This window comes from Antarctobacter sp. (genome assembly GCF_965277915.1).
In the GTDB taxonomy this organism is placed as follows: domain Bacteria; phylum Pseudomonadota; class Alphaproteobacteria; order Rhodobacterales; family Rhodobacteraceae; genus Antarctobacter.
This window is the reverse complement of record NZ_OZ255849.1, coordinates 3705923-3926279: the sequence shown is the minus strand read 5'-3', so window position 1 is coordinate 3926279 and position 220357 is coordinate 3705923. Positions and strand designations below refer to the sequence as shown.

Genomic DNA, 220357 nt, shown 5'->3' with positions numbered 1-220357 from the left:
GACAATGCCCAGCGTGACGATGCGGCTGCCCGAGCGGCGGCTTTCGCTAGCGGTAATAGTGTTGCTTTGCAAATTCGAGTTCCGATGCGGTGGGGGGCGAATTGGTGACCTTGACGATGCCCAGAACGACCCATCCGCCAGATGAAATGCGTGACCGGACGGCGCGCTCCGGCGACGACGGGCAAGAGCCCGAGCTGCGCACGATGCCGTAGTGCAGGCCATATTGGGGCGTGTCGCGCTTGGCCTTGTAATGGATGTAGCAATCCGCCGCCGCGGCGCCGGGCAAGGCCAGAGCGACAACGACGAGAGCAGCGGAAATCAGGCGGGCAAGGGTCGGGGACATGAGGATACGCCGGGTTCGGGACATGTCCCCAAGTTGCGCTTGCCCGTCGAGAAATTCAATAACGCGAAGGGTCTGGCCGGGCTGTTATCCGATATCAAACGCCGGATATTGAGCCGCCGGACGGTGGGGAGGACGCTGGGGTCGGGAGTCGCTGACTTGACGTGGCTCCGCCCCTTACCCGTGAGAGGAGAACACCTCATGTCTGCACGTCTCGTCACATCCATCGTCGCTGCCGGTGCGCTGGCCTTGTCCCTGGCCGCTGCCTCGCCGGCACAGGCGCGCAACAACGACGACCTCAAGAAATTTCTCGGCGCTGCCATAGGTCTCTACATTCTTGGCCAGGCGATCGACAACCACCATCGTGGCCGGGTCGTGATCCAGCGTCAGCACAACGGGCACTGGAAGCACCGCAATCACCACGGCGGCAAATGGAAGAAACGGCACCACAATGGCGGCAACTGGAAACGCAAGGGGGGCCATCACAACGGTTGCCGCAACGGTTGGACCCGCCACGGCCAACGCTGCTGGTAACGCCTGCGGCCCCCAAGGATCGAGCAGTCCCCTGAACGGGGGAGGGAGGGGTCTCTGCGGAGGCCCCTCTTTCATGGGGTGATCAGGGCAGGACGATTTCGACCGGCGGGTCCAGCCTGACCTCTTCGAGATTGGCAGTCTCCCCGATCCGGTCGACCACGGCAAAGAGGCCGGGTGCGGACAGGGGCGTCAGCACACCGTGCCATGTGCCGCGATGCAAGTTCACCCCCTGCCCGGGGCCGGCGAGGAATGCGTGGATCGCGCCGGGGCTGTCGCCCGGTTCGGCCACGATGACCAGCCAGGGGTTGCGGTGCATCGGCAGAAAGGCCTGGCTGCCCTCCGGGTGGCGTTCAACAAGGTCCAGCAGGTAGGGCAGGGCGCGCGGTTCGGCATCGAACAGGCTGATGCCGGCGCGCCCGCCGGGGCCGAAATCCAGTTGCGCGAGGTCATGGTGGCGCCCGCACTTGCCGGCATTGATCAGTTTGTCCGGTGGTCCCATGACCTCCAGCACTTCGCCGAAGGGGGCGAAGGCGCTTTGGGTCAGCGGTTTGGCGACGATCTGCGGCATGTCTTTGCCTTTCGGTGGAGGGGGCGCCGCCCCCGCCCTGCGGGCCCCCCGGGAGTATTTTCAGAAAGAAGAAGCAGGGGCGTCAGAGCAGGGCGTCGAGGCGCAGGCGCGCGATCCGTTCGACCTGCCGGCAGGCCTCGGCGAGCTCGGTCTTGCCGTCATTGCCAAGACGCCGTTCGAAGGCGTCGAGGATGCCCTGCTTGTCGTGGTCGCGCACGGCAATGATGAAGGGAAACCCGTGTTTTTCGGTGTAGGCGGCGTTGAGTTCGGCAAAGCGGGCGCGTTCTTCGTCTGTCAGGGCGTCAAGGCCCGCGCTGGCCTGTTCGGCGGTGCTCTCGGTCGTCAGGCGGCGCGCGGCGGCGAGTTTCCCCGCCAGGTCGGGGTGGGCGCGCAGCACCTCCAGCCGTTCCGTTTCGGTGGCGCGGCGAAAGGCACGGGCCAGGGCATTGGCCAGCCCGGCGGGGCGGTCGTGGGCGGGGCCCAGTTCCAGCTCCCAGGCGCGTTCCGCCACCCAGGGGCTGTGTTCGTAGATGCCGCCGAAACGGGTCACGAAGGTGTCTTTGTCCATCTGCGAGGGGCGCTCGGCCGTGATCGGCGGGTGCGTTGCGGCCCAGTGTTCGGCGATCTGCAGGCGGGTCGGGGTCCAGACGCCCTCATGTGCGGCGATATGGTCGAGAAAGCGTTTCAGCCCGGCGATCTTGCCCGGGCGCCCGATGAGGCGGCAGTGCAGGCCGACGCTCATCATCGCGGGTTTCCCGGCCTTTCCCTCGGCGTAAAGCGTGTCGAAGGCATCGCAGAGATATTGGCCGAAATCCTGCCCCGTCACCCAACCCGGCGCGCCGGCAAAGCGCATGTCATTTGCTTCGAGCGTGTAGGGGATGACCAGTTGCGCGCGCCCGTCGATGTCTTTCCAATAGGGCAGATCGTCGTCGTATGTGTCCGAGATATAGGCGAATTGCCCGGTCTCGGCAGTCAGCGCGACCGTGTTCATGGAACAGCGCCCGGTGTACCAGCCGCGCGGTGGTTCGCCGACGACCTCGGTGTGCAGGGCGATGGCCTCGGCGATCTGGGCGCGCTCCTCGTCTTCGGGCATGTCGCGGTGCTCGATCCACTTCAGCCCGTGGCTGGCGATCTCCCAGCCCGCCTCCTTCATCGCCTCGACCTGTTCGGGCGAGCGGGCCAGCGCCGTGGCGACGCCGTAGATCGTCAACGGGATGCCTGCACTGGTGAAAAGGTCGTGCAGGCGCCAGAACCCGGCGCGGGCGCCGTATTCATAGATCGATTCCATGTTCCAGTGGCGCATCCCCGGCCAGGGCGCCGCGCCCGGGATGTCCGACAGGAACCCTTCGGAGCCGGTGTCGCCGTGCAGCAGGCAGTTTTCACCGCCTTCCTCGTAGTTCAGGACGAATTGTACCGCGATCCGCGCGCCGCCGGGCCATTGTGGGTCGGGGCGGTGGGGGCCGTGGCCGATCATGTCGCGGGGGTAGCGGTTCATCTCTGCCTCTTGGTCTGCATCTGTCGTTCAGGCACTGCGGGCGGCGTCGATTGTCAAGTCCGGGAGCCGCCACGGGTGGTGGACAGGCCCCGCGCCAGTGACTATCTAGGCGCATCATGGCCAAGAAACCCGACAGCAACCCGAACTACAAGGTGATCGCCGAAAACCGGCGCGCCCGTTTTGACTACGCGATCGAGGATGACCTCGAATGCGGCATCGTGCTGAGCGGGTCAGAGGTCAAGTCCCTGCGCGAGAACACTTCCAACATCGCCGAAAGCTATGCGGCGGTGGAGGATGGCGAGCTTTGGCTGGTGAACAGCTACATCGCCCCCTACGAGCGTGCCATGTTCGGGCACGAGGAGCGGCGGCGGCGCAAGTTGCTGTGCTCCAAGCGCGAGCTGGCCCGGCTGTGGAACGAGACCCAGCGCAAGGGCATGACGCTGGTCCCCTTGGTGCTGTATTTCAACCACAAGGGTATCGCCAAGATCAAGATCGGCGTCGCCAAGGGCAAGAAGAACGTCGACAAGCGCGAAACCGAGGCCAAGCGCGACTGGAACCGCCAGAAACAGCGCCTGTTGAAGGAACGCGGCTGAACCTGCGTCTCGGGGCGGCAATTCAGTCCCGGATGGCAGATCGCGGCGCGACGCGCTTGCAAGCCGTGGCCCTCTTGCCTAAGCACACGGTAATGACCGCTGTGGGGGACCCATGTTCGCCGACGATCCCAAAACGCTCGTTTCGACCGAGTGGCTGGCTAAACACCTGAACGATCCCGACCTGCGGATCCTGGATGCCAGCTGGTACTTGCCCGACATGGGCCGCGATGCCCGTGCCGAATACGAGGCCGGGCACATTCCCGGTGCACGCTTTTTCGATATCGACGAGATTTCGGACGCGCGCTCGGACCTGCCGCACATGGCGCCGCCGCCGGAAAAGTTCATGTCGCGGATGCGCGCAATGGGTGTGGGCGACGGCCACCAGGTCGTGGTCTACGATGGCGCCGGGATCTTTTCGGCCGCCCGGGTCTGGTGGCTGTTCAAGCTGATGGGCAAGGATGACATTGCCGTGCTGGACGGTGGTTTTGCCAAGTGGCAGGCCGAGGGCCGCGAGGTCGAGGACATGGACCCGATCGTGCGTGACCGGCACATGACCGTGCGCCGCCAGAACCACCTGGTGCGCGACGTGACCCAGGTGTCCGCCGCTGCCAAGTTGAAGAATACCGAGGTGATCGACGCCCGGTCGCCGTCGCGCTTTGCGGGCGAAGAGCCCGAACCGCGCGAGGGGCTGCGCGCGGGCCATATCCCGGGCTCGAAGAACGTTCCTTACCGCAGCCTCCTGACCGAAGACGGCACGATGAAGGACGGCGATGCCCTGCGCGAGGTATTCGAAGCGGCGGGTGTGGACCTGTCCAAGCCGGCGATCACCACCTGCGGGTCGGGCGTGACCGCCGCGATCCTGAGCCTTGCGATGGAACGCATCGGCAAGAGTGACCATTCGCTATACGACGGGTCCTGGGCGGAATGGGGCGCCTTCCCGACGCTGCCCGTCGCCACGGGCCCCGCGGAATAACCGGAGACAGAGATGTTCGAGACGATCAAGGAACAACCCGCCGACAAGATCCTGATGCTGATGCAGGCCTTCCGCGAGGACCCGCGCGAGGACAAGATCGACCTTGGCGTCGGCGTCTACAAGGACGCCGCCGGCACCACGCCGATCATGCGCGCGATCAAGGCGGCGGAAAAGCAGCTTTGGGAAGACGAACAGACCAAGGCCTATACTGGCCTTGCGGGAGATCCGGGGTTTGCCGACGTCATGGTGGCGCTGGTATTGGGCAACGCGGTGGCGCGCGAGAACGTGGCCGCGGCGGCGACGCCCGGCGGCACGGGCGCTGTGCGCCAGGCCTTTGACATGGCGCGCATGGCCAATCCGAACGTCCGCGTCTTTGTCAGCGATCCGACCTGGCCCAACCACCTGTCGATCCTCAAGCACATGGGAATCGAGACGATTTCCTACCGCTATTTCGACAATGAGACCGGCGGCGTGAATTTCGACGGCATGATGGCCGACCTGGCGCAGGCGGGCAAAGGCGACATCGTGCTGGTGCACGGCTGCTGCCACAATCCCACCGGTGCCAACCTGAACCCGACCCAGTGGCAGGCGCTGATCGACCTACTGAACAAGACCGGCGCCACGCCGATGGTCGACCTGGCCTACCAGGGCTTTGGTGACGGGCTGGACGCCGATGCGCAAGCGGTGCGCATGGTGGCCTCGTCGGTGCCGGAATGCCTGATCGCGGCCTCGTGCTCCAAGAACTTCGGTATCTACCGCGAGCGGACCGGCCTGTTGATGGCCGTGGCGCAGGACGGCGGGGCGAAGAAGCTGAACCAGGGTACGCTGAACTATCTCAACCGGCAGAACTTTTCCTTTCCGCCGGATCATGGCGCGCGGCTGGTGACCTATGTGCTGAGCGACGATGCGCTGAAGGCCGAGTGGCAGGCGGAACTGGAAGAGATGCGCACCGGCATGCTTTCCTTGCGCGAACAGCTGGCGGGCGAATTGCAGCGCCTGTCGGGATCCGACCGCTTCGGCTTTCTGGCCCAGCACCGCGGCATGTTCTCACGCCTGGGCGCGACGCCCGAGCAGGTCGAGACCCTGCGCCGCGATCACGGCGTCTACATGGTGGGCGATTCGCGCATGAACATCGCCGGTCTGAACGCGAAGACCGTGCCGCTGTTGGCCGAGGCCATCGTGAAATCCGGCGTCTGATCCAAAGGGGCGGGCCCTGCGGGGCCCGCGCTTCATGTCTCGTCGTCCGCCTCCGGCGCCCTCCTCGGGGTGCCTCCGGCGGGAGTATTTTTGCAGAGAAGAAACTTTGCAGAGAAGAAACAATGGGTCCGGGCATTGCCTTGCGGACTCGAAATGAGAACAAAGGGGGAATATATTGCCCCGCATGTTCGCCGAGCTCTGCATCACCTCGAATTTCTCCTTTCTCACCGGGGCCTCGCACCCGGAGGAGTACATGGAGCGTGCGGCGCTTGCGGGCGTTTCCGCCATTGCCGTGGCGGATGTGAATTCGGTTGCGGGGATCGTGCGGGCGCATAGCGCGGGACGCGAGATCGCGCGGCAAGTGGCGGAACTGGAGCGGCTGGAGGCAGAGGGCGGGATGATCGGGCCGCCGGCGCCGCCCGGTCTGCCTGTGCCGCCGCGCGCGCCGGTGCGCAACGTGCCCCGGTTGATCCCGGCGGCGCGGCTGGTCTTTGCCGAAGGCGTGGAAATGGTGGCGCTGGCGGGGTCCCGCGCGGGCTGGGGGCTATTGTGCCGAATGTTGAGCGCCGGGCGGCTGCGGGCGGAGAAAGGCGCCTGTCACCTGCATCTGCCGGATCTGCCGGAGGTGTCCGACGGGTTGGAGTTCATCCTGTTTGCGCCGGATCGGGCGGATGTGGACTGGCGCCGCCATGTGGCGGCGCTGGTGCGGGGGCATGGCGCGCGGATGCACCTGGCGCTGGCGCCGCGCTACGATGGCGAGGATGCGCGGCGGTTCGACCGGCTGTCGGCGCTGGCAGAGGAGTTGGGGCTGCCCACCGTGGCGACGGCGGCCCCCGTCATGCACCACGGGCGACGGCGGCGCTTGGCCGACGTGCTGACGGCGATCCGCTGCGGGGTCCGCGTGGACCAGCTGGGCCGGGCCGCGCTGGCCAACGGCGAACAGCGGCTGCGCTCGGAAGACGAGATGCGCCGCCTGCTGGGCCGGCACGCGCAGGCGGTGGACCGCACCGCCGCGCTGGCCGCGCGCTGTACTTTCGACATCGCGTCCCTGCGCTACGAGTACCCCTCGGAGATCGCGCAGGGCGAGACCGCGCAGGCGAGGCTGTCGCGGCTGGCACATGAGGGGCTGGCCTGGCGCTATCCGCAGGGGGCGCCGAAGAAGGTGCAGAAGATGCTGGCGCATGAGCTGGACCTGATCTCGCGGCTGGGGTACGAGCCCTATTTCCTGACCGTCCGCGATATCGTGGCCTTTGCCCGGTCGCGCGGGATCCTCTGCCAGGGGCGCGGCTCGGCGGCCAATTCCATCACCTGCTATTGCCTGGGCGTGACCTCTGTCAGTCCCGAGGTCGGCACGATGGTCTTTGAGCGCTTCGTCAGCGAGGCGCGGGATGAACCACCGGATATCGATGTCGATTTCGAACACGAACGCCGCGAGGAGGTGATCCAGCACATCTACGAGACCTACGGACGCCACCGCGCGGGTCTTTGTGCGACGGTGATCCATTACCGGGGCAAGCGTGCGATCCGCGAGGTGGGCGCCGCGATGGGGCTGAGCCAGGACACCATCGGCGCGCTCAGCTCGCAGCTGTGGGGGTTCTTTTCCGCCAACGGGCTGGAGCGTCAACGCATGGCGGAGATCGGGCTGGACCCGGACGACCGCCGCCTGATGCTGACGATGGAGCTGATCCACGAGATCATCGGGTTTCCCCGCCACCTGAGCCAGCATGTCGGCGGGTTTGTCATCACCGAGGGGCGGTTGGACGAACTGGTGCCGGTGGAAAACGCCGCGATGGAGGGGCGGACGGTCATCTGCTGGGACAAGGATGACATCGATGCCCTGGGGATCCTCAAGGTCGATGTGCTCAGCCTCGGGATGCTGACCTGCATCCGCAAGGCCTTTGACCTGGTGGCGCGCCATCACGGGGCCCGTCACACGCTGGCCACCCTGCCGCCCGAGGATGGCGCGGTCTATGACATGCTGTGCAGGGCCGACAGCGTGGGTGTCTTCCAGGTGGAATCCCGGGCACAGATGAACTTTCTGCCGCGTATGAGGCCGCGTACCTTTTATGACCTGGTGATCGAGGTGGCGATCATCCGCCCCGGTCCGATCCAGGGGGACATGGTGCATCCCTACATCCGTCGCCGCAACGGCGAGGAAAAGGTGCAATTCCCCTCGGACGAACTGGGCGAGGTGCTGGGCAAGACCCTGGGTGTGCCGCTGTTCCAGGAACAGGCGATGCAGATCGCCATCACCGGGGCGGGGTTTACCCCCGAACAGGCAGACCGTCTGCGCCGTTCGTTGGCGACCTTCAAAAAGCACGGCAATGTCAGCGAATTTCGGAGCCTGTTCCTGCGCGGCATGGCGGCCAAGGGCTATGACCGCGAGTTTGCCGAACGCTGCTTTTCCCAGATCGAGGGGTTCGGCTCTTACGGGTTTCCCGAAAGCCACGCCGCCAGCTTTGCGCTGCTGGTCTATGCCTCGGCCTGGCTGAAATGCCATCACCCGGGGATCTTTGCCTGTGCGCTGCTGAACTCCCAGCCGATGGGGTTCTATGCCCCCGCCCAGATCGTGCGCGACGCGCGGGAACACGGGGTCGTCGTGCGGACGGTCTGCGTCAATGCCAGCTACTGGGACAACGTGATGGAGCCGGATGGCAAGGGCGGACTGGCGCTGCGGCTGGGCTTTCGCCAGATCAAGGGGTTGGCGGAGGAAGAGGCCACCTGGCTGACCCATGCGCGGGGCAACGGCTACATGCAGGTGGCGGATGTCTGGCGCCGGGCCGGGCTGGCGCCGGCGGTGCTGGAGCGGCTGGCCGAGGCGGATGCCTTTGCCGCGCTTGGCCTTTCCCGGCGCGAGGCGCTGTGGCAGGCCAAGGCGCTGAAGACGGGCGGGGAACTGCCGCTCTTCTCGCGGGATCTGGACGGCGAGGCCATCGCCGAGGCGGCGGCCAGCCTGCCGCAGATGACGGAGGGCGAGCAGGTGGTCGAGGATTACGTCGCCATGCGCCTGTCGTTGCGGGCGCATCCGGTGGGGCTGTTGCGGCATATCCTGACCCCCGGGGCGGGGCAGGGGGTGACGCCCGCGGCAGAGCGCGGACCGGCAGAGTTGCGGGCGGACCTGGCGCGCGCCGGGCCGCGCCACCCAAGGGACCTGCCCAGCCCGGTGAAGCGGGGATGAGGGCCCCCCAGGCTCAGCCGCCGACGCCCTGGATCACCAGGAACAGGCCCGCAGACAGCGCCGCGGCGGCGGGCACGGTGATGACCCAGGCCGCGACAATGGTCATGAAATGCGACCGGCGTACCAGCTTGCGGCGGCGACGTTCCTCTGGCGCGAGGGCCGGCAGGCCGGTGATCGCGCGCTTGGATTTCCGCATCCGCCGTTCGGTGTCCCATTCGCGGAAGAACCCGACGCCAAAGACCCCGCCCACGGCGATATGGGTCGAGCTGACCGGCAGGCCCAGCCAGCTGGCCACGATCACCGTGATCGCCGCCGACAGCGCCACGCAATAGGCCCGCATCGGGTTCAGCTTGGTGATCTGGTTGCCCACCATGCGGATCAGTTTCGGGCCGAACAGGAACAGGCCAAAGGAAATCCCCAGCGCGCCGATCACCATGACCCACAGCGGGATTTCCACCGCGTGGGTGTAATCCCCGGTCGATGAGGCCTGCACGATGGCCGCCAGCGGACCGACCGCGTTGGCCACGTCATTCGCCCCATGCGCAAAGCTGAGCAGCGCCGCCGACACGATCAGCGGAATGCCGAACAGCACCTTGAGCGACTTGTTCCGGTTTTCAAGGTTGGCCGATTGCCTGCGGATCACAGGGATCATGATCAACCAGACGATCACGGCCACCCCGACGCCGATCATCAGGGCGCTGCCCAGCTCGATCCTGACGATCTTCTTGAGTCCCTTCACCGCGAGGTAAGAGGCAAAGGCCCCGGCCATAATGCCGACGAGAACCGGCACCCATTTGCGGGCGGCGGCGATCTTGTCGTCGCGGTAGATGATGTTGGCCTTGATGAACCACAGGAACCCGGCGGCAATCAGCCCGCCCAGCAAGGGCGAAATCACCCAGCTTGCGGCAATGGCGCTCATCTGGCCCCAGCTGACGGCGGCAAAGCCCGCCGCAGCGATCCCGGCCCCCATGACGCCGCCCACCACCGAATGCGTGGTCGAGACCGGCGCACCGATCCATGTCGCAAGGTTCACCCAGAGCGCCGAGGCCAGCAGCGCCGCCATCATGGCCGAGATGAAGGCCCCGGAGGTGCCCAGGCTTTCCGGCGCGATGATGCCCTTGGCGATGGTCGACACCACGTCGCCCCCGGCCAGAAGGGCGCCGGCGCTTTCAAAGATCGCGGCGATCACGATGGCCGCGCCCATCGACATGGCATTGGCGCCCACGGCGGGGCCCATGTTGTTGGCCACGTCGTTGGCGCCAATGTTCAGGGCCATGTAGGCGCCAAAGGCGGCGGCCACGACGACGATGAACGTGTTGTTGGTCTGTCCGAAGACAAGCGCCGCAACCAGCCCGGCGAACACCACGAAGAGCAGCGCGATCCCGAAGCCCATCATCGGGCGGCTGACATAGGCGGTTGCCTGTTCCAGCGTCGAAAGCCGGCCCAGGTCGCGGTCAAGCGTCTCCAGATGGCTTGGATCCAGGTGTTCGTCGGACATGCATTCCCCCCGTTTGGCCGGGGGGCCTATGGCAAACAGTGCCCGAGGACAAGAACAACACGTTTACAGGGTCATTCGCGCCCGAATTCGAGGAGAATTTGCCGCAGTCCCGGCTCGTCGACCATCTCTGCGGCCTCGGCCGGCGTGACCCAGCGCCGTTCCCTTTCGTGAGCTTCCGGGAATCGGTCCTCAAGCGACCGGACCTCCACCGGAAAGACAAGCATCTCTACGGCGACCGGCAGGCCCGAATTCTTGATCTTGTCGTAGACATAAGTGCCGATCGGACGCTGTGCCGTCCGACCCGGGCGCACCCCGGCCTCTTCCCAGGCTTCCACGACAGCAGCCTCGCAGGCATTCTTGCCGCGCATCAGCCAGCCCTTGGGGATGACCCAGCGTCCGGTGCCGCGGCTGGTGATCAGAAGGACGTGTTTGCGGCCGTCCTCGACGCGATAGCAAAGGGCGGCGGTTTGCAACTGCCGGGGCCGTTGCAGCATGGGCCGCGCGAATTCCGCGCCCGTTTTCCTGATCAAGGAAAAGAGCTTCCCTATGATCCCGCCTCGAATGGTCGACCCTGGTGTCACCTGGTCTTGCCTCGTCCCGTTGACTTGTTGTGTGAAGATTGCGCACAATAGGCAACGGTTGGCCCTTGCGCAAATACTCCTGATGTTCGGGAACACTTCTGTATTCCCGGAGCAACAGACTATCTGGGGCCCCAGCGGGACAAGTCAAACCCCATTCGGAATTGGGAACCAGGGTTCAGATCGCGCGCGCCACGACCAGCCAGTTGGGCAGCTTCTTCGGATAGCCGCCGCTTTCCACCACCTCGAAGCCCGCCGCGCGCAGTTCGTCCTCGATCTGGCCGGGCCGCAGCGAATGCACGGGTCCGGGGGCCTTGCCCACCTTCTGGAGCGTCCAGATCAGGGGCCGGAACCAGGGTTTGCCGCCCAGGCAGGGCGTCTTGGAAATGAACAGCCCGCCCGCGGGCAACAGGCCGCGTACATGGGCCAGAACCGCCGCCCGATCCGCAACCAGGTGCAAAAGGTTGAAAGCAAGGACCGCGTCGAAATGGCGCCCGGCCCCGGCGCGTTCGGCAGGGGCGATGTCAAAGGTCACATTGGCCACCTGCGCGGCCTTTTCCTTCGCAATGCGCACCATCTCTCCGGACATGTCGGTGCCCAGGATCTCTCCCGCATTTCCGGCCAGCTTCAGCGCCGTCGTGCCGGTGCCACAGCCGATCTCCATGACCGTCATGTCGGGGCGCAACCAGTGTCGCACACGGTCCAGCGTGGCCTCGTAAGCCTCGGTGTTGCCAATGGGCTGCTTGGCGTATTTCTCTGCAATCCCGTCCCAGAATGCCACCGGTGTCATATCCGTTCTCCAATCTCCTGACCTTCGTCGGATATAGAAGGCGGCCCGGAGAAAAGGGATTGCCCAATGCGGCAAGGAAGCCATGCGCATTCGCATGGCTTCCCCGGTATCATTCCGCGGCGTCGCGCTTGGGCAGAACCCAGTCGGCGCGCGGGAAATGGCAGGTATAGCCGCCCGGGTAGCGCTGCAGGTAATCCTGGTGCTCGGGCTCCGCCTCCCAGAAATCGCCCACCGGTTCGACCTCGGTCACGACCTTGCCGGGCCAGAGGCCGCTGGCCTCGACATCGGCGATGGTGTCCAGCGCGCACTGCCGCTGATCCTCGTCGACATAGTAGATGGCCGAACGATAGCTCATGCCGATGTCGTTGCCCTGCCGGTTCAGCGTGGTCGGGTCGTGGATCTGGAAAAAGAACTCCAGCAGCTGACGATAAGAGATTTTCGCCGGGTCAAAGAGGATCTCGATCCCTTCGGCATGGGTGCCGTGGTTGCGGTAGGTGGCGTTGGGAACGTCACCGCCGGTATAGCCCACGCGGGTCCTCTCGACCCCGGGCAGCTTGCGGATCAGCTCTTCCATGCCCCAGAAGCAGCCTCCGGCCAGAACAGCACGGTCAGTCATTCGATCTCCTCCACCTGGTCGATGTAGTCAGCATACCCCTCGGCCGCCATGTCGTCACGGTGGATGAACCGCAGCGAGGCCGAGTTGATGCAATAGCGCAGGCCGCCCCGGTCCATCGGCCCGTCCGGAAAGACATGGCCAAGATGACTGTCCCCGTGGCGCGAGCGCACCTCGGTCCGGATCATGCCATGCGTCGTGTCGCGCAGCTCGACGATATTGTCCGGTTCGATGGGTTTGACAAAGCTCGGCCAGCCGCAGCCCGATTCGTATTTCGCCGCGCTGGCGAACAGCGGCTCGCCCGAAACCACGTCCACGTAGATGCCGGGCTCCTTCGTGTGCAAGTATTCGCCGGTCCCCGGACGCTCCGTCCCGCTCTCTTGGGTAACGTGGTACTGCTCGGGCGTCAGGCTGTGGATAACCTCCGGTCTTCGCTCATATTTTGCCAATTTGTCCTCCTTTCGGATCGCGCCATGTCCTGTCCCTGCATAACATGGGTGTCATCAGCGCAAATCAAAGCCCGCTGTCACGGACCTCACGTTGCCTTGCGCGCCTCTTGCGCGAACGGGGTGTGGCTGCCATGTAACGCCTGAGTGACAAGCTCTTTCTCCCAAGGAAGCGAGGTGTCGCTCCGGGCGCTGGGATGGCAGCTCAGCGCCCGTCCCCCTGTTCTTTGACCAGGCGCAGCACGGCCCAGCGGGCCGCGTCTTGCACAGCCGGGTCCGCATCCTCGCAAAGCGATTGCACAACTGGCAGCAGGGCGGGCTGGCCGGAGTTGCCAATGGCATAACAGACATTCCGCACCAGGCGGTCGCGCCCGATCCGCTTGATCGGTGAACCGGAGAACCGCGCCCGGAACGCCGCGTCGTCCAGCCCGGCCAGGTCCGACAGGGGCGGGGCCAGCAGGTCGTCGCGGGCGTGGTACTTCGCCTCTTCGGCACGACGGGCGAATTTGTTCCAGGGACAGACCGCCAGGCAATCGTCGCAGCCGTAGATCCGGTTTCCCAGCGCGGGCCGCAGCGCCGCGTCCACCGGTCCCCTGTGTTCGATCGTCAGGTAGGAAATGCAGCGCCGCGCGTCCAGCTGGTAAGGCGCGGGAAAGGCATCGGTCGGGCAGACGTCCAGGCAGGCCCGGCACGAGCCGCAATGGTCGCGCTCTGCCGCGTCCACCTCCAGTTCCAGCGTGGTAAAGACACAGCCCAGGAACAGCCAGGACCCCAGTTCACGGCTGACCAGGTTGGTGTGCTTGCCCTGCCAGCCCAGCCCCGCCGCCTGCGCCAGCGGCTTTTCCGGCACCGGCGCGGTATCGACAAAGACCTTCACCTCGCCGCCCGCCTCGGCGATCAGCCAGCGCGCCAGCCGTTTCAGCCGCTTCTTGACCACGTCGTGATAGTCGCGGTGCTGGGCATAGACGCTGATGGCGGCGCGCTCGCGCCGCTCCAGCACCTCCAGCGGGTCGTGATCGGGGCCATAATTCTCGGCCAGCATGATGACAGACCGCGCCTCGGGCCAAAGCACGTCCGGCGCCCCGCGCCAGTGCACCCGGTCGGCCAGCCACCCCATCTGCCCGTGATAGCCCCGGTCCAGAAAGGTGCGCAGGCGCTCCATCACCTCGGGCACGTCGCCGGGCCGACAAATGCGCGCGCGGGCAAAGCCGATTTCGCGCGCTTCGTCCTTGAGGCGTTTGGCCAGTCCCCTCACGACGCCCCCCGCTTCTTCTCTCTCGAAATACTCCGGGGGCGTCCCGCAGGGACGGGGGCAGCGCCCCCATCGATCTTTCGCAGAAAGATCACTTCCGGTTCAGAAATCCAGGTCAGCATAATGGGCCGGCGGCGGGAACCCCGGCACCTGGTCGGCCAGGATGGCGCGGAAGGCCGGGCGCGACTTGATCTTGGCATACCAGTCCTTGACCACGCTCGACCGGTTCCAGTCCACGTCCGAGATATAGTCCAGCGCCGACAGATGCGCGGCGGCGGCGAAATCGGCCAGGGTCATGTTGTCCCCGGCCAGCCAGCGGCGATGGTCCAGCAGCCAGGCCATGTAATCGAGGTGATACTTGATCGCCTTGGCGCCGGCCTTGACGTTGCCGCTGTCGGGGAAACCGGCCTTCATCACCTTCTTGTTCACCCGCTCGTACAGCAGTTTCGAGGTGACCTCGTTGTGGAACTTGTCGTCGAACCAGCCGACCAGCCGGCGCACCTCATAGCGGGCGTCCGAGGATCGCGGCATCAGCGCCGGCTCGGGGTATTTCTCCTCGATCCATTCGCAAATCGCCGTCGACTCGGCCATGATCTTGCCGTCGATGCGCAGCACCGGCACCTTGGCCGCCGGGTTGCGACGCATGAAATCCGGGTCTTTCTCCCAGTATCGCTCCTCGATCAGCTCGCATTCGATCTTCTTCTCGGCGAGGCTGAGACGGACCTTGCGGCAAAAGGGCGAGAGGGGGACGTGGTAGAGCTTGGCCATGACCTTCCGATGCCTGAGGGGAACCCCCTCTACTTGCCGTGAAAGCGGGCCGGGTTCAACGGGGTTGATCCCGACCGGGGCGGATGCACTCGGGAATCCGCCCATTCATGGCGCCGGACCCTTGTCCCGGCCGTTGCGGGGCGGCCTAATTGGCGGCGGAGCGGCGGATACGGTACCGGGTTTCGGGCGCGAAATCGCCTTCGATCACCGTTTCTCCGCCATCGGCCCAGCGGACCGCGATGCGCGTGGCCTTGTCCGCGTCGCCCAGGCCGAAATGTGCCACCGGCGCATCGAAGGACATGAAGCCGCCGCCCAGCTGGATCTCCTGCATCCGGGTCACGCCGAGCGAATCCGTCACCGTGACCTCTGCGCCGATGCCATCGCGGTTGCCCTGCAGGTCGTCGAAGCTGACCGTCAGTGCCTTGTTGTCCTGCGCGTTGTTGCGGAAGACCGCCAGCGGGCCGTTCACCGTGTAGGTCACGATGTCCAGGTCGCCGTCGCCATCGATGTCGAACCGTGTCGCGGCGGCGGTCATCAGGTAATCCTCCAGTCCGAAGGGGCCGGAGGCCTCGACGAACCCCCTGCCGGTATTGCGGAAGAACAGGTTCGAGGGGCTGACCTCGTTCGGGACCCAGGTGCCGTTGACGATGTAGACGTCCTTCCAGCCGTCCTCGTCGAAATCGGCGATCTTGGTGTCCCAGCTCCAGCCGCCGATGTGCAGGCCCCAATCCTTTGCCACATCCGTGTAGCCACCCGAACCATCGGGCGTCAGCAGCACGTTGTAGTTCTTGATCTGCGGCAGGGCGGCGTCGGCCTCCTGCGGCTCGATCGGGCGGGGTGGCTTGAAATGCACCACGCAGTAGGAATGCGCCTTGACCTGGTCCTTGGGGATCATGTCGCAGATCGCCGCGTCCTTGCGCTGGATCGCCAGGTCCTTGATCAGCATGGCCTTGCATTCCACCTGGTCGCGACCGGTCAGGTCCTGACACCGGCTGGCGTAGGTCGGGTCGAAACTGTTGCCCGACTTGTACCAGGTCTTGATCGCCATGTTCTTTTCACAGGTCGCCCGCAGGTCGTTTCGCTTTATGGTCTCGCAGTAGTGTTCCAGCGGCTGCATCTTGAGGATGTTGGACACGCCCGAGGACCGCCCGGCGATCTGCGCCAGGTAAAGTTCCGGCGCGCCGTCGTTCATCAGGTCCGCCGTCTTGATCGCCATGGTCGTGGTGGTCGTGTGCGGCATCGTCCCGTCCTGGTAGGTGATGGCGCGGAACCCGCCCTTGCCGTCACCCATGTAGAAATAGTCCGGAATTTCGAAGTCATTGCCCAACAGCAGGTCGGCGTTGCCGTCGCGGTCGAGGTCGGTGAACAGCATCGACAGCGTCTCTCCCGGGATGCCGGGCAAGACGGTGTAGGAGTCCCCCGTCAGGGAGCCGTCCTCGTTCCAGACCACGCGGTTGCGCGATTCTTCGCCCGGGATCCGACGATACCAGCCCGCCGACCAGTTCCCCAGGCCCAGGTCCAGGTCGCCATCGCGGTCGGGGTCGCCGAAACTCAGCGCCATCGAGAGGAAAGTGCCTTCGGTGTTTTTCACCTTCTGCGGCGCGCCGAACCCGTCGGGACCGTTCATGATGACGAAGTTGCCGCCCCGATAGGTGGCCAGGAACAGGTCACGGAACCCGTCGTTGTCGATGTCGACAATGGCCGCGTTAAACACCGGCGCATTGGCCAGTTCGCCAAGGTCGATCTCCATCGGGGTGAATTGCCCGCTGCCGTCATTGGCGAACAGCCGCAGGCCGACCTCGGTCGAGGCCACCGCCAGATCGATGTCACCGTCGTTGTCGATGTCGCCCGAGGCGAGGCTGCGGCCCTCCCAGAAGGGCGGCCACATGTCTGCCATCGTGAACTCGATCGGCTGGTCCAGCCCGATTTCCCAGCCTTCCAGCCGGGTAAAGCCCCGGTCAGCGGCGGGCGAGGGATCCGCAAAGGGGCGCGGTTCGACGATGATGCGGGGCGCGTCCTCGGTGGTCACGACCCATGGGTCGCCCTCTGCGGCCTCGGCGGCCCAAAGCAGACGTGGCGGTTCCTGCACCTCGCTTGTCAGCAGGCGCAACGCGCGTTCGGTCTGCCAGTCGTGGTAGTAATGCGCCCCGGCGCCCGCGAGAATCCCCAGCACGGCAACGCTGGCCCCCAGCAGCACGGCGGCGCGCATACCCACGGATTGCGCGACTATGAAGAAGGAATAGATGCTGAAACTGCCCAGCGTGAACAACAATGCCATGACATAGCCGTGGCTGAGCCCGACCCCCAGCAGCGCCCCCGTCACCACCACGTCAAAGGCGATGGGCACCGGCAGGAAAACCCCGACAAGGCCGATCAGCACCAGGGCAACAAGGCTGAACGCCAGTCCGGTGATCAGGTCCTGTGGCAGAAGCGTGGCGACCACAGCGCCCATCATCCCCGCCAGCAGCATCAGCGGCACGGTCATCTTGACGATGTACCAGAGGTTCTTCATGTAGCTGATCACCACGTCCTTGAGCGCGTGATGCACGCCCGGCAGCGGCGCCGGCGGGACGGTGGCGATTCGTTGTGCCGGGGGAAGCTCGGTCTGTGGCAGGTTCCGGCAGATCAGCGGCACGACCACAAGGATGACCAGCAGGCTGAGCGCGATCTTGGTCACCGCCATGTAGACCGGCAACAGGCTGAACAGCATTGTCAGCACGACCACGTTCAGCGTTGGCGAGGCGATCATGGCCGAAAGGGTCGTTTCCGCCCGCAGGCCGCCGGAATACATGCCGCGCGCGATCGGCGCGGCACAGTTCACGCAAACCCCCAGCGGTGTGCCGATGGCCAGGCCCAGGGCGCTGTTGGCAAAACCGCCCCTGAAACTCTTGCGTCGCACATAGGGGGCGGCGGTCAGGAAGGCGGCGGCGAAGAGCACGCCGAAGGTCATGCCCTTCTTGTTGGTATTGATCCAGTTCAGGGTCGACCAGAACATCCGCTCCAGCACGGTCATGTCCTCGGTCAGGGCGAATTTCGCCTCGAAGCCAAGCGGGTCCTCCAACTGGATGGCGCCCGACATGATGGCCTTTTCCCCAAGTGCAGGATAGCGAGATCCGGTCCAGAAGAGATAGGCAAGCACGACGACGATGGCCAAGGAAAACCCCAGGCGCAGCCAGTCGGTGCGGGGAGGGCGGGAGTCAGAGATCATGTGTCCCTCTCGAGTCCTGCCGGCCGTCTGGCCGGTCTTTCACCTGTTGGTGCCATGCCCCGGCCAAGGGGCGGCGGGGCAGGCGGCGTGAAAACGCCCCGCCTGCGGGCGCAGACGGGGCGCATGTCACACCCGTATCATGGCGGAGGCACGGCCCCCGGTTCAATCGGCCTGGGTGGCCAGCGCCTCTTCCAGCACTTCGATCCGCTGGTTCAGCTGAGAAATGTAGATATGCGCATGCTCCAGCTCGTTCAGCATGCCCAGGACCTTCTTGGTCAGGTCGTACTGGCCGGCCTCGGCGGTGGGGCCGACATTGGGCAGGTAGCCCAGATCGTACATCATCGCGGCCCGGTCCGAGATCGGAAGGATGTCGTAATCGGGGCCAAAGACCGCGTCACAGCCGACCGAGCAGCTGCCCGATGTGATCAGCGTGCCGGCGATCGTCAGGTCCCCATTTGCAGCCAGCGTGAACTCGGATGGCCCGCCGTTGCCATTGACGATAAAGTTGCCACCCGCGGTGGCCAATGCCCACTTGTCCGAGGTCGCGGTGTTCTGCATCCGCAGGCCGACCTCGCCGTTGTTGTCCAGTTTGATCAGGTTGCGCAGCGCCGCCGTCGCATTGACCTCCTGGACATAAAGCGTTGCGGTGCCGTCCGTCCGACGGACGTGCAGCGACTCAGTCGGTGCATCGGTGCCGATCCCGATCTCGCCGGTGGAATCGATGTAGAGGCTGTCCTCGGGCGCGCCCGGTTTGGCCCGGAAGAAAAGGCGTGAGCCGTTGGTGACGTCCCGGATGAAGAAGTTGGCCTCGTTGGCGGCGATATCATAGACCTGCGGGGCAAAGCCGTCCGACCCGTCCTGTTCCAGGCGCAGGGTGGGGGTGTTGCCCTCGACCACATGGATGTCGACCGCCGGCTGAGAGGTCTTGATCCCAAGGTCGCCGTCGCTCTCGACATAGAGCGAATTGGCCGGGGCGCTGGCCTCTACCCGGAAGGGAATGCGGCCGGTGCTGTCGTCCTGGAACGCCAGATAGTTGAGACCGCCGTTGGAACTGTCGTTGGCGACGATCTGCCAATCGACGGTCGGAAAGCTGGCAGAGGACGACGTGTCCAGGAACTTGATCCGCAGGTTGTTTTCCTTCAGGCGAATGGTGTCGAAGCCGAAGCTTTCGCCGTTCACGCAGTCGACACCAACGCAGAGGCTGCCCTGGATGATAACGTCATCGACAAAGACCTGGTCCGCCGCAGCCTCCTGGCCGATCATCATGCAGGCGCCGAGGCCCGCGGCTGCAAGACCGCGGATCGGGTAGCTGGCTTTACTCATGTTCTTGATTCCTCGTACGCCTTTGATGTCTTTGAATTCAGTTGCCGTCTTCGGTCATTTCTTCCGGGGTCGTGATGACGCCCCGCGAGACGACGAATTGGCCTGTCAGGTAGAAGGATTCCGCCGCCGTGTCGGACGCCAGATCACCGCGGCCGTTGTTCATCGGGTTCACGACCTTCACCTGCTTGTCTGTCGCCGCCGTCAATTCGTAGCGATAGACCCCGTCCATCGCCTTTGCCCGGTCCAGCTCGAAGACGGGCGTGCCGGAGGCGGCAAAGACCGTTGTCATCTCACCCTGCGGCGAAACCACGTCCAGCGTGGCGTTGGTCAGCCCCAACCAGTTGACGAACCAGAAAGCCGTGGAGTTGTGCTGGGCCACTGGGTCGGCGGCCTGTGCCATGCCGGCCAGGCTGGTTGTCAGCGCGGTCGCGATGATGGGTATGTATCGGAAAATCCGCATATCTATCCGTCTGCAAAGGTCACAAGGCTACGGCAAAGCCGCGTCCCGAATTCGGGCAAACTATGCATTGCCATGTTACGCCCGGTCAAGAAGATCACGCGCATGGCGTGTATTTCTAATTTCCCGCATCGCGCCATTCAGACCATTTGGCCTCGGCCCTTTTTTGTGCCTCGTTGACCTGGTCGGCGGTCATGCGGGCGCTCCATTGCGCACTCAGCCCCGTGGCCCCGTCAAAGCCGCTGGACCCCGCCAGGACAAGCCACATCTGACCCATCACATAGTCCTGCGGCACGCCGGAGCCCCGGAAATACAGCATGGCAAGGTTGGCCATCGAGGGCGCGTGCCCGGCTTCTGCGGCCCGGCGCAGCAGCCCGGCGGCCCGGACCGCGCCGCGCGGAGAGGTGGTGCCTTGTTGCAACATCAAGAAAGCCAACTGGAATTCCGCCACCGGATCGCCGCTGCGTGCGGCCCGTTCCAGCGCCTTCAGCCCTGCCTCGTCCGTGGGCGGCGGGGCAAGCCGGGGGTCGTAGATCACCCGGGGCGATTGCGCCCCCTTGGTGCCGCCGCCCTCGCCGCCGCGCCGATAGTACTGCATGGCCAACGCGTCGCTCTGCGGCACGCCAAAGCCGTTCTCGTAGAGAACGCCGAGATTGGTCAGCGCCTGCGGCAGCCCCTGGTCCGCCGCAGCCCGGAACAACGCGGCGGCCCGTTCATAGTCCTGCGCGACACCATTGCCGCGAACGTAAAGCAGCCCAAGGTTGTTGAGCGCGCGCAGGTGTCCCTGGTCCGCGGCCTGTCGATAGAGTCGCGCGGCCTTTTCGAAATCCTGCGGGACACCGCTGCCGTTCTGCAGCATCACCGCCAGGCTGACCGCGGCCTCGACGTGGCCCGTCTCGGCGGCCCGGCGGTACAGGTCGGCAGCACGCGCCAGGCTGGCGTCATCGGTCTGCGTGGCCTCAAGGACCAGGCCCAAGTCATGCAGGTGCTCGGCCGCGCCGCCCTTGGCCGCGCGTTCCAGCAATTCGATGGCCCTGGGGATGTCGCGCGGCACGCCAAGGCCTGCGTGGTGCAGGCGGCCCAGCCGATTGGCGGCCTGCAGGTTGCCCGCCTCGGCCGCCTGACCGTACCAACGGGCGGCGCGGGCAAAGTTCTGCACCACGCCGTCGCCACTCTCGAACCGCTCGGCCAGCGCCAGCTGTGCGGCCATGTCGCCGGCCTCTGCCGCCGCTCGCATCGCGGCCAGCGGATCAGTCTGCGCCTGCGCCGAAAGCGTGGTCAGCGCCAGCGCGATCGCCAGGACGGAAGCAGCGGCGCGCACGCTCAGTTCCCCCCGAGCACCGGTCCGCGCTCGGCGTCTGCCTCGAACCAGGCGCGGGCGGCGGCCTGGGCCTGGGCCAGCTGTTCGGGCGTCATCAGGTTGCCCAGGATCTCGCGCTGCTCGGGCGCCTCCGAATGGCCGAAGGTGGCGGCGATGTTGTACCACTTGTGCGCCTCGACATAGTCCGGCGTGCCGCCGTGATCGCCACGCGCCAGCAGGCCTGCCAGCGCGAACTGCGCCGGTCCGTTGCCCATGTCGGCGGCCGCTGTCAGCAGCGAAACGGCCTCGTCCCGGCGCGTCTCGTCCGCGGTCAGCAGGTGGCGTGCCAATGCGGATTGCGCACCGGGGTCTCCCGCCTCGGCCCGGGTTTCCAGCCAGGTCAGCGCATCGTCGTTCCCGGCCGTCAGCGCGGCCAGCACCCAGGGCACGGCGCGCTGTGGCGCGACGCGCCCGTCCAGCTGTCCGGCAGCGGCCATCCGTCCCAGCTCGACCCGCGCCAGCCCATCGTCATCGGTGTCCAGCGCGCGGGTGTACAGTGCCAGTGCCTTGTCCAGATCCGCTGTCACTCCCGTGCCGGTCTCGTACATGCGGGCCAGGGCCACCATGGCCCGGCCCAGCCCGTGTTCCGCGGCCATTCCATACCAGCGGGCCGCCTGTGCCAGGTCCTGCGGCAGGGTCTGCCCGGAGGCAAAGGCGTAGCCCAGGTTGGTCATCGCGCCCGCATCCCCGGCCTGCGCCGCCATGTGCAACCAGCGCAGAGCCTCTTGCGGGTCGGCGGCGACGCCGTCGCCCGTCAGGTAGCGCGTGCCCAGCATCCGCTGGGCCAGCACTTGCCCCGACTCGGCGGCGCGGCGGTACCAGTCCAGCGCCTCGGCCCGGTTGGTCACGGCCGTGTCGGGCGTATCCAGCAGCGAGGCCAGCTGGATCTGCGCATCGGCGATCCCCTGTCCGGCAGCGGCGCGCAGCCAGCGCATCCCCTCGTCGGCATCGCCGTCGGCGCTGTTGAGATGGATCGCGGCCAGGGCAAACTGTGCCTGGGCATGGCGTTGCTCGGCGGCGGCCAGCAGCCAGTTGTATGTCGCATCCGTGTCGCGTTCGACCCCGTCGCCGTTCTGGTACAGCAGGGCCAGCAGGTATTGCGCGGAGGCGTCGCCACGCGTCGCGGCCCGGGTCAGCAGCTCTGCCGCACGTTTCGCGTCCCGCTCTGGCCCGCCGGGGACGTTGCTGAGGTACAGCCGCGCCAACAGGGTCGCCGCCTCGGCGTGGTTCTGGTCCACCGCCCGTTCCAGCCACAGCGCTGCGTTCTTCGGATCGCGCGGGCCGCCTCGCCCCTCGATCAGGATGCGGCCATAGCGATACTGCGCCAGTGCGGTGCCGGTCTCTTCGGCCAGCACCTTCAGCCCCTGTCGCACGGTCACGAAATCGCCCGCGTTCCAGGCCTGTTCGATCCTGGCCATCTCGGGCAGGTCCTGCGCTTCGGCGGGCAGATCTGCGACATCCTGCGCTGCCAGCGGCAGCGGCGACAGCGTCAGCGCACAGGCCAGGGCGGCAGAGAGGAAGGGGCGGCAAGCGGTGGTCATGGCGGCTCCGTTTCACGGGCAGGTCGTGGCGCCCGACCCTAACGATCCTGACGCGATGTGCGAGGGGTTTATGCGTCTACAGGATGGTTTCGCGCAACAGCCACAGCACCGCGGCCGAGGCGCACAGCGCCGTGCCGAAGGGCAAAGGCAGGTCGCCTTTCGGCGCGCGGTGCCGCAGCAGGGCCGCCGCCAGTGCCATCAGTGCCGCCACCAGAACCAGCAGGGGCAGTTGGGCGGGACCGGTCAGGGCACCAAGGCCCGCCATCAGCTTGACGTCACCAAGGCCCAGCCCCTCGCGCCCGCGCAGGGTGGCATAGGCGATGCGCAGCAGCATGAAGCTGCCGGCCCCGATCAACCCGCCCGCCAGCGCCCAGACGAACAGCCCTTTCGCCAGCGCCACGCCAAGGCAAAGCGCGGCCAGCACGGCGGTCAGGGCGTCGGGCAGGCGGAAGCTGCGCAGATCGCTGACTGCCAGCGACAGCAACAGCCACAGCAGGAGGGCCGAGCACCAGACCTCCCAGAGCGTTCCGCCGCGCACCAGGGCCAACCCGGCCAGCCCCAGCGCCGCCAGTTCCATCAGCCAGAGCCACCCCGGCACCGGCGCGCCGCAATGACGACAGCGCCCGAGCAGCAGGGGATAGGACAGAAGCGGCACAAGATCTCGCAGGCCCAGCCGCGTCTTGCAGGCGCGGCAGCGCGACGGCGCCGTGACCACGTCTTCGTTGCGCGGCAGGCGATCCGCCAGAACCGCCGCAAAGGATCCGGCAGCGGGGGCGATCAGCAACAGAAAAAGGATCGAAAGGACGTCCATTCCGGCCCTCCCCGCCGTGTATCCCGCCTGCGTGGCGGCGATTGTCTGCCCCGGGGTTCTTGGCTAGGATCGCCGCAAAACGTCAAGAGGCGCTTCGGGCGCAGGGGAGCATATGAGCGATACAACACAGGCCGTGCCGCGCCGTCCAGCCGACGCGGGCTTTTCCCTGCTTGAACTCATGGTGGTCGTTGTCATCCTGTCGATCCTTGCACTGGTCATCGTGCCGCGCGTGATCGACCGTCCCGACCAGGCTCGCGCCGCCCGCGCGCAATCCGACATCGCGGCGATCCAGGCGGCGGTGAACCTCTACCGGTTGGACAACTTCCGCTATCCGACGACCGACCAGGGGCTGGCGGCGCTGGTCAGCCGCCCCTCGGCCGAACCGGTGCCGGCCAACTGGGCCTCGGGCGGCTACATGGACCGGGTGCCACAGGACCCCTGGGGCCGGCCCTACCAGTACCTGCAACCGGGTGTGCATGGCGATTTCGACGTCTTCACCTATGGCGCCGACGGCGTGCCGGGGGGGACGGGTGCGGATGCGGATATCGGCTCATGGACGGGGGGCTGAGATCCGGCGACGCAGGGTTCAGCCTGCTGGAACTCATGGTTTCGGTCGCCGTGCTCGCTGTGCTGGCGGTGGGGGTCGGCCTGTCGACGGGCGCGGTGGTGCCCGGTGCCGAACGTGATGCGCAGCGCTTCCAGCGGACATTCGAGCAAATCTGGGCTCTGGCCATCTTGGCCCGTCAGGAACAGGGGCTGGAGATCACGCCGCGCGGCCTCAGCCTGTCGCGCCGGACCGCCGAAGGCTGGGAAGAGGCGCGCAGGCTTTATGACTGGCGCGGGCAGACGCGGCTGGTTTCGTCCAGTCCGGTGCCGGTTGGCACGCCGCGCATCAGGCTGCGATCCGACGGCGGGACCAGCGCCTTTACGGTGAGCTTTTCGGGCGGGGGGGAGACCTTTCGCTGTGCCAGCGACGGATGGAGCGGGCTGACATGCGCCCCCGAGTAGGCCGCGGCACAAGGGGCCTGACCCTACTGGAACTGGTGATAGCCATTGCCATCCTGTCGCTGGGCACGATGGCAACGCTGCAGGCCACCGGGCAGGCGCGTCATATCCTGGGCGGGGCTGCGCCGCGCGTTCTGGCGCAACTGGCGGCGGAAAACCGGGCCGAGGCACTGCGCCTGCCCGGCGCGGTGGACCTGCCGGAGAGCGTGACCCTTGGGCCCTACCAGTTTCGCGTCGATAGCCGCCGTCGCGCCACCGCCGCCGGTCTGATCCGCGCCGAGATCACCGTCACCTCGTCCGAGGGACCGGGGGCGAGGCTTGTCACTTTCCTGCCGGCACGAGCGCCGAGATGAGGGGCTCACGCGGGTTGACCCTGATCGAATTGGTCGTCGCGATGGCCCTGTTCTCGCTGGTGGCGGTGATGGGGATGCAGACCCTGAACGGCACCATCCGCACGCGCGACGCGCTGGGCGGGCGGGATGACCGCGACCGGGCGCTGGCGGTGACCTTGGCCCTGCTGCGCAGCGATCTGGACCGTGCCGCGCCGCTGATCTTCGATGCGCCGGTCGGTCCGCCGCAATCGGCGCTCACCTACGACGGCCGGGGCCCTGTGCTGGGCCTGACGGTTTCGGCGATCGACGCGACGAACGCGCCTTTCCAGCGGGTCGAATGGCGTTTCGACCGGGCATCGGGCGCACTGTCGCGCGCGTCCTGGCCGGTGACGGCCCCCGCCAGCGTGGCGCAGCGCAGCCCGGACCGGGTGCTGTTGACGGGGGTCGATGGCGTTCACCTGCGCAGCTACTGGGAGGGGCAAGGCTGGGTTGACGGGGCGGCTGGCCTGCTGGCCGGTCCAGTGCCGGTGGGGCCGGATGCCCTGGACGAGGACCGGGCTTTTGCCCGTGTCGCCAACCTGTATTCCGCGGCGCTGCCGCGCGCCGTCGAACTGATCTTCACCCTCGACGGATTGGGAGAGATCCGGCTGCTGGAGGCCCTGCCATGAGCGCCACGCGCGGATCGGTCCTGGTCAATGCGCTGGTGCTGGTCGGGGCGCTGGCGGCGGCGGCGACCGTGCTGCTGGTGCGCGCCGGGCACAGCGTGGAACGCCAGCGCGCCTGGCAGGGCGCCGCACAGATGGAGGCCTACCTCGACGGGTTTGACGCGCTGGCGGTTGCGCTGCTCGAAGGGGACCATAGCCCGGCCGATCACGCGGGCGAAACCTGGGCCCGGCCGATCCGGGATGCCGAACTGGACCGGGGCCGTGTCAGCGGCGGGATCGAGGATCTGCAGGGGCGGTTCAACGTCAACTGGCTGTCTGTGCCAGAGGACCTCCAGGCGCGTGAGGGCTTTGCTCGGCTGCTGGCCGGCGCCGGTCTGCCGCAGGAGACGGCCAGCGCGATCCGGGACTTCCTGTCGCCGGGCGGCCCGAGCAATGCGGCGGCCTACACGGGGGTGCGGCCAAGGGGCGGGCCGGTAAAGGACATTGCCCAGTTGCGCGCCGTTCCCGGCCTGACCGATCGCCAGTACGCCCGCCTTTCGCCGCTGATCGCGGCGTTGCCCAGCGACACGCGGCTGAACGTGAACACCGCCCCGCCCGAAGTGCTGGCCGCCTGGCTGCCTCAGTTGAACGGCGCCCAAGCGCGGGCGCTGGCGGCGTCGCGTCAGCGCGCGCCCTTTGCCTCGGTCGCGGACCTGTTGCTGGCCCTGCCGACCGCAGCGGCGGCCGAGGTCGACGACACGCGGTTGACGGTGGGCAGCGACTGGTTCCTGGCCCGCGCCACGGTCGAGCTTGACGGGCGGCGCCTGTCGCGGCGCACGGTCTTGTACCGACAGCCGCTTCCCGTCGGGGTGCGGGTGGACTATCGTCTGCCCGATGGCTGATTTGGCAGAGTTTTCCCCCGTCCCGACCGACCCGGGCCTGGTCACCGCGCCGGTCGGTGGTCCCGTGCCGCGCGGGCGTTACGTGGCGCTTGTGCCGGGTGAGGCGGTGCCGCTGGTGGCGCTGGACCTGCCGGGCCGGTTGCGCGGCGTCGCGCGCGAACAGGTGGCACAGCGGCAACTGTCCGATCTGCTGGGCCCGGAGGCCGGGGCGCTGCAGATGCGCCCCTTTGCGCTGGACGGCAACGCCGAGGGCTGGACCCGTGTTCTGGTGGTCGAGCGCGCGGCCTTGGCGCGCTGGCGTGAACAGGTTGGCAAAGGCTGTGTCGCTGTCCTGCCCGACTACCTGGCCTTGCCCGTCGACGAGAGCAGCTGGACCGTGGCGGGAACGCCCGAACGTGCGCGCGCCCGGTTCGGACCTGCGGACGGCGTGACCAGCACCGAAACCGCGTTGTGCCTGCAGGCAGAGGCGATCATGGCACGCGACGGCGCGCCGGACCGTGTCTGGCGCTATGGTCCACCGCTGCCGGAGTTCGAAGCCTGGCTGTCGGCGCGGGACATTCCCCTGGTCGAGGGGATGCCGGACAAGGGGGCGGACCTGCGGGCCTTTTCGCGTGGGGAAACCGGGCTGGACCTGCGCGCCGATCCGCAGGCCGCGCGCAGGCGGCTGCGCCACCAGCTGTCGGCCTGGCGCTGGCCGGTGCTCACCGGGGCCGTGGCGGCGGGTCTCTGGGCCGCGGCGCAGATCGCCGTGATCCGTGCCACGGAGGCGGAAACCGCCGCGCTGACCGCCCGTGCCACAGAGCTCACGCGGGCAGAGTTCATTCCGTCGGGCCCGATCCTCGATATACGGGTGCAGATCGCCCGCGCACTGGCCGAGCAACGCAGCGCGCTGCGCGGCCGCAGCGGCAGGGTTTCCCCGCTGGACCTGTTCGCCGGGGCGGCGCCGGTCCTGTCCGGGGCAGGGGCGCGGCTGGAGACCGTGGCCTGGACGCCGGAGGACGGGCTGCAACTGGTACTAGATATGGGGGATTTCGCGGCGGTCGATGCGCTGGTCGACAGCCTCGCGGCCGAGGGTCTGCGGATCACCGTGCGCGACGCGCGACTGGGCGAAGAGGGCAACGTCACTGCCGACCTGACGATCCGGGAACCGGAGCAGGGTGGATGACCGGGCGCGCGGTGGAACATCTCTTGCGCCTGACCGGGCGCGAACGGCTCTTGCTGGGGGTCATGGCGCTGGTGCTGTTGCTGGGCGCGGGGGTTGGTCTGCTCTGGCCGCTGGCCGAGCGGCGCGCGGCCTCTGTTGCTGCGCTGGAGGAGGCGCGCGCGTTGACCGCCTGGGTCGATGCGCGGGCCGAGGATGCCCGCGTCCTGCGGTCCGCCGCCGGGCCGGGACCGGCAGAGCCGATCGGGCTGGCGGCGGTGCAGCGCAGCCTGGAGAGCGCAGGACTGTCCGGCAACGTGGCCACGCTCTCCGCGCGGCAGGGCGGTGGGATCGAGATGCGGTTCGAGGCGGTCAGTTTCGACGCGCTGATCGGCTGGCTGACCCAGGTCGAGCCGGTCTGGGGCTATCGTTTCGCAGGTTTCCGGCTGGATCGGGGCGCGGAGCCCGGGCTGGTCGACGCGCGGATCGAGGTCCTGCCCTGAGCCACTATTTCTGGCCGATCTTTGGCTCTGTCCCGCTGCGCAGCCGGGCGATATTGGCCGAATGCCGCCACCAGACCAGTGCCGCCAGCAGAACCCCGCTGACCAGCAGATCCGTCCGTCCCGCGATCAGCATCCAGATCGGCGCGCCCGCCGAGGCGGCCAGCGCCCCCACCGAGGACACGCGGGACAGGTAGGCTGCCGCCGCCCATGTGGCACAGCACAACAGGCCGATGGGCCAGGCAAGCGCCAGCATCAGGCCAAGGAAGGTCGCCACGCCCTTGCCGCCCTTGAAGCCAAGCCAGACCGGGAAACAATGGCCGAAAAAGGCCGCGACGCCCGCCGCCTGCACGGCGATCCCGTCCGCCTCGAAGGCGCGGGCGATCAGTACTGCCGCCGCGCCCTTGCCGCCGTCCAGCAGAAGGGTCGCCAGTGCCGCGCCCTTGTTGCCGGTGCGCAGAACGTTGGTGGCGCCGATGTTGCCGGAACCGATCTGGCGCAGGTCGCCCAGGTTCATCGTCCGGGTGATCAGCACGCCGAAGGGGACGGAGCCCAGCAGGTAGCCAAGCGTGGCCCAGAGGATCACCATGCCGCTCATGCCTCGAACACCCGCGCGCCGCCAACCCATGTGCCCAGCACCCGGCCCTGCAGGCGGGCGCCGTCAAAGGGCGTGTTCTTGGATTTCGAGCGCAGCTTGAACCGGTCCAGCACGATGGGCTTGTCGGCGTCGAAGAGTACCAGGTCGGCGGGCGCCCCCTTGGCGATCCGCCCGCAATCCAGTCCCAGCCGTTTCGCGGGGTTCAGCGACAGGGCGCGGAACAGCGTCGGCAGGTCCAGCTCGCCGCCGTGGTAGAGCCGCAGGAGAACCGGCAACATGGTTTCGAGGCCGACGGCACCGCTGGCGGCCTCCTCGAAGGGCAGGCGCTTGCTCTCTTCGTCCTGCGGGCTGTGATAGCTGCCGATGATGTCGATCAGCCCGGTGCGCACCGCTTCGACCACCGCCTGCCTGTCCTCTTCGGAGCGCAGCGGCGGCGTCACCTTGAAGAAGGTGCGATAGTCCGCCACGTCCATCTCGTTCAGGGTCAGGTGATGGATGGACACCCCTGCGGTGACGTCGAACCCGTTGGCCTTGGCGCGTTCCAGCGCGGGCAGGGCGCGCGCCGTGGTGATCTTGTCCGCGTGGTAGCGCACGCCCGTCATCTCGACCAGGGCGATGTCGCGGTCCAGCCCCATGCGTTCCGCCATCGGAGAGACCGAGGGCAAGCCGCGCAGAGAGGCGAATTTCCCCGAGGTCGCGGCGGCGCCCTGCGACAGGCCCGGATCCTGCGGGTGGCCGACGACCACCGCGTTCAGCGAGCGCGCGTAGGTCATCGCCCGGCTGAGCACCTTGGTGTCGCGGACCACGTTGTTGCAATCGCTGAAGGCCACGGCCCCGGCGTCCAGCAGGAACCCGAACTCCGTCATCTCGCGGCCCTGCCGGCCCTTCGTCAGCGCCGCCATCGGCAGCACGTTGACCGGCGTTTCCTCGATCGCGCGCCGGCGGATGAATTCCAGCGCCTCGGGCGTGTCGATGCAGGGGCTGGTGTCGGGGCGCGTGACCATCGTGGTCACCCCGCCCGCCGCCGCCGCCTGTCCGGCGCTGCCATAGCTTTCCTTGTGCCGCTCACCGGGTTCGCAGACCTTTACCCCGATGTCGACGATGCCCGGCGCGAGAAAGGCATTGCCCGCGTCGATCCGGTCTGGCCGGATGTTTCGCGCGCGAAACATTTCTTCGAAATCAGTATCTTGCGTTAAGATTTGGGTAATCTTCCCGCTCTCGATCAGGAGCGCGCCGTGGGTGATCTGCCCGGCCTCGGGGTCGATCAGGCGGGCGTTGTGGATCAGGGTCTGGGTCATTCTTGGCCTCTCGGGCGGGCGGCCTCGATCCGGGCGATGGTTGCCCGCGGATCGGCCTGGAACTTGATCAGATGCTTGTCGCCGGATTTCGTGACGATCTGGACGGCGGCGCCGATGGCGCGGATCTTCTCGACCTGGTCAAGCGGCACGCGGCGGTCGCCGCGACCTGCCAGCACGCCGTCCTCCAGCCGCCAGGCATGGCCCAGCTCCTCGTCCATGAGATACCAGCCGCGCAGGGCGACGGCGGCCAGCCCGCCGATGGCGCCGGTCCAGACATGCGGGTTGCCGAGCGCCCAGAGGATCGCCATGCCAAGCGCCATCGCCACGGCGGCCATGACCCAGTGGGTGCGGATATAGGTCGTGCGGTCCGGAGAAAAGACCGCCCGGGGGTCAGCCGCCATCGTCATACCAGCGCCAGCCAGAGCACCAGCGCGAGGATCAGCGCGACCGCAGCGAGGATGAGTTTCAAAACGGGCGAGTTGCCGCTGCCCCGGCGCGCCGGGGGGCGTCCGCCAGCCTGACCCCGGGCCGACCTGGACATCGGGTTGGCGCCGCGCGCGGTGGGGCGGGCCTCGCCGTAGCGGCCGACCAGTGCCAGGGGCGGGTTGATGGTCAGTTCCTGCGAGGTGCCGTCGAAGGCCTGCGGCGGCAGCACCACGGCATGTCCCTTGAGCGCGTCGATACGGTTCCGGTCCTGGGCAAGGGTACGGGCGGGCACGTCGTAGGCGGCCGAGAGGTACTGCGAGAGCGTCATCTCGCCCAGGTCGCGGATCGCGACCACGTCGACAAAGCTTTCACGCAGGCGGGTTGCGCCAAGCGCGTATTTCAGTGGCCACTCTCCGGTGCCGGCCATCTGGGTGAAACGTTCGACGGCCTCCGGCGGCAGGTCGAGATGGGTCAGGTAGAGCGTGGTCCGGTCCGAGCCGTTGACCTGAACCTTTGTCATGCCACCACCTCTGTCGGTCGGGCGCGGAGGTTTCGCGCCAGCAGGTCCATCGCCGCCATGCGCACGGCGACACCCATTTCGACCTGGTCCTGGATCACGCTGCGGTTGATGTCGTCGGCCAGGGTGCCGTCGATCTCGACCCCGCGGTTCATCGGGCCGGGATGCATAACGATGGCGTCGTCCTTGGCATGGCCGAGTTTCTCGGCGTCCAGCCCGTAGCGGTGGTAGTACTCGCGCTCGGAGGGGATGAAGCCGCCGTCCATGCGTTCCTTTTGAAGGCGCAGCATCATGACCACGTCGACGTCCTGCAGCCCCTCGCGCATGTCGTCAAAGACTTCGACGCCGAAGGCGTCGATGCCCGAGGGCATCAGCGTCGGGGGGCCGATCAGGCGGATGCGGTTTTCCATCTTGTGCAGCAGCAGCAGGTTGGACCGGGCCACGCGGGAATGGGCGATGTCGCCGCAGATGGCGATGGACAGCCGGTGCAGCCGTCCCTTGGCGCGTCGGATCGTCAGCGCGTCGAGCAGCGCCTGGGTGGGGTGTTCGTGCCGCCCGTCACCGGCGTTGAGCACCGCGCAGTTGACCTTTTGTGCCAGCAGGTCCACCGCGCCGGAATGCGGGTGGCGCACCACCAAGAGGTCGGGGTGCATGGCATTCAGCGTCATGGCGGTGTCGATCAGGGTTTCGCCTTTCTTGATCGACGAAGCCTGCATCGCCATGTTCATCACGTCCGCGCCCAGCCGTTTTCCCGCGAGTTCGAAACTGGCCTGCGTGCGGGTTGAATTCTCGAAGAACATGTTGATCTGGGTCAGCCCGGCCAGCGCATTGGCGTGCTTATCGCGGCGGCGGTTGAAATCGACATATTGATCGGAAAGGTCGAGGATCGTGGTGATCTCGTCCGGGCGCAGGGGTTCGATCCCCAGCAGATGGCGGTGGTCGAAGCGCATTCGGTGTCCTCGGTGGCGTTCTGGACCTTTTAGGTAGGGTGCCGTTGCGGGGCAAGGCCCCCGGCACGCCCGAGGTCGCGCCGCGTGGCGATGTCGCGGGAGAGTATTTTTGGAGAGAAGAAACGGGGGCGATTTTCTTTGTCCCGGCGGAGGGCTAGGGTGGCGGACATGGAGAACATGGACTGGTACGCCGCGAAGGCGCTTCTGGAATGGCAACTGGAGATGGGGGTGGACGAGGCGATGCTCGACGCGCCCATCGACCGTTTTGCCGCCCATGAGGCCGAGCAGGAGGCGCTGAAGGCGCAGCATGCGGCGCGGGCCGCAGGTGGGCGCGGGGCGGCGCCGGTCAAGGCGCCCGAGGTCGATCCCGTGGCCGAGGCGCGCACGCTGGCCGCCGGCGCGGGCGACCTGGAGGCGCTGCAGGCGGCATTGTCGGGCTTTGATCACTGCCCCTTGAAACGCGGCGCGCGCAACCTTGTGTTTGCGGATGGCGTGGCGGGGGCGCGGGTCATGCTGGTGGGCGAGGCCCCGGGGCGGGACGAGGACTTGCAGGGCAAGCCCTTTGTCGGCCGGGCCGGGCAGTTGCTGGATCGGATGCTGGCGGCGGTGGGGCTGAGCCGCGCCGAGTCGGTCTATATCACCAACGTGCTGCCCTGGCGGCCGCCGCAGAACCGCGATCCGAAGCCGGACGAGATCGCCATGCTGCTGCCGTTCCTGCACCGGCATATCGCCCTGGCGGATCCCGACCTGCTGGTGATCATGGGCAATACCTCGTGCCAGGCGCTGCTGGGCAAGCGGGGGATCACGCGGCTGCGCGGTAACTGGACCGAGGCGGCGGAGCGGCCGGCGCTGCCGATGCTGCATCCCGCCTACCTGCTGCGCAATCCGCAGGCAAAGCGCGAGGCCTGGACGGACTTGTTGTCTCTGAAAGCGAAGCTGAGGGCGCTGGGATGATTGTCGATCCGATTCTGATGCTGGCCTTCATCCCTGCCGGGTTGGCGCTGAACGTCACTCCGGGGCCGGACATGATGTTCTGCCTGGCGCAGGGGTTGCGCGGGGGCGCGCGCTGCGGCTGGGCGGCCTCCAGTGGCGTGGCGCTGGGCGGAATGCTGCATGTGCTGCTGGCGGGGCTGGGTCTGGGGGCGCTGGTGGCCGCCTTGCCCGGGGCCTTTGACGTGATCCGCTGGGCGGGTGCGGCCTACCTTGCCTGGATCGCCTGGAAGACGCTGCGCACCCCCATCGCGGGCAGCGATGCGCCGCCGCTGGCGCCCGGGCAGGCCTTTCGGCAGGGGTTCGTCGTCAATATCACCAATCCCAAGTATATCCTTTTTGTGCTGGCCTTCGTGCCGCAGTTCATCGATCCGGCAATGGCGGTCCTGCCGCAGTTCCTCGTCTATGGCCTGCTGATGTCGATTGGCGGTGTCACGGTGAACGGGCTGGTCGGCCAGTTCGCGGGACGCCTGCGGCGGCGACTGGAAGGCGGCACGCGCACTGAACGCGCCCTGCGCTACACCTGTGCCACGCTCTTTGGCGGGCTGGCCGTGCGGCTGGCGGTCTGAGGGGCCATGTGGATCCTTGCCTTTTCCGACCTGCACCTGTCGCGGCGCCATGCGCGTGCGCTGGTCGAGGCCAGCGGCGAGGCTGACCTGGTGATCGGCGCCGGTGACTTCTGCCATGTGCGCGAGGGGCTGGAGCACGCTATGGCGCTGCTGGAAGGGCTGCGCGCGCCGATGGTGGCGGTGCCGGGCAATTGCGAAACGGCAGAGGAGTTGCGCGCCGCCGCCCTGCCGGGCACGACCGTGCTGCACGGCGAGGGGGGCGAGGTGGAGGGCCTGCGGCTCTTCGGTCTTGGCGGGGGTATTCCCGTGACGCCCTTTGGCGACTGGTCCTTCGACCTGACGGAGGTAGAAGCCGCGGTGCTGCTGGACCGCTGTTCCGAGGCGGACTTGCTGATCACCCATTCGCCGCCCAAGGGGATTGCGGATGTCACCTCGCGCGGGGTGTCCGTGGGGTCCACCGCGATCCGCGACGCCATCGACCGGCTGCAACCTGCGCTTGCGGTTTGTGGCCACGTGCATGATTGCTGGGGCCAGGAAGGCCGGATCGGGAACAGCCGCGTCGTGAACCTCGGGCCTTCGCCAGTCTGGTTCAACCTGTGAGGACACCATGAGCCGTATCGACGAATCCAAGGACTTCATCCCGGTCCGAATCGCCATCCTGACCGTGTCGGACACGCGCGGGCCGCAGGATGACCGGTCCGGGGACACGCTGGTACAGCGGCTGACGGATGCGGGCCATACCCTTGCCGATCGCGCGATCGTGAAGGACGAGCGGACGCTGATCGCGGACAAGCTGCGCGGCTGGATCGCCGATCCGGAGGTCGACGTGGTGATCTCGACCGGGGGGACCGGGCTGACGGGGCGTGACGTGACGGTCGAGGCGCACAGGGATGTCTACGAAAAGGAAATCGATGCGTTCGGAACGGTCTTCACGATGGTTTCCTTCAAGAAAATAGGGACTTCCGCGGTGCAGAGCCGTGCGACGGGCGGGGTTGCCGGGGGCACTTATCTGTTTGCGCTTCCGGGCAGCACGGGCGCCTGCAAGGACGCCTGGGACGAGATCCTGAGCCTGCAACTGGATTATCGCCACCGTCCCTGCAACTTTGTCGAGATTTTTCCGCGACTGGACGAACATCAGCGACGGAAGTGATCGCGACCTGCGTATAACTCCCCGGGGTTTGAATGCATCCCCGCGCTTCTATTTTCAGAAGGGTGCACCGCGGAGTTTGAAAGATGCGCTTTTTGCGAAAGAGCCTGACGGGGCTGTTCCTGTTGTCGCTGACCCTGGGGCTGTTGGGGTTTGCCGGGATCATGGTGCGCGATGCCGTACAGGCGCGCATGGCCGAAGAGGCCCGTGTGCCACAGGCGCGCGAGCGGGTCTTTGCGGTCAACGTGGTGCCTGTGGACTTTGAAACGGTGACGCCGGTGTTGACCTCATTTGGCGAGGTGCAAAGCCGCCGGACGCTGGAACTGCGGGCTGCGGCCTCTGGCGCGGTGGTGGAACTGGACCCGGAATTCGTCGAGGGCGGGCAGGTCGAGGCCGGGCAGTTGTTGGCGCGGATCGACCCGGCGGATGCCGAGGCTGCGCTGGACCGGGCCGAGAACGACCTGCTGGACGCGCAGGCCGAGGTGCGCGAGGCCGAACAGGCCCTGGTCATCGCAAAGGATGAACTGGTCGCCGCCGAGGAACAGGTCGTGCTGCGCGAAACCGCGTTGCGACGCCAGCGGGATCTGCTGGATCGCAACGTCGGCACGGCGGCGGCGGTGGAAACGGCGGAACTGGCGCTGGCCAGCGAGCGGCAGTCGGTGCTGACCCGGCGCCAGGCGGTCGCGACCGCAGAGGCCCGCATCGACCAGGCCGCAACGCAGTTGCGCCGGGCGGAAATCGCGCGGGACGAGGCCCAGCGACGTCTGGACGACACCCAGATCCGGGCCGAGTTCGCGGGCACGCTGTCAGAGGTCACGGTGGTGTCCGGGCGGCTGGTCTCTGCCAATGAACAGCTGGCCCAGCTGGTGGACCTGCAGGCGCTGGAGGTTTCGTTCCGTGTCTCGACCCAGCAATATGCGCGGCTGCTGGACGGGGACGGGCGGCTGCGGCAGGCACCGGTGAGCGTGGCGCTGGATGTCTTCGGCACCAATATCACCGCCGCGGGCCGGATCACCCGGGACAGCGCTGCCGTGGGCGAAGGCCAGACCGGGCGGCGGCTGTTTGCGGTGCTGGACGCGCCGCGCGGTTTCAAACCCGGCGATTTCGTCACCGTCCGGATCGAGGAACCGCCGCTGGAACGGGTGGCCCGCCTGCCCGCCACGGCGCTGAACGCCGCTGGCGAGGTGCTGGTTGTCGGGGCCGAAGAGCGGCTTGAGACGGTGGTGGTCGAGGTCACGCGGCGGCAGGGCGATGATGTCCTGATCCGTGCGCGCGGACTTCAGGGGCGCGAGGTCGTGGCCGAACGCACGCCGCTCTTGGGGGACGGTATCAAGGTCAAGCCGCTGCGCACCAACGCCGAGCCGGAACCGGAGGCCATGCTGGAACTCAGCGAGGAACGGCGCGCGAAACTGGTCGCCTTCATCGAGGCCAACAAGGCGATGCCCGAGGCAGCGAGGAGCCGCATCCTGGCGCAACTGGCGCAGAAGGAAGTGCCGGCCGAAATGGTCGAGCGCATCGAATCGCGGATGGGGGGCTGAGACATGGCACGCGCGCTTCCCTCTGCTGCTGGCGGGATCTTCGGATATTTCGTGCGCCATCCCACGGTGGCCAACCTGTTGCTGGTGATCATGCTGGTGGCGGGGATGATGGCCGTGCCCAACATGCGGGCGCAGTTCTTTCCGGATATCATCATCGACGAGATCGACGTCTCGGTCAGCTGGGACGGTGCCGGCGCCGAGGACGTGGACGCGGCCATCGTGCAGGTGCTGGAGCCCGCGCTGCTGGCCGTCGACGGGGTGATCGCCTCCAGCGCCGTGTCCCGAGAAGGACGGGCCGCCATCGAGCTGGAGTTCGAGCCGGGCTGGGACATCGCGCGGGCCGCCGATGACGTGCAGCAGGCGGTGGACGGGATCACGACGCTGCCCGAGGACGCGGACGAGCCCAGCGTGCGGCGTGGCGGCTGGCGCGACCGGGTGACGGACCTGGTGATCACGGGGCCGGTCGGCGTCGACCAGTTGGCACGCTTTGCCGACGAACTGGTTGTCAGGCTCTTTGCAGAGGGCGTAACCCAGACCACCATCCGGGGCCTTGCGGCACCGCAAACGGTGATCGAGGTGCCTGTGCAGAACCTGATCGCCCATGACATTACCATGCGCGAGATCGCGGATGCGATCGCCGCAGAGGTGCAGGCCGATCCGGCAGGCGACGTGGCCGGCGCAGGGGCGCGGGTGCGCACCGGGATCGAGAAACGTTCTGCCGATGCGATCTCGGATATCGTGCTGCGGTCGAACCCGGACGGCTCCAGCCTTACGGTGGGCGACGTGGCGCTGATCCGGGTCGAGGGGATCGACCGCGAGCGGAGCTATTTCGTGGGCGAGAACCGGGCGATCTCGATCCGGGTGGACCGATCCGCCGAGGGCGACGCCATCGGTATCCAGGCCACGGTCGAGGAGGTCGCCGCCGAGCTGACCGCCGAGCTGCCCGAGGGCGTCAAGATCGACCTGATCCGCACCCGCTCGGAATATATCACCGGGCGACTGAACATCCTGATCGACAACGCGGTGACGGGGCTGGCGCTGGTGGTCATGCTGCTGTTCCTGTTCCTGAACACGCGCACGGCCTTCTGGGTTGCGGCGGGCATTCCCACCGCTCTGCTGTCGGCCATCGCGCTGATGTATGTCGCCGGGCTGACGATCAACATGATCTCGCTGTTCGCGCTGATCATCACGCTGGGGATCGTGGTGGATGACGCCATCGTCGTGGGCGAACATGCCGATCACCTGGCGCGCCGGGGGCAGGGGCCCTTCGATGCCGCCGAAGGCGCGGCGCGGCGCATGGCGCTGCCGGTGTTTTCGGCCACCATCACCACCGTCATCGCCTTCTTCGGCCTGACCGCCATCGGCGGGCGGTTCGGCGACATGATTTCCGACATTCCCTTCACCGTGATCGTGGTGCTGATCGCCTCGCTGGTCGAGTGTTTCCTGATCCTGCCCAACCACATGGCCCATGCGCTGAAACCGCGCCCGCAGAACGGCACGCGGTGGTGGCGGGTCGCGCTGGGGATCGTCGGCGTGACCCTGGTGGCTGTCCTGGCGGTGGCATTGCTGACGCTGGCGGTGCTCGCCCTGCCGACTGTCCTTGCGGGTGTTCTTGGCTTGTTCGCCGAGGTGCCGGGGGGGATCACGGAGGCACAAACTGCGGCGGCGGAGCTGCGTGGCACGCTCTGGGGCCAGTTGCCCTATCTGGCCGGGGGGCTGGCCCTCCTGGTGGCGGCGGCCATCGCGCTGCGCCTTTTGGTGATGCCCGGGGATCAACGTGCACCCGTTTTGCGGACCTTCTCGGACGGCGGGATCGACATGGCGTCGATCCTGGTCAACCGGGGGTTCCGCTGGATCCGCGAGAGCCTGTTCCGTCCTTTCATGCGCGGGATCGTGGCGGGGCGCTATGTCGTCTTTGCGCTGCTGGTGGTGGCGCTGGCGACGCAGGTGACCTCCTTTATCCGGGGCGATGTGACCTGGCGGTTCTTCAATTCGCCCGAGCAGGGGTCCGTCACCGGCAACTTTGCCATGTCCCCCACCGCCACGCGGGCGGATACGGTCGAACAGATGCGCCTGTTCCAGAAGGCCGCCGATGAACTGGGCCGCGAATACGAGGAACGCTATGGCCGCAACCCGCTGGACTATGTCCTGGCCGAGATCGGCGGCAACGCGGGCCGGTCGTTGCCCGGTGCCGACACCAAGGACCCGGACCAGCTGGGCGCCATTTCCATCGAGCTGATCGAGGCCGACCTGCGGCCTTATTCCTCATTTGCCTTCGTAGGTGAGCTGCAGGAGCGCGTCGAACGCCACCCGCTGGCCGAGACGATTTCCTTTCGCGGCTGGCGCGGCGGACCGGGGGGCGACTCCCTGGACGTGCAATTCTATGGCGCCAGTTCCGAGGTGCTGAAATCCGCAGCCGAGGACCTCAAGGAGGCGGTGCTGCGGTTCCCCGAGGTGTCCGCGGTGGAGGACAACCTGTCCTACGACAAGGACGAGCTGATCCTTGAACTGACGCCGCAGGGGCTGGCGCTGGGCTTTGACATCGACGGGCTGGGGCGCGTGTTGCGCAACCGGCTGGGCGGGATCGAGGCGGCGACCTATCCCGACGGGCCGCGTTCTGCCGAGATCCGCGTGGAACTGCCCGAAGGTGAGCTGACCGCCGATTTCATGGAGCGGATGCAGTTGCGTACGCCCGGCGGTGCCTATGTTCCGCTGGCCGACATCGTGCGGGTCGAACGGCGCACCGGCTTTTCCACCATCCGGCGCGAGAACGGGCTGCGCGTCGTCTCTGTCACCGGCGACATTTCCGAGGATGACGCGGCGCGGGCCGAGGAAGTCGTCAAGGTGCTGCGCGAGGAGATCCTGCCGCAGATCGCCGAGACGCGGCAGGTGGATTATCGCCTGGCCGGGCTGGCCGAGCAGGAAAGCGATTTCCTGACCGATGCGCGCAACGGGCTGATCATGGTTCTGCTGGGTATCTACCTGGTCCTGGCCTGGGTCTTTGCCAGCTGGACGCGGCCCTTCGTGGTCATGGCGATCGTGCCTTTCGGCCTCGTGGGGGCGATCTATGGCCACGCCTTGTGGGACGTTCCGCTAAGCATGTTCACGGTGGTCGGGCTGTTGGGGATGACGGGGATCATCATCAACGATTCCATCGTGCTGGTGACGCAGATCGACGAATATGCCCGCGACCGGGGATTGATCCCCTCGATCATCGACGGTGCCTCGGACCGATTGCGCGCGGTTTTCCTGACCACGGCGACCACGGTGCTGGGCCTTGCGCCGCTGCTCTACGAAACGTCTTCGCAGGCGCAGTTCCTCAAGCCGACGGTGATCACGCTGGTCTACGGGCTGGGGTTCGGAGTGATTCTGGTGCTGCTGATCGTGCCCGCGCTGGTGGCGATCCAGCACGACCTGGGGCAGCAGTTCGCGGCGCTGAAGAAAGGGTTGCGGTTCCGGGGTGCGGGGCTGCGCGCTGTGCTGCTGACGGCGCTGACCGGGATGCTGGGATGGCTGGCGGCGACGCTGGGCTATACCGGCGTGACGGGCGAACTGATGCCGGGGCTGCCCGCGCCGGGCGGCCTGTCGCCGGAGGTGTCGGCGCTGGGCCTGTTCCTTCTGGGGGCCGCAGTAGTGCCGATGGCCATCTATGTCGGTGGCGGGATCGTGATGCTCTGGCGGCGCGGGACGCGCACAAAGGCGGGCGCCTGACCGCGGGGCTGGCCCAGTGGCTCAGCCGCTGCAGCCAGTCAGTTCCACCGGGATGTTGCCACCCAGGATGGTGATCCGCAGGCCCGAGCGGTCGAGCGCGAAGACGCCGCCGGACATATGCGTGACGCGGGTCTGCGCCACCAGCCGCCCGTCTTGCCACGAGGTGCGGGGGTCGGCGACCCAGAGATTCGGGTCCGAGGTCTCGATCACCGTTTCTTCGCGTCCCGTGCCGCGTGGCATGGCAATCGATACGGTCAGTCCCAGCCCCTTGGCCTGCGGTGTGATGCGGCAGGAGACGCCGGTCACGCCCGCGTCCTCTGCCCCGAAGGGCACATCGGCCATCGCGGCCGCGATGCGTGCGTCAGGCTTGGTCTGCGCGGCGGGCAGGGTGGCGGACACGCGCAAGCGGTGCGGCAGGCATACGTCCTTGCAGATGCCGATGTCGACCACGCCGCCCAGCCGCGCATCCTTGCCGGGCTGGTTGGGGCGGATCTTGAGCGGCAGGATCACCTCGCCCTTATAACCGACGGACCGCATGTTCTCTTGCCAGAAGACATGCGGCGCGGGCCAGTAGATGCCGATCGCCGACATGTTGCGGGCGCCGCTCCAGTCGAATTGCGGCGGGATGCCCGCGTCGCCCGGCGAGCGCCAATAGGTTTTCCACCCCGGGGCCAGCTTGAGGTGGAGCGCGGCCATGTGGTCACCATTGGACAACCGCCATCCGGGCAGGATCCTCGCCTCGACCACGTCGTCGTAGGATTGCGCGGCGGCAAGGCCGGGCAGCAGCATCAGCAGGAAGGTCAAGAGCATCTTTTTCATGTCATTGGACTTGGCCCTTCCGGACTGAAATGAAAAGTCACGTTCCGGCGAACCCCCGTATCAGTTGACGAAGATGTGACGGTCTTGCCAGTCCTGCCACGGGCGGTCATGGTAAACCCGTCCAATGCGAAAGGGAGCCATATGGCAGCCGAGACCGGAACCCCACAGACCAATCTAACCGGGCATTTGCTGATCGCCATGCCGGGCATGGGGGATCCGCGATTCGAGCACAGCGTCGTCTTCATCTGCGATCATTCCGACGAGGGCGCGATGGGGCTGATCGTGAACAAGCCCAGCGATGACGTCGACATGCCGACCCTACTGTCGCAGCTCAACATCGACCAGGTGTCGGACCTGTCGGAGCGGTCGGTGCATTTTGGCGGTCCGGTCGAGATGGGGCGCGGGTTCGTGTTGCACACGCCGGATTACCATTCGGTCGTGACCACGCTGGAAGTACGCGACGACATCCACATGACCGCAACCCTGGACATCCTCGAGGACCTCGCCCGGGGCGAGGGCCCCCAGAAATGGATGATGATGCTGGGCTATGCGGGTTGGGCCGCCGGTCAGTTGGAGGGCGAGATTGCCGAGAACGGCTGGCTGGTCTGCGATGCCGCGCCCGAGCTGATCTTCGAGATGGCCGACATGGACAAGTGGGAAGCAGCCCTGAAGACACTGGGCGTGGCTGCCCTGGCGCTGAGTTCCGCAGGCGGCCGAGCCTGAGCTTTCGGGAGGGGGCCGGGACGGGACTCGGGCTGCGCCCATCGCCCGCCCGCCACCCCTCGGCAAGCCCTTGCCGGAACGTGATGCAGGGTGACGGGCCGGGCCTGCTTCAAGGGCCCACCATCAAACAGGCCCGTTTCCCGAGCCCACCCCTCGCTGAAAGATGCCTGAGGCACTGATCCGCGCCCCGCAAGGGCAAGCCGCGCTGCGCGCGGAGCTGCGCCCCCTTGCAGGCCCCGGCCCCGTGCCTCTGACCGGCATCAGCGAGAGGCGGCTCCGGGAAACAGGCGGTCAGCGTTCGGCGGCGGCGCGGCTGAGACGATCGTTGATGGCGATGCCCAGGCCCAGGTGCGGGATCGGCGTGACGGCGATCGTTGACGCGCCAGTGGCGTCGAGCCGGTGCAGGAACTCAAACAGATTGGCCGCGGCCTCTGTCAGGTCCTCGCCGGGGGAAAGGTTGAGGTCGCAGGCCACGGCGCCAAAGCCGAGCCGGGCCTCTCCGGGTTCGAATTCCACCGCGTTGAGGCGAACCCTGGCGCGGGGCGCGTAATGCGAGCGGGTCTGGCCGGGGGCGGTGATGCCGTCGGTTTCGCGGCGCAGCGCTATGCGGGTGTCGAGGACCTTGCTCAGCGCCTCTTCGGTGATGCCGCCGGGGCGCAGCAGGGTGGGCGGCGTGCCGGTCAGGCCGAGGATCGTCGATTCCAGCCCCACGGCGCAGGGGCCGCCATCGACCACCGCCTCGATCCGGTCACCAAGCCCCTCGATCACGTGGGCCGCGCGGGTCGGGCTGATCTGGCCGGAGCGATTCGCCGAAGGCGCGGCGACCGGCCCGCCGAAGGCGCGCAGCAGGTTCTGGGCCACCGGGGCGGCGGGCATCCGAACCGCCAGGCTGTCAAGACCGGCGGTCACCAGCCGCGACACATGCGCGCCCTCGCGCAGCGGCAGCACCAGCGTCAGGGGGCCGGGCCAGAAGGCATCGGCCAGGGCCTGGGCCGCCTCCGACCAGATCACCAGCTCTTTCGCGGCGTCGAGATCGGCCACATGCACGATCAGCGGATTGAACTCGGGGCGCTCCTTGGCCTTGTAGATACGGGCCACGGCGTGATCCTGCCGCGCGTCGGCGCCCAGTCCGTAGACCGTTTCGGTGGGAAAGGCGACGAGACCGCCCTCTGCCAGGGTGCCCGCGGCGCGGGTCAGGTCCTGGGTGCTGGCGCTCAGACGTAGGGCAGGCATCGCGGCGATCCCTTATGACGCGGCGTTCCGGTTGAAGCGCGGGCGGCGGGAGGTACCCTCACACCCGCGTTGCGCGCGTGCTACAAGAGCGGCGCGTCCTTGCCAAGCCGGAGGAGACACCCATGCCATATCGTGCGCCGATCGATGCCTACATGCGGCTTTTGCGCGACGTTGTCGGCTATGACGCCGTCGCCGAGACCGACCGTTTTGCCGAAGCGAACCATGAAACCGTGGCTGCCGTCCTGGGCGAGGCGGGCAAGCTGTGTGAAGAGGTGCTGGCGCCGTTGCAGCGCAATGCGATCTTGTGTGAAGAGGTGCTGGCGCCGTTGCAGCGCAATGGCGAGATCCCGCGCGGCTGGAAAACGGCGTGGTGCGGACCTCGAAAGGGTTTGCCGACGGTTATACGGCGCTGGCCGAAGGTGGCTGGATTGCCACCTCGGCCCCCGAAGAGTTCGGCGGGATGGGGCTGCCGCTGACCGTGACCACATGCGTCAACGACATGATGGGGGCGGCCTGTCTTGCGCTGCAGCTGAACCCGTTGATGAGCCAGGGGCAGATCGACGCACTGGAAAACCATGCCAGCGACGAGCTCAAGGCACTGTACCTGCCGAAACTGATTTCGGGTGAATGGGCCGGGACCATGAACCTGACCGAACCGCAAGCCGGGTCGGACGTGGGGGCTTTGTCGTCCAAGGCCGTGCCGAACGGCGACGGGACCTACGCGATCACCGGTCAGAAGATCTACATCTCGTGGGGGGACAACGATTTCACCGAGAACGTCTGTCACCTGGTGCTGGCGCGTCTGCCGGACGGCGTTCCGGGGACCAAGGGCATCAGCCTGTTCCTGGTGCCCAAGCGGATCCCGGACGAGAATGGCAACCCGGGCGTGGCCAATGACTTGAACGTGGTCAGCCTGGAACACAAGATGGGCCTGCATGGCTCGCCAACCTGCGTGATGCAATACGATGGCGCCAAGGGGTGGCTGGTGGGCGAGCCGCACGATGGCATGCGCGCCATGTTCACCATGATGAACAACGCACGGCTGGGCGTGGGCGTGCAAGGCGTCAGCGTGGCCGAAGGCGCGTTGCAACATGCGCTGACCTACGCGCAGGAGCGCAAGCAGGGCCGCAGCCCCGAGGGTACGATCATCGGTCACGCCGATGTGCGCCGGATGCTGGCCACCATGAAGGCCGAGACCTTTGCCGCGCGGGCCATCGCCCTGTCGCTTGCGGTGGCGATCGACATGGGCAATGCGACCGGCGATGACGACTGGACGGCGCGCGCCGCGCTGCTGACGCCGATCACCAAGGCTTTTGGCACGGAAACCGGTATCAAGGTGGCCAACCTTGGCGTCCAGGTGCATGGCGGCATGGGCTATGTCGAGGAAACGGGTGCCGCGCAGTACCTGCGCGACGTACGGGTGACGGCGATCTACGAGGGCACCAACGGCATCCAGGCGATGGACCTTGTCGGGCGCAAGATGATGGACGGCGGCGAGGCGATCTTTGCCCTGCTGGACGAGATCGAGAGCGGCGCCGAGGCGGCGCGCGGCAAGATGCCCGAACTGGCCGAGCCCGTCTGGCAGGCCGCGGAATCGCTGCGCGAGACCACCGAGGCGCTCGTGGCGCGCGACATGGGCGACCGTTTCGGCGGCGCCGTGCCCTACCTGATGGGCTTTGCCCGCGTGCTGGGGGCGCATTATCACCTGCGCGCGGCCCTGGCCGCGCCGGACAGCGCCGATGCCCGGCTGGCGGGCTTTTACATCCAGCGACTGCTGCCTGAACATGCCGGGTTGTTGGCCGAGGCCCGGGCCGAGGTCGGCGCGCTGGCGAACCTGACGACAGAGGACCTGGTGGCGTGATGGACGGAACGGTGCGCGCAATCCGCTATCCCTGGGAAACGCCGCCCGCCCCGGGTGAGTCCATCGAACTGGCCGAGGGCGTGCTGTGGATGCGCCTGCCGCTGCCGATGAAGCTGGACCACGTCAACGTCTACGCGCTGGACGACGGGGACGGCTGGACCGTGGTCGATACCGGATTTGCCTCGAAAAAGTCGCGCCGGATCTGGGAAGACCTTATGGCTGGCCCGCTGGGCGGCAAGCCGGTGCGGCGCGTGGTGGTGACCCATCATCACCCGGATCACGTTGGGCTTGCGGGCTGGTTCCAGTCGGCGCATGGCGCCGAACTGGTGACGACGCGCACCGCCTGGCTGTTTGCGCGGATGCTGCAACTGGACGCGCAGGACCGCCCCACGGAAGAGACGCTGGACTATTGGCGCAGCGCCGGGATGGAGCCGCGCATCCTGGAACAGCGCATGGCCGAACGGCCGTTCAACTTTGCCGACGTGGTGGCGCCGATGCCCTTGGGCTTTACCCGGATCAAGCAGGGCGATGTCCTGCGCATCGGTGGCCGGGACTGGGACGTGCATATCGGCAACGGCCATGCGCCCGAACATGCGACACTGTGGTCGCGGGACGATCATCTGGTTCTGGCCGGTGACCAGATCCTGCCCTCGATCAGTTCCAATCTCGGCGTCTATGCGACCGAGCCGGAGGCCGACCCGGTGGCCGACTGGCTGGAGGCCTGCGAGCGGCTGGCGACGCTGGCGCGCCCGGAGCACCTGGTCATGGGCGGGCACAAGCTGCCCTTTACCGGACTGGAGCTGCGCATGGCGCAACTGATCGAGAATCACCACAGTGCCCTGGAACGGCTGCATGCACACCTGGCCACGCCGCAGACGGCGGGCGACTGTTTTCCGCCCCTGTTCAAGCGCCGGATCGGGGATGCGGAATACGGGTTGGCCCTGGTCGAGGCGATGGCCCATTGCCTGCACCTTTGGCACGAGGGACGCGCAGAGCGGACCCGCCGCGACGATGGCGCCTGGTTGTTTCAAGCCGTCTGAACGGGCACCAGGCTCACATCTGCGTGGGCCGGGGCAGGCGCGACATCCTGGCCCCCGGGCGGCGCGTGACAGGCGCGCGGATTTGCGCTAACCCATCACGGAACGCAACCACGGAACAGGCCGCAGGAAAATCGACATGGCTGAGCACAAGCACGGAAGCATGGACATCACCGTTCAGGAAAAGACCTTTGAAGGGTTCATCAAATTCACGATCCGCACGGTCATCGTGATCCTGTGCATCGTCATCTTCATGGCGATCTTCAATTCCTGATCGGACAGACCGCCCCATGGGGCGGGGTGGGGTAACATGATAAACAGACGTGCGGCGATGACGGGGCTGGGCGCCTCGCTCTTCGTGGCCGGTTGCGCTGGCAGCGTCTCTGGTCCCGACGCGACACCGGAACAGGCGGCAGCCGCCGCCTACCGCCACCCGGGCGAGCCCGAGATCATCCTGTACACGATGATCAACAACCGGACCGGATCCGGGGCGCATTCCTCGATGCTGATCAATGCCCCGTCACAGCGCGTGATCTACGATCCCGCCGGGTCTGTCCGCTTTACCGGCGTACCGGAAATCGGTGACGTTCTGTACGGGATCACGCCGCAGGCAAAGGAATTCTTTGAAAGCTCTCATGCCCGCAGCACCTACCGGATGTTGGCACTGAGCCGCCCGGTGGATCCGGCCGTGGCGGAACTGGCGCTGAAGCTGGTGCAGGAGAAAGGCCCCGCCGGCCCTGCGCTTTGCTCGAATGCGGTGTCGGATGTTCTGGGCGCGCTGCCCGGGTTCGAATCCCTGCGCGGTATCTGGACCCCGAAGAAGCTGGCCACGAATTTTGCCAAATTGCCCAATGTCACCCGGCGCGTCCGGCGCGAGAACGACTCGGATGACAAGGACGCGGCGATCGCAGCGCTTGAGGCCGGCAAGAAGACCCGGACCGGCCAGCCCTGATCCGGGCGTTCAGAACGGTAGCCAGGCGCCCGAGATCATGACCGCGGCGCCTGCACCGACAGCGCCGTAAAGGCTTTTCCAGACATAGCCGACCACAAGCGCCGCCGCCGCTGCGATCAGCCGCAGCGGATCGGTCTCGCCATTTGTGGCGGCTGGCCAGACCACCAGCGGCGCGACCAGCGCGGGCATGACCGCCACGGCGGTATAGCGCAGGTGCCGCAAAAGCCAATCCGGCATGGCCCTGTCGCCGACCAGCCCCAGAAAGACAAAGCGCAGCCCGAAAGAGCCCAGCCCCAGAACGATGATCACGATCCACAGGTCCGTCATGCGCCCGGCCTCCGGTCTGCGGGCAGGCCGGCACGGCGTTCCACCTCTGCCCCGGTCATCATGCCCGACAGTGCGCCGACGATCAGGCCGAGGTTATAGGGCAGCCAGGCAAAGCTGAGCGCCATGATGGCAGCAACCAGTGCCGCGGCCCGGTGCGCGCCAGTCCGCAGCGCGGGTGCAAACAGCGCGATAAAGGCGATCGGCAGCGCGAAATCCAGCCCCAGTTCCGGCGGCACCGCCTCACCGACCAGCGCGCCGACAATCGTGAACAGATACCAGAACGGGCAGATCGGCGTCATGACCCCCATGAAATAGGAGAATTTCTGGGGAACGGTCATCTCTGGCCGCTTTTCATATTCCACGATGGAGGCAGCAAAGGTCTGGTCCACAAGGAAATAGGCCACCAGAACCCGCTTCCACATCGGCAGGTGCCCGAGGTGCGGCGTGATCGAGGCCGAATACATCGCCATCCGCAGGTTCACCGCCAGCGCCGAGACGATGACAACCAGCGTCGGCGCGCCGTCCTGCATCAGTTGCACGGCTGTGAACTGCGCGGCCCCGGCGATCACGACTACCGAAAAGCTGATGATTTCGAACAGGTTGAGGCCCGCATCCGCTGCGACCACGCCGAACAGCATGGCAAAGGGCGCCACCACAAAGAGAAAGGGCAGGGCGGTCCGCATTCCCCGCCAATAGCTTGACATCGCGTCTGTGTGGTCCATCACTACACCTTCCATTCGCCCCACGCCGTAGCCAAGCGAGCCGCCCGATGCAATCGCCCCCGGACACTCCGCCCCGTGAATTCGCGTCCGACTACCTGATCGCGCCGGACCCCGCGTCAGCCCGCCTGACGCGCGCCGTCACCGGGACCGACCATACCGGCGCCGAGGTCGAGGTATCCGTGGTCGAGGAGCGTCCGCTGACAATCTTCCTGAACCGTCAGGAAATCGTCACCGCCATGACCATCGGGGATTACCCCGAGTACCTGGCGATCGGTTTCCTGCGCAATCAGGGGATGCTGGCCGACGGCGAGCAGATCACCGGCGTCGATTACGACGAAGAATTGGAAACCGTCGTGGTCCGAACCGCCTCGCAGACCACCTACGAGGAAAAGATGCAGAAGAAGACGCGCACCTCCGGCTGTGCCGTGGGGACCGTCTTTGGCGACATGATGGAAGGGCTCGAACAGGTTCGCCTGCCCGCAACAGAGGTGCGCACCTCGTGGCTTTACACGCTGGCGCACAAGATCAACACGACGCCGTCGCTGTACCTCGAGGCCGGGGCGATCCACGGCACGGTGCTGTGCCAAGGCGACCGTCCGCTTGTCTACATGGAGGACGTGGGCCGCCACAACGCCGTGGACAAGATTGCCGGCTGGATGTTCCGCGAAGGGGTCAGCGCGGAGGACAAGATCCTTTATACCACCGGGCGGCTGACCTCGGAAATGGTCATCAAGACGGCACTTATGGGAATCCCGGTGCTGGCGTCGCGTTCGGGTTTTACCGCCTGGGGCGTAGAGATCGCCCGCCAGGTCGGGCTGACCTGCATCGGCCGGATGCGCGGCAAACGCTTTACCTGCCTGTCCGGTGCCGAGCGGTTGGTCCGCGACATGGACCCGGACGCCGTGCCCGAGGAGAGCGCCAAGCATCGCCGCAAGAGCGCGGGGCAGACATGAAACAGCCCGTTGGCGTGATCCTCGCGGGGGGGCTGGCCTCTCGCATGGGCGGCGGGGACAAGGCCCTGTTGACGCTGGGTGGCCAGACGTTGCTGTCCCGCGTGATCGAAAGGCTTTCGCCACAGGTCGCGGCGCTGGCGCTGAATGCCAATGGCGACCCGGTGCGCTTTGCCGAGACTGGCCTGCCGGTGGTGGCCGACACCATCGCCGATTTCCCCGGCCCGCTTGCCGGGGTGCTCGCGGGTCTCGACTGGGCGGCCGAACAGGGCGCGGACACGCTGGTCAGTGTTGCCGCCGACACGCCGTTCTTTCCCTGTGATCTGGTGCCGCGCCTCTTGCTGGCCAGCGAGGGGCAGGAGCATCCGCTCGTTCTGGCCGCGACCAAGGGCGACGCCCAGACCCGCAGCAAGTCCCGTTCGGGCCTGATCCGGCATCCGACCTTCGGCCTCTGGCCCGTGGCATTGCGCGACGATCTGCGCGCAGCGCTGGAGGGCGGGCTGAAAAAGGTCGTGCTCTGGACCGACAAACACGGCGGGCGCGAGGCGCTCTTTCCCTCCGTGCCTTTCGATCCATTCTTCAACGTGAACACGCCGGAGGATCTGGCACAGGCGGAGGCGCTGCTATGAGGCTCTACGGGGTGACGGGGTGGAAGAACGCCGGAAAGACCGGCCTGATGGAACGGCTGGTGACGGAAATCACGTCGCGCGGTCTGACCGTCAGCACGGTCAAGCACGCACATCACACCTTTGACGTCGATCACCCCGGCAAGGACAGCTATCGCCACCGCCACGCGGGCGCGTCAGAGGTGATCCTCTCCTCGCGCAACCGGGTGGCCCATATGATCGAGCTGCGCGGCGCCGGTGAACCCACGTTGGACGAGCTGCTGGCGCGGTTGGCGCCGGTCGATCTGGTGCTGGTCGAGGGCTACAAGCGCGACCGCCATCCAAAGATCGAGGCCTTCAGGGCCGAAACCGGCAACCAGCTGATCGCCCATGAGGACCCGACGGTGCGTGCCGTTGCCGCGGACACGGCGCTGACGCTGGACCGGCCTGTCTTCGACCTGAACGATACCGTGGCCGTGGCCGATTTCATCCTCGCGGAGGTCGGCCTGGCAAGGGCGGCGGAATGACGGGGTTCGACCGCTTTCTGATGGTGGACTGGTCGGGCGGCAATGATGCTGGCCCGCGGCCCCGCAAAGATGCGATCTGGATCGGCGAGACCGGCCCGGAGGGAGAGGCGGAACCGCTGTACCAGCGCAACAGGCGCGTGGCCGAAGAGACACTTGCCAACGGGATCGAGGCCGCGCTGGTGTCGGGAGAGCGTCTTTTTATCGGTTTCGACTTTCCCTTTGGCTATCCGGCCGGTTTCGCGGAGGCTCTGACCGGGCGGGCCGATCCGCTGGAGGTCTGGGGCTGGCTGGCCGATCGGGTCGAGGATGCCCCCCGTGCCAACAACCGTTTCGACGTGGCGGGCGGCATCAACAGGGCTTTGGGCGGCGGGCGCGGGCCGTTCTGGGGAAATGCGCTGAAACGGGACATTCCCGGTCTGCCGCGCACCAAGGCGGGATATGCAAATCCCTTTCCCGAACGCCGAGCCTGCGAGGTGCAGGGCAAAGGCACGTTCACCTGCTGGCAAATGGCGGGCGCGGGTGCCGTGGGATCCCAGGTGATCATGGGGCTGCCCGTACTGGAACGGCTGAGACGGCGCTTTGCCGGGCAGGTATCCATCTGGCCCTATGAAGCGCTCGACGGGCCTGTCGCCTTCGTCGAGATCTGGCCGGGACTGATCAATGATGCCGTGCGGCGGGCAACGGGCCCCGGTGACATACGCGACGCCGTACAGGTCCGCCTGCTGGCACGCGCCCTGGCGGACACGGCGCCGCAGCGGCTGCGGGACATGTTGTCGGTCGAGGCGCCAGAGGAAGGCTGGATCCTGGGGCTTGGCGCCGAGAGCGAATTGATGGGGAGCCTGGCCGCATGACATTGAAACCGCCGCCCCTGAACAACGACTGTTTCGCCCTGCCGCCCGGGGTCGACTGGACCCCGGTGGACGAGGCGCTGAACATGTTGCGCGCGCGCCTGCACCCGGTCGTCGTCCGAGAGGATGTGCCCGTTATGGCAGCGGCCGGTCGGGTTCTTGCGGCACCGCTGACGGCGCGACGGGCCAACCCGCCGCTGCCCAATACCGCCGTGGACGGGTTCGGCTTTGCTGCTGATACCATCGGCGAGGCGGCAGAGTTCACCTTGCCGTTGGTCGAGGGACGCGCCGCCGCGGGGCTTGCCTTCTCGGGTGCGGTGCCGCCCGGCCATGCCATCCGCGTGCTGACCGGCGCCGCCCTGCCCGAGGGCGTGGATACCGTGGTTCTGGACGAAGACTGTGCGACCGATGGCGCCGCGGTGGCCTTTCGCGGCCCGGTCAAACCCGGTGCCAACACCCGCCGCGCGGGTGAGGACGTGGCGGAGGGGGAGGAGATCCTGTCGCAGGGGCGGATGCTGACTCCGGCGGACCTTGCACTGGCGGCAGCCACGGGTCTTGCCGATCTGCCCGTCTACACGCCCCTGCGCGTTGGTGTCCTGTCGACCGGGGACGAGGTGGTGCCCGCCGGGCAGGTCGCTGCGCCCGGCCAGATCTACGACGCCAACCGGCCGATGCTCCTGTCGCTCATCGCGCGTTTCGGTCACGCTCCCGTCGATCTTGGCCATGTGCCGGATGAGCGCGAGGCACTGCGCGCGCGGCTCGACGGGGCCGAGGTGGATGCGATCCTGACATCCGGTGGTGCCTCGGCGGGGGATGAGGACCATGTGTCGGCTCTGTTGCGCGAGACCGGGGCGCTGGCCGCATGGCGCATCGCGCTGAAGCCCGGACGCCCCCTGGCGTTGGGGATGTGGCAGGGCAAGCCTGTCTTCGGTCTGCCGGGCAACCCGGTCGCGGCTTTCGTCTGCAGCCTGGTCTTTGCCCGCCCGGCGCTGCGCCTGCTGGCCGGGGCTGGGTGGGATGACCCGGCGGGGTACACCGTGCCGGCGGCGTTTGCCAAGACCAAGAAACCGGGGCGGCGCGAGTACCTGCGCGCCCGTCTGCGTGATGGCCGGGTCGAGGTCTTCAAGTCCGAGGGCTCGGGCCGTATTTCGGGGCTGAGCTGGGCCGAGGGGCTGGTGGAACTGCCCGATGCCGCGGCCGAGATCTCGCCGGGAGACCCGGTGCGGTATATTCCATTCGGCAGTTTCGGGCTGTGAGCCGGGGCGGGGGCGCTGCCCCCGTCTCCCTGCGGTCGACTCCCCCGGAGTATTTTTGCAGAGAAGAAGGGCGGGCCAGCGTCCTAGTCGAAGGTGCCTGCCACCCGTCCCAGTAGCATGAAGGCGCGCGCGGTGCGGGTCATGGCGAAGGCCGAGATCTCTTCGTCCGTGGCATTGGGTTCGAAGCTTGAAAAGCTGGTGTCGAAGCGACGCAGGAAATGATGCGCCGCATCGCGAAAGATCGGATCCTGTTTCATCCGCCCGGCCGCCAGCGCCAGCGAGGAGCGGTCGCGTACGCCCCCCAAGGAAGCGATGGGGCGGCCCCGTTCGCCCTGGGCAAAGGCGCGCCAGGTTTCGGGGCGGGCCAGATCGGGGCGCAGATCATCCATGTAGATGCCGTCCTGGCTCATCAGGGTCAGCACGTCCTGGGCGGCCTGGATCAGCTTGGCCGTGCCGCGATCCTTGAGCGCCCGACGCAGGGCAGCAAAGCCTTCCTCGTCCTCGGCGGTTTCGGGAAAATGCAGGGCGCGGATGTAGTCGGCATTGGGCAGGGGCGGCTGCAACGCCTCTGCCGGGGTGCCCAGCGACAGGGCGGGCTGGTCGTCGCCGTCGGACCCGTCCGGGGCGGGCAGGGCGCCGGGTTGGCCGCCCTGGCGGATGCCACCAAGCATGGCTAGCGTGGATTCCAGGTTCTTCTGGGCGCCCGCGATATCGTCCAGCCGCTTGACCAGCATGGGATGCGGCGGCTGACCCTTGCCGCTTTGCGCCTGGGCGACATAGGCCTGTCGGATTGCGTCGATGGCCGCCTGCAGGCGGGCGCTTTCGCTGCGCATGATGCGCGCCGCGCGGATCGTGAGCGCCGCGACCCAGACCAGCGCCACCGGCATCACGACCACCATCAGTGCCAGCAGGAAATGCAACGGACCGTTTTCGCCCTCGGGCAGACCAAGGAAATACCAGCCCGAGATCACAACCCAAATGATCGAGATCACCGCGGCGGTGATCTCGATTCCGGTGACACCCTCGGTCGCGCCGCGGGCGTAGAGGCCGGGCAGCGTCGGGCGGGCGTCCTTTGGGTCGCTCATGGCGTGTCTGCCCTACTTGTAGGCGATGCTCAGGATTTCATAGGACTTGGCGCCGCCCGGGGTGCGAACCTCGACGCTGTCGCCCTCTTCCTTGCCGATCAGGGCACGGGCGATGGGCGACTTGATGTTCAGCAGGCCCTTTTCGACGCTGGCCTCGTGTTCGCCCACGATCTGCCAGGTCTTTTCCTCGTCGGTGTCTTCGTCGACGACGGTCACGGTGGCGCCGAACTTGATCGGGCCGGACAGGGTCTTGGGGTCGATCACCTCGGCCAGGCCCAGGGCGCCTTCCAGTTCCTTGATGCGGCCCTCGATGAATCCCTGCTTTTCGCGCGCCGAGTGGTATTCGGCGTTCTCCTTGAGGTCGCCCAGTTCGCGCGCCTCGGCGATCGCCTGGATGATGGCGGGCCGCTCTTCGGACTTGAGCTGTTTCAATTCGGTTTCGAGCGCGGTGTAACCCGCGCGGGTCATCAGGATCTTGTCCATTTTCGGATCGTCTCTGCCTCTTCAGCGAGTGTTTCAGGAGTGTCGTCGCCCGTTGCGCCGATGTAAAGCCAAGCGCGCCCTCAGACCAGCGGGATTTTTCCGGTCTGCATGCAGGTTTGACTTTCGAAGAGGTGCGGGTACTGTGGATTGCACCTTATTAGCAACGAGATTTTGATATGCGTTCCCTTATTTCCCTTGCCGCGGCCGCCGCGGTTTCCGGCATTGCTGCCACATTCGCACAGGCCCAGTCCATCGAAACGATCAGCGTTTCTCCCGATGGTCAGACCGTCCTCGTGGGCGGCACCAACCGGACGGTCTATGCCCTGTCCGCCGAGACGCTGGAGGTGACGGACCGGCGCTATGTGTCGGAACTGGTGCGCCAGATCGTGCACGGTGCCGATGGTGAGCTGGTCTTCTTTCGCGACGATGCCGACACGCTGACTGCCTACAAGACCGCCGATATGTCCTTTGCTTGGAAGGCCTCGGACGTCGACAACATGGCCTATGACCCGCGCGCCGGTGCCATTGCCGTGCTCGACCAGCATTACAAGGACGATTCGGTCAGCCTGCTGTTCGCGGCCACCGGAGAGCAGATGGCGCGCGTGGCGATGGGCAAGATCAAGTCCAACCTGATCGCCCTGGCACCCGGTGCGGACAAGGCGTTGATCCTGACCAACTACGCCAAGTCCGACGCCGAGGAGAAGGCGGATGAGCCGGACGACCTGAGCAAGCTGCAGAAGGCTGATTTCAAGCAGTTGCACGACGGCTATGTCAGCAACGTGGTGACGGTGGATTTCGGTACCGGCGCCTTCGAAATGTCCGAAACGCCCTATCGCGTCTCTTACCCCAAGGCGGTGCGGATGGCCGGGGACAGGATGATGATCCTGCGCACCAACATGGATTCGATGATGCTTGCCCCGGACGGATCGGGTGAGCTGATCGACCTGGGCGAGGACTACTTCAACTACGCCGACATCGACGCCAAGGGAGAAACCTACATCCTGACCAAGGGCGTGGACCTGCGGTTCGTGCCCGTGGCCCAGGACGGCCCCGAGGGGCTGCTCAAGGGAGAGCGGCTGCGCGGTGGGCCGGCGGAATGGATCACCGCCATGGCAGAGGCGCCGGACGGCACGCTGTATTTCGGAACCAATGCCTACCGGCTGCTCAAGGTCGGTCCGGACCGTGGCAAGATCGAGATCGTGCCGGTGTACTGAGACCCGTCCTGCACCGGACACATGGAAAGGCCGCCTTCGGGCGGCTTTTTTCGTGCGTGCAAACGCGCGGGAACGCGCGGCAGTGTCGCAATAGGACCTTGCAACGCCGTGTCGTGATTGACCTGTGCTGCACTGCCGCGCTACTCAGTCGCGAAAGAAAATTTCAATGCCCCTCGAAGGGAAGGAGCCGGAATGTCCGACTTTGAGCGCGAATCCATGGAATACGATGTCGTCATCGTGGGCGGCGGCCCGGCGGGACTGTCCGCCGCGATCCGCCTGAAACAGCTCGACGACAGCCTGGACGTGGTCCTGCTGGAAAAGGGATCGGAGATCGGGGCGCATATCCTGTCGGGCGCCGTGCTGGACCCCTGCGGCCTGGATGCGCTGATCCCCGACTGGAAGGACAAGGGCGCACCGCTGAACACGCCGGTGACCGAGGACAACTTCTACATGCTGGGCGAGGCGGGCAAGGTCCGTATTCCCAACTGGCCGATGCCGCCGCTGATGAACAACCACGGCAACTACATCGTCTCGATGGGCAATGTCTGCCGCTGGATGGCCGAACACGCCGAGGAGATGGGGGTCGAGATCTTCCCCGGCATGGCCTGTTCCGAACTGGTCTACGGCGAGAACGGCGAAGTGCGCGGCGTCGTGGCCGGTGAATTCGGCAAGAATCCCGACGGCACCCCGGGGCCCAGCTATGAGCCGGGTATGGAGTTGCTGGGCAAATACGTCTTCCTCGGCGAAGGCGTGCGCGGCTCTCTGTCCAAGGAAGTGATCGAGAAATACGACCTGTCCGCCGGGAAGGAACCGCAGAAGTTCGGCCTTGGCATGAAGGAGATCTGGGAGATCGACCCGGCCAAGCACAAGGAAGGTTCCGTCACCCACACGATGGGCTGGCCGCTGGGGTCGAACGCGGGCGGCGGGTCGTTCATCTACCACCTCGAGAACAACCAGGTCTACGTCGGCTTCGTCGTGCACCTGAACTACGAGAACCCCTACCTGTATCCCTACATGGAATTCCAGCGCTTCAAGCACCATCCGATGGTGGCCGAGCTGCTGGAAGGCGGCAAGCGCGTCGCCTATGGCGCGCGTGCGATCAGCGAAGGCGGTTACCAGTCCATGCCCAAGATGGTGGCCCCGGGCGTTGCGCTGCTGGGCTGTTCGGTGGGTATGGTCAACGTGCCGCGGATCAAGGGCAACCATAACGCGATGCTGTCGGGCAAGGCGGCGGCAGAGGCGGCCTATGCCGCGCTGCGGGATGGCCGGGCCAGCGACGAGCTTTCGGCCTACGAGACCGAGGTCCGCGAGGGCGCCATCGGCAAGGACCTCAAGATGGTCCGCAACGTCAAGCCGATGTGGTCGAAATACGGGCTCACCGCCAGCCTCACGCTGGGTGGTCTGGACATGTGGACGAACAACACGCTGGGCTTTTCCTTCTTTGGCACGCTGGGACACGGCAAGAGCGACGCCGAGGCCACCGGCATGTCGGCCAGGTTCGAGCCGATCGACTATCCCAAGCCCGACGGCAAGCTCAGCTTTGACCGCCTGACCAACGTCGCCTTCAGCTTTACCAACCACGAGGAAAGCCAGCCTGCGCACCTGCAGTTGAAGGACCCGCATGTCCCGACCTCGATCAACCTGCCGAAATACGCCGAACCGGCACAGCGCTACTGCCCGGCGGGCGTCTACGAGGTGGTCGAGGACGAAAGCGGACCGCGCTTCGTCATCAACTTCCAGAACTGCGTCCACTGCAAGACCTGCGACATCAAGGACCCCAGCCAGAACATCAACTGGACGGTTCCGCAGGGCGGCGAAGGGCCGAACTATCCCAACATGTGACGGCGCGCGACGCTGCGTTCCGGCGGCCGGGGTCTGATGACCCCGGCCGTCTTGCGTTCAGGCGGGTGTCAGGCGCTGCGCAGGGCCCTGTGGGCAAGGGCGGCGATCAGGTCGGTGCGTGTCACGATGCCGACAAGCCGTCCGTATTCCAGCACCGGCACAGCGTCGACCGCACCATCCGCCATCATCGGCAGCAAGGCGGCTATGGGCGTGGCCGTTGTCGCGCGCGGGCCAGCCACTTCCATGATCTCCTCGGCCCGTACCGGCATGTCCCGTTCGCGGTCCAGCAGCCGCCTGAATGCTGCCAGGTACCCGCGATCCAGCCGCAGCGCGTCTTGCCGGGCCCGGTCGATCAGGTGCATCTGAAAGATTACGCCCAGGAACCTGCCCCCGTCCGAGACCACGGGCAACGAGGTGAAGCGGTGCTTGCGAAACAGATCCGCCACTTCGCCCAGTCCTGTATCGGACCGCACCGTGATCAGTCTGTCCGACATGATGTCCGCGGCGGTTTCCGCGCTGGTGGCATGTGAGGCCGCCCGCAGTTCCGCCGCGCCGATCAGCCGGGCGAGGTCCTCGACCCCCAGGTTGAAGGACTGGCGATAGTTTTCCAGAAGTCCGGCCAGTTCGTCCTCGCTCAGGTCCAGCCGCATGCGCGATGCCGGCTCGGCGTTGGTCTCGAACTGGCGAAAGGGATAGTGACGGCCGGTCAGCCGGGCATAGATCGCGGCCAGGGCCACCAGCACGATTGTTCCCGCCGCCACCGGCGCCAGTGCAAAGCGGAAGCCCAGCTCTTCGATCGCGGCGGGGCTTAGCGCGGCGGTCATCGCCACGGCGCCTGCGGGCGGATGTACGGCGCGGCACAGGATCGTCGCCGTGATTGCCAGCCCCACGGCCAGCGCGACCCGCAGTGTCGGATCGGCCATGGCCATGCAGACGGCGACGCCCACCAGTGCCGCGATGGTGTTGCCGACCACCGCCGACCAGGGCTGTGCCAAAGGGCTGTTGGGCACTGCGAACAGCAGCACCGAAGTCGCCCCGAACGGCGCGATCAGGTAGAGGCCCAGTTCCGTGTCCACCCCCGGTGACAACAGGAACAGCCCGGCCAACCCCAGCCCGACAATGGCGCCGACGCCGGCGCGCAGGGCCTCGACCGGCGAGACTCTTGCGACGGCAGGGCCGAGTGATCGTAGTTTGTGCAGCATGAGTGCCCCGATTTCTGTGCTGCCCAAATTTTCAGCAAATCGAGGGGGCTGCAACCGGGAGTGACACCGGGCGCCTGCCTGCAATTCCGCCTGGCCTGCCATCTTGTTGGGCGCAGGCTCACAAGGAGGTGAAGCACAGGCCCGCTTCTGCGGGCTGTCGCGATTGCCTTGCCTGTTCAACCGCTCTAGGCTTTGGCGAAATGGCGACTGAGGAGACCGGCATCTTGACAGCTTGGACACAGACGGTGCGCGCGGCCTTGTTGGCGACGGCGCTAGTGCTGCCTTCACTCGCAACGGCACAGGGGTTCGCGGGCGATTACCTGGCTGCGCGCCAGGCCAGTTTCCTGGGCGATTTCAAATCCGCCGCGCATTACTATGGCAAGGCGCTGGCCCGTGATCCGGGGCGTCCCGAACTGTTGGAACGCGCGGTTCTGGCCAATATTTCGCTGGGCGAGGTCGATCGCGCCGGAAGCTACGCGGAACGCCTTGCGCAGGATGGGTATTCCAGCCAGATCGCCCAGATGGCGCTGGTGGCCCGTGACGCACGCGGCGAGGCCTATGGTGCGATTATCAAGGCCATCGATGACAAGCGCGGCCTTGGTCCGCTGGCTGACGGCCTCGTCAAGGCCTGGTCCCAATTGGGCGAGGGCGACATGACAAGCGCCCTTGTGACCTTCGACGATGTCGCGGACATTCAGGGGCTGGCGCCCTTTGCCGCCTATCACAAGGCCCTGGCCCTGGCCTCCGTGGGCGACTACGAAGGCGCCGAACTGATCCTCGGGGGCAGCCAGAGCGCGGGCATGGGATCGACCCGCCGCGGTGTCATGGCCCATGCCGAGATTCTCAGCCAGCTTGATCGCAATGCCGATGCCGTACAACTGTTGTCAGACTCCTTCGGCAGCAATCTCGATCCGGGGCTGGAGGCTCTGCGCGACCGCCTCGAGCGGGGCGAAACCGTGCCGTTTACCCATGTGCGGTCGCCGCGCGATGGCATCGCAGAAGTGTTCTACACCGTTGCCGGCGCCCTGGCTTCGGAAAACAACGAGGATCTGACGCTGCTTTATGCGCAGATGGCCCAATACCTGCGCAACGATCATATCGACGCGATCCTGCTGGCGGCCGAGGTGCTGTCCAAGATCGGCCAGTACGATCAGGCCATCGACACCTATGCCAAGGTGCCCGAGGACGACGACGCCTATCACGCCGCCGAACTGGGCCGCGCCGAGGCGCTGCGCCAGAGCGGCGACACGGATGCGGCCATCGCTGTTCTGGAAGACCTGGCACAATCCCACGGGACGATGCCGGTGGTGCATTCCACGCTGGGCGACTACCTGCGCCAGGACGAACGTTATGATGAGGCGGTCAGCGCCTATTCCGAGGGGCTTGCAAGGGTCGCCGAAGTAGGCGAACGGCACTGGTTCCTGTTTTATGCCCGTGCCATTTCCTACGAACGTCAGGACAAGTGGGCCGAAGCCGAGGCCGATTTCCGCAAGGCGCTGGAATTGAACCCGGAACAGCCGCAGGTGCTGAACTACCTCGGCTATTCGCTGGTGGAAAAGCAGGTCAAGCTGGACGAGGCGCTGGACATGATCGAACGCGCGGTCGAGGCGCGACCCAACGCGGGCTACATCGTCGACAGCCTGGGCTGGGTGCTGTACCGGCTGGGCCGCTACGAAGAGGCGGTTCCGCACATGGAGCGCGCGGCTGAACTGATGCCGATCGACCCGGTGGTGAACGATCACCTGGGCGATGTCTACTGGGCCGTGGGGCGCCAGCGCGAGGCAGAGTTCATGTGGAAACGTGCGCTGTCCTTCGTCGACTGGGAAGATGCCGCAGCCGAGGCGGATCCCGAGCGCATCAAGCGCAAGATCGAGGTCGGGCTTGACCAGGTGCTGGAGGAAGAGGGCGCGCCGCCGCTGACACTTGCCGATGACAGCGCAGGCAATTGAGGTCTTTGCGCCCGCCAAGATCAACCTGACACTGCACGTCACCGGCCAGCGCGCGGATGGATACCACCTGCTCGACTCGCTCGTGATGTTCGCGGATGTCGGGGATCGCGTGACCGTCGCGCGGGCCGAAGAGATGTCCTTGCGCGTGACCGGGCCGATGGCACCGGGTGTCCCCGACGATGCGCGGAACCTTTGCTGGAAGGCGGCAGAAGTGTTCGGTGAGCCTGTGGCGATCACCTTGGACAAGTGCCTGCCCGCCGCCGCGGGTATCGGCGGTGGGTCTTCGGATGCGGCGGCGGTTTTGCGGGGCATGGAGCGGCTCTTTGACCGTCCGAGCGGAGTTTCCGCGCTTGATCTGGGGGCGGATGTTCCCGTCTGCATGACAGCGCAGGCCGCGCGCATGCAGGGCATCGGGGAAAAAGTGACGCCGCTTGGCATGCCGCCTTTTCCGGCGCTGCTGGTGAACCCGCGGGTCGAGGTCGCCACGCCGGCCGTCTTCCGTGCCCTGAGGCGCAAGGACAACGGGGCGATGGCCCCGATGCCGGAGGCAGGCGGGGCATCGGCCGCCATCGAATGGGTGAGCGGGCAACGCAACGACTTGCAAGCGCCAGCCGTTGCCGTTCAGCCCGTCATTTCTGAAGTCCTTGAAAGGCTGGAAAATCTTGCGGGCGTGCGGCTTGCCCGCATGTCGGGATCCGGTGCGACCTGTTTCGCCCTGTTCGACACGCGTGCCGCTGCGGACAGCGCCGGCGCAACCCTCTCATCCGCCCGTCCGGACTGGTGGGTGCGCTCGACGATATTGCGCTGATGGGGCTGGCAGGATGGGGAATCTTTCCCATCCTCCTCAGTTCACGCGGCTCACCACGTAATCGTTGAGGTCGATCAGCAGGTCACGAAACTCGCTCTGCGGCAGGGTTTCCATTGCCGCCTTGGCGCGCGCGGCCCAGGCCAGTGCCTCTTGCCGGGTCGCCTCCAGCGCGCCGTGCTTGTTCAACAGGCCGATGGCGTGCTCAAGGTCGCCGTCCCGCTGGTCGCCCTTCTCGATCACCCGCTTCCAAAAGGCCTTTTCCTCATCGTTGGCCGAGGCAAAAGCCTTGATCAGCGGCAGGGTCAGCTTGCGCTCGCGGAAATCGTCGCCGATGTTCTTACCCGTCGCGTCGGAACCCCAGTAATCCAGAAGGTCATCGACAATCTGAAAGGCGATCCCCAGCGCGTCGCCATAGTCGAACAGTGCCCTGACCTCGTCCTCGGGCCGTCCGGCGATCACGCCGCCGACCTCTGTCGCGGCGGAAAACAGCGCGGCCGTCTTGCCGCGCACGACCTGAAGGTAGATCGCCTCTGTCGTCGACAGGTCCTGCGCCGCGGTCAGTTGCAGCACCTCGCCCTCGGCGATGGTCGCCGCCGCGTCGCTGAGGATGCGCAGAACCCGCAGGTTTCCGGTTTCCGTCATCAATTGGAACGATCGCGCGAAGAGGTAGTCGCCAACCAGCACGCTGGACTTGTTGTCCCACAGCAGGTTCGCGGTGGGCCGCCCGCGCCGCTTCTTGCTTTCGTCCACCACGTCGTCGTGCAGCAGGGTGGCGGTATGGATGAATTCCACCGTCGCGGCGAGGTGGACATGGTACGGGCCGTCATAGCCGCACATCCGTGCCGCCGCCAAGGTCAGCAAGGGGCGCAGCCGCTTGCCACCGGCCTCGACCAGGTGGGCCGTCACCTCGGGGATGCGCGGCGCGTGTTTCGACGCCATGCGCGCGCGGATCAGGGCGTTGACCTCGTCAAGGTCCCCGGCCAACAACGCGGCAAGACGTTCATGCGGCTTTTGAATGGCGTCGTCCAAGCTCATCAAACTCCCGTGCAAGGCTCGACAAATCGTGCGCCTTGTCCTTACATCCCCGACATGGAAGAGCTCTTGCGCACGAACGACATCACCCTGATCCCGCTGGTCCGGACCCTTCTGAACGAGGAGGGTATAGACAGCTTTGAACTGGACGTAAACATGAGCGTCCTCGAGGGATCGATAGGCATTCTGCCGCGGCGTTTGATGGTGCGCGCGGACCAGATCGAGCAGGCCCGGCGCCTTCTGCGCGCGGCCGGTGTGAACTTTGAGGGCTGAGCCATTTGCCCCCGACGCGTTGAGCGAGGACGCGATGCTGGGCGGCAGGGTGCGCCTGCTGCAACCAAGGGATGGATACCGGGCCGGGACCGATCCGGTGGTGCTGGCGGCCGCCGTCGCGGCGCAGCCGGGGCAAAGCGTGCTGGAACTGGGCTGTGGCGCGGGGCCGGGCCTGTGCTGCCTTGGTGCGCGCGTGCAGGGGCTGCGGCTGAGCGGGCTGGAACTGCAGCCGGGATACGCCGCGCTTGCTCGCCGAAACCTTGCGCACAACGGGCTGACGGGTGAGGTCTGGACCGGCGACCTGTCCGATCCTCCGCCCGGGCTGAAGGCGCAGAGCTTTGACCATGTTTTCGCGAACCCGCCTTATTTCGAGGCCGGCAAGCGGATCCGTGCCGATGAGAGTGGGCGGGAAATTGCCCTTGCGGGGGAAACGCCGCTGGCCGACTGGGTGGCCTGCGCCGCTAGGCGGCTGAAGCCGCGCGGCTATGCGACCTTCATCCAGCGCGCCGAGCGCTTGCCGGACCTGATCGTGGCCATGCAAGGACGGCTTGGGGCGCTTGAACTGTTGCCCTTGCTGCCGCGCGAGGGGCGTCCGCCGCGCCTGATCCTGCTTCGAGGCCGCAAGGACGGGCGCGCACCCTTCCGGTTTCACGCAGGCGCGGTGATTCACGCGGGCGACCGCCACAAGGAGCCGGGGAACCGCTACACCGCCCGTTTCGAGGCGATCATGATGCGGGCGGCAGCGCTGGAATTCCCGGCAGGTCGAGTTTGACCTGTATCCATGTTACATTTTTGCGAAGCCATGATGCAGCCGCAGCGTGACTTGCGTGTAATTCTGTGCTGCACTGAAAATCTCGTCATCTGAAAGGAGGATCCCATGAGCTTGAGTTCGCACTTGCAGGAACTGAAAAGGAAGCATCACGCCTTGTCGGAAGCCGTAGAGGAGGCGCAGCGCGCCCCCGGGACTGACGACCTGCTCATCGCGGACCTGAAAAAACAGAAGCTGAGGATCAAGGAAGAAATCGCGCGGCTTTCGCCGCAAACCGTGATGTAGCACGGGTTCTCTTTGACCTGTTCCGGGGTTCACTCAGGCCCGGGACAGGTCATCTACAGAGACCAGCGACTTGCCCTCGAGTCCCGTGGGCAATGCCCTGATCTCCTCGAACAGCCACTCGCGGAACGCGGCGATCTGTGGACGCGTCTCCGTGCCGTTTGCGCAGAGAAACCGGAACCGTGCGGTTGTCGTCAGACCGATGTCGAACGGCGCGACCAACTGTCCCGAAGCCAACAACCTCTGCGCCAGCGATGTGCGCGACAGGACCACGCCTGCGCCTGCCAGGGCCGCGTCCAGCGCGTGATCGGCCTGAGAAAAGCGCGCTGTCGGGGTTGGGCAGCCCGTCATGCCGCAGGCGCGGAACCATTCTGGCCAACCGGCAGGCGGATCCATGAAATCATGCGAGCCGTCCTGCACCAAAGGCGCATCCAGCAGACTGTCCGGCGTGGGGTAGAGCGATGCCAGATCCGGACGCATCATCGGTGTCACGGCTTCGTCCAGGAGATGCTCGCTGAACAGGCCTTCGTCCGTGCCATAGCCGTAGCGGATGGCCACGTCGATCTCGTCCCGGTCAAAATCCATCATGCGCAGGCCGGCGACAAAGCGCAGCTCGATATCCGGATGGGCCTGCGCAAAATCGTAGAGCCGCGGTGCAAGGCATTTGGCGGTAAAGGCGGGGCCGGCGGTGACCGTCAGCCTGCCGGTGTCTTGCAGGCGCCGCGTCGCCCGCCAGGCGGTGATCAGCCGTTCGAACCCTTCGGAGGTTCCCGGAGCCAGAAGACGCCCGGCTTCGGTCAGTTCCACTGCGCGGTTCAGGCGGCGGAACACCGGCGCGCCCAGGTGGTCCTCCAGATTCTTGATCTGAAAGGAGAGCGCGGCGGGCGTGACGTTCAGCTCCTCGGCCGCCTTGGCAAAGGACATGTGACGCGCGGCAGCCTCGAAGGCGCGCAGGGCGGTGAGAGGGGGCAGGCGGTCGGACATTTTCACATAAGTATAACTTGACTGAGCGGCTGAGAAGTCTCGTTTGCCGCTTTTCTTGCGCCTGTCTAGGTTGAGGGCATCAAGTAATGCTTGTCCAATGAGGTCCGCCATGCTCGAAGCCGCCGCCGACGCCCGTCATCGTGACGCGATCCTTGCCGCCCATGCCGCGCGCGGCCGGTTTGTGTCCGGCCTCTGGAAGAGTGTTTTCGCCCGTCGCCGCTGACCGCAGGTCGTGAGGCTCCCCGCTCCCGCCGGTCTTGGCGGGCGAAGCGAAGCGCCCCCGAACCGAAAGACTCCGGGGGTGTTTTGTTCGAGAGCGGATTATCTCTGGCTTGAACAATGCCGACGGTGCGGCGCAAGGAATTGCCTTCGAATGCAATGACCGGTGCAATCCCAGACACCGGACCCAATGAAAAAGCGCCCGCTGGGGGCGCTTTTGGTGGATGTGCGGGCCGGTGGGTGACGCTTGTCCCGTCCTTTGGACGGAACCTCGCCCCACCCGCCGTCCCTTGGCGTTGCGCTCAGACGAAAAACTGGGCGCCGTTGGCCGAAATGGTCGAGCCGTTGATGAAACCGGCATCGTCAGAGGCCAGGAAGGTCACGCAGCGCGCGATTTCCTCGGGTTCGCCCAGTCGTCCGGCGGGAATCTGCGCGATGATGCTTTCGCGCACCTTCTCCGGCACGGCCATGACCATTTCGGTCGCGATGTAGCCCGGGCAGATCGCGTTGGCGGTGATGCCCTTGCGCGCGCCTTCCTGGGCCAGCGACTTGATGATGCCGAGGTCGCCCGCCTTGGTGGCGGCATAGTTGACCTGGCCCATCTGGCCCTTCTGGCCGTTGATCGAGGAGATCACGATGATCCGGCCAAAGCCGCGGTCACGCATCCCCGGCCAGATCGGGTGCACGGTGTTGAAGACGCCGGTGAGGTTGGTGTCGATCACCTCGTTCCACATCTCTGGGGTCATCTTGTGGAAGGCCGCGTCGCGCGTGATGCCTGCATTGGCCACGACCACGTCGATGGGGCCCAGATCTGCTTCGACCTGCGCAAGTCCGGCTTTGGAGGCCTCGTAGTCGGCCACGTTCCACTTGTAGGTCTTGATGCCGGTGGCTTCGGTGAAGGCGGCGGCCTTTTCGTCGTTGCCGGCGTAGGTCGCTGCGACCTCGTAGCCTTCGGCCTTCAGGGCCTTGGAAATGGCTTCGCCGATGCCGCGGCTGCCGCCGGTGACGAGTGCTACACGTGCCATTGGGGTTCCTCCAGTTCTTTGTCCGTGTCTGGTAACTTTGTTACCTTGCGATTTTTAGATGAGCAACAATATTACTCTTCTATTCGGGTCGTTTGTCGCGACCCCTTGTCCGGTCCAGCTTGGGCCCGGACGCTCTCCACAAAAAAGGGGGCGCCATTGGCGCCCCCCGATATGCCATGTGGCGCCGGTTACGGACGCTCCACGCAGAGCGCGACGCCCATGCCGCCGCCGATGCAGAGCGTGGCGAGACCCTTCTTGGCATCGCGGCGTTTCATCTCGAACAACAGGGTGTTCAGGACGCGCGCGCCCGAAGCGCCGATCGGGTGGCCGATGGCAATGGCGCCGCCATTGACGTTCACGATGGACGGATCCCAGCCCATGTCCTTGTTCACGGCGCAGGCCTGAGCGGCGAAGGCTTCGTTGGCTTCGACCAGGTCCAGGTCCTCAACCTTCCAGCCGGCTTTTTCCAATGCCTTGCGCGAGGCGTGGATCGGACCCACGCCCATGATCGACGGGTCAAGCCCGGCGGTGGCGTAGGAGGCGATGCGGGCCAGCGGTTCGATGCCGCGCTTTTCGGCCTCATCCGCGGACATCAGCAGGGCGCCGGCGGCGCCGTCGTTCAGGCCGCTGGCGTTGGCGGCGGTGACAGAGCCGTCTTTGGCGAAAGCCGGGCGCAGTTTCTGCATGGCTTCGAGGGTGGCGCCGTGACGGATGTATTCATCCTTGTCGACCACGATGTCGCCCTTGCGGGTCTTGACGGTGAAGGCCACGACCTCATCGTCGAACTTGCCGGCCTTTTGGGCGGCTTCTGCCTTGTTCTGCGAGGCAACGGCGAATTCATCCTGCATGTCGCGGGTGATCTGCCATTGGTCGGCCACGTTCTCGGCGGTGTTGCCCATGTGGTAGCCGTTGAAAGCGTCCCACAGGCCGTCGCGGATCATCGTGTCGATGTATTTCATGTCGCCCATCTTGTGACCGGCGCGCAGGTGCGCGGCATGGGGCGAGAGGGTCATGTTTTCCTGACCGCCGGCACAGACGATCGAGGCGTCGCCCAGCATGATGTGCTGCGCACCAAGCGCGACCGCACGGAGGCCCGAACCGCAGACCTGGTTGATTCCCCAGGCCGCCGATTCCTTGGGCAGGCCGGCATTGATATGTGCCTGGCGGGCAGGGTTCTGGCCTTGCGCTGCGGTCAACACCTGGCCGAGGATGGTTTCGGAAACATCCTCCTTGGCGATGCCGGCGCGGTCGACCAGGGCTTCCAGGACGGCTGCGCCCAGGTCATGTGCCGGGGTGTTGGCAAAGGAACCGCCAAAGCTGCCGACGGCCGTCCGGGCAGCGCTTGCGATAACGACGTTGGTCATATGTAGTCCTCCAGGCAAGCGGGTGCATCAGGTCAAGACGCGGCCCCACCGGTTGCGGGTCCTTCTCTTCCTCGCTTGTCGGCTAGGGAGATAGCCGAAGTGGCGAACCATAAGAACCGGACAGGGTGTCTCATCCCGAAGATGCATGGCGAAGATGCCGAATGTCCATGCCTTATGTGCCGTTACGTTATCCGGAGTGGATCCCGTGGCGTCAGACGGCGCGTCGCGCAGCGTCTTTCTGGCGCCAGGGCGGGCGCACGCTGGGGGCGGCAAAGAGATATCCCTGGAGGCAGTCGATCCCCAATGCGGCCAGGCAATCGGCGTCTTCGCGCGATTCGACCATTTCGGCGACCGTGAACATGTCGAACTGTTCGGCGATCTTGACCATTGCGGCGACAAGAACCTGGTTATCCGGATCGGTGGCGATGCCTTGGCAGAACTGGCCGTCGATCTTGAGGACGTCAAAGCGGAAGTCCTTGAAATGACGCAGGGCGGTGTAGCCGGCACCGAAATCGTCGATGGCAAAGGAGATGCCCCGGCGCTGCAGGTCATCCATGAAGCTGACCACCAGTTCCGGCACCAGAATGGCCGAGCTTTCGGTGATTTCCAGGATCAGCCGTTCGGCGATCGTCGGATCCTGGTCAAGGCCGCGCTGAAGCACCCGCATCCATTTCTTGTAGCCGATGGAGCGGGCGGACATGTTGACGGACAGGCGCAGATCCGGCACGCGGCGCAGTTCAGCCAGTCCCTTTTCCAGCGAGATACAATCCAGCATCCGCCCGTATTCCGTATCCTCGACGGTATTGATGAAGTCGGTTGCGGGAATGATCCGCCCGGTTTCGTCAAGAACGCGGACCAACCCCTCATAAAACGCGACACGGTCGGGGGCCTGGGCCTGCATCACGGGCTGGAAGGCCAGCATGACCTGGCGATGCTGGATCGACCGCCGGACCATGTCCAGCACGGATGTATCGCGGATCCTGACCGCCTGTTCCAGCGCATTGCGCGCCTCGTATTCTTCTGCTGCCGGTTTCGCCACTTCCGCCTCCGTGCCGTGGTCTTGCCCCATTTGACGCCCGAGGTGTAAAGCAACCGTTAATGTTCCCCTTTGGTTCAAATTGTCCGGACATGGAAAGAGGGACGCTTGACTCGCCCCTCGCAGCCTGTATAAGCGCGCGCTCATTGGTGTTGGTGGCCCTCGCAAGGGGATCCCTGTCACTCCGGCCAAATCCGGGGAGAGGACAACGCCCTTCGAAACCCTGACGAAGGAGATCAGCCGTGACCAAACGCACGACTGCCAAGTACAAAATCGACCGCCGCATGGGCGAAAACATCTGGGGCCGCCCCAAGTCGCCGGTGAACCGCCGCGAATACGGCCCCGGCCAGCACGGTCAGCGCCGCAAGCAGAAAATGTCCGACTTCGGCCTGCAGCTGCGCGCCAAGCAGAAGCTGAAAGGCTACTACGGCGACCTGACCGAAAAGCAGTTCCGCCGCATCTACGCCGAGGCCGAGCGTCTGAAGGGTGACACCGGTGAGAACCTCATCGGCCTGCTCGAGCGCCGTCTGGACGCTGTCGTCTACCGCGCCAAGTTCGTGCCGACCGTCTTTGCCGCCCGCCAGTTCGTGAACCACGGCCATGTCCTGGTGAACGGCAAGCGCGTGAACATCCCCTCGTACCGCGTCCAGGAAGGCGACGTGATCGAGGTTCGCGAGAAATCCAAGCAGATGGCCGCGCTTCTGGAAGCGACCCAACTGCCTGAGCGTGACGTGCCCGACTACATCGAGGCCGACCACTCGAAGATGACCGCCACCTTCGTCCGCACCCCGCAGCTGGGCGACGTGCCCTACGCCGTGGTGATGGAACCGAACCTGGTCATCGAATTCTACGCTCAGAACTGAGTGTGCGCGGGCCCCGGGTCCGCCGCCATGCAAGATCGCGAAAGGCCGCCCATCCGGGCGGCCTTTTCTGTATTGCCGGTCCGGCCGGGTCTGGGCGCGTACAAAAAACGTCCTGGAACGGATACAGGGCGGCCGGGGGGGCCATGGTAGAGGACGTCTGTCAAGACACGGACAGGGTGGATCATCGCGCTGCTCTTGCTGGTATGGCCGTTGCAAGGCGCCGCGTAACGGTGCGGACGCGGGCCGATATGATGAGGTCGACATGGCGTTTCCGCATGGGCTGGACACCAAAGCGGAGGAAAGCGCCAATCTGCCCGACGGGATTCGCACCGAGAGATTTTCGGACGATCCGGAGGTGAGGCAGGTGCTTGTGGCTCAGGTCTCGGACCTGGCGTGCCGTAGCATGGCCGCGGTGCGCGAGATGATGACCCGCCGGGCCGGAAAGTGACCGTCCCAAAACAATGACGCCGCGCCCGGTCGGGGCGCGGCGGTCATCAGAAACCAGACGGCTGTCCGCCTGCGGTCCGTGCGATCAGATGTAAAAGCTGTCGCGGAAGACGTGACGCACGATGTCGGCGCGTTCGATACCCAGCTTTTCCAGCTGTGCGTCGGTCATGCCGTTCAGGCGTTCGATTTCCTTGACGCGGCTGTTGGCCTCGGAGATGCGGACCAGAAAGCTGAAGACGCCTTCGAAGAAGCCGGTGAAGAAGTTGCCGCCGTGGGTGGTGGTGGTTTGGACATGTGCCATATCAGGACCCTTCCTTGCAGTGATCGGGTTCCTCCCTTGGCAACCAACCTAGGTTTTGCTGCGGTGCAGCGCCAGAGGTTTGCGTGCATAGCCGCCTGTAATCAAATGCATGGCTGGTCAATTGCGGGTTAACCGGCGCTGCGCATTGCTGCCGCTGCGTCATCCGGGGCGCGTTACAAAAGTTTTGTGCGATCGTCACGGAACGGACAAGGCATCGCCTTAGCACGCCCCCTCAGACACGAGGGGGTGCTGCGTGCTACGCATCGAACAGTTGACCAAGCGCTTTGGCGCCAATGCTGCCGTGGACAACGTCAGCTTTACCATCGACAAATCCGCGATGATCGGCGTCATCGGGGCCTCTGGCGCCGGCAAGTCGACGCTGCTGCGGATGATCAACCGCCTCGCCGACGCAAGCGAGGGCACCATCGCCTTCCAGGGGCGCGACGTGACCCGGCTGACCGGCAGTGCCCGGCGCAAGTGGCAGTCCGAATGCGCCATGATCTTTCAGCAGTTCAACCTGGTGCCGCGCATGGACGTGGTGTCGAACGTGCTGCACGGGACGTTGAACCGGCGGTCGACCTTCGCGACGCTGTTCAACCTCTACCCGACCGAGGACATCCACAAGGCGATCGAGATCCTCGACCGTCTGGGCATCGCCGATCATGCGCCGAAACGGGCAGAGGCCCTGTCCGGCGGCCAGCAGCAGCGCGTCGCCATTGCCCGCGCCCTGATGCAGGACCCGCAGATCATCCTGGCGGATGAACCCATCGCCTCGCTCGACCCGATGAACGCCCAGATCGTCATGGATGCGCTGCGTCGCATCCACGAGGAAGACGGCCGCATGGTCATCGCCAACCTGCACACGCTGGATACCGCGCGCCGCTATTGCGACCGGGTGATCGGCATGCGCCAGGGCCGCGTCGTCTTTGACGGCACGCCGGACCAGCTGAACACCGGGGTGGCCCGCGACATCTACGGCGCCGGGGCCGAGTTTTCCGAGGCGGCGACCTCTACCGACATCAATGCTCTGGCGGACGCGCGACACGCGGTCACCGCCTGAGCCCCCACAGGTTTTCATCCCCCCGGTCAGTGGTTGGCAGGGGCCATTCAACAAAAGAGGAAGACGATGAAAAAGCTCCTTGCAGTTCTTGCAGCATCCACCGCCCTGGCCGCACCGGCCATGGCCCAGGAAATCACCGAATTCCGCATTGGCATTCTGGGCGGCGACAACGTCCAGAGCCGCCTGAACAACTACCAGTGCTTTGCCGACTACATCGCCGAAGAGCTGAACGTCGAGGTCAAGCTGTTCACGCCCGCCGACTACAACGGCGTGATCCAGGGCTTCCTGGGCGGCACCCTGGACCTGGCATGGTTCGGCGCCTCTGCTTACGCGGCCCTGCACCTGCAGGACCCGTCGGCCGGTGAACCCATCGCCGTCAAGACCAACCTGGACGGCTCGTACAGCTACCACTCGATCGGTTTTGCCCGCAAGGACAGCGGCATCACCTCGGTCGAGGGGCTCGAAGGCAAGGTCTTCGGCTTTGGCGACCCGAACTCGACCTCGGGCTACCTGATCCCCTCCGTTGAAATCCCCGCCCAATACGATGTCACGATGGAATCCGGTGACTTCTTCGGCGAGGTCAAGTTCACCGGCGGCCACGAGCAGACCATCGTCGCGGTCTACAACGGCGACATCGACGCCGGCGTGACCTGGGCCGACGGCCTGGGCAACTGGGAAGACGGCTACAACTCGGGCGCGCTGCGCCGCGCCGTCGACAACGGCCTGGTCGACATGAACGAGCTGGTCCAGATCTGGCAGTCCAAGCCTATCCCCGAAGGCCCCGTGACCATCCGCGAGGCCCTGCCCGCCGACGTCAAGGAAAAGGTGACGGCGCTGGTTCTGGGGCTCTACGAGAAAGACCAGGAATGCGCCTACAACGTGGCTTTCGGTGAGACCGCCGGTTTCTACCCGATCACCCACGACGCCTATGAGACCATCATCGAGGTCCGCAAGCAGAAGATCGACGGCTGATCGCCCTTTCGATCTGACAAAGGCACAGGACCCCGCCCTTTTTCCCGGGCGGGGTTCCCACATGAAGGCAGGGCAGATGACAGACTTGACGCAGGGCGCCGCACCGCTGGCCGCGACGCAGGACAGTTACATGGCGATGGTGCGCCAGAAACGGCTGTACAGCGGAATCGCCATACTGGTCTTTGTTGTGCTGCTGGTCTCGGGTTTTCGCGTTGCCAATGACCGCAACGCCGGCGGCTTTTTCGACGGCATCCACCGGATCTTCGACTTTCCCGCGGACGTGGTGGGAGAGGCCTGGGACAAGCGCGCCGACATGGCGGGCCTGCTGTGGAAATACCTGCCCGACCTCATCGAGACATTGAACATCGCCGCCGTGGCGACGCTTACGGGCGCGGCGCTTGGGCTGGTGCTGTCGCTCTTGTCCACCCGTGGCATGGCACGCTGGCCGGTTCTGATCCCGGTGTTCCGCCGCATCATGGACGTGACCCGCGCGCTGCCCGAAATCGTGGTGGCGCTGGTGCTGATCTACATGCTGGGCGGCGGCCCGATCCCGGCCATGATCGCCATCGCGCTGCACACCGCCGGCGCCCTGGGCAAGCTCTATTCCGAGGTGAACGAGAACGCCGACCTGAAACCCGTGGACGGGCTGACCTCTGTCGGCGCGACGTGGAGCCAGAAAATGCTGCTGGGGGTCATGCCGCAGGTGGCGCCGAACTATCTCAGCTACGGATTGCTGCGGTTCGAGGTCAACATCCGCGCTTCGGCCATCTTGGGCTTCGTCGGCGCGGGCGGCATCGGCTACGAACTGCGCAACTCGATGGCCTGGGGCCCGGGCCGCTTTGACGAGGCGGCGGCGATTTTCATCCTGCTGTTCGTCACCATCGTCGCGGTCGACCAACTGTCGTCCAGCCTGCGCAACCGTCTGAGCGAAGGGGCGAACCAATGACAGACGCCAGCCTTTCGATGATCGATCGCCAGGATGCGGCGCAGGCCCTGTTCCGGCGCAAGCGCCTGATCTCGGTCGCGGTGCCCGTAGTGATCCTGCTGTACCTGACCTATATCTTCTTTGCCTTCGACGTCATGGGACTGGCCGAGCGTGCGCGGCTGGACAACGCGATGACGCTGATCCGCGATACCTACAGCTACAAGACCCATGTCACCCGCGCGAACCGGTCGGGCGAGGTCACGATTGCCAAGGAGGGTGAGCGGCCCGCGACCTGGCCTGAAGGGCAAAGTCCCGACTGGGTCGCCATCGACGGTGAGACCGTGACCATCGACCTGCCCAGGGGGCACAGCGTCCTGTTCCTGCCGGACCAGACGGCAGTCTATCGTCACCCGGAGTTCGGGGACATCACTGCGAAACTGGATCCGTCCGTAACCATCGACATCGCGGAGGACCGGCTGCCCGAATGGATCAGCTATTCGCGGACGCGGCTCGACATCCGCACAGAGGCCGGGCGCCTGACCATGACCCGCGCCAAGACAGAGGTTTTCCGCTACTTCTTTGGCTGGGAACTGTTCTGGTTCACGCTGGACAGCCCCTATCACGGCACGCCGGTCTGGAGCCTGCTACTTGGCCCGCAGATCGATCCCGACCGATCCAATATCGCCGGGGCCTGGCAGGACTTCTGGGCCAACCCGCTGTGGCACCACGGCAAGGTGGCCTGGGCGATTGGCGAGACGATCCTGATGGCCTTTCTGGGCACGATGGGCGCGGCCCTCGTCGCCCTGCCGCTTGCCTTCCTCGCGGCCCGGAACTTTACCCCGGTTGTCGTCGTGCGTCAGCTGGTGCGCCGGGTGTTCGATTTTGTCCGGGGCGTCGATGCGCTGATCTTCACCATCCTGCTCAGCCGTGCCTTTGGGCCGGGCCCGCTGACCGGCGCCCTGGCGATCCTGCTGACCGACACGGGCTCGCTGGGCAAGCTGTTCTCGGAGGCGCTGGAAAACGTCGACCAGAAACAGATCGAGGGAGTGTCCTCGACCGGGGCGAAACCGTTGCAACGCTACCGCTTTGGCGTGATCCCGCAGATCACCCCGGTGTTGTTGAGCCAGGTCCTGTATTTCCTCGAATCCAATACCCGTTCCGCCACGATCATCGGTGCCATTACCGGCGGTGGCATCGGGTTGATGTTGACGCAGGCGATCATCACTCAGAAGGACTGGGAAGAAGTCACCTACTACATTGTTCTGATCGTTCTCATGGTGATCTTCATGGACTGGGTGTCCGGTATCCTGCGCCGTCGCCTGATCAAGGGCGGGGGGCACTGACCCATGTCACGGCTTTCCCCCGAAGGCGCGGTGTTCCACCCGGATTGCGCGATCTCGGAAAGTGATTTCGGTGCCTATACCGAGGTGGGGCAGGGCAGTCGCATCGCCAACAGCCGCTTTGGCGCCTACAGCTATTGCGACCGCTATTGTGACATCGCCAACGCCGAGATCGGCAAGTTCGCCAATATCGCCAGTTTCGTGCGCATCGGCGCGACGGATCACCCGCTGGACCGGGCCAGCCTGCATCATTTCATGTATCGCTCCGCCTCGTATTGGGCGGACGCAGAGGATGACGCCGACTGGTTCGCCCGACGCGCCAGCCGCAAGGCCGTGATCGGGCATGACACCTGGATCGGCCACAACGCGCAAGTCAAACCCGAGGTGCGGGTGGGCAATGGCGCGGTGATCGCCTCCGGCGCCATCGTCACGCGGGACGTCCCCCCTTATGCCATCGTGGCCGGTATTCCGGCCAAGCCGGTGCGGGACCGGCTGCCCCGCGATCTCGCCGAGCGGGTCGAGGCGCTGGGATGGTGGGACTGGGATCACGCTGCCCTGCGCGCGGCGCTGGCGGATTTCCGTCGGATGGACGTGCCCGCGTTCCTGGAGAAATACGGCGGCTGACACGCAACGGGGCGGGGGCTGGCCGAAAACAATATGGGCGGCCTTCTGGCCGCCCGATTGGTACTCGAAATTCCTCGTAAACCACTCACTATGTGCCCAAGACACTCAAACGAAATCGGTTCGGGTCCTGACGTCACTCACCTACGCCGTTCTAGACTCGCGCCGTAAATCTTGTGTGATGGTACCAAAAAATTGTCGAAAATGCATCAGTGCGTCTCGCAACTCAGTGTTTCCATCCCAAGGGTCGTCCGCCGCCCCTTTGGTCAAATCGGGCTCATTCGGCGGCCAGCCGGGCCTCGGTGTTGCCGGCGCTCAGGAATCGCTGTGCCGCCTCGCCCGCCAGGTGGGTGATCCGGCCTTCGCAAAACGTCGCCTCGACCACGCGTGTCACGGCATTTACCACCGCCAGGTCGGCGCGACGGCCATAGTCGATCACGCCCCGGTCGGGCAGGCGCAGGATTTCTGCCGGCCGGCTCGAGATCATCGCCCAGGCCTGGGGCAGGTCCAGCATCTCTTCGTCGACAAGGAGAAAGGCGGCCTGCACGAGTGCGGGATAATAATAGTCCGACACCAGCGCATCGCAGAGCCGCTCTCGCACCAGGTCCTGCGCCGCGATATTGCCGGATTGCGAGCCGCCGCGCACCACGTTGGGCGCGCCCATCAGGATCGGGTCGCCCACGGCGCGGGCCAGGGCCGCAGCGGCCCGTCTGGTCGGAAACTCGCAGATCTTCGCCCCGATCTGCGAGAAATACTCGCGCGTTTCGCCGTCCTCGTCATCGTGGCTGCCATAGCTGACGCCCAGCGTGTCAAAGGCCTCGGCCAGGCGGCAGAGATAGCGCGGCACCTCGCGGCTCTGCCCGCGCGCGGCATGCACGACCGCCAGGTGTTCCTCGATCGACCGCCCGGCCTGCCGCGCCCAGATCGCAAGCCGCGCCGGGTCGATCTCGGCCAGCTGGATCGCCTCGTCGAGGTGGTTGTTGAAGACGACATAGTCGACGTGGTGGCGGCGTACGGCGGCCAGCAGCCGGTCGGCGGTGTCGGTGGTGTGGGTCTCGCAGCGCAGCTGCACGCGCAGGTCGGTCAGGGCCTCGTCGGCGTAGTCATCGAGCGCGCGCAGAAAGGCCTCGGCGTGGTCCGGGCCGCGCGTGCCGCCTTCCCAACTCCAGCTGTGGGCCAGCCAGGCGGTGGTGATCCCGTTTGCCGCCGCGTCGCGATCCGTGGCGCGAAGGGCGGTGCGGATCGGAAAGGGGGCAGAGGGGCGCGGCGCCAGGTGGCGTTCAAAGGCGTCGCCGTGAAGGTCGATGATCCCGGGCAGAATGTAGTAGCCGCGCAGGTCGACCTCGGGCAGGGGGCCCTTGGAAATGCGTCCGTCCTCGATGGCGACGGACCGAGACTGCAGCGCGCCGTCGCGCAGGACAGTGGCGCCGGTCAAGCGCAGGGAAGAAGGGGCAATGGGCATGGAACCGCTCTGGTCTCGAACTGTCCGGCATGTCTAAGCGTCCAATGTATCACCGGGGTGACAAATGGCTGTTTTTTCCATGAAACAAAGGGATTTGGTGTCACTGCTCCAGTGTCAGCGTCACCCTGTCGCCGGCGAACCAGGTGGTGCCGTATTCGATCGGCTGGCCCGAGGGATCGACATTCACGCCGGTTGTTCGTAGCAGGGGGGCGCCATCGGGCAGGCGCAGGCGCCGTGCCTGTGTCGGGGTGGCCAGGTGGGCCGTCACCCGGGTCGAGGCGCGCGTGTAATCGGCCACGCCGCAGGCCGCCAGGGCTGCGGTGACAGAACTGTGCGCCTGCAGGGCCTCCGGCATCCCGGGCAGGCGCGCGGCGGGAAAGACCCCCTCGCCCAGGGCAATCGGCTCGCCATCTGCCGTTGCAATGGTCTCGTAGGCCAGCACGGGGTCGCCGGGGGCGATCCGCAGGGCGCGCGCCTCCTCCGCATCGGCGGACCGGGTCTCCGACATCAGCAATTGGCGGCCCGGGACCCGCCCGGCGGCGCGCAGGTTTCGGTGAAAGCGCACGCGCTGGCCAATCGGATACTCGGTCGGGCGCGCGGCCACAAAGACCCCGGCACCGCGCCGCGCATGCACCAGCCCCTCGTCGGCCATCGCCTGCAGGGCGCGGCGCACCGTGTGGCGGTTCACCCCGAAGCGGGCCGACAGCTCGGCCTCTGTCGGCAATTTGTCCCCCGGGCCATAGCGCCCCGAGACGATGTCGCAGGTCAGGCTGTCGGAAATCGCGGTCCAGAGCGCGGGGCGGGGCATGTCACGAAACTTTCACGCTGTCACTCTTGCCCGACTCGCGGGCAGAGAGTAGGAATTTGTCTAGTTGTATAAATATTCCGACAACTCCGCAAGGTGTCTAGATGACCAAGATGACCGCCCGCAAAGACTGGATGAGCCTGCTGGCCAAGGCGCCGCCCAGGGCGCTGGCCGCGCTCTGGGAGGGGCGGGGTGCGCCCGATTTCACCTGGTTGCGCGCGCCCGAGATCGGCGCCGCAATGGTGCGCGGGCGCATGGGCGGCACCGGCGCGCCCTTCAACATGGGGGAAATGACGGTGACGCGCTGTTCCCTGCAGCTGGAAGGCGGGGCCGTGGGTCATGGATATGTGCAGGGCCGCGACAAGGCGCATGCGGAACGTGCCGCGCTGGTCGATGCGCTGATGCAGACGGAGGCGGCAGAGCGGATCCGGGCCGAGGTGCTGGAGCCTCTGCGCGCGGAGATGACCGGACGCGCCGAGGCGCGCGCCGCAAAGGCTGCCGCCACCAAGGTGGAGTTCTTCACGCTGGTCAGGGGAGACGACTGATGGAGGCTGCGGTTCTCAAGGGCGGTTTTGCCGATGCGCCGGTCGAAGCGGCCCGCGCCTTTCGCGCCGCGATGCAGGCAATGGCACGCCCCGGCACGATCCACGAGGTTGCGGGGGCCGAACCGCCCGCACCGCTGTCACGCGCGGCCGGGGTTCTGATCCTGACGCTCTGCGACCCGGAAACAGGCGTGCACCTGGCCGGCGCGCATGACTGCGCCGAGGTCCGCGACTGGATCACCTTTCACGCGGGCGCGCCGCTGGTCGGTGCCGAAGCCTGCGATTTCGCGCTGGGTACATGGGACGCCCTGCAGCCGCTGGATCGCTTCCGCATCGGCACGGCGCAATACCCGGATCGTTCTGCCACTCTGATCGTCGAGCAGCCGGATCTGAGGGCCGAAGGGGCGACCCTGACCGGCCCGGGGATCCGTGACAAGGCCCGGCTTTCCTTGCCCGAGGTCGCGGCGTTCCGGGTCAATTCGGCGCGCTTCCCGCTGGGGTGGGACGCCTATTTCTGCGCTGCAAACCGCCTCGCGGCCCTGCCGCGCAGCACGCAAGTGGAGGGCTGAGCGATGTATGTTGCCGTCAAGGGGGGCGAACGCGCCATCGAGAACGCGCACGGTTGGCTGGCGGAGGAACGCCGGGGCGATACCGCGGTTGCCGAGCTGAGCGTCGATCAGATCCGCGAGCAGATGAAGCTGGCGGTCAACCGGGTCATGGCCGAAGGGTCGCTCTATGATCCCGACCTGGCGGCGCTGGCGATCAAGCAGGCGCGCGGCGACCTGATCGAGGCGATCTTCCTGATCCGGGCTTACCGCACGACCCTGCCGCGCTTTGGGTCCACGCATGCCATCGACACGGGCAACATGGCCTGCATCCGCCGTATCTCGGCCACCTTCAAGGATGCGCCGGGCGGGCAGGTGCTGGGCCCGACCTTCGATTACACCCACCGTCTTCTGGATTTCAAACTGGCCGCCGATGGCGAGGTGCCGCCCGCGCCGCAGGCCGCGCCGCGCAAGGAACCGACGCCGCATATCACCGAGTTCCTGAACCACGAGGGGCTGATCCAGACCGAGGATGCCAGCGATGAGACCCCGCCGGACCTGACCCGCGAGCCGATGGAACTGCCCGGCAGCCGCGCGCTGCGATTGCAGGCCCTGACGCGGGGGGATGAGGGCTTTGTCCTCGGTATGGCTTATTCCACGCAGCGCGGCTATGCGCGCAACCACGCCTTCGTCGGCGAGCTGCGCATCGGCACAGTGGCGGTCGAGATGGACATTCCGGAACTGGGCTTTGCCATCGAGATCGGAGAGATCGAGGTGACCGAATGCGAAACGGTCAACCAGTTCACCGGGTCAAAGACGGAACCGCCGCAGTTCACTCGTGGCTACGGCCTGGTCTTCGGCCAGTCCGAGCGCAAGGCGATCTCGATGGCGCTGGTCGATCGCGCCCTGCGCTGGCGCGAGCTGGGCGAGGATGACATGGGCGCGCCCGCGCAGGACGAGGAATTCGTGCTGTATCACTCGGACAACATCCAGGCGACGGGCTTTCTCGAACACATCAAGCTGCCGCATTACGTCGACTTCCAGTCCGAGCTGGAGCTGGTCCGGCGCCTGCGCCGCGAGGCGGAAGGCGCCGGGCAGGAGGCGGCGGAATGACCCAGTCAGTCGACCCGTGCGGCAGGGTTGTTCTTCAGCCACCAGGCCTCCTTGCTGTTGGATACGGTCAGGCGCCTTTCGCTGAAAAGCGTGTTCAGCTTGGAGTCCTCGGGCAACCAGACCGAGAGCGCGTAGCGGATGCCAATGGTCAGCACGCCGGCCAGCGTGATCAGGATGATGGTCAGTTGATCCGACATATGTCCTCTCCTTGGTCGGGGTGTCGCCCAATGGTTGCGCCTGAACTTGGGCATTCCCGTGACCGAAACGGGAAATCGGGGTGCAATTTGCAGGAAATTTCGGGGCCGAAATCATGAGCGACTACAATTTCGCCTACCTTGACGAACAGACAAAGCGGATGATCCGGCGTGCCATCCTCAAGGGCTTGGCGATCCCCGGCTACCAGGTGCCCTTTGCCAGCCGCGAGATGCCCATGCCCTATGGCTGGGGCACGGGCGGCGTGCAGGTCTCGGCCGCGACGCTGACGCCCGAGGACCGGCTCAAGGTGATCGACCAGGGCGCCGACGATACCACCAACGCCGTGTCCATCCGCAAGTTCTTTGAGCGTACGGCGGGTGTCGAGACCACGGAGGACACCGCCAGTGCCAGCGTCATCCAGACGCGGCACCGCATCCCCGAGGCGCCGCTGACCGAGGATCAGGTGCTGGTCTACCAGGTGCCGATCCCTGAACCGCTGCGGTTTCTCGAGCCCTCGGAGATCGAGACCCGCAAGATGCACGCGCTGGAAGACTACGGGCTGATGCACGTCAAGCTGTACGAGGACATCGCGCGGCACGGACAGATCGCAACCGCCTATGCCTATCCGGTCAAGGTCGAGGGGCGCTATGTCATGGACCCCAGTCCGATCCCCAAGTTCGACAACCCCAAGATGTCCGGCATGGCCGCGATCCAGTTGTTCGGCGCCGGCCGTGAACAGAGGATCTACGCGCTGCCGCCCTATACGCAGGTCGTCAGCCTGGACTTCCAGGATTTCCCTTTCGAGGCCTCCAAGGCCGATGCGCCCTGCGATCTCTGCGGGGCAGAGGACAGTTACCTCGACGAGGTGATCGTGGACGACGCGGGCGGGCGGATGTTCGTCTGTTCCGATACCGATTACTGCCGCGCTCGTCGCGCGGCGGGCCATGTCGGCGCACAGGGCAAGACGGAGGATGCCGCATGACACCGCTGTTGAAGGTCGAGGGCCTGACAAAACGCTATGGCGCCCGGATCGGATGTGCCGATGTGTCCTTCGATCTCTGGCCGGGTGAGGTCATGGGGATCGTGGGGGAAAGCGGGTCGGGCAAGTCGACCCTGTTGAACTGCATGGCCGGACACCTTGCCCCCGACGCGGGTCGCGTGATGTTCGACACCCGCGCCGAGGGCATGAAGGACACCATCACCATGTCCGAACCGGAACGGCGGATGCTGGGCCGGACCGACTGGGCCTTTGTCCACCAGCACGCCCGCGACGGGCTGCGCATGAATGTCAGCGCGGGCGGCAACGTGGGCGAACGCCTGATGGCCGTCGGCGCACGTCACTACGGGGAAATCCGCGACAGCGCCGAGGACTGGCTTGGCCGGGTGGAAATCGACTCCAGCCGCATCGACGACAGGCCCACGGCCTTTTCGGGGGGGATGCAGCAACGGTTGCAGATTGCCCGCAACCTGGTGACCGGGCCGCGCCTGGTGTTCATGGACGAGCCCACCGGCGGGCTGGATGTCAGCGTGCAGGCCCGCCTGCTGGACCTGCTGCGCGGACTTGTCCGCGAGATGGGGTTGTCGGCGATCATCGTCACCCATGACCTGGCCGTTGTGCGCCTGCTGGCCGACCGGCTGATGGTGATGAAGGACGGGCATGTCGTCGAGGCCGGGCTGACCGACCAGGTGCTGGATGATCCTCAGCACGCCTATACCCAGCTTCTGGTCAGTTCCGTGCTTCAGGTCTGAGTGTTTCGCGCGCGAAACATTGAAATTTAACAATAGGTTAATGTCATGATCCAAATTCGGGAAGTGTCCAAGACCTTCACCCTGCACAACCAGGGCAGTGCGGTGATCCGGGTGATGGAGCGGGCCTCGCTTTCGGTTGCGCCGGGCGAATGCGTGGCGCTGACCGGCGCCTCCGGGGCCGGGAAATCCACGCTGATGCGCATGATCTACGGCAACTACCTGGCCGCCTCCGGAGAGATCTTGATCGGCGGGGTCGATGTGGTGCGGGCCGAACCGCGCGAGATCATCCGCCTGCGCCGCGAGGTGCTGGGCTATGTCAGCCAGTTCCTCCGCGTGGTGCCGCGGGTGCCGACGCTGGACGTGGTGGCGGAACCGCTTTTGTCGGTGGGCGTGGACCGTGCGGCGGCAACCGACAGGGCGCGCGGACTGCTGACCCGCCTGCGCATCCCTGAACGGTTGTGGAGCCTTTCGCCCACCACCTTTTCGGGCGGCGAGCAACAGCGCGTGAACATCGCGCGCGGTTTTGCCCATGCCTACCCGGCGCTCTTGCTGGACGAACCAACCGCCTCGCTGGACGCGGCGAACCGCGACACGGTGCTGGAACTGATCCACGAGGCCAAGGCGCGCGGCGCGGCCATCGTGGGCATCTTCCACGACGCCGAGGCGCGCGCCGCGGTCTGTGACCGCGTGGTGGATGTGACCGGCTTTTCCCCGCAGGCGGCCGCCTGATGCAGGGACGGTTCATCGCGGTGGTGGGGCCGTCGGGCGTGGGCAAGGACAGCGTCATGGCGGCGCTGGCGGCGCGCGATCCGCGGTTTGTCCTGCTGCGACGCAGGATCACCCGCCCGCAGGAGGCAGGGGGAGAGGATCACTTTGCCATCAGCGAGGCCGCGTTCGAAGAGGCGGACCGCGCGGGCGGCTTTGCGCTGTCCTGGCGCGTGCACGGGCTGGCCTATGGCATCCCGGTCGCGGTGGACCAGCAACTGGCCGAGGGCAGCGACGTGCTGGTGAACCTGTCGCGCGCCGTCCTGACACAGGCGCAGGCCCGGTTTCCCCGTTTCGTCGTCCTGTCGCTGACCGCTCCGGCCGAGGTGCTGGCGCGCCGTCTGGCCGGGCGGGGCCGCGAAAGCGCCGAGGAGATCGCCGCGCGCCTCTCCCGTAAGGGGCAGGCTCTGCCGGCCGGGCTGCCGGTGATCGAGATCGACAATTCCGGCCCGCTGGAGCGCACCGTCGACACCATCCTGGCCCGGCTTCAGCCGGAAAGGGCGTAGCGGTGCAGCTCGTGGAAATAGCCGGTGGAATCCTCGCCGCAGAGCGTCAGCGCCTCGATCGTGAAGGGGCGTGGCAGGCGCGGTTCGACATGGGGCAGCAGGGCGCTGCGCACCTGTTCGGCCATGTCTCGGTCCAGCTTGCCGCTGAGCGTGATGTGAAAGCGGAACTGGTCCATTACGTAGGGATAGCCCCAGCGGGTCAGCAGCGCCTCTTGCCGCGCGTTCAGGCCGGACTTTCGCCGCTTGTCCAGCTCTGCCTCGGTCAGGGGGGCGCGGAACGGGTCCAGCGCCTCGACCGTCCGGGCGGCCAGCGTGGACAGGGCATCGGTTTCGCCCACTGGGGTCAGGGCCAGGAAGCGGCCCAGCCGGGTCAGTGCCAGCCCGTCCAGCGTCACCGGCGCCCGGGTGGCGCAAAAGCTGGCGAAGCCATCGTGCAGCGCATCGAAATCCATGCCTTCGGCCAGGCGGAACGGCGGCTTGATCGTGCCGTGCAGCCCGTATTTGCGCGGGGTCGCGGTGATCTCATGGGCGGGCCGCGGCAGTCCGTGAACCACGGGCGCGTCGGGCCGTTCGCCCGTCGCGGCGTTCCAGCCCAGCCAGGCAGCGCCGAAATCGGACAAGGGACCCTTGGGAAGGGTCACGTAGACAGCGTAACGGGAGAAATGCATGACGACCTCCACTCTTGCCGGGCCTATGCCCGATGCGCGTGACGGCGGCGTGACAGAGAGCCTGGCATTTGCCAATGCGACACTGGTGCTGCCCGATGGGGTGGCGCGCGGTTGGTTGCATGCGGAAAACGGCGTCATCGTCGGAATGGGCGAGGGTGCAAACGTGCCTGCCGGTGCGGTCGATTGCGGCGGGGACTTCCTGGCGCCGGGTTTGATCGAACTGCACACCGACAATCTGGAACGCCATATCGAACCGCGCCCCGGCGTCGACTGGCCCCATGCGGCGGCCATCGTCGCCCATGACGCCGAACTGGCCTCGACCGGGATCACGACGGTCTTTGACGCCATGCGGGTGGGGTCGATCCCGACGGGCAAGGGGCGCTACAGGAAATACGCCCGGTCGCTGGCCAGCGAGATGCTGGACCTGCGCGCCGCCGACATGCTGAAGATCAGCCATTTCCTGCACCTGCGGGCCGAGGTCTGTTCCGAGACGCTGGCAGAAGAGCTGGCCGAGTTCGGGCGCGAGGACCGGGTCGGCCTTGTCAGCATCATGGATCACACGCCGGGTCAGCGGCAGTTCCGCGATATCTCGAAGCTGGAACAATATGTGAAATCGAAACGTGGCATGTCGGATGCCGAGTTCATCGAACATATCGCCCACCTGAAAGACCTGCGTGCCCGCAACGGCGCGGCGCACGAGGCGGTCGCGGTTCAGGAGGCGGCGCGCTTTGGCGCGGTTCTGGCCAGCCATGACGATACCACCGCCGAACAGGTCGCTGTTTCGGCCGGGCATGGCATCCGGCTGGCCGAGTTCCCGACCACGGTCGAGGCGGCAAGGGCCTGCCACGAACATGCCATCGCGGTGATGATGGGGGCGCCGAACCTGATCCGGGGCGGCTCTCACTCTGGCAACGTCGCGGCAGAGGACCTGGCGCGAGAAAGGCTGCTGGACATCGTGTCGTCCGACTATGTTCCGGCGGCGCTTCTGCAGGCCGCTGTCCGGCTGGGCGAGACCTGGGGCGACATGGCGCGCGGGATCGCGACGGTGACGAAGGCGCCCGCCGAGGCAGTGGGGCTGGATGACCGGGGCGTTCTGGAAGAAGGGCGCCGGGCAGACCTGATGCGTTTCCGCGTCGCCGACCATGTGCCCCTGCTGCGGGGAGTCTGGAGCCGGGGGCGCCAGGTGGCCTGAGACCCGAGAAAAACCGCTGCGCGATGCGCGGATACTGGCGTAATCTGGTTCCGTTCGGGCTTGCCGGGCGCCAGACAAGGGATCCGTGCGTATGTTGACCGCCTCCGAGTTGCCCAGCCGCGTCTTTACCGATCCGATCAGCGACTCGTCGCGCTGGACGCACTTCGTTCCGCGCGCGGGCGACATCGTCGTTTCGACCCCGCCGAAATCCGGCACGACCTGGACGCAGGGTATCCTTGCCATGCTGATCGCGGGCGATCCGGGGGTGGATGCGCAGACCTCGATGAAATCGCCCTGGATCGACATCAACGTCCGCGACGTCAGCGAAGTCATGGCGCGGCTGGAAGCACAGGAACATCGGCGCCAGGTCAAGACGCATTCGCCCTTCGACTGCATCCCGATCTGGGCCGAGCTGCGCTATGTCACCGTGTACCGGCACCCGATCGACGTGCATTTCTCGATGCGCAAGCACCGGCGCAACATGGGCTTCGACGCCGGCCTGCCGCCCTTTCCAGAGGATCCGTCCGAGAGTTTCCGGGAGTTCCTGACCTGTGAGGATCACACCGGTCTGCCGGCGATCCTCGATCACTTTCGGTGCACGCGGGCGCGCGAGCCGCGCGAAAACCTGATCCGGCTGCACTACGCCGACATGCTGCGTGACCTGCCCGGCGCGGTGGCGCAGCTAGCGGGGCACGTCGGGATCGACCACCCACCGGACCTGATGGCCGCCTGCAGCGAGGCGGCGACATTCGACAACATGAAGGCCAACGCGGATCGCTTTACCCCTTCGGCGGGGCAGGGGTTCTGGAACAGCGATGCGGGGTTCTTCGACAGCGCCACGTCCAACAAGTGGGAAGGGCGTCTGACCGAGGACGACCTGGCGGCCTATGACGCGGTGATTTCCAAGGCCCTTTCCCCCGAGGACCGGCGCTGGCTGGAGTGGGGGAGCGCGGCATAAGCCGGCCTGTCAGTCGGAACGGCCACTGCGTTCGATCCGGCGCGTGCGCCGTTCCTCGCCGGATTGATAGATCAGGATCCACGCCAGCAGGATGAACATCGGATGGGTCAGCCCGCCCGAGAAGATGATGGCCGGAATCCAGATCAGCAGGACGACGATCGCAAGGAAGATCCGCCCGGTCAGGAGGACCGAGAGCGGCGGCAGGAAGAGGGCGAGAACATAGTTCATTCCGGAATCCCAGGGCGGCGAAGGTTCAATGTTGACTGTTTTAACATAGGGTTCCTGGCGCCGAGTTGAAGGGCGGGGTGAAGCCCGCAGAGCGCCCGGCCGGTTTGGTCAGATTTCCTGATTCGCCCAAAAAGGCGCAGACTGGCGGTGCCGCGCCGTTTTGGTGCGGGCATTGGAGGGAGGACTGGACGATGGCCTTTTTCACGATTTCACATTGGGAAACTGAGGACTGGACCGAGGAGATGGAGGCCTTGGCCCGCGAAAAATACGTGCCGCTAGTCCGGGCGGTCGGTGCACAGCGGGTTTCGATGGTGCGGGTGGCGGACCGCAGTTTCATGGTGGTGACAGAGTACGACACCGAAGCGGCAGCCGAGACCGCACAGGCCCGGATCGCGGAAATCCGGTCTCAGGCGGCAGAGGAACTGCCGATGAAAATGACCGCGGCAATGGGGGGCAATGTCTTTGCCTCTGGCTGAGGTGCGTAGAGGCCGGACAATTCGCCCGGCCTCTGAAGCCTGTTCATAGAGCGAAATCATCCGCCGTCAGGCCGGTCACGTCGGCCACGCGGATCTCGCCTTCGACCGTGGCAAGGTTGGCGTCGAGGTTGATCTGCACGATAGTCGAGCCCGCGCCCGTCTCGACCAGGCGGATCTGGTTCGCGGCGGTGAATGGTCCGGTGCCGACGAAGCCAAGCGCCCCGTCGATGATCCCGGCGAGGTCGATCACGTCGGTGCCCTGGTCGAAGTCGAGGATCTGGTCACGGTTGGCGCCGGTCCCCGCCTCCGCGGCAGAGGCAAATCTGAAGGTGTCGGCATCCTGCCCCCCGGTCATGAAGTCGAGCCCCGTTCCGCCAGAGATCGTGTCGGCGCCGTCGCGCCCGCGCAGCACGTCGGTTCCATCGCCTCCGCGCAGCACGTCGTCGCCGGCACCGCCGTCGAGCGTGTCGTCGTTTTCGCCGCCGTCCAGCAGGTCACTCCCTTCGTGCCCTGCCAGCACGTCATTGCCGGACCCGCCTTTCAGAGTGTCATTGCCGGAAAATCCGCCAAGCGTGTCGTCGAAGGATCCCCCGTCCAGCGAGTCGTCCCCCGCTCCGCCGTTCAGGTCATCCGTGCCGGAGCCGCCCAGCAACGTGTCATGGCCCGGGCCGCCGGTGATCGTGTCGTCGTCCGCGCCGCCGTTTATCAGGTCGTCGCCGATGCTGCCGGCCAATTCGTCGTTGCCGTCGCCGCCCTGGATCTCGTCATTGCCCGCGCCGCCGTTGATGGTGTCGGACGCGCCTTCCCCCAGCAAAAGGTTGTCGCCGCGGTTGCCGTTGATCGTTTCGGACAGGTTGGATCCCCGCACCTCGAGGTCTGCGCCGCCCAGCAGGCGGATTTCCTCGACGTTGGTGACATCCAGGACATCCCCCCGCGCCAGAACGAGATCGATGCCCGCGCCGCCGTCGATGTCGGCGTCGTTCTGGTCGACCATGATGGTGTCGTTGCCGGACTCGCCATTGATCTCGCCGGTGACGGTGCCGCCGAACCCGACATAGGTATCGTTGTCGACGCCAAGCTCGAGGTTGCCGGAGATGACCCCGTCGTTGCGGACGGTGTCGTTTCCGTCGAGCATGTCGACATTGCCTTCGATCAGGCCGGAATTACGCAGGATGTCGTCGCCGTCGTTGGTCAGGATGGCCTGGAAACCGCCCTGGATCGTGCCTGTATTGTCGATGACGACGACACTCGAGGGGCCGCCGGCGCCGACGGCCCGGAACTGTCCGGTGACGATACCGGAATTGACCAGATGATATTCTTCGTTATGGCGGAAATCGATCGCCTCGCTCTGGCTCGAGATCGTGCCGGAATTGATCACCGTCGTGGCGCGGTCGGTTTCGATCGCGTGGGTCACGCCGCTGATATGGCCCGAGTTGACGATTGTGGCCTTGTCGCCCGCCAATACGCCCGAGAGGAAAACGCCCTCGTCGCCGCCGCTGACCTCGCCGTGGTTCTCCATGTAGAAGTCGGTGCCTGCTCCCTCCGTGCTGGCGAACACCAGGACGCCGGTGTCGAAGGCCCGGATGATGCCGGTTGCGCCGTTGTAGATCGCGCTGTCGAAATCAAGCTGGAGGCTGAAGGCGTCGTCGTCAGCGGAGACGATGATGCCGTCGTTGAAGAAGTCGAAGGTGCCGGTGCCGTCCGCCTCGATCGTGTTTGTGGCAGTGCCGGTGGTGCTGCGTACGCTGTTCGTCAGAAGGAAGGTGATGTCGCCACCGGGCACGACAACCGTGCCGCTGCCTGAAGAGAGAATGGTCATGGGTGTCTCCTTTGTTGAATCCTGTGCAGCGGGCGTCGGGTCAGGACCCTCGCTGCGAAAGAACGTCTGGCAATTGGCCCCGGAGGCCGGGGCTGGCGTCCGAGGTTCTGCCCTGTGATCCTGCCTTTGGACCTGTCTCGATGGGGGCTTGCACGGTCATCGCGGCGGGGCCCTTGGCAGTCGTGGCACCACCCATGGGGTCTGGGGGGCCGGAAACTCCTGTCGTTCGGCGCGGTCGAAAGAGGAAGGGCCGTGCTGGAGGTTGGGAATGTCGCCCGCGCGACCTGTACGACGTCCGGCGCCACTCTTGCGTTCCGGCGGCCCGGAACGCTGGCGACTGCTTGGCCGGGCGGGTCGCCCTGCCGTGACCATGCGGAGGTTGCAAGCGGTCATGCCGACCTTTGCGGCGGCCTCCCAAAGGGGGCCGCGGTCAAGGCAAGCGGCAACGCCTTGACGGTCGTCAATGCAGTCAGGAGTTTCATGCACGCCTCCGGGAAAACGTCGGTGCGAAAATGCAAATCGCAAAAAAATATCATGAATCCACGATACGCCAAAACGGGGTCCAAGTCGACGCGCGGCATGGCGCGGCCTACGGTATCGCCAGCCGCCGGGATCCCGCGCGTTCCCCGGTACCAGGGCTTGATCCCGCGGCGTCCTTGCTCTATACGCGCGAGCGTCGACAAGGCAACAAATGCCGCGGCAGAGAGATCGAGCAGGGTCGGACATCTCCGGCCCTCTTTGTTTTGCGGCAGCTAATGAGACCAATCCAAGACCGGCGGAGACAACCGCTCGGCCAGAAAAAACCGTTGTAAAGGACCAAACACACATATGCCCAGCGCATCGATGGAGGAATTCGAGGCCCTCCTTAATGAAAGCCTCGAAATGGACACGCCTGATGAGGGTACTGTCGTCAAAGGCAAGGTCATCGCGATCGAAGCGGGACAAGCCATCATCGACGTCGGCTACAAGATGGAAGGCCGTGTCGAGCTCAAGGAATTCGCGGAGCCCGGTGAACAGCCCGACGTGAACGTCGGCGACGAAGTCGAGGTTTACCTGCGTGCCGCAGAAAACGCCCGTGGCGAAGCCGTCATCTCGCGCGAGATGGCCCGCCGCGAAGAAGCCTGGGACCGCCTGGAGAAGGCCTATGCCGACGACGCCCGCGTCGAAGGCGCGATCTTTGGCCGTGTCAAGGGTGGCTTTACCGTCGATCTCGGCGGCGCCGTGGCCTTCCTGCCCGGTTCGCAGGTCGACGTGCGCCCCGTGCGCGATGCCGGCCCGCTTATGGGTCTCAAGCAGCCGTTCCAGATCCTCAAGATGGACCGTCGCCGTGGCAACATCGTTGTCTCGCGCCGCGCGATCCTCGAAGAGAGCCGCGCCGAACAGCGCGCCGAGGTCATCGGCAAGCTGCAAGAAGGCGACGCGGTTGACGGCGTGGTCAAGAACATCACCGAGTACGGCGCCTTCGTCGACCTGGGCGGTGTGGACGGCCTGCTGCACGTCACCGACATGGCATGGCGCCGTGTGAACCACCCCTCCGAGATCCTGTCGATCGGCGAGACCGTCAAGGTCCAGGTCATCAAGATCAACAAGGAAACCCACCGTATCAGCCTGGGCATGAAGCAGCTGCAGGAAGATCCGTGGGATCTGGTGGGCGTCAAGTACCCGCTGGCCTCGGTCCACAAGGGCCGCGTCACCAACATCACCGACTACGGCGCCTTCGTCGAGCTGGAGCCGGGTGTCGAAGGTCTGGTGCACGTCAGCGAAATGTCCTGGACCAAGAAGAACGTCCACCCGGGCAAGATCGTCTCCACCTCGCAAGAGGTCGACGTCATGGTTCTGGAAATCGACAGCGCCAAGCGCCGCGTTAGCTTGGGTCTCAAGCAGACCATGCGCAACCCGTGGGAAGTCTTTGCCGAGACGCACCCCGAGGGCACGCAGGTCGAAGGCGAGGTCAAGAACATCACCGAATTCGGTCTGTTCATCGGCCTCGAAGGCGAGATCGACGGCATGGTCCACCTGTCCGACCTGTCCTGGGATCAGCGCGGCGAGGAAGCCATCCAGGAATACCGCAAGGGTGACGTGGTTCAGGCCGTCGTCTCCGAAGTGGACGTCGAGAAAGAGCGTATCTCGCTCTCGATCAAGGCGCTGGGTGGCGACAAGTTCGCCGATGCGGTTGGCGGCGTGAAGCGCGGCTCGATCGTGACCGTCGAGGTCACCGCGATCGAGGACGGCGGCATCGAGGTGGAATACGAAGGCATGAAGTCCTTCATCCGCCGCTCCGACCTGTCGCGTGACCGTGCCGAACAGCGCCCCGAGCGTTTCTCGGTCGGTGACAAGGTCGACGTCCGCGTCACCAACATCGACAACAAGACCCGTCGTCTGGGCCTGTCGATCAAGGCACGCGAGATCGCCGAAGAGAAAGAGGCCGTCGAACAGTACGGTTCGTCCGACTCCGGTGCATCGCTGGGCGACATCCTGGGCGCCGCGCTCAAGTCCGGCGACGAGTGATCGTCGCACGGCCCTTGGGCTGAAAAGGATCGAGGCCTCCGCAATCGCGGGGGCCTTTTTTGTTGCGGCTTGCACGCTCCGGAGCGGAGGTTAGGCTCGGGCCGGGCAACAGGGGGTATCCATGCAGGCAGGCGGACTGGATCTGAGCGGCGACTGGACCGGCGTCTATGACTACGGCCAGGACGGGGATGGATCGGTGCCCTTTGCCGCGACGCTCTTTGACGTGGGCGGGGTGATCTGGGGCACGACGCTGGAACCCAATACATTTGCCCCGGACGCCGGCGCGGAAATCGAGGCCGAGGTGAGCGGCAGCCGCAGCGGGCGCGAGGTCCACTTTCGCAAGGCCTACATCGGCCGTCCCCGGTATGGCGAAGACCCGATTCATTACACTGGCCATGTCTCGCCGGACGGCAACCGGATCGAGGGCAACTGGACAATCCGCGCGCCAGGGCTGTTCGTGTCCGGTCCTTTCGTGATGAACCGCATCACGGGCACCGCTGCCCGGGCCCGTCTTGGGGCCCGCACGGGCGAAACTGTCGAGGTCTGATCACGGGGAAGCAGGAAAGGCTCGCCTTCCGGACGCGGGTTTGCTTTTCTCGGGCGGCGAGTCGGTGCTGGAGGTGACGAGATGCGAAGGATGATGGGGCGGGCTGCGGCCTTCTGTGTGCTGGCGGTCCTGTGCGGGCCGGTGCTGGCGCAGGATCAGATCGTGATCCCGGACGAGGACACGCGCTTCATCCAGGAGGCGCCCACGGGCGGCGGAACCGAGCTGACAATGCGCGCGGTCACGGTCAAGGACCAGAACCAGCTGCGCGGCGCCTTTGGCGACAAGTGGCAGCCCGAAGAGGTCCGTGCCCGGGCAGCGCAGGTCTGTGCCGACAGCGGGATGCGGCTGATTTATTTCCAGCCCGGAAACAGGGATTCCAAGGGGCGCAGGGAATTCGCCGCGGTCTGCCAATAGGCTTGGGGCGCTCCGAATCGCGCAGATTGGACGAGGTCAAGACGGAGACGGAAAACGCCGCAGACTGCGCCATTCGCCGCCGAAACGGGCGGAATCCAGCGCAAAGCGCGGAAAAACATGGGTTTTCCCCGAAAATGCACGGTTCCCGTTTGATCCTGCCCCGCGTATAGTTTGGCTGAAATAACAAGGCCAAGGCCGATTCCACCGGGGGACGTGGGGTATGATCCGATCCGAATTGATCCAGAAGATTGCAGACGAGAACCCGCATCTGTATCAGCGTGATGTGGAGAGGATCGTGAACACGATCTTCGACGAGATCACCAATGCCATGTCCCGGGGCGACCGGGTCGAGCTGCGGGGCTTCGGGGCCTTCTCGGTCAAGAAGCGGGACGCGCGCGTCGGGCGGAACCCCCGGACGGGAGAGTCGGTCCAGGTCGAGGAAAAGCACGTTCCCTTCTTCAAGACCGGCAAGCTCCTGCGCGACCGCCTGAACGGAAAGTAATCCATGCGCTACATCCGCTATGCCATCTACGCTGCCCTGCTCATCTTCCTGACGATCATCTGCGTGGCGAACCTGCAGTGGGTGACGCTGAACACCCTGCCCGAGGGGTTGGCGCGCATTCCGCAACTGGGGTGGCTGGCGTTTTCTGTCGAGGTGCCACTGTTCGCGGTGGCGCTGGGGTTCCTGGTGCTTGGCTGGGTGCTGGGCGAGGTCTTCGAATGGCTGCGCGAATACAAGTACCGTGCCGAGGCGTCGGCCAAGAAGACCGAGGTGCGCAAGCTCGAGCGCCAGCTGAAGAAAACCCAGGCCGAGCGCGACAAGGACAAGGACGAGGTCCTGGCGATTCTCGACCAGGCCAGCTGAGCGTCGGTTGAGCGAGGGGGAGGGGGCGCTGCCCCCTCTTGGCCTGACGGCCAATTCACCCCGGGAGTATTTTTACAGAGAAGAAACAGGGGCTTGGATGGCGGACGTCCGGGTAAAGATCTGTGGTCTGACGCGGCCCGGGGACATGGAGATGGTTGCCGGGGCGGGCGCGAGCTATGCCGGGCTGGTGTTCTTTGCCAAGAGCCCGCGCAATGTGACACCGGAGGTGGCGCGCGCTCTGGCGCTGGAGGCGCCGGTGGGGCTTGCCAAGGTGGGTCTCATGGTGAACCCGACGGATGAGTTTCTGGACGAGGTCATGCGGCTGGTGCCCCTCGACATGGTGCAGCTGCATGGTGCCGAGACGCCGGAACGGGTGGCGGAGGTGCGCGCGCGCTGGGGGCTGCCGGTGATGAAGGCGGTGGGCGTGGGGGCGGCCGAAGATCTGGAAAAACTGGCGGTTTATCAGCAGGTTGCCGATCAGATCCTGGTGGATGCCAAGCCGCCGAAGGGGGCGGACCTGCCGGGCGGAAACGGGCTGGCCTTTGACTGGAAGCTGATCGCCGGGCGGCGCTGGTCGCGGCCCTGGATGTTGGCGGGCGGGCTGACGCCCGAGAACGTGGGGCTGGCCGTTGCGATGACCGGCACGGCGCAGGTGGATGTTTCCTCGGGGGTCGAAAGCGCGCCGGGGATCAAGGACTTGGGCAAGGTCCGCGCCTTTGTCGAGGCGGCGAAAGTGGCCGAGGCGGCGCCCCGGCTCTAGCCCGCTGGTTTGTACAAAACGTACGTTTTGTACGGCGTTTCCAGCATTTTGTACAAAGGGGTAAGGTCGTGTTAACCGCCACCGTCACAGCCAGGCCGTGCGCCCCGATCCGACCGCCTCGGCCACGGAGCCGAAGCCGTCGCGTTGCAGCAATCCGTCCAGCCCCTCGGCGATCTCCTGCACCAGGCTGAGGCCGCCGAAGACGAGCGCGGTGTAGAGCTGCACGACGCTGGCGCCGGCGCGGATCTTTTCATAGGCCTGTTCGGCGGAGCCGATGCCGCCGACACCGACCAGTGGCAACTTGGCCCCGGTCAGGTCCGAGAGGCGGGCCAGTACGCGGGTCGAGCGATCGAAAAGCGGTTGGCCGGAGAGACCGCCGGCCTCTGACGCATGGCGGGACCGCAGCCCGGCGCGCGACAGGGTGGTGTTGGTGGCGATGATCCCCGCGACGCCGGAGGAGAGCGCGACCTCGGCCACGTCGGCCAGTTCGGCATCATCCAGATCCGGCGCGATCTTGAGGAAGACCGGCACCGGGCGGGGCAGCGCGTCCCGAGCCTGCATCACGCCCGCCAGCAGCGCAGAGAGCGCCGCCTTGCCTTGCAGGTCGCGCAGTTTCTCCGTGTTCGGAGAACTGACGTTGACGGTGGCGAAATCGACGTCGGCGCCGCAGTGGCGCAGGACGCGGGCGAAATCGCCGGCGCGGTCCTCGCTGTCCTTGTTGGCGCCCAGGTTGAGGCCCAGCACGAGGTCGCGCGGGCGGCTTTTCAGTCGCGCGCCGATCGCCTCCATCCCGTCGTTGTTGAAGCCGAAGCGGTTGATCGCGGCGCGGTCCTCGGTCAGGCGAAATAGACGCGGGCGCGGGTTGCCGGGCTGGGGCCGGGGCGTGGCGGCGCCCACCTCGGCAAAGCCGAAACCCGCGCGCGCCAGGCCCCGCAGCGCGGTGGCGTTCTTGTCGAACCCGGCGGCCAGGCCGACCGGGTTGGTCAGGTCGAGCCCGGCCAGCGAACAGCGCAGCCGGTCGGAGGTGACGATGCCCGGTGCATGAGCCGCCCCGGCCTGCAACGCCTTGAGCGCAAGCCCGTGCGCGGTTTCCGGGTCGATCCGGTGCAGGGCGGCCAGGCCGAGCCGTTCCAGGGGGGTCATCAGACCATCTCCGCCGGAAAGACGTGGCCGTCGGCGCCCAGCGGCAGCGGTTTGTGCCAGCGCACGTCCGCAAGGCGCAGGGGCGCGTAGAGATGGGGGAAGAGGGCGTCGCCGCGCGAGACCTCCCATTTCAGGGCCTCGCCCAGGGCTTCGGCCTCGAGCGCAAGCAGGACCAGCCCCTCTTCGCCGGCGAAATGCTTGGCCGCGGTGCCGCGCGCCTGCTCGGCGGTGGAGAAATGCACAAAGCCGTCGGCCACGTCGATGGGCGCACCGGCGGTTTCGCCCTGTGCCCGCAGCGCCGCCCATTCGTCGGCCCGGAGGATCTTGTATATCAGCATGGGCGCAGTGATGCCGCGCGCCCCGGCAAGGGTCAAGCGGGCAGTCGGCCCGGGCCGCGCGGCAATTCAATGCAGGCCGTCATGCGCCTGTCACCGGCCGCGGGCTACCCATACGTCAGGCTTTGACTCCGGCCACGCGCCGGGGCAGGCTTTGCGCATTCAACAAAAAGACCTGACAGAGAGGTTTCCCCATGACGCGTACACTGATGAGCGGTGCCGCCGCGCTTGCCCTGATGGCGGGCAGCGCCGCCGCCGATTACACGCTGCACATCGTTCATATCAACGATCTGCACAGCCGCATCGAGCCGATCAACAAGTATGACTCGACCTGCGGCGCAGAGGACAATGCCGAAGGCAAGTGCTTTGGTGGCTACGCGCGTGTCGCCACCAAGATCGCCGAGTTGCGCGAACAGCTGGATGGAGAGAACCTTTTGGTTCTGGACGCCGGTGACCAGTACCAGGGGTCGCTCATGTACACGACGTACAAGGGCGACGTCGAAATCGAGATGATGAACAAGATCGGCTTTGACGCCATGGCCGTCGGGAACCACGAGTTCGACGACGGACCCGAGGGCCTGTTGAAGCTCATTGACGGCGTCACTTTCCCGGTGATTTCCGGCAATCTCGACGTGAGCCAGTCAAATGTGCTGGCAGGCAAGGTTGCGAACCATGTCGTTCTTGAGGTCGGTGGCGAAAGGATCGCCATCATCTCGGCCCTGGCGACGGATACGTCAGAGACATCGTCTCCGGGGGATGCGGTCATTTTCCAGGACGAGATCGACAGCTTGCAGGCCGATATCGACGCCCTGGAGGTCGACGGTGTCGACAAGATCATCGCCCTCACGCATGTCGGTGTCAGGAAAGACATGGAAATCGCCGAGAGCGTGACCGGGCTTGATGCCGTCGTGGGCGGGCATTCGCATACTCTGTTCTCGAACTCTGACGACGGGGCAATGGCATATCCGACAATGGTCGGGAATGTTCCGGTTGTTCAGGCCTATGCCTATTCCAAGTATGTCGGCCATCTGAAATTGACCTTCGACGATGCCGGCAAAGTCGTATCGGCCGAGGGTGACACCATCCTGCTGGACGCTTCGGTGGCAGAGGATCCGGAGATCGTCGACCGTGTGGCCGAGCTTGCCGGTCCGATCGAGGAGATGAAGACACGCGTCGTGGCCGAGGCCGCCGAGCCCATCGAGGGCAACCGCGACGTCTGTCGGGCGATGGAATGTTCGATGGGCAACCTGGTGGCGGATGCCATGCTGGACCGGGTCAAGGACCAGGGCATCGACGTGGCCATCGCCAACAGTGGCGGTCTGCGGGCCTCGATCGACGCGGGCGAGGTGACGATGGGCGAGGTGCTGACCGTGCTGCCGTTCCAGAACACGCTGTCGACCTTCCAGATCACCGGCGCGACTCTGGTCGAGGCGCTGGAAAACGGTGTCAGCCAGATCGAGGACGGCGCGGGCCGGTTCCCGCAGGTGGCGGGCATGACCTTCACCGTCGATCCCTCGGCCGAGCCGGGCAGCCGGATTTCCGACGTCATGGTCGGCGGTGCGCCGGTCGAGATGGACAAGGTTTATGGCGCGGTGTCGAACAACTACGTCCGCAACGGCGGTGACGGCTATGCGATGTTCAAGGACGCGGAAAACGCCTATGACTATGGTCCCGACCTTGCCGATGTGACCGCCGAATACCTGGCCGATCACGCACCCTATCAACCCTATACCGACGGACGCATCACCATGAAGTGACGCGCCCGATCAGGCGACAGGGAAGGCATGCGGGGTCACCCTCGCATGCCTTTTGCATTTGCGGGTTGGTCAGGGAATGGACAATGCGCGGCGGTAATAGGGGATGTTGACCACGGCGACGATCTCTTGTTGTCCGTCGAAGAGCGCGGCCAGGCCGGCGGCGGTTGCGTCCAGCGTGATCTCTCCGTCGAGCGGTTTGCCCATTGCGACGCTCATCGCGACATCGGCCATCTGTTCGTAGGTCTGCGTCACATGGAAATCGGTGTCTTCCGCAGAGAAGCCCTCGGAACTGCCGGTGCCCCAGCGGGGCGTGCCCAGGGTGTAGCTCAGGTCCAGGCTGATCTCTCCGCCAATCTCGGGGGCCACGGTCCAGCGCTCGGTTAACCGGCGCGGGCCATCGCTGCTGCCCGACAGGGTGCGGCTGCGGGTGACGCTGGCGGTATGGGTGCTGCCATAGCGGTTCGCTTCGGGATCGTCGGTATAGACCTTCAGGATGAACAGGCGCACGTCCTTGCTTTGGGGCGGCTTGCCCAGCCCAAGAAGCGCGGCGGTCGTCCGCTGGGCGGGCGTGGCGGGATTGCCCCCGGCGTCCAGAACGAGGTGCCCATCCAGAAATGACACCATCGCATTGGCCCCCTTGAACGGACCGGCAGGAAAGGGGACGGAGGCCCAGCCTTCCGGCATCGCGGCGTTCATCTTGTCCGGGGCGACCGTCAATCCCACCAAGACGCGGCTTTCGACCACGGACCCGATGGGGGTTTCAGCCGTTGCGGCAGTGGCGTTCAAAGTGAACAGGAACACACAGATCACTCTGCCCAGGCGGGCCAGCCAATGGGGCGTCATCATCCTCTCCTCCTTTGGATTGCGAGAGGATTTTACGATGATCCCGGATTTGGCGCCTTGATCTGGCCCCGCCGCCGCTACTCGGCCGCCAGCCCTTCGGTGAACTGCAACCGGGCGAGGCGCGCGTATAGCCCGCCCTCGGCCACCAGCGCGTCGTGGGTGCCGGTCGCAACCACGCGGCCCTTGTCCATGACCACGATGCGATCGGCCTTTTTCACCGTGGCCAGGCGGTGGGCGACGATGATCGTCGTGCGCCCTTCGGCCAGCAGGTCGACCGCCTGTTGCACCGCGCGTTCGCTTTCGGCGTCCAGCGCGCTGGTCGCCTCGTCCAGCAGCAGCACCGGCGCGTCGCGCAGGATGGCGCGGGCGATGGCGACGCGCTGTTTCTGGCCGCCCGAGAGCATCACGCCGCGCTCGCCCAGCCAGGTGTCGTAGCCGTCCGGCAGGGCGGCAAGGAAGTCATGCGCCGCCGCCGCCCTGGCCGCGGCCTCGACCTCGGCATCGCTGGCATCTGGGCGGCCAAAGCGGATGTTGTCGCGGGCCGAGGCGGCAAAGATCACAGGGTCCTGCGGCACCAGCGCCATCTGGCGGCGGAAATCGTGCCGGGCCATGTCCGTCAGGGCCACGCCGTCCAGCAGGATGCGGCCCTCTGCCGGGTCATAGAACCGCTGCAAGAGCTGGATGATCGTTGTCTTGCCCGCGCCCGAGGGGCCGACCAGCGCCACGGTTTCGCCCGGTGCGATGGTCAGATCGACCGCATCCAGCGCCGAGACGCCGGGGCGCGAGGGATAGGCGAAACTGACATGATCGAAGGTGATCTCTCCGCGCGCGGGATCGGGGGCGGGCAGGGGCGTGACGGGATCGCTGACGGTGTCCTCTGCCTGCAGCAGTTCGACCAGCCGCTCGGTGGCCCCGGCGGCGCGCTGTAGCTCTCCGAATACCTCGGACAATGCGCCGACGGCGCCCGCCACCATGACCGAGTAGATCACGAACTGGATCAGCGTGCCCGCGCTCATGCCGCCGGCGCGCACGTCCCAGGCACCGATCCAGAGCACGCCGACGATGCCGGTGAAGACCAGAAAGATCACGATCATCGTCATCGCGGCGCGGGTGGTGATGCGCTTGCGCGCGGCGTCAAAGCTTTTCTCGGTCACGTCGGCGAAGGTGCCGCGCGACTGGACCTCGTGGGTGTAGGCCTGCACCGTCTGCACCGCGCCCAGCGATTCCGAGGCATTGCCGGAAGAGGCGGCGATCCAGTCCTGGTTTTCGCGGCTGAGCTTGCGCACGCGGCGGCCCAGCACGAGGATCGGCACCACGATCACCGGCACGATCAGCAGGACAAGGCCGGTCAGCTTGGCCGAGGTGAAGAGCATCAGCACCAGCCCGCCAAGGAACAGCAGCGTGTTGCGCAGGGCGATGGAGATGGACGAGCCGATCACGGAGAGGATCAGCGTGGTGTCGGTGGTGATCCGCGACAGGACCTCGCCGGTCATGATCTTTTCGTAGAAGGCGGGCGAAAGGCCGATCACCTTGTCGAAGACCGCCTTGCGGATGTCGGCCACCACCCGTTCGCCCAGTCGCGTGACCAGCGCGTAGCGCAGCGCCGTTCCGACGGCCAGCAGCGCCGCGATGCCCAGCGCCGCGCCGAAATACTTGTCCAGCAGGGCGCCGTCCTCGGTATTGAAATTGTCCACCACCCGGCGCACGGCCAGCGGCAGGATCAGGGAGATCGTCGCGGTGGCGACCAGCGCGGCCAGCGCCGCCATCATCAGCACCCGGTAAGGTCGCATGAAGGGCCAGAGCGCGCGGAGAGACCCCAGCTTGCGCGACTTCTCACGCTCCTGCTCGCCGGTGCCCGGCTTGGTCTTGGCGGCCATGAGGTCTCCTTCCGTATCGCGCAGGGGGCGTTTTGCCATGCGAGGCGCGCGCGTCAAGCGCCGTCTTGACGCGGGGCGGACTGCGAAAGGGGAAGGATTGGAGCGGGCGACGGGAATCGAACCCGTATCTCTTGCTTGGAAGGCAAGGGTCTTACCATTACACAACGCCCGCTCGGCGGGGGCCTTGGTATGCGATCACGCGCGGGGGGTCAAGATCGTGCCGGCATGGAAATCGTCCCTTGCGGGGCTATTCCGCGGCGTCCCGCGGGCGCGGGCATTCGGCAAAGATCCGGGCCGGGCAGGTGTCGCAGACCTGCGGGTCGAGCAGGGGAAAGACCTCGGCGATGGCGTCGCGCTTGGACAGGTGGATGTGTTCGCGGGTCAGCGCCTTCATCACCTTGAACCGCGCCAGTTTCGAGATCGTGCGCGGGGTCTTGGTCTGCAGGTGGAACGAGCCGCCGTTGCGGTGGCGGCGCGCGGCTTCCTCGATCAGCAGGTCGGCGCCGGGCATGTCGATCTCTCCGATGCCCTTGACGATGAAGATCATGTGTTTCTGGCCCGGGCGGTCGATTTCGAACCGGCGAAAGGCGCGGCGCACATGTTCGACCGAGCCGAAGTAGAGCGGCCCGTCGAGCCGCGAGATCAGCAGTTGCGGGCATTCCGCCAGGTTGTTCTCGGCGGCGTTCTTGAACATGCGGGTCGGGGTGTCGGGATCGGGGGCGCCGACGCCGACAAAGGGTTTCGAGGTCTTTTTCAGGAACAGCGCCAGCGACAGAAGCACGCCGGCGTAGATCGCGAATTCGAGGTCGATGAGCAGTGCCGCGCCAAAGGTGACGCTGGCGATGGCGGTTTCCTCGGGCGAGGTGGTCAGGATGTGGCGGATCTCGGGCAGGTTCACCAGGCGGATGGCGACCAGCAGGATCACGCCCGCCATCGCGGGGATCGGCACATAGGCGAACCAGGGCGCGACAAGCAGCAGGATCAGGAACAGGAAGAGCGCGGCAAAGATCGCCGAAAGCGGGGTCTGCGCGCCGCTGTCGTAATTCACGCCCGACCGGGTGAAGGAGGCCGAGCCGGGGTAGCAGCGAAACAGGCTGCCGGCGATGTTGGACAGGCCCTGCGCCACGAACTCGCGGTTGCCGTCGATGGTCTGGCCGGATTTCAGCGCGATCGCGCGGGACACCGACATCGCCTCCAACAGGCCGACCAGCGCGATGGCGAAGGCGGCGGAGCCGTGGTCGCGGATGGTCTGCAAGGTGATGTCGGGCAGGGCAAACCCGGGCGCGACGCCCTCGATGGTGCCGATGGTGGCGAGGCCCGCGGCCTCTCCGCCCAGCAGGAAGCCGAGGATCGTCGCGGCAAGGAGCGCGATCAGGTAGTTGGGCAGCGCCGGGTTCAGCTTGCGCACGCCCATCCCGATGCCAAGCGCCGTGCCCGTGACCAGCAGCGCGCGCCAGTCGGTCCCGGGCAGGCGTTCGGCCAGGGCCAGGGCGAATTCCCCCAGCGCCTCGGGGCGGGGCAGGTCGATGCCCAGGGCCTTGTCGACCTGGCTGAGGGCAATCAGGATCGCGGCCCCGGTGACAAAGCCGGTCATCACCGAATGCGAGACGAAATCGACCAGCACGCCCATGCGGGCCAGCCCCAGGGCCAGCTGGATCACGCCGACCATCAGCGCCAGCGCGATGGCGGCCGAGATGAACTGCGGCGATCCCGGCGCCAGGCTGCCCGCCAGCGCCCCGAAGACCAGCGCCGAGATGGCTGTGGTCGGGCCGGAGACCGCGTGCCAGCTGGACCCGGTCAGCGCGGCGACGACGGGGGTGATCATCGCGGTATAAAAGCCGTATTCCGGCGGCAGTCCCGCGATGGCGGCAAAGGCCACCCCCTGCGGCAGCACCAGCGTCGCACCGGTCAGCCCGGCAAAGGCATCGGCGCGCAGGCTGGTGGGGGTGATCCGCGCCGTCCAATCCGGGCGCAGCGCGGAGAATGCTGCCGAGATGGCCCGTTCCGTCGCCGCCTTCATGCCGTTTCCTCCCGTTCGTGGTGCACGGCGGCTAGCGGGAAACGCGGCTTCGGGCTAGTGATCGAAAATTTCAGGGTATAAGTTTCGGGAATAGGGGAGGCAGCCCGGGGGAGGGGCCGCATGATCAAGATCCAGCATATCGAGATGCTGCTGGCCGTGGAACGCGCGGGCAGCATTCGCGCCGCGTCCAAGATGCTGGGCAAGACCCAGCCCGCGGTGACAAAGGCGCTGCGCCAGGCCGAGGCAGAGCTGGGGGCCGCGATCTTCAAGCGGGCGCCAAGCGGGGTGATCGTGACCGAGGACGGCAAGCCGATCCTGCGCCGGGCGCAAGTGATCCAGTCGGAACTGCGCAAGATGCAGGAAGAGGTGGACCAGCGGCGCGGGCTGGGCACCGGGCGGCTGAACGTGACCGTCTCGCCGCTGGCGGCGACGCGGCTGATCGGCGGGACGCTGAAACGGTTTCAGCGCCGGTTTCCCAACGTGCATGTGCAGATCAGCGGCGGGCACGAACCGATCGCCTTCGGGCCGGTGCGTGACGGGCAGGTGGATATCGTGATCGGGCCGGAACCGCAGGCGGCGGACGTGGCGGGCCTGAGCACGACATTCCTTGTCGAGACGCCGATCTCGGTGATCACCGGGCGCAATTCGCGCTGGGTCGGGGAAACCCGGCTGTCGGAACTGGCCAAGGGTGACTGGCTGATGATCGGGACACGTGCCCGGCTGCCCTTTCTGCGGCGCCATTTCACCAAGCTGGGACTGGAGCCGCCGGACCCCAAGGTGACATCGGATTCGATCTTCAGCGTGCTGTCGCTGATCGAGGAAAGCGACTACCTCTGCACCTATCCCGGCCGCATCCTGGAACAGACCGCCGCGCGCTGGCGAATCGCGGCGCTGGAGGTGGATCCGCCGCTGATCTCGGCCCGGATAGCGATCATCACCTCGTCAGAGCGTCCGCCGACGCCCGCGCTGCAATATTTCGTGGACTGCGTGCAGCAGGTGTCCAGCAACCTGTTCGGTTCGGGGGATGCCGAAAAGTTATAGCCATCAACATTCAGGGTCTCCCTGATGTGCCTTGCTGGCATTACTCCGCACTTGTCCGGGGTGTGCCATTGTCCCCGGCAAGGGAGGAGGAGGCACGATGAATATCCTGTTCATCATGTATGACCAGTTGCGGTTCGATTACCTGAGCTGCGCCGGGCATCCGCATCTGCATACGCCGAACTTTGACCGGGTCGCCGCGCGCGGCGTGCGGTTCACGAATGCCTATGTGCAATCGCCGATCTGCGGTGCCTCCCGGATGAGTTTCTACACCGGGCGCTATGTCTCGTCCCACGGCGCGCAGTGGAACGGTTTTCCGCTGCGGGTGGGAGAGGTCACGCTGGGCGATCACCTGCGGGCGCTGGGCATGGATTGCTGGCTGTTGGGCAAGACCCACATGAAGGCGGATGCCAAGGGCATGGAGCGGCTGGGCCTTGCGCCCGACAGCCAGATCGGCGCGCGGCAGGCGGATTGCGGGTTCGATGCCTGGGCGCGGGATGACGGGCTGTGGGGATCGGGTCCGGACGGGGACTATGACCAGAAACGCTCTCCCTACAACGAGTATCTCAAGAGCAAGGGTTATGATGGCGACAACCCCTGGGCCGACTACGCCAACGCGGGCGTCGACGATGGCCAGATCGCCAGCGGCTGGATGCTGATGAACGCCGACAAGCCGGCCAATATTCGCGAAGAGGACAGCGAGACGCCCTGGCTGACCTCGGAGACGATCCGCTTTGTCGACCAGGCAAAGGGGCCGTGGTGTGCGCATGTGAGCTTTATCAAGCCGCACTGGCCCTACATCGTGCCCGCGCCCTATCACGACATGTACGGTCACAACCAGATCCAGCCGCCCCTGCGGCACCCGGCCGAACTGGATGATCCGCACCCGGTTCTGGGCGCCTATCACGACGCCCGCGTGGCGCAGGCGTTCCAGCGCGACGAGGTGCGCGAAAAGGTGATCCCGGCCTACATGGGCCTGATCAAGCAATGCGACGACCAGCTGGGCCGCCTGCTGGACCATCTTGAGGCAACGGGACAGATGGACGACACGATGATCGTCCTGACCTCGGACCACGGCGATTACCTGGGCGATCACTGGCTGGGGGAAAAGGATTTCTTCCACGAGGCCTCGGTCAAGATCCCGATGATCATCTGCGATCCGCGCGCCGATGCCGACGCGACGCGGGGGACGACCTGCGATGCGCTGGTCGAGGGCATCGACCTGGCCGCCACCTTTGTCGAGGCGGCGGGCGGCACGGTGCCGGACCACATCATCGAGGGCCGTTCGCTGATGCCCTGGCTGCGGGGAGAGACACCGCAGGACTGGCGCGACTTCGTCATCAGCGAGTATGATTATTCCGTCACGCCGCGCGCCGACGCGCTGGGCGTCCAGCCCCGCGACGCGCGCATGATGATGGTCTTTGACGGACGCTGGAAGCTGATCCACTTCGAGGGCGGTTTCAGGCCGATGCTGTTCGACCTGGAGACCGACCCGCAGGAATTCACCGACCTGGGCGACGATCCCGCGTACCAGGCCCAGGTCGACCGCATGTACGATTGTCTGGGGCAATGGGGGCGCCGCATGGCGCAGCGCGTGACCATGTCGGATGACGACGTGCGCGCGGCGCGCGGCCGGTCCATGCGGCGGGGCATCCTGCCCTTCCTGGCCGATGGCAGCGAGGTCCCGGCGGACCTGACCGTGAAATATCGCGGCCCAGCCCGCCAGGTCCATGCAAAGACACCTATGGCGAAGGAGGAGAGCCATGACGTCTGAAGATACGGAAGCGCCCGCGCCCGATCGCGGCGGCGCCCTGTTCGACAAGCACCTGGCCGACGTGGTCGCCATGGCGTTTTCCCTGGTCATCGTGATCTATGCCGCGTCCGGCCCGATCAGCGAATTCGTGCGCTGGTTCATCGAGGCGACGACCCCGGCCTTCGACGAGATGAGCCGCCGCGACCAGCGGGTGTTCCTGCGCGAACACTGGCTGGGGGCGGCCTATCGCGGTTTCGAACAATCGTTCCTGCTGCCGACCGGCCTGATCATCGGCCTGCCCATCGTGATGAGCTTTGCCATCACGCTGTTGACGCTGCACCGCAAGCCGGGCCAGCGGGCGATCAACTGGGGGCTGACGCTGCTGGCGGTCATGGCCTTCACCAGCTGGATCATCGCCATCTTTGCCTCTGACGCGGGCGCCTTGCCGGTGGCGCGGCCCATCGACTTCGTGATGTTCCCGCTGGCCACGGCGATCACGCTTTACCTGACGTGGCGGCTCTTCGGTGGCTTTATCGTCGCCTTCTGCCTGTTCTGGGTGATTTATTTCTTTGCCAAGGGCTGGCTTCCGGAATGGACCGGCATCCTGGCCGGGTCCGAGTCGTCGATGGGACAGAACCTGCGCCAGATGGTGCTGCAGTTCTGGGCCCAGACCGGGGGCATGTTCGGCCAGCCGATCCAGGTGGTGACGGGCAACGTGCTGATCTTCATCGTCTTTGGTGCCGTGCTCATGGCCTCGGGGGCGGGGGATCTGCTGATGAAGATCGCCAACCGACTGACCGGCGGGCTGATCGGCGGCGCGGCGCATGCCTCTGTCGCCTCTTCGGCATTGTTCGGCACGCTGAGCGGTGCGGCGATTTCCAACGTGGTGTCCACGGGGGTCATGACCATCCCGGTGATCCGCAAGGCGGGGTTCAAACCGGCCTTTGCCGGTGCCGTCGAGGCCGCCGCCTCGACCGGCGGGCAGATCATGCCGCCGGTCATGGGGGTCGTGGCCTTTTTCGTCGCCGGCCAGATCGGGCTGGAGTACCGCTATATCGTGGTCGCCGCGATCCTGCCCGCCGCGTTCTATTACCTGGGCACTTTCCTGGCGGTCTACTTCGAGGCCCGCAAGCGGGGCGTCGGTGCGCTGCCGCCCGAGGCGCGGCCGAAGCTGACGCGCGGGGAATGGGTGCAATGCCTGGTCTTCGTGCTGCCGCTGGGGACGCTGTCCTACTTCCTCTTCGCGCAACCCTCGGTGCCCAAGGCCGGGTTCTACGGGCTGGTGGTCGCGGTGGTTTCTGCCGCCGTGCTGTTCCGAGAGTTCCGCTCGGCCAGCCGTATCTGGCACGCCTTTGTCGATGCGGGCCGCATGGCCGCGTCGATCGTGGTGATCGTGACCGCCATCGGCCTGATCGTCGGTCTGATCCAGACCTCGGGCTTTTCCGGGCGGCTGTCGCAACTGCTGGCCGAGGCCGCAAGCGGGCCGCTGCCGCTGGTGCTGGTCGTGGTGGCCTTTGGCGCGATCATCCTGGGGATGGGGCTGCCGCCGGGGGCGACCTATTTCATCATCGTGATCGCGCTCAGCTCGGGCATCGACACGGTGGGCATCGCGCCGTTGACGCTGCACCTGTTCGTCGTCTTCTTTGCCATGATGTCGACGGTGACGCCACCGGTGGCCCTGGCCGCCTTTGCCGCCGCCCCCATCGCCGGGGCGGACCCGATCAAGACCGGGTTCGAGGCGGCGAAGATCGCCCTGGCGGGCTTCCTGATCCCCTTCGTCTTTGTCTATCACCCGGCGGTCCTCTACAAACTGCAGGTGGTATTCGAGTGGTTCGGCGAGGATCCGGTCAATTCCCGCGCGATGATCGACATCGCCACGGTCACATGGTTCGAGTTCTTCTGGATCATTGCCGCCTTCGTCCTGGCGATGTGGCTGATCGCCTCGGCGCTGGCGGGCTATGACCGGACCCGGATCACACCCGCGGAACGCGTCCTGCGGCTTGCCCTGGGTGGCGCGGCCCTGCTGCCGCAGATGGCCATAGCCGGTCCGGCGGCGGCGCTGGGGCTTGCGCTTCTCTTCATCAGTCCGCGCCTGGCCGGTCGGCCCGGCGCGGCCACCACATGACATTCGCACCGAACAGGGAGGAAATCCGATGCGACACCTGACACTTGCGGCCACTGCGGCCCTGACCGTCTCTGCCACCGCCGGCCTTGCGCAGGAGACGCTGAAAATGGCCACGATCGAACCCAGCCTGGGCCAGGCGATCACCATGGCGACCTTTGCCAATGTGGTGAACGGGACGCTTTCCGACATCCAGATCGAGGTCGCCGGGGGCGGGGCCGCCACCCTGCACCAGATCGAGACCGCGCGCGGCAACCTGGACATGTACATGGTGTCGCCGACGATCTACAACTTCATCTCGACCGGCAAGGCGATGTACGCCAACCAGCCCGACGCCGCCGAGGTGTCGGAAAACCTGGCGCTGCTGATGTGGTTCCCCTACGGCCAGTACCACTATGCCGTGCGTGGCGACAGCGACATCGAGTATCTCGACGACATCGAGGGCGCGACCGTCTTTCTTGGCCCCGCGGGGGGCGGCGCCTTCAACGCGGCCAAGGGCTGGATCGAGGCCACAACAGGATTGATCGCTGGCGAGGACTACGAGGCGATCACCGCCAACTGGGCGACCGGGTTCCAGTCTTTCCTGGACGGCAAGATCGACATGTACGTCAACGGCTGCATCGACCCCTGCCAGCAGTTCATCCAGTTCACCGAGACCGAGAGCCTTCGCTTTATCGGGCCGGAGGATCACACCGGCGAGGCGGTTGACAAGTACCTGGGCAATTTCCGCTACCTGGCCGAGATCCCGGCGGGCATCTACGGCAACCAGGTCAACGACGGGCCGGTGATGTCGAACGATACCGCCGTGGGCATCGGGCTGCGCGCGGACCTCGATGAGGAAACCGTCTACCAGGTGACTAAGGCCTTTTGGGACAACGTGGACAGCATCACCTCTGACGCGCCTTGGGCCAAGGCGCTGAGCATCGAGTTCGCGGTGCAATCGCTGGCCGGGATGCCGCTGCACCCGGGCGCAGAGCGCTACTACCGCGAGGTCGGCGCGCTGAAATGAGGATCGGGGCCGGGGCTGCAATGCCTCGGCCTTTCGTTCGCAAGCACTCTGGAGACCGGCCATGTTCATCCGCCGCACCACCTATCGCCTGACGCCCGAAACCGATCAGCCCGTCTTCGAGCGCGAGATGCGCGACAGCATCCGCCCGCATGAGATCGAGGGCCTGATCAGCACCGCGCATGTGCCCAACGACGATGGCAGCTGGACCGTCGTCGCGGTGTGGGAAACCAAGGTCGAGGCGATGGCCGCCGCGCCGCGCATCCGGGCAGAATGGGATCGCCGCGCTGGGCAGTTGGCCGCGCCGCCCGTGGTCGAGACGGCGGGCGTGAGTGTCTGGGAAGGCGCCTGAACGCCACGTCGGGCGACAGCCGCTTGCCTCTGGCCCCCGGTCCTGCATGACTGTGACGGCGAGCGCCCCATGTGGGTGGTCGACCGGATACGCTTGTGGAGGAGCCTTGCCATGAATTTCAGCATCTCGCCGGAGCTGGAGGACCTGAGGCGCCGTGTGGCGCGGTTTGTCGAGGACAGGCTGCTGCCGCTGGAGGCGGACCGCGCCAATTACGATGCGCATGAAAACATCGCCCTTGAGGTGCTGGACCGCGAACGCGCCGCGGCGCGCGAGGCGGGGCTGTGGTGCCTGCAGATGCCGCGCGCGCTGGGCGGCGGCGGGCTGGGCAAGGCCGGGATGGCCGTTGTCTACGAAGAGATGAACCGCTCGATCTTTGGCCCGGTGGTGTTCAATTCCGCCGCGCCGGACGATGGCAACATGATGGTGCTGGGTGCGCTGGGGACCGAGGCGCAGCGCGAGCGCTGGCTGATGCCGATCATGTCGGGGGCGGTGCGCTCGGCCTTTGCCATGACCGAGCCGCACCCCGGCGGCGGGTCCGATCCGGGGATGATGCAGACGCGGGCGGAAAGGCGCGGCGACCGGTATGTCGTGACCGGGCGCAAGTGGTTCATCACCGGCGCGGCGGAGGCGGCGCATTTCATCCTGGTGGCGCGGACATCCGACGATGCGCGGCGCGGGCACACGGCTTTCCTGTTCCATCGCGACGATCCCGGCTGGCGGATCGAGCGCCGCATTCCGATCATGGGGCCGGAGGAACATGGCGGCCACTGTGAGCTGGTCTTTGACGGGCTGGAGATCCCGGCCGAGAACGTGCTGCTGGAGGAAGGGCGCGGCATGAAGGTCACGCAGACGCGGCTGGGCCCCGCGCGGCTGACCCACTGCATGCGCTGGCTGGGCCTGGCCAAGCGATGCATGGAGATCGCGACGGAGTATGCCGAGGTGCGCGAGGGGTTCGGCCAGCGGCTGATCGAACGCGAGAGCGTGGCGCAGATGCTGGGCGACATCGCCATGCGGATCGAGGTGGGCCGCCTGCTGGTAATGAAGGCCGCGCAGGAGATCGACCGGGGCGGGTTCGCGCGCAAGGAGATCTCGATGGCCAAGATCCAGGTGGCGAACGTGCTGCACGATGCCGCCGACGTGGCGATCCAGATCAACGGTGCGCGGGGCTATTCCAAGGACACGGTGCTGGAATGGATCTATCGCTATGCCCGGCAGGCGCGGCTGGTCGACGGCGCGGACGAGGTGCACCGCATGGTCCTGAGCCGCGAGTTGCGCAGCGAGGGGCGTGATTTCTGGCGCTGGGACGTCGCCGCGGAGGCGGAATGAGCGAGACGGATTTCGACCCGGCCCGCCTGCAGGCGGCGCTGGACGCGCACATGGGGACGGCGCCCGTCACGGAACTGACCCGGATTTCGGGCGGGCAGTCGAACCCGACCTATTTCGTAACCCACGGCGGGCGCCGCATGGTGCTGCGCAAGCAGCCCAACGGCGAGATCCTGAAAGGCGCCCATGCCATCGACAGGGAATACCGGGTCATGCAGGCGCTGGGTCCGGCCGGCGTGCCGGTGCCCAGGGCGGTGCTGTTCCACGACGATCCGGCGGCGCTGGGCACGCCATTTTACCTGATGGAGCGGCTGAAGGGCCGGGTGTTCGAGGACTGCAGCCTGCCGGAGGTCGACCCGGACGAGCGGCGGCAGATCTACCTGGGCATGGCGGATGCGCTGGCGACCCTGCATTCGGTCGACCCCGAGGACATCGGGCTGGGCGACTACGGCAAACCGGGGAACTACTTTGCCCGGCAGGTCGGACGCTGGACGAAACAGCTGCATGGCTCCACCGGCGCGCCGATCCCGGAATTGCACCGCCTGTCGAACTGGTTGAACGCCAACCTGCCGGAGGATGACGGGCAGAGCCGCATCGCGCATGGCGATTTCCGGCTGGGCAACCTGATGTTCCACCCGTCCGAGCCGCGCGTGATCGCGATCCTCGACTGGGAGTTGTCGACGCTGGGGCATCCGCTGGCCGACCTTGGCTATTGCTGCATGACCTGGCACACCGCGCCGCGGGAATACGGCGGTATCCGGGGGCTGGACCTGGCGGCGCTGAACATCCCCACCAAGGAAGAGTTCGTTGCCCGGTACGAAGGACAGTCGCGATCCGGCCACCTGACGGATTTCCACGTCATCTTTTCGCTGTTCCGTTTCGGCGTGATCTTTGTCGGCATCGCCGACCGTGCCCGCGCCGGCACCGCGGCGGGCAGCAACGCCGATCAACTGGCCCCGCTGGCGCAGGCGCTGGGGCGGCGTGGGCTGGAGCTGTTGCCGGACTAGGGGCTCAGTCGAGCGAGACCAGCAGGCGCGCCACCCCGTCCTCGTCGTAGCGGGCGGCGGCCGAGGCGCCCGCGGGCAGGCGGTGGCAGGGGATTCCCAGGCGCTTTGTCACGGCCCGGCACTGCGCCTCGGGCCAGCTGTCGTCGCAGATCACATGGGTCATCAGCGCGGTCGGCGGCGTGTCCGCCCCCGCATCGCGCCGGAGCGGCGCGAGGATCGCCGCCACCTGGTCGGCAAGGTCGTGGTCCAGGGCCTCGGGATCCGTGCCGAGGCTGGGCAGGTAGACCTTGGGCACGCGGCGCGCGGCCACGGCGCGGCCCACACCCGCGGGTAGCAGGTTGGCCACGACGCTGGAATAGAGGCTGCCGGGCGGATAGCAGATCACGTCCGCCTGCTCGATCAGCTTGCGGTTCCGCTTGGGCAGGGGCACCTGCGCGGGGTCAAGTTCGGCCTTGCCGTCGCTGAGAAAGCAATGGGTGATGCGCGCGTCGACCGGGGCGACCTCCTTGCCGCTGATCCGGCGCTGGCCGATGATCCGGCGCCCGTCCGCAAGGTCGACGCCCAGGTGCAGGTTTTCGTCGACGATGGCGCGCACGGTGCCGCGCACGTCCACCATCTTGGACATCAGGAACAGCACGGGCTCCAGCGCGCGGCCGTTGCCGAGGTAGCCGCCCGCCAGGATCAGGTTGCCGATGCTGGCATTGCGATAGTCGAAGTCCGCGGGCACCTCGTCGGCGAAGCGGCGCAGCTGGATGCGGATCAACTGGCGCATCGGCTTGGCGATGGCGGTGATCAGCGGGTGCTTGCCCTGGACCATCCGCCCGACCTGGGCGCGCAGGTCATCTTGCGCGGCGTCCCTGGGCAGGCGGTGGCTGAACAGCGCGTAGACATCCGGCTGACCCAGCACCGATTCGTCGGCCAGCGCCATCAGGCGCGAGCGCAGGTCGCCCACAGCGGGCATGTCGAAAGCCCGGCGCAGCACCTGCGAACTGCCGCCGCTGTCGAAGGGCGTGATCAGGTGCATCGAGTTGAAACTATAGCGTTTCAGGCGCCGCGAAATGCCGTTCAACGCGCTGCCGCCGCTGAAGAACAGGATGCGCGGGCCGAGGTGCGGCGCGCTTTCGGCGCGGGCGACGCGCAGGTCATCGGGCAGGCGCGCCTCTCTTTCGACGTTGATCGCGGTCATTTCTTGTCCGTCTCTCCGAATTCTGCCCGATTCCGGCTTTGCATCCATGCCGCCGGCGGCCCATATGTCCGCATGGACAACGAAGACTTCATACGTCCGACGGTGCGCGCTGTCATCCGCAAGGGAAGCCTTGTGCTGGTGCAGGTCAAGCAGGCGGCCTCGGGGCAACGCTACCTGACCCTGCCGGGCGGCCGGCAGGAGGTGGGCGAGACGATGCAGCACGGCCTGATGCGTGAATGTCTCGAAGAGATCGGGGTGGCGCCGCAGGTCGGCGACGTGCGGCACGTCGCGGATGTCTTTCGCAAGCGGGCGGGGCGGCGGCGCCAGTTGCTGGAGGTGCTCTTCGACTGCACCGTGCCGGATACCTACGCGCCTGTCCTGGGCGCACGGCCGGACAAGCGGCAGGTGGCCACGATCTGGGCCGATCCCGCCCGACCAGAGGCGCCTTTCCTGCCGCGCTACGACCTGCCGCTGATGCGCGGCGATGCGCCGGTTCACCTTGGGAGGCTGGACTGTGCCACGCCCTGATCCGATCGGCGAGAACATGTCGTTCCTGCTGGCCGAGCTGGACGGCCAGCTGACAAGGCTGATCGCCTATTTCGACAATCCCCGGACCGAAACCGCGCTGCAACTGGTGCAGCGGGCGGGCTATTCGCACAACCTGTCGATGCGCGTGCGCAGGGCCTGCCTTGCGGGCATGATGCGCAGCAAGAAGGCCGAGGCGACCCAACTGCGCCTGCAGGGGATCGACACGATCGCGCGCAACCTCGACCTGATCTCGCGCCTGGGCCGGCGGGCGGTGGAACAGGCGGAACGGATCGACCGGCAGAAACTGTTGCGGGCCGATACCTATGGTCCGCCGCTGAAACGCGTGCGCAGGACCGTGGCCCGCATCAACGAGGCGCTGGAGGCGCGGGACAGCAAGCTGGCGGTCGAGATCGGGCAGGCCCGGACCGAGATGGGCACCTTTCACGATCAGCTGTTCCGGACCTACACCCGCGACATGCAGGGGGCCAAGCATACCGAGGACCTGGCCTATGGGCTGCTGTGCCTGAACGAGGTCACCCGCATGGGCGAGGCGTTGCAGACCATCTCCGAGGCGATCCTGTCGATCAACATCGGCCAGTCGGTACAGTTCGAACGCTATTTCACCCTGCGCAGCGTGCTGGCGGGCGTGGCACGGGACGAGGAGATCACCCTGCAACCGCTGGCCGAGACCCGGTCCGGTTCGGCCATATCCAGCGTCAACCTGCGCGGCGCCAAGGGCGAGACCGTCGCCGCCGTGTTCAAGGACGGAGACCGCCGCAAGGTCAAGGAAGAGCGCGTCGGGGTGAAAAGCTGGAACTCGGTCTATCCGGGGCTGGCGCCCGAGATCCTGTCCTACGAGAAAAGCGGCAAGTCCGCCGCCCTGCTGATCGAGCATCTCGAGGGCGAGACCTTCGAGGATATCGTCCTGGGCGCCACGGACGAGGCTTTGGCCGAGGCCCAGAAGGCGCTGCACAAGACCGTGCGCGACATCTGGCGCCAGACGCTGACCGGTGAGCCCGCCGAGATGAAGGCGATGGAGCAGCTGGCCAAGCGGTTGCCCGACGTGCACCGCCTGCACAGGCGCTTCGTGCCGGGGCCACAGGGGGTGAACGGCGTGACCGTGGCGGGGTTCGATGACCTTGTCACGGCGGCGGCAGAGCGCGAGGCGAAGATCGCGGCGCCGTTTTCCGTCTACATCCACGGGGATTTCAACCTCGACAACGTGATCTACGACGCGGTGGGCCGCAAGATCCGTTTCATCGACCTGCACCGCTCGCGCTACATGGATTACGTGCAGGACGTGTCGGTCTTCATGGTATCCAACTATCGCCTGCAGGTGCTGGACGCGGGCACGCGGGCGCGGATCGCACGAGTGGCCACCGACATGCACGCGATGGCGGCGAAATTCGCCCGCCGCCAGAAGGACCCGACCTTCGAATACCGCCTGGCGCTGGGGCTGGCACGGTCCTTTGCCAGTTCGACCCGCTTTGTCGTCGACGAGAAACACGCGCGGCGGATGCTGCTGCGCGCCCGCTACATCCTTGAATCCGCGCTGGCCGTGCCCGAGGGCAAGGAAGGGCGGTTCAGGCTGCCGATGAAGGAATTGTTCAGTGACTAGACGGATCGGGGTCATCGGAACCCCCGGAAAATGGTCGACAGAGGCCCTGGCCGACGCCTTCGAGGCGCGGACCGGCACGCGCCATGTGATCGACATGACACGCGCCTCGCTGGATCTGGATGCGGGGACGCTGACCTGCGACGGGCTGGACCTGTGTTCGCTGGACGGGCTGGTGCTGAAGAAAGTCGCCGAGGACTACAGCCCCGACGCGCTGGACCGGCTGGAAATGCTGCGCGTGGCCGAGGCCCGGGGTGTGCGCATCTTCAGCCCCGCCGAACGGGTGATCCGCCTGATGGACCGGCTGGCCTGCACCGTGACGCTGCGCGGCGCGGACATCCCCATGCCGCCCACCACCATCACCGAGGACGTGACAGCGGCCCGCGCCGCGCTGGACCGCTATGGCGCGGCGGTGTTCAAGCCGCTGTTTTCCACCAAGGCGCGCGGCATGGTCCTGCTGGACGCCGACGCGCCGGATGCGGATGCGCAGATCGCCGCCTTTAAATCCGCAAACCCTGTCATTTACATCCAGCAAAAGGCCGATCTGTCGGGACATGACCTGGGCATGGTGTTTTTGGACGGCGCCTATGTCTGCACCTATGCCCGCGTCAGCCAGACCGACAGCTGGAACACCACGATTCATTCGGGCGGAAAATATGCCGCCTACGACCCTTCGCCAGAGCTGATCGAACTGGGCCGGCGCGCGCAGGCGCCCTTTGGCCTGACCTTCACCACCGTCGATATCGCGCTGACGCCCGATGGCCCCATCGTCTTTGAGGTCTCGGCCTTTGGTGGTTACAGCGGGGCGTTGAAAGGCTGCGGCATCGACGCTGCCGCGCTGGTGGCCGATCATGTGTTGCAAGAGGTGTCCGCATGAGAACCGCCGAGGATGTGCTGGCGCAGATCGAGTTCGAGGCCGCCGGGACAGCGCCCTTTCACTTGGGGGTGGGGCATGTCGGTGTCACAGTGTTGGCGCCCGAGCCCTTGCGCGCGCCCCTGATGGCCTATTTCTCGGACGCATTGACGGAAACGCCCGGCGAGATCACGGTGCACCTGCTGCCGGGGCAGGGCCTGTCGCCCGCGCCTGAGTGGACCGACTGGCAGCGCGAACCGGGCAAGGCAGGGCGCAAGGATGCGATTCACGACCTGGCCGGTGCGCGCCTGATCCGCAAGGTTCGCAGCGGCGTGACCTTCTTGCAGGCGCCGGGCGTGGCCGTGGCGCTTGGCCCGCTGGCCGAGAATGAAAGCACCGTCATCAATTTCATCAACACGCAGATCCTGAATGCCTGCCTGCGCGAAGGTTGGCAGCTGTGCCATGCGGCGGCGGTGACGCGGGGCGCGCGTACGCTGGCGATCTCTGGCCTGTCGGGCGGCGGCAAGTCGACCTCGATCCTGCGAATGATGGACCTCGAGGGGATGTGCTTCCTCAGCAATGACCGGGTTCTGGTGCGCGCGGGTCGCCCGCCACGCGCGCTGGGCATCCCCAAGCAGCCGCGGATCAACCCGGGCACGATCCTGGGCAACCCGCGCCTGCGGGACATGCTTACCCCGGCCCGGCGGGCCGAACTGGAGGCGATGCCACAGGCGGATCTCTGGGCGCTGGAGGACAAGCACGACCTGATCATCGCCGATGTCTATGGCGATGATCGCCTGCGGTTCGAAGGCGCGCTGACCGATTTCTGGGTGCTGAACTGGGATCACGCCACGGATGCACCGACGCAGGTGGCAGAGGTCGCCCTCGCCGATCGGCCAGACCTTCTAGGCGCGATCATGAAAAGCCCCGGACCTTTCTACCAGCATCCCGACGGGCGTTTCGAACCGAACGGTGCCGCGCCCGATCCGTCCCCCTACCTTGAGGCGTTGCGCGGGGTGCGGGTCTGCGAGGTTTCGGGACGGGTGGATTTCGATGCGCTGGCGGCAGAGGGGCGGCAGCTCTTCGATGACTGAGCGCGCCTATGTCGCCGTCCTGCGCCACGGTGCCTATCACCAGCGCAAGGGTGTGCCTTCGGCCCGGCAGCCCTGGGCGCTGACCGATGAGGGCAGGGCGCAGGCCCGCGCGGGGGCGGATCTGCTGGCGGCGATGATTGCCGAGCACGGGCTGCGCCTGTCCCCCGTCGTCCATGCCTCGCGCCAGTTGCGGGCCTGGCAGACGGCGCGCGAACTGGTGACGCGGTTGGGGGAACTGGGACATGCGACCGAGAGCGTCGTGGAAACCCCGGCGCTGGCCGAGCGCGGGCTTGGCAGTGCCGCCAACCTGACGGTGGCGGAAATCGAGGCGGCGTTGCGCGACGATCCGCGCCATGATCCACCCCCGCCGGGCTGGAAATCGGACAGCGATTATTGCCTGCCGCTGGAAGGGGCCGAAAGCCTGATGATGGCCGGGCGGCGGGTGGCCGATCACCTGGCAGCCACGGCGCGCCCGGGCTGGCTGACCGTCCATGTCGGGCACGGGGCGTCCTTTCGCCATGCCTGTCATCACCTTGGTATCCTGGACCGGGCGGAAATCGCCCGGTTGTCGATGTTTCATGCCCGGCCGTCACTGATCTGTCATGATGGCGATGGTAGGTGGTCCCACTTGGCCGGAGCGTGGAAGATCAGGGAACCCGGGGGCGACCCCAAGGATTGACCCTCCTGAGTGCCCGGCCGTGGCAAGGGGGATCGGAAATTGGCGCAAATCCAGGACAATCTCGGTGGCGAGGCCATCCTGTTGCCGCAGGTCTTTGACGGCGATGCCTGCCTGCCGGACCTGCCCCGTACCGTCATTCCCTGGCCAGAGGCCGGGACGCAGCCGCAAATCGCCCGCTGCCTGGATCGCGCGCGGGCGCATGGCGGCTGGCGCTGGCCGGATCGGCCTGTCGTCTTCGTCTCTGACCCGCATGCGGATGCCGAGGGCTTTCTGCGCTCGCTGACCGCCGCCGGGGTGATCCATCGTGCGGGCGGGCGCATCGGGCTGACCGGGTTCGGCCAGCGGGCGCGGATCGTGCTGGGCGGGGACAGCCTGGACAAGGGGCCCAGCAACCTGGCCCTGCTGGATGCGATTGCCGCGTTGCACGGCACGGGGGCGGATGTTCATATCCTTGCCGGCAACCACGACCTGCGCATGCGCATGGCCGTGGCCGCCCTGCGCGGGCCAAGGTCCGCCCTGCGCGAACACCTGTTCGTCCGCATGGGCCGCAAGATCCTGCCCGCCCTGCGCGAGGTGCTGGAGCGGTTCGTCACCGACGAAGACCTCGATTCCCTGCCGAACGAGGCCACCTGCAAGGCGCGGCTCTTGCCGCGTGCGGACTGGGCGGATCGGTTCGAACGTGCGGCCCGGGCCGAGCTGCGCCCCAAGGTCATCGCCAAGGAAACCGCCAAGCTGGGCACCAAGCTTGAGAAATTCGATGCGGAATGCGCGCGGTCGGGCATGACCTGCCGCGAGATCCTCGCCGCGGCGCTGAAATGCCATCAGGTCTTTTTCGAACCGGGCGGCGCCTATGCATGGTTCTATGACAGCATGGACGTGGTGGCGCGCAGCGGGTCCTTGCTGTTCGTGCACGCCGGGCTCTGCGACAGCATGTGTGACCTGCTGGTGAACGAGGGGCCGGAGGCGGTCAACGCGCGGTATCGCGCGGCGGCAGAGGATGCCTCTCTGGGGTTCTATTTCGGCCCGCTGGCCAACCTTGTGCGGACCAAGTACCGCGCCTCGGACTGTGCGCTGACGGATCGCGGGGTTGAGGCGCTGCACCGTGCGGGCATTCACATGGTCGTCCAGGGGCACGTCAACAATCATGCCGGTCAGCGCCTGCTGGCCAAGCGCGGGCTGTTGCACCTTGAGGGGGACATCACGCTGGACCGGGCCTCGCGCGCGCAGGAAGGGCTTGAGGGCATCGGTGCGGGCGCGACCTTGATCTTTCCCTCCGGAGATGTGATCGGGCTAAGCCGTGACTATCCGTCGGCAAAGCACTTTGCCCCGGAACGCATGAGCTGAGACAGCGAAAGGGTCGGCATGAGCGATGAAAAAGGCCGTTTCTCGCATGAATCCCTGCAGGATGCGAAAACGATCAAGACCCTTCTGACCGCGTTGGCCAAGGGGTTTTCCAAGGGCGAGATGACGCTGGGGGACGAGGACGACGAACTGGTCCTGAAAACCGCCGGCCTGATGAACCTCCGCATCAAGGGCGAACGCCAGGACGGCCAGTGCGAAGTCAGCCTGCGGGTGACATGGGCCGATCCGGCCGAGCCTGCCACGCGCAAGGAAAAGCCCCGGATCGACAGCTGACGTCCCCCAACAGCCGGGCCGCGGTCATTCGCCTTGAATGGACAGGGATCCTCGTGAAGGATGGCGCCGAAGGAGCGACGCCGTCCGCAGGGCGCGCGCGAGGGGAGGAACGACAGGTGACCACAGTGCTCGGCGCAATTGCCGGCGATTTCAACGGTGCGACCGAACCGGCCGGGCTGTTGGCGCGGGGCATCACCCAGTTGGACATGGGCCGGGAAATCGCGCCGGGCGTGCCGTGGTGTCCTGCCGAAAGCCTTGGGCCGGCCTTGAAATCGGGCAACTTCGGCGCCGAGAGCTGTTTCACCGATGCGCTGGACATGCTGGACCGATGACCGAGGAATCCCGCCTTCGAGAGCAGATCTGCATGTTGGCCAAGTCGATGTTCGACCGGGGGCTGACAGGCGGATCGACGGGCAACATATCATCTCGCACGCCGGACGGGGGGCTGCTGGTCTCGCCCACCGGCACCAGTTTCGGGCGGCTGGACCCGGCGCGGCTCAGCCGGTTCGACGCCGAGGGGCGGCATGTGGCGGGCGACCGTCCGACCAAGGAAATGCCCCTGCATTCGGCCTTTTACGACACGCGCAGCCAGGCCGGGGCGGTGGTGCACCTGCATTCCTGCCACGCGGTCGCCCTGTCCATGATGCCGGATGTGGACGCGGATGATTTCCTGCCGCCGCTGACGCCCTACGGAATCATGCAGCTAGGCCGGGTCAGGCTGCTGCCCTTTTTCCGCCCGGGCGACCCGGCGATGGGCGAGGCGGTGCGCGGGTTGGCGGGCAAACGCTCGGCGGTCATGCTGGCCAACCACGGGCCGGTGGTGGCGGGCAAGGATGTCGAGGCCGCCTGCAACGCGATCGAGGAACTGGAAGCCACCGCGCGGCTGGCGATGCTGACCCGGGGCCTGTCGCCGCGCGCCCTGTCAGAGGCGCAGGTGCAAGACGTCGTCACGCATTTCAACATCGAGTGGGACACATGAAGTTCTCTGCAAACCTGGGTTTTCTCTGGACGGATCTGACCTTGCCCGAGGCGATCCGGGCGGCAAGGGCGGCTGGGTTCGACGCGGTCGAGTGCCACTGGCCCTATGACGTGCCGCCGGCGGATGTGCGCGCCGCGCTGGACGACACCGGGCTGGACATGCTGGGCCTGAACGCCCGGCGCGGCAACGTGGCGGCGGGGGACAACGGGCTGACCGCGATCCCGGGTCGCGAGGACGAGGCCCGGGCCGCCATCGACGAGGCGCTGGCCTATGCGCGCGCCATCGGAACGCTGTCGGTGCATGTCATGTCGGGTTTTTCCGGCGGCCCGAGGGCGCAGGCGACCTATTGCGAAAACCTGGCCTATGCCTGCGACGCGGCAGCCGCCGAAGGCATCACCATCCTGATCGAGCCGATCAATCACTACGATGCGCCGGGCTATTTCCTGTCGACCTCGGCCCAGGCCGCTGCCATCATCCGCGAGGTCGGGAGGCCCAATCTGAAGATGATGTTCGATTGCTACCACGTCCAGATCATGGAGGGGGATGTCTGTCGGCGGCTGGAGGCACTGCTGCCGTTGGTCGGTCATATCCAGATCGCCGCCGTTCCCGACCGGGGCGCGCCGGATCATGGCGAACTGGATTACGGGCACGTGCTGGATCGGATCGGGCAATTGGGATGGACCCGGCCCATCGGGGCCGAATACAGGCCGCAGGGGGCGACGGATGACAGCCTGCGCTGGCTGGCAAGGCATCGCGGGTGACACGGGCCGCTGGCCGGGAGGGATGAGATGACAGAGACAATCGCCATCATCGGCGCGGGCCTGATTGGCCGGTCCTGGAGCGTGCTGTTCGCGCGGGCCGGCTTTGACGTGCAGGTCTGGGATGTCGATCCCGCCGTGCTGGAGCGGTTTCCGCAGGACCTGGCGACACTCTGCGATACTCTGCAGGCAGAGGCTTTGCTAGAGGACAGCGAGGGCACGCAGTCCCGAGTCCGCACCTGTCCGACGCTGGAAGAGGCGGTCTTGGGTGCCTGTTTCGTGCAGGAAAACGGGCCCGAGCGGATCGAGGTCAAGCAAGAGCTCTTTGCCCGGCTGGACGCCGCCGCGCCGCCGGAGGCGGTGCTGGCCTCGTCGACCTCTGCCATCGTGCCATCGCGCTTTACCGAGCGGCTGGCGCAGCGCGGGCGCTGTCTCGTCGGCCACCCGGTGAACCCGCCGCACCTGGTGCCCGTGGTCGAACTGTGCCCGGCTCCCTGGACCACGGCAGAGACACTGGACCGGGCCGAAGCGATCTATGAAAAGATCGGCCAGGTGCCCGTCCGGATGAGCGCCGAGCGCGACGGTTTCGTGCTGAACCGCCTGCAGGGGGCGCTTCTGGCTGAGGCGCTTCGCCTGCTGGGCGAGGGTGTGGTCAGTGTCGAGGGGCTGGATGCCACGATCAAGCAGGGGCTGGGTCTGCGCTGGACGCTGATGGGGCCGATCGAGACCATCGACCTGAACGCGCCGGGTGGGCTGATCGATTACGCGACGCGCTATGGCCCCTTTTACGCGGGCTTGGCCGAGACACCGCCGGGGCCAGAGGTTTTTTCGGTCGAGACCGCCAAAAAGATCGCCGCCACCTGGCTGCAGGACCGCAGCCCCGACAGCATCCGCGCGCGGCAGGACCACCGAGACCGTCGCCTGGCCGCCCTGCGCCGCCACCTGATGACCGACACCGACTGATCCAAGGAGATCCTCATGGCCAAGCCTCGCAAGGTGATCGTCACCTGTGCCGTCACCGGCGCCATTCACACGCCGTCGATGTCCGAGCACCTGCCGGTCACGCCGTCAGAGATCGCCGAGGCGGCCATCGGCGCGGCCAGGGCCGGAGCCGCAATCGTTCACCTGCATGCCCGTGATCCGCAGGACGGGCGCCCTGACCAGACCCCGGAGGCCTTCGCGCCCTTCCTGGGCGTCATCAAGCAGGCATCGGACTGCGTGGTGAACATCACCACAGGCGGCGCGCCGACCATGAGCGTGCAGGAACGGGTGCGCCCGGCGGAAACCCACCGCCCCGAGGTCGCCTCGTTGAACATGGGCAGCATGAATTTCGGCCTTTTCCCGATGCTGAAACGCTTTCCGGATCTGACCCACCAGTGGGAACGCGATTACGTCGGCAACAAGGACATCATCTTCAACAACAGTTTCGGCCAGATCGAGTACATCCTGACCACCCTTGGCGCCTCCGGCACGCGGTTCGAGTTCGAGTGTTACGATACTTCGCACCTGTACAACCTGCGGTATTTCCTGGACGAGGGGCTGGTGAAACCGCCGCTGTTCATCCAGACGGTCTTTGGCCTGATGGGTGGGATTGGGGCGCACCCTGACGACGTGCAGCACATGAAACGCACCGCCGATCGGCTGTTCGGTGACCAGTACCGCTGGTCCGTGCTGGGCGCGGGTAAGAACCAGCTGCCGATTGCCGCGATGGCCGCGGCGATGGGCGGCAATATCCGGGTGGGACTGGAGGATTCGCTCTGGCTTGGCCCCGGGGTGCTGGCGAAAACCAACGCCGAGCAGGTCGGCAGGGCACGCCAGATCGTCGAGGGGCTGGGCCTGGAACTGGCCAGCCCGGACGAGGCGCGCGAGATGCTGGCCTTGAAAGGCGCCGACAAGGTTGGCTTCTGAAGGCACGGGCGCGGCTTGGAGCGTCGGGCGATTGGCACTAGGCTGGATCCGCCGGGACGGCGTGAGGGGAACGGAATGACGAAGGCACATGCGGTGATCATCGGCGCGGGCGAGGGGCTGTCGGCAGCCCTGGCGCGGGAACTGTCGCGGGACCACGCGCTGACGCTCGCCGCGCGCGGCGGCGAGAAAATGCGCGCCGTGGCCGAAGAGACCCGCGCCCGCCGCGTCCTGCTGGATGCCACGGACGAACACGACGTGGCACGGTTGTTCGACGACCTGCCGGCGGTGCCCCGGGTCGTGATCTACAACCCGTCGGCCCGGGTGCGCGGCCCGGTGGCGGAACTCGACGCGGACGAGGTGCGCGCGGCGGTCGAGGTGACCGCAATCGGCGCCTTCCTGACAGGCAAACACGCGGCGCGCCGGATGCTGGAGGCGGACCCGGTGGCGGGCGCGCGCGGCACGATCCTCTTCACCGGCGCCTCGGCGGGGGTAAAGGGGTTTCCCAAATCGGCGCCCTTTGCGATGGGCAAGTTCGCCCAGCGGGGGCTGGCCGAAAGCATGGCGCGCGAGTTGCACCCGAAAGGCATTCACGTCGCCTGGATCAACATCGACGGGGCGATCCTGAACCCGGGCCGCAGCGAACCCGACGAGGCGCCTTCTTCCATGCTGCGCCCCGAGGCGATCGCCCGCAGCTATCGCCACCTGATCGAACAGGACCGCAGCGCCTGGTCGCATGAACTGAGCCTGCGTCCTTGGGTCGAATGGTTCTGAAAGGGTCATGACGCGGGTCCTGATCCTGTCCAGCTGGGTCGCGCATGGCCATGTCGGCCTCTCGGCGGCGGCGCCCGCGTTGCAGGCGCTGGGTCACGAGGTGACGCAACTGCCGACGACGGTCCTGTCGAACCACCCCGGCTGGCCGCATGTGGCCGGGGCGCCCGTGCCCGGTGCCCAGATCCGGGGCATGATCGAGGCGCTGGATGCAAACGGCTGGTTGATGGCGCAGGACGCCCTGTTGCTGGGCTACATGCCGTCGTCCGAGCATGTGGCCCTTGCGGTTGATCTTGCCCGCCGGATGCGGGCGGCGGGCGTGCGCATCGTGGTTGATCCGGTTCTGGGCGACCTGCCCGGGGGGCTCTATGTGTCGCAGGAGGTCGCCTGTGCCCTGCGCGATGAGCTTGTGCCACTGGCCGATGGGCTGACGCCCAACCTGTTCGAACTGGGCTGGCTGACGGATGCCCCGGTCGAAGGACTGAAAGAGGCGCGGGCCGCTGCGTCGATGCTGTTGGACCCTGTGGGCGAGGTTCTGTTGACTTCCGCGCCCGTTGGCCCCGGAACCACCGGGTTGTTGCGGGTCACGCCGGACGGCGCGCAGGTCTTTCCGGTGGCGCTGCGCAAGGCTGTGCCGCATGGTGTGGGGGACGTGTTCTCGGCCCTGGTGGCGGGTGGCCTTTCACCCGGTCATGCCCTGGGGCATCTGTCGGCCCTGATCGACGCCAGCCTGCACGCGCCGCACCTGCGTATCGTCCCGGCGGCCCCGAACTGGACCCGGGCCGCCCCACTGACCCCGACGGAGATCTGACCGATGGCCTTCGATTTCATCCTGATGCTGACCGCAAATGACCGCACCATCCCCGATGCCCGCGCGCGGCTGGAAGAGGCGCTGGAAGGGGGCGTGCGCCACATCGGTTTCAAGGACGTCGGCCTGCCGTTGTCGGAACTCAAGGGGCTGGCGGCGGCGATCCGCAGCGCAGGCGGGCGGTCCTACCTGGAGGTTGTCAGCCTGGATGCGGAAAGCGAGCTGGCCTCGGCCCGGGCCGCGGTGGAAATCGACGTGGACTGCCTGTTGGGCGGAACCCGTGCGCAGGAGGTGACCGAGGTCACGCGCAACCATCCGCTGCGCTACTATCCCTTTCCGGGTCGGATCACCGGCCATCCGAGCGTACTGGAAGGCCCGGCCGAGGATATCGTCACCTCCGCGCGCCGGCTGGCGGATCATGAGCATGTGCATGGGCTGGATCTGCTGGCCTACCGGTTCAATGGCGATGTGCAGGGGCTGATGACCTCTGTTTGCGGGGCGGTGGGCAAGCCGGTCATCATGGCGGGCAGTATCGACAGCGAGACGCGCGTGGCCGCCTGCGCACAGGCGGGCGCGGCGGGGTTCACCGTGGGTACGGCGGCGCTGTCGGGCGTGTTCCCGGCGGAAAGCCAGGGGTTCGCGGCGCAGGTCCGGTCGATCCTTGCGATCACGGCGCGGGCGCGGGCCGTGTCCACGGCACCGCGCCGCCTGGCGCTGGTGGCGCACGACACGCGCAAGGCACAGCTGCGCGCCTGGGTGCTGCGGCACCGGGCGGCGCTGTCGGGACATCGTCTGATCTGTACCGGCGGGACGGGCCGGATGCTGCATGACCTGGCGCCGGAACTGGACATCCGGCGCCTGCAACGCGGCGACCGGGGTGGCGATCAGCAACTGGGCGCCCTTGTGGCGACCGGAGAGCTGGATGCGGCGATCTTTTTCGCCGACCCGACGGTCCCGCATGGCGGCGACGCCGATCTGCAGGCGCTGACCCGGCTTGCCATGCTGCATGACGTGCCGCTGGCGCTCAGCACCTCGGCGGCGGATATGCTGGCTGCCGCGCTGCTGTCGGCCGCGGTTTCGTGACCGGAGCACGAGACCGCAAGACACGCCCGGGGCGCCGGTGGCCGGGGCTTGGTACTCAGATCGGCTCGATCAACTCGGGGCCGCTGGCACGGTTCGAATTCACCGCGGGGTCGACCCGGTAGAACTCCAGCGCGTCCTCTGGCGCGGGCTGCATCAAGGTCGCGGCGCCATGCCCCTCTTCGCCCAACCATTTCGCCCAGTCCTGCGGGTCCAGCACCACGGGCATCCGGTGATGGATCTTTGACATGGCCGTATTGGCGCCGCAGGTGACGATGGCGCAGGTTCGATAGGCCAGTCCGTCGCGTTCCCAGTCCTGCCAGACACCGGCAAAGACCAGCGGACCCTCGCCCGAGGGATGGATGTACCAGGGCAGCCGGTTTCCCTCGGCGTCCTTTGTCCATTCATAGAACCCGGTGCAGGGAATCAGGCAGCGGCGCTCGCGGCAGGCTGCCTTGAAGGCGGGTTTCTCGGCGATCGTCTCTGCCCGCGCATTGATCAGCAGCGGGCCGCCGTTGGGGGCCTTGTACCAATGCGGCAGGAAGCCCCAGCGCATCGAAACCAGCCGCCGACCGGCCTCTTCCATGACGACGTGGATGTCGTTGGTCGGGCAGATGTTGTAGTTGGGCACCTCTGGCAGGTCGTTGGCGGGCACTGCGTCGAACAGCTGCGCCATCGCGTCCGGGGGCAGGGTGACCGCGAACCGCCCGCACATCGCCTAGAGCCCGAAGCGCGAGTAATGCAGCAGCCCCCAGGCGGTCAGCTCGCGTTCCAGCCGACCCCAGAGGTCGGCAAAGCGCAGCGGGTCAAGCTTGGAGACCTGCTGGATCTGGGCGATGCTGCGGCGATTGTCGATGGCGGCCATGAGCGGCGCGCATTCGCGCGGCAGGCGGATCTGCACGTCCGCCTCCTTCAGCGTGATGGGCAGCGGGCGGCCCTGTGCAATCGCCCGGGCGGGACGGCGCATGTCGCTGGTGGGCGAGCGCGGGATCAGGCTCTGGCGCGCGCCGCGGGCGATGGGGCGGTCCTCGTCCGCGGGAACAAGGTAGCCCAGGTGTTTCTTCAACGTGCCGCGCAGTTTCTCGGCCTGGGCCATCGCGGTCGCGTCGTCCATGCCCTTGGGGCGCTCGGTGATGCGGGCGAGATCATACAGCCCGGGTTGCAGCAGCGCCTGCAGCTTCCAGCCGGTGTTGTCCAGGGTCTGCATCAGCCGGGGAATGTCGAAAGGCGTATCCTGCCCGTGCAGCAGCAGATCGTAGAAACCCGCGTCGCTTTGTTCGTGGTCGGTGACGTTGATGTTGGCGGCAAAGGGGTGCCCCTTGTGCAGCCCGCCGACGATCTTCTTTGCCTTCGCCAGACGTGCCTGCGGGGCCATGCCGTCGAAGAGCGCGCCAAAGGCCTCTTGCAGCTGGTAGATCCCGGAGCGGCCATAGGGGGCATAGACCATGAAACCCATCCCGCCCCCCGGCGCCACGGCGGCGCGCAGCGCGGCAAAGCCCGCGTCCGGGTCGGGCAGGTGGTGCAGCACGCCGCAGCAGTCGATGTAGTCGAACTGCCCAAGCTCTGCGGCGTCCAGCAGGCTGCCGGTGACGAAGGTGATGCCGGTCAGGCCGCGCGCCTTGGCCCGTGCCTCGGCGATCTCGCGCGAGGCGGTGGAGAGATCGACATAGGTGATTTCGTAGGGCGCGCGGGCGCTGGTCATCATCTGGGCGATCTGGATCAGCGCGTCGCCGGTGCCGCCCCCGGCCACCAGTACGCGGAGCGGTTGCGACCAGTCACGCTGGCCACCGAACAGGTAGTGGTCGATTTCAAGCGGGTGCGAGGGGGAGCCGGTGATCAGCCGCTTTTTCTCATCCTCCGGGCGCCTTTCCGGGTAGGGATAGCTTTCGTACTGTTCCTTGACCGATACCATGCGCGCCTCCGTGACCTAGGGACAAGGGTTTGCCCAAAAGGCGCGCCGGGAACAAGCCCGGATATGACCGGGCGCGCAGCGGCGAAAGGCGCCTCAGCCGCGGCGCCGGGCGATTTCCAGACGGGTTTCCAGCAACGCGATTTCCCGGATCAAAAGGGCCCGTGCGTCACGGTCGGCGGTGTCGCGCAGGGTTTCGCGCAGGTGGGCCAGGTCGCGGGTCAGCGAGACGGCCTCCGGCACGGCGCCATTTTCCTTGAGGATGCGGGTCATGACCGCGCCATCCGGATCATCGCAGCGCGGCAGCGGGCGCCCCGCACCTGCGAGGTTGTCGAATGCGCCGTCGCGTTCCGCAGCGGCAATGCGGGAATTGATGAGGTCGATCAGCGGGTGGTCCATGCGGCGATGTTACCCCCAAACTGAGGCCCGGCAAAGTGGTCCAGGCCGGCAGGGCGCCGGATAATCGCGGCAATTCTAACCATCCGTTAACCTTTTTAGCGGAACGCGGCGTCACCGTTGAACTGCCGCTGCGTCGGCCACTCTTGCGCGGGGCGTCAAAGCCTCACACACTGCGCGGCAACGAAAACACTTTGGGGAGGAGTGGCCGAGATGACCTACGCGGGCGTAGAGGATCGCAACGCAATCGAGGCAGAGATGCCCTGGGCGGAGCGGGACATCCCGCCGACGCTCTGGGGACAGTTGTCGCGCACTGCCGACCGGTTTCCGTCGCGGCCGGCGGTCAGCTACCAGTTGCTGTCCGGCCCGCAGGACAAGGCGGAAACGCTGAGCTGGTCGCAGCTGCGCGACCAGACGGCCCAGGCCGCCAACCTGTTCCGCAGCCTGGGCATCGGTGAGAACGACGTGGTCGCCTATGTACTGCCGAACTGCAACGAGACCATCTCGACCCTGCTGGGCGGTGCCGTCGCGGGGATCGTGAACCCGATCAACCCGTTGCTGGAAGCCGAACAGATCGCCGCCATCCTGCGGGAAACCGATGCCAAGGTGGTGGTCACGCTCAAGGCCTTTCCCAAGACCGACATCGCCCAGAAGATGGCCGAGGCGGTGCGCAATGCGCCGCATGTGCACACGGTGCTGGAGGTCGACCTGAACCGCTACCTGACCCCGCCCAAAAGCTGGATCGTGCCGCTGGTGCGGCCCAGGAACCCCGGCAACCATCACGCTGACGTCAAGGATTTCCGCAAGGAATTGGCCAAGCACGCCAAGACGCTGGGCTTTGCCGACAGCGCCGGCAACCGGGTTGCGGCCTATTTCCATACCGGCGGCACCACGGGTATGCCCAAGGTGGCGCAGCACACCTACGAGGGGATGCTGTACAACGGCTGGCTGGGCGACAGACTGCTGTTCACCGAAGAAGACAGCGTGATGTGCCCGCTGCCGCTGTTCCATGTCTTTGCCTGCCACGTCATCCTGATGGCGATGGTCTTTTCCGGCGCGCATGTGGTGTTCCCGACGCCTGCTGGCTATCGCGGCGACGGTGTCATGGACAACTTCTGGAAGCTCTGCGAGCGCTGGAAGACAACCTTTGTCATCACCGTGCCCACCGCCGTTTCGGCGCTCATGCAGCGCAAGGTGGATGCCGACATCACCAGCATCAAGACCGCCTTTTCCGGGTCCGCACCGATGCCGTTGGAACTGTTCAAGCGGTTCGAGAGCGCCTGCGGCGTCACGGTCTGCGAGGGGTATGGCCTGACCGAGGCAACCTGCCTGGTGGCGGTCAACCCGCCCGACGGGGCCAAGAAGGTGGGATCGGTCGGGATCCCCTTCCCCTACACGGATGTGCGGATCATCAAGGTGGCGCATGGCGAGCCGGTGGAATGCGAGGTGGACGAGATCGGAGAGATCTGCGTGTCGAACCCCGGGGTCTATGCCGGCAAGACCTATACCGAGGCGGCCAAGAACGTCGACCTGTTCCACTATGGCACCCATTTGCGCACCGGGGACCTGGGCCGCAAGGACGCGGATGGCTACCTGTGGATCACCGGGCGGGCCAAGGACCTGATCATTCGCGGCGGCCACAACATCGACCCGGCCGAGATCGAGGAGGCGCTGCTGGCGCATCCGGCGGTTGCGTTTGCCGGGGCCATCGGTCAGCCAGACTCGCATTCCGGCGAATTGCCCTGTGCCTTTGTCGAACTGGTGGACGGGGCCGAGGTGACAGAGGCGGAACTGCTGGAGCATGCGCGCGTGCATGTGCATGAGCGCGCCGCCCACCCCAAGCACATGACAATCCTGCCGGAACTGCCCAAGACCGCCGTGGGCAAGGTGTTCAAGCCCGACCTGCGCAAACACGCGATCACCCGGGTCTACAACGGCGCGCTGGAAAAGGCGGGCTGTGCCGCGCGTGTCGTCTCGGTGATCGACGACAAGAGCCGGGGATTGGTCGCGCAGGTCGCGCACAACGGTGCCGACGAGGCGCAGATCGGCGAGGTCCTGGGCGGCTTTACCCGGCCCTGGGAGAAGGCCGGGCAGGGTACGGCGACCGAGGTCTGACCGTCAGGCGGTGTGGGTCACCACGGGGTCGATCGGTGTGCCGCCGACCTCGATGGCCTGCTCCAGCCGCCGGGCGATCTGCAAAAGCCGCGCCTCGGCCCGTGGTGGGCCGATCAGTTGCAGGCCCACCGGCAACCCGCGCGCATCGCGGCCCACGGGCAGCGACATCGCAGGCAGTCCACAGAGCGTGGCGAGGAAGGCAAAGCGCAGCCAATCGAGGTAATCTGTACTGGCAACGCCCGCGATTTCCGGCGGGTACTCGATCTCGACCGGAAGCGGCCCGATGCCGGTCACCGGGCAGGCCAGCACATCGACCCGTTCGAGGTACTGGCGCATCGTCTCGTACAGGCGGGCGCGGGCCAGGTTGGCATCGGCGATTTCATCTACCGTCAGCTTGCCGCCCTGGGCGATGTTTGCCTTCAGGGTGGGTTTGTAGCGCGAGGTGATCGCCTCGGGCGTGGCGCGATAGCCGGTCCACATGCCAAGCGCGCGGAAGGTGCGGAAGGCGCTCTCGATCCCGGGCAGGTCGGGTGTCTCCTCGACGATCTCCACGTCGGGTGCCTGCAACCGGGTAAGTGCGGCGGCAAGGATCTGGGCCATCTCCGGTTCGACAGGGGCCAGCCCGCCGAGATCCGGCGCAAAGCCGATGCGGACAGGACCGGGATCGCGGCGGCAGCCGTCCAGGTAGCCCCCGGCGGCGGGCGGGAAAGAGATCGGCGAAACCGGGTCGAACCCGCTCAGCGCATCAAGCAAGAGCGCGCAGTCCTCGACCGTGCGCGCCATCGGACCCTCGACGCCGAAGGGGTTGAACCCGTCACCGCCCGGGCTGGCGACGATACCGGGCGAGGGGCGCAGGCCGACGATACCGCAAAAGCTGGCGGGCGTGCGCAGGCTGCCGCCCAGGTCCGAGCCCTGGCTGAGCCAGACCTCGCCCGCAGCCAGACCGGCCGCAGCCCCGCCGGAGGAACCGCCCGCATTCATGGTGGTGTCCCAGGGGTTGCGGGTGGCGCCGAAGACCGGGTTGAAGGTATTGGCGCCGGCGCCCATTTCGGGCGTGTTCGTCTTGCCCACCACCACGGCGCCGCGGGATTCAAGGCGCGTGACCAGCGGGTCCGACGCTTTGGGAACGAAATCCGCAAGGCCGGGCGTGCCGAAAGTCGTGCGTACCCCGGCGACCGGGGTCAGGTCCTTGATCCCGATGGGCAGACCTCCCAGCAGGCTGGTGGCCGTTGCCTCTACGGCGGCCTCGCGGGCGCGCTCCGGGCAGGGGGTCACGAGGGCATTGATCGCCGGGGACGTCTGTTCGATCCGGGTCAGGCTGGCGTCCAGCAGCTCGCGCGGGCTGACCTCGCCACGTTTCAACAGATCGACCGCCTCGCAGGCGGTCAGGCGACAAAGCTCGGGGCCGGAAAAGCCGGGATCAGCAGTCACCATCGGGCTGTTCACAGAAGATGTCGTAAAGCAGGCCGATCACCCGGCTCGTGTTTTCGTCGGCAAGGCTGTAGTAGATCGTCTTGCCGTCGCGCCGGGTTTTCACAAGGCCCTCTTCGCGCAGGCGGGCCAGCATCTGGCTGACCGCCGCCTGTCGGATTCCCAGCAGGACTTCCAGTTCACCAACCGATTTCTCGCTCGACCCGAGATGGCAGAGGATCATCAGCCGCCCTTCATGTGCCAGCGTCTTTAGAAAGGCCGCGGCGTGCTGGGCATTGGTTTGCATTTCCTCCGGCGGAGGAGGCAGTTTCGTCTGGTCTTCCATGTGACTCGCGTCTTGATCGGTTGCTCCAATATAGCTCGCCGCTCGGGAAAGACCAGATCATCAGTCTGTCAGGGGCGGCGCACCGCCCTGGAAGGCATTGCCAAGGGCGTAATCGCAGGGCGCGTCCTGCATCTGCAGGTGCAGATCGCCGCCGGTATTGGGATGCGCGCGGGCCAGTTCCTCGTCCACCTCGATGCCCAGGCCAGGCGCGGTGGGCGCGGGGACGAAACCGTTGTCGAGCGTTATCGTGTTCTTGATGAGCGCGGCGTGGAAGGGGGTCTCGATGGTTTCGGCGAGCAGCAGGTTGGGGATGGAAACCGCAAGCTGGATGTTGGCCGCCCATTCGATCGGACCGGCATAGAGATGCGGCGCCATTTCCGCGTTGAAAGTCTCGGCCATCGCGGCCAGCTTGCGCATCTCCCAGATGCCGCCGGCGCGGCCAAGCGCCGGTTGCAGGATTTTCGCCCCGCCGCTGCGCAGCAATGTGGCGAATTCGGCGCGTGTGGTCAGGCGTTCGCCGGTGGCGACGGGCACGCGCACCGCGCGGGCCACCTCGGCGAACTCCAGCAGGTTGTCCGGTGGCACCGGCTCTTCGAACCAGAGCGGCAGGTAGGGCTCGATCGCCTGTCCCAGTCGGATGGCGCCCGCGGTGGTGAACTGGCCGTGGGTGCCGAACAACAGGTCCGCCCGGTCGCCCACCGCCTCGCGGATGGCCTTGCAGAAGGCGACGGACATGGCGATGTCGCGCATGCCCGGCTGGTGCCCACCGCGCATCGTGTAAGGGCCTGCGGGATCGAATTTCACCGCCGTATAGCCGCGCTCGACACAGTCGAGGGCCGATTCAGCCGCCAGCTCGGGCGAGGTCCAGAAGTCGTCCATACGGTGCCGCGACAGCGGGTAGAGATAGGTATAGGCGCGCACCCGTTCGTTCATCATGCCGCCGATCAGCGCCCAGACCGGCCTGTCCCGCGCCTTGCCCAGGATGTCCCAGCAGGCGATTTCCAGACCGGAAAAGGCCCCCATGACGGTCAGGTCGGGGCGCTGGGTAAAGCCCGAGGAATAGGTGCGGCGGAACATGCGCTCGATGTTCTCGGGGTTTTCGCCCTCGAAATAGCGGGCAAAGACATCGGCGATCACCGCGCGCATCGCCTCCGGCCCGACCGAGGCGGCATAGCATTCGCCCCAGCCGGTGATGCCGTTGTCGGTGGTCAGCTTGACGAGGATCCAATAGCGCCCACCCCAACCCGGTGCGGGGGGCGCGGTGATGATCACGTCGAGGTCCTGGAGTTTCATGGCCTGTCCCTGTGGCTTGCGGGGGATGGGGGCTCTGCCCCCGTCTTCCTTCGGTCGACGCCCCCGAGAGTATTTTCGGCCCGAAGAAACAGCGCGTGCGGGGCCGGGGTCAATGGCTGTCGAACAGGATGACGTTGCGGCGGGCGCCGCCGGTCATCGTGTCCGCGATGGCCTCGTTGATCTGGTCGAGCCGCCAGCGTCCCGACACCAGTTCATCGAGTTTTAGGCGTCCCTGCCGGTAGAGGTCGGCCATCCAGGGGATGTCGCGCTGGATCACCACGTCGCCCATTTTCGAGCCGACCATCTGCTGGCCCATGAAAGCGGGCACGACAGGTTCGTAGGTGGCCATCGCGCCGGAATGCGGCATCCCGATCATCACCATGCGACCGCCCCAGCCGAGGTAGCGCATGGCCTGTTCGTAGGCGGGGATCGCGCCCACGGTCACGGCAACCACGTCTGCGCCCCGGCCCAACGCGGTATGGGCCGCCTCCCAGGGCGCGTCCTGCGTGGCAAGGATCCCGTCCGTGGCGCCGAAGGTCCGGGCGATCTCCAGTTTCTCTTCGCTCATGTCGACGGCGACGATGCGGCGGGCGCCGCCGATATGCGCGCCCTGTATCGCGTTCAGGCCAACGCCGCCTGCGCCGATGACAACCACGTCGTCGCCCGCGCGCATCTTGCCGGCATTGATGACCGCGCCGATACCGGTGATCACGCCGCAGGCGAGCAGGCAGACGGCCTCTGGTGGCATGTCGTCGGGCAGGACGACGACCTGGCTTTGATCGACGACGACCTTTTCGGCAAAGGCACCACAGAACATGGCCGACATCACCTCTGTGCCATCGGGCCGGGTGAGGGCGGGCGCGGTGTCGCGATCACCGATACAGATGGTCGGGCGGCCCGAGGCGCAGGTGGGGCAGGTGCCGCAGGCGCGGATCAGCGTGACGACGACACGGTCGCCGGTCTGCAAGCCGCTGATGCCATCGCCCAGGGCGGTGATGCGGCCTGCGGCCTCATGGCCGTAGACCGCCGGAAGCGCGCCGCCCCAGGCGCCGGTGGCATAGGAAATATCGGAGTGGCAGATTGCGACGGCCTCCAGCGTGACCTCGATCTCTCCGGCGCCGGGGGCGCGGAGGTCGAGTTCCTCGATCTGCAGGGGGGCGTCGAAGGCGGTGCAGACTGCCGCGCGGATGCGTGTCATGGGTTTCTCCCCGGTAAGTTGCGAGCAAGGTGCGCGGGTAGACAAGCGGGCCGCTGTTCCGAAAACGACATTACCGGGGTCGGTTGTGTTGCATGACGCGACGACAGGTTGCGTCAGGTCTCCAGGCTGCCGACCCTGGCGGCAAAGGCGCGGGCCTCGGCCGGTGCGGTGCCCATCTGGTGCACCGGATCGAACAGTTCCGCGGGCAGGTCGGGGTGCGCGGCGCGGGCGATCTCTTCCAGTGGCTGGTCGCTGTCGCGTGCCTGCGTGCACAGTGCCTTGGAGGCGGCCTGTGCCTCGGGCCGGGGCATGGTTCGGGCCAGCGCAAAGGCCAGCGCTTCGGCCATGAGCAGCCCGCCGGTGGCGTCCAGTGTCGCCCTCATCGCCGCCGCATCTGGGCTGAGGCTCTCTGCCAGGGATTGCGCCTGCGTCGCCGCGGCTGCGGCAGAGAGCACAAGTTGCGGCAGGCAGAGCCATTCGGTGAACCATGCCGCGCCGTCGCGTTGCTGCCGGTGCAGGGCCGCCCCCTGAAGCGTGGCGTTCAGCCCCTGTGCGTGGCGCGCCAGCGCGACCAGGGCAGAGGGCGCCACCGGGTTCTGTTTCTGCGGCATGGTCGAGGAGGCGCCGGAACCGCCAAGACGGACCTCGGCAATGCCGCTTTGCGTGGCGAGTATCAGGTCCTCTCCCAGTTTGCCGAAGGCAAGCGCGGTACGGGTGAACCAGTCGGCGATGGCCAGGATCGGGGTGCGGTCGCTGTGCCAGCCGTGGCCGGGGTCGGCCAGGCCCAGCTTGTCCGCCATCTCTGCGCGCAGGGCGGCCGGATCAAGGCCAAGGGCCGAGGCGGTGCCGGCGGCACCCGACAACGAGACGCGCAGGGCGCTGGCGCGCAGGGCGGGCAGGGCCTCCAGCGCCGCGATCAGGGGCCAGCCCCAGGCGGCGGCCTGTGCGCCAAAACTGGTGGGCGTGGCGTGCTGGCCATAGGTGCGGGCGGCCATCGGTGTCTCGGCGTGAGCATCGGCCAGCCGGGCCAGCGCGGTCAGCGTGGCGCGCAGGTGCTCTTCCTGCTGGGTCAGGGCCTGGCGCAGGCGCAGCATCAGCCCGGTGTCCTGGATATCCTGCGAGGTGGCGCCCCAGTGCAGGTATTGCGCGTGTTCCGGGGCATTCATCGCCTGCCGAAAGGCCGCGACGAAGGCAGGCGTGGTGACGCCGTTCTGGCCCGTGGCCTCTGCCAGTTGGGCCGGGTCGATCTGGCATTCGAGGCTGGCGCGCTGGATCGCGGCGGCGGCGGTTTCGGGGATCGCCCCTTGTGCCGCCTGCGCCTGTGCCAGCGAGGCCTCGACCAGCATCATGGCGCGGATCTCGGCACTGTCGGAAAACAGGCGCGCGGTCTCGCCGGTGGGAAAGAGGCGGTGCAGGTGGGCGCTGTCAAAGGGCGTTGCGGGCATGGTGTGTCCTGTCAGGGGGTCTTGGCGGCGATCCGGTCGAGCAGGTCGGCCAGCCGTCCGGGCATGGAGAAAAAGGGCGAATGGCCGCTGTCCAGTTCGTAGACCTCGTCGGGCGCGAAACGGGCGGCGAGCTTGTCCTGCAGGTCAGGTGGGATCGCCCCGTCCTGGCGGCAAAGGATGTAGCTGCGCGGCTTGTCCTGAGAATTGGCGGTCAGCTCGACCACGGTCTGGCCCGGGGCCTGCGCCTGCGGGGTGAGGCGGGGCAGGGCAAAATCCACGGTTTCTGGCGGGCAGTCCTGGTAGAAAAGATCGGGGGTCATTGCCGGGTCGAACATGTGGGACAGCCCGTCGTCCGAGACGCGGATGGCGGCAACCAGCGGCCGCGTTGCTCCGAGAAAGCGCATCTCGGACATGGTCTTGCCGGGCCAGGGCGTGTGCGCGCAAAGGTAGACGAGGCGCGCGATGTTGTCTGGTGCCAGCTCGGCTGCGCGGGTGATCGGGAAACCGGCCATCGAATGACCGACAAGGATCGTGGGTTCGGTCAGGTGGCGGATGATCGTTTCCGCGTAGAGATCCAGCGTGACCTCGCCCACCGGCGTCTTGTCCGCGCCGTGAGAGGGCAGGTCTATGGCCTCGACCTGATGCCCATGTGCCTCCAGCGCGGGCAGCACGTCGCGCCAGCACCATGCCCCATGCGAGGCGCCGTGGATCAGCAGAAAGCGCGCCACGTCAGCCCGTCGCGCCCTGCGCCCTGAGGAAGGCGGACAGGAGGGCGGCGTATTCATCCGGTTTTTCGACACAGGGCAGGTGGCCGGCGCCCCGGACCAGTTCCTTTTGCGCACCGGGGATCAGGTCGGCGGTTTCGAACACAAGGTCGGGCGGGGTCGATCCGTCTTCGGACCCGGCGATGGCCAGCGTGGGCAGGCGCAAGCCGCTGGTCGATGACAGAAAATCCGTGCCCGCGATGGCGGCGGCACAGCCGGTCCAGCCCTCTGCGGGGGTGCGCAGGAACATGTTGCGCCAGCCGGGGAACTCTGCGGCGTCGTGAAAGGGTTTCGAGAACCAGCGATCCATCGTCGGGCCGACAATACTGTCCAGCCCGCCGGTCTTGACCGCCTCGATCCGGTCTGCCCACATGTCGCGGGTGCCGATCTTGGCGGCGGTGTTCGACAACACCATCGCGCGCACCAGGTCGAGCCGCTTGGCCGCAAGCCCTTGGGCGATCATGCCACCGATCGACAGGCCGACGAAGATCGCGTTGGAAAAGCCCGTGTGATCCATCAGCCGTTCCACGTCGGTGATGAGCGCGCCCATGCTGTAGGGGCCGGCAGGCGTATCCGACAGCCCGTGCCCGCGCTTGTCATAGCGCAGGATGCGCAGGCCAGCGGGCAAGAGCGGCAGCACCTCGTCCCAGAGCCGGAAATCCGTGCCAAGCGAGTTGGCGAAGACGACGGGCGTGCCGTCGTCCGGTCCGGTGACGCTGTAGTGCAGGCGAAGATCGCCGAATTGAGCCATCTGCATGGGTCGTGCCTCCCTTTGGCGCATGGTTTAGCGCGTGGGGGAGGGGACCGGAAGGGGGCGCGCTCAGTACCGGGTGTCCAGCGGGCGCAGGCCGCCACGCGTGACCCGCACTTCGCCCCGCCATTCGGGGATACGGGTGAGGTCGGCACTGATGGCGGCGCCGAAATCCACGGAATAGGAGATCACGCGCAGCCCGCCCGGCGCCGGTTCGACCGTCAGGTCGACGCGGCAATACTGCTGCGCACCAGCGCTGAACCAGCCGGGGACGCTATAGCTTGGCCCGGTCAGCAGGGCGCGGCGGCGTTCGGGGCTGCCGTCCTGGGCCGGTTCGCGTTCCCTGACATGAACGACGTAGTCGGCGCCCAGGTAGGCCGGGTCCGCCGTGCGGGCGACCAGATCGGCAAAGTCATAGCCTTCGCGCACGAAGTGCTGGCGGTAGGTCAGCGTATGCGTGCTGATGCAGATGCGGCGATAGATCTGGTCGAAACTCGCTCGGGCGTCGGGAAAGACGCTGCTGTATTCCAGATCCTCGGTCAGCTCGATGTCCATCAGCTTGGCCTCGGCGATCGTGTCGACATAGCGCATGTCGGCCGAGGGTGTACCCAGGACGATGGCCAGCAGTTCGGGCGGCAGCGCCGGGCCCGAGGCAGTGAGTGCCTTGTAGGAACTGTCGGCCAGCAGCTTTGCGACCTGAAGCGCCACGCGAAAGACCTCGGCGTCAGAGGCGGCGGGATTGGCGCCGTCGCGGATGAAGGGAGAGTGGAAGCCCAGCCGCGCGCCCGGTTCCAACTGGCGGCTGGGATAGGGGCTGTTGGCGCCGAAGGCCTGACCGAACATGAAGAGGATCGCGCAGGAAGACAGGCATTCGTCGCCCGTCCGAACCCGGGTTCCGAAAAAGAACCCGCCCGTGTCGCCGTTGGCGGCCTTTAGGAATTTCAGCACCTCCCCCAGCGAGCCGCCCGGGCTGTTCAGGCAGATGCGGGCGTTGAAGCCGCCCAGCACCTCCTCCTGGGTGGCGCGCATCAGGTCGCCGGGTTCGATGACCCCGTCGAACCGAAGGGTGCAATCGCCGAATCCGTCCGGCTCCAACCGTGTCCATTCGCCCGCCCAGGCAGGGGCGGCGAGGGTCAAACAGGTGAGAGTGGCGACCAAGCGGAGCAAAGCGGACATGAAAAGGGCCTGTCTGTTGAAAACGACAGGCCCAGAATGCCGGGGGAAACGCCCCCGGCGCAATGTTTTCCTGAAGGCTCAGGCGATCTCGACCAGTTCGATGTCGAAGGTCAGGTCCTTGCCGGCCAGCGGGTGGTTGGCGTCCAGCGTCACGACCTCTTCGGTCACGGCGACGACGGTCACCGGCAGAACCTGTCCGCCCTGTGCCTGCACCTGCAGCTGGGTGCCAAGGTCAAGCGGGATGTCGTCGGGGATCTCGGAGCGCGGCACGTCCTGGCGCGCCTCAGGGTTGGTGTCGCCGTAGGCGTCCTCGGCGGGAACCTGGACGGTCTTCTTGTCGCCAACTTCCATGCCCGGGATCGCCTTGTCGAGACCGGGGATGATCTGACCCGAGCCGACGGTGAATTCCAGCGGGTCGCGGCCCTGGCTGGAGTCGAAGGTAGAGCCATCGGTGAGAGTGCCGGTGTAATGAATGCGCACGGTGTCGCCGGTCTTGACCTGCGTCATGGGGAACCTCTGTCTGTCAGGGGGTGATTGGGTGAGGCCGGGTCCGTCCCGGGTGCTCGGATTTGGCCCAGCCTACGCGCGCCCGAACGGGTTTGCAAACCGGCTTGTCGGGTCAGAACGGCGCAAAACCGCGGAAATGGCGCCCGGATCGGGGTTTTCCAGCGTCTCGGGCCGTGTCAGGGTGTCGCTGGTTACGGGAAGGGAGACGATCATGGCCATCAAGGTTTGCGTGTTCGATGCCTATGGCACGCTGTTCGACGTGGCCGCCGCGGCGCGGGTCGCGGCAGAGGAACCGGGGCGCGCCGCGCTGGCAGAGGTCTGGCCGCAACTGGCCGCCGACTGGCGCGCGAAACAGCTGGAATACAGCTGGCTGCGGGCCGTGACCGGCGACTACGTTCCCTTCTGGCAAGTGACCAAGGACGGGCTGGACTGGGCGATGGACCGCGCGGGTCTCGATGACATGGAACTGCGCGAACGCCTGCTGGCGCTTTACTGGGAATTGCCGGCCTACCGGGAGGTGCCGAAGATGCTGGCGCAGTTGCAGGCAAAGGGCCTGGGGGCCGCGATCCTGTCGAACGGCAACCGAGACATGCTGGATGGCGCGGTCGACAGCGCGGGCATCGGGGAATTCCTGCACGCGGTACTGTCGGTCGAGCAGGTGGGCATCTTCAAACCGGCCCGCGTGGTCTACGATCTCGTGGGAGATGAATTCGGCTGTGCGCCCGAAGAAGTGTTGTTCGTGTCGTCCAATGGCTGGGACGCGGCAGGGGCGGCGGCCTACGGGTTCGAGACCGTCTGGGTGAACCGCATGGGGCTGCCGATGGATCGGCTGATGGCGCAGCCAAAGCACGTCCTGACCGACCTGACCACGATACCGGAGCTTGTGTGATGCCCAGTTTCCAGTCCTCTGACGGGGTTTCCCTGTTCTACCGCGACGAGGGGGAGGGCCTGCCGCTGCTCTGCCTTGCGGGGTTGACGCGCGACGGGCGCGATTTCGATTTCGTCGCCCCGCACCTGGAAGGCGTGCGGCTGATCCGGCTGGATTACCGCGGGCGCGGACAGTCGGGTTGGGCGCCGCACGAGACCTACCAGATCCCGGTCGAGGGGCGTGACGCGCTGGAGCTTATGGATCATCTGGGGCTGGAAAAGGCAGCGATTCTAGGCACTTCGCGCGGTGGGTTGATCGCGATGGTGCTGGCGGCGACGGCCAAGGACCGGTTGCTGGGCGTGGCGCTGAACGACATCGGGCCCGAGATCGCCGGGCCGGGGCTGAAGGTGATCGAGGGCTACCTGGGGCGCAAGCCGCCGCAAAAGACCCTGGCCGAGGTGGCACAGCGGCGCGCCGAGGTCATGACAGGCTTTGTCGGCGTGCCCGAGGCGCGCTGGATGGAAGAGGCCGAGCGGCTATTTGTCGAGACGGATCAGGGGCTTGAACTGACCTATGATCCCCGGTTGCGCGAGGCCGTGCTGGGCGGAGGCGCGCAGCCCGCGCCGGATCTCTGGCCGCTATTCGACGCGCTGGAGGGCCTGCCGCTTTGCGCGTTGCGCGGGGAGAACTCCGATCTTCTGACGCCCGAATGTTTTGGCCAGATGCAGCAGCGGCGGCCAGACATGATCGCCACCGAGGTCAAGGGGCGGGGGCATATCCCCTTTCTCGACGAGCCGGAGGCGCTGGAAGCCCTGCAGAAATGGCTGGCGGCGCTGCGCTAGAACGGCAGGCGCATCTTGTACAAAACGTACGTTTTGTACGTCGATTCCAGCGTTTTGTACAAAGCGGCAAGAACCCGTTAACCCGGGTCCGGCATGGGCGCGCCGGGCGCGCGTGTCACTCTGGCAGGTTAAAGACCCGGCTGGGGTGCAATTCCCCCGCCTTGAAGCGGCCCACCGCGACGGGCCGGCCCTCGAAACTGGCCCAGGCCTCGTCGCCGTATTCCACGTCGCCCGGCACCACCATGCCGGGGTTGCCGTTGCGCAGCCGCGCGGCGCCCTGCGCGGTGCATTTCAACTCGGGCAGTTCGTCGAGGCCAACCTCCAGCGGCAGCAAGTGGGTGTCCAGCTCCGGCGTGCGGGCCAGCGCATCGATCTGCTCCAGCGTGATGCCCTGCTCGGCCTCGAAGGGGCCGGACCAGAGACGGCGCAGGGTGACGACATGGCCGTGACAGCCAAGCGCCTTGCCCAGGTCGCGGGCGATGGAGCGGACATAGCCGCCCTTGCCGCAGGTCATTTCCAGAACGGCGGTGTCAGGATCGGGGCGTTCGGTCAGCACCAGTTCCTCGACCCAGAGCGGGCGGGCCTCGATCTCCATTTCCTCGCCGTCGCGGGCGCGCTTGTAGGCGCGTTCGCCATCGATCTTGACCGCGGAGAACTGCGGCGGGACCTGCATGATCTCTCCGACGAACCCGTGCAGCGCCTCCTTGATCTCGTCGTCCGAGGGGCGTGCCTCGGATGTGGCGATGACCTCGCCTTCGGCGTCGTCGGTGTTGGTGGCCTGCCCGAAGCGCACGGTGAAACGGTACGCCTTCAGCGCGTCGGTGATATAGGGCACGGTCTTGGTCGCCTCGCCCAGGGCCACGGCCAGAACGCCGGTGGCTTCCGGGTCCAGCGTGCCGGCGTGCCCTGCCTTCTTGGCGTCCAGCGCCCAGCGGACCTTGTTGACCACGGCGGTCGAGGTCAGGCCCGCGGGCTTGTCCACGATCAGCCAACCGGAAATGTCGCGTCCCTTGCGCCTGCGTGCCATGTCTTGCCCCTGTGCGATGAGGCGCGCGGGGTAGCAAGCGGCGGACAGGCTGTCAATCGCGGGCGAAGGTTCCGTCGCCGTGGCTGGCCCGGGGCAGCGACACGTCCAGCAGGCCGGCGGCGCGGCAGAGCACCAGCGCGAGCAGGACCGCCCAGAGGTTGGCCAGAACAAACGCGGCGGTGATCCCGGCAAAGCCGAAAAGCGCGGCACCCGCCCAGGCGAGCGGCACATAGACCAGCGCGATCCGGCTGGCCGAAAGCGCCATCGACCAGAGCGCGCGGTCGCGGGCGTTCATGGCGGCGTTGGCCGTGACGAGGATGCCGTAGCCGAAGAAACCGAGGCTGCCCCAGCGCAGGTAGGTCGTTGCGTCCGCCGCGGCCGCGCCGCCATCGGTCATGAGTGTCGCAAGCCAGGGCGCGGCGAACATCAATGCGCCCGACAGCAACGCGCCATAGCCGAGGCAGGCCAGGAAGGTCAGGTGGACGGCCCGTTGCGCGCGGTCGAATTTCTCGGCGCCCCAGGCTTGGCCGACCACCGGGCCGATCCCGGACGACAGCGCCAGCATCGGCACAAACAGCAGGGATTGCAGGCGTGTGGCGGCGCCAAAGCCGGCCACGGCGGCATCGCCCAGCGTGGCTGCGGCAGAGGTCACGAGAGACAGGCCCAGAGGATTGATCGCGTTCGATGCCGCCGCTGGGCCACCGATGCGGGCGATGCGCCGAAGGCTGTCGCCGATCCCGGTCAGGCAGTTGCGCGAGAGGGACAGCCGTCCGCTGCGGATGGCGAAGGCCAGCAGGCCCGCGAAGCCGATGACGCGCGCGATGCAGGTGGCAATGCCGGCGCCCTCGGTGCCCAGTGCGGGAATGGCGCCAAGCCCGAAGATGAAGATCGGGTCGAGGGCGATGTTGATGAGCGATTGCAGGGTCATCACCGTGGCGGCGATGCCGCTTTCTCCTCCGGCGCGGAAGACCGCGTTCAGCCCCATTCCCGCGACCATGGGGACGAAACTGGCGCACCACCAGGGGACATAGGACAGGACAGCCTCTTTCACCGCGTCCCGGGCGCCCATCAGTTCGAAGAGCCAGGGGGCGGACAGGTAGAAGGCAAGCGCCGCGACGATGGCCAGCGCAGTCGCAAAAATCAGCGAATGCAGGGCGAGGCGCGCGGCGGTCGCGTCAGAGCCGCTTTCGCGCCCCAGCGCCTGGCTGACCACGGCCGAGGTGCCGGCGCCCATGCCGATCGACAGCGAGGTCAACGCGATGATGGCCGGGTAGATGAAGCCTATGGCCGTCAGCGGCACGTCACCCGCGCGCGCAAGAAAGGCGGCATCGGCAAGGCCGACTGAGAGCACACCGAGAATTCCGATGCTCATCGGGGCGGAGACACGAAAAAGGGCCCGTCCAACGGGCCCCTTGGTCAGATCACGGGTTTTTTGCTGCGACATGCGGACCGAACGCGCCGCGGGCGGTTCGGTTCCGCAGAAGCGCGCGGATCAGTCCCGCTTGCCGGCAAAGCGCTCTTGCCATTCCTCGCGCTCGGCGTCGGTGATCTTGCGGAAGGTCACGTCCGGCACGGTGAAGGCATGGCCGACGGGCAGGGCGGTCAGCGCCGCCTCGACATCGTCGGGCCATTCGGCATCCTCGGCGTGCATGGCTTTCAGCAGGTCGGTGCAGGCATCGGGGATGAAGGGAGAGGAGATCACCGCGTAGAGACGGATCAGGTTCAGCGCCAGGCGGATCTGCGCGGCGGCCTGTTTCGGGTCGGTCTTGAAGGTGGTCCAGGGGGCGACCTCTTGCAGGTATTCGTTGCCCAGCACCCAGGCCGCGCGCAGGGCGGCGGCGGCCTTGCGGATCTCGATGGCCTCCATGTGGGTTTCGTATTCCCGGACCTTGGCGGTCAGGTCGGCGATCAGCTTGGCCTCGGCCTCGCCGGGGGTGCCGCCCTCGGGGACCGCCTCGGAGAACTTCGAACGGCAGAATTTCGTGACGCGCGACGCGAAGTTGCCCAGCACGTCGGCGAGGTCCTTGTTGACGCCGGACTGGAAGCTTTCCCAGGTGAATTCGCTGTCCGAGGTTTCGGGGACGTGAGACAGGAGCCACCAGCGCCAGTAGTCGGCGGGCAGGATGTCCAGCGCCTGGTCCATGAAGACGCCGCGCCCGCGCGAGGTGCTGAACTGGCCGCCGTCGTAGTTGAGGTAGTTGAACGACTTGATGTAATCGACCAGCTTCCACGGCTCGCCCGACCCGAGGATGGTGACCGGGAAGGAGAGGGTGTGGAAGGGGACGTTGTCCTTGCCCATGAACTGGGTATAGCGCACGTCGTCGGCGCCCTTGTCGGTGCGCCACCAGCGTTCCCAGTTGTCGCCCTTTCCGGCATCGACCCATTCCTGACCGCAGGCGATGTATTCGATCGGCGCGTCGAACCAGACGTAAAAGACCTTGCCTTCCATGCCCGGCCAGGGCGCGTCGCCCTTTTGCACCGGCACGCCCCAGTCGAGGTCGCGGGTGATGCCCCGGTCCTGCAACCCGTCACCGTCGTTCAGCCATTTCTTGGCGATCGAGGTGGTCAGCACGGGCCAGCCTTGCCGTGTGTCGATCCATTCCTCGATCTGGTCCTTCATCGCGGACTGGCGCAGGTAGAGGTGCTTGGTCTCGCGCATCTCGAGGTCGGTGGAGCCGGAGATCGTCGAATGCGGGTTGATCAGGTCGACCGGGTCGAGCTGCTTGGTGCAGTTGTCGCACTGGTCGCCGCGGGCCGAGTCGAAGCCGCAATTGGGGCAGGTGCCCTCGATGTAGCGGTCGGGCAGGAAACGGCCGTCGGCCTTGGAATACATCTGCGTTTCCGAGACTTCGCGGATCAGCCCGTTGTCGTCCAGCACCTTGGCGAAATGCTGGGTCAGCTTGCGGTTCTGCTCGGACGAGGAGCGCCCGAAGTGATCGAAGGACAGCCGGAAGCCCTCGGCCAGCTTCGACTGTACCTCCCACATCTCGGCGCAGTAGTCGGCAACCGGCTTGCCCGCCTTGGCGGCGGCCAGTTCGGCGGGGGTGCCATGTTCGTCGGTCGCGCAGAGATACAGCACCTCGTGCCCGCGGGCGCGCAGGTAGCGGGCATAGAGGTCGGCAGGCAATTGCGAGCCGACGAGATTGCCCAGGTGCTTGATGCCATTGATGTAGGGAATGGCAGAGGTGATGAGATGTCGGGCCATGATGTGCGCTTCTGTCAGAACCGGGGTTTGCGCACGGTTTAGCCGCCAAGCGGCCCGAGGACCAGAGGGCGCTCCCGCTTTGTCGCAAACAGACCGCGATGCGGCGCTGCAGCGACGGAATCGCCCCCCGCCCCCGTGCGAGGCGGGGCCGGGTGAAACGAGCCTCTGACGCGAAGGAACCAGGGTGATGTTGCAGGTTTTGTCGGGGGTCTGGGCCCTGCTTGTCGGCATGGTATTCATCATGATCGGCAACGGGATGCATTTCACGCTGATCGGTTTGCGCGGCGGGATCGAAGGATTTTCGCCGGCCGAGCTGGCGATTGTCACCTCGGGGTATTTCGTCGGGTTCCTGTCGGGCGCGCGGCTGTCGCCGGGGATGATCCGGCGCGTCGGGCATGTCCGTGTGTTTGCCGCGCTGGGCAGCTTCATGTCGGCCGGGCTGATCGCCTTTCCCCTGATCGCCGAACCCTGGGCCTGGACCATCCTGCGGATCCTCGTGGGGTTCTGCATGTCGGGCGTCTATGTCACCGCCGAAAGCTGGCTGAACAACGCGGCCACCAACGAGACCCGCGGCAAGGTGCTGTCGGCCTACATGCTGGCGCAGACGCTGGGTGTCATCGCGGCGCAGGGTCTGCTGACCGTGGGGGATGCGGCCAGCGCGGCGCTGTTCATCGGCGCGTCGATCCTCGTCTCGCTGTCCTTCGGGCCGATCCTGCTGTCGGTGCAGCCGGCCCCGGCGACGGAACTGGCCAAGCCGATGGGGCTGATCGCGCTCTATCGCAATTCGCCGCTTGCGGCGGTGGGGATCTTTCTGCTGGGCGGCGTCTTTGCGGCGCAGTCGGGCATGGGGGCGGTCTATGCCACGCAGATCGGCATGAGCACCTCGCAGACCGCGCTGTTCGTGGCGATGAGCTTTGCCGGGAGCCTGGTGCTGCAATATCCGGTGGGCTGGCTGTCGGACCGGATGGACCGGCGATTGCTGATCCTTGGCGCTGCGCTGTTCGGGGGGGCGGCCTGCGGGCTGGGCTATGTCGCCGGCGAGATCAGGATCCTGATGGCGGCGGCCTTTCTCATGGGCGGGGTGGCGACGCCGCTTTACGCGCTCTTCATCGCCTACACGAACGACTATCTGCAGGTCGAGGACATGCCTGCGGCCTCTGGCGGCCTTGTCTTTGTCTACGGGCTTGGCGCGATTTTCGGGCCGCTGGCGGCCGGTGCCGTCATGGAATGGGTCGGGGCCGAGGGATTCTGGCTGGTGACGCTGGGCTTTTTCGCGGCGATCACCGGCTATGCCGGGTGGCGGATGACGCAGCGCCCGGGGGTTCCGGTGGACGAGACCGACAGCTACCTGGGTGTCTTGCCGACCTCGTCCCCGGTGGCGCTGGAAGCGGCCGGGGCATGGGCGGTCGACCAGGCCGAGGCCGAGGCGGAGCATGAGGCGGCGACGGATCAGTCATCCTGATCCGGGCGGTCGCGGAAGCCTGACAGCAGGCGCCCCACCAGGAAGGTCGAGCGCGGCGTATAGATATAGCGCGTGCGGGTTTCCCTGGCGCGGCCCCTGCCCATCCGGACCAGGCCGAAGACCACCAGCAGCGCGTGCCCGGCGGCGATCATGACGAAAAGCGCGGGCGGGCCGTAAAGCTCGATCAGGGCCGAGGCGAACCAGGGCGCGGCGATGGCGCCCACGGCAAACCAGAACATCAGCGCCGCAGACAGGGCGATGCGTTCCTCGCTGGCGGCAAAGTCATGCGCGTGGGCGGCGGCGATCGAGAAGATCGGAAAGGTGGTCAGGCCGAAGATGGCGGCGGTCAGCATGATCCCGAGGGTGGGCAGGCCCGTGGCCAGCGCGGTTAACGTGCAACTGCCGATGGCGGCGACCGACAGCCAGACCAGCACCCACCGCCGGTCATAGCGGTCGGCCAGCCAGCCCACCGGGTATTGCGCCAGCGCCCCGCCTGCCACGAAGGAGGCGAGGAAAAAGGCGATCTGCGCGGTTTCCAGCCCGACGCCGGTGCCGTAGAGCGGGCCGACCATGCGGAACGAGGAACTGGACAGCGCGGCCACCAGCACCCCGGCGACCGCGAGGGGCGAGCGCGCCCAGGCCAGGCCCGGGGTCAGGCGCGGGGCGTCGGGGGTTTCCGGCGGGCGCAGGCGGCTCAGCGTCAGCGGCAACAGGGCGGCGGTGCAGAGCAGTGCCAGCAGCGTGTAGCTGACGTAATGCGCGGGCGGCAGGATCGAGATCATCAGCTGCGCGCTCAGCGAGGCGACGAGGTCGGCGAGGCGATAGGCGCCGGTGGCGCGGCCCCGGGTCTCGTTCGTGACCTTGGCGTGCAGCCAGGCCTCGATCACCGTGTAGCAGCCTGCCACGCAGAGCCCCTGGCCGATCCGCAGCGTCGCCCATGCATAGGGGTTTTCCACCAGGACGTGGCCAAGGATGCCGATGGTGCCGAGGGCCGTGAAGGCGGCGAAGGCGCGTGAATGGCCCACCGACCCCATGAGTCGCGGCGCCCACCAGCAACCGATGAAGAACCCGGCGAAATGCGCCGAGCCCAAGAGGCCGATCTGCGTTGTCGTGAAGTTCAGCGCCAGCCCGGAGAGCGCGTCGAGCGGGCCGACGCTGCCCGAGGAAAGCTGCAACAGGATGACCGAAAGAAAGAGCGAGGCAAAGGAGATGATCAGGCGCATGGGGTGTTTCTGCCCGCTCGGGCGGCAGAAGTCAGGTGGCTTCGCGACAAAATCTTGTCGTTTCGGCCGTGGCGTCCACTAGTCGGGGGTGGGCCAGTCGTGCAGCTTTCCCCCCTCCAGCCGCCAGGTTCTGGGCGGCTGCATCCGGGCGCGCAGCCGGTCTATGCGCCAGGCGGTCTGTTCAGGTGCATGGAGGGGATCGCAGCGAAGCCGCGTCTCGACCCCCGGCGCGCCGCCCGCGCCGGGCGTCAGGATCAGCCCCAGCGGGCGGCACAGCCCCATGCCCGCCCCGGCCTCTGCCGCAAGGTGCAGCCGGCGCACCGGGGTCATCGGGGGTGGGTCAGCCAGGTCCCCCACCACCACCGGCGCCGCACCGCTGCGCAGCGCCTCTTCCATCGCCCAGAGGCTGTCGTCGGGGCGGTCGGTGGCGGCAAAGATCACCTCTCCCGGGGGCAGGATCGCCTGCATGCCGCAGGGGTTGAGCTGATCCGGGCTGTGGCGGCGGGTGATCCAGATCACCGGCCCGCCCGCCTGGGCCGCGACGTGCAGCGCCAGCGTGCGCCGGGCCTGGCCGCAGAGTTCGTGCACGCGGGCAAGCGGCAGCAGGATGTCGCGCCACAGAACCAGCGCGGGGGGCGGCGCATGGGGGCGGCGGGTGAGCAGGGCAGAGGCCATCGTCATGCGGCAAGATTAACGTGTTCTCATTTTGTTCTCAAGCGCGGAGTCCGGCCTGCCCGACGGAAATGCGCCGGGATCGGTGCCTCTTGCCATCCCGGCTGGGCCTGTCATTTTGGCGCCCGACCGACGATTTCAGACAAGGGCCTTTCCCATGAAGATGAACCCGCTGGGCCGCACCGGCCTGATGGTGTCCGAATTGTGCCTGGGCACGATGACTTTCGGCAACCAGACCCCGCCCGAAGAGGCCCATCGCCAGATCGACAGGGCGCTGGAGGCCGGAATCAATTTCATGGACACCGCCGAGATGTACCCGGTGAACCCGGTGCGGGCCGAAACCCTTGGCCGGACGGAGGAGATCATCGGCGACTGGAATGCCGCCTCGGGCCGCCGATCGGAGTGGATCCTGGCCACCAAGCATTCCGGCGAGGGCAGCATGGCGCGCGACGGGGCGCCGATCACCTCGAAGACGATCCGCGACACGGTCGAGGAGGCGCTGAAACGGCTCAAGACCGATTACATCGACCTCTACCAGTTCCACTGGCCGAACCGGGGCAGCTACATGTTTCGCAAGAACTGGCGCTATGACCCCTCGCAATCGGGCTGGACCCGCGCGCAGGTGGTGGCGGACATGGAGGATTGCCTGGGCGCGCTGCAGGCCGAGGTCGAACGCGGCACCATCCGCGCCTTCGGCCTGTCGAACGAAAGCGCCTGGGGCACGGCGCTGTGGCTGGAGGCGGCGGAGCGGGTCGGCGGGCCGCGCGTGGCCTCGATCCAGAACGAATACTCGCTGCTGTGCCGGCTGGCCGATACCGACCTGGCCGAACTGATGGTCTACGAGGAGGTGGGCCTGCTGCCCTTCTCGCCGCTGGGCGCCGGGTTCCTGACCGGCAAGTACCAGGGCGGCGCGGTGCCCGAGGGCTCGCGCATGTCGCTGAACGAGACGATGGGCGGACGGCTGAACCCGCGTGTCTTCGAGGCGGTGGAGGCTTATCTGGGCGTGGCGCGGGAGTTTGGCCTGGACCCGGTGCACATGGCGCTGGCCTGGTCGGCGCGGCGGCCTTTCGTGGCCTCCTCGATCTTTGGCGCGACCACGATGGACCAGTTGGAGCACCTGCTGGGGGCCAGCGACCTGGTACTGTCCGACGAGTTGCTGGAACGCCTGGACGAGGTCCACAAGGCGCATCCGATGCCCTATTGAGCCACGCGCTTCGCAGGCTGTCCGGCCTTGGACAGCCTGCGGGTGACGGGGGCGGAAGGGCGCAGGTCAGAGCACGAAGTCATCCGCCGTCAGGCCGGTGACATTGGCCACGCGGATCTCGGCGTCCGCGGTGCCGTCGCCATTGGCATCGAGTTGCACGATCGTGGACCCCGTGGCGGTTTCCAGAAGGCGCAGCTCGGCGTTGCCGGACGGGGCAAAGCCGGCGGTGCCGCGGAACTCGAAGACACCCGGGGAAAGCCCGGCCACGACGATCAGGTCGATGCCCTGTTCGAAATCGAGGATCTGGTCGCGGTTCGCGCCCACCGCTGTTTCGGCGGTGCTGCGGAACACGAAACTGTCCGCATCCTGTCCGCCGGTGAGGAAGTCGCGCCCGAGACCGCCGGCCAGCTCATCCTCGCCCGCGCGGCCGCGCAGGATGTCGTTGCCGTCGCCGCCTTCGAGCGTGTCGTCGCCATTGCCGCCGTCGATGGTGTCCAGCCCGTCACCGCCATTCAGGACGTCACTGCCGTCCTGGCCGACGAGGATGTCGTTGCCGGTGCCGCCGTCAACGCTGTCGTCGCCGGCGTTGGCATTGATGGTGTCGTCGTTGAAACCGCCGTCAATGGAATCGTTGCCCGCGCCACCAAGGATCGCGTCATTGCCGGCATCGCCGGCAAGGAAATCGTCGCCGCCGCGACCAAGCAGGGTGTCGTCATCGTTGCCGCCGGAGAATTCGTCGGTGAAGGCGCCGCCGGCCAGCGTGTCGAGCCCTGCGCCGCCCGACACCGTGCCGACTGCCTTGCCGCTGCCTCCTTCGTACCTGTCATTGCCGTCGTCCAGATCGATTCCGCCGATCATCTCTCCGGCGTTTCGGATGACGTCGTTGGCGCCACTGCCGCTGTAGGACCGGGTCAGTCCCTGGATCACGCCACTGTTGTCCAGGGCGGTGATGCCGGACGCAGCGGAAAAGTCGGTGAAGACCCCCGTATCCTGCGCGGTAATGGTGCCTGTGTTGATGGCCGTGACGACACCGGTGCCGGAATAAAGCACCAGGCCGTCGCTGCGCGCCGAGATATGGCCGTGGTTGTCGACCCGGATCACCGCCGCCCCATCGTTTGTACGCAGGTCGATCGCGTCGGAATCGGACTGGATGGTGCCGAAGTTGACGACATTGCCGGTCGTCGACAACGTGGCGTTGATCGCATCCGAGGTGCTGGACCCGACGTAGCCTGCCTGGCCGATCTCGAGGAATGTGTTGGTCCCGCTGTTGATGTCGATCGCCTGCCCCGAGAAGGCCTGCACGGCGCCCAGAACGGTGATCCTGACTTCTCCGGTTGCGTCTATGGCATCGCCGCTCGTAGAGGACAGGGACCCAAGTACGGAGACAAATCCGGTTTCACCAGAGCTGAGGTCCTGGTTCGTTGTCGTATTGCTGGTGATCGTGAAACTGGCCATGGCGGACTCTCCTGTTTACCAATGTCGTTACCAATTAATTGCCTCGCCCCTGTCCGGCCGATGGCCCGTGCGGGTTGGCGCGTTGACGCAAATCACGTCGCCGCGTGAACAGGTGGCAGGTGCAGATGCTTGCACATAATGAATCCGGATGGCAGCGGTTTCGGGTGATCCAGATCACCGGGGCCCTCACCCGGGCGGATCATGCCCCACCTTTGCCTCCAGCGCCGTGACGTGGTCGGGCAGGGCGCGGGCGGTGATGCTGGCCTCTTTAACGAGGTGGTCGAAATGCCGGGTGATCGCGGTCACGCGTTCGGTGTCGCGGAAGGCCAGGTAGTTGCGGCCCAGGTAGAGCACCGCCAGAAGCGGCCCGAAGACCACGACCGGCGCCGAATAGAGCCGTCGGGCGTCGAAGAGATAGATCCGGAGCCGCGGGTAGAGCGTGGCGCTCAGTTCGGCCAGTTGCCTGAGTTGCGCGCGCCGGACCTCTGCCGGGATGCCGGCGTAATAGCCCACGCCTTCGGCGAAACTCTCGATCTCGTAGAGCGGAAAGGCGATTTCATAATCGGATTTCGAGGCCCGCATCCAGTCCAGCCGGTCCTCGGAAGCGTTGATCGCCTGTTCGGTGGTGCGGCCCAGGTGCGGCCCGTATTCCCATTCCAGCACCGCCCGCGTCTTGAGCATGTCGGGAAGGGCGGCGGGAACGTGCCGGATTTTGTAGCCCTCCGCCTCGCGGTGCCAGCGAAAGATCTGTTCATCCACCAGTGCCCGGGGCGCCTCTGTCAGGGTCAGGGAGGTGGCCAGCAGGTCGGCGGCGGATTCCGGTCGGTCCGAGAGGCCAAGCAGCCAGTCCGACGACACGCCAAGCGCCTGCGCGCAGGATCCGACAAGCTGGGCGTTGGGAAGGCGCGCGCCGGTGTCCTTGAGCAGTTGCGAGATGGTCGAGCGGTCCACGCCCACGGCCCGCGCCAGCGCGGTCTGGTTCGACCCCGCCCGCTGCATCGCCTCGGCCAGCCGTTTGCGCAGCAGGTCCGCGCGCGCCCGCTTGTCGATAATCTTGCTCATATAGTGATTTTTGTCACGGAATGCGAGAAATGTGAACCATAGACAGGATGCCACCCCGCTTGCGCGCCCGTTACCTTGGCCCCGTGATCAATACATTCGGAGGTTCTATGGAAACGCGGGCGCGTACGCTTGTGAAATCCGTCCTGTGGACGGCACTGGGGCTGGTGATGATGGCCGGGGTGGGCCTGGCCTTTACAGGCTCTTTGGCACTCGGGGGCGGGATGGCGGTGGTGAACGCCGTGATCGGGTTCCTGTCCTACCTGGTCTACGAGCGTGTCTGGTCGGGCATTCGCTGGGGGCGTCATGTCTGAGCGACTGCGCGGGCTGGAATGGCCGACGCTGGCGCTCTTGGCCGCGTGCTATGCGCTTTGGGCGCTGGGGACGACATGGGCGGCGGCGGTCTGGCTGCCGCTGGGCATGGTCCTGGTGACGCTGGGCGCGGCGCTGCATTCCTCCCTGACGCATGAGATGCTGCACGGGCATCCCTTCCGGTCGCGCTTCTGGAACGGGGCGCTGGTCTTTCCGGCGCTGTCGCTGGTGGTGCCTTACCTGCGGTTCAAGGACACCCACCTGGCGCATCACCGCGACTCGATCCTGACGGATCCCTATGACGACCCCGAGAGCAATTTCCTGGATCCCAAGTCCTGGCAGCGTCTGCCGCGCATGGCGCGGATGGTGATGCAGGTGAACAACACGCTTGCGGGGCGGATGCTGCTGGGGCCGCTGCTGGGGACGCTTGCCTTTGCGCGGTCGGACCTGCGCGCCGTGCTGCGGGGGGATCGGCGGGTCTTGCTGGGCTGGGCGCTGCATGTGCCGGCGGTGGCCGTTGTGGCCTGGTGGATGGTGGCGCTGGGGCAGATGCCGGCCTGGGCCTTCCTGCTCAGCACCTACGCGGCGCTGTCGATCCTGAAGATCCGCACCTTCCTGGAGCACCGCGCCCATGAGGACGCGCGCGGGCGCACCGTCATCATCGAGGATCGCGGGCCGCTGGCGCTGATCTTTCTCAACAACAACCTGCACGTTGTGCACCACATGCACGCGATGGTGCCTTGGTATCGGCTGCCGGTGATGTACCGCCGGAACCCGGAACGCTACCTGTCGCGCAACGGCGGCTATCGCTATGGCTCTTACGCCGAGGTGTTCCGGCGCTACTTCCTGCGCGCCAAGGACCCGGTGCCGCATCCGCTTTGGCCCCGGGGCTGACGTTGATCCGGGGCGCGTTGCGCTTGTGCCCGGCGGTTCGCTGCCGCTAATGGCGGCATGGACCTCTGGATCATCGCCACCCTCTGCGCGGCCACCTTTCAGACCGCGCGTTTCATGCTGCACAAGCTGTTGGCCACGGGCGACATCAGCGCCACGGGCAGCACCTTTGCGCGGTTTGCCTATGCCATGCCGGCGGGATTGGTGGTCCTGCTGCTGTACCTGGGCCTGACCGGGGCCGGCCTGCCCGTACCCGGGCCCGCCTTCTGGCCCTGGGCGGTGGTCGGCGGGATGGGGCAGATCCTGGCCACGGTGCTGGTGGTGCTGGCCTTCCGCGAGCGCAACTTTGCCGTGGGCATCACCTTCAAGAAGACCGAGGTCATCCAGACCGCGCTGATGGGGCTCGTCCTCTTGGGCGAGGCGATCTCTCCGCTGGGCTGGCTGGCAATCGGGATCGGGCTGGTGGGCGTGCTGATGCTGTCGAGGACGCCGGATGCGGCGGGGCTCTGGCGCGGCTTGGGCAGCCGGGCGGTGCTGTTGGGGGTCGGGTCGGGGTTCTTCTTTGCCGTGGCGGGCGTGGGCTATCGTGCGACGACGCTGGAGGTGCCCAGCGATGACCCTGTCCTGCGCGCGGCACTGTCTCTGGTCTGCGTGACGGCGCTGCAGACGCTGGGCATGGCGGTCTGGCTGCGCTGGCGCGAACCGGGACAGTTGCGCGCGGTCTGGGCGGCGCGGCGCCGGGCGGTCTGGCTGGGGCTGAGCTCGATGGCCGGCACGATGGGCTGGTTCACGGCCTTCACCCTTCAAAAGGCGGCCTATGTCTACGCGCTGGGGCAGGTGGAGCTGATCCTGTCGCTGGCGGCCTCCGTTCTGTTCTTTCGCGAAACCGTCACGCGGCGGGAGGTGCTGGGGATCGCGGTGCTGACGGTGTCGATCCTGGTGCTGGTGCTGGGTCTGTGAGCGGCGCAGGCAAGAGCGCGTCGCGCAGGACCAGTGTCACGGTGGCGAAGCTGACGTAGAGCAGCAGGTACCACGATCCCATTTTGGACAGGTGGACCAGATCCAGCGTCGTCTGTCCCTTGTAGAGCCATGTGTTGGTGTTCGTGCCGACGTTCTCGGCGATCCAGAGAAAGATCGAGGTCAGGAAGGCCGCGACCGGCAGCGGCATCCAGCGGCGGGTACGGTTTATCGTGAACCAGACGCGGGTGCGCGCGAAAAGCGCCACCGTGGCGGCCATCAGGACGTAACGCGCGTCGGGCAGGTAGTGGTGGGCGAAGAAGTTGACGTAGATCGCCACGGCCAGCGCCACACTCGTCCAGAACGGCGGGTAGGGGGCGAATTTCATGTCGAAGATGCGGATGACGCGGGCCATGTAGCTGCCCACTGCCGCGTACATGAAGCCGGAAAACAGCGGCACGCCGTAGACTTTCAGCAGCGCCTCCTCGGGGTAGGCCCAGCTGCCGGCATTGACCTTGAACAGTTCCATCGCCGTGCCGGTCAGGTGGAACAGCAGGATCACCTTGGCCTCTGTCAGGGTTTCCAGTTTCAGGACCAGAAAGGAGACTTGCAGGGTGAGGGCGTAGAGAAAGAGCGCGTCGTAGCGGTGCAGCGCCCAGTCGTCCTGCCAGATCCGGTCGCTGACGAGCAGGCCGCCCAGCATCAGGAAGCCGAACAGGCAGGCCCAGCCCTGCTTGAGCAGGAACATCAGGAGATCGGCGAGGCCGGTGGGGAGATGCGCGCGGGTGAAATCGCCAAGCGCGCGTTCGAGGCGTCTGGTCGTGGTCATGGATCTGTCTTGGCGCGGCGCGGTGGCGGGCGCCAGTCAGGGATGCCTGACCTTTCGTTCCTTGGCGGGCGGGGGCAGGGAGTGCGGATCGACCGATATCCGTCCATGCGAAGGGCGCCGAGAATGTCGCGGCGGAGCCCAATGGATCGCTGGCTATGTCGCGACAGGTTTCGAGGCGCAGATCGCATATCGGTGCTCCCAGCGGCGGAGCAACGACTTGCGACAGCCCATCTGGCGCGCCTGTGCCCGGTGGATGCGCCCGAGCTCGGTATCGATGTACAGGTCGGTAAAGCCGGCTTGCGACAGCATCCGGGCGACGTCATCGGCCCGCGCCCCTTGCGCGAAATGCACTTGCCGCAGGATGCGATGGTGGCGCTCGGCGGCCCCGTGGTTGCCGGCCTTTCGTCCCCCGAGCAGTCGTGCGAGCCAGCCCTTCGTCACGAAATCCCCGTCGATCACCAGAAGCTGCCCGCCCGGCGCAAGTACCCGATGCCATTCGGCAAAGGCCGCCGCGGGATCGACCAGGGTCCAGACCAGATGCCGCGTGACGATCACATCCATGCTGCCCGCGGGCAGCATGGTTCGTTCCGCATCCGCCTGCAGGAATGTCACATCGGGTAATTTCGCCCGGGCGCGGTCCAGCATCGGTTCGGCCCAGTCCAGCCCGGTCACGTCAAATCCCATCTTCTTGCAAAGCCGAGAGATTTCCCCTGTTCCCGAGGCAAGATCCAGCAAGCGGCGCCCGTGGCCGGTGCCCAGATGCTTGCGGAACAGCTTGGCCCAGGCAGTCATTTCGGCGCCGTCGGCGATCTTGTGTCCGGGATCGTCGTCGAAGGTCGCGGCGCGGTCGGACCAGTAGTCCCGGATCTCGTCCCTTATGTCACGGTTCTTCAGGTGCGGGGTGGTCATGGTGGTCCTCGTTCGTGCCCTGATGCTGGCTTCCTTTAGGTGACTAATTTTGTCAACTTATAACTTGACTCATTTTGTCGGGAACCCCTATCCACGGCGCGAAATGGAACAGGGACCGCAAACATGACCTTTACCCGTCTGCTTGGCGCCACGGCGCTGGCCATCCTGCCGACACTGGTGCTGGCCGATCCGATCACCGTCACCGATATCACCGGGCGAGACGTCACGCTGGACGGCCCAGCCGACCGCGTCATCCTTGGCGAGGGGCGGCAGATCTTCTTTGCCGCCGTGCTGGATGGCGAAGATCCCTTCCAGCGCGTGGTCGGCTGGCGCGATGACCTGCTGCAGGCAGCCCCCGAAAGCTATGCGCTCTACGCAGAGAAGTTCCCGCAACTGGACGAGATCCCGACCTTCGGCGGCTTCAAGGATGGCACGTTCGACATCGAACAGGCGGTCGCCCTGGACCCCGACGTGTTGATCCTGAACCTCGAGGCCAAGGCGGCCACGGATGAGGCGGATTACGAGGAAAAGCTGGCCAAGGTCGGCATCCCGATCGTCTACGTGGACTTTCGCGAAAAGCCGTTCGAACACACCGCCAAGTCCATGCAGATCATCGGGCAACTGTTCGGCAAGGAAGACCGCGCGGCAGAGTTCAACGCCTTCTACGAGGAACAGCTTGCCCGCGTGACCGATGTGATCGACGCGACCACGGACCTCGATCGCCCGCTGGTCTTTGTCGAACGCGCCGGAGGCTATTCCGAAGACTGCTGCATGTCTTTCGGCAATGGCAACTTCGGCACCTTCGTCGAGCTGGCCGGGGGCGAGAACATGGCCAAGCCGTTCATTCCCGGCACCTTCGGCACGATCAACGCCGAACAGCTGATCGCCTCTGACCCCGACCAGATCGTGGTGACGGGCGGCAACTGGGACGCCTATGTGCCCGGCGGCGACTGGATCGGCGTCGGACCGGGATCGGATGAGGCAGAGGCCCGGGCCAAGCTGGCCGCCCTGATGGAGCGCCCGGGTTTTACCGGCGTGAAGGCTGTGGAGAACGGGCAGGTTCACGCGATCTGGCACCAGTTCTACAACAATCCCTACAGTTTCATCGCCGTGCAGCGGCTGGCCACCTGGATGCACCCCGACCTGTTCCCCGATCTCGACCCGGAGGCGACGCTGGTCGAACTGCATGACCGTTTCCTGCCGGTGGACTACCACCCCGGCTACTGGGTCTCGCTGGACGCGGCCACGAACTGATCTGACGGGGCGGTCCTGGTGCCGCCCCTCCCCATGCCCCGGAGGCCTCATGGCTGCGCTGACTTCGAATACCCCCACCTATGCCTCCGCCTATCGCGGCCTTGTCGCGCGGCGGATCGCGATCCTGTTGGGGTTGGCCCTGCTGCTGGTGCTGTCGGTGGCGGTCGATGTGTCGCTGGGGCCTGCGCGCTATCCGCTGGGGGAGGTGCTGCAGACGATCTATTCGCCGGCGACAGCCAATCTTCAAGTACGGGTGGTGATCTGGGACATTCGCATGCCGATGGCGCTGCTGGCGGTCACCGTCGGGGCCAGCCTGTCGCTGGCGGGCGCGCAGATGCAGACGATCCTTGCCAACCCGCTGGCAAGCCCCTTCACGTTGGGCCTGTCCGCCGCCGCAAGTTTTGGCGCGGCGCTGGCGATGGTGTTCGGGGTGGCGCTTTTCCCGGCGGCCATCGCGCTGATGGTGCCGATCAACGCTTTTGCCATGGCGATGGCGGCGTCGCTGCTGATTTTCGGCCTCAGCACGCTGCGCGGCGTGACGGTGGAAACCATCGTTCTGCTGGGCATCGCCCTGGTGTTCAGCTTCAACGCCGCGCTGGCCCTGCTGCAATACTTTGCCTCTGAACAGGCGCTGTCAGCGGTGGTCTTCTGGACCATGGGCAGCCTGACCAAGGCGACATGGGCCAAGGTCGCGGTCACCGCCGTGATCCTGTTGGTCTGCACGCCGCTGTTTGCCAGCCGCGCCTGGGCGCTGACCGCGATCCGACTGGGAGAGACCCGCGCCGCCGCGATGGGCGTGCCGGTGAAACGGCTGAGGCTCGAGGCGCTGTTCCTAGTCTCGCTGCTGGCCGCGGTGCCGGTCAGCTTTGTCGGTACGATCGGATTCATCGGCATCGTCGGCCCGCATGTCGCGAGGCTGCTGCTGGGCGAGGATCAGCGGTTCTTTCTGCCCGGAGCGATGTTGTCGGGGGCGGTGATCCTGTCCGCGACCTCGGTCCTGTCCAAGGCCATTTTGCCCGGCGCGGTCCTGCCCATCGGCATCATCACTGCCCTTGTCGGCGTGCCGTTCTTTGCCGCGCTGATCCTGACGAAAGGACGCAAATCATGGTAAGCCTCGCGCTCGACCAGGTCGGCGCGCGCTATGGCCGCCACCAGATCCTGACCGGCGCCACTACGCCCCGGATCGAGGGCGGCAGCCTGACCGCCCTTGTCGGCGCCAATGCGGCGGGGAAATCGACCCTGTTCCGCCGCATCGCCGGGCAGCTTGGCGGCAGCGGCGCCGTCCGCCTGACCGGCGCAGAGCAGAGCGACCTGCGCTACATGCCGCAGGACACCGCCATGAACGCTGCGCTGACCGTCTACGAATCCGTCATCCTCGCGCTGAAGCAGGATGGCGGGGGCTGGCGCCTGTCCGCAGCCGAACTGGCCGCCGTCGACGACGTACTGCACCGCTTTGGTGTCGCGCATCTGGCGGACCGGCAATTGCCGGAACTGTCCGGTGGCCAGCGGCAGGCGGTCAGCATTGCCCAGACCCTGGTGACGCGACCCAAGGTGGTGCTGATGGACGAGCCGACCTCGGCCCTGGATCTGTATCGCCAGTACGAGGTTCTCGAGGCGCTGCGTCGCTATGCGCAAGAGACGGGCGCGGTGGTGATCCTTGCCCTGCACGACCTGAACCAGGTGATGCGCGCCTGCACGACGGTGATGGCGCTGGCGGGCGGCCGCATCCTGGATACCGGTCCGACCTTGCAGGTGCTGACACCGGATCTGATCGCCAGGCTGTACGGCATTGACAGCCGCGTCGAGCGGTGTTCGCGCGGCTGCCCCATGATGATCGTGGACGGGCCAGCACACCCCGCCACGCGGGAGGCAATCGCGTAAGGGGCGCGACCGTGCGGCCTGCCCGGCGGGATTTGCCCTGCCAGCCCACGCCTTCTTAGGCCGCATGCACGAGGCCGGTGAAGCCGCGACAAAAGCCGGTCGCGCTGCAGCAGCGGGTTCGCTCTGACGGTCGAGCACATCGGGAGCGGCCCGGACCTGCCCTTGGTCGAAGCGATTGCCCCGGCACCTGCCGGGGAAATCCTGTCATACATAGGTCACCGGCTCGGGATCGTCCCGCTTGACGGCAGTGCCGCGGGCAAGCCGGATGTCCTCGCTGGGCGCGCCGATGCGCTCTCCGTGTTCGCGGATGGCCTCGCGGTCGCTGGCCTCGTAGATGCAGACCGACCCGATGCGGCCGTCCTCCTCGGTCACGGCATAGCTGCGGATCCAGCGCAGCCGATCCTTCATATCCGCGCCGACCTGAAGCGATTTCTCGTTGGTCGCCGCGAGTTCGTCCTCGTTCGACCAGATGCCGTGACGGCGGATGATGTAGAGATCCATCTTTGCCTCCTCTCTATCTGTTCACGACCAGAGAATGGGCCCGCACCGGACGAAATGGCACCGGGCGATGCGGACGGAAAGCGGGGGTTATCGTGCCAAACACGCGTGCTGCGCGTGAAATCCGCGGGCGAAAATGCCAGTATCGGGGGATGACGGAGAAGAGCGACAAGCTGGACGTCGCGGTCGTTCTCGTCAACGACGGTTACGCGTCGACGGCCGTCGGCCCGATCGAGGTCTTCTCGGCTGCGGGAACCATGTGGAACGAGATGTGTGGCGATGACCCCGAACCGCGATTCAGGGTCACGACGGCGTCGATCGACGGCGCGCCGGTGCGAAGCGCCTATGGGCTGAACATCGCGCCCGATTGTGCACTTCCGGAACTGGGATCGCTCGACCTGGTGATGGTCTCGGCCTCGGGGCCGGTGCCGGACGACTGGATGGCGCGCCACGCCGCGATCCCGCCCTGGCTGGCCGAGCGGTATCGGACTGGCACGCGGATCGCCGGTGTCTGTTCCGGCGTCGCCTTCCTGGCCGAGGCTGGACTGCTTGCCGGTCGCACGGCCACGACACATTGGGGCGTCGCCGAGGGCTTTAGGCAGCGATACCCCGATGTCGACTGGCAGACCGATCTGCTCATCACCGAGGATGCGGGCCTCTATTGCAGTGGCGGTGTCAACGCCGCCAGCAACCTCAGCCTGCATCTTGTCGAGCGTCTCTGCGGGCGCGACGTGGCGATCGAGTGCTCCATGGCGCTGCTCCTCGACACGCCGCGGCCCAGCCAGTCCGGCTATGCCCTGCTGCCGCTGGCGCGGCCGCACGCCGACGACAAGATCAGGGAGGCCGAGCATCATCTGACGGCGCATTTCACCCGCGAGGTTCCCGTCGAGGAACTTGCCGAGGTTGCGGGTATGAGCCGACGCAACCTCATGCGCAGGTTCAAGCAGGCGACGGGCCACATGCCGGGGGTCTACCAGCAGATGCTGCGTGTCTCGGCGGCGCGAAAGATGCTCGAGGACGGCGCGCCGTCGATCGAGCAGGTCGGGCTGTCGGTGGGGTACGAGGATGTCGCCTTTTTCCGCCGCGTCTTCAAACGCCACTGTGGCGCCACGCCGTCCGCCTATCGCGACCGGTTCCGCCCGGGCAGGGCGTAGGCCCGGCACCCTTGCGCATGGGAAGGGCCCCTCGCGAAGAGGAGCCCTTTCTTCGTTAAGGTTCAGGATTGCCAAGGGCGGGCGCTGTCAGGGATGGGCGCCCGGTGCTTCGAACAGGATCATCTCGACGCGCTCGTTGCCCGCGACCCAGGCGTCGTGACCGGGCGGGATCTCGAAGAAATCACCTTTCGTGATCGGCGTTTCCTGTCCGCTTTCGACCATCCGGACGACAAGACGGCCGGACAGGCAGTAGCCGGTGTGGTGCATCGGGCAGGTATCGGGATGGCCGAGGAGCGGCTTTTCGTCCGCCTCCCAGGTCCAGCCGGGTTCGAACACGGCGTGCATGCCGGTCGAGCCCTGTCCCGTCTTCACGATGTCGATGCCGCCACGGTCCTTCATGTCGAGCCGCTCGTCGGGGCGCTCGAAGCGGTGGGTTTCGATGGCGTTGGTCATGTCTTTCCTGCCTTTCGGAGAGCCGGTCGCGACGGACCGGCCTCATTACTCATTACATGTGTATGATTTCGGATTTCAGGGACTGGAGGATGTCCCCGACCTCGCCGCGTGTGCGCGGGTCGTAGTTCAGCGCCTCCATCGTCCCGAGGATGTCGTCGCAGGCGGCATCGTATTCCGCCGCGTCGATCTGCATGCCGCGATGCGCCTCGGCCATGCTGCGGCCCCGGTAGGTGTCGGGGCCGCCGCTGCCGGCGGCAAAGAAATCGCAGGTGTGCTGCTTGATCTCCTCGACCCGCTCCGGTTGGTCCGCATAGGGCGCGAACCGGTGCCCGATCAGCGGGTTGTCCATATGGGCGGCGACGGCCCCGTCAACGATCCGGCGGATGCCGGCGGCGCCTCCGAGGCGCTCGTACAGCGTCACGGTTTGCAAGTCTGTGGCGACCTGGCTGGTCATGGCTGTTCCTTTCTGATCTGTCCGGGGACGTGTTCAGGCGGGTTGGGAACGCGCGGCCCTGACGGCCTCTGCCGTCATCGGCTTGCCGCCGATGGCCCATTCGCCGCTCGCGATCTCCTGCACCCGGACCCAGGTGACGCCGCGCATGGCCTCGCCCTCGACGCCGACCATCGCTTCGGTCACGTCATGGATCATCCGCTGTTTCTGGTCGTCGTCAAAGACGCCCGCGATCAGTTCGATATCAACAAGGGGCATTGTCTTCTCCTTTCGTGCTGGTCGGATTTCCTGTGCCGGAACCAATCGGCATGGGCGCAAAATGCCAGCCAGCCTCGTGATCGCGCCAGTTCACGAACTGAATCGCTGCCGGTACAGAGTCTGAACTGGCTTGGCGCGGGGGGAATCTGTCATGATGCAGACCCGAGACCGAAAGGAGGTCTGCCATGACCAATGCGAGCTACAAGCAGTTCTGCCCGGTTGCGATGGCCGCCGAAGTGCTGTGCACCCGCTGGACGGTCGTGCTGTTGCGCGAACTGGTCGCGGGATCGACCCGGTTCAACGAGTTGCGGCGGGGCGTCCCGCGGATGTCTCCGGCGCTGCTGTCGAAACGCCTGAGCGAGCTGGAGGCGGCGGGCGTCGTGGAACGCAGGCGGTTGACCGACCCGCCGGACGTGGATGCCTACCGGCTGACCCAGGCCGGGAAGGACCTGCAGCCGGTGATCGAGGCGATCGGCATGTGGGGGCAGAAATGGGTCGAGACCGAGCCGTCGCTCGAGAACCTAGATCCGGAATTGCTCATGTGGGACATGCGCCGCAATCTCGACACGACGCCGGTGCCCGACCGGCGCGTGGTGATCGAGTTCATCTACCCCGAATTGCCCGAGGCACAGCGCAAGTGGTGGCTGATCGTGGAGCCAGACCGGACCGTGGACCTTTGCCATATCGACCCCGGCTTTGACGTGGATCTTTATGCGACCGTCGATCTGCGGACGATGACGGAGATCTGGATGGGCCTGCGGTCTGTGGCCGATGCAGTGGACCGCGATGCGCTGCTGCTTGTGGGATCGTCCGAGCTGACGCGCTCGATGCAGACCTGGCTGGGCCTCAGCCCCTTCGCACAGCAGGAAAAGCTGGCAAGCTGATCGCCTTGCAAGGGGGGCCGGGTGCCTGCTGCATCAAGGCCGGGCGGATTGCCGGAAAGGCGATAGAACCTGCGTCCAAGAACGCGGCCTGACACCGATGATCATGTTGCGCCCGAGGGCGTGGGGCTGACCAGACACGGCCCGGCACCCGTTCGCCAAACTTTGTGAATATGGCCATGAAACCTGATTCCATTCAGCAAGTCGGCCCAATCAAACCCAAGAATGGCGGAAATTGTTCCTAATTTCCGCCAAATTTGACGAGCATCTTTCCCAAAGTCGAAGCCGTAGGTTTGGGAGAGGTTCCAATGCATTGTGCAATTGAGCGACGAAAGGCGGGTCGCACCCCACCTCCTATCCCTTCGGACAGGGACGGCGCGAACGAGTAGGTAAAACGCCCCGAACGGGACACCTGCAGTCCGTCCGCGGGGATGACCACCAGGCCATTCCCCGTGATAGACCCGCCAAGCGACTTTAATACCGGGTTAATCAACTATCGGTACAGTTTTAATCAACATTCGTGAAACGGCCTGTCGAAACGCCCGGTCTGTCGAACGAGGATGCACGGAGGCCAAGATCATGGCGAAGGCGAAGAAAGTACTTGTGATTGGTGGTGATGGTTTTTGCGGATGGCCGACGGCGCTGCACCTGTCCGAGCTGGGACATGATGTGGTGATCGCGGACAACCTGTCGCGCCGATCCATCGACGCAGAGCTTGGTGCGGAAAGCCTGACGCCCATCGCATCGATCGAGGAGCGGATCTCGGCGTGGAAGGACGTCTCTGGGAAAACCATCGGATTTGCCCAGATCGACGTCGCAAAGGATATCGCCGAACTGCGTGACCTGCTTGAAGAGATGCGTCCGGACACCGTCATTCACTTCGGCGAACAGCGCGCGGCCCCCTATTCGATGAAGGGGCTTGAGCAGAAGATCTACACCGTCGACAACAACATCAACGCGACCCACAACCTGCTGGCGGTCATCTCGGAAACCGGGATCGACCCGCATGTGGTCCACCTTGGCACGATGGGCGTCTACGGCTACGACGGCGACGGGCTGGAAATTCCCGAAGGCTATCTGACGGTTTTTGTTCCCGGCGAAGACAGGATGTTCAAACGCGATATCCTGTACCCGACGAACCCGGGCAGCGTCTACCACATGACCAAGTCGATGGATCAGCTGTTGTTCCAGTTCTATGCCAAGAACAACATGATGCGGGTCACCGATCTGCACCAGGGCATCGTCTGGGGCACGCAGACCGAGGAAACGCGCCGCGATGAACGCCTGATCAACCGCTTCGATTACGATGGGGATTACGGCACCGTTCTCAATCGTTTCCTGATGCAGGCCGCCGTGGGCCATCCGCTGACCGTGCATGGCACGGGCGGGCAAACCCGCGCCTTCATCCATATCCAGGACACCGTGCTCTGCGTCGCGCTGGCCGTTGCCAACCCGCCGGAGCGGACTGGCAAGGTCAAGATCCTGAACCAGATGACCGAAACGCATCGGGTGCGCGATCTTGCCTACCTGGTTGCCGATATTGCCGATGCCGAAGTCGCGCTTGTCGACAATCCGCGCAAGGAAGCCGCCGAGAACGAGCTGAAAGTGTCCAACGCCACCTTCCTTGACCTGGGGTTGAAGCCGATCACGCTGGCCGAAGGCTTGCTGGAGGAAACCGTGGGGATCGCGGCCAAATACGCGCATCGCTACAAGCCTGACACGGTGGCCTGCGTGTCGACCTGGACCGACCAGCAAAAGCCGGGCGTCGTACGCAAGAAACCCGCGCGGCAAGTCGCAGGCAAGGCCGCCTAATCACGAAATGGAACTATGACCAAGAAGGGCAGGGCGCGCATGGCTAACCTTGCCCCTCGTCATATGAGGAGTGCGGGTCATGCGTCTCGTCGGAATCCTAGCGACTTGTTTTATCCTGCTGGCGGCCCTGATCTACGGGTTCCAGCACCGCGATGAAATCGCCCTGCAGTTTGCGGACCGCATCAAGGACATGATGCCGGCCGAGCTTGCCGTCGTGGATGCGCATGATCTGCCTGTCACCTCCGTGCCGACCGAGGTTGTCATGCCCATGCGCGAAGCAGGGCGGCTGAACGCCTTCACCGGCTTTCCGGGCTATACGAAGGCGACCTTTGCCTTGCCGCGCAACAGCGTACCGCAGTCGGGCGTGCTGGTGCTTGATCTCGATGGCGACTTGGAGCCCGGTGCGCAGGGGACCCTGCGCATCACGGTCAACGGCGTGCGCCGCACCGAATTGGTTCTCGACGAAGGCCGTCTGCGTCGTCGCATCATGGTGCCTTTGAACATCCGCGACCTGTCCGGCCGCAACGTGGTCGTGGCGCTGTCGGCAGAGGGCCGCGCCCCGCAGGCCGAATGCTCGGCCGATTGGGCAGGCGGAGTCGTTGCCCAGGTCATGCCATCGTCGCATGTAAAGCTCGTGGTGGACGCCCCCATCACCGATCCCGCCGACCTACTTTTGTCGAACATGGCGCCTTTGCGCCTTGAATGGCCCGCCGATCACAGGCTGCGGGCGCATGCCCTGAAGGCCGCGCATCTGCATTCGGTCAGACAGGGAGCGATCCTGTTCGCGGATGCAAACACAGGTGGGCTGACGCCGAACGAGGACCTGCTCAAGGTTCTCGAAGACCAGGCCGGCCATATTCAGGACAATGACGAGGACCCGCTTGATCTTGTCACTGCGTTTGGGCGCAAGCGCTCTGTCTCGTTCGAGGGAGAGGCGCAATGGCGCGTCACTTTCGACCGGCGCCAGTTCCCCCGGGGCGCGGCGGCGTCGCAGCTGGATTTCGCCATGACCTACGACGCCGCAGGTGGCGCCAGCGGTTGGTTGCTGTCGGTCCGTTTGAATGATCGCCTGGTACATTCCGAAGAGCTGACCTCGGCCTCTGGCAGGGTGGCCCGCAGCATCCAGCTGCCGAGTGACGAACAGCAGATGATCAACGATGTGCGGGTCGTCCTGACCAGTGCCGAAAAGCGCGAAGGCCGGTGCTCGCCGGCGCGACCGGCCACCGCCGATATCGAAATCGCACGCCTGACCTTGGCCGAGCCGGAACCCGACACCCCCTGGGGGGATTTGCAAGCAGTCCTCTCGGGCGAGTTGCACGTCGAAGCACATTCACAGCTGGATGCCGTCGGCGCACAATTGTCGCTGGATCTGATGAATTCGATCCTCGGGGGCGATGCACTGCTGCTCAACGCCGGGCTGTCTGATGCGACTTCGCTGCCGCTGGTCACCGCCGTGCCGATCAAAGCCCTGCCGTCCTTCCTACAGCAGGTGGATCACGGGACCAGCTGGATCGTGATGCCCGCCGTCGAGGATGAGCAGGAACTGACCATCGTGCGCGCCGCGAACGCGGATCAGAGTCTGTTTGCCTCTGCACCGCGTGCCGTTCTGGTGGTCCAGCAGCGCCCGCATTACTCCAGCGCGAAAGTTCAGTGATGACTGTTCCGGGTGAGCCCAAGGAGCCGGTGCAGGTCGGCCGCGCAGACGTACAGTTCTGGTCGGTGGACAGCGCCCCTCGGCGTTTCGCCAGCAAGGTGCCGCAGCATACGGCACCGCTGATGCTTGGGTATTTCACGGTCGTCAGCCTGCTCCTGCTGTGGGCCATCAACGAGATTCCGGTGCTGAATGCCACCTTCCCGCACAACGACCTGATCTTTGCCCCGGCCCATGGAAGCCATGCCATTGCGGTGAGGATCTTTGTGATCTCCTTCCTGACGGCCTTTGCGCTGACCTGCGACCGTTCGGTGTTGCGGCGGGCGGGTGTCTTCCTGGACATGGTTTGCAGCTACGCGGCGCTTTGCCTGCTGATGGACGTCATGGCGCATGTGCTGCTCTGGCAGACCAATGTTGTCCTGTCCCTGCACATCATCGAAATCGCTTCTGGTCTTGGCGGCTTTGCGATCTTTTCGTTCAAGCTGCTTGAACGCGGTGAAATGCCGTCGCGCATTCGGCTGCAGATCAACACGCACAAGACCCGTAGCATCGCGCTCCGCCTGATCGTGGTGATCATGGTGGCGGCGGGCATCGCGTGGTACGTGGCGTCTCTGGATCTTTGGTTGGAACAGGCGCTCCGCCGTATCACCCTGCTTGGGGGCATCGGGCCGGGTGTCTTCCTTTTCCTGCCCACGTTCTTCATGCTGTTGTACCTCGGCGCCCGGGTCGAAGCGCGGATGGCGCCGTTGGCCGAGTTTGCCCCGGACCTGACCATCTTTGTGCCTGCGCATAACGAGGAATACATCATCGCCGATACGATCCGTGCGATGGATGTCGCGGCGGAACGCTATGACGGGCAGGTCAAGCTTCTGGTGATGAACAACAATTCCTCGGACGACACGGCGCGTGTTGCGATGGGGGCCCTTGCCGCCTGCAGCGCCTTGAAGGGCGAGGTGATCGATGTGCCCAAGCCTGGAAAGGCCAATGCGCTGAATGCCGGGCTCGACGCGGTCGAAACCGAATTTTGCGTGCGCGTGGATGCCGACACCCAGCTGGGGCCGGAGTCGCTGCGACAGGCGATGCGCCATTTCGCGGACCCGCAGGTTGGCGTGGTCGGCGGGGTCCCCCTGCCGCCGGGCGGAGGGCTATTTGACCGCGCGCGCTTCCTGGAGGTCGCGGTCAAACACGCCTTCTATTCGGTCGCCTTCGGAACCATCGACTCCGTTGTTGGCATTCCCGGCATGTTCTCGGTCTACCGCACCGAACTACCTCGGCAGCTTGGCGGGTTCGTCGAGGGCATGAACGGCGAAGATACCGACATTTCCCTGCGCGCCGGAGAGATGGGCTATCGCCTGGTCGTCGATCCCAAGGTTCAGTACATTTCCGAGGTGCCGGCGACCTACAAGCATATGCGCGAACAGCGGACGCGCTGGTTTCGTTCGACGTTCCATATCTCGTCGCGTTGCCGGGACCTGATCTTCTCTCGGCATGCAACGGTGCGTGGCAAGGTCGTTCTGCCCTACATGCTGATCAATTCCGCCCGCCGCGCGATGATGGTCCCGTTGCTGTTGTTCGGACTGATCGAATACGTCACCGCCTTCAACGCCTTCAACACGCTGCTCTGGCAATCCGTCATTGCCTTGACGGTCGGCGCGCCCGCGCTGATGGCGATGTTTTGTGCGCTGCTGATGAAGTCACCCAAGGCCGTTTTCTACCTTCCCGAATACCTCTTGTTTCGAGTGATGCGCGCCTACTTCACGCTGGAGTCGATGCTTTCGATCAACATCAGGGCATATGGCGAACATCCCTATTCACGCAGTGCGCTGTCGCGCCCGGCGCCTCCTTCGGTCCGGATCGCCTGAACCGGACTACTTGAGCCCGAACGGAGCGTAGTTCGCCAAGGCGGCGGTTACGGCACGGATCGTATCCGTCTTGCGCGGACCTTCATGGCATTGCGGCAGGATCCCCTGATCCTGGCAAAAGCGCTGATGCGCGGCGATGGTCGATTTCGTCAGCCAGCCGTTAATTCGTCCGTGATAATAGCCCTGCATCCGCAACTCCCTTTGCAGGATGCGGACATAGGCATTCGGCGAGATGCGATAGGCCGTCAGGGCCGCGCGCTGAAAGTGCTCTCGCGGGGTGGTGGCGATGATGCGGTCGGCTTCACGGAAAAAGGAGCGGGGCGAGGTGTCCGCAGCCAGGAACATCCGTTCCGAGGCAAGTATACGGTCGCGAATGCCGTCGACCTCGATCAAGGCCGTGCGTCGGGCACGGATCGCCCGGCTGTACCGTTCCGCCTTGGTCAGGTAGACGAGCGCGGCCTCGGCCGACGGTCCATCTCCAAGCAGCCCGTCGCGTTCGACCTGCTCGACCAGGCGGGGAGGGGCCGGAAGCGGCAGCCGGTTCCAATTGAACCGCAAGAGCAGGGGGCGCGCCGCTTTGTCGTCGCCCCGGTCGATCAGGTCCATCAGTATTTCCAGGCCGCGCTGCGGGTTCGAGTGCTTGCCAAGTTGCCTGTCGACATGCGCCAGACCCAGCTGCCGCTCGGCCCCGGGCATGTCTTCTGCAATGGCGCGCTGCAACAGGTCGAAAGCTGTCGCGCCATTGCCCAGCGCTGCCTCGGTCCGGGCAAGCGGTGCCAATGCGTAGGGCCGCCCTTTGGCGATTGCCCTTTCATACCAGAGCTTTGCGGTAGGCAGATCGACCGCGGTGCCAATGCCTTGGCGAAAGAAGGTCCCGACCTGCTGTAGTGCCTTGGGCTCTCCGGTTTCGGCCAGCTTGATCATCTGTTCCAGAGCTTGCTCGGGCGCGGTGTCTACAAGCCCCATGATCTCGAGGAAGAGTTCATTGAACTCTTCCCTGTCGTAGGTTTTGGAACCCGGCGCGTCGGTCGAAGGCGCGCGTTGATGTTCCTTTGAAATGGTGTCCTGCGCGAGCAACGTCGCCGGGATGAGGGGCAACGAGAAGGCGCTTATGCCCACAAGCAGAAACGGGAGCAGATTCATCTCAACACCGGAACGTTTGATGCGCGGGCAGTGTACAATGACAGTCTACGGCGTGCCATCAAGGTGGCGCAATTCTCCGGAGACAAATATTCGCAAATTGCCGGAGAAGATGGTCGTTGGTTCAACCAATGGCAGGACCTGCCTTTCTGCAAGGCGGAGCCAGACGCTCAGGCGTTTCGCGCCGCATCCGTAACTGGCGCGGTTCACGCCTCCAGACAAAAGAACAAATGTCAGGCGGTCAGGGGGGCCTCGGCCTTTGGTCTCATCCGGTCCTTTTGGCAGGGAGGAGCCACCGGTAGGGCGTCAACCGGCGCGGGGGCCGTTGTAGTCGGTGTCCGAAACCTTTTCGAGCCAGTCGGCGGCGCTTCCGTCCTGTGCCTCCTGAATGGCGAGATGGGACATGGCGAACTCGGGGGCGGCGCCGTGCCAGTGTTTCTCATCCGGGGCAAACCAGACCGTGTCGCCGGGCCGCAGTTCCTGCACCTGTTCGCCCTCTTTCTGCGCGAGGCAGAGGCCGGAGAGGATGTGCAGGGTCTGACCCAGGGGGTGGGTGTGCCACGCGGTCCGGGCGCCCGGTTCGAACGTGACGATCAGGGCGTGCACACGGGCCGGATCGGGCGCGGCGATGACAGGGTCGAAACGGACGGTGCCGGTGAAATAGTCGGGGTTGGGGGTTATGGAAGGGCGGGAACCGGCGCGGTGGATCAGCATGGTGGGCCTCTTGGCTGTTGGCGTCGCGCCCACCCTAGGCGATTCCGGGCGCAGGGGAAGCCCGGGCGATTGGCCTCGATCCTCGAGATCATCGCGGCGCAAGGCGCGGCATATAGGACAGGAATTTCGATATGACGCTGTCGATTGTCATGTCGCGGAAACGAAAAACCGCCGTGGTGGCGTCCACGGCGGTTTTCCTGATCTGCTGTCGGTGGGGCGCGCGCCCCGCCAATCCGGGTTCAGAGCTCGGGATAGATCGGGAAGCGTTTGCAGAGGGCGGCGACCTCGGCGCGGACCTTGGCCTCGACCTCGGCGTTGCCGTCCTCGCCGTTGGCGGCCAGGCCGTCGACCACCTCGATGATCCAGTCGGCGATCTGGCGGAACTCGGCCTCGCCGAAGCCGCGGGTGGTGCCCGCCGGCGATCCCAGCCGGATGCCACTGGTCACGGTGGGCTTTTCCGGATCGAAGGGCACGCCGTTCTTGTTGCAGGTGATATGCGCGCGCCCCAGCGCCTTTTCGGTGGCATTGCCCTTGACGCCCTTGGGCCGCAGGTCGACCAGCACCACATGCGTGTCGGTGCCATGCGTGACCGTGTCCAGCCCGCCCTTGATCAGCTGGTCCGACAGCGCCTGCGCGTTCCGGATCACGTTCTGCTGGTAGGTCTTGAAGTCCGGCCGCAGCGCCTCGCCGAAGGCCACCGCCTTGGCCGCGATCACATGCATCAGGGGGCCGCCCTGGATGCCGGGGAAGATCGCCGAATTCACTTTCTTTGCGATATCTTCATCATTGGTCAGGATCATGCCCCCACGCGGCCCGCGCAGGGTCTTGTGCGTGGTGGTGGTGGCCACATGGGCATGCGGGAAAGGCGAGGGATGTTCGCCCGCGGCCACCAGACCGGCGAAATGCGCCATGTCGACGTGCAGCCAGGCGCCGACGCTGTCGGCGATCTCGCGCATGCGGGCGAAATCGATCTGCCGCGGGATGGCCGACCCGCCGGCGATGATCATCTTCGGCTGGTGCTCCTGCGCCAGCGCCGCGACCTGGTCGTAGTCCAGCGTGTTGTCCTGCTGGCGCACGCCGTATTGCACGGCGTTGAACCACTTGCCGGACTGGTTCGGTTTCGCACCGTGGGTCAGATGGCCGCCGGCGTCCAGGCTCATGCCCAGGATGGTGTCGCCGGGCTTCAAAAGCGCCTGGAAGACACCCTGGTTGGCCTGGCTGCCCGAGTTCGGCTGCACGTTGGCAAAGCCGCAGTCGAACAGCTGTTTCGCCCGGTCGATGGCCAGGTTTTCGGCCACGTCAACCCACTGGCAGCCGCCATAGTAGCGCCGGCCGGGATAGCCTTCGGCGTATTTGTTCGTCATGACAGAGCCCTGCGCCTCCATCACCGCGCGAGAGACGATATTCTCGGAGGCGATCAGCTCGATCTCGTCGCGCTGCCGGCCAAGCTCGCCGGTGATCGAGCCAAACAGTTCGGGGTCGCACGAGGCGAGGGACTCGGTGAAGAAACCGTCGTCACGGTGGGGGGCGTTCATGGCGCTGCTCCTTTGGATTCGGATTGCGAGGTTTCGTATAGGAAACCGGCTCTGACTCAAAGTAGGTAAAGCGACGGGCTGCAACATACCAGCGGCATGGCGGCCCGGGCACTGGCCCCTGCCGGGAGTTTGTGCTTCCATCCGCTCCGGATGGAGACAACAGGAAACCCCCGATGAGCTTACGGATCGCCTTTTGTGCGTCCAACGCGCCGATCGCGCAATCGGCGCGCGCAGGTCTTACACGCCGCTATGGCGATCATGCCGAAGACGGTGCGGATGTGATCGTCGCGCTGGGTGGCGATGGTTTCATGCTGCACACGTTGCACCGGACGCAGGAACTGGCGGTGCCGGTCTACGGCATGAACCGGGGCACCGTGGGCTTTCTGATGAATGAATATTCCGAACACGGGCTGGTAGAACGGCTGACCGCGGCGGAAGAGGCGGTGATCAACCCGTTGGCCATGCGTGCGACCTGCACCGACGGCGAGATACACGAGGCTCTGGCAATCAACGAGGTTTCGCTGCACCGCTCGGGCAGCCAGGCGGCGCGGCTGCGGATCAGCGTCGATGGCCAGGTGCGTATGGCCGAACTGGTCTGCGACGGGGCGCTGGTGTCGACGCCCGCGGGATCGACCGCCTACAACTACTCGGCGCATGGGCCGATCCTGCCCATCGGCGCGGATGTGCTGGCGCTGACCCCGGTGGCGGCCTTTCGCCCCCGGCGCTGGCGCGGCGCGCTGCTACCCAAGGCGGCAGAGGTCAGTTTCGAGGTGCTGGAGGCCGAGAAACGCCCGGTCATGGCCGAGGCGGACGGGGCGGAGGTGCGCGATGTCCTGACAGTACAGATCCGGTCAGAGCCGGGCGTGGCGCACCGGGTGCTGTTCGACCCGGGGCACGGCCTTGAAGAGCGATTGATCCGCGAGCAGTTTGTCTGAAGCGACGGGGGGAGGCATGGAGACAGTGAGCCTCGTCCTGCTGGGAACGGTCGCCTTGATCCTATTGGTTTCGCTTCTTGGTTCTGTGCGCACGTTTTTCCGTGAGCGAAAGATCCGTCGCTTTCGGCGTGCCCAGCGCGATGCTGACCGGTTACAACGCCGCGTCGGACTGGACGACCCACGGGGGCGTCACTAGGGCGCTGGGTTGACCGAAGGGCAAGGCGGTCACTGCGTGTCCTGCGGCTCTTGCCCCCAGGCCTGTCAGGGCTGTTGTTCCTTCAGCTCGAACCCGTCCAATTCATAGCGCTTGCCGCAGGGGCCGTCGCCGTTGCCGCATTGCGCGCCCTGGACGATCAGGGTCAGGACGCCGGGCTGTCCGGTGATGGCCGCGTCCTGGATCGCGTTCAGGAAGATACGGCGATAACGGCCATCTTCCATCCCCAGCCAGAACGAGGTCAGGCAGCCGGCGGGGCCGCAGACCATGTCCGGCGTGCTGTCGCAAAACATCGCACCGTGGTTGATCCGCAGGTCCATCGGCGGTGTACCGTCGATGTCGATCTGCTGCGAGAAGCCATCTCTGACCGTCAATTGACCGTCCAGGACGGTGCAGGCCTCGCGCATGTCGCCAAGAATTTGCGTGGCGGGGTCGGCCAGGGTGCGCCGTTCCAGCTCGCGCTGGTCGAAGTCGGGCAAGGGGCAGTATTTCTGGACCTCGGTGATCGCCGCGTTGGACCCGATCAGCGTAAAGCGGTGGATGACCGGTGCGCTGTCGGCGCTGTCCCAGACATGCAGTTGCGCACGGATGCCGGCCTTGAGCCGGTCGATGCCGCGCAGGTGGGTTTCCTCCAGCGGGGCGCGAAAACTCTCCAGCCCGGTATGGCCGAAATCCAGCGACCCGGCCAGTTGCGAGCCGACGAACAGCAGGCTGTCCAGGCGCGGCGCCGCGACCATGCCGGGCATGTTCTGCGTCGTCAGGCGGTAGGCCAGGGGCTCTCCGGTGGCGCATCCAAGTTCAAAGCAGATGACTTCGTCGTTGCCGTTGCAGACGCGGGCCGTGTGATCGGTCGCCTCTTCGCCGCCGACGAACTCCCAGTTGGCCCAGGCGGCACCGGTCCAGGCGCAGAGGCCGGCAATGGCGAGGATCAGTGCCTTGAAGGCCTTGCTTTGCATGAAGAATCTCCTTTCGCGACGTCACGGGATGAGTCCATGCCCCGACCGGCAGGTCAAGTCATCCGGCGGATCACATCTGCGCAAGCGGATTCCGCGCCATAGTCCGGGTCGGGCCGGCTGCCGGTTGGGTCGAGTCGCTTTCCAACTTTGCAAAGCCGCATGATCGTCAAAGATCACAGCAAGGATTTCGGGGGTTTGCAAATCTTTGCAGGGAGAATTCGCAAATCTTCTGCGATAATCTGTCCTGACTGCCGGTAACAGACTTGCCCGTTTGGCGGTGCAGCGCCTAAGCGAATTGTCAGGGAATAGAGGAGGCACCCTCATGGGCTATCAAGACGTTTATGACAGTGCGCTGGCCGATCCGGAAGGCTTCTGGATGTCGGCGGCCGAGGCGATCGACTGGGAGAAGAAGCCCACCAAGGCCCTCTTCGACCGGGGTGACCACATGTACGAATGGTTCGCCGACGGGATGGTCAACACGTGCTGGAACGCGGTCGACCGTCATGTCGAGGCAGGGCGTGGCGAACAGACGGCGATCATCTACGACAGCCCGATCACCCATACCAAGCGCGAGATCTCCTATGTCGAGCTGCGCAACCGCGTGGCCAACTTGGCCGGTGCGCTGCGCGCCAAGGGCGTGGAAAAGGGGGACCGCGTCATCATCTACATGCCGATGATCCCCGAGGCATTGGAGGCCATGCTGGCCTGCGCCCGCCTTGGCGCGGTGCATTCGGTCGTCTTTGGCGGCTTTGCCTCCAACGAACTGGCGGTGCGGATCGACGACGCCCAGCCCAAGTGCATCATCGCCGCCTCCTGCGGGATGGAGCCGGGCCGCGTGGTTCACTACAAGCCGCTGCTCGATGGTGCCATCGAACAGGCCGCGCACAAGCCCGATTTCTGCGTGATCTTCCAGCGTGAGCAGGAAGTGGCGCACCTGGAAGAGGGGCGCGACTATAACTGGCACGGGTTCCAGTACGGTGTCGAGCCGGCGGAATGCGTGCCGGTCGAGGGCAACCACCCAGCCTATATTCTTTATACCTCCGGCACCACCGGCCAGCCCAAAGGTGTCGTGCGTCCCACGGCTGGGCACCTAGTGGCGCTGAACTGGACCATGAAGAACCTCTACAACGTCGATCCCGGCGACGTGTTCTGGGCGGCGTCGGACGTGGGCTGGGTCGTGGGCCATTCCTACATCTGCTACGGGCCGCTGATCCACGGCAACACCACCATCGTCTTCGAGGGCAAGCCCGTGGGCACCCCTGATGCGGGAACCTTCTGGCGGGTGATCTCCGAACATAAAGTGAAGTCCTTCTTCACCGCGCCCACCGCTTTCCGCGCCGTGAAGCGAGAGGATCCCAAGGGCGAATTCGTCGGACAATACGACCTGAGTTGTCTCAGGGCCGTCTACCTGGCGGGCGAACGCGCCGATCCGGACACGATTCAATGGGCGCAGGATCAGTTGAACGTGCCGGTGATTGACCACTGGTGGCAGACGGAAACCGGCTGGTGCATCGCGGGCAACCCGTTGGGCATCGAGGAATTGCCAACCAAGCTGGGCTCTCCGGCCAAGCCGATGCCGGGCTATGACATCCAGATCCTTGACGAGGGCGGCCACCCCATGCCGAAGGGTGAACTGGGCGCCATCGCGGTCAAGCTGCCGCTGCCGCCGGGTACGCTGCCGACGCTGTGGAATGCCGAGCCACGATTCCGCAAATCCTACCTGGAGCATTTCCCCGGCTACTATGAGACCGGTGACGCGGGCATGATCGACGAGGATGGCTACGTCTACATCATGGCGCGCACCGATGACGTCATCAATGTCGCCGGCCACCGCCTGTCGACGGGCGGCATGGAAGAGGTGCTGGCCAGCCATCCGGACGTGGCCGAATGCGCCGTGATCGGCGTGACCGACCAGCTGAAGGGCCAGCTGCCGCTGGGCTTCCTCTGCCTGTCCTCGGGCGTGAACCGCCCGCACGAGGAGATCGTGGCGGAAAGCGTCAAGCTGGTGCGGGACAAGATCGGCCCCGTCGCGGCCTTCAAGCTGGCCTGCGTGGTGGACCGCCTGCCCAAGACCCGGTCGGGCAAGATCCTGCGCCGGACGATGGTTCAGATCGCCGACGGAGAGGAGTTCAAAGTGCCGGCGACCATCGACGACCCGGCGATCCTGGACGAAATCAGGGAGGCACTGCAGGGGCTGGGTTACGCCAAGGCCTGATAGGCAGGACAGGGTTTCGCCGCCTTCGGCGGCGATCCGCGGGGGCTGTGCCCCCGCGTCTTCGACGCTCCCCCAGAGGTGTTTGGGGCCCAATGAAACAGGCGCCCGCGCCAGCCGAACGCGGGCGGTACCTGTTTGAACGCTGGAAGACAGAACGCCCGCCGCGGGACACGGCGGGCGCTTTGATTTCGGGCGGCCTGGGCGGCGAGCCTCAACTGTAGTGATCGACCGGCGTGCCTGCGATGGCGGCCATGTTCAGCAGGCCCCGTGCGGTGATCGAGGGCGTCACGATGTGAGCGCGGTTGCCCATGCCCATCAGGATCGGGCCAACCTCGAGGCCGCCGCCCTTCATCTTGAGGATGTTGCGCGTGGCCGAGGCGGCATCCGCATGGCCGAAGATCAGCACATTGGCCCCACCCTGCATCCGGTTGCCGGGGAAAAGGCGCGCGCGCAACTCGGGGTCGAGCGCGGCGTCGACGTTCATCTCGCCCTCGTAGCAGAAATCGCAGCCGCGATTGTCGAGGATTTCCAGCGCCGCGCGCAGCCGCTGGCCCGATCCTTCGGCCTGGTTGCCGAACTGCGACTGCGAGCAGAAGGCGATGTTGGGTTCGATCCCGAAGCGGCGGACGTGGCGCGCCGCGCCAATGGCGGTTTCGGCGACCTCCTCGGGCGTGGGCAGCAGCCGCACATGGGTGTCGGCGATGAACAGGGGGCCGTCTTCGAGGATCATCAGCGAGAGGGCACCATGCGGGTGCAGCTTGGACGAACCGAGGATCTCCCTGACATAGTTCAGGTGCCAGCGGTATTCGCCGAACGTGCCGCAGATCAGGCTGTCTGCCTCGTCGCGCTGGACCATGATGGCGCCGATGGCGGTGGTGTTGGTGCGCATGATCGCGCGCGCGAGGTCCGGCGTGACGCCGCGCCGGGCCATGATCTGGTGGTAGGTTTCCCAGTAATCACGATAGCGCGGGTCGTTTTCGGGGTTCACGATGTTGAAATCGCGGTCGGGGCGGATTTCCAGACCCATACGCTCGCAGCGGGTCTCGATTACCTCGGGGCGTCCGATCAGGATCGGGGTCTCGGTGGTCTCCTCGAGGATCGCCTGGGCGGCACGCAAGACGCGCTCGTCCTCACCTTCGGCAAAGACGATGCGGCGGCTGGCGGTGGCGGCGGCCTGGAAGACCGGGCGCATCAGCAGGGCGGACTTGTAGACACTTGCATCCAGCCGTTGCTTGTAGGTCTCGATGTCCGCGAGCGGGCGCATGGCGACGCCGCTTTCCATCGCCGCGCGGGCCACGGCGGTCGACACGACACCCGATAGGCGCGGGTCAAAGGGTTTGGGGATCAGGTAGTCGGCGCCGAAGGTCAGTTGCTCGCCGCGGTAGGCGGCGGCGGCCTCTGCTGACGTCGTGGCGCGGGCGAGCGCCGCAATGCCCTCGACACAGGCGACCTGCATCGCGTCGTTGATCTCTGTAGCACCCACGTCCAGCGCGCCGCGGAAGATGAAGGGGAAACAGAGGACGTTGTTGACCTGGTTGGGGAAATCGCTGCGCCCGGTGGCGATGATCGCATCCGGCGCGGCCTCGCGCGCGAGGTCGGGCATGATTTCGGGCGTGGGGTTGGCCAGCGCAAAGATGATCGGGCGCCGCGACATGCGCCTGACCATTTCCGGCTTGAGAACGCCGGGTCCGGACAGGCCGAGAAAGAGGTCGGCGCCGTCGATCACCTCGTCCAGCGTACGCTTGTCGGACGGCTGGGCAAAGGCGGCCTTTTGCGGGTTCATGTCCTCTGTCCGGCCTTCGTAGACCAGCCCGTGAATGTCGCAGAGCCAGACGTTCTCGCGCTTGACGCCCAGTTTCAGCAGCATGTTCAGGCAGGCGATACCCGCTGCGCCGCCGCCGGTGCTGACCACCTTGATATCGCCCCAGGCCTTGCCCGCGACGTGCAGCGCGTTGGTGGCCGCGGCGCCGACGACGATGGCAGTGCCGTGCTGGTCGTCGTGGAACACGGGGATGTTCATCCGCTCGCGGCAGATCTTCTCGACGATGAAGCAGTCGGGGGCCTTGATGTCCTCGAGGTTGATGGCGCCGAAGGTGGGTTCCAGCGCGCAGACGATCTCTGCCAGCTTCTCGGGGTCGGGCTCGTTCACCTCGATGTCGAAACAGTCGATGTCGGCGAACTTCTTGAACAGGACGGCCTTGCCTTCCATCACCGGCTTGGAGGCCAGCGCGCCGATGTTGCCCAGTCCCAGGACCGCGGTGCCGTTCGAGACCACGGCCACCAGGTTGCCGCGGGTCGTGTAACGGGCGGCGGCGCTTTCGTCCGCCTTGATCTCCATGCAGGCCTCGGCGACGCCGGGGGAATAGGCGCGGCTGAGGTCGCGGCCATTGGCCAGCGGCTTGGTGGCGCGAACCTCCAGTTTCCCGGGCTTGGGGTTCTCGTGATAGAACAGGGCCGCCTGGCGCAAGGTTTCGTTGCTGGATTCGGTCATGGGCAGGCCTTTCGGACAGGGGTAGTTCAACGGTAAACAATCGTGAACGCCGGGTGAAGACTCGTCTATGGCGGTACAGTTTTCGGCTAATTTTGTAAATCGCGCGCGACGCCCGGCACCGGGGGCGGAGTTGGCGGATTTTCCGACCCGACGACCCGGCGTTCACGCTTGCAATCGGGGCGCGCCAGTTTCACGATGAAGGCCCCGAAGTCCCGGAGGTCCCATGTCCCTTGCCGATGCGGCCCGCGCCGTGCGCGAAAACGCCTATACACCTTATTCCCGGTTCAAGGTGGGGGCCGCGCTGCGCACGCCCTCGGGGGCGATCTATGTCGGGTGCAACGTCGAGAACGTGGCCTACCCCGAAGGCACCTGCGCCGAGGCGGGGGCCATCGCGGCAATGGTGGCTGCGGGTGAGACCGAGATCGCCGAGGCCTATGTCATCGCCGACAGCGCCCACCCGGTGCCGCCCTGCGGCGGCTGTCGGCAGAAACTGTTCGAGTTCGCCAAGGGGCATACGCCGGTGACACTGGCCACGCTGGACGGTGTCGAAGAAAAGGTGACCGTGGCGGACCTGTTGCCGGGGGCCTTCGCCAACAGCCACATGGACCGCGCGTGATGGACGCAAGACGGGTCATTGCCGAGCTGCGGCGGGGCGAGGATCCGGCGCCGCGCGACCTGGCCTGGTTCGCGCAAGGGTTGGCCGATGGTACGGTCAGCGCGGCCCAGGGCGGGGCCTTCGCGATGGGTGTCTGCCTGCGTGGCCTTTCCGAGGCCGGGCGCGTGGCGCTTACTCTGGCAATGCGGGACTCGGGCCATGTGCTGGATTGGGATCTCGACGCCCCGGTGGTGGACAAGCATTCGACCGGCGGGGTGGGCGATTGCGTCAGCCTGGTGCTGGCGCCTGCGCTGGCCGCCTGCGGGGTCTATGTCCCGATGATTTCCGGCCGCGGGCTGGGCCATACCGGCGGCACGCTGGACAAGCTGGAGGCGATCCCCGGCTATACGGTCGGCGTGGACGAGGCCATGTTGCGGCATGTGGTGGGGGACGTGGGCTGCGCGATCGTCAGCGCCTCGGCCGATATCGCGCCCGCCGACAAGCGGCTGTACGCGATCCGCGACGTGACGGCGACGGTCGAGAGCCTCGACCTGATCACCGCGTCGATCCTGTCCAAGAAGCTGGCCACCGGGCTGCAATCGCTGGTGCTGGACGTCAAGACCGGCTCTGGCGCCTTCATGAAATCGCCCGATGACGCGCGCGCACTGGCCGAGGCATTGGTGGGCACCGCCAATGCCGCCGGCTGTCCCACGACCGCGCTTATCACCGACATGTCACAGCCACTGGCGCCCGCGCTGGGCAACGCGCTTGAAGTTGACGTCTCGATGGCGGTTCTTACGGGCGAGGCGCAGGGGCCCCTTCTGGACCTCTGTGTTGCTTTGGGGGCGGAATTGCTGACCACAGCGGGGATCGAGGGCGGGGAGGCGAAGCTGCGCAAGGCGATTGCCAGCGGCGCCGCGGCGGAACGGTTTGGCCGCATGGTCTATGCCCTTGGCGGTCCGCTGTCTTTTGTCGAGGATTGGCGGCGGTTCCTGCCCGAGGCGACGGTGATCCTTGAGGTTCCGGCCCCTGCCGACGGCGTTGTGACGGCGATGGACGGCGAGGCGCTGGGCCTCGCGGTGGTCGACCTGGGCGGCGGGCGCCGGGTCGAGACCGACGTGGTGAACCCGGCGGTCGGCCTGTCGGACATGGTGCGCCTGGGTGACAAGGTGCGCCGGGGGCAGCCGCTGTGCCGGGTGCACGCGGCACGCGAGGGGCAGGCCGCAGCAGCGGCGCAGGCGGTTCTGGACGCGATCACGCTGGGCGAGAGCGCGCCCGCCGGGACACCCCTGGTGCTGGAACGGGTGAGCTGATGCGGGCCTTTCTGGTGGTCATGGACTCGGTGGGGATCGGCGGGGCGCCGGATGCGGCGAGTTTCTTCAACGACGGCATGCCGGACAGCGGGGCGGATACGCTGGGCCATATCCTTGATGCCTGCGCGCGTGGCGCGGCAGAACAAGGGCGCAGCGGGCTGCTGCACCTGCCGACTATGGCGGGACTGGGCCTGTACCGGGCCGCCGATCTCGCCTCTGGCGGGGCGCGCGCCGGGGACCACCCCGTGACCGGGCTATGGGGGGCGGCGACGGAAGTCTCGAAAGGCAAGGACACGCCCTCGGGCCACTGGGAGCTGGCCGGTCTGCCGGTGCCCTGGGACTGGCATTATTTCCCCGATACCGTGCCCGCCTTTCCAAAGGGCCTGACGGACGAAGTCTGCCGCCTGGCGGGCACGGACGGCGTGCTGGCCAATTGCCACGGCTCCGGTACGGTCATGCTGGACCGGTACGGCGAGGAACACATCCGAACCGGAAAGCCGATCTGCTACACCTCCGCCGACAGCGTTTTCCAGATCGCCGCACATGAAGAGCACTTTGGCCTCGACCGGCTGCTGACACTATGCGCCGATCTTGCGCCGACCCTGCACGCGATGAAGGTGGGCCGGGTGATCGCGCGGCCCTTCGTCGGTGAGCCCGGCGGGTTCACCCGCACCGGCAACCGGCATGACTATGCCATCAAACCGCCGCAGCCGATCCTGACAAACTGGGTGCAGGAGGCGGGCCGCCGCGTCCATGCCGTGGGCAAGATCGGCGACATCTTTTCCATGAGCGGCATCGACGAGGTGCGCAAGGGCGACGATGTGACCTTGATGCGGCATCTGTCCGACCTGCTGGACGAGGCCGAGGACGGCTCGCTCACCTTTGCCAATTTCGTTGAATTCGATAGCCTTTACGGCCACCGCCGCGATGTCTCGGGCTATGCGCGTCACTTGGAATGGTTCGACGCGGAACTGGCCCGCCTGTTGCCGCGCCTGCGCGAGGGCGACCTGCTGCTGATCACCGCCGACCACGGCAACGACCCGACTTGGACCGGCACGGACCACACCCGCGAACGGGTGCCGGTGCTGATCGCGGGACGGGGCCAAGGCAGCATCGGGCAGGTTGGGTTTGCGGATGTGGCGGCCAGTGTCGCCGCGCATCTGGGTGTGCCGGCGCAAGGGCCGGGAAGGAGTTTCCTGTGAAAGACGAAGAAGAGCGCCGCCCGATCACGGACGAAGAACAATTGGACCGCATCGCGCGCCTGCCCAAGGTCGAATTGCACCTGCATTTCGAGGGCGGCGCACCGCCGGGGTTCATCCGCGGGCTGGCCAAGCAGAAGAAGGTCGACATCAGCGGGATCTTCAACGAGGACGGCTCCTACGCCTACCGCGACTTCTGGCATTTCCTCGAGGTCTACGAGGCGGCGACCTCTGTCCTGAAAACGCCCGAGGATTTCGCCCGGCTCTGTACCGCCGTGCTGGAGGAAAGCGCGCAAAACGGCGTGGTCTATTCGGAAACCTTCCTCAGCCCGGATTTCTGCGGTGGCGGCGACGTGGGGGCGTGGCGCGAGTACCTGCAGGCCATCCGGGAGGCGGCAGAGGCGGCGGAACGCGACATGGGCGTGACCCTGCGCGGCATCGTCACCTGCATTCGCCATTTCGGTCCGGAAAAGGCCAAGCGCGCGGCGCTCTGCGCGGCGGAAACCGCAGGCGACTGGCTGGTCGGCTTTGGCATGGGCGGGGACGAGAAACAGGGCCGCCAGGGCGATTTTGCCTACAGTTTCGACATGGCGCGCGAGGCCGGGCTGCGGCTGACCAGCCACGCGGGCGAATGGAACGGCCCGCAGGAGGTGCGCGAGGCGGTCGAGGATCTGCGCGTCGAGCGCATCGGCCACGGGGTGCGCGCGGCCTCTGACCTGGCGGTCGTCGACATGCTGGCCGAACGCGGGATCACGCTGGAGGTCTGTCCGGGATCCAATGTCTTTCTAGGGGTCTATCCCACGCTCAGGGCGCATCCCGTCGACATGCTGCGCAAACGGGGGGTGAATGTCACCGTATCGACCGATGATCCGCCATTCTTCCACACGACCATGCGGCAAGAGTACCTTGGCCTTGCACGCGCCTTCGGTTGGGACGAAGAGGTATTCGCAGAGATCAACCGCACCGCCCTTGATGCCGCATTCTGCGACGCGGCCACGAAAGAGGCGGTCCTGAAGAAACTGGAGCACGCATGAGCGAGACCCTCACCGTCGTCAAACACCCGCTGGTACAGCACAAGCTGACCCTGATGCGCGAAAAGGGCACCTCGACCGCCAGTTTCCGGCGGTTGCTGCGGGAAATCAGCCTGCTGCTGGCCTACGAGATCACCCGGGACCTTCCGCTGTCGGAGCGGCGCATCGAAACCCCCATGTGCGAGATGGACGCGCCGGTGATCGAGGGCAAGAAGCTGGCGCTGATCTCGATCCTGCGGGCGGGCAACGGCCTGTTGGACGGCATTCTGGAACTGGTCCCGGCGGCGCGGGTCGGCTTTGTCGGGCTTTACCGCGACGAGGAAACGCTGCAGCCGGTCCAGTATTACAACAAGCTGCCGACGCAGATGAACTCGCGCCTGGCGATTGTGGTGGACCCGATGCTGGCCACCGGCAACTCCTCGGCGGCTGCCGTCGACCTGGTGAAACAGGCCGGTGCCACCGACATCCGCTTTCTCTGCCTGCTGGCGGCGCCCGAGGGTGTGCGGCGCATGGCCGAGGCGCATCCTGACGTGCCGGTCGTCACTGCCGCGCTCGACGAGCGGCTGAACGAACAAGGCTACATCGTTCCGGGTCTCGGCGACGCGGGCGACCGGATGTTCGGCACCAAGTAAGGACGCAGGCGGCGGGTCGGGCGTCCCCTTTGGCGGGGCGTCCCGCCAGCCGCGACAATCCCTCGGAAACCCTATCATTGTGCATGGCCGTGGCCGTGGTGAACTCCGGCAGGCCAAGGTTTTCAAGGCTTTACAGGTCGTGTTCCGACGCGATACTCTGATGGGTAGCATCTGTGGGGACAGACATGACGTTGAAATCGCTTCCATTTCTTGCGCTTGCCGTTTCCGGATTCGGAATTCTTTCTCTGCCAGCGGCCGCGCAAACCTCCGCCCGGGATGTTCCGGCCAACTTCCCTCCAGCCTCTTTCACGGGCCGCCAGTTCGTCGATAACCGGGGCTGCGTCTATGTGCGTGCCGGCTATGACGGGGCGGTGACATGGGTGCCAAGGGTTACGCGTCAGCGCGAACAGATCTGCGGCCAGACGCCGACCTTCGGATCGCAAGATGTGGCTGCACCCGCCCCGCCTGCGCCCACCACGACCGAGCCGGTGCAGATCACGGTGACGCCGCCCGCCGCCGCCTCGGCCCCGGCACGCACGACGACAACGGCGCCGGCGGCCACGCCGCGTTCCACCGTCCGCGCGGTCAAGCCGGTGACGGCGCAACCGCCGCGCATTGTGCGTCGCGTGCCCAGGTCCGTCGTGCCGTCCCCACGGGCACCGGCGCTGCAGGCCGCATCGGGCGCTTTTGCCTGCGTCGACGGAGAGACCTTCCGCGTGGTGAACGGGATGAAGCTGCGCGCCAGCTGTGGCCCGCAGACAGCACCCCATGCCACCATCATCCGCCGTGGCGAGGCGCCCGCCCCGGGCAAGAACGTCCATTACAACAGGAACAGCTGGCACGGCAGCAGCCTGACCTTGCCGCCGGAAACGCGGATCGTGCCCAAACATGTGTTTGAGAAGCAGGACACCCAGGTCGCGCATGTTCCCACAGGCTATCGTCCCGCCTGGAGCGATGACCGGCTGAATCCCTATCGTGCCTGGCAGACCGTCAAGGGCCACCAGGACACCCAGAAGGTCTGGACCAACACAGTCCCGCGCAAGCTGGTCGTCCAGGCGCGCCGCCACGAGGTCAAACCGCCGGTCATCGTTGGCCGGGCCGCGTCGCCGCTGCCACTGACCACCATGGCCGTCCCTGGTGGCAAAGCCCCCAGGGCTTCGGGCGAACCGGAGGTCAAGGTGGGCCGCTGGATCGAGGTCGGGGCCTTCACCACGTCGGACAAGGCGCGGTATGCGGCGCATCGGCTGCAATCCTCCGGCCTCAGCGTGCGCATGGCTAACATCAGCCGCAACGGGCGGCATCTGTCGCTGCTGCGGGTCGGGCCCTATGCCACTTTCGACGAATTGAAGATGGCGCTGCGTCGGGTTCATAGCACCGGGTATACCCAAGCCTACATCCGCTGAACGCGATGAGCCGGGAACCGTCGACGCCCGTCTGCCACCGGCAGGCGGGCGTTTTCTTTCGGTTCGATCCGTCTGGTTCTCAGGCGCCGCAGATCCCCTGCAGGCGAACCCAGTCCGCATCGCTGAGCACCTGTCGGCTGCCTTCGCCGGCGCGAGGGTCGGCCTCGATCAGGGCAAGCGTGCGTTCTCCGGTGATGTCCAGCGCATAGGCAAAGGGCGTGCTGCGAATATCGGCGCGGTCAAAGGCGGCGATCAGGGGATCGGTCGGCGGCAGGGCCGGCGTTTCGGCCATGATGTGTTCGGCATAGGACGACAGCGCGCCATCGGGCAGGGCGCCCGTCGTCAAGAGGCGTAAGCTGGCCACCAGCCCCGTGTGATCCAGCAGCGCGGCCAGCGGATCGGTCTCCGCGGCGCGCACCGTCTCGGCCAGCACAAAGCCTGCCGCCACATCGGGATCCTCGAAATCCTCGACGACCCCGTGGTTCAACAGGATGATCCCGCCGGGCAGATGCGCGCTGACTCGTGCGCCGCCGGGCAAGATCACGATCCTGCCCCGGTTCAACAGGCGGCTGGCCAGCCGCTCCAGCGGCTGCTGCGCGTCGCGGGTTGCGCAGGGTTTGCCCGCGACCCTTTCGATATGGTGCAACAGGTTGTTGCCGATCTCGACCCGTTTGACCGGCGGCACCACGGTCACCGCGTAGCGTTCCAGTGCATTCGGCAACCAGAAGACAGCCGCCGCCGCAAGCGCGGCCAATGTGCCGCCTGTCAGCAGGAACCGCAGCTTGCCGGGGCGCGGACGTCGCCGGTCGATGGCGCGCAGCAACCGGTCGATCCCGTTGATCATCTCGCTCTCGGAGCCGTCCAGTTCCAGCGTTTCCTCGGGAGCATTGTCGGGGTGATAGATGGCCGGGATGTCCTTGCCATTGGCCCGGTTGACCGCCCCCAGCGACCAATGCGCCAGCGCGGTGCCATTGATGTCCGAGAGCGTCAGCGTCGCCTCGCCCAGGGACACGATCACTTCGCGCCGCTGCTCGTCCGGCGACGGACGCCAGAGGCCGGTCGCTTCGAGACGGGAAAATTGTTTCAGGGCGGTCATCGGGGCCTGCTCTGCCTCGTGTTTGCCGGACGCTAGCACGGGGCGCGGGGTTGGGCAATCTGGCCCGCACCGCCGACGGCAGGATCAACTGGGGTCAATGACGCTGTAGGGGCCGAAGGCCCGGTCCCGCTTCGGGATCAAGTCGCTTTCGAACCGGACGTGGGCCGCCGCGATGTCGGGATCATCGACAACGAGGATCGTCTCTATAGGGCTGCCCTGACCACGACACCGCCCACCTTCTCCAGCAGTGGCAAAGCTGTCGCCTGGCTGGTCGGGTAGGCGTCCCTGTCTTCAGGGTTGGGCGTCAGGCAGGCATTGACGCAAACGCCCATCTTTCCCTCAAGGATCGGCAGTGGCCAACGTGCGTGGGGACGCATCATGCCCTTGCCGATGGGAAGATCCTAAACAGCGCCGGCAGGTCGGGGCGCCACGAGGATGGCGTTTCCTCACTCCAGCGACTTGGCGGCCTCGCGCAGCGCGAATTTCTGGATCTTGCCGGTCGAGGTCTTGGGCAGTTCCTGGAAGACCACGGCCTTGGGGGTCTTGAACCCGGCCAGCCGTTCGCGGGCATAGGCGACAAGCTCGGCTTCGGTGACCTCGTGCCCGTCCTTCAGTTCGACGAAGGCACAGGGCACCTCGCCCCATTTCTCGTCCGGCTTGGCGACCACGGCACAAAGCAGCACCGCGTCATGGCCCATTAGAACGCCCTCGACCTCGACCGAAGATATGTTCTCGCCCCCCGAGATGATGATGTCCTTGGCCCGGTCGGCGATCTGCAGGTAGTTGTCCGGGTGCATCACGGCGATGTCGCCGGAATGGAAATAGCCGCCGGCAAAGGATTCCGACGTGGCCTTCGGGTTCTTGTAGTAGCCTTTCATGACACCGTTGCCGCGGAACTTGATCTCGCCCTTGGTTTCGCCGTCGCGGGTGACATCCGCGCCGGCCTCGTCATGGACCGTGATGTCCTCCATGAAAGGCATGGCGACGCCCTGGCGGGCCTTGATGGCGGCGCGTTCGTCGCCCTGTTTCGGCTCCCATTCGGCTTTCCAGGTGCATTCCGTGGCCGGCCCGTAGGTTTCGGTCAGCCCGTAGACCTGCGTCACGTTGAATCCCATCGGCTCGATCTTGGCCAGTGTGGCGGGGGCAGGGGGGGCGCCCGCCGTAAAGACCTCGACGATGTGGTCGAATTCGCGCCGCTCGGAGTCGGGTGCGTTGATCAGCGTGTTCAGCACGATCGGCGCACCGCCGAAATGCGTTGCGCCCTCGTCCGCGATGGCGTCATAGATCGCCTTGGCGCGGATCTCGCGGCAGCAGACGATGGTGCCGCCCAGTGCGGGCATCATCCAAGTGTGGCACCAGCCGTTGCAGTGGAACAGCGGCACGATGGTCAGGTAGACCGGGTGCAGCACCATGCGCCAGGACAGGATCTGTCCCATGGCGTTCAGATAGGCGCCGCGGTGATGATAGACCACGCCCTTGGGCCGCCCGGTGGTGCCCGAGGTGTAGTTGAGCGCGATGCTCTCCCATTCGTCTTCCGGCATGATCCAGTCGAATTCGGGGTCGCCGGTTTCAAGAAAGGCCTCGTATTCGGTGTAGTGGCCTTGGCCATGCACGCCCGCGTGGTCGTCGGCCACCTCGACGATCATGGGGGGCTCACCTTCCATGATCTCGGTCGCCTCGGCGAGGACGGGAAGGAACTGCGGATCGCAGAGCACGACCTTGGCGCCGCCGTGGTCGAGGATATAGGCCACCGTGGTCACGTCCAGCCGGGTGTTGATCGCGTTCAGGATGGCGCCACAGGCAGGCACCCCGAAATGTGCCTCTGCCTGGGCGGGGATGTTGGGCAGCATGGTCGCCACCACGTCGCCCGGGCGCACGCCGGATTGCGCCAGGGCAGAGGCCAGCCGCGTGACGCGGGTGATGTACTGGGCATAGGTCTTGCGGTGAGGGCCATAGACCACGGCCAGGTGATCGGGCCAGATCGTGCCCGCGCGACGCAGAAAGCTCAGCGGGGTCAGCGGCACGAAGTTCGCCGTGTTTCTGCCCAGTCCGGTTTCGTCAGCAAGCCAGCCCATGAGATCCTCCGTTGCCAGGTTTCGGGCGGACTATGCGCAAGAAAGTTGCGCAAGAAAAGCCCCGTTCAGAGTTGCCTTGCGCCACGGTGATCGTCGGAACGGGCGCGGCGCAATCGACTTTCCTCCGGATCGGATCCTTTCTAACCTGCGGCCATGATCCTTTCGCCCGGTCGCCGGTACATCTTTGTCCATATCCCCAAGACCGGAGGCACCTCGATGGCGCTGGCGTTGGAGGCGCGCGCCCATCGCGATGACATACCCATCGGGGACACGCCCAAGGCCCGGCGGCGACGGTCCCGGGCCAAGGCATTGGCAGAGCGCGCGCAGGGGCGGATCTGGAAACATTCGACCCTTGCCGATCTGGACGGTGCGCTGACGGCCGAGGAGATCGCGGGGATGTTCTGTTTCTGCCTCGTCCGCAATCCCTGGGACCGGGTGGTCAGCTATTATCACTGGCTGCGTGCGCAGGGGTTCGATCATCCCGCCGTGACGCTGGCCAAGGCGCATGATTTCGCGGGCTTCCTGCACCAGGGGCATACGCAGGCCACGCTGCGCGCCTGGCCCTACGCGCGGTACATGCGCGATGCCGGGGGGCGCGAGCATGGGCATTTCCTGCGGCTGGAACACCTTGATGCGGACATGGCGCCGCTGGTCGCCCATCTTGGGTTCCGGCCCGAGGTGCCGCACGAGAACCGATCGGACCGGCAGGCGGGCCATGCCGCCTACTACGATGACGAAACCCGTACCATCGTGGCCGAGCTATGTGCCGAGGACATCGCGCGCTTTGGTTATCGCTTTGGCGCGCAGGATTGAGCCGTTCCGGGATCAGGGGCAGACATTGTCGATTTCCAAAAACCCACCCCTTTGAGGACCCGTCCACCAAGCAGGTTCATGCGGCGGCCGGACACGCGTTGCACTCGGGACCGGCTGTCCGGCCGGGTCCGGGCCGCGATGTCATCGGCCGGGGACAGCTCGTGCCGGGGCGCGCCTCAGCGCAGGGGTTCGAACCGCGCGTCGGTCATCCGGCAGTCCCGCACCACGTCGCGGCCGCAGGGCACCGGGTCCAGCCCCTTGGACAGGCAGATGCGGACCTCCTGGATGTGACCATCCCGGCAGGTGACGGTGATCATGTCGGGTTCCAGCTGCGGGTTCGCCTTGATGAAGGCCTCTTCGACCAGCGAGGCGGGCAGGGTCACGGTCTTGTCCAGCTTGCGAAAGGCCTCGGGGCGGGTGATCTTGCCGTAGGCCTCGCGCGAGAGGGCGTAGTATTGCGCCGCAGACAGGCCGGTGCAGACGCCGTGTTTCTTCCACTGATGCCAGGCCAGCCCGCCGGATCCCATGATGTCGGTCATCTCGCCGGTCATGCGGCGCGAGGGCGCGCGTTCCACCGTCGGGCAGTAATCTGGCCAACCGCGATGATACTGAGGCCACAGACCGTGCAGCAGCCAGCCGGCGTCGCTATTGCACTGCTCGGCGTTGCGGGCGTCGCCCTCCAGCGCGCACCAGTTCGGGGACCAGCTGAGCGCCATGACGTAGTAGTCGAACTCTCCCGCCCGGTCGCCTTCGGCGCGCAAAGCCCCGCCGATGGACAGGGCGGCCAGCAGCAGAACACTGATCAATCGCATTTTCGCTTCCCCTTTGACTGCGAGATCACTATATAGACGCCGAGTTTCCCGACAACGGTAACCCGCTCCGCCCGCCGGAGCCGCCCTTGGCCCCAGACCGGCCTCGGGCCGCGCAGGAGGCATGCCAGCGGGTCCCGCAAGACCAAGGAGTATGAACATGTCCAAGCTGCTGCACCCCAAGGCGACCGCCGTCTGGCTGGTGGACAACACCACGATGACCTTCAAGCAGATCGCCGATTTCACCGGATTCCACGAGCTTGAGATCCAGGGCATCGCCGATGGCGACGTGGCCGCGGGCGTCAAGGGCTTTGACCCGGTTGCCAACAACCAGCTGGAACAGGGGGAGATCGACAGGGCCGAGAAGGACCCGCTGCACAAGCTCAAGCTGAAGCACAACCCGGCCGCCCGCGACGAGGAAAAGCGTCGTGGCCCGCGCTATACCCCGCTGTCCAAGCGGCAGGATCGCCCGAACGCGATTCTCTGGCTGGTGAAGTTTCACCCGGAACTGGCCGACAGCCAGATCGCCAAGCTGGTCGGCACCACCAAGCCGACAATCCAGTCGATCCGCGAGCGCACCCACTGGAACATCCAGAACATGCAGCCGATCGACCCGGTTGCCCTGGGCCTGTGCAGGCAGTCCGAACTGGACGCGGCGGTGGCCAAGGCGGCCAAGGATCTGGCCAAGGTCATGACCGACGACGAGCGTCGCAAGCTGGTCTCGACCGAGCAGAGCCTCGAGATGGAGCCGGAACCGCGTCTGCCGTCGTCGATCGAGGGGCTGGAAACCTTCAGCCTGTCCGATCCGCGCGGCGAGGAGGACGACGAGGAAGACGACCGCAAGAGCGACGACGATTACCTCGACGCGGACAGCTTCTTCAACTTGCCCGGTGGCGGCAAGGACGAGGACGACGAGGAAGAGGACCGCTGAGGTCCGGCAGGGCGCCGCTCCTGGCCCTTCGGGCCAGATCGCCCCGCCCGCCGTCCCACTGACAGGCGCCCCTTTGTGGGCGCCTTTTCTTTTGCTCTGCCGGGGTTACTTACGGATGTGCCTCAGAACTCTATGCCCAGCTTGATCCCCCAAGAGGTATTGTCGTCCGCGTCGTGCGAGACCTCGAAGCGGCCTTTCAACCCGTTGCCGCCGGTCGCAAAGCTGGCGCCCAGGGCCAGGGCAGTGCCGCCGCTTACGTCGGGCGCGTCTAAGGTGGTGCTGGCGCCGCCGACCGAAAAGGTGATGTCGTCGGGATTGCCGCCGAAGCTGGTCAGGGCAAGGTAGGGTCGCATCGACATGTCGTTCATCTGCATCGGCAGGCCCATCTCGACGCGCAGCGCGGCGGTGGTTGTCGTCCGTTCGCCGATCTTGCCCCCGGCCAGGCCGGACAGGGCGTGGCGCTCTGTCTTGTGGCGCAGGAAATCGCCCTGCATCACCAGGTCGATCCCGTAGCCCGCGGACGGGTTCTGCCACAGCAGGCCGCCGCCGCGCAGGCTGATCCCCAGCAACTGGCCGTCGAAATCGGCGCTGCCGGTATGGGTGTCGGGGCTGTTGATCTCGTTGTGGGTCCGCCCGGCATAGAGCGCGGCGTCATAGCTGAACCGCCCGTACTCTCCGCTCAGGCCGAGGCCCACGAATAACGACCTTATCCGGGTTTCGGTAACCCCATCGTCCAGGTCGCTGGCACCCTCGCCGTAACCGATGAAGGGAGAGATCCCCCGCCAGCCGGTGCCAAAGCCCACCGCGATACCGCGGCTGGCAAAGTCGGCCCCCTGCGAACTGTCGGGCGCGATGGTGCCCGCGTTGGCGAAGGTGCCAAGCCAGGGGCCCCGTGCCACCTGGAAGTCCAGCACGCTGCCGCCGATCCCCATGCCCAGTTCCCGCGACAGCCGGTCCGGAGAGGAGACCGGCGCCTCGTCCACGACGATCAGCGCCGGCGCGGTGACCACGGCGGCGGGGGTCGCCACAGGCGCCGGCGTGGCGTTCAACAGTACATAGCCGCCGCCGCGAACGGTGATCGTTTCGGGAACGGTGGTGCCAAAGGTCAGCACCTGCGACCGGCGGGTCATGACGGCCAGCGTGTCATGGCCTGCGCCCATCTCGATGGCGCCGGAGACCGCGCTGCCATCCAGCAGGCGCAGGATGTCGTCGCCGCCGCCCAGGCTTACCGCGACACCGCCGCGCCCGATCAGCGTGCCGGAGTTCACGATTTCCTGCACCGTGAGGTCGGCGGCATCGGTGTTGATGGCGAGATTGCCCTCGATCCGGCCGGTGTTGAGGACGAGGGACGGGCCGGCGGCGGCGGCGTCGAAATCGATCCCGTCCTCGGCGCCGAGGCTGATCAGCCGCCCGTGGTTGGTGATCTTGCCACTGTCCAGGTCGATGGCGTCCTGGTCACCGGTCGACTGGATCAGGCCAGAGTTGAAGATGTCGGCGAAATTGCCCGCGTTCACGCCGTCGTCGCCTGCGATCACGGTGCCGGTGTTGGTGACCTGCGCGAAATCGACGTTGACGTTGATGCCCTCGTCCGGGGCTGTGATGGTGCCGTTGTTGACGACCAGCGGGCGGTCCTCAAGCTGCACGCCGTCGTCGTCAAGGCTGGTGATCACGCCGTTGTTGATCACCACGCCATCGTTGTCGATGTTGATTCCGTCGCCACCCACACCGATCACGGTGCCGTTGTTTGTGACATGGACATCGTTGTCGCCCTGGATGCCGTGATCCCCGGGCCCGCGCACGAAACCGTCGTTGACGATGATGACATCGTCATCCACCCGCAGCCCCCGGTCGCCACCGTCGATAGTGCCGGTCGGGGCGATAGTGATGCTGCCATCGTCAAAGCCGTCATCCTCGATCCCCGGGCCGGTGCCGGCGCAGATCACGTCGTCGCCGTCCGCGGGATCGGAGGGCAGGCAGGCGGACTGGGCAAAGGCGCCCGCAGGCAGAAGAGTCATCAGTGCGGCGGCAAGGGCGAGAGGGGAAACACGGTTCATGGAACATCCCGGAGTGACTTGGCGAAAATCGTTACGGGGCAATGCCCCCTGTCGCTCCGGCGGCTACTTGGCTGATGTAACAGTTTGATGTGCCGGGTCATGCCGGCTTTGGCCCTGCGTGCGGGTGCGGCAAACGGGCAACGCCCGGTTCAGGTCACAGCCGCTTGCGTGCGTTCAGCGCCGCGGTGATGGTGCCGTCGTCCAGGTAATCCAGTTCGCCGCCGATTGGCACGCCCTGCGCCAGCGAGCTGAGCTGGATGCCCCGGTCTTCCAGCTGGTCGGCGATGTAATGGGCGGTTGTCTGGCCGTCGATGGTGGCGTTCAGGGCCAGGATGACCTCTGTCACGCCTTCGGCCTCGATCCGTTGCAGCAGCTGCGGGATGCGCAGGTCCTCGGGGCCGACGCCATCCAGCGCGGACAGTGTGCCGCCCAGGACGTGATAGCGCCCCTTGTAGGTGCCGCCGCGTTCCATCGCCCAGAGGTCGGCGACCTCTTCGACGACACAGAGCAGCCCGTTGGCGCGGCCCTCGTCGGCGCAGATCGGGCAGACCTCCGAGGTGCCGACATTGCCGCAGTTCAGGCATTCGCGGGCACGTTCGGCCACATCGGCCATGGCCTTGGCCAGGGGCGCCAGAAGGATCGCGCGCTTGCGGATCAGGTGCAGGACTGCGCGGCGGGCAGAACGCGGGCCGAGGCCGGGCAGGCGCGCCATCAGGTCGATCAGGTGCTCGATCGGGTTGGCATCGCGAGCCATGTCAGGGGGCCTCGCCGGGCAGCGGGATGCGCGTGACGTCAAACCCTTCGGCGCGCAGAAGTGCGATCATGCCGTTTTCGCCGGGCAGGTGGAAGTTGCCGACGCCGATGAAAACGCCGCCTTCGGTCAGCGCGTCGCGGGCGGCATTCACGAAGTCCTCGTTGCGCTCATCCACCAGGTATTCGGTCATCCGGGCGTAGAGCGCGGGCCCCTCGTTTCCAAGCGCGGCAGTGACCTGTGCCTCGTCCCAGGCCATCATCAGCCCGACCTGTCCGGTCCGGTAAAGCGCCAGCGCGGTGGCGCGGGCCTCTGGCGTGGCGCCGGGCATCAGGTAGACGGCGTAGGTGCCGATGATGGCGCGGGCGAGATCCTCGTTGCCGGGCGTGTTCAGCTTGGTCGAAAGCCGGTCGCTGTCTTCCAGCGGCAGGACGGGGATGCCCCGGATATGGGCGAGCGTCTGCAGGTAGCTGTCCTGAGAGGGCAGGACCCCGGCAGAGAAATCCTCGCAGGGGTCATAGAGCAGCAGCTCCGCCAGCGTCCCCAGCCGCAGTTCCGGCAGCGCGTCGCCGGGCCAGCCGAGGGCACGCAGGCGCGCCACAAGGTGGTCTTCGAACCGTTCCGGCAGGTTGAGGTCGCGGTAGGCGGTGACAGAGCCGTCCTGGCGATAGACATCGTCGCCGCGCATGTAGGCGTCATGGCTTGCACGGTCCGGAAAGGTCGGGTCGATTTCCAGCCCCAGCCGGTCGGCGCCGGTCAGGGCCTCCCGCACCGCCTCGGGCAAGTCGAGCACACTGCGGTGGCTGCTGTGCATCGTCCCCCAAAGATGGGAGACAGCGCCATCCGGCGCCGTGATGCGCCAGAAGCGCCCGGTGGCATTGGGGATCGCGGCGGCACGCGCCTCCAGTTCGGCCCGGCCCTCGGGGGCAAAGACCTCGTCGTGGATCTCGATCCGGGGCGGAAAGCACAGATCGCGCGTGGCCCAGTCCTGCGCCGCGACCGGGGCCGCGGCGGCGAGGGCGAGCCCGGTTAGGCCCGCACGCAGCAGATCCCGCACCCGCCCCGGCACGGATCAGAACGGCAGTTTCATGTCGGCGGGCAGGCCCATTTCCTGGGTCAGCTTCTGCATCTCGGACTGGGCGCGTTCGCTGGCGCGGGCCTGAGCGTCCTTGATGGCGGCCAGGATCAGGTCCTCGGCCACTTCCTTTTCCGACGGCACAAAAATCGACGGGTCGATTTCAAGGCCCGTCAGTTCGCCCTTGGCGGTGGCGGTCGCCTTGACCAGGCCGGCGCCGGATTCGCCGGTCACGGTCGTGTTGGCCAGCTCTTCCTGCATCTCGGCCATCTTGGCCTGCATGTCCTGCGCCTGTTTCATCATCTTGGCCATGTCGCCAAGCCCGCCCAAACCTTTCAGCATGTTCTGTCTCCTGGTAGATGGTCCGCCGAACAGTCGGCGCGGTGTCGAGAAGTGTTGCCCTACATATCGCAGTCGCGGGGGCGATGGACAAGGCGCTGGCGCCGCGTCAGCCCCGTGCCGCGGCGATTTGATGCCACGCAGGGCAGGACGGTGCGGTCACTCCTCGAAGGGATCCCATTCGTCCTCGACCTCTGGCAGGGCTTCTTCCAGCGCCTCTGTCGCCGCTTCTTGCGCGGTGCGGATATGGGTAATCGTCGCTTTGGGAAAGGCGGCCATCGCGGCCTGCACAAGCGGGTGCTCCTGGGCCTCGGCCCTAAGCGCCAGTTCGGCGGCGTCGCGTTTCTCGACCACGGTCGGTGTCTCGCAGCCGTTGACCAGGATCACCGCCCAGCGATTGCCGGTCCATCGTTGCAAAGCCGCGCCAAGCCGTTGCGCAAGGTCGGGCGCGGCGTCCTCGGCGGGCGTGAACTCGATCCGGCCGGGCTGATAGGCGGCAAGCCGCACCGCCCCCTCGACCTCGACCAGCAGTTTGACGTCTCGATTGGCGCGGATCAGCTCCAGCACATGATCGAAGGTGGGATAGCGGGCCAGCGCCTCGGCGGCCTCGGTGGCCAGCGCGGTCACCGTTCCACCGGAATGACCGCCGCCGTTGTGCTGCGCAGAGGTTTGCGACGCATGCGTCATCCCGCCCGACGGACCGGCAGGCGCGCCGCCGGGGCCGCCGTTCGGCGCGGGCGGAGGCGGGCTGTCCTGCAACTTGCGCATCAGTTCCTCGGGCGAGGGGCCCTCGGCCACATGGGTCAGCCGGATCACCGCCATCTCGGCGGCCATCATGGCCGACGGCGCGTTCGACACTTCCTCGATCGCCTTCAGCAGCATCTGCCAGGCGCGGGCCAATGCCCGCATTCCCAGTCCGTCGGCAAAGGCCTGTCCACGCCCGCGTTCGTCGGGCGAGACGGTCGGATCGTCGGCGGCCTCGGGCGTGATCTTGACCACGGAAATCCAGTGAGTCAGCTCGGCCAGGTCGCGCAGCACCGCCAGCGGGTCGGCACCATCGGCATATTGCGCCGACAGTTCCTCGAGCGCGCCGGCGGCGTCACCGCGCATGATGCGTTCGAACAGGTCCATGACCCGGCCCCGGTCGGCCAGGCCCAGCATGGCGCGCACCTGTTCGGCGGTGGTTTCCCCGGCGCCGTGCGAAATCGCCTGATCCAGCAGCGAGGTCGCATCGCGGGCGGATCCTTCGGCGGCGCGGGTGATCAGCGCCAGCGCCTCGTCGGTGATCTCGGCCGCTTCGGCCTTGGCGATCTTGCGCAAGAGGCCGATCATGTCCTCGGGTTCGATCCGCCGCAGGTCGAAGCGCTGGCAGCGCGACAGCACCGTCACCGGCACCTGCCGGATCTCGGTCGTGGCGAAGATGAACTTCACATGGCTGGGCGGTTCTTCCAGCGTCTTCAAGAGCGCGTTGAACGCGCTCTTGGACAGCATGTGCACCTCGTCGATGATGTAGATCTTGTAGCGCGCGCTGGCTGCCCGGTAATGCACGCTGTCGATGATCTCGCGGATGTCGTTCACGCCGGTGCGGCTGGCGGCGTCCATCTCCAGGATGTCGACGTGGCGGCCTTCCATGATCGCGACGCAATGTTCGCACTTGCCGCAGGGGTCCGTCGTCGGGCCGCCGTTGCCGTCCTCGCCGATGCAGTTCATGCCCTTGGCGATGATCCGTGCGGTCGTGGTCTTACCGGTGCCGCGGATGCCGGTCATGATGAAGGCCTGGGCGATCCGGTCGGCGGCAAAGGCGTTTTTCAGCGTGCGCACCATCGCGTCCTGCCCGACGAGATCGGCAAAGGTCTCGGGGCGGTACTTGCGGGCGAGCACCTGGTAGGCGGGGGCGTCGGTCATGGGGGTCCTGTCTGGTGTTGCGGCCAAGGTAAGCGCTGCGCGCCGGGCCGTCCACCGCCCTCTGACCGGGATTGCGCAGGCAGTGCTTGATTTCCGCGCGCCGACGCGGCACATCAGGGACAGGGTCGCTTGCCGGGGGCCTCCTGATCCGCGGAAAGCATCTGCACCGGCCCGAACGGAAGACCACCGATCATACGGTTTTCTCTGGCCCGACACGGCGGATCACGGGCAGTGACGGAGGAACCCGATCATGACCGAGCTTTCCCTTGAGTCCCTGCGCTTTGAGGCCAAGCGCCTGCACCGTGCCTATATTGCGCGCGAGGTCTGGGCCCTGCAGCGCCTGCAACAGCACCCGCCAAGGCGCGCGCCCGACAGCCTGCGGCGTGCCGATTTCCTGCATGTCGTCGCGCAGGAGAACGGCTTTGCCAGTTGGCCGCGCCTGAAGCTCGCCGCCGAAACGACAGGGTTGGACCGTGCCGCGAAACTGCAACGGCTGAAAATCGCGCTGTTTCATGGCCAGATCCCGGTCATCGAGGCTTTGCTGGCCGATACCCCCGACCTGGCGGATGGGGTGTTCGGCCTGGAATGCGCGCTCTACCGGCGAGAGGCTGTAGCCGCCGCGCTGGCACGCGATCCCGGTCTGGCCACTCGGCCCCTCGGCCTGCGCCGCCCGATCCTGCACCTGGCGTTCTCGCGCTGGATCAAGGCCCGCCCCGAGTTGGAGGAGGACATGCTGGCGGTGGCTGACCTGCTGTTGGCGCATGGGGCCGACATGAATGACGGCTACCCGGCCGCCGAGGGCGAGGATCACCTGCTGTCGGCGCTCTATGGCGCCATCGGCCATGCCGACAACATGGTGTTGGGCCGCTGGCTGCTGGACCATGGCGCCAACCCCAACGACAACGAGTCGCTCTATCACGCCACCGAACTGGGCCACCATGAGGGGCTGCGGATGCTGCTGGAGGCAGGCGCCGATCCGCATGGCACCAATGCGCTGCTGCGGGCGATTGATTTCCACGACCACGCGGCCGTCGAGATGCTGCTGTCGCATGGCGCCCGGCCGGACGATTTCAACCCCGAGGAGGTTGGCGGAGAGGCGCCCTGGGTGGTGCCCGCCCTGCACCAGTCGGCCCGGCGTGGCTGTGACCGTCGCATGGTGGACATGCTGCTGGAAGCGGGAGCCGATCCGGCGCGCGTCTGGCAGGGCGCCACGGCCTATGCCTATGCTCGCGTGCATGGCAATCGCGCCGTGGCCGAGGCGATCGAGGCGCGCGGTGCGGCGACCCCGCTCAGCCGCGAGGAAACCCTGCTGGCCCGCGCCGCGGAAGGGCAGGCCAGTCCGGGCGAATTCATCGACCCCGCGCGCCTGGCCCCGGCCTATGCCAACATCCTGCGCGAGACGCTGCACCTGCCCGACAGGTTGCCGGTGCTGGAACGGCTGGTGGCGCTGGGCCTGCCCTGGGATCTGCCGGACGGCATGGGGGTGACGCCTGTGCAGGCCGCCGGTTGGGAAGGTCTGCCCGATGTCATGGGGTTCTTCCTGCGGCTGAAACCGGACCTGAGCCACGTCAACGGCTATGGCGGCACGCTGCTGGGCACCATCCTGCACGGCGCCGAAAACGCGCCCGACCGCGACAGCCGGGATCACATCGGCTGCCTCGAGCAGGCCCTGCATCACGGCGTTGCCCTGCCGCGGCGCGAGATCGGTTTTGTCGTGCGCGAGGACATCCGCGCCTTTCTCGAAGACTGGGCCGAGTCGCACCCCGGGCAGGTGGTCTGAACGGGCCGGTGCCTTCGGGTGCGGGCCTTTCCGTGGCATTCTGAGCGCACAACATGAAAAACTTGCCGCAAGTCCCCGACTCTGGTGGGGATTGCCGGCTGTCTTGGATCCGAATCGCTAGGCCAGTCTGGACATGCGTGTATTATCCCGGGTGGCGGAAATCCGCGGCCGTGGGGGCGGCCGTTGGCCCGTCGCTGCCGATTGGGGAGACATTGCATGATCGAGGACGAGCAGAATGCAACCGGCACCGCCGGGCCTGTCACTCTGCATGTCCTGCCCGTTGGGGGCGGCATCCTTGCCTTTTCGCAACTGCCTGGTGCCGGGGGCGACTATCGCGGCGATCTGGAACACCTGTCCAGCTGGCGCCCGGCGATGGTGATTTCCCTCGTCAGCCAAGTCGAGATGCTGGAGGCCGGGGCCAAGACCCTCGGTCAGGACGTCCAGGACAAGGGGACGCGCTGGGTACATATGCCGATCAAGCGCGGCGATGCGCCCAATGCTTCTGTCGAAGAAGGCTGGCCAAAAGTCAGCACACAGGTCCGCAAGGCGCTGCTCGGGGGCGGGCGCGTCATGTTGCACAGCCGCGAAGGCAAGGGGCGGGCGGCCATGATGGCCCTGCGGCTGATGATCGAGGCGGGCGAAGCCCCGGACGAGGCGGAGGCGCGCCTGCAATCCGTCCAGCGGGGCGCCTATCTTGAATCCTGGCAGCGCAACTGGTCGCTCAAGGCCGAGCGCGAGCCGGTGCCCTTCGTGCGGCACGCCCGGTCGGGTTGAACATGCTGCAAATGGATGGGGCGGAAAGACAACGGCCCGGCGCTTGCGCACCGGGCCGTTTGTGGTGAGAGATTGTAACGACCCAAGCGGGGCTCGTTACGGCTGCTTCCTTCCGGACCTGACCGGGTTGGCGAGGCGCTTGCCCGCACAACCTCTCGACCGTCTATCTAAGGCCCCGGCGCGGATTTTGCAATGGGGTGCGATGCACTCTCCCGTTTGGAGCGCGGGGCGTTTATGAGGGCGGCATGGACGAGACATTCGAGATTTTCGCAAGCGTGCCGCCGGGGCTGGAACCTCTTTTGCTGGCCGAGGTCAACGCCGCGGGATTCGCGCAACCCGCGCAGGTTCCGGGCGGTGTGACCTTTCAGGGAGGCTGGCCCGAGGTGGCGCGGGCCAACCGCGAGTTGCGCGGCGCGGGCCGTGTGCTGGCGCGCTTTGCCAGCTTTCGGGCGATGCACCTTGCGCAACTGGACAAGCGGGCGCGGAAACTGGACTGGGCGGCTGTGCTGCGCTCTGACGTGCCGGTGCGGGTCGAGGTGACCTGCCGCAACTCAAAGATCTACCACGACCGCGCCGCGCGCCAGCGCGTCGAAGGCGCCATCGCCGAGACGGTAGGCGCGCCGGTCCTGAAAGAGGCCGCGGACGAGGCGGTGCGCATCATGCTGCGGATCGAGGATGACCTTGCGGTCTTTTCCGTCGACACCTCGGGCGAGCCGCTGCACCGGCGGGGCCTCAAGCAGCAGGTGGGCAAGGCCCCCATGCGAGAGACGCTGGCGGCGCTCTTCCTGCGGGCCTGTGGCTATGACGGGTCCGAACCGGTGGTGGACCCGATGTGCGGGTCCGGCACCTTTGTCATCGAGGCGGCAGAGATCGCCGCTGGACTGGCACCTGGGCGGGCGCGGGGCTTTGCGCTGGACCGGTTGGCGGTGGAGGTTCCGGCTGCGCCGCGGCCGGAGCGCCGCGAGGTCGGCGTGCGGTTCCACGGGGCCGACCGGGATGACGGGGCGATCCGGATGAGCCAGTCCAATGCCGCACGGGCCGGGGTCGCGGAGCTCTGCTCCTTCACCCGCGCGGCCATCAGCGATCTGCAGCGGCCCGAGGGGGCACCCGGGCTTGTCATGGTGAACCCGCCCTATGGCGCGCGGATCGGCAACCGCAAGCTGCTGTTCGCGCTGTATGGCACTCTGGGCGCCGTGTTGCAGGACCGCTTTGCGGGCTGGCGGTTGGGCATGGTCACGTCTGACGGGGGGCTTGCCAAGGCCACGGGGCTGGACCTGACAGCCGGCCCGCCGGTGAGTTTCGGCGGGCTCAAGGTCAAGCTCTACCAGGCCCGTCTGTGAGCGGTCGATTGCTGCCCTGCGCCTAGTCCCGCACCAGCCCGCCGGGACAGAAGAACCGGGTATAGAGGCCGTAGCAGGTGGCCGTCATCTGGTAGCCGCGCAGGTCGATCCGCGCGTAGACGTAGCGGTCCTCGTAGGTCAGGTCGATGCCGGACATCAGCAGATCGGTGCAGGCGCGGTTGTCGGCACGGCACAGCAGCAGCGCCGCCGCGTCCAGACCGGACTTGCCGTCGAGACCCTCGTTCGCGACGGTCAGTTGTATCTGGCGGCGCACTTCCGCCTCCGCGGCCTCGGGGCCGGGCTTGGTGACAAGGGCGCCGATCAGCGCCATGACGATCATGCCGAGAAGAAAACGATACATGGCAAAGCCCCTGTCTGACCTTTTCCCTGATGGAGTAGGCGAGCGCGCGGCCCTGCGCAAGCGCGTCAGATGAGGCCTGCCAGTCCAGCCCCCTGCAGCAGGTCGTCTGCCAGATGATGCGCGTGCCGGCCCGAGGGCGGCACGAGGTCGGGCACCTGCACGACGGTCATCCCCGCGGCAAAGCCGGCCTCGGCGCCGGTGTTGCTGTCCTCGAAGACAAGGCAGCGGCCCGGTTCTGCCCCCAGCCGGCTGGCGGCCAGCAGGTAGGGGTCTGGGGCCGGTTTGGCCCGGGTCACGCAATCGCGCGTCACGACGACGTCAAAGCGCCGCGCGAGGTCCGACCGCGCCAGCTTGTGCAGGGCAGAGATACGCCGCGACGAGGTGGCGATGGCCACGGGCACCGCCCGCCCCGCGAGGTGGTCCAGCAGGTCGATCGCACCGGGTTTCAGCGGGATGCCCTGCGCGGTCTGGCGGCGGTCCTCTTCCAGCCAGTCGGCATGGATCGCGTCGAAATCCAGCGCGCCGAAGTGCTGTTCTAGGATCGTGCGTCCGGTGTCGCTGGCGGTGCCGACCAGCTGCAGGAAAATCGACTTTGTCAGGTCGGCGCCGTGACGGGCCAGCACCCGGCGCCCGGTGACGAAGGCAAGGCTTTCGGTGTCGACCAGCGTTCCGTCGAGGTCGAAGATCACGGCATCATAGGGCATCGGTTTTCCGGTTCGCAGCGTTCGGCCAAGGCCTAGACGAAAAACGGGCGGCCCGAAAGCCGCCCGCCATAAAGTTTCGTGTCGCGATCCTACAGCGAGATGCGGAAAAGCGCGAAACCGTCGGCGCCTTCGCCCGCATCCTCGATCTCGACGCCCTTGACCTCATCGGCATAGTCGCGTGCCTTGGGGCCGGTTTCGAACAGAACGGTGGTGCCTTCCATCGGCTTGAACGACCAGTTGGCATCGGCGGAGGGGTTGATGGTGCCCTGTTCGACGATGTAGCGCACAATCACGTCGCGGTTGGTGTCCGGCGCCTCGAAGATCACCGTATCGCCCTTGGCGCCCGGGAAATCGCCGCCGCCCGAGGCGCGATAGTTGTTGGTGGCGATGACGAATTCCATGTCCGCCGTCACCGGCTCTCCGTTGAACATCAGGTTGACGATGCGGTTGGCGTCGGGGTTCTCCAGCGCGCCCTTCGGGCCGAATTTCGACGGCTGGCTGAGGTCGATCTGGTAGGTCACCCCGTCGATCACGTCGAAATTGTACGACGGGAAGGCGGGGTTCAGCAGCGGCGCGTCCTGCGCGCCCGGATCGACCTGGTTGAACATGCCCGCCGAGCGTTCCAGCCAGTCCTTGACCTGTGCGCCGTTCACCTTCACCGCGCGCACGGTGTTGGGGTAAAGGTACAGGTCGGCCACGTTTTTGATCGCCACGGCGCCGGGGGCGACATCGGTGTAGTAATCCGGCCCGCCACGGCCACCGGCCTTAAAGGGCGCGGCGGCGGACAGGATCGGCAGGCCCGCGTATTCGGTGCCAGCCAGCATCTGTTCTATGTACCACTTCTGCGCGATCGACACGATCTGGACCGAGGGATCATCGGCCACCAGCGCAAAATAGCTGTGCAGCGGCGCCGAGGTCTGGCCCACCGCGCGGCGGACATAGGCCAGGGTTTCCTCGTGGTCCTCTTGCGTCGCGTCGATCACAGGCTGGTAATCCTCGACCAGCGCGGTGACGGACCGGTCCTCGTTGCGCTTGGCGATCGGGCGCGCCTCGGAGGTGGTGGAGACGACGCGCCAGCTGTTTCCGTCACGCTCCAGCAGCAGATCGATCAGACCCATGTGCGACCCCCAGAAGCCGCCCATGACGGCGGGCTTGCCGTGGATCGTGCCCTTGCCCACGTCCACCGCGGCATAGTCGGCATAGGTGGGCGAGGGGAAGACGAGGTGCGAATGCCCGGTCATCACCGCGTCGATGCCCTCGACCCCGGCCAGCGGCACGCTGGCGTTTTCCATGCCGTCCGTGTGGTCGGCGGATCCGATGCCGGAGTGCGACAGAGCCACGATGATCTCTGCCCCCTGTTCCAGCATCTCGGGGACGTAGGATTTCGCCGTCTCCACGATGTCGCGGGCGGTGACGTTGCCCTCAAGATGCTTGCGGTCCCAGTTCATGACCTGCGGCGGCGTAAAGCCGATGACACCCACCTTGATCGGGTGCGTATTGCCCGCGCCGTCGGTCAGCATCCGGTCAAGGATGACGTAGGGCTTGAACAGCGTCTCGTCCTCGCGCGGGGTCGCGCCCTCGGTCTTGGCAACGTTGGCAAGGACCACCGGGAAATCGGCACCCGCCATCGATTTCATCAGGAAATCGAGGCCGTAGTTGAACTCGTGGTTGCCGATGGTGGCCGCGTCAAAGCCCAGCGTGTTCATCGCGGTCACGATGGGATGCATGTCCCCCTCTTTCATGCCGCGTTCGTAGGCGATGTAATCGCCCATCGGGTTGCCTTGCAGGAAATCGCCGTTGTCCAGCAGCATGGTGTTGGTCGCCTCGGCGCGGATGCCCTCGATGATCGAAGCGGTGCGCGACAGGCCGACGGTGTCGCGCGGACGGTCGGCGTAATAGTCGTAGGGATGGACGTGGACGTGAATGTCCGTCGTTTCCATGATCCGCAGATGCGCCTGGTTGGCCGCCGCACGGGCCGAATAGGGGTGCAAGGTGATCAGGGCGGCTCCGGCTGTGGTTCCGGCAAGGAACTGGCGCCGCGAGAGACGTGCATCGAAGGACTGTGACATGGTTTTCCCCAAAGTTTGGCTGCGTGACGGTATTGACCCGGAAATTCCAACAGTGGTGTGACGCTAACACGATTCCCGCGTGTCGTGGCGGGTTGACCTTGGGGAAATCGCGCGGGCTTTGGGTTTGCATCCCGGTCCCCGGCGGGCAAATGTGCGGTCGCAGGCAAAGGGGGCAGGATGCGGCACGCGGAAGAGGTGACATTCGGGGGATCGGGGCTGGATCGCGCAGCCGAGATCCGGGGCGACATCGGCGCATTGGCCGCCGCCATGCAGGACGCGCGGGCGCGTACGATCCCGATCTGGCGCGGCAAGCCGCTGGTGGCGGGCGAAGGCATGATGGAGGCCGTGCGCCTGCCACTGGATCACCCGATCCTGGCGGAGGCAGGCGGCCCGCCGATCCTGCTGGGCCGCGAAGAGGGCGCAGCGGTCTTTTCGCACGACATCTCGGGCTGGACGCCGCCGGATTTCGACGCCGAGGCGCAGGCCAGCTTTCTCGACCCCAGCGAATACAGCCACCCAAGTTGCCCGGAAGCCCGCTTTGCCGAGCTGCGCCGCATCATGACCCGGCTGACGCCCCGCGACGCGGAACTGGCGGCGACGGCCAAGGCGGTGCACGGCTGGCACGGCAGTCACCGGTTCTGCTCGCGTTGCGGCGCCGAATCCGAGATGCACCAGGCCGGCTGGACCCGCATCTGCCCGGCCTGCGGCGGGCAGCATTTCCCGCGCACCGACCCGGTGGTGATCATGCTGATCACCCGGGGCAACCGCTGCCTGCTGGGCCGCTCGCCGGGTTGGCCCGAGGGGATGTATTCCTGCCTTGCCGGTTTCGTCGAACCGGGCGAGACGATCGAGGCCGCCGTGCGGCGCGAGACCTGGGAAGAGGCGGGCATCCGCGTCGGCCCGGTCCGCTACCTGGCCAGCCAGCCCTGGGCCTTTCCCGCCTCGCTGATGTTCGGCTGTCACGGCGAGGCCCAAAGCGACGAGATCACGGTGGACCCGGCCGAACTGGAAGACGCGATCTGGGTCACGCGCGAAGAGGTGGCCGAGGCGGCGGCGGGCCTGCGCGAGGGGTTGCTGCCCGCGCGAAAGGGCGCCATCGCGCATTTCATGTTGCTTAACTGGATGGCGGATAGGCTGGACTGAGACGCGGGTTGCGGTAGGGTCCCGGAAACAAGCCGGACAAGATGAGGCGAAAGCAGGCGGATGGAACTCACGGCACGCGAAGATATCGAGGCCCCGCAGGACCGGGTCTTTGCCATGATGGCGGATTTCGACAGCATCGAGCGCCAGGCGATGCGCCGCGGCCTGGAGGTGACCCGGACCGGGGAGGGCCCGGGCGCGGGCATGGCCTGGGACGTGGCATTCAGGTTTCGCGGCAAGCGGCGCGAAGCCGCGATCACCCTGACCGATTATCAGCCGCCAGAGCGGATGGTCTTTGACACCGTGTCGGGCGGGCTGGACATTACGCTGACGCTGGATGTCGTGGCGCTGTCGCCCGCGCGCTCGCGGATCAATGTCTCCACCGTGATGGCGGCGCGCACGCTGTCGGCCCGGCTGTTCCTGCAGTCGATGAAACTGGCCCGGGGCGGCATGGACAAGCGGTTCCGCAAGCGGGTGGCCGAGCTGGCCGGGGAAATGGAAACCCGGCTGCGCGGCGCGGCCTGATCCCGTTGCGCTGAGGAGACAGGGCGCTAGATTGCCGCAAAAGGCATGAAGGAGCGCCGAATGTTGCGATTGACCTGGGTCCTAGCCCTGCTGGCCGGGCCGCTCTCGGCTCATGAATTCTGGATCGAGCCCGAGGGTTTCATGATCCCCGACGGGGCGCCGGTGCTGGCGCAGACCCTCGTCGGGACCGAGCTGAAGGGGGCGACCTACAGCTACAACCCCCGCAACTTCACCCGGTTCGACCTCGTCACCTCCGAAGGGGTCGAACCCGTCGAAGGACGGCTGGGTGACAAGCCGGCGCTGAACATGGTGCCCGAGGGCACGGGGCTGGCGACCATCGTGCATGTCACCCGCGACTACAGCCTGACCTATACCGAGTGGGAAAAATTCGTCACCTTCGTCGAGCACAAGGATTTCGCCTGGGCGCTGGACCGTCATCTGGACCGCGGACTTGGGCAGGATCGCGTGCGCGAACGCTATTCCCGCCACGCCAAGAGCCTTGTGGCGCTGGGCGATGGCGCGGGCGCCGACCGCGAAGTGGGCCTTGTGACCGAGATCGTGGCCGAGGCGAACCCCTATACTGACGACCTGTCGAACGGCTTTCCGGTGCGCGTGCTCTACCAGGGCGAACCGCGCGTGGAGGTGCAGGTGGAACTGTTCGAACGCGACCCTCAGGGCGAGGTGACGATCCGCCTTTATCGTACCGACCAAGAGGGGCGCGCACGGCTCGAGGTGAAACCGGGGCATTTCTACCTGGTCGACGCCGTGGTCATGCGGGAACTGGAGATCGAGAAAGACTCCGATCCGGCCTGGGAAAGCCTCTGGGCTTCGCTGACCTTCGAGGTTCCGCAATGAGCCTTGTCCAACAGCTGCGCGCCGCGCTGGACGAACCCGGCCTCCTGACCGGTGAGGACATGGCCGCCTGGTCGCGGGACTGGACCGGGCAATACAGTTGGACGCCGCTCTGCGTGGCGCGGCCGCGATCCACCGCCGAGGTGTCCGCCGTGCTGCGCGCGGCCCATGCGGAACGGGTCCCGGTGGTGCCGGTCTCCGGGCACACCGGTCTTGCTGGCGGCACTTCGGGCGAAGGGGCGGTGATGCTCTCGCTCGACCGGATGGCCCGGATCGAGGAAATCCGGGCGCCCGCCCGGCTGGCGGTGGTCGAGGCGGGCGTGATCCTCAGCGACCTCCACGCCGCCGCCGCGGCGCAAGGCTTGAGCTTCCCGATGACCTTCGGCGCCAAGGGCTCCGCCCGGATTGGCGGCATTCTCGCCACCAACGCGGGCGGCTCCAACGTCCTGCGCTATGGCAACACCCGTGACTTGGTGCTGGGGCTGGAGGCGGTGCTGGCCGATGGCCGGGTCGTGGACCTGATGTCGGAACTGCACAAGAACAACACCGGCTACGATCTGCGTCACCTGCTGATCGGATCGGAGGGCACGCTGGGGGTGATCACGCGCGCGGTGCTGAAACTGGTGCCGCAGCCGCGTGCCTTTGCCACCGCGATGGTGGCAACGGAAACGCTGTCGGGTGCGCTGGAGGTGCTGAACCGGCTCAGGGACGTGACCGGCGGCGCGGTCGAGGCCTTCGAGTTCATGTCGCGTTTCTATGTCCAACAATACGCGCGGATGCACCCCGAGGCCCGGCCGGTCCTCGACGGTGATTACGACGTGACCATCCTTGTCGAACTGGGTGCCACCGCCCCGCGCGACGCCGAGCCGGAGCCTGACGGGCAGGTGCCGATCGCGGCCTACCTCGAAGAGGTGCTGGGCGACATGCTGGAAGAGGGGGCCGTGCTGGATGCCGCGGTCGCCCAAAGCGACGCCCAGCGCGAGGCCATGTGGGCCCTGCGCGAGGCGGCGGCCGAGGTCTCGCTGTCGCATGTGCCGCTGGTCAACAACGACGTCTCGGTGCCGTTGGACAAGGTCGAGACCTTCCTTGAACAGGCGGGCGCGCGGCTGGCGGACATCGACCCCGACGCGCAGCCCGTCGTCGTCTCTCACCTGGGCGACGGCAACGTGCACTACCCGGTCTGGATCGGCGACGCGGGCCGGAAGGACGCGGTGATGCAGGCGGTCGAGGACGTGGTGCTGGGGCTCGGCGGATCGTTTTCCGCCGAACACGGCATCGGCCTGGCCAAGCGTCCCTCGATGGCGCGGCGCAAGGATTCCGTGGCGCTGGATGTGATGCGGGCGATCAAGCAGGCGCTTGATCCGAAGGGGATATTGAACCCGGGCAAGCTGCTGCCCTGAGCACCGGGTGACGGGCGCCGCCCGGTGCCCTTGCCCAAGACCAGCTCTGTCACCGATGTCGGACGAGGGGGCGCTGCCCCCTCTGACCCCCGGAGTATTTTTGCAGAGAAGAAGCCAGCAGCGCGGGCCTCAGGCGTCGCGCTGGGCGATCCAGTCGTGATCGGGGTGGTTCCGGAAGCGCCACTTGCGCATCGGGCCGGCCATGACGTTCAGGTAATACATCTCGTAGCCGTAGGGCGCGCCGCAGGGGTGGTGGCCCTTGGGCACCAGCACCACGTCATGGTCACTGACCGACATGGTGACATCCAGCGACCCGTCCTCGGTAAAGACCCGTTGGTGCCCGTAGCCCTGCGCCGGGTTCAGCCGGTGGTAGTAGGTCTCTTCGAGGTAGGTCATCTCGGGGAAATTGTCCTCGTCGTGACGGTGCGGCGGATAGGACGACCAGTGTCCCGAAGGCGTGTAGACCTCTGTCACCAGCAGCGAGGAGGCAACGTCGCGTTCCTCCATCGCGATGGGGTGGATGTGGCGCGTGTTGGTGCCCTTGCCGCGGTCCACCAGGTCGATGCCCTCGGGACCGATCCGGGCGGCGGGGTAGTCGGCGATCGCCGGGGCCGAGCAGACCGCCAGGGTGCACTCCGTGGTGGCCGTCGCGGTCCAGTCCGCTCCGGCGGGCAGGTAGACCGCGTGTGGTGCGATGCGGTCAAAGACATTCATGCGTTCGCCCATTTCGCCGAAATCCCGGCCGCCGCCGCTGATGTGCGCCTTGCCCTCGACCAGCACGAGGATCACCTCCCGCTCGCCGGTCTGGCCTTCGGCACGCTGGTCGGCATGCAGCCGCCAGAGGTCAAAGCCGACATAGCCCCAGTCGGGGCTTTCCGACGTGCGGGCATTGTCCACGGTGATCTGATGGACCTTGCCGGTTGTCCCGGCGGGTTTGCGGAGCAGTTGGGTCATGCTGGTCTTCCTTGGATCAGGGTTGGCGGCGCGCGTCCTGCTCTGCAAGCGCCTGCGCGAATTCCGCGGGAGAAAGGTCTTCGGACAGGGCCCGGTGGAACAGGGCGCTCTGGGTTTCCGGGGCCAGGCCGCCCAGCGGCGGGTCGCTGTCGAGGTTGGTGGGAAAGGAGTAGCCCTCGGCGGCGGCGCCCACGGCGGCGGCCAGCGCTTCGTCCCCCAGGCGCCCGGCGGCGCGCAACGTCTGGATCGCGGGGTAAAGCGTGCGGCTCATGGCCGTCCGGTCCACCGTCTCCATCGCACGGCCAAACGCCGAGGACACCTGCAGCAGGTTTGCCATGCGTTCGATGTCGGAACTGCGGTTCTCGCCCGCCGCATGAAACAGGGCCGGATTGAAGAAAACCGCGTCGCCCTTGGCCAAGGGCAACTGGATATGGTTCTCCTCGAAAAACTCTCGGAAATCCTCGCGCCGGTAGGCCATGTAGCCGGGGCGGAACAATTGCGAGAAGGGCAGCAGTTTCGTCGGGCCGCTTTCGATGGGCATGTCGCAATGGGCCACGGCGCCCTGCAGGGTCATCACCGCCGAAAGGTCATGCACATGGGCCGGGAATCGCGCGGCCACCTCGGCGGTCTGAAAGCCAAGGTGATAGTCGCGGTGCGCCGATTGGGCCTGCCCGCCGGGGCGCACGAGGTTCACCTGCGCGGTCATCTGGTAGAAAGGCCCAAGCCAGGCCTCGCAGACCGCCGCGATCGCCGGGTTGCCATAGTAGAGCGCAAAGCCCTCGGGATCTTCGAGACAATGTTTCTGCAGCGAATTCCAGATGCGGGCGTTCGACCCGGCCTTGGCGAAATGGTCGCCCGCGCCCAGTCCGGCCTCGCTCTCGCGGGCGATGATCCGGTTGAAGACGGCGGTGGCCGCGTCGACGGGGGCAGTGTCCGCATAGGCGCCTTTCAGCGCCAGGACGCCGGCGGACCGGCCCAGGACAAAGCCCCATTCGGCCAGCAACTCGGCGCGCTGGGCGGGATCGCCCAGCGTCGCCTGCAGCGAGGCCACGTCATAGACCGGCACGTTCTTTTCCACCGCCGAGGCAAATCGAAGGTCCGCGGCAGAGAGGCTCTGTCCGGTCAGCCGGGCAAATTCAGCAAGGTCACAGGACGTGACGTCGAAATAAGCCGTGTCTTTCATGACGATCCTCCTTCGTCGGTGTACTTCTTCCGGATCGCCTCGGCGTCGAAGGCGACAAAGAACTGGTGCGCGCAATAGACCCCGATGGCGCCGAAAAGGATCGACCAGCCGGGGTTGCCCCAGCTGAGTTCCAGCAACGCCCAGCCCAGGCAGGCGGCCACCACAAAGATGCGGCGCCAGAGCGGGATGAAGAAGGGATGCTGGACGTCGAACATGGGTCAGCCCCTGTCCAGCCCGGTGGCGCGCGCTGTCTCCCGCAGCGTGGTCAGGCCAAGGGTCTGGTATTTCATCGGATCACGCAGATCGGGGTCCTGTTCGGCCTCGATCACCAGCCAGCCCTCGTATCCCGTGTCGGCCAGGATCTGCAGGCAGGGGGCAAAGTCGATCGCGCCCTCTGAATCGCCGGGCACGGTGAAAACACCCCTGCGCACGCCTTCGAGAAATGTCAGGTCCTCGCCCCGGACCTGGTTCATGATGTCCTGACGCACGTTCTTGGCGTGGAAATGGCGCACGCGGGGGGCGTGGCGGGCCAGAACCTCTGCCGGGTCTCCGCCGCCGAAATGGCAATGTCCGGTGTCGAACAGCAGGTGCGTCGCGGGGCCGGTGGCGGCCATCAGCCCGTCGATGTCCTCGGGGCTTTCGATGATGGTGCCCATGTGGTGGTGATAGACCAGCGTCAGCCCCTGGTCGGCGCAGAACTGCGCGATCTCCTCCAGCTTGGCGCCATAGCTGGCCATCTCGTCCGCAGAGAGCCGGGGGCGCTGCGACACGGGTGTCTCCTTCGAGCCGTGCACCGTGTTGGAACATTCGGCAGCGATGCAGACCGAACAGCCGTTGGTCTTCAGCATGTCCAGGTGCGGCTGGATCGCCGTCTTCTCGTCCTCGACGGAACGGGCGCAAAGCTCGAGCGAATACCAGGCCGATGGCAGGACAAGCCCGTGGCTGCCCAGCAGGTCCTTGAGCGCCTGCGGATCGGCGGGCCAACGGTGGCCGCCCTCGATCCCCTCAAAGCCGATCGAGGCGGCCTGTGACAGGATCTGGTCGGTCGGGATATGGGCGCCCAGCGTCTGGTCGTCGTCGTTGGCCCAGGCGATGGGGTTGGTGCCGTAGCGGATCATTGGCGTGTCTTTCCTTTGGGGCAGGGGCCGTGCGGGCCGGTCCTGTCAGATGCGTTCCTTGAGCTGGGCCTCATAGCCCTTGCGGGCCTCGGTCACCTCCTCGCGGGGCGAGACCTCGGGCACGGCCACGTCCCACCAGTGACCGCCGTGCGGCGTGCTGGGGTAGGGGTCCGTGTCGATCACCACGACAAAGGGGCCTGCGGCATCGGCGGCGCGTTTCATCGCCTCTTCCAGTTCGGCGATGGTCTGGACGTGGATGGCCGCAGCCCCCATGCTGGCGGCATGGGCGGCGAAATCGATGTTGCTCTGCGCCGCGCTGGAGTGGTCGAGGAGATTGTTGAACTCGGCCCCGCCGGTGCCCATCTGCAACCGGTTGATACAGCCAAAGCCGCGGTTGTCGGTGATCACGAGCGTGATCTTGATCCCCATCGCGACCGCTGTCGCCAGCTCGGAGTTGGCCATCATGTAGCTGCCGTCGCCCAGCATGCAGACGACGTCGCGCCCCGGCTGGGCCATCTTGATGCCCATGGCGCCGGCGATCTCGTAGCCCATGCAGGAAAAGCCGTATTCCATGTGATAGGCGCCCGGGCGCGGGGCCTTCCACAGCTTGTGCAATTCGCCCGGCATGGTGCCGGCGGCGCACATCACCACCGTGTCCGGCCCGCTGGCACGTTGCACCGCGCCGATCACCTGCTGGTCGGTGGGCAGCTGGTTGCCGTCGGCGGGCGCATCGGTCAGCGGATCGACCGCGGCGAACCAGTCCTGTTTCAGCTGCGCCGGGACATCCTCGGCCCGGTACGAGGTCAGCTCCAGCGCCAGTTCGGTCAGCCCGGTCTTCGCGTCCGACTGCAGGGGCAGCGCGCCGTGTTTGACCGCGTCATAGGCGTTGACGTTCAGGCTCACCAACGTGGCGGCCGGGTTCTTGAACACCGTCCAGGACCCGGTGGTGAAATCCTGAAACCGGGTGCCCACGCCCAGCACAAGATCCGCCTCGCCGCAGACCGCATTGGCCGACGACGCGCCGGTCACGCCCACAGGGCCAAGGTTCAGCGGGTGATCCCAGGCCAGTGCCGACTTGCCTGCCTGCGTCTCGACCACGGGGATGTTGTGCGCCTCGGCAAAGCCCTGCAGGTCGTCGCAGGCATCCGCGTAGTGCACACCGCCCCCGGCGACGATCACCGGGCGCTTGGCGGCGCGGATCTTTTCCACCACGCGGTGCAGCTCGTGGTGATCGGGGCGGATGCGGCGGCGATACCAGACGTGCGGCTCAAAGAAGCTGGCCGGATAGTCGTAGGCCTCGGCCTGCACGTCCTGGCAAAAGGCCAGCGTGACCGGCCCGCATTGCGCCGGGTCCGTCAAGGTGGCCATCGCGCGGGGCAGGGCGGTCAGCAGCTGTTCGGGCCGGGTGATCCTGTCGAAATAGCGCGAGACGGGGCGGAAACAGTCATTGGCAGAGACGGTGCCGTCCTCGAAATCCTCGATCTGTTGCAGCACCGGGTCCGGCCTGCGGTTGGCAAAGACGTCACCGGGCACCAGCAGCACCGGCAGGCGGTTCACATGCGCCAGCGCGGCGGCGGTGACCATGTTGGTCGCCCCCGGCCCGATCGATGAGGTCACCATCATCGCCCGTTGCCGCCCGCTCTGCTTGGCAAAGGCAATCGCGCTATGCGCCATCGTCTGTTCGTTGTGACCGCGAAAGGTGGGCAGCTCTTCCTGCGCCTGGTACAGCGCCTCGCCCAGCCCGGCGACGTTGCCGTGGCCGAAGATGCCCCAGCAGCCCGCCAGGAACCTCTCTCCATCCTCGTTCATCTGCGCCGAAAGATAGCGCACCATCGCCTGCGCGGCGGTCAGTCGGATCGTCGTCATGGTTCAGTCCTCCCCGCGTGCGGCATCCCAGTAGCCGCAGAGGCGTGCGAAATTGTCCTTCATTTGCGCCACCGCTTCCGCGTCGGTCATGGCGCCCGTCATCCAGGCCTGCGCCGCATCGGCAAAGATCGTGCGGCCCACGGCAAAGCCCTTGACCAGGGGGAAACGTGCCGCGACCTCGAAACTTTGCTTCAGCGCCGCCTCTTCGGCCCCCAGGCCCAGCACCACGATACCACGGGTGTTGGGATCGTTCTCCTCGATTGCCTGCACGGTCTTTTGCCAGGCGGCATCCGATGTCATCGGTTCCAGCTTCCACCAGTCGGGATAGACCCCCAGTTCGTAGAACCGCCGGATCACATTCGCCGTGGTATCCTCATCGACCGGCCCGGCCTTGGACGGGATCACCTCCAGCAGGAATTCCAGCCGGTTGCGCCGCGCGGCGTGGAACAGGCGCGTCACGGTCGCCTCGTGATCGGCGCGCATCTCGGGCGTATCGTCGGGGTGGTAGAAACACAGCACCTTGACCACATGTTCCAGCGGCCATTCGTTCAGCCCGCCAAAGTCCGGGCCGATCTCCGGTTCCAGTCTCAGTGGACGAGAGCCCGGCCACTCCACCGGCCGTCCGATCCACAGGCCGGTTCCGGCAGCCTGGTAAAGCGCGTCGCGCCCCAGGCGGCTGTCACAGAGCAGCCCGTAGCCGGGTCGCCCACCAGCCACCTGTGCGCAGGCCTTCAGGCAAAGCGTCTTGAAGGCGCCGATCTTTTCCGGGGTGGCGCCGTCCAGCTCTTCCAGTTGCATCCGGTGGTCAAAGGCAAAGACCCGCATGGTCGACCAGTTGCCCTTGCGGTTGGTGGCCCAGTGCACCTGCTCCAGCACGTCGTCGTTGCGCAGCGCCTTTTCCTTGACGCCGCGCTGCAGGAAGAACTCCAGCTCGGCCCATGACGGATAAGCGGGGGTGCAGCCGTGGCGCGAGACGGCGAAGGCGCCGCAGGCGTTGGCATAGGTCAGGGAGGTGGGCCAGTCCTGGTCGGTCAGCCAGCCTTTCAGCAGGCCGGACATGAAACCGTCGCCGGCGCCCAGCACGTTGAAGACCTCGATGGGAAAGCCGGGACCGCTCTGGCCGTCGTCCAGCGTGTCCGCGATCTCTCCGGTAAAGGCGACGGCGCCCATCGGGCCGCGCTTGCAGACCAGTGTCGCGCCCGAGACCTTGCGGACATTGCGCAGCGCCTGGATCGTGTCCGTGGTGCCGCCGGCGATATGGAATTCCTCCTCGGTGCCGACGATCAGGTCGAACAGATGCAGCGTGCTTTGCAGCTTGGCCGTGACCGCGTCCGAGGCGATGAACCGGTTTTCGCCGTCACCATGCCCGGACAGCCCCCAGAGGTTCGGGCGATAGTCGATGTCCAGCGCCGTCTGCATCCCGTTCTCGCGCGCGATCCTCAGCGCCTTGAGCACCGCCGCCTCGGTGCGCGGATGGCTGAGGTGCGTGCCCGTGGCGACAACCGACCGTGCCTGCGTGATGAACCCCTCGTCGATGTCGTCCTCGCACAGCGCCATGTCGGCGCAGTTGTCGCGGTAGAAGATCAGCGGGAACTGTTCCTGGTCGCGGATGCCCAGCAGCACCAGCGCGGTCAGGCGTTCCGGGTCGGTGACGACACCGCGTGTGTCGACTCCCTCCTTTTTCAGCTCCTCGGTGATGAAACGGCCCATGTGCTCATCCCCGACACGGGTGATCAGTGCCGATTTCAGCCCCAGCCTCGCGGTCCCGGCGGCGATATTCGTGGGCGAGCCGCCGAGGTACTTGTTGAAGCTCGCCATGTCCTCGAGCCGCCCACCGATCTGCGCGCCATAGAGGTCCACAGAGGACCGGCCAATGGTGATCACATCCAGGGTCTTGCCCATGCCAATCTGCCTTTCCGGATCATCGAAGCATCCGCGACGCTCTCCTCAGCGCGCCGCGTCCTTGCGTCAACCTGAGCCGGACGGGGCCCCCGGTCAATTCCTGGCCTCCCGGAACCTCTCATTCATGATGGACCGTGATGGGGCTGTCGGGATGGTTTTCTTCCATATGATGTAAAACGTATCAGCCGTGGCCGGGCGGCCCGTCCTGATCCTGGGGTCCCGGCGCGTCTGGACGTCTCGGCTGCGCGGTGGCAGCGCGCGCTGACGGGGGGAGTCCAAGGGTCTGCGGGTTTTGTACAAAATTCAGAAAACGCCGTACGTTTTGTACAAAACGTACAAGCACCGCCGACCCGTCCGGCGCGGTCAGACCGACTCCGGCAGGTAGAGATCGGGGCGCATGAAATGCTGTCCGGGGGTGGCGCTTTCCTGTTGCTGCACGGCGGAAATCATCAATGCCACGGTGTCATTGCACAGCTGTTCCAGGGGCGTCGCAATCGACATTTCCGCGTAACGATCCGCCAGAGCCGCGCGCGACTCGGGGATCAACTCGTGCAGGATCAGCGTCACCTGCCCCGGCGCGCGCGCCTCGCGCAAGGCCGCAATCGCGCCCTCCATGCCGCCGCCTGAACAATAAAGTCCCTTGAGATCCGGATGACGCTGCAAAAGCTCAAGCGTGGTTTCGTAGGTCAGTTGCCGTGTCTCCAGGTTGACCATCGTGTCGAGGATCCGGAACTCGGGGGCGAACTCCCTGAAATAGCTCCTGAAACCTGTCTCGCGCAGCTCGTGCCCATGCCAGCGATAACCGCCGACAAAGACCGCCAGCTTGCCGGGGTTGGCGACCGTGCGGAACATCATGTGGGCGGCGATGCGCCCGGCCTTCATGTTGTTCAGGCCGATGTAACCATGTCGCACGCCCTGCGCGAAATCGTTGAGCATGGCAAAACAAGGCACCCCCTGCGCCTGCAGCTGGGCGACGGTATCGGTGATCTGGACGTGGTTGACCGCCGAGGCCGCCAGCGCATCACAACGGTCCGCCAGCCCGGTCAGCAGGCCCGCGATGTCACCCGGGCTTTGCGACGGTGAGAACTCCACCGCGATCGAGCCGCGAATGCCCGGGGCCCGCGCCACCGCCGCCTCCATCTCGCGGGCGACATTCTGCCAGAACGGCTGCCGCGCCTTGGGAAAGACAAAGCCGAACCGCACCTCCGGCAGGTCCGCGAACATCCGTTGCCCGATCAATGCAGCGGCATGGTAGCCGATTCGCTGGGCGGCCTCGTAGACGCGCCTTGCGGTTTCCTCACGCACCTTGGCGCGCCCGTTCAACACGCGGTCCACGGTGGCGACGCTGACCCCCGCCTCGCGGGCCAGATCGGTGATGGTCGGACGTTTGGCCATGTCATGTCCCGAAGGTTGATGAGTTGCGCACGCATCATGAGGGTTTTTGAAAGAAATCCAATCCCCCGCTTGCAATACGGCTAGGAAGAATCGGGTCACGCGGCTAGGTCTGATGCACGAAGCGGGAGGGCAAGATGGCAGGACTGGGGATCGGGCTGATCGGGACGGGCTTCATGGGAAAAACCCATGCGTTGGCCTGGGGCGCCGCGCGGGCGGTTCTTGGACGCGACCTGCCCGAAGTGCGGCTGGAGATGCTTTGTGATACGCCCGATGACCGCGCAGCGGGGATGGCCGACCAGTTCGGTTTTGCCCGTGCGACAGGCGATTGGCGCGCGCTTGTCACCGATCCGGCGGTCGACGTGGTCTCGATCACCACACCCAACAACCTGCATCATGAGATGGCCTGCGCCGCGCTGCGGGCGGGAAAGCATGTCTGGTGCGAAAAGCCGATGGCGCTGACCCTGGCCGAGGCCGAAGAAATGGCCCGGGCGGCGCAAGAGGCCGGGACCGTCACGATGGTGGGCTACAACTACATACGGAATCCGGCCTTTCTGCACGCGAAAAAGCTGATCGACGAGGGGCGCATCGGACGTGTCGTGCATGTGCGCGGCTGGGTGGATGAGGACTACCAGGCCGATCCCCACCTGCCCTGGACCTGGCGAGCTCGGCTGCAGGATGCGGGCCTTGGCACGCTGGGCGACCTTGGCTGTCACCTGGTGTCGATGGTCGTGGGGCTTGCCGGACCGATCGAGAGCCTCGTGGCCGATACGCAGATCATCCACGAAACGCGGCCCTTGCCCGACGGGTCGGGCCGGGCCGCGGTCGAAAACGAGGATACGGCGACGGCGCTCTTGCGCTTTGCCAATGGCGCGCACGGGTCGATTTCCAGTTCGCGGTCAGCCTGGGGGCGCAAGAACAAGCTTGACTGGGAGATCCACGGCACCAAGGGCATGATCTGTTTTGCGCAGGAACAGATGAACGAATTGCAGGTCTACCTGAACGAGGGCCCGAAGGCGGAACAAGGGTTCCGCACGATCCTGACCGGGCCAGAGCATCCGCCGTTCGGGGCCTTCGTCCCGGCCCCAGGGCACCAGTTGGGCTTTGGTGACCTCAAGACAATCGAGGCAGGGGACCTGCTGGCGGCCATCCGCGACGGCGGGCAGGCCTATCCGTCGATGCAGGACGCGCTGACCTTCGAGCGTGTCATCCACGCCATCGCAGACAGTGCCCGGCAGGGCTGTGCCCGGGTGACCCTCTAGGGGCCGGGTTCAGACGCTCGGGGGTTCCGTGGCGATTTCCGGCAGGTCGATCTGGCTGTCGTCGAGGTGGTGCGCCCGGTGGGCGACGTGGTCGCAGGTTCCGCCAAGGTAGCCTTTGATCTTCTGCGACTGGGCGTTCCGGGGCAGGCAAGGGGCAGACCGTGCGCCCTGCGGCCTGCGGGGGACATCATGCGCCCCGCCCGGCTACGGGCGAGGCGCTGATTTTCAGTACTCGCAGACCTTTGTCGCGGTCTGCAACACCGCGCCCGGCGTGTTGGGCAGGCGCAGGAAGGTGACGCGGCGGTTCTCCGGTGCATCCGGATAGGCCTCGTTCTTGAGAACGTGCTCTCCCCAGCCGACCGGGTAGAGCGGCACGCCGACATAGGCCCCTTCGAGGATCCGCGTGACCGAGGCCGCGCGGCGCAGGCTGAGGTCGCAATTGTACCCAGCCGAACCGACGGCATCGGTATGCCCCACGACCGCGTAGGAGGTGCCTTTCAGCGCCGGATCGCTCAACGCGGCGATCAACGTGTCGATCTTGCCGCTCTGGTCGGCCCGCACATTGTCGCTGTCGTAATCGAACTCGATCGTGATCGCGACCGACGGGATGACAACCTTGCCCGTCTTGGGCGGCGCGGGCGCGTCATAGTCCAGCGGCTTCGGCTCGTCGTAGCGTGCCGTCACGGGTTCCTGCGGCTTGGGTTTCGCCGTGTCGGTGTAGGTCGGGGTCGGCGGGGGAGCCTTGCTGACAGTGACTTTCTTGTTGTCGAGGTCCAGCACCAGCGTTTCGAACTCCACGCCGGGTCCCGCGCTTTCCAGCGCGATTCCGTCCGGGTCGATTTCGACACCGGCACAATTGCCGGCGTTCGAGTTCAGAAGGCACCGCGCCATCGCGCTTTGCGGTTCGGGTTTGAACGACATGATCGGGTCGTCACCCTGGATGAAGATCTCGCCCTGCTGCGCAAGGCCTGCCGCAGGGGGCAGGCCAAGGCAGAGAGCGACGCTCAGGAAAAGCTTTCGCATCGCTCTCATCTCCTCAGTATTCGCGGACCACGACCGAGATCTGGGCCTTGGTCACGTCCGGGTTGTGTTTGGAAACGGCGCGGTAGTCGACGCCGCTGGCGGTGTGTTTCTTGTCCTTGGCGCCTGTGTCGAGGTCAAGAACAAGGGTCTCCTTGACGATGCCTTCGTAGTGATCCTTGGAGACGGTCTTGTGACCGGCTGCGCAGGACACCTTGGAGGTATCGCGGGTCGCCTTCTTGATGGCCGCGTCGCCACCGTTGCAGATCGCCAGGATGGTCTCGAGCCCGGGTTCCGAGGTGCGCAGCGCGCCCTTCGGCGGGAAGACGTACTGGGTGCCGCCCGGGATGACGATGTCATCGAGGCCCGGGAAGGGGTACAGCACGCAGCTGTCGTGGTCGTCGTCGATCGAGATCAGCGTCAGACGGCAGTCGTGGCGCGGTTCGATGAAGACCTTCAACTCGTCTCCGACCTTGTAGGTGGGCTTGTCCGTGTAGACGGTCAGGTGGCTCTGGGCCGCGGCGGAATGCTGGACCGGGTCATAATCGGCGCCGTACTTCTTGGCGTCGTCATGCGTCTTGATCGGTTCCTTGCCGGTCACGACGTAGTCCTTGTCCGTGGGCGTGTAGTCGGCGTCCTTCTTGACGACCTTGGTGTCGACATAGCCATCGTCCTTGACCACCTTCACCTTCTTGGCCGGCGGCTCGTAGTCGGTGTCCTTGACCACCTGCTTGACCGAGTAGGACAGGTCCGCCGTCACGACATGGTCGGTCTTGTACGGGTAGTAGTCCGTCAGTTTCTCAAGCAGGACCGGGTAGGCCGCCGTCCATTCATCCCGCGCGATCGGCGAGGTGTCGAGACGGGTCAGCAAGCTGGCCATCTCGTGTCCGGCAAAGGCCATGCGGCTGCGCAGCGCATCCGAGGTCAGGCCCAGTTCGTTGGCCGCCTGGTCGAAGTCGATGAAGTAGTCGACGTGATAGACAAAGAGGCCGCGCACCGGTTCCAGTCCAGCGGCCTTGGTGTCCGGTTCGATCCCGGCGCTCTCCAGGGTGGCCAGGAAGGCCTCCATGTCACGTTGGAAATACTCGTTCACCACGTCCTTGCCCGGATAGATCGCGTCGATGGTCTGACGCGCCGAGGCCGACAGGGACAGGTTGTTCAGGGCGACGTCACGCACGGTGTCGTCGTTGAACCGCATGCCCTTGGAGTGGCACGAAATGCACGAGATGCCGTTGACCACCTCGCCGGTGCCGTCGGGATAATCGGTGTCGCGCACGATCGAGGTCGGGCCGACGTTCAGACGATCACCTTCGGCGGTGTTGAGGTAGTAGGCGTGAAAGCCGTTGGGCAGGGTGAAGATCGACTCGCCGCCGTCATGCAGGAAGGCAAGATCAGGGCCGTAGGCCTCTGTCGGACCCAGCGGGAACTCGAAGAAGCTCTGGCGCTTGGCCGATCCGGCAAAGTCATAGGAGGTCCAGAAGAAACCGGTGCCCATCGGGTGCCGTTCGATCAGGCGGTTGTGTGTCGACACGCCCGAGTCCTGGAAGCCGGCGCGGACGACCTGCTCGTTCAGGATGTTCTTCTTCATGTCGAGGTTCAGCAGCTTTTCCAGCCCGGCCACGGTGTCCGGCAGGCCCAGCATGTCATAGTACAGGGGCGAGACCGACGCGGTCGCGGCGAACCAATCGGCGCGGATGACCGGGATCTTGGTTCCGGCCAGGTGCTGCAGCGAACCCAGGTAGGGATCGGTGTCGCTTTCCATGCCGTAGGGATACTTGGCTTCGAGGTAGCCCCAGGTTTCGTGCGTCCAGTCGAGATCGGGCAGGAAGACGCGCAGCAGAATGCCGTGATCGTCGACCTTTTCGAACTTGTAGACGTTGGGGTTCCAGCTCAGCGCGTTCAGCAGCTTGACGGTTGCCGCCAGGTAGGCGGTGTAGTTTTCGTCTGTGACATCCGGGTCGTTCCACATCGGCCGCATCGAGATATAGCGGACGCGGTCGCGACGGTTGGTCGGCAGGCTCTGCATGTCGGCATGAGCCATCGCATACATCTCGGCCAGCGAAATGTAGGTGCGCGGCTCGGGGGCCAGGTCACCCAGCGCGACGATCCAGTCCTGAAGCTGTTGCAGCTCGGCCTCGTTCGGCACGCAGCTGGGGTCCCAGCAGTTGTCCGGCATCGCCGGCGCGCCGCCGGTGATAACCTGGTACAGCTTGGACTTGGACGGTTCGCCCACGGCCACGAACTTGGGGTCGTTGGACAGGCGGCGCAGGTCGAGGACGTGGCCGAAGCCCGCCTTCGGCGTGGTCAGCCCGTCGCCAAGTGCGCCCTGCTGGTGGCAGTCGGCACAGTATTTGTCCAGGACCGCGTATGCGGCCTTTTCCTGGGCGGTCGCGTCCGCCGGCAGGGCGTAATCGACGTCTTCAGGATCGATCAGCTTGGTCTGATCCTGCGCCGAAGCGGGCAGGGCGAAGGCAGCGGTCAGGGCGATGACGCTCACCTTCATCAGGTCGTTGGGTTGCATAACATCTTCTCCTGTTCAAAGAGGGATTGGGGTGAAATTCGAACTATTGGCACCGGATCGAGAGGTACTTCTTCGAGGCCCAGCCGGTCACTCCGCCACTGCCCCGATGGGGATTGCGGCACTGTCCCGACAGGCAGCGGACCTGGGCCCAGTTGCCGCTGTGGTTCAGCACTCTGAGAGTGTCGCCAAGATAAGTCTCGGAGATGATCCGGCCGCGGGTACTGGCTTGTGTCCGGATGTTCAGGAAGCCGCTGCCGTCGCGGCGGGTCCGGCTGTTGTAGTGGTTCAGGTTCACCACCGTGGCGGTGCATTGCGTTACCGGACGCTGGCGCGGCTTGTCCGAGGCGAGGTAGCGGTTCGAGACCCAGCCGTCCTGACCGTTGGAAAGGCGCACGTTGCTCCAGCCGCCGTTCCGGTCCAGCACGGTCACCTTGTCGCCAAAGTCGATCCGGTTGATGACGCCGTATTGCGTGCCCGGTCCGGAGCGAACGTTCAGGTTGTCGGTCCCGGTGACATACATCGGGAAGGTGCGGCTGGGCGGCGGTGTCACCACCTTTTCCGGCGTCTTGAGGTAGGTTATCCGGTCGATCACCACGCGCGAGATGCAGTCGGTGTCTGCGCCACAGCGGTCGCGGGTGTTGATGCGCCAGGTCTGCTGGTCCGAGGCGCTCACCGGGCGAGCGGGATTCTTGTAGGCGCGCTCCATTTCCTCGTCGAGGCCGGCAAGATAGCGGTCGCCGCAGATCGTGCGTTCGGTGGTGTTGAGGTTGGGCGAGGTGCACCACCACAGCAGCGGCTCGTCGGGACGGGTATCGACCACCGGGGGCACCGGCTCCTTGGGCGTGTCGGCAACGGTGCACTGACGCGCGACGAAGGACTTGGCCAGGATCGAATAATTATGGTCGCCGCAGACCTGCAGGTAGGCCTCGTAGGCAAAGCATTCGCCGAATTCCTTGGCCTCGGCGTAGAGCGCGTCGCAAAGTGCGAGCTCTGGCGCGACTTCTTCCGGGGGCAGAGGTCGGCTGCTGTCTTCGTCGCTGGGCGCCGGTGCCGGCGGCGTGACCGGATCGGGGGCACCGGGCACGACGGCAGCCTTGAGCACCTGTGACTGGGCCAGGATATCGGCCATCGGTATGGCATAGTTGACCGCGTCGCGGTTCGACCCCGCATGGTGCAGGCCGACAACCTTTTGCAGAGAGGCGTCGATCACCGGCGAGCCTGAGTTGCCCGGCAGCGTGTCGCAGGTGTGCAGCAACTGGCGGTTCGACAGGGCTGGCGAATTGGCGCGGCATTTCTCGCGGCTGATGCGTTGGGCCTCACCCATCGGGTGGCCGATGACCCAGTAGGGATCGTTGTCCTGCGGGGTGACGGCGGCCAGGTCCAGCGTGCCGTAATCGGCCGAGGGATCACCGATCACCTCGAGCACGGCGTAATCGAGATCCTTGGAGGTCTCGACCGGCGTCGGCACGACGGTATAGCGCCGGGTGCCTTCGTCGACGCCTGGCTGGCGGTAGCCGGCCACGAAGAGGATCGAGTCGATCCGCGTGGCGCCGGCGCGTTCATTGTCGAGGATGCCGGGCACGCAGTGGTGATTGGTCAGGATGTGCTTGTCGTCCACGATGAAGGCGGTGCAGGGATAGACGCCGGTATCCGTCAGGATGTCCAGGCGGCCCACGGCCAGCCCCATCTTGGAAAAAACGCTGTTGGGCGAGTAGTTCAGGATCGGCTCGTTGTTGTAAGCGCCGACCGCCAGTTCGAAGTTGATGTCACTGCCACCGCCAGCCGCCTGGTTGCGGCGCAGAACGACACTGCCAAAGCTCGTCCGGTCGAAGCCGACGAACTCCTGCGCCCGGGTCTGAACGGGCGCAAAGGCAGCCAGCCCCAGCGCGGTGATCAGTGTGGACAATGCAGCGGCGGTACGCACGGTATCAGTCCTTCAAAAAAAAGGTTCATCAACAAGATGATTTCAGTTTGTTCAGAAGGGGCCGTTGCGTCAACGAAGGAAAACCCGACCCTGCAAAAAGTCGGGCAAATTCGGGCATTTGAGAGGGCGCAGACGGGGTCGGCGTGCCCGAGGCCTACAAGACGCGGGACAGGAAGGCCCGCGTGCGGGCCTCTTGCGGCGCACCGAAGACCTGTGAGGGCGGGCCGGATTCGAGAATGCGGCCCTGGTCGAGAAAGCAGACCGTGTCCGCCAATTCTCGCGCAAAACCCATCTCGTGCGTGGCAAGGACCATCGTCATGCCTTCTGTCCTGAGCTGCCGCAGAACGTCCAGCACCTCGCCCACCAGTTCGGGGTCCAGCGCCGATGTGATTTCGTCGAACAGCATGATTTCTGGCCGCATGGCCAGTGCCCGCACGATGGCGACCCGCTGTTGCTGCCCGCCGGACAACTGGTCGGGATAGTGCTGCATCCGTTCGCCCAGGCCGAAACGGGTGAAAAGCTCGGCTATTCGCGGTTCCAGTTCGGCCCGGCCGAGGCCGTGGATCCGGCGCGGTGCCAGCATGGCGTTGTCCATCGCCGTCATGTGGGGGAACAGGTTGTAGCTCTGGAAGACCATGCCGATGCGCTGGCGCACCGGCTGCGGGTTGAAGCCGGGCTCGGAAATATCCGTGCCGTCGAGCGTGATGGTGCCGTCGTCGATCGGTTCCAGCAGGTTCAGACAGCGCAGCAGCGTGGACTTGCCGGACCCGGATGCGCCGATCAGGCAGATCATCTGACCCGTGGTGATGTCCAGGTCGATGCCACGCAGGACGTCGTTGCCGCCAAAGCTCTTGCGGACGTTTTTCAGGGACAGTGTCGGCATCAGCTGCGGGCCTTGCGCTGGCGGTTCATGAGGTGGTCGGCATAGCGGGTCGCGGGGATCGTGATCGCCAAGAAAATCAGCGCGGCGCCGACGTAGGGCGTGAAATTCGCCAGCAGCGATTTGTAGACGCCCGCCTGTCGGAAGATTTCGACCGGGCCGATGAAGCTGAGCAGCGCCACGTCCTTTTGCAGCGCGATGAAAAGGTTCATGTTGGCGGGCACCACGCGGCGGATCGCCTGCGGCAGGATCACGAACCGCATGCTGTCAGACGGGGACAGGCCCAGCGACAGCGCCGCCGCGCGCTGGCTCTCGTGGATCGACTCGATGCCCGAACGGATGACCTCTGCGACATAGGCAGCATAGACGAGGATCAGTGCCAGCGACCCCCAGATATACGGTGAATTCCACGGGCGCGGCAGGCCAAGCCCGGGAATGCCGAAGCCGATCAGGTAGAT

The 220357-nt window shown here is 66.2% G+C and carries 216 protein-coding genes, 1 tRNA gene, 1 other RNA gene and 1 pseudogene (2 of these 219 cut by a window edge); 115 read left to right on the top strand and 104 right to left on the bottom strand.

What is annotated here, in order from left to right:
- Together ACQY5B_RS20120 and ACQY5B_RS20115 are read right to left on the bottom strand one after the other, a co-directional pair.
- On the bottom strand, positions 1-72 hold the 5' portion of the coding sequence (locus ACQY5B_RS20120) for a winged helix-turn-helix domain-containing protein (RefSeq protein ID WP_420327763.1). Its footprint begins 633 nt before the window's first position; the window shows 72 of its 705 coding nt (coding positions 1-72); it begins with the start codon at positions 70-72; the stop codon falls past the left edge of the window.
- On the bottom strand, positions 47-367 hold the full coding sequence (locus ACQY5B_RS20115; protein WP_420327764.1) for a hypothetical protein: 321 nt from the start codon (positions 365-367) through the stop codon (positions 47-49). The genes ACQY5B_RS20120 and ACQY5B_RS20115 overlap by 26 nt, the downstream gene beginning before the upstream one ends.
- A gap of 174 nt (positions 368-541) precedes the next feature.
- Here ACQY5B_RS20115 and ACQY5B_RS20110 point away from each other — a divergent pair, with 174 nt between their 5' ends.
- A complete protein-coding gene (locus ACQY5B_RS20110) occupies positions 542-874 on the top strand; it encodes a hypothetical protein (RefSeq protein ID WP_305969331.1) in 333 nt (110 codons plus the stop codon).
- Between the two features lie 82 nt (positions 875-956).
- On the opposite strand, the gene ACQY5B_RS20105 is transcribed toward ACQY5B_RS20110, so the two are convergent.
- Both ACQY5B_RS20105 and puuE read right to left on the bottom strand, forming a co-directional pair.
- A complete protein-coding gene (locus tag ACQY5B_RS20105) occupies positions 957-1442 on the bottom strand; it encodes an ureidoglycolate lyase (RefSeq protein ID WP_420327765.1) in 486 nt (161 codons plus the stop codon).
- An 82-nt stretch (positions 1443-1524) separates the two neighbouring features.
- On the bottom strand, positions 1525-2937 hold the full coding sequence (gene puuE, locus ACQY5B_RS20100; protein ID WP_420327766.1) for an allantoinase PuuE: 1413 nt from the start codon (positions 2935-2937) through the stop codon (positions 1525-1527).
- A 116-nt stretch (positions 2938-3053) separates the two neighbouring features.
- Between puuE and smpB the strand changes: the two genes are divergently transcribed.
- From smpB to ACQY5B_RS20080, 4 genes are all read left to right on the top strand, one after another.
- Entirely contained in the window at positions 3054-3530 is a 477-nt protein-coding gene (smpB, locus tag ACQY5B_RS20095; RefSeq protein WP_420327767.1) for an SsrA-binding protein SmpB, read from the top strand.
- Between the two features lie 112 nt (positions 3531-3642).
- Positions 3643-4503 (top strand): 3-mercaptopyruvate sulfurtransferase, encoded by an 861-nt coding sequence (gene sseA, locus ACQY5B_RS20090; RefSeq protein WP_420327768.1) that lies wholly within the window; start codon positions 3643-3645, stop codon positions 4501-4503.
- A 12-nt stretch (positions 4504-4515) separates the two neighbouring features.
- Positions 4516-5700, top strand: coding sequence for an amino acid aminotransferase (locus ACQY5B_RS20085; RefSeq protein WP_420327769.1), 1185 nt, complete (start codon positions 4516-4518; stop codon positions 5698-5700).
- A gap of 184 nt (positions 5701-5884) precedes the next feature.
- Positions 5885-8878, top strand: a complete 2994-nt coding sequence (locus ACQY5B_RS20080) for an error-prone DNA polymerase (RefSeq protein WP_420327770.1) — start codon at positions 5885-5887, stop codon at positions 8876-8878.
- 13 nt (positions 8879-8891) lie between these two features.
- Here the strand turns inward: ACQY5B_RS20080 and ACQY5B_RS20075 are convergent, their stop codons facing one another.
- From ACQY5B_RS20075 to ACQY5B_RS20015, 13 genes are all read right to left on the bottom strand, one after another.
- Positions 8892-10376, bottom strand: coding sequence for an inorganic phosphate transporter (locus ACQY5B_RS20075; protein ID WP_420327771.1), 1485 nt, complete (start codon positions 10374-10376; stop codon positions 8892-8894).
- Positions 10377-10447: 71 nt separating this feature from the next.
- Complete coding sequence (locus tag ACQY5B_RS20070; protein ID WP_420327772.1) at positions 10448-10870, bottom strand: NUDIX hydrolase; 423 nt, start codon at positions 10868-10870, stop codon at positions 10448-10450.
- Between the two features lie 262 nt (positions 10871-11132).
- Entirely contained in the window at positions 11133-11744 is a 612-nt protein-coding gene (locus ACQY5B_RS20065; protein WP_305969340.1) for a class I SAM-dependent methyltransferase, read from the bottom strand.
- Positions 11745-11853: 109 nt separating this feature from the next.
- The gene (msrA, locus tag ACQY5B_RS20060; protein WP_420327773.1) at positions 11854-12360 is read right to left on the bottom strand and encodes a peptide-methionine (S)-S-oxide reductase MsrA; all 507 of its coding nucleotides are present in this window, start codon (positions 12358-12360) and stop codon (positions 11854-11856) included.
- Positions 12357-12806: a peptide-methionine (R)-S-oxide reductase MsrB gene (gene msrB / locus ACQY5B_RS20055; protein ID WP_305969342.1), complete on the bottom strand. Its 450-nt coding sequence runs from the start codon at positions 12804-12806 to the stop codon at positions 12357-12359. The genes msrA and msrB overlap by 4 nt, the downstream gene beginning before the upstream one ends.
- Positions 12807-13008: 202 nt before the next feature.
- Positions 13009-14058: a tRNA epoxyqueuosine(34) reductase QueG gene (queG, locus tag ACQY5B_RS20050; protein ID WP_420327774.1), complete on the bottom strand. Its 1050-nt coding sequence runs from the start codon at positions 14056-14058 to the stop codon at positions 13009-13011.
- Between the two features lie 99 nt (positions 14059-14157).
- A complete protein-coding gene (gene fzlA / locus ACQY5B_RS20045) occupies positions 14158-14823 on the bottom strand; it encodes an FtsZ-binding protein FzlA (RefSeq protein ID WP_305969344.1) in 666 nt (221 codons plus the stop codon).
- A 145-nt stretch (positions 14824-14968) separates the two neighbouring features.
- Positions 14969-18031, bottom strand: a complete 3063-nt coding sequence (locus ACQY5B_RS20040; protein WP_420327775.1) for an FG-GAP-like repeat-containing protein — start codon at positions 18029-18031, stop codon at positions 14969-14971.
- Between the two features lie 162 nt (positions 18032-18193).
- Entirely contained in the window at positions 18194-19354 is a 1161-nt protein-coding gene (locus tag ACQY5B_RS20035; RefSeq protein ID WP_420327776.1) for a hypothetical protein, read from the bottom strand.
- 37 nt (positions 19355-19391) lie between these two features.
- Entirely contained in the window at positions 19392-19814 is a 423-nt protein-coding gene (locus ACQY5B_RS20030; protein WP_420327777.1) for a hypothetical protein, read from the bottom strand.
- Positions 19815-19929: 115 nt separating this feature from the next.
- Entirely contained in the window at positions 19930-21132 is a 1203-nt protein-coding gene (locus tag ACQY5B_RS20025; RefSeq protein ID WP_420327778.1) for a tetratricopeptide repeat protein, read from the bottom strand.
- A gap of 2 nt (positions 21133-21134) precedes the next feature.
- A complete protein-coding gene (locus ACQY5B_RS20020) occupies positions 21135-22712 on the bottom strand; it encodes an SEL1-like repeat protein (RefSeq protein WP_420327779.1) in 1578 nt (525 codons plus the stop codon).
- Positions 22713-22788: 76 nt separating this feature from the next.
- Positions 22789-23523, bottom strand: a complete 735-nt coding sequence (locus tag ACQY5B_RS20015) for a prepilin peptidase (protein WP_420327780.1) — start codon at positions 23521-23523, stop codon at positions 22789-22791.
- Between the two features lie 112 nt (positions 23524-23635).
- Between ACQY5B_RS20015 and gspG the strand changes: the two genes are divergently transcribed.
- The 7 genes from gspG to ACQY5B_RS19980 are packed head-to-tail and all read left to right on the top strand — an operon-like array spanning position 23636 to position 28050.
- Positions 23636-24091, top strand: a complete 456-nt coding sequence (gspG, locus tag ACQY5B_RS20010) for a type II secretion system major pseudopilin GspG (protein ID WP_305969351.1) — start codon at positions 23636-23638, stop codon at positions 24089-24091.
- Positions 24076-24531 (top strand): prepilin-type N-terminal cleavage/methylation domain-containing protein, encoded by a 456-nt coding sequence (locus tag ACQY5B_RS20005; RefSeq protein WP_420327781.1) that lies wholly within the window; start codon positions 24076-24078, stop codon positions 24529-24531. Before gspG ends, ACQY5B_RS20005 begins: the two co-directional genes overlap by 16 nt.
- Positions 24516-24881: a type II secretion system protein gene (locus ACQY5B_RS20000; protein WP_420327782.1), complete on the top strand. Its 366-nt coding sequence runs from the start codon at positions 24516-24518 to the stop codon at positions 24879-24881. The genes ACQY5B_RS20005 and ACQY5B_RS20000 overlap by 16 nt, the downstream gene beginning before the upstream one ends.
- Complete coding sequence (locus ACQY5B_RS19995) at positions 24878-25528, top strand: type II secretion system protein GspJ (RefSeq protein WP_420327783.1); 651 nt, start codon at positions 24878-24880, stop codon at positions 25526-25528. Before ACQY5B_RS20000 ends, ACQY5B_RS19995 begins: the two co-directional genes overlap by 4 nt.
- Positions 25525-26406, top strand: a complete 882-nt coding sequence (gspK, locus tag ACQY5B_RS19990) for a type II secretion system minor pseudopilin GspK (protein WP_305969355.1) — start codon at positions 25525-25527, stop codon at positions 26404-26406. Before ACQY5B_RS19995 ends, gspK begins: the two co-directional genes overlap by 4 nt.
- Positions 26399-27571: a type II secretion system protein GspL gene (gspL, locus tag ACQY5B_RS19985; protein ID WP_420327784.1), complete on the top strand. Its 1173-nt coding sequence runs from the start codon at positions 26399-26401 to the stop codon at positions 27569-27571. Before gspK ends, gspL begins: the two co-directional genes overlap by 8 nt.
- Entirely contained in the window at positions 27568-28050 is a 483-nt protein-coding gene (locus tag ACQY5B_RS19980; RefSeq protein WP_305969357.1) for a type II secretion system protein M, read from the top strand. The genes gspL and ACQY5B_RS19980 overlap by 4 nt, the downstream gene beginning before the upstream one ends.
- A gap of 4 nt (positions 28051-28054) precedes the next feature.
- Here the strand turns inward: ACQY5B_RS19980 and plsY are convergent, their stop codons facing one another.
- Genes plsY through ACQY5B_RS19955 form a run of 5 tightly spaced genes read right to left on the bottom strand, consistent with a single transcriptional unit; the run spans position 28055 to position 31836 of the window.
- Complete coding sequence (gene plsY, locus ACQY5B_RS19975) at positions 28055-28645, bottom strand: glycerol-3-phosphate 1-O-acyltransferase PlsY (RefSeq protein WP_420327785.1); 591 nt, start codon at positions 28643-28645, stop codon at positions 28055-28057.
- Positions 28642-29943 carry a dihydroorotase gene (gene pyrC, locus ACQY5B_RS19970; RefSeq protein ID WP_420327786.1) on the bottom strand — a complete coding sequence of 434 codons (1302 nt, stop codon included), beginning with the start codon at positions 29941-29943 and terminating at the stop codon, positions 28642-28644. Before pyrC ends, plsY begins: the two co-directional genes overlap by 4 nt.
- Positions 29940-30344 (bottom strand): hypothetical protein, encoded by a 405-nt coding sequence (locus ACQY5B_RS19965; RefSeq protein ID WP_420327787.1) that lies wholly within the window; start codon positions 30342-30344, stop codon positions 29940-29942. Before ACQY5B_RS19965 ends, pyrC begins: the two co-directional genes overlap by 4 nt.
- Positions 30345-30346: 2 nt before the next feature.
- Entirely contained in the window at positions 30347-30889 is a 543-nt protein-coding gene (locus tag ACQY5B_RS19960) for an aspartate carbamoyltransferase catalytic subunit (protein WP_420327788.1), read from the bottom strand.
- On the bottom strand, positions 30886-31836 hold the full coding sequence (locus ACQY5B_RS19955) for an aspartate carbamoyltransferase catalytic subunit (RefSeq protein ID WP_305969362.1): 951 nt from the start codon (positions 31834-31836) through the stop codon (positions 30886-30888). Before ACQY5B_RS19955 ends, ACQY5B_RS19960 begins: the two co-directional genes overlap by 4 nt.
- A gap of 168 nt (positions 31837-32004) precedes the next feature.
- Here ACQY5B_RS19955 and ACQY5B_RS19950 point away from each other — a divergent pair, with 168 nt between their 5' ends.
- From ACQY5B_RS19950 to ACQY5B_RS19925, 6 genes are all read left to right on the top strand, one after another.
- Positions 32005-32790: a uracil-DNA glycosylase gene (locus tag ACQY5B_RS19950; RefSeq protein ID WP_420328604.1), complete on the top strand. Its 786-nt coding sequence runs from the start codon at positions 32005-32007 to the stop codon at positions 32788-32790.
- Complete coding sequence (locus ACQY5B_RS19945; protein WP_420327789.1) at positions 32787-33395, top strand: LysE family translocator; 609 nt, start codon at positions 32787-32789, stop codon at positions 33393-33395. Before ACQY5B_RS19950 ends, ACQY5B_RS19945 begins: the two co-directional genes overlap by 4 nt.
- Positions 33396-33401: 6 nt before the next feature.
- Positions 33402-33995 (top strand): metallophosphoesterase family protein, encoded by a 594-nt coding sequence (locus ACQY5B_RS19940; RefSeq protein WP_420327790.1) that lies wholly within the window; start codon positions 33402-33404, stop codon positions 33993-33995.
- Positions 33996-34002: 7 nt separating this feature from the next.
- A complete protein-coding gene (gene moaB, locus ACQY5B_RS19935; protein ID WP_420327791.1) occupies positions 34003-34545 on the top strand; it encodes a molybdenum cofactor biosynthesis protein B in 543 nt (180 codons plus the stop codon).
- An 83-nt stretch (positions 34546-34628) separates the two neighbouring features.
- Complete coding sequence (locus tag ACQY5B_RS19930) at positions 34629-36080, top strand: efflux RND transporter periplasmic adaptor subunit (protein ID WP_420327792.1); 1452 nt, start codon at positions 34629-34631, stop codon at positions 36078-36080.
- Between the two features lie 3 nt (positions 36081-36083).
- Positions 36084-39791: an efflux RND transporter permease subunit gene (locus tag ACQY5B_RS19925; RefSeq protein WP_420327793.1), complete on the top strand. Its 3708-nt coding sequence runs from the start codon at positions 36084-36086 to the stop codon at positions 39789-39791.
- A 21-nt stretch (positions 39792-39812) separates the two neighbouring features.
- On the opposite strand, the gene ACQY5B_RS19920 is transcribed toward ACQY5B_RS19925, so the two are convergent.
- Positions 39813-40610: a protein-disulfide reductase DsbD domain-containing protein gene (locus ACQY5B_RS19920; RefSeq protein ID WP_420327794.1), complete on the bottom strand. Its 798-nt coding sequence runs from the start codon at positions 40608-40610 to the stop codon at positions 39813-39815.
- A 141-nt stretch (positions 40611-40751) separates the two neighbouring features.
- Between ACQY5B_RS19920 and ACQY5B_RS19915 the strand changes: the two genes are divergently transcribed.
- Positions 40752-41333, top strand: coding sequence for a YqgE/AlgH family protein (locus ACQY5B_RS19915; RefSeq protein WP_305969369.1), 582 nt, complete (start codon positions 40752-40754; stop codon positions 41331-41333).
- 291 nt (positions 41334-41624) lie between these two features.
- Here the strand turns inward: ACQY5B_RS19915 and ACQY5B_RS19910 are convergent, their stop codons facing one another.
- Entirely contained in the window at positions 41625-42566 is a 942-nt protein-coding gene (locus tag ACQY5B_RS19910) for an L-threonylcarbamoyladenylate synthase (RefSeq protein ID WP_420327795.1), read from the bottom strand.
- 122 nt (positions 42567-42688) lie between these two features.
- Here ACQY5B_RS19910 and ACQY5B_RS19905 point away from each other — a divergent pair.
- From ACQY5B_RS19905 to ACQY5B_RS19890, 4 genes and pseudogenes are all read left to right on the top strand, one after another.
- Positions 42689-44427, top strand: a pseudogene (locus ACQY5B_RS19905) (acyl-CoA dehydrogenase family protein).
- The gene (locus ACQY5B_RS19900; RefSeq protein WP_420328605.1) at positions 44427-45467 is read left to right on the top strand and encodes an MBL fold metallo-hydrolase; all 1041 of its coding nucleotides are present in this window, start codon (positions 44427-44429) and stop codon (positions 45465-45467) included. Before ACQY5B_RS19905 ends, ACQY5B_RS19900 begins: the two are co-directional and overlap by 1 nt.
- Before the next feature lie 136 nt (positions 45468-45603).
- Positions 45604-45738: an aa3-type cytochrome c oxidase subunit IV gene (locus ACQY5B_RS19895; protein WP_305969372.1), complete on the top strand. Its 135-nt coding sequence runs from the start codon at positions 45604-45606 to the stop codon at positions 45736-45738.
- A gap of 36 nt (positions 45739-45774) precedes the next feature.
- Positions 45775-46416: a hypothetical protein gene (locus ACQY5B_RS19890; protein WP_305969373.1), complete on the top strand. Its 642-nt coding sequence runs from the start codon at positions 45775-45777 to the stop codon at positions 46414-46416.
- Positions 46417-46425: 9 nt separating this feature from the next.
- Here the strand turns inward: ACQY5B_RS19890 and ACQY5B_RS19885 are convergent, their stop codons facing one another.
- Entirely contained in the window at positions 46426-46743 is a 318-nt protein-coding gene (locus tag ACQY5B_RS19885; protein ID WP_420327797.1) for an AzlD domain-containing protein, read from the bottom strand.
- On the bottom strand, positions 46740-47465 hold the full coding sequence (locus ACQY5B_RS19880) for an AzlC family ABC transporter permease (RefSeq protein ID WP_420327798.1): 726 nt from the start codon (positions 47463-47465) through the stop codon (positions 46740-46742). The genes ACQY5B_RS19885 and ACQY5B_RS19880 overlap by 4 nt, the downstream gene beginning before the upstream one ends.
- Positions 47466-47512: 47 nt before the next feature.
- Here ACQY5B_RS19880 and ACQY5B_RS19875 point away from each other — a divergent pair, with 47 nt between their 5' ends.
- Genes ACQY5B_RS19875 through ACQY5B_RS19855 form a run of 5 tightly spaced genes read left to right on the top strand, consistent with a single transcriptional unit; the run spans position 47513 to position 51651 of the window.
- Positions 47513-48418: a formate dehydrogenase accessory sulfurtransferase FdhD gene (locus tag ACQY5B_RS19875; RefSeq protein WP_420327799.1), complete on the top strand. Its 906-nt coding sequence runs from the start codon at positions 47513-47515 to the stop codon at positions 48416-48418.
- Positions 48415-49044, top strand: a complete 630-nt coding sequence (gene mobA, locus ACQY5B_RS19870) for a molybdenum cofactor guanylyltransferase MobA (RefSeq protein WP_420327800.1) — start codon at positions 48415-48417, stop codon at positions 49042-49044. The genes ACQY5B_RS19875 and mobA overlap by 4 nt, the downstream gene beginning before the upstream one ends.
- On the top strand, positions 49041-49547 hold the full coding sequence (gene mobB, locus ACQY5B_RS19865; RefSeq protein WP_420327801.1) for a molybdopterin-guanine dinucleotide biosynthesis protein B: 507 nt from the start codon (positions 49041-49043) through the stop codon (positions 49545-49547). The genes mobA and mobB overlap by 4 nt, the downstream gene beginning before the upstream one ends.
- Positions 49544-50398 (top strand): molybdopterin guanine dinucleotide synthesis, encoded by an 855-nt coding sequence (locus tag ACQY5B_RS19860; protein WP_420327802.1) that lies wholly within the window; start codon positions 49544-49546, stop codon positions 50396-50398. Before mobB ends, ACQY5B_RS19860 begins: the two co-directional genes overlap by 4 nt.
- On the top strand, positions 50395-51651 hold the full coding sequence (locus tag ACQY5B_RS19855; RefSeq protein ID WP_420327803.1) for a molybdopterin-binding protein: 1257 nt from the start codon (positions 50395-50397) through the stop codon (positions 51649-51651). Before ACQY5B_RS19860 ends, ACQY5B_RS19855 begins: the two co-directional genes overlap by 4 nt.
- A gap of 83 nt (positions 51652-51734) precedes the next feature.
- Here the strand turns inward: ACQY5B_RS19855 and ACQY5B_RS19850 are convergent, their stop codons facing one another.
- A complete protein-coding gene (locus ACQY5B_RS19850; protein WP_420327804.1) occupies positions 51735-52736 on the bottom strand; it encodes a hypothetical protein in 1002 nt (333 codons plus the stop codon).
- 12 nt (positions 52737-52748) lie between these two features.
- Positions 52749-53219 carry a transcription elongation factor GreA gene (gene greA / locus ACQY5B_RS19845; RefSeq protein WP_305969382.1) on the bottom strand — a complete coding sequence of 157 codons (471 nt, stop codon included), beginning with the start codon at positions 53217-53219 and terminating at the stop codon, positions 52749-52751.
- A gap of 176 nt (positions 53220-53395) precedes the next feature.
- On the opposite strand from greA, the gene ACQY5B_RS19840 reads away from it, so the two are divergent.
- Positions 53396-54433 (top strand): hypothetical protein, encoded by a 1038-nt coding sequence (locus ACQY5B_RS19840; protein ID WP_420327805.1) that lies wholly within the window; start codon positions 53396-53398, stop codon positions 54431-54433.
- Between the two features lie 192 nt (positions 54434-54625).
- Positions 54626-56275: an electron transfer flavoprotein-ubiquinone oxidoreductase gene (locus ACQY5B_RS19835; protein ID WP_420327806.1), complete on the top strand. Its 1650-nt coding sequence runs from the start codon at positions 54626-54628 to the stop codon at positions 56273-56275.
- A gap of 68 nt (positions 56276-56343) precedes the next feature.
- On the opposite strand, the gene ACQY5B_RS19830 is transcribed toward ACQY5B_RS19835, so the two are convergent.
- The gene (locus ACQY5B_RS19830) at positions 56344-57477 is read right to left on the bottom strand and encodes an HPP family protein (protein WP_420327807.1); all 1134 of its coding nucleotides are present in this window, start codon (positions 57475-57477) and stop codon (positions 56344-56346) included.
- 224 nt (positions 57478-57701) lie between these two features.
- Between ACQY5B_RS19830 and ACQY5B_RS19825 the strand changes: the two genes are divergently transcribed.
- Both ACQY5B_RS19825 and ACQY5B_RS19820 read left to right on the top strand, forming a co-directional pair.
- Positions 57702-59426 carry a tetratricopeptide repeat protein gene (locus ACQY5B_RS19825; RefSeq protein WP_420327808.1) on the top strand — a complete coding sequence of 575 codons (1725 nt, stop codon included), beginning with the start codon at positions 57702-57704 and terminating at the stop codon, positions 59424-59426.
- Positions 59407-60234, top strand: a complete 828-nt coding sequence (locus ACQY5B_RS19820) for a 4-(cytidine 5'-diphospho)-2-C-methyl-D-erythritol kinase (protein WP_420327809.1) — start codon at positions 59407-59409, stop codon at positions 60232-60234. Before ACQY5B_RS19825 ends, ACQY5B_RS19820 begins: the two co-directional genes overlap by 20 nt.
- A 36-nt stretch (positions 60235-60270) precedes the next feature.
- On the opposite strand, the gene ACQY5B_RS19815 is transcribed toward ACQY5B_RS19820, so the two are convergent.
- A complete protein-coding gene (locus ACQY5B_RS19815) occupies positions 60271-61269 on the bottom strand; it encodes a polyprenyl synthetase family protein (RefSeq protein ID WP_420327810.1) in 999 nt (332 codons plus the stop codon).
- A gap of 54 nt (positions 61270-61323) precedes the next feature.
- On the opposite strand from ACQY5B_RS19815, the gene ACQY5B_RS19810 reads away from it, so the two are divergent.
- The 3 genes from ACQY5B_RS19810 to ACQY5B_RS19800 all read left to right on the top strand — a co-directional run bounded on the left by ACQY5B_RS19810 (position 61324) and on the right by ACQY5B_RS19800 (position 62593).
- Complete coding sequence (locus ACQY5B_RS19810) at positions 61324-61539, top strand: putative signal transducing protein (protein ID WP_305969389.1); 216 nt, start codon at positions 61324-61326, stop codon at positions 61537-61539.
- 19 nt (positions 61540-61558) lie between these two features.
- The gene (locus ACQY5B_RS19805; protein ID WP_420327811.1) at positions 61559-62311 is read left to right on the top strand and encodes a tRNA1(Val) (adenine(37)-N6)-methyltransferase; all 753 of its coding nucleotides are present in this window, start codon (positions 61559-61561) and stop codon (positions 62309-62311) included.
- A gap of 105 nt (positions 62312-62416) precedes the next feature.
- Positions 62417-62593: a YdcH family protein gene (locus tag ACQY5B_RS19800; protein ID WP_305969391.1), complete on the top strand. Its 177-nt coding sequence runs from the start codon at positions 62417-62419 to the stop codon at positions 62591-62593.
- Between the two features lie 33 nt (positions 62594-62626).
- On the opposite strand, the gene gcvA is transcribed toward ACQY5B_RS19800, so the two are convergent.
- The 4 genes from gcvA to ACQY5B_RS19780 all read right to left on the bottom strand — a co-directional run bounded on the left by gcvA (position 62627) and on the right by ACQY5B_RS19780 (position 67137).
- Positions 62627-63574, bottom strand: a complete 948-nt coding sequence (gcvA, locus tag ACQY5B_RS19795) for a transcriptional regulator GcvA (RefSeq protein WP_305969392.1) — start codon at positions 63572-63574, stop codon at positions 62627-62629.
- Positions 63575-64095: 521 nt separating this feature from the next.
- The gene (phbB, locus tag ACQY5B_RS19790) at positions 64096-64818 is read right to left on the bottom strand and encodes an acetoacetyl-CoA reductase (protein ID WP_043141679.1); all 723 of its coding nucleotides are present in this window, start codon (positions 64816-64818) and stop codon (positions 64096-64098) included.
- 188 nt (positions 64819-65006) lie between these two features.
- On the bottom strand, positions 65007-66182 hold the full coding sequence (locus ACQY5B_RS19785) for an acetyl-CoA C-acetyltransferase (RefSeq protein WP_420327812.1): 1176 nt from the start codon (positions 66180-66182) through the stop codon (positions 65007-65009).
- Positions 66183-66393: 211 nt separating this feature from the next.
- The gene (locus tag ACQY5B_RS19780; protein WP_420328606.1) at positions 66394-67137 is read right to left on the bottom strand and encodes an EAL domain-containing protein; all 744 of its coding nucleotides are present in this window, start codon (positions 67135-67137) and stop codon (positions 66394-66396) included.
- Between the two features lie 323 nt (positions 67138-67460).
- On the opposite strand from ACQY5B_RS19780, the gene rpsD reads away from it, so the two are divergent.
- Both rpsD and ACQY5B_RS19770 read left to right on the top strand, forming a co-directional pair.
- Entirely contained in the window at positions 67461-68081 is a 621-nt protein-coding gene (rpsD, locus tag ACQY5B_RS19775) for a 30S ribosomal protein S4 (RefSeq protein ID WP_305969395.1), read from the top strand.
- A 262-nt stretch (positions 68082-68343) separates the two neighbouring features.
- The gene (locus ACQY5B_RS19770; protein ID WP_420327813.1) at positions 68344-68529 is read left to right on the top strand and encodes a hypothetical protein; all 186 of its coding nucleotides are present in this window, start codon (positions 68344-68346) and stop codon (positions 68527-68529) included.
- Between the two features lie 84 nt (positions 68530-68613).
- Here ACQY5B_RS19770 and ACQY5B_RS19765 read toward each other — a convergent pair whose 3' ends face one another.
- A complete protein-coding gene (locus ACQY5B_RS19765; RefSeq protein WP_305969397.1) occupies positions 68614-68829 on the bottom strand; it encodes a DUF1127 domain-containing protein in 216 nt (71 codons plus the stop codon).
- A gap of 253 nt (positions 68830-69082) precedes the next feature.
- On the opposite strand from ACQY5B_RS19765, the gene phnC reads away from it, so the two are divergent.
- The 5 genes from phnC (at position 69083) to ACQY5B_RS19740 (ending at position 73750) form a co-directional block, all read left to right on the top strand.
- On the top strand, positions 69083-69889 hold the full coding sequence (gene phnC, locus ACQY5B_RS19760) for a phosphonate ABC transporter ATP-binding protein (protein WP_305969398.1): 807 nt from the start codon (positions 69083-69085) through the stop codon (positions 69887-69889).
- Positions 69890-69955: 66 nt separating this feature from the next.
- Complete coding sequence (gene phnD, locus ACQY5B_RS19755) at positions 69956-70861, top strand: phosphonate ABC transporter substrate-binding protein (protein WP_305969399.1); 906 nt, start codon at positions 69956-69958, stop codon at positions 70859-70861.
- 76 nt (positions 70862-70937) lie between these two features.
- Complete coding sequence (gene phnE / locus ACQY5B_RS19750; protein ID WP_305969400.1) at positions 70938-71807, top strand: phosphonate ABC transporter, permease protein PhnE; 870 nt, start codon at positions 70938-70940, stop codon at positions 71805-71807.
- Positions 71804-73129, top strand: coding sequence for a phosphonate ABC transporter, permease protein PhnE (gene phnE / locus ACQY5B_RS19745; RefSeq protein WP_420327814.1), 1326 nt, complete (start codon positions 71804-71806; stop codon positions 73127-73129). Before phnE (ACQY5B_RS19750) ends, phnE (ACQY5B_RS19745) begins: the two co-directional genes overlap by 4 nt.
- Positions 73130-73132: 3 nt before the next feature.
- The gene (locus tag ACQY5B_RS19740; protein WP_420327815.1) at positions 73133-73750 is read left to right on the top strand and encodes an LbetaH domain-containing protein; all 618 of its coding nucleotides are present in this window, start codon (positions 73133-73135) and stop codon (positions 73748-73750) included.
- Between the two features lie 274 nt (positions 73751-74024).
- Here the strand turns inward: ACQY5B_RS19740 and ACQY5B_RS19735 are convergent, their stop codons facing one another.
- Positions 74025-75209, bottom strand: coding sequence for an alpha-D-ribose 1-methylphosphonate 5-triphosphate diphosphatase (locus ACQY5B_RS19735; RefSeq protein WP_420327816.1), 1185 nt, complete (start codon positions 75207-75209; stop codon positions 74025-74027).
- A 100-nt stretch (positions 75210-75309) separates the two neighbouring features.
- Entirely contained in the window at positions 75310-76017 is a 708-nt protein-coding gene (gene phnF, locus ACQY5B_RS19730) for a phosphonate metabolism transcriptional regulator PhnF (RefSeq protein ID WP_420327817.1), read from the bottom strand.
- Positions 76018-76118: 101 nt separating this feature from the next.
- Between phnF and phnG the strand changes: the two genes are divergently transcribed.
- From phnG to ACQY5B_RS19715, 3 genes are read left to right on the top strand one after another with little or no spacing between them, the layout of a single operon-like run.
- Positions 76119-76559: a phosphonate C-P lyase system protein PhnG gene (gene phnG, locus ACQY5B_RS19725; protein ID WP_305969405.1), complete on the top strand. Its 441-nt coding sequence runs from the start codon at positions 76119-76121 to the stop codon at positions 76557-76559.
- A complete protein-coding gene (phnH, locus tag ACQY5B_RS19720) occupies positions 76559-77125 on the top strand; it encodes a phosphonate C-P lyase system protein PhnH (RefSeq protein ID WP_420327818.1) in 567 nt (188 codons plus the stop codon). The genes phnG and phnH overlap by 1 nt, the downstream gene beginning before the upstream one ends.
- 3 nt (positions 77126-77128) lie before the next feature.
- A complete protein-coding gene (locus ACQY5B_RS19715; RefSeq protein WP_420327819.1) occupies positions 77129-78214 on the top strand; it encodes a carbon-phosphorus lyase complex subunit in 1086 nt (361 codons plus the stop codon).
- 5 nt (positions 78215-78219) lie between these two features.
- On the opposite strand, the gene ACQY5B_RS19710 is transcribed toward ACQY5B_RS19715, so the two are convergent.
- The gene (locus ACQY5B_RS19710) at positions 78220-78411 is read right to left on the bottom strand and encodes a hypothetical protein (protein WP_305969408.1); all 192 of its coding nucleotides are present in this window, start codon (positions 78409-78411) and stop codon (positions 78220-78222) included.
- A gap of 113 nt (positions 78412-78524) precedes the next feature.
- Here ACQY5B_RS19710 and ACQY5B_RS19705 point away from each other — a divergent pair, with 113 nt between their 5' ends.
- From ACQY5B_RS19705 to phnN, 4 genes are read left to right on the top strand one after another with little or no spacing between them, the layout of a single operon-like run.
- Entirely contained in the window at positions 78525-79391 is an 867-nt protein-coding gene (locus ACQY5B_RS19705; RefSeq protein WP_305969409.1) for an alpha-D-ribose 1-methylphosphonate 5-phosphate C-P-lyase PhnJ, read from the top strand.
- Entirely contained in the window at positions 79388-80158 is a 771-nt protein-coding gene (phnK, locus tag ACQY5B_RS19700) for a phosphonate C-P lyase system protein PhnK (protein WP_420327820.1), read from the top strand. The genes ACQY5B_RS19705 and phnK overlap by 4 nt, the downstream gene beginning before the upstream one ends.
- Positions 80159-80203: 45 nt before the next feature.
- On the top strand, positions 80204-80887 hold the full coding sequence (phnL, locus tag ACQY5B_RS19695) for a phosphonate C-P lyase system protein PhnL (protein WP_420327821.1): 684 nt from the start codon (positions 80204-80206) through the stop codon (positions 80885-80887).
- Positions 80887-81429, top strand: coding sequence for a phosphonate metabolism protein/1,5-bisphosphokinase (PRPP-forming) PhnN (phnN, locus tag ACQY5B_RS19690; RefSeq protein WP_420327822.1), 543 nt, complete (start codon positions 80887-80889; stop codon positions 81427-81429). The genes phnL and phnN overlap by 1 nt, the downstream gene beginning before the upstream one ends.
- Here the strand turns inward: phnN and ACQY5B_RS19685 are convergent.
- Positions 81411-82097 carry a DUF1045 domain-containing protein gene (locus ACQY5B_RS19685; protein ID WP_420327823.1) on the bottom strand — a complete coding sequence of 229 codons (687 nt, stop codon included), beginning with the start codon at positions 82095-82097 and terminating at the stop codon, positions 81411-81413. The two genes, phnN and ACQY5B_RS19685, sit on opposite strands and share 19 nt — an antisense overlap.
- 25 nt (positions 82098-82122) lie before the next feature.
- Between ACQY5B_RS19685 and ACQY5B_RS19680 the strand changes: the two genes are divergently transcribed.
- Complete coding sequence (locus ACQY5B_RS19680; protein WP_420328607.1) at positions 82123-83289, top strand: alpha-D-ribose 1-methylphosphonate 5-triphosphate diphosphatase; 1167 nt, start codon at positions 82123-82125, stop codon at positions 83287-83289.
- A 91-nt stretch (positions 83290-83380) separates the two neighbouring features.
- Positions 83381-84247 carry a sulfotransferase domain-containing protein gene (locus ACQY5B_RS19675; protein ID WP_420328609.1) on the top strand — a complete coding sequence of 289 codons (867 nt, stop codon included), beginning with the start codon at positions 83381-83383 and terminating at the stop codon, positions 84245-84247.
- A gap of 9 nt (positions 84248-84256) precedes the next feature.
- On the opposite strand, the gene ACQY5B_RS19670 is transcribed toward ACQY5B_RS19675, so the two are convergent.
- On the bottom strand, positions 84257-84475 hold the full coding sequence (locus ACQY5B_RS19670; RefSeq protein WP_305969415.1) for a hypothetical protein: 219 nt from the start codon (positions 84473-84475) through the stop codon (positions 84257-84259).
- A 191-nt stretch (positions 84476-84666) separates the two neighbouring features.
- On the opposite strand from ACQY5B_RS19670, the gene ACQY5B_RS19665 reads away from it, so the two are divergent.
- Positions 84667-84951: a hypothetical protein gene (locus ACQY5B_RS19665; protein ID WP_305969416.1), complete on the top strand. Its 285-nt coding sequence runs from the start codon at positions 84667-84669 to the stop codon at positions 84949-84951.
- A 43-nt stretch (positions 84952-84994) separates the two neighbouring features.
- Here ACQY5B_RS19665 and ACQY5B_RS19660 read toward each other — a convergent pair whose 3' ends face one another.
- The gene (locus tag ACQY5B_RS19660) at positions 84995-86770 is read right to left on the bottom strand and encodes a calcium-binding protein (protein WP_420327824.1); all 1776 of its coding nucleotides are present in this window, start codon (positions 86768-86770) and stop codon (positions 84995-84997) included.
- A gap of 843 nt (positions 86771-87613) precedes the next feature.
- On the opposite strand from ACQY5B_RS19660, the gene rpsA reads away from it, so the two are divergent.
- The 6 genes from rpsA to ACQY5B_RS19630 all read left to right on the top strand — a co-directional run bounded on the left by rpsA (position 87614) and on the right by ACQY5B_RS19630 (position 91864).
- Entirely contained in the window at positions 87614-89278 is a 1665-nt protein-coding gene (rpsA, locus tag ACQY5B_RS19655; protein WP_305969497.1) for a 30S ribosomal protein S1, read from the top strand.
- Positions 89279-89399: 121 nt separating this feature from the next.
- Positions 89400-89825, top strand: a complete 426-nt coding sequence (locus ACQY5B_RS19650; protein WP_420327825.1) for a hypothetical protein — start codon at positions 89400-89402, stop codon at positions 89823-89825.
- Positions 89826-89906: 81 nt separating this feature from the next.
- Positions 89907-90239 (top strand): hypothetical protein, encoded by a 333-nt coding sequence (locus ACQY5B_RS19645; protein WP_305969419.1) that lies wholly within the window; start codon positions 89907-89909, stop codon positions 90237-90239.
- A gap of 220 nt (positions 90240-90459) precedes the next feature.
- Entirely contained in the window at positions 90460-90741 is a 282-nt protein-coding gene (gene ihfB, locus ACQY5B_RS19640) for an integration host factor subunit beta (RefSeq protein WP_043141735.1), read from the top strand.
- A gap of 3 nt (positions 90742-90744) precedes the next feature.
- Positions 90745-91104 (top strand): lipopolysaccharide assembly protein LapA domain-containing protein, encoded by a 360-nt coding sequence (locus ACQY5B_RS19635; protein WP_305969421.1) that lies wholly within the window; start codon positions 90745-90747, stop codon positions 91102-91104.
- Between the two features lie 97 nt (positions 91105-91201).
- Positions 91202-91864: a phosphoribosylanthranilate isomerase gene (locus ACQY5B_RS19630; protein WP_420327826.1), complete on the top strand. Its 663-nt coding sequence runs from the start codon at positions 91202-91204 to the stop codon at positions 91862-91864.
- Positions 91865-91948: 84 nt separating this feature from the next.
- Here ACQY5B_RS19630 and ACQY5B_RS19625 read toward each other — a convergent pair whose 3' ends face one another.
- Positions 91949-93007: a quinone-dependent dihydroorotate dehydrogenase gene (locus ACQY5B_RS19625; RefSeq protein WP_420327827.1), complete on the bottom strand. Its 1059-nt coding sequence runs from the start codon at positions 93005-93007 to the stop codon at positions 91949-91951.
- Positions 93007-93345, bottom strand: coding sequence for a DUF952 domain-containing protein (locus tag ACQY5B_RS19620; RefSeq protein ID WP_420327828.1), 339 nt, complete (start codon positions 93343-93345; stop codon positions 93007-93009). The genes ACQY5B_RS19625 and ACQY5B_RS19620 overlap by 1 nt, the downstream gene beginning before the upstream one ends.
- Before the next feature lie 191 nt (positions 93346-93536).
- Between ACQY5B_RS19620 and ACQY5B_RS19615 the strand changes: the two genes are divergently transcribed.
- Complete coding sequence (locus tag ACQY5B_RS19615; protein ID WP_420327829.1) at positions 93537-95099, top strand: bifunctional metallophosphatase/5'-nucleotidase; 1563 nt, start codon at positions 93537-93539, stop codon at positions 95097-95099.
- A 69-nt stretch (positions 95100-95168) separates the two neighbouring features.
- On the opposite strand, the gene ACQY5B_RS19610 is transcribed toward ACQY5B_RS19615, so the two are convergent.
- From ACQY5B_RS19610 to ACQY5B_RS19595, 4 genes are all read right to left on the bottom strand, one after another.
- On the bottom strand, positions 95169-95945 hold the full coding sequence (locus tag ACQY5B_RS19610) for a hypothetical protein (RefSeq protein ID WP_420327830.1): 777 nt from the start codon (positions 95943-95945) through the stop codon (positions 95169-95171).
- 74 nt (positions 95946-96019) lie between these two features.
- Positions 96020-97819 carry an ABC transporter transmembrane domain-containing protein gene (locus ACQY5B_RS19605; protein WP_305969498.1) on the bottom strand — a complete coding sequence of 600 codons (1800 nt, stop codon included), beginning with the start codon at positions 97817-97819 and terminating at the stop codon, positions 96020-96022.
- 98 nt (positions 97820-97917) lie between these two features.
- Positions 97918-97991 (bottom strand) — tRNA-Gly (locus ACQY5B_RS19600).
- A 75-nt stretch (positions 97992-98066) separates the two neighbouring features.
- Positions 98067-99839 carry a SulP family inorganic anion transporter gene (locus ACQY5B_RS19595; protein ID WP_420327831.1) on the bottom strand — a complete coding sequence of 591 codons (1773 nt, stop codon included), beginning with the start codon at positions 99837-99839 and terminating at the stop codon, positions 98067-98069.
- Between the two features lie 120 nt (positions 99840-99959).
- Here ACQY5B_RS19595 and ACQY5B_RS19590 point away from each other — a divergent pair, with 120 nt between their 5' ends.
- The 7 genes from ACQY5B_RS19590 to ACQY5B_RS19560 all read left to right on the top strand — a co-directional run bounded on the left by ACQY5B_RS19590 (position 99960) and on the right by ACQY5B_RS19560 (position 108440).
- Positions 99960-100880 (top strand): LysR family transcriptional regulator, encoded by a 921-nt coding sequence (locus ACQY5B_RS19590; protein WP_305969428.1) that lies wholly within the window; start codon positions 99960-99962, stop codon positions 100878-100880.
- A gap of 97 nt (positions 100881-100977) precedes the next feature.
- Entirely contained in the window at positions 100978-102651 is a 1674-nt protein-coding gene (locus ACQY5B_RS19585) for a sulfatase-like hydrolase/transferase (protein ID WP_420327832.1), read from the top strand.
- Entirely contained in the window at positions 102641-104755 is a 2115-nt protein-coding gene (locus tag ACQY5B_RS19580; protein WP_420327833.1) for a TRAP transporter permease, read from the top strand. Before ACQY5B_RS19585 ends, ACQY5B_RS19580 begins: the two co-directional genes overlap by 11 nt.
- A 28-nt stretch (positions 104756-104783) precedes the next feature.
- A complete protein-coding gene (locus ACQY5B_RS19575; RefSeq protein WP_420327834.1) occupies positions 104784-105761 on the top strand; it encodes a TAXI family TRAP transporter solute-binding subunit in 978 nt (325 codons plus the stop codon).
- Positions 105762-105822: 61 nt separating this feature from the next.
- Entirely contained in the window at positions 105823-106110 is a 288-nt protein-coding gene (locus ACQY5B_RS19570; RefSeq protein ID WP_420327835.1) for a hypothetical protein, read from the top strand.
- A gap of 111 nt (positions 106111-106221) precedes the next feature.
- A complete protein-coding gene (locus ACQY5B_RS19565) occupies positions 106222-107436 on the top strand; it encodes an acyl-CoA dehydrogenase family protein (protein ID WP_420327836.1) in 1215 nt (404 codons plus the stop codon).
- Positions 107433-108440 (top strand): phosphotransferase family protein, encoded by a 1008-nt coding sequence (locus ACQY5B_RS19560; protein ID WP_420327837.1) that lies wholly within the window; start codon positions 107433-107435, stop codon positions 108438-108440. The genes ACQY5B_RS19565 and ACQY5B_RS19560 overlap by 4 nt, the downstream gene beginning before the upstream one ends.
- Before the next feature lie 4 nt (positions 108441-108444).
- Here the strand turns inward: ACQY5B_RS19560 and ACQY5B_RS19555 are convergent, their stop codons facing one another.
- Positions 108445-109626: a GAK system CofD-like protein gene (locus ACQY5B_RS19555; RefSeq protein ID WP_420327838.1), complete on the bottom strand. Its 1182-nt coding sequence runs from the start codon at positions 109624-109626 to the stop codon at positions 108445-108447.
- 72 nt (positions 109627-109698) lie between these two features.
- On the opposite strand from ACQY5B_RS19555, the gene ACQY5B_RS19550 reads away from it, so the two are divergent.
- The 15 genes from ACQY5B_RS19550 to ACQY5B_RS19480 all read left to right on the top strand — a co-directional run bounded on the left by ACQY5B_RS19550 (position 109699) and on the right by ACQY5B_RS19480 (position 122334).
- The gene (locus ACQY5B_RS19550; RefSeq protein WP_420327839.1) at positions 109699-110154 is read left to right on the top strand and encodes an NUDIX domain-containing protein; all 456 of its coding nucleotides are present in this window, start codon (positions 109699-109701) and stop codon (positions 110152-110154) included.
- Positions 110141-111772, top strand: a complete 1632-nt coding sequence (locus ACQY5B_RS19545) for an aminoglycoside phosphotransferase family protein (protein ID WP_305969437.1) — start codon at positions 110141-110143, stop codon at positions 111770-111772. Before ACQY5B_RS19550 ends, ACQY5B_RS19545 begins: the two co-directional genes overlap by 14 nt.
- Positions 111765-112646, top strand: a complete 882-nt coding sequence (locus tag ACQY5B_RS19540; RefSeq protein WP_420327840.1) for a GAK system ATP-grasp enzyme — start codon at positions 111765-111767, stop codon at positions 112644-112646. Before ACQY5B_RS19545 ends, ACQY5B_RS19540 begins: the two co-directional genes overlap by 8 nt.
- Complete coding sequence (locus tag ACQY5B_RS19535; protein ID WP_420327841.1) at positions 112643-113716, top strand: HprK-related kinase B; 1074 nt, start codon at positions 112643-112645, stop codon at positions 113714-113716. Before ACQY5B_RS19540 ends, ACQY5B_RS19535 begins: the two co-directional genes overlap by 4 nt.
- On the top strand, positions 113709-114395 hold the full coding sequence (locus ACQY5B_RS19530) for a histidine phosphatase family protein (RefSeq protein WP_420327842.1): 687 nt from the start codon (positions 113709-113711) through the stop codon (positions 114393-114395). Before ACQY5B_RS19535 ends, ACQY5B_RS19530 begins: the two co-directional genes overlap by 8 nt.
- Before the next feature lie 39 nt (positions 114396-114434).
- A complete protein-coding gene (locus ACQY5B_RS19525) occupies positions 114435-115739 on the top strand; it encodes a metallophosphoesterase (RefSeq protein WP_420327843.1) in 1305 nt (434 codons plus the stop codon).
- An 18-nt stretch (positions 115740-115757) separates the two neighbouring features.
- On the top strand, positions 115758-116030 hold the full coding sequence (locus tag ACQY5B_RS19520) for an amphi-Trp domain-containing protein (RefSeq protein WP_420327844.1): 273 nt from the start codon (positions 115758-115760) through the stop codon (positions 116028-116030).
- Between the two features lie 116 nt (positions 116031-116146).
- Entirely contained in the window at positions 116147-116362 is a 216-nt protein-coding gene (locus tag ACQY5B_RS19515; RefSeq protein WP_420327845.1) for a nucleotide-binding domain containing protein, read from the top strand.
- Positions 116359-117009 (top strand): 3-oxo-tetronate 4-phosphate decarboxylase, encoded by a 651-nt coding sequence (gene otnC, locus ACQY5B_RS19510; RefSeq protein ID WP_420327846.1) that lies wholly within the window; start codon positions 116359-116361, stop codon positions 117007-117009. Before ACQY5B_RS19515 ends, otnC begins: the two co-directional genes overlap by 4 nt.
- Complete coding sequence (locus ACQY5B_RS19505) at positions 117006-117770, top strand: hydroxypyruvate isomerase family protein (RefSeq protein ID WP_420327847.1); 765 nt, start codon at positions 117006-117008, stop codon at positions 117768-117770. Before otnC ends, ACQY5B_RS19505 begins: the two co-directional genes overlap by 4 nt.
- A 27-nt stretch (positions 117771-117797) precedes the next feature.
- Complete coding sequence (locus tag ACQY5B_RS19500; RefSeq protein ID WP_420327848.1) at positions 117798-118730, top strand: 3-hydroxyacyl-CoA dehydrogenase; 933 nt, start codon at positions 117798-117800, stop codon at positions 118728-118730.
- A gap of 15 nt (positions 118731-118745) precedes the next feature.
- Positions 118746-119675: a 3,5-dioxohexanoate:acetyl-CoA acetone transferase gene (kce, locus tag ACQY5B_RS19495; RefSeq protein ID WP_420327849.1), complete on the top strand. Its 930-nt coding sequence runs from the start codon at positions 118746-118748 to the stop codon at positions 119673-119675.
- A 75-nt stretch (positions 119676-119750) separates the two neighbouring features.
- Positions 119751-120446, top strand: a complete 696-nt coding sequence (locus tag ACQY5B_RS19490) for an SDR family NAD(P)-dependent oxidoreductase (protein WP_420327850.1) — start codon at positions 119751-119753, stop codon at positions 120444-120446.
- A gap of 7 nt (positions 120447-120453) precedes the next feature.
- Positions 120454-121254, top strand: coding sequence for a bifunctional hydroxymethylpyrimidine kinase/phosphomethylpyrimidine kinase (locus ACQY5B_RS19485; RefSeq protein WP_420327851.1), 801 nt, complete (start codon positions 120454-120456; stop codon positions 121252-121254).
- Positions 121255-121257: 3 nt separating this feature from the next.
- Entirely contained in the window at positions 121258-122334 is a 1077-nt protein-coding gene (locus ACQY5B_RS19480) for a methylglyoxal synthase (protein WP_420327852.1), read from the top strand.
- A 55-nt stretch (positions 122335-122389) separates the two neighbouring features.
- Here the strand turns inward: ACQY5B_RS19480 and ACQY5B_RS19475 are convergent, their stop codons facing one another.
- From ACQY5B_RS19475 to ACQY5B_RS19465, 3 genes are all read right to left on the bottom strand, one after another.
- The gene (locus ACQY5B_RS19475) at positions 122390-123046 is read right to left on the bottom strand and encodes an SOS response-associated peptidase (RefSeq protein WP_420327853.1); all 657 of its coding nucleotides are present in this window, start codon (positions 123044-123046) and stop codon (positions 122390-122392) included.
- Positions 123047-123049: 3 nt separating this feature from the next.
- Positions 123050-124243 carry a class I SAM-dependent methyltransferase gene (locus tag ACQY5B_RS19470; RefSeq protein ID WP_420327854.1) on the bottom strand — a complete coding sequence of 398 codons (1194 nt, stop codon included), beginning with the start codon at positions 124241-124243 and terminating at the stop codon, positions 123050-123052.
- Positions 124244-124336: 93 nt separating this feature from the next.
- Positions 124337-124639, bottom strand: a complete 303-nt coding sequence (locus ACQY5B_RS19465; protein ID WP_305969453.1) for a DnaJ family domain-containing protein — start codon at positions 124637-124639, stop codon at positions 124337-124339.
- Between the two features lie 210 nt (positions 124640-124849).
- Here ACQY5B_RS19465 and ACQY5B_RS19460 point away from each other — a divergent pair, with 210 nt between their 5' ends.
- On the top strand, positions 124850-126751 hold the full coding sequence (locus tag ACQY5B_RS19460; protein WP_420327855.1) for an acyl-CoA synthetase: 1902 nt from the start codon (positions 124850-124852) through the stop codon (positions 126749-126751).
- A gap of 3 nt (positions 126752-126754) precedes the next feature.
- Here the strand turns inward: ACQY5B_RS19460 and ACQY5B_RS19455 are convergent, their stop codons facing one another.
- The 10 genes from ACQY5B_RS19455 to ACQY5B_RS19410 form a co-directional block, all read right to left on the bottom strand.
- Positions 126755-128197 (bottom strand): amidase, encoded by a 1443-nt coding sequence (locus ACQY5B_RS19455; protein ID WP_428400304.1) that lies wholly within the window; start codon positions 128195-128197, stop codon positions 126755-126757.
- Positions 128172-128507, bottom strand: coding sequence for an ArsR/SmtB family transcription factor (locus tag ACQY5B_RS19450; RefSeq protein WP_305969456.1), 336 nt, complete (start codon positions 128505-128507; stop codon positions 128172-128174). Before ACQY5B_RS19450 ends, ACQY5B_RS19455 begins: the two co-directional genes overlap by 26 nt.
- 60 nt (positions 128508-128567) lie before the next feature.
- Positions 128568-129800, bottom strand: coding sequence for a mandelate racemase/muconate lactonizing enzyme family protein (locus ACQY5B_RS19445; RefSeq protein ID WP_420327857.1), 1233 nt, complete (start codon positions 129798-129800; stop codon positions 128568-128570).
- A gap of 109 nt (positions 129801-129909) precedes the next feature.
- Positions 129910-130998, bottom strand: coding sequence for an alcohol dehydrogenase catalytic domain-containing protein (locus ACQY5B_RS19440; RefSeq protein WP_421917752.1), 1089 nt, complete (start codon positions 130996-130998; stop codon positions 129910-129912).
- 113 nt (positions 130999-131111) lie between these two features.
- Positions 131112-132443, bottom strand: coding sequence for a lyase family protein (locus ACQY5B_RS19435; RefSeq protein WP_420327859.1), 1332 nt, complete (start codon positions 132441-132443; stop codon positions 131112-131114).
- An 11-nt stretch (positions 132444-132454) separates the two neighbouring features.
- Positions 132455-133171 (bottom strand): alpha/beta fold hydrolase, encoded by a 717-nt coding sequence (locus tag ACQY5B_RS19430; protein ID WP_420327860.1) that lies wholly within the window; start codon positions 133169-133171, stop codon positions 132455-132457.
- A gap of 1 nt (position 133172) precedes the next feature.
- Positions 133173-133964 (bottom strand): 3-oxoadipate enol-lactonase, encoded by a 792-nt coding sequence (gene pcaD, locus ACQY5B_RS19425; RefSeq protein ID WP_420327861.1) that lies wholly within the window; start codon positions 133962-133964, stop codon positions 133173-133175.
- Between the two features lie 63 nt (positions 133965-134027).
- The gene (locus ACQY5B_RS19420) at positions 134028-135134 is read right to left on the bottom strand and encodes a hypothetical protein (protein WP_420327862.1); all 1107 of its coding nucleotides are present in this window, start codon (positions 135132-135134) and stop codon (positions 134028-134030) included.
- Positions 135135-135212: 78 nt separating this feature from the next.
- Positions 135213-135641 carry an FKBP-type peptidyl-prolyl cis-trans isomerase gene (locus ACQY5B_RS19415; RefSeq protein WP_305969463.1) on the bottom strand — a complete coding sequence of 143 codons (429 nt, stop codon included), beginning with the start codon at positions 135639-135641 and terminating at the stop codon, positions 135213-135215.
- A gap of 72 nt (positions 135642-135713) precedes the next feature.
- Entirely contained in the window at positions 135714-135854 is a 141-nt protein-coding gene (locus tag ACQY5B_RS19410) for a hypothetical protein (protein WP_420327863.1), read from the bottom strand.
- Between ACQY5B_RS19410 and ACQY5B_RS19405 the strand changes: the two genes are divergently transcribed.
- Both ACQY5B_RS19405 and ACQY5B_RS19400 read left to right on the top strand, forming a co-directional pair.
- On the top strand, positions 135853-136530 hold the full coding sequence (locus ACQY5B_RS19405; protein ID WP_420327864.1) for a haloacid dehalogenase type II: 678 nt from the start codon (positions 135853-135855) through the stop codon (positions 136528-136530). The two genes, ACQY5B_RS19410 and ACQY5B_RS19405, sit on opposite strands and share 2 nt — an antisense overlap.
- Positions 136530-137351 (top strand): alpha/beta fold hydrolase, encoded by an 822-nt coding sequence (locus ACQY5B_RS19400; protein WP_420327865.1) that lies wholly within the window; start codon positions 136530-136532, stop codon positions 137349-137351. The genes ACQY5B_RS19405 and ACQY5B_RS19400 overlap by 1 nt, the downstream gene beginning before the upstream one ends.
- Positions 137352-137466: 115 nt before the next feature.
- Here ACQY5B_RS19400 and truB read toward each other — a convergent pair whose 3' ends face one another.
- From truB to metG, 3 genes are all read right to left on the bottom strand, one after another.
- Positions 137467-138378 (bottom strand): tRNA pseudouridine(55) synthase TruB, encoded by a 912-nt coding sequence (truB, locus tag ACQY5B_RS19395; RefSeq protein WP_420327866.1) that lies wholly within the window; start codon positions 138376-138378, stop codon positions 137467-137469.
- A gap of 52 nt (positions 138379-138430) precedes the next feature.
- Positions 138431-139750: an MATE family efflux transporter gene (locus ACQY5B_RS19390; RefSeq protein ID WP_420327867.1), complete on the bottom strand. Its 1320-nt coding sequence runs from the start codon at positions 139748-139750 to the stop codon at positions 138431-138433.
- 120 nt (positions 139751-139870) lie between these two features.
- On the bottom strand, positions 139871-141583 hold the full coding sequence (metG, locus tag ACQY5B_RS19385; protein ID WP_420327868.1) for a methionine--tRNA ligase: 1713 nt from the start codon (positions 141581-141583) through the stop codon (positions 139871-139873).
- A gap of 187 nt (positions 141584-141770) precedes the next feature.
- Between metG and ACQY5B_RS19380 the strand changes: the two genes are divergently transcribed.
- A complete protein-coding gene (locus ACQY5B_RS19380) occupies positions 141771-143045 on the top strand; it encodes an MFS transporter (protein WP_420327869.1) in 1275 nt (424 codons plus the stop codon).
- Here the strand turns inward: ACQY5B_RS19380 and ACQY5B_RS19375 are convergent.
- Positions 143033-144268: an MFS transporter gene (locus ACQY5B_RS19375; protein WP_420327870.1), complete on the bottom strand. Its 1236-nt coding sequence runs from the start codon at positions 144266-144268 to the stop codon at positions 143033-143035. The two genes, ACQY5B_RS19380 and ACQY5B_RS19375, sit on opposite strands and share 13 nt — an antisense overlap.
- A gap of 78 nt (positions 144269-144346) precedes the next feature.
- Entirely contained in the window at positions 144347-144943 is a 597-nt protein-coding gene (locus tag ACQY5B_RS19370; RefSeq protein WP_371931732.1) for an ImuA family protein, read from the bottom strand.
- A gap of 154 nt (positions 144944-145097) precedes the next feature.
- On the opposite strand from ACQY5B_RS19370, the gene ACQY5B_RS19365 reads away from it, so the two are divergent.
- Positions 145098-146144, top strand: a complete 1047-nt coding sequence (locus ACQY5B_RS19365; protein ID WP_420327871.1) for an aldo/keto reductase — start codon at positions 145098-145100, stop codon at positions 146142-146144.
- Positions 146145-146210: 66 nt separating this feature from the next.
- Here ACQY5B_RS19365 and ACQY5B_RS19360 read toward each other — a convergent pair whose 3' ends face one another.
- Both ACQY5B_RS19360 and ACQY5B_RS19355 read right to left on the bottom strand, forming a co-directional pair.
- Positions 146211-147599, bottom strand: coding sequence for a calcium-binding protein (locus tag ACQY5B_RS19360; RefSeq protein WP_420327872.1), 1389 nt, complete (start codon positions 147597-147599; stop codon positions 146211-146213).
- Between the two features lie 186 nt (positions 147600-147785).
- The gene (locus ACQY5B_RS19355) at positions 147786-148661 is read right to left on the bottom strand and encodes a helix-turn-helix domain-containing protein (protein WP_420327873.1); all 876 of its coding nucleotides are present in this window, start codon (positions 148659-148661) and stop codon (positions 147786-147788) included.
- A 107-nt stretch (positions 148662-148768) separates the two neighbouring features.
- On the opposite strand from ACQY5B_RS19355, the gene ACQY5B_RS19350 reads away from it, so the two are divergent.
- From ACQY5B_RS19350 to ACQY5B_RS19340, 3 genes are read left to right on the top strand one after another with little or no spacing between them, the layout of a single operon-like run.
- The gene (locus tag ACQY5B_RS19350; RefSeq protein ID WP_305969475.1) at positions 148769-148972 is read left to right on the top strand and encodes a DUF2061 domain-containing protein; all 204 of its coding nucleotides are present in this window, start codon (positions 148769-148771) and stop codon (positions 148970-148972) included.
- The gene (locus ACQY5B_RS19345; RefSeq protein ID WP_420327874.1) at positions 148965-149864 is read left to right on the top strand and encodes a fatty acid desaturase; all 900 of its coding nucleotides are present in this window, start codon (positions 148965-148967) and stop codon (positions 149862-149864) included. The genes ACQY5B_RS19350 and ACQY5B_RS19345 overlap by 8 nt, the downstream gene beginning before the upstream one ends.
- Positions 149865-149921: 57 nt before the next feature.
- Positions 149922-150821, top strand: a complete 900-nt coding sequence (locus ACQY5B_RS19340) for an EamA family transporter (protein WP_420327875.1) — start codon at positions 149922-149924, stop codon at positions 150819-150821.
- Here ACQY5B_RS19340 and ACQY5B_RS19335 read toward each other — a convergent pair.
- Together ACQY5B_RS19335 and ACQY5B_RS19330 are read right to left on the bottom strand one after the other, a co-directional pair.
- Positions 150751-151647 carry a DUF817 domain-containing protein gene (locus ACQY5B_RS19335; RefSeq protein WP_420327876.1) on the bottom strand — a complete coding sequence of 299 codons (897 nt, stop codon included), beginning with the start codon at positions 151645-151647 and terminating at the stop codon, positions 150751-150753. The two genes, ACQY5B_RS19340 and ACQY5B_RS19335, sit on opposite strands and share 71 nt — an antisense overlap.
- Positions 151648-151800: 153 nt before the next feature.
- The gene (locus ACQY5B_RS19330) at positions 151801-152556 is read right to left on the bottom strand and encodes a class I SAM-dependent methyltransferase (RefSeq protein ID WP_420327877.1); all 756 of its coding nucleotides are present in this window, start codon (positions 152554-152556) and stop codon (positions 151801-151803) included.
- A gap of 123 nt (positions 152557-152679) precedes the next feature.
- On the opposite strand from ACQY5B_RS19330, the gene ACQY5B_RS19325 reads away from it, so the two are divergent.
- The 3 genes from ACQY5B_RS19325 to ACQY5B_RS19315 are packed head-to-tail and all read left to right on the top strand — an operon-like array spanning position 152680 to position 155691.
- Entirely contained in the window at positions 152680-153810 is a 1131-nt protein-coding gene (locus ACQY5B_RS19325; protein ID WP_420327878.1) for an ABC transporter substrate-binding protein, read from the top strand.
- A 49-nt stretch (positions 153811-153859) separates the two neighbouring features.
- A complete protein-coding gene (locus ACQY5B_RS19320) occupies positions 153860-154921 on the top strand; it encodes a FecCD family ABC transporter permease (RefSeq protein WP_420327879.1) in 1062 nt (353 codons plus the stop codon).
- Entirely contained in the window at positions 154915-155691 is a 777-nt protein-coding gene (locus ACQY5B_RS19315) for an ABC transporter ATP-binding protein (protein WP_420327880.1), read from the top strand. Before ACQY5B_RS19320 ends, ACQY5B_RS19315 begins: the two co-directional genes overlap by 7 nt.
- A gap of 204 nt (positions 155692-155895) precedes the next feature.
- Here ACQY5B_RS19315 and ACQY5B_RS19310 read toward each other — a convergent pair whose 3' ends face one another.
- On the bottom strand, positions 155896-156192 hold the full coding sequence (locus tag ACQY5B_RS19310) for a nickel-binding protein (RefSeq protein WP_420327881.1): 297 nt from the start codon (positions 156190-156192) through the stop codon (positions 155896-155898).
- A 149-nt stretch (positions 156193-156341) separates the two neighbouring features.
- Here ACQY5B_RS19310 and ACQY5B_RS19305 point away from each other — a divergent pair, with 149 nt between their 5' ends.
- Positions 156342-157343: a GlxA family transcriptional regulator gene (locus tag ACQY5B_RS19305; protein WP_420327882.1), complete on the top strand. Its 1002-nt coding sequence runs from the start codon at positions 156342-156344 to the stop codon at positions 157341-157343.
- Between the two features lie 87 nt (positions 157344-157430).
- Here ACQY5B_RS19305 and ACQY5B_RS19300 read toward each other — a convergent pair whose 3' ends face one another.
- The 3 genes from ACQY5B_RS19300 to ACQY5B_RS19290 are packed head-to-tail and all read right to left on the bottom strand — an operon-like array spanning position 157431 to position 158505.
- Entirely contained in the window at positions 157431-157796 is a 366-nt protein-coding gene (locus ACQY5B_RS19300) for a cupin domain-containing protein (RefSeq protein WP_305969485.1), read from the bottom strand.
- 52 nt (positions 157797-157848) lie between these two features.
- Positions 157849-158250: a group I truncated hemoglobin gene (locus tag ACQY5B_RS19295; RefSeq protein WP_420327883.1), complete on the bottom strand. Its 402-nt coding sequence runs from the start codon at positions 158248-158250 to the stop codon at positions 157849-157851.
- Positions 158251-158283: 33 nt separating this feature from the next.
- The gene (locus tag ACQY5B_RS19290; RefSeq protein ID WP_420327884.1) at positions 158284-158505 is read right to left on the bottom strand and encodes a tautomerase family protein; all 222 of its coding nucleotides are present in this window, start codon (positions 158503-158505) and stop codon (positions 158284-158286) included.
- Positions 158506-158690: 185 nt separating this feature from the next.
- On the opposite strand from ACQY5B_RS19290, the gene ACQY5B_RS19285 reads away from it, so the two are divergent.
- The 4 genes from ACQY5B_RS19285 (at position 158691) to ACQY5B_RS19270 (ending at position 164711) form a co-directional block, all read left to right on the top strand.
- Positions 158691-159389 (top strand): winged helix-turn-helix transcriptional regulator, encoded by a 699-nt coding sequence (locus ACQY5B_RS19285; RefSeq protein ID WP_305969488.1) that lies wholly within the window; start codon positions 158691-158693, stop codon positions 159387-159389.
- A 576-nt stretch (positions 159390-159965) separates the two neighbouring features.
- Positions 159966-161198 carry an NAD-dependent epimerase/dehydratase family protein gene (locus ACQY5B_RS19280; protein ID WP_420327885.1) on the top strand — a complete coding sequence of 411 codons (1233 nt, stop codon included), beginning with the start codon at positions 159966-159968 and terminating at the stop codon, positions 161196-161198.
- 79 nt (positions 161199-161277) lie between these two features.
- Positions 161278-162852 carry a hypothetical protein gene (locus ACQY5B_RS19275; protein ID WP_420327886.1) on the top strand — a complete coding sequence of 525 codons (1575 nt, stop codon included), beginning with the start codon at positions 161278-161280 and terminating at the stop codon, positions 162850-162852.
- The gene (locus tag ACQY5B_RS19270; RefSeq protein WP_420327887.1) at positions 162852-164711 is read left to right on the top strand and encodes a glycosyltransferase family 2 protein; all 1860 of its coding nucleotides are present in this window, start codon (positions 162852-162854) and stop codon (positions 164709-164711) included. Before ACQY5B_RS19275 ends, ACQY5B_RS19270 begins: the two co-directional genes overlap by 1 nt.
- Positions 164712-164717: 6 nt before the next feature.
- Here the strand turns inward: ACQY5B_RS19270 and ACQY5B_RS19265 are convergent, their stop codons facing one another.
- The 3 genes from ACQY5B_RS19265 to glyA form a co-directional block, all read right to left on the bottom strand.
- Positions 164718-165854, bottom strand: a complete 1137-nt coding sequence (locus ACQY5B_RS19265; RefSeq protein WP_420327888.1) for a tetratricopeptide repeat protein — start codon at positions 165852-165854, stop codon at positions 164718-164720.
- 303 nt (positions 165855-166157) lie between these two features.
- Positions 166158-166565 carry a (R)-mandelonitrile lyase gene (locus tag ACQY5B_RS19260; RefSeq protein WP_420327889.1) on the bottom strand — a complete coding sequence of 136 codons (408 nt, stop codon included), beginning with the start codon at positions 166563-166565 and terminating at the stop codon, positions 166158-166160.
- Between the two features lie 239 nt (positions 166566-166804).
- Positions 166805-168100: a serine hydroxymethyltransferase gene (gene glyA, locus ACQY5B_RS19255; RefSeq protein WP_420327890.1), complete on the bottom strand. Its 1296-nt coding sequence runs from the start codon at positions 168098-168100 to the stop codon at positions 166805-166807.
- Positions 168101-168273: 173 nt separating this feature from the next.
- On the opposite strand from glyA, the gene ACQY5B_RS19250 reads away from it, so the two are divergent.
- Positions 168274-169035, top strand: a complete 762-nt coding sequence (locus ACQY5B_RS19250; RefSeq protein ID WP_305971461.1) for an NAD kinase — start codon at positions 168274-168276, stop codon at positions 169033-169035.
- 261 nt (positions 169036-169296) lie between these two features.
- Here the strand turns inward: ACQY5B_RS19250 and ACQY5B_RS19245 are convergent, their stop codons facing one another.
- Positions 169297-170205 carry a hypothetical protein gene (locus tag ACQY5B_RS19245; protein WP_420327891.1) on the bottom strand — a complete coding sequence of 303 codons (909 nt, stop codon included), beginning with the start codon at positions 170203-170205 and terminating at the stop codon, positions 169297-169299.
- A 322-nt stretch (positions 170206-170527) separates the two neighbouring features.
- Between ACQY5B_RS19245 and prpE the strand changes: the two genes are divergently transcribed.
- The gene (gene prpE, locus ACQY5B_RS19240; RefSeq protein WP_305971459.1) at positions 170528-172420 is read left to right on the top strand and encodes a propionate-CoA ligase PrpE; all 1893 of its coding nucleotides are present in this window, start codon (positions 170528-170530) and stop codon (positions 172418-172420) included.
- 211 nt (positions 172421-172631) lie between these two features.
- On the opposite strand, the gene ACQY5B_RS19235 is transcribed toward prpE, so the two are convergent.
- Complete coding sequence (locus ACQY5B_RS19235) at positions 172632-174911, bottom strand: NADP-dependent malic enzyme (protein WP_420327892.1); 2280 nt, start codon at positions 174909-174911, stop codon at positions 172632-172634.
- 223 nt (positions 174912-175134) lie between these two features.
- On the opposite strand from ACQY5B_RS19235, the gene ACQY5B_RS19230 reads away from it, so the two are divergent.
- Genes ACQY5B_RS19230 through upp form a run of 5 tightly spaced genes read left to right on the top strand, consistent with a single transcriptional unit; the run spans position 175135 to position 179681 of the window.
- Entirely contained in the window at positions 175135-175527 is a 393-nt protein-coding gene (locus ACQY5B_RS19230; RefSeq protein WP_420327893.1) for a cytidine deaminase, read from the top strand.
- Positions 175527-176819: a thymidine phosphorylase gene (locus ACQY5B_RS19225; protein ID WP_420327894.1), complete on the top strand. Its 1293-nt coding sequence runs from the start codon at positions 175527-175529 to the stop codon at positions 176817-176819. The genes ACQY5B_RS19230 and ACQY5B_RS19225 overlap by 1 nt, the downstream gene beginning before the upstream one ends.
- Positions 176819-178021, top strand: a complete 1203-nt coding sequence (locus tag ACQY5B_RS19220; protein ID WP_420327895.1) for a phosphopentomutase — start codon at positions 176819-176821, stop codon at positions 178019-178021. Before ACQY5B_RS19225 ends, ACQY5B_RS19220 begins: the two co-directional genes overlap by 1 nt.
- Positions 178018-179052, top strand: a complete 1035-nt coding sequence (locus ACQY5B_RS19215; RefSeq protein WP_420327896.1) for an adenosine deaminase — start codon at positions 178018-178020, stop codon at positions 179050-179052. Before ACQY5B_RS19220 ends, ACQY5B_RS19215 begins: the two co-directional genes overlap by 4 nt.
- Positions 179049-179681, top strand: coding sequence for a uracil phosphoribosyltransferase (gene upp, locus ACQY5B_RS19210; RefSeq protein ID WP_420327897.1), 633 nt, complete (start codon positions 179049-179051; stop codon positions 179679-179681). Before ACQY5B_RS19215 ends, upp begins: the two co-directional genes overlap by 4 nt.
- 397 nt (positions 179682-180078) lie before the next feature.
- Here the strand turns inward: upp and ACQY5B_RS19205 are convergent, their stop codons facing one another.
- A complete protein-coding gene (locus tag ACQY5B_RS19205) occupies positions 180079-180297 on the bottom strand; it encodes a hypothetical protein (RefSeq protein WP_420327898.1) in 219 nt (72 codons plus the stop codon).
- 10 nt (positions 180298-180307) lie between these two features.
- Between ACQY5B_RS19205 and ACQY5B_RS19200 the strand changes: the two genes are divergently transcribed.
- Positions 180308-181084: an SPOR domain-containing protein gene (locus ACQY5B_RS19200; RefSeq protein ID WP_420327899.1), complete on the top strand. Its 777-nt coding sequence runs from the start codon at positions 180308-180310 to the stop codon at positions 181082-181084.
- Positions 181085-181163: 79 nt separating this feature from the next.
- On the opposite strand, the gene ACQY5B_RS19195 is transcribed toward ACQY5B_RS19200, so the two are convergent.
- Both ACQY5B_RS19195 and ACQY5B_RS19190 read right to left on the bottom strand, forming a co-directional pair.
- The gene (locus tag ACQY5B_RS19195; protein ID WP_420327900.1) at positions 181164-182219 is read right to left on the bottom strand and encodes a hypothetical protein; all 1056 of its coding nucleotides are present in this window, start codon (positions 182217-182219) and stop codon (positions 181164-181166) included.
- Positions 182220-182626: 407 nt separating this feature from the next.
- The gene (locus tag ACQY5B_RS19190) at positions 182627-184255 is read right to left on the bottom strand and encodes an AMP-binding protein (RefSeq protein WP_420327901.1); all 1629 of its coding nucleotides are present in this window, start codon (positions 184253-184255) and stop codon (positions 182627-182629) included.
- Between the two features lie 153 nt (positions 184256-184408).
- Between ACQY5B_RS19190 and ACQY5B_RS19185 the strand changes: the two genes are divergently transcribed.
- Positions 184409-185068, top strand: a complete 660-nt coding sequence (locus ACQY5B_RS19185; RefSeq protein WP_420327902.1) for a sulfotransferase family 2 domain-containing protein — start codon at positions 184409-184411, stop codon at positions 185066-185068.
- 176 nt (positions 185069-185244) lie between these two features.
- Here the strand turns inward: ACQY5B_RS19185 and ACQY5B_RS19180 are convergent, their stop codons facing one another.
- Positions 185245-185880 (bottom strand): ribonuclease T2 family protein, encoded by a 636-nt coding sequence (locus ACQY5B_RS19180; protein WP_420327903.1) that lies wholly within the window; start codon positions 185878-185880, stop codon positions 185245-185247.
- Between the two features lie 157 nt (positions 185881-186037).
- Between ACQY5B_RS19180 and ACQY5B_RS19175 the strand changes: the two genes are divergently transcribed.
- On the top strand, positions 186038-186808 hold the full coding sequence (locus ACQY5B_RS19175; protein WP_420327904.1) for a DUF1013 domain-containing protein: 771 nt from the start codon (positions 186038-186040) through the stop codon (positions 186806-186808).
- Positions 186809-186930: 122 nt separating this feature from the next.
- Here ACQY5B_RS19175 and ACQY5B_RS19170 read toward each other — a convergent pair whose 3' ends face one another.
- The 5 genes from ACQY5B_RS19170 to ACQY5B_RS19150 form a co-directional block, all read right to left on the bottom strand.
- Complete coding sequence (locus ACQY5B_RS19170; protein ID WP_420327905.1) at positions 186931-188862, bottom strand: autotransporter outer membrane beta-barrel domain-containing protein; 1932 nt, start codon at positions 188860-188862, stop codon at positions 186931-186933.
- A 154-nt stretch (positions 188863-189016) separates the two neighbouring features.
- The gene (gene recR / locus ACQY5B_RS19165; RefSeq protein WP_420327906.1) at positions 189017-189616 is read right to left on the bottom strand and encodes a recombination mediator RecR; all 600 of its coding nucleotides are present in this window, start codon (positions 189614-189616) and stop codon (positions 189017-189019) included.
- 1 nt (position 189617) lies between these two features.
- Complete coding sequence (locus tag ACQY5B_RS19160) at positions 189618-190670, bottom strand: TraB/GumN family protein (RefSeq protein ID WP_420327907.1); 1053 nt, start codon at positions 190668-190670, stop codon at positions 189618-189620.
- Positions 190671-190685: 15 nt separating this feature from the next.
- On the bottom strand, positions 190686-191030 hold the full coding sequence (locus ACQY5B_RS19155; protein WP_305971445.1) for a YbaB/EbfC family nucleoid-associated protein: 345 nt from the start codon (positions 191028-191030) through the stop codon (positions 190686-190688).
- Positions 191031-191186: 156 nt separating this feature from the next.
- Positions 191187-192932 (bottom strand): DNA polymerase III subunit gamma/tau, encoded by a 1746-nt coding sequence (locus ACQY5B_RS19150; protein WP_420327908.1) that lies wholly within the window; start codon positions 192930-192932, stop codon positions 191187-191189.
- A gap of 250 nt (positions 192933-193182) precedes the next feature.
- On the opposite strand from ACQY5B_RS19150, the gene ACQY5B_RS19145 reads away from it, so the two are divergent.
- Positions 193183-194712 carry an ankyrin repeat domain-containing protein gene (locus tag ACQY5B_RS19145; protein WP_420327909.1) on the top strand — a complete coding sequence of 510 codons (1530 nt, stop codon included), beginning with the start codon at positions 193183-193185 and terminating at the stop codon, positions 194710-194712.
- 216 nt (positions 194713-194928) lie between these two features.
- Complete coding sequence (locus ACQY5B_RS19140; RefSeq protein WP_420327910.1) at positions 194929-195486, top strand: protein-tyrosine phosphatase family protein; 558 nt, start codon at positions 194929-194931, stop codon at positions 195484-195486.
- Between the two features lie 60 nt (positions 195487-195546).
- On the opposite strand, the gene ffs is transcribed toward ACQY5B_RS19140, so the two are convergent.
- An RNA gene (gene ffs, locus ACQY5B_RS19135) (signal recognition particle sRNA small type) lies at positions 195547-195646 on the bottom strand.
- A gap of 85 nt (positions 195647-195731) precedes the next feature.
- On the opposite strand from ffs, the gene ACQY5B_RS19130 reads away from it, so the two are divergent.
- The gene (locus ACQY5B_RS19130) at positions 195732-196826 is read left to right on the top strand and encodes a THUMP domain-containing class I SAM-dependent RNA methyltransferase (protein WP_420327911.1); all 1095 of its coding nucleotides are present in this window, start codon (positions 195732-195734) and stop codon (positions 196824-196826) included.
- Between the two features lie 22 nt (positions 196827-196848).
- Here ACQY5B_RS19130 and ACQY5B_RS19125 read toward each other — a convergent pair whose 3' ends face one another.
- The 3 genes from ACQY5B_RS19125 to ACQY5B_RS19115 all read right to left on the bottom strand — a co-directional run bounded on the left by ACQY5B_RS19125 (position 196849) and on the right by ACQY5B_RS19115 (position 199960).
- On the bottom strand, positions 196849-197187 hold the full coding sequence (locus tag ACQY5B_RS19125) for a hypothetical protein (RefSeq protein WP_420327912.1): 339 nt from the start codon (positions 197185-197187) through the stop codon (positions 196849-196851).
- Positions 197188-197252: 65 nt separating this feature from the next.
- On the bottom strand, positions 197253-197891 hold the full coding sequence (locus ACQY5B_RS19120; protein ID WP_420327913.1) for an HAD family hydrolase: 639 nt from the start codon (positions 197889-197891) through the stop codon (positions 197253-197255).
- Positions 197892-197980: 89 nt separating this feature from the next.
- The gene (locus ACQY5B_RS19115; protein ID WP_420327914.1) at positions 197981-199960 is read right to left on the bottom strand and encodes a bifunctional 2',3'-cyclic-nucleotide 2'-phosphodiesterase/3'-nucleotidase; all 1980 of its coding nucleotides are present in this window, start codon (positions 199958-199960) and stop codon (positions 197981-197983) included.
- A gap of 177 nt (positions 199961-200137) precedes the next feature.
- On the opposite strand from ACQY5B_RS19115, the gene nudC reads away from it, so the two are divergent.
- The 4 genes from nudC to ACQY5B_RS19095 are packed head-to-tail and all read left to right on the top strand — an operon-like array spanning position 200138 to position 203877.
- Positions 200138-201103: an NAD(+) diphosphatase gene (gene nudC / locus ACQY5B_RS19110; protein WP_420327915.1), complete on the top strand. Its 966-nt coding sequence runs from the start codon at positions 200138-200140 to the stop codon at positions 201101-201103.
- Between the two features lie 60 nt (positions 201104-201163).
- Complete coding sequence (locus tag ACQY5B_RS19105; RefSeq protein WP_420327916.1) at positions 201164-201625, top strand: SRPBCC family protein; 462 nt, start codon at positions 201164-201166, stop codon at positions 201623-201625.
- A gap of 60 nt (positions 201626-201685) precedes the next feature.
- Positions 201686-202480 (top strand): DUF4198 domain-containing protein, encoded by a 795-nt coding sequence (locus ACQY5B_RS19100; RefSeq protein WP_420327917.1) that lies wholly within the window; start codon positions 201686-201688, stop codon positions 202478-202480.
- Positions 202477-203877 (top strand): FAD-binding oxidoreductase, encoded by a 1401-nt coding sequence (locus tag ACQY5B_RS19095; protein ID WP_420327918.1) that lies wholly within the window; start codon positions 202477-202479, stop codon positions 203875-203877. Before ACQY5B_RS19100 ends, ACQY5B_RS19095 begins: the two co-directional genes overlap by 4 nt.
- 129 nt (positions 203878-204006) lie before the next feature.
- Here the strand turns inward: ACQY5B_RS19095 and iolB are convergent, their stop codons facing one another.
- The 7 genes from iolB to ACQY5B_RS19060 form a co-directional block, all read right to left on the bottom strand.
- Complete coding sequence (gene iolB, locus ACQY5B_RS19090) at positions 204007-204831, bottom strand: 5-deoxy-glucuronate isomerase (RefSeq protein ID WP_420327919.1); 825 nt, start codon at positions 204829-204831, stop codon at positions 204007-204009.
- Positions 204832-204847: 16 nt separating this feature from the next.
- Positions 204848-206014: a phytanoyl-CoA dioxygenase family protein gene (locus ACQY5B_RS19085; RefSeq protein WP_420327920.1), complete on the bottom strand. Its 1167-nt coding sequence runs from the start codon at positions 206012-206014 to the stop codon at positions 204848-204850.
- The gene (locus ACQY5B_RS19080) at positions 206011-206229 is read right to left on the bottom strand and encodes a hypothetical protein (RefSeq protein ID WP_305971431.1); all 219 of its coding nucleotides are present in this window, start codon (positions 206227-206229) and stop codon (positions 206011-206013) included. Before ACQY5B_RS19080 ends, ACQY5B_RS19085 begins: the two co-directional genes overlap by 4 nt.
- A gap of 3 nt (positions 206230-206232) precedes the next feature.
- Entirely contained in the window at positions 206233-207132 is a 900-nt protein-coding gene (gene iolE, locus ACQY5B_RS19075; protein WP_420327921.1) for a myo-inosose-2 dehydratase, read from the bottom strand.
- 45 nt (positions 207133-207177) lie between these two features.
- On the bottom strand, positions 207178-208998 hold the full coding sequence (iolD, locus tag ACQY5B_RS19070; RefSeq protein WP_420327922.1) for a 3D-(3,5/4)-trihydroxycyclohexane-1,2-dione acylhydrolase (decyclizing): 1821 nt from the start codon (positions 208996-208998) through the stop codon (positions 207178-207180).
- Positions 208999-209001: 3 nt separating this feature from the next.
- Positions 209002-210900, bottom strand: coding sequence for a bifunctional 5-dehydro-2-deoxygluconokinase/5-dehydro-2-deoxyphosphogluconate aldolase (locus tag ACQY5B_RS19065; protein WP_420327923.1), 1899 nt, complete (start codon positions 210898-210900; stop codon positions 209002-209004).
- 363 nt (positions 210901-211263) lie between these two features.
- Positions 211264-212295 (bottom strand): LacI family DNA-binding transcriptional regulator, encoded by a 1032-nt coding sequence (locus tag ACQY5B_RS19060; protein ID WP_305971427.1) that lies wholly within the window; start codon positions 212293-212295, stop codon positions 211264-211266.
- A gap of 134 nt (positions 212296-212429) precedes the next feature.
- Between ACQY5B_RS19060 and ACQY5B_RS19055 the strand changes: the two genes are divergently transcribed.
- On the top strand, positions 212430-213554 hold the full coding sequence (locus tag ACQY5B_RS19055; RefSeq protein ID WP_420327924.1) for a Gfo/Idh/MocA family protein: 1125 nt from the start codon (positions 212430-212432) through the stop codon (positions 213552-213554).
- 225 nt (positions 213555-213779) lie between these two features.
- Here ACQY5B_RS19055 and ACQY5B_RS19050 read toward each other — a convergent pair whose 3' ends face one another.
- The 5 genes from ACQY5B_RS19050 to ACQY5B_RS19030 form a co-directional block, all read right to left on the bottom strand.
- Entirely contained in the window at positions 213780-214577 is a 798-nt protein-coding gene (locus ACQY5B_RS19050) for an OmpA family protein (protein WP_420327925.1), read from the bottom strand.
- 13 nt (positions 214578-214590) lie between these two features.
- Positions 214591-217095 carry a DUF4384 domain-containing protein gene (locus ACQY5B_RS19045; protein ID WP_305971424.1) on the bottom strand — a complete coding sequence of 835 codons (2505 nt, stop codon included), beginning with the start codon at positions 217093-217095 and terminating at the stop codon, positions 214591-214593.
- A gap of 43 nt (positions 217096-217138) precedes the next feature.
- Entirely contained in the window at positions 217139-219001 is a 1863-nt protein-coding gene (locus tag ACQY5B_RS19040; protein ID WP_420327926.1) for an SH3 domain-containing protein, read from the bottom strand.
- Between the two features lie 172 nt (positions 219002-219173).
- The gene (locus ACQY5B_RS19035) at positions 219174-219902 is read right to left on the bottom strand and encodes an amino acid ABC transporter ATP-binding protein (RefSeq protein WP_420327927.1); all 729 of its coding nucleotides are present in this window, start codon (positions 219900-219902) and stop codon (positions 219174-219176) included.
- Positions 219902-220357: the 3' portion of an amino acid ABC transporter permease gene (locus ACQY5B_RS19030; protein WP_420327928.1), read on the bottom strand. It continues 357 nt past the right edge of the window; the window shows 456 of its 813 coding nt (coding positions 358-813); the start codon falls outside the window, past its right edge; it ends in the stop codon at positions 219902-219904. The genes ACQY5B_RS19035 and ACQY5B_RS19030 overlap by 1 nt, the downstream gene beginning before the upstream one ends.

What these genes read in the sequence shown, in the direction of transcription:
- upp (WP_420327897.1), top strand. Translation starts at nt 179,049, where the DNA reads ATGAGCGAGACCCTCACCGTCGTCAAACACCCGCTGGTACAGCACAAG.
- ACQY5B_RS19500 (WP_420327848.1), top strand. Translation starts at nt 117,798, where the DNA reads ATGACAGAGACAATCGCCATCATCGGCGCGGGCCTGATTGGCCGGTCC.
- iolE (WP_420327921.1), bottom strand. Translation starts at nt 207,132, where the DNA reads ATGATCCGCTACGGCACCAACCCCATCGCCTGGGCCAACGACGACGAC.
- ACQY5B_RS19260 (WP_420327889.1), bottom strand. Translation starts at nt 166,565, where the DNA reads ATGCTGATCCACCGCGCCGGTTCCCGCCCTTCCATAACCCCCAACCCC.
- ACQY5B_RS19065 (WP_420327923.1), bottom strand. Translation starts at nt 210,900, where the DNA reads ATGGGCAAGACCCTGGATGTGATCACCATTGGCCGGTCCTCTGTGGAC.
- ACQY5B_RS19895 (WP_305969372.1), top strand. Translation starts at nt 45,604, where the DNA reads ATGGCTGAGCACAAGCACGGAAGCATGGACATCACCGTTCAGGAAAAG.
- ACQY5B_RS20000 (WP_420327782.1), top strand. Translation starts at nt 24,516, where the DNA reads ATGCGCCCCCGAGTAGGCCGCGGCACAAGGGGCCTGACCCTACTGGAA.
- greA (WP_305969382.1), bottom strand. Translation starts at nt 53,219, where the DNA reads ATGGACAAGATCCTGATGACCCGCGCGGGTTACACCGCGCTCGAAACC.
- ACQY5B_RS19350 (WP_305969475.1), top strand. Translation starts at nt 148,769, where the DNA reads ATGGAAACGCGGGCGCGTACGCTTGTGAAATCCGTCCTGTGGACGGCA.
- ACQY5B_RS19290 (WP_420327884.1), bottom strand. Translation starts at nt 158,505, where the DNA reads ATGCCCCTTGTTGATATCGAACTGATCGCGGGCGTCTTTGACGACGAC.
- ACQY5B_RS19145 (WP_420327909.1), top strand. Translation starts at nt 193,183, where the DNA reads ATGACCGAGCTTTCCCTTGAGTCCCTGCGCTTTGAGGCCAAGCGCCTG.
- ACQY5B_RS19435 (WP_420327859.1), bottom strand. Translation starts at nt 132,443, where the DNA reads ATGCCCGCAACGCCCTTTGACAGCGCCCACCTGCACCGCCTCTTTCCC.
- ACQY5B_RS19620 (WP_420327828.1), bottom strand. Translation starts at nt 93,345, where the DNA reads ATGCTGATATACAAGATCCTCCGGGCCGACGAATGGGCGGCGCTGCGG.
- gspL (WP_420327784.1), top strand. Translation starts at nt 26,399, where the DNA reads ATGGCTGATTTGGCAGAGTTTTCCCCCGTCCCGACCGACCCGGGCCTG.
- metG (WP_420327868.1), bottom strand. Translation starts at nt 141,583, where the DNA reads ATGGCCCGACATCTCATCACCTCTGCCATTCCCTACATCAATGGCATC.
- ACQY5B_RS19815 (WP_420327810.1), bottom strand. Translation starts at nt 61,269, where the DNA reads ATGAGCTTGGACGACGCCATTCAAAAGCCGCATGAACGTCTTGCCGCG.
- ACQY5B_RS19225 (WP_420327894.1), top strand. Translation starts at nt 175,527, where the DNA reads ATGGACGCAAGACGGGTCATTGCCGAGCTGCGGCGGGGCGAGGATCCG.
- ACQY5B_RS19230 (WP_420327893.1), top strand. Translation starts at nt 175,135, where the DNA reads ATGTCCCTTGCCGATGCGGCCCGCGCCGTGCGCGAAAACGCCTATACA.
- ACQY5B_RS19150 (WP_420327908.1), bottom strand. Translation starts at nt 192,932, where the DNA reads ATGACCGACGCCCCCGCCTACCAGGTGCTCGCCCGCAAGTACCGCCCC.
- ACQY5B_RS19835 (WP_420327806.1), top strand. Translation starts at nt 54,626, where the DNA reads ATGTCCGACTTTGAGCGCGAATCCATGGAATACGATGTCGTCATCGTG.
- smpB (WP_420327767.1), top strand. Translation starts at nt 3,054, where the DNA reads ATGGCCAAGAAACCCGACAGCAACCCGAACTACAAGGTGATCGCCGAA.
- ACQY5B_RS19095 (WP_420327918.1), top strand. Translation starts at nt 202,477, where the DNA reads ATGAGCCTTGTCCAACAGCTGCGCGCCGCGCTGGACGAACCCGGCCTC.
- ACQY5B_RS19320 (WP_420327879.1), top strand. Translation starts at nt 153,860, where the DNA reads ATGGCTGCGCTGACTTCGAATACCCCCACCTATGCCTCCGCCTATCGC.
- ACQY5B_RS19890 (WP_305969373.1), top strand. Translation starts at nt 45,775, where the DNA reads ATGATAAACAGACGTGCGGCGATGACGGGGCTGGGCGCCTCGCTCTTC.
- ACQY5B_RS19125 (WP_420327912.1), bottom strand. Translation starts at nt 197,187, where the DNA reads ATGTATCGTTTTCTTCTCGGCATGATCGTCATGGCGCTGATCGGCGCC.
- ACQY5B_RS19585 (WP_420327832.1), top strand. Translation starts at nt 100,978, where the DNA reads ATGAATATCCTGTTCATCATGTATGACCAGTTGCGGTTCGATTACCTG.
- ACQY5B_RS19190 (WP_420327901.1), bottom strand. Translation starts at nt 184,255, where the DNA reads ATGGGCTGGCTTGCTGACGAAACCGGACTGGGCAGAAACACGGCGAAC.
- pyrC (WP_420327786.1), bottom strand. Translation starts at nt 29,943, where the DNA reads ATGACCCAGACCCTGATCCACAACGCCCGCCTGATCGACCCCGAGGCC.
- ACQY5B_RS19855 (WP_420327803.1), top strand. Translation starts at nt 50,395, where the DNA reads ATGACATTGAAACCGCCGCCCCTGAACAACGACTGTTTCGCCCTGCCG.
- ACQY5B_RS19235 (WP_420327892.1), bottom strand. Translation starts at nt 174,911, where the DNA reads ATGACCGAATCCAGCAACGAAACCTTGCGCCAGGCGGCCCTGTTCTAT.
- ACQY5B_RS19400 (WP_420327865.1), top strand. Translation starts at nt 136,530, where the DNA reads ATGCCCAGTTTCCAGTCCTCTGACGGGGTTTCCCTGTTCTACCGCGAC.
- ACQY5B_RS19955 (WP_305969362.1), bottom strand. Translation starts at nt 31,836, where the DNA reads ATGCGCTTCGACCACCGCCATCTGCTGGGGATCGAACCCCTGCGCCCG.
- ACQY5B_RS19270 (WP_420327887.1), top strand. Translation starts at nt 162,852, where the DNA reads ATGACTGTTCCGGGTGAGCCCAAGGAGCCGGTGCAGGTCGGCCGCGCA.
- ACQY5B_RS19915 (WP_305969369.1), top strand. Translation starts at nt 40,752, where the DNA reads ATGGCAGCCGAGACCGGAACCCCACAGACCAATCTAACCGGGCATTTG.
- pcaD (WP_420327861.1), bottom strand. Translation starts at nt 133,964, where the DNA reads ATGCAGATGGCTCAATTCGGCGATCTTCGCCTGCACTACAGCGTCACC.
- ACQY5B_RS19105 (WP_420327916.1), top strand. Translation starts at nt 201,164, where the DNA reads ATGGAACTCACGGCACGCGAAGATATCGAGGCCCCGCAGGACCGGGTC.
- ACQY5B_RS19205 (WP_420327898.1), bottom strand. Translation starts at nt 180,297, where the DNA reads ATGCGCGGCGGTTGCGCCGTCACCGGCTTGACCGCGCGGACGGTGGAA.
- ACQY5B_RS19330 (WP_420327877.1), bottom strand. Translation starts at nt 152,556, where the DNA reads ATGACCACCCCGCACCTGAAGAACCGTGACATAAGGGACGAGATCCGG.
- ACQY5B_RS19860 (WP_420327802.1), top strand. Translation starts at nt 49,544, where the DNA reads ATGACGGGGTTCGACCGCTTTCTGATGGTGGACTGGTCGGGCGGCAAT.
- ACQY5B_RS19685 (WP_420327823.1), bottom strand. Translation starts at nt 82,097, where the DNA reads ATGCATTTCTCCCGTTACGCTGTCTACGTGACCCTTCCCAAGGGTCCC.
- ACQY5B_RS19415 (WP_305969463.1), bottom strand. Translation starts at nt 135,641, where the DNA reads ATGACGCAGGTCAAGACCGGCGACACCGTGCGCATTCATTACACCGGC.
- ACQY5B_RS19830 (WP_420327807.1), bottom strand. Translation starts at nt 57,477, where the DNA reads ATGCTGCACAAACTACGATCACTCGGCCCTGCCGTCGCAAGAGTCTCG.
- ACQY5B_RS19180 (WP_420327903.1), bottom strand. Translation starts at nt 185,880, where the DNA reads ATGCGATTGATCAGTGTTCTGCTGCTGGCCGCCCTGTCCATCGGCGGG.
- ACQY5B_RS19930 (WP_420327792.1), top strand. Translation starts at nt 34,629, where the DNA reads ATGCGCTTTTTGCGAAAGAGCCTGACGGGGCTGTTCCTGTTGTCGCTG.
- ACQY5B_RS20115 (WP_420327764.1), bottom strand. Translation starts at nt 367, where the DNA reads ATGTCCCGAACCCGGCGTATCCTCATGTCCCCGACCCTTGCCCGCCTG.
- ACQY5B_RS19265 (WP_420327888.1), bottom strand. Translation starts at nt 165,854, where the DNA reads ATGAATCTGCTCCCGTTTCTGCTTGTGGGCATAAGCGCCTTCTCGTTG.
- nudC (WP_420327915.1), top strand. Translation starts at nt 200,138, where the DNA reads ATGCGGCACGCGGAAGAGGTGACATTCGGGGGATCGGGGCTGGATCGC.
- ACQY5B_RS19460 (WP_420327855.1), top strand. Translation starts at nt 124,850, where the DNA reads ATGACCTACGCGGGCGTAGAGGATCGCAACGCAATCGAGGCAGAGATG.
- ACQY5B_RS19170 (WP_420327905.1), bottom strand. Translation starts at nt 188,862, where the DNA reads ATGAACCGTGTTTCCCCTCTCGCCCTTGCCGCCGCACTGATGACTCTT.
- msrA (WP_420327773.1), bottom strand. Translation starts at nt 12,360, where the DNA reads ATGACTGACCGTGCTGTTCTGGCCGGAGGCTGCTTCTGGGGCATGGAA.
- truB (WP_420327866.1), bottom strand. Translation starts at nt 138,378, where the DNA reads ATGGCACGCAGGCGCAAGGGACGCGACATTTCCGGTTGGCTGATCGTG.
- ACQY5B_RS19155 (WP_305971445.1), bottom strand. Translation starts at nt 191,030, where the DNA reads ATGCTGAAAGGTTTGGGCGGGCTTGGCGACATGGCCAAGATGATGAAA.
- gcvA (WP_305969392.1), bottom strand. Translation starts at nt 63,574, where the DNA reads ATGTCCGACCGCCTGCCCCCTCTCACCGCCCTGCGCGCCTTCGAGGCT.
- ACQY5B_RS19530 (WP_420327842.1), top strand. Translation starts at nt 113,709, where the DNA reads ATGACTGAGCGCGCCTATGTCGCCGTCCTGCGCCACGGTGCCTATCAC.
- ACQY5B_RS19390 (WP_420327867.1), bottom strand. Translation starts at nt 139,750, where the DNA reads ATGAGCATCGGAATTCTCGGTGTGCTCTCAGTCGGCCTTGCCGATGCC.
- ACQY5B_RS19085 (WP_420327920.1), bottom strand. Translation starts at nt 206,014, where the DNA reads ATGAAAGACACGGCTTATTTCGACGTCACGTCCTGTGACCTTGCTGAA.
- ACQY5B_RS19770 (WP_420327813.1), top strand. Translation starts at nt 68,344, where the DNA reads ATGGCGTTTCCGCATGGGCTGGACACCAAAGCGGAGGAAAGCGCCAAT.
- ACQY5B_RS20085 (WP_420327769.1), top strand. Translation starts at nt 4,516, where the DNA reads ATGTTCGAGACGATCAAGGAACAACCCGCCGACAAGATCCTGATGCTG.
- ACQY5B_RS19275 (WP_420327886.1), top strand. Translation starts at nt 161,278, where the DNA reads ATGCGTCTCGTCGGAATCCTAGCGACTTGTTTTATCCTGCTGGCGGCC.
- ACQY5B_RS19615 (WP_420327829.1), top strand. Translation starts at nt 93,537, where the DNA reads ATGACGCGTACACTGATGAGCGGTGCCGCCGCGCTTGCCCTGATGGCG.
- ACQY5B_RS19675 (WP_420328609.1), top strand. Translation starts at nt 83,381, where the DNA reads ATGTTGACCGCCTCCGAGTTGCCCAGCCGCGTCTTTACCGATCCGATC.
- iolD (WP_420327922.1), bottom strand. Translation starts at nt 208,998, where the DNA reads ATGACGACGATCCGACTGACCGCCGCGCAGGCGATGGTGCGCTATCTT.
- ACQY5B_RS19800 (WP_305969391.1), top strand. Translation starts at nt 62,417, where the DNA reads ATGAGCTTGAGTTCGCACTTGCAGGAACTGAAAAGGAAGCATCACGCC.
- ACQY5B_RS19295 (WP_420327883.1), bottom strand. Translation starts at nt 158,250, where the DNA reads ATGACCAGCCAGGTCGCCACAGACTTGCAAACCGTGACGCTGTACGAG.
- ACQY5B_RS19610 (WP_420327830.1), bottom strand. Translation starts at nt 95,945, where the DNA reads ATGATGACGCCCCATTGGCTGGCCCGCCTGGGCAGAGTGATCTGTGTG.
- phnL (WP_420327821.1), top strand. Translation starts at nt 80,204, where the DNA reads ATGATCCAAATTCGGGAAGTGTCCAAGACCTTCACCCTGCACAACCAG.
- ACQY5B_RS20035 (WP_420327776.1), bottom strand. Translation starts at nt 19,354, where the DNA reads ATGAGTAAAGCCAGCTACCCGATCCGCGGTCTTGCAGCCGCGGGCCTC.
- ACQY5B_RS19175 (WP_420327904.1), top strand. Translation starts at nt 186,038, where the DNA reads ATGTCCAAGCTGCTGCACCCCAAGGCGACCGCCGTCTGGCTGGTGGAC.
- ACQY5B_RS19490 (WP_420327850.1), top strand. Translation starts at nt 119,751, where the DNA reads ATGACGAAGGCACATGCGGTGATCATCGGCGCGGGCGAGGGGCTGTCG.
- phnF (WP_420327817.1), bottom strand. Translation starts at nt 76,017, where the DNA reads ATGCCCCGCCCCGCGCTCTGGACCGCGATTTCCGACAGCCTGACCTGC.
- ACQY5B_RS19450 (WP_305969456.1), bottom strand. Translation starts at nt 128,507, where the DNA reads ATGGAAGACCAGACGAAACTGCCTCCTCCGCCGGAGGAAATGCAAACC.
- ACQY5B_RS19140 (WP_420327910.1), top strand. Translation starts at nt 194,929, where the DNA reads ATGATCGAGGACGAGCAGAATGCAACCGGCACCGCCGGGCCTGTCACT.
- ACQY5B_RS19810 (WP_305969389.1), top strand. Translation starts at nt 61,324, where the DNA reads ATGGAAGAGCTCTTGCGCACGAACGACATCACCCTGATCCCGCTGGTC.
- phnK (WP_420327820.1), top strand. Translation starts at nt 79,388, where the DNA reads ATGACACCGCTGTTGAAGGTCGAGGGCCTGACAAAACGCTATGGCGCC.
- phbB (WP_043141679.1), bottom strand. Translation starts at nt 64,818, where the DNA reads ATGGCACGTGTAGCACTCGTCACCGGCGGCAGCCGCGGCATCGGCGAA.
- ACQY5B_RS19060 (WP_305971427.1), bottom strand. Translation starts at nt 212,295, where the DNA reads ATGGCCAAACGTCCGACCATCACCGATCTGGCCCGCGAGGCGGGGGTC.
- ACQY5B_RS19715 (WP_420327819.1), top strand. Translation starts at nt 77,129, where the DNA reads ATGTATGTTGCCGTCAAGGGGGGCGAACGCGCCATCGAGAACGCGCAC.
- ACQY5B_RS19285 (WP_305969488.1), top strand. Translation starts at nt 158,691, where the DNA reads ATGACCAATGCGAGCTACAAGCAGTTCTGCCCGGTTGCGATGGCCGCC.
- ACQY5B_RS20020 (WP_420327779.1), bottom strand. Translation starts at nt 22,712, where the DNA reads ATGACCACCGCTTGCCGCCCCTTCCTCTCTGCCGCCCTGGCCTGTGCG.
- ACQY5B_RS19650 (WP_420327825.1), top strand. Translation starts at nt 89,400, where the DNA reads ATGCAGGCAGGCGGACTGGATCTGAGCGGCGACTGGACCGGCGTCTAT.
- ACQY5B_RS19420 (WP_420327862.1), bottom strand. Translation starts at nt 135,134, where the DNA reads ATGTCCGCTTTGCTCCGCTTGGTCGCCACTCTCACCTGTTTGACCCTC.
- ACQY5B_RS19950 (WP_420328604.1), top strand. Translation starts at nt 32,005, where the DNA reads ATGGAGAACATGGACTGGTACGCCGCGAAGGCGCTTCTGGAATGGCAA.
- ACQY5B_RS19280 (WP_420327885.1), top strand. Translation starts at nt 159,966, where the DNA reads ATGGCGAAGGCGAAGAAAGTACTTGTGATTGGTGGTGATGGTTTTTGC.
- fzlA (WP_305969344.1), bottom strand. Translation starts at nt 14,823, where the DNA reads ATGGCCAAGCTCTACCACGTCCCCCTCTCGCCCTTTTGCCGCAAGGTC.
- ACQY5B_RS20030 (WP_420327777.1), bottom strand. Translation starts at nt 19,814, where the DNA reads ATGCGGATTTTCCGATACATACCCATCATCGCGACCGCGCTGACAACC.
- phnD (WP_305969399.1), top strand. Translation starts at nt 69,956, where the DNA reads ATGAAAAAGCTCCTTGCAGTTCTTGCAGCATCCACCGCCCTGGCCGCA.
- ACQY5B_RS19370 (WP_371931732.1), bottom strand. Translation starts at nt 144,943, where the DNA reads ATGGCCTCTGCCCTGCTCACCCGCCGCCCCCATGCGCCGCCCCCCGCG.
- ACQY5B_RS19100 (WP_420327917.1), top strand. Translation starts at nt 201,686, where the DNA reads ATGTTGCGATTGACCTGGGTCCTAGCCCTGCTGGCCGGGCCGCTCTCG.
- ACQY5B_RS19120 (WP_420327913.1), bottom strand. Translation starts at nt 197,891, where the DNA reads ATGCCCTATGATGCCGTGATCTTCGACCTCGACGGAACGCTGGTCGAC.
- ACQY5B_RS19875 (WP_420327799.1), top strand. Translation starts at nt 47,513, where the DNA reads ATGCAATCGCCCCCGGACACTCCGCCCCGTGAATTCGCGTCCGACTAC.
- glyA (WP_420327890.1), bottom strand. Translation starts at nt 168,100, where the DNA reads ATGAACGCCCCCCACCGTGACGACGGTTTCTTCACCGAGTCCCTCGCC.
- ACQY5B_RS19980 (WP_305969357.1), top strand. Translation starts at nt 27,568, where the DNA reads ATGACCGGGCGCGCGGTGGAACATCTCTTGCGCCTGACCGGGCGCGAA.
- ACQY5B_RS19900 (WP_420328605.1), top strand. Translation starts at nt 44,427, where the DNA reads ATGGACGGAACGGTGCGCGCAATCCGCTATCCCTGGGAAACGCCGCCC.
- moaB (WP_420327791.1), top strand. Translation starts at nt 34,003, where the DNA reads ATGAGCCGTATCGACGAATCCAAGGACTTCATCCCGGTCCGAATCGCC.
- ACQY5B_RS19375 (WP_420327870.1), bottom strand. Translation starts at nt 144,268, where the DNA reads ATGCGCCTGATCATCTCCTTTGCCTCGCTCTTTCTTTCGGTCATCCTG.
- ACQY5B_RS19680 (WP_420328607.1), top strand. Translation starts at nt 82,123, where the DNA reads ATGCCCGATGCGCGTGACGGCGGCGTGACAGAGAGCCTGGCATTTGCC.
- ACQY5B_RS19735 (WP_420327816.1), bottom strand. Translation starts at nt 75,209, where the DNA reads ATGCCCATTGCCCCTTCTTCCCTGCGCTTGACCGGCGCCACTGTCCTG.
- ACQY5B_RS19710 (WP_305969408.1), bottom strand. Translation starts at nt 78,411, where the DNA reads ATGTCGGATCAACTGACCATCATCCTGATCACGCTGGCCGGCGTGCTG.
- ACQY5B_RS19940 (WP_420327790.1), top strand. Translation starts at nt 33,402, where the DNA reads ATGTGGATCCTTGCCTTTTCCGACCTGCACCTGTCGCGGCGCCATGCG.
- ACQY5B_RS19310 (WP_420327881.1), bottom strand. Translation starts at nt 156,192, where the DNA reads ATGGATCTCTACATCATCCGCCGTCACGGCATCTGGTCGAACGAGGAC.
- ACQY5B_RS20075 (WP_420327771.1), bottom strand. Translation starts at nt 10,376, where the DNA reads ATGTCCGACGAACACCTGGATCCAAGCCATCTGGAGACGCTTGACCGC.
- ACQY5B_RS19785 (WP_420327812.1), bottom strand. Translation starts at nt 66,182, where the DNA reads ATGACCAACGTCGTTATCGCAAGCGCTGCCCGGACGGCCGTCGGCAGC.
- ACQY5B_RS19605 (WP_305969498.1), bottom strand. Translation starts at nt 97,819, where the DNA reads ATGGCCGCCAAGACCAAGCCGGGCACCGGCGAGCAGGAGCGTGAGAAG.
- ACQY5B_RS19880 (WP_420327798.1), bottom strand. Translation starts at nt 47,465, where the DNA reads ATGGACCACACAGACGCGATGTCAAGCTATTGGCGGGGAATGCGGACC.
- ACQY5B_RS19965 (WP_420327787.1), bottom strand. Translation starts at nt 30,344, where the DNA reads ATGGCGGCTGACCCCCGGGCGGTCTTTTCTCCGGACCGCACGACCTAT.
- ACQY5B_RS19080 (WP_305971431.1), bottom strand. Translation starts at nt 206,229, where the DNA reads ATGTTCGACGTCCAGCATCCCTTCTTCATCCCGCTCTGGCGCCGCATC.
- ACQY5B_RS19550 (WP_420327839.1), top strand. Translation starts at nt 109,699, where the DNA reads ATGGACAACGAAGACTTCATACGTCCGACGGTGCGCGCTGTCATCCGC.
- ACQY5B_RS19405 (WP_420327864.1), top strand. Translation starts at nt 135,853, where the DNA reads ATGGCCATCAAGGTTTGCGTGTTCGATGCCTATGGCACGCTGTTCGAC.
- ACQY5B_RS19355 (WP_420327873.1), bottom strand. Translation starts at nt 148,661, where the DNA reads ATGAGCAAGATTATCGACAAGCGGGCGCGCGCGGACCTGCTGCGCAAA.
- ACQY5B_RS19485 (WP_420327851.1), top strand. Translation starts at nt 120,454, where the DNA reads ATGACGCGGGTCCTGATCCTGTCCAGCTGGGTCGCGCATGGCCATGTC.
- ACQY5B_RS19465 (WP_305969453.1), bottom strand. Translation starts at nt 124,639, where the DNA reads ATGGACCACCCGCTGATCGACCTCATCAATTCCCGCATTGCCGCTGCG.
- kce (WP_420327849.1), top strand. Translation starts at nt 118,746, where the DNA reads ATGGCCAAGCCTCGCAAGGTGATCGTCACCTGTGCCGTCACCGGCGCC.
- ACQY5B_RS20070 (WP_420327772.1), bottom strand. Translation starts at nt 10,870, where the DNA reads ATGCTGCAACGGCCCCGGCAGTTGCAAACCGCCGCCCTTTGCTATCGC.
- ACQY5B_RS19185 (WP_420327902.1), top strand. Translation starts at nt 184,409, where the DNA reads ATGATCCTTTCGCCCGGTCGCCGGTACATCTTTGTCCATATCCCCAAG.
- ACQY5B_RS20110 (WP_305969331.1), top strand. Translation starts at nt 542, where the DNA reads ATGTCTGCACGTCTCGTCACATCCATCGTCGCTGCCGGTGCGCTGGCC.
- gspG (WP_305969351.1), top strand. Translation starts at nt 23,636, where the DNA reads ATGAGCGATACAACACAGGCCGTGCCGCGCCGTCCAGCCGACGCGGGC.
- ACQY5B_RS19555 (WP_420327838.1), bottom strand. Translation starts at nt 109,626, where the DNA reads ATGACCGCGATCAACGTCGAAAGAGAGGCGCGCCTGCCCGATGACCTG.
- ACQY5B_RS19410 (WP_420327863.1), bottom strand. Translation starts at nt 135,854, where the DNA reads ATGATCGTCTCCCTTCCCGTAACCAGCGACACCCTGACACGGCCCGAG.
- ACQY5B_RS19925 (WP_420327793.1), top strand. Translation starts at nt 36,084, where the DNA reads ATGGCACGCGCGCTTCCCTCTGCTGCTGGCGGGATCTTCGGATATTTC.
- ACQY5B_RS20005 (WP_420327781.1), top strand. Translation starts at nt 24,076, where the DNA reads ATGGACGGGGGGCTGAGATCCGGCGACGCAGGGTTCAGCCTGCTGGAA.
- ACQY5B_RS19575 (WP_420327834.1), top strand. Translation starts at nt 104,784, where the DNA reads ATGCGACACCTGACACTTGCGGCCACTGCGGCCCTGACCGTCTCTGCC.
- ACQY5B_RS19740 (WP_420327815.1), top strand. Translation starts at nt 73,133, where the DNA reads ATGTCACGGCTTTCCCCCGAAGGCGCGGTGTTCCACCCGGATTGCGCG.
- ACQY5B_RS19055 (WP_420327924.1), top strand. Translation starts at nt 212,430, where the DNA reads ATGGCAGGACTGGGGATCGGGCTGATCGGGACGGGCTTCATGGGAAAA.
- ACQY5B_RS19505 (WP_420327847.1), top strand. Translation starts at nt 117,006, where the DNA reads ATGAAGTTCTCTGCAAACCTGGGTTTTCTCTGGACGGATCTGACCTTG.
- ACQY5B_RS20105 (WP_420327765.1), bottom strand. Translation starts at nt 1,442, where the DNA reads ATGCCGCAGATCGTCGCCAAACCGCTGACCCAAAGCGCCTTCGCCCCC.
- ACQY5B_RS19630 (WP_420327826.1), top strand. Translation starts at nt 91,202, where the DNA reads ATGGCGGACGTCCGGGTAAAGATCTGTGGTCTGACGCGGCCCGGGGAC.
- ACQY5B_RS19850 (WP_420327804.1), bottom strand. Translation starts at nt 52,736, where the DNA reads ATGAGCGACCCAAAGGACGCCCGCCCGACGCTGCCCGGCCTCTACGCC.
- ACQY5B_RS19590 (WP_305969428.1), top strand. Translation starts at nt 99,960, where the DNA reads ATGATCAAGATCCAGCATATCGAGATGCTGCTGGCCGTGGAACGCGCG.
- ACQY5B_RS19625 (WP_420327827.1), bottom strand. Translation starts at nt 93,007, where the DNA reads ATGACCCCCCTGGAACGGCTCGGCCTGGCCGCCCTGCACCGGATCGAC.
- ACQY5B_RS19665 (WP_305969416.1), top strand. Translation starts at nt 84,667, where the DNA reads ATGGCCTTTTTCACGATTTCACATTGGGAAACTGAGGACTGGACCGAG.
- rpsA (WP_305969497.1), top strand. Translation starts at nt 87,614, where the DNA reads ATGGAGGAATTCGAGGCCCTCCTTAATGAAAGCCTCGAAATGGACACG.
- ACQY5B_RS19130 (WP_420327911.1), top strand. Translation starts at nt 195,732, where the DNA reads ATGGACGAGACATTCGAGATTTTCGCAAGCGTGCCGCCGGGGCTGGAA.
- ACQY5B_RS19635 (WP_305969421.1), top strand. Translation starts at nt 90,745, where the DNA reads ATGCGCTACATCCGCTATGCCATCTACGCTGCCCTGCTCATCTTCCTG.
- ACQY5B_RS19045 (WP_305971424.1), bottom strand. Translation starts at nt 217,095, where the DNA reads ATGCAACCCAACGACCTGATGAAGGTGAGCGTCATCGCCCTGACCGCT.
- ACQY5B_RS19335 (WP_420327876.1), bottom strand. Translation starts at nt 151,647, where the DNA reads ATGACCACGACCAGACGCCTCGAACGCGCGCTTGGCGATTTCACCCGC.
- ACQY5B_RS19365 (WP_420327871.1), top strand. Translation starts at nt 145,098, where the DNA reads ATGAAGATGAACCCGCTGGGCCGCACCGGCCTGATGGTGTCCGAATTG.
- ACQY5B_RS20015 (WP_420327780.1), bottom strand. Translation starts at nt 23,523, where the DNA reads ATGGACGTCCTTTCGATCCTTTTTCTGTTGCTGATCGCCCCCGCTGCC.
- ACQY5B_RS19035 (WP_420327927.1), bottom strand. Translation starts at nt 219,902, where the DNA reads ATGCCGACACTGTCCCTGAAAAACGTCCGCAAGAGCTTTGGCGGCAAC.
- sseA (WP_420327768.1), top strand. Translation starts at nt 3,643, where the DNA reads ATGTTCGCCGACGATCCCAAAACGCTCGTTTCGACCGAGTGGCTGGCT.
- ACQY5B_RS19480 (WP_420327852.1), top strand. Translation starts at nt 121,258, where the DNA reads ATGGCCTTCGATTTCATCCTGATGCTGACCGCAAATGACCGCACCATC.
- phnE (WP_420327814.1), top strand. Translation starts at nt 71,804, where the DNA reads ATGACAGACGCCAGCCTTTCGATGATCGATCGCCAGGATGCGGCGCAG.
- ACQY5B_RS20080 (WP_420327770.1), top strand. Translation starts at nt 5,885, where the DNA reads ATGTTCGCCGAGCTCTGCATCACCTCGAATTTCTCCTTTCTCACCGGG.
- otnC (WP_420327846.1), top strand. Translation starts at nt 116,359, where the DNA reads ATGACCGAGGAATCCCGCCTTCGAGAGCAGATCTGCATGTTGGCCAAG.
- puuE (WP_420327766.1), bottom strand. Translation starts at nt 2,937, where the DNA reads ATGAACCGCTACCCCCGCGACATGATCGGCCACGGCCCCCACCGCCCC.
- ihfB (WP_043141735.1), top strand. Translation starts at nt 90,460, where the DNA reads ATGATCCGATCCGAATTGATCCAGAAGATTGCAGACGAGAACCCGCAT.
- ACQY5B_RS19820 (WP_420327809.1), top strand. Translation starts at nt 59,407, where the DNA reads ATGACAGCGCAGGCAATTGAGGTCTTTGCGCCCGCCAAGATCAACCTG.
- ACQY5B_RS19360 (WP_420327872.1), bottom strand. Translation starts at nt 147,599, where the DNA reads ATGGCCAGTTTCACGATCACCAGCAATACGACAACGAACCAGGACCTC.
- ACQY5B_RS19595 (WP_420327831.1), bottom strand. Translation starts at nt 99,839, where the DNA reads ATGAAGGCGGCGACGGAACGGGCCATCTCGGCAGCATTCTCCGCGCTG.
- ACQY5B_RS19705 (WP_305969409.1), top strand. Translation starts at nt 78,525, where the DNA reads ATGAGCGACTACAATTTCGCCTACCTTGACGAACAGACAAAGCGGATG.
- ACQY5B_RS19115 (WP_420327914.1), bottom strand. Translation starts at nt 199,960, where the DNA reads ATGTCACAGTCCTTCGATGCACGTCTCTCGCGGCGCCAGTTCCTTGCC.
- ACQY5B_RS19250 (WP_305971461.1), top strand. Translation starts at nt 168,274, where the DNA reads ATGAGCTTACGGATCGCCTTTTGTGCGTCCAACGCGCCGATCGCGCAA.
- ACQY5B_RS19920 (WP_420327794.1), bottom strand. Translation starts at nt 40,610, where the DNA reads ATGAAAAAGATGCTCTTGACCTTCCTGCTGATGCTGCTGCCCGGCCTT.
- ACQY5B_RS19910 (WP_420327795.1), bottom strand. Translation starts at nt 42,566, where the DNA reads ATGCCTGCCCTACGTCTGAGCGCCAGCACCCAGGACCTGACCCGCGCC.
- ACQY5B_RS19560 (WP_420327837.1), top strand. Translation starts at nt 107,433, where the DNA reads ATGAGCGAGACGGATTTCGACCCGGCCCGCCTGCAGGCGGCGCTGGAC.
- mobA (WP_420327800.1), top strand. Translation starts at nt 48,415, where the DNA reads ATGAAACAGCCCGTTGGCGTGATCCTCGCGGGGGGGCTGGCCTCTCGC.
- phnG (WP_305969405.1), top strand. Translation starts at nt 76,119, where the DNA reads ATGACCAAGATGACCGCCCGCAAAGACTGGATGAGCCTGCTGGCCAAG.
- ACQY5B_RS19305 (WP_420327882.1), top strand. Translation starts at nt 156,342, where the DNA reads ATGACGGAGAAGAGCGACAAGCTGGACGTCGCGGTCGTTCTCGTCAAC.
- prpE (WP_305971459.1), top strand. Translation starts at nt 170,528, where the DNA reads ATGGGCTATCAAGACGTTTATGACAGTGCGCTGGCCGATCCGGAAGGC.
- ACQY5B_RS19995 (WP_420327783.1), top strand. Translation starts at nt 24,878, where the DNA reads ATGAGGGGCTCACGCGGGTTGACCCTGATCGAATTGGTCGTCGCGATG.
- ACQY5B_RS19765 (WP_305969397.1), bottom strand. Translation starts at nt 68,829, where the DNA reads ATGGCACATGTCCAAACCACCACCACCCACGGCGGCAACTTCTTCACC.
- ACQY5B_RS19570 (WP_420327835.1), top strand. Translation starts at nt 105,823, where the DNA reads ATGTTCATCCGCCGCACCACCTATCGCCTGACGCCCGAAACCGATCAG.
- phnE (WP_305969400.1), top strand. Translation starts at nt 70,938, where the DNA reads ATGACAGACTTGACGCAGGGCGCCGCACCGCTGGCCGCGACGCAGGAC.
- mobB (WP_420327801.1), top strand. Translation starts at nt 49,041, where the DNA reads ATGAGGCTCTACGGGGTGACGGGGTGGAAGAACGCCGGAAAGACCGGC.
- gspK (WP_305969355.1), top strand. Translation starts at nt 25,525, where the DNA reads ATGAGCGCCACGCGCGGATCGGTCCTGGTCAATGCGCTGGTGCTGGTC.
- iolB (WP_420327919.1), bottom strand. Translation starts at nt 204,831, where the DNA reads ATGACCCAACTGCTCCGCAAACCCGCCGGGACAACCGGCAAGGTCCAT.
- ACQY5B_RS19565 (WP_420327836.1), top strand. Translation starts at nt 106,222, where the DNA reads ATGAATTTCAGCATCTCGCCGGAGCTGGAGGACCTGAGGCGCCGTGTG.
- ACQY5B_RS19300 (WP_305969485.1), bottom strand. Translation starts at nt 157,796, where the DNA reads ATGACCAACGCCATCGAAACCCACCGCTTCGAGCGCCCCGACGAGCGG.
- phnN (WP_420327822.1), top strand. Translation starts at nt 80,887, where the DNA reads ATGCAGGGACGGTTCATCGCGGTGGTGGGGCCGTCGGGCGTGGGCAAG.
- ACQY5B_RS19315 (WP_420327880.1), top strand. Translation starts at nt 154,915, where the DNA reads ATGGTAAGCCTCGCGCTCGACCAGGTCGGCGCGCGCTATGGCCGCCAC.
- ACQY5B_RS19670 (WP_305969415.1), bottom strand. Translation starts at nt 84,475, where the DNA reads ATGAACTATGTTCTCGCCCTCTTCCTGCCGCCGCTCTCGGTCCTCCTG.
- ACQY5B_RS19470 (WP_420327854.1), bottom strand. Translation starts at nt 124,243, where the DNA reads ATGGTATCGGTCAAGGAACAGTACGAAAGCTATCCCTACCCGGAAAGG.
- ACQY5B_RS19445 (WP_420327857.1), bottom strand. Translation starts at nt 129,800, where the DNA reads ATGAAACTCCAGGACCTCGACGTGATCATCACCGCGCCCCCCGCACCG.
- ACQY5B_RS19580 (WP_420327833.1), top strand. Translation starts at nt 102,641, where the DNA reads ATGACGTCTGAAGATACGGAAGCGCCCGCGCCCGATCGCGGCGGCGCC.
- ACQY5B_RS19960 (WP_420327788.1), bottom strand. Translation starts at nt 30,889, where the DNA reads ATGACAAAGGTTCAGGTCAACGGCTCGGACCGGACCACGCTCTACCTG.
- ACQY5B_RS19345 (WP_420327874.1), top strand. Translation starts at nt 148,965, where the DNA reads ATGTCTGAGCGACTGCGCGGGCTGGAATGGCCGACGCTGGCGCTCTTG.
- ACQY5B_RS19245 (WP_420327891.1), bottom strand. Translation starts at nt 170,205, where the DNA reads ATGCAAAGCAAGGCCTTCAAGGCACTGATCCTCGCCATTGCCGGCCTC.
- ACQY5B_RS19440 (WP_421917752.1), bottom strand. Translation starts at nt 130,998, where the DNA reads ATGACACGCATCCGCGCGGCAGTCTGCACCGCCTTCGACGCCCCCCTG.
- ACQY5B_RS19780 (WP_420328606.1), bottom strand. Translation starts at nt 67,137, where the DNA reads ATGGTCCGGCGGTCGATCCAGCATCGCCAGGTCATGCTGGCCTTCCAG.
- ACQY5B_RS19340 (WP_420327875.1), top strand. Translation starts at nt 149,922, where the DNA reads ATGGACCTCTGGATCATCGCCACCCTCTGCGCGGCCACCTTTCAGACC.
- phnH (WP_420327818.1), top strand. Translation starts at nt 76,559, where the DNA reads ATGGAGGCTGCGGTTCTCAAGGGCGGTTTTGCCGATGCGCCGGTCGAA.
- ACQY5B_RS19885 (WP_420327797.1), bottom strand. Translation starts at nt 46,743, where the DNA reads ATGACGGACCTGTGGATCGTGATCATCGTTCTGGGGCTGGGCTCTTTC.
- ACQY5B_RS20040 (WP_420327775.1), bottom strand. Translation starts at nt 18,031, where the DNA reads ATGATCTCTGACTCCCGCCCTCCCCGCACCGACTGGCTGCGCCTGGGG.
- ACQY5B_RS19475 (WP_420327853.1), bottom strand. Translation starts at nt 123,046, where the DNA reads ATGTGCGGGCGGTTCGCGGTCACCCTGCCCCCGGACGCGATGGCGCAG.
- ACQY5B_RS19645 (WP_305969419.1), top strand. Translation starts at nt 89,907, where the DNA reads ATGCGAAGGATGATGGGGCGGGCTGCGGCCTTCTGTGTGCTGGCGGTC.
- recR (WP_420327906.1), bottom strand. Translation starts at nt 189,616, where the DNA reads ATGGCTCGCGATGCCAACCCGATCGAGCACCTGATCGACCTGATGGCG.
- ACQY5B_RS19220 (WP_420327895.1), top strand. Translation starts at nt 176,819, where the DNA reads ATGCGGGCCTTTCTGGTGGTCATGGACTCGGTGGGGATCGGCGGGGCG.
- ACQY5B_RS19840 (WP_420327805.1), top strand. Translation starts at nt 53,396, where the DNA reads ATGCGTTCCCTTATTTCCCTTGCCGCGGCCGCCGCGGTTTCCGGCATT.
- ACQY5B_RS19325 (WP_420327878.1), top strand. Translation starts at nt 152,680, where the DNA reads ATGACCTTTACCCGTCTGCTTGGCGCCACGGCGCTGGCCATCCTGCCG.
- ACQY5B_RS19945 (WP_420327789.1), top strand. Translation starts at nt 32,787, where the DNA reads ATGATTGTCGATCCGATTCTGATGCTGGCCTTCATCCCTGCCGGGTTG.
- plsY (WP_420327785.1), bottom strand. Translation starts at nt 28,645, where the DNA reads ATGAGCGGCATGGTGATCCTCTGGGCCACGCTTGGCTACCTGCTGGGC.
- ACQY5B_RS19535 (WP_420327841.1), top strand. Translation starts at nt 112,643, where the DNA reads ATGAGAACCGCCGAGGATGTGCTGGCGCAGATCGAGTTCGAGGCCGCC.
- ACQY5B_RS19660 (WP_420327824.1), bottom strand. Translation starts at nt 86,770, where the DNA reads ATGACCATTCTCTCTTCAGGCAGCGGCACGGTTGTCGTGCCCGGTGGC.
- ACQY5B_RS20065 (WP_305969340.1), bottom strand. Translation starts at nt 11,744, where the DNA reads ATGACACCGGTGGCATTCTGGGACGGGATTGCAGAGAAATACGCCAAG.
- ACQY5B_RS19050 (WP_420327925.1), bottom strand. Translation starts at nt 214,577, where the DNA reads ATGCGAAAGCTTTTCCTGAGCGTCGCTCTCTGCCTTGGCCTGCCCCCT.
- ACQY5B_RS19380 (WP_420327869.1), top strand. Translation starts at nt 141,771, where the DNA reads ATGTTGCAGGTTTTGTCGGGGGTCTGGGCCCTGCTTGTCGGCATGGTA.
- ACQY5B_RS19520 (WP_420327844.1), top strand. Translation starts at nt 115,758, where the DNA reads ATGAGCGATGAAAAAGGCCGTTTCTCGCATGAATCCCTGCAGGATGCG.